Origin of the sequence: Rhizobium sp. AQ_MP (genome assembly GCF_014237835.1) — a bacterium.
Lineage (GTDB): Bacteria > Pseudomonadota > Alphaproteobacteria > Rhizobiales > Rhizobiaceae > Allorhizobium.
In genome coordinates this window covers 220,925-447,723 of record NZ_JACJVI010000001.1, presented here as the reverse complement: position 1 = coordinate 447,723, position 226,799 = coordinate 220,925, and the positions used below count along the sequence as shown (strand labels likewise).

At 61.5% G+C, this 226,799-nt stretch carries 214 protein-coding genes, 5 tRNA genes, 1 pseudogene and 3 riboswitches (2 of these 223 running past the window's edge); of the genes and pseudogenes, 92 read left to right on the top strand and 128 right to left on the bottom strand.

Features of this window, described 5'->3' with window-relative positions; translation table 11 throughout:
• The 4 genes from kdgD to H6M51_RS02270 all read left to right on the top strand — a co-directional run.
• Positions 1–895: the 3' portion of a 5-dehydro-4-deoxyglucarate dehydratase gene (gene kdgD / locus H6M51_RS02285; protein ID WP_185808254.1), read on the top strand. Its footprint begins 11 nt before the window's first position; the window shows 895 of its 906 coding nt (coding positions 12–906); the start codon falls outside the window, past its left edge; the stop codon is at positions 893–895.
• Between the two features lie 20 nt (positions 896–915).
• Positions 916–2,055, top strand: a complete 1,140-nt coding sequence (locus tag H6M51_RS02280) for a mandelate racemase/muconate lactonizing enzyme family protein (RefSeq protein WP_185808253.1) — start codon at positions 916–918, stop codon at positions 2,053–2,055.
• A gap of 563 nt (positions 2,056–2,618) precedes the next feature.
• Complete coding sequence (locus H6M51_RS02275; RefSeq protein WP_185808252.1) at positions 2,619–3,671, top strand: ornithine cyclodeaminase; 1,053 nt, start codon at positions 2,619–2,621, stop codon at positions 3,669–3,671.
• Between the two features lie 83 nt (positions 3,672–3,754).
• A complete protein-coding gene (locus H6M51_RS02270) occupies positions 3,755–4,747 on the top strand; it encodes a sensor domain-containing diguanylate cyclase (protein ID WP_185808251.1) in 993 nt (330 codons plus the stop codon).
• A gap of 43 nt (positions 4,748–4,790) precedes the next feature.
• Here the strand turns inward: H6M51_RS02270 and H6M51_RS02265 are convergent, their stop codons facing one another.
• Positions 4,791–5,348, bottom strand: coding sequence for a regulatory protein RecX (locus tag H6M51_RS02265; protein WP_185808250.1), 558 nt, complete (start codon positions 5,346–5,348; stop codon positions 4,791–4,793).
• Between the two features lie 140 nt (positions 5,349–5,488).
• Here H6M51_RS02265 and sdhD point away from each other — a divergent pair, with 140 nt between their 5' ends.
• On the top strand, positions 5,489–5,872 hold the full coding sequence (gene sdhD / locus H6M51_RS02260) for a succinate dehydrogenase, hydrophobic membrane anchor protein (RefSeq protein ID WP_185808249.1): 384 nt from the start codon (positions 5,489–5,491) through the stop codon (positions 5,870–5,872).
• Between the two features lie 18 nt (positions 5,873–5,890).
• On the opposite strand, the gene H6M51_RS02255 is transcribed toward sdhD, so the two are convergent.
• Positions 5,891–6,613 (bottom strand): response regulator transcription factor, encoded by a 723-nt coding sequence (locus H6M51_RS02255; RefSeq protein ID WP_185808248.1) that lies wholly within the window; start codon positions 6,611–6,613, stop codon positions 5,891–5,893.
• Positions 6,610–7,854 (bottom strand): GAF domain-containing sensor histidine kinase, encoded by a 1,245-nt coding sequence (locus H6M51_RS02250; protein ID WP_185808247.1) that lies wholly within the window; start codon positions 7,852–7,854, stop codon positions 6,610–6,612. The genes H6M51_RS02255 and H6M51_RS02250 overlap by 4 nt, the downstream gene beginning before the upstream one ends.
• Before the next feature lie 261 nt (positions 7,855–8,115).
• Between H6M51_RS02250 and H6M51_RS02245 the strand changes: the two genes are divergently transcribed.
• The 5 genes from H6M51_RS02245 to H6M51_RS02225 all read left to right on the top strand — a co-directional run bounded on the left by H6M51_RS02245 (position 8,116) and on the right by H6M51_RS02225 (position 13,513).
• Complete coding sequence (locus H6M51_RS02245; RefSeq protein WP_185808246.1) at positions 8,116–9,132, top strand: ABC transporter substrate-binding protein; 1,017 nt, start codon at positions 8,116–8,118, stop codon at positions 9,130–9,132.
• An 88-nt stretch (positions 9,133–9,220) separates the two neighbouring features.
• Entirely contained in the window at positions 9,221–10,687 is a 1,467-nt protein-coding gene (locus H6M51_RS02240; protein ID WP_185808245.1) for a sugar ABC transporter ATP-binding protein, read from the top strand.
• Positions 10,684–11,631 (top strand): ABC transporter permease, encoded by a 948-nt coding sequence (locus tag H6M51_RS02235; protein WP_185808244.1) that lies wholly within the window; start codon positions 10,684–10,686, stop codon positions 11,629–11,631. Before H6M51_RS02240 ends, H6M51_RS02235 begins: the two co-directional genes overlap by 4 nt.
• Complete coding sequence (locus H6M51_RS02230) at positions 11,628–12,581, top strand: ABC transporter permease (RefSeq protein ID WP_185808243.1); 954 nt, start codon at positions 11,628–11,630, stop codon at positions 12,579–12,581. The genes H6M51_RS02235 and H6M51_RS02230 overlap by 4 nt, the downstream gene beginning before the upstream one ends.
• A 20-nt stretch (positions 12,582–12,601) precedes the next feature.
• Positions 12,602–13,513: an SMP-30/gluconolactonase/LRE family protein gene (locus H6M51_RS02225; RefSeq protein WP_185808242.1), complete on the top strand. Its 912-nt coding sequence runs from the start codon at positions 12,602–12,604 to the stop codon at positions 13,511–13,513.
• Positions 13,514–13,562: 49 nt separating this feature from the next.
• On the opposite strand, the gene atzF is transcribed toward H6M51_RS02225, so the two are convergent.
• The 8 genes and pseudogenes from atzF to H6M51_RS02185 all read right to left on the bottom strand — a co-directional run bounded on the left by atzF (position 13,563) and on the right by H6M51_RS02185 (position 24,757).
• Positions 13,563–15,362 (bottom strand): allophanate hydrolase, encoded by a 1,800-nt coding sequence (gene atzF, locus H6M51_RS02220; protein WP_185808241.1) that lies wholly within the window; start codon positions 15,360–15,362, stop codon positions 13,563–13,565.
• Positions 15,362–19,114 carry a 5-oxoprolinase/urea amidolyase family protein gene (locus H6M51_RS02215; RefSeq protein ID WP_185808240.1) on the bottom strand — a complete coding sequence of 1,251 codons (3,753 nt, stop codon included), beginning with the start codon at positions 19,112–19,114 and terminating at the stop codon, positions 15,362–15,364. Before H6M51_RS02215 ends, atzF begins: the two co-directional genes overlap by 1 nt.
• Complete coding sequence (locus H6M51_RS02210; RefSeq protein ID WP_185808239.1) at positions 19,114–19,767, bottom strand: urea amidolyase associated protein UAAP2; 654 nt, start codon at positions 19,765–19,767, stop codon at positions 19,114–19,116. Before H6M51_RS02210 ends, H6M51_RS02215 begins: the two co-directional genes overlap by 1 nt.
• A gap of 14 nt (positions 19,768–19,781) precedes the next feature.
• Positions 19,782–20,609, bottom strand: coding sequence for an urea amidolyase associated protein UAAP1 (locus tag H6M51_RS02205; protein ID WP_185808238.1), 828 nt, complete (start codon positions 20,607–20,609; stop codon positions 19,782–19,784).
• Between the two features lie 4 nt (positions 20,610–20,613).
• Positions 20,614–21,436 (bottom strand): annotated as a pseudogene (locus H6M51_RS02200) (ABC transporter ATP-binding protein); the annotation flags it as partial.
• Complete coding sequence (locus H6M51_RS02195) at positions 21,433–22,251, bottom strand: ABC transporter permease (protein ID WP_185808236.1); 819 nt, start codon at positions 22,249–22,251, stop codon at positions 21,433–21,435. The pseudogene H6M51_RS02200 and the gene H6M51_RS02195, both read right to left, overlap by 4 nt.
• A 72-nt stretch (positions 22,252–22,323) precedes the next feature.
• Complete coding sequence (locus H6M51_RS02190; RefSeq protein WP_185808235.1) at positions 22,324–23,397, bottom strand: putative urea ABC transporter substrate-binding protein; 1,074 nt, start codon at positions 23,395–23,397, stop codon at positions 22,324–22,326.
• Between the two features lie 75 nt (positions 23,398–23,472).
• Positions 23,473–23,579, bottom strand: a riboswitch (guanidine-I (ykkC/yxkD leader).
• Between the two features lie 278 nt (positions 23,580–23,857).
• Positions 23,858–24,757, bottom strand: a complete 900-nt coding sequence (locus tag H6M51_RS02185) for an SDR family oxidoreductase (protein WP_185808234.1) — start codon at positions 24,755–24,757, stop codon at positions 23,858–23,860.
• Between the two features lie 124 nt (positions 24,758–24,881).
• On the opposite strand from H6M51_RS02185, the gene H6M51_RS02180 reads away from it, so the two are divergent.
• Both H6M51_RS02180 and H6M51_RS02175 read left to right on the top strand, forming a co-directional pair.
• The gene (locus H6M51_RS02180; RefSeq protein WP_185808233.1) at positions 24,882–25,343 is read left to right on the top strand and encodes a helix-turn-helix domain-containing protein; all 462 of its coding nucleotides are present in this window, start codon (positions 24,882–24,884) and stop codon (positions 25,341–25,343) included.
• Positions 25,344–25,524: 181 nt separating this feature from the next.
• A complete protein-coding gene (locus H6M51_RS02175; RefSeq protein ID WP_185808444.1) occupies positions 25,525–25,695 on the top strand; it encodes a hypothetical protein in 171 nt (56 codons plus the stop codon).
• 13 nt (positions 25,696–25,708) lie between these two features.
• On the opposite strand, the gene H6M51_RS02170 is transcribed toward H6M51_RS02175, so the two are convergent.
• The 4 genes from H6M51_RS02170 to H6M51_RS02155 form a co-directional block, all read right to left on the bottom strand.
• Positions 25,709–26,623 (bottom strand): sugar kinase, encoded by a 915-nt coding sequence (locus H6M51_RS02170; RefSeq protein ID WP_185808232.1) that lies wholly within the window; start codon positions 26,621–26,623, stop codon positions 25,709–25,711.
• Between the two features lie 32 nt (positions 26,624–26,655).
• Positions 26,656–27,411: a 2-dehydro-3-deoxy-D-gluconate 5-dehydrogenase KduD gene (kduD, locus tag H6M51_RS02165; RefSeq protein ID WP_185808231.1), complete on the bottom strand. Its 756-nt coding sequence runs from the start codon at positions 27,409–27,411 to the stop codon at positions 26,656–26,658.
• A gap of 36 nt (positions 27,412–27,447) precedes the next feature.
• Complete coding sequence (locus tag H6M51_RS02160) at positions 27,448–28,179, bottom strand: GntR family transcriptional regulator (RefSeq protein ID WP_185808230.1); 732 nt, start codon at positions 28,177–28,179, stop codon at positions 27,448–27,450.
• Between the two features lie 114 nt (positions 28,180–28,293).
• Positions 28,294–29,097 carry a class I SAM-dependent methyltransferase gene (locus tag H6M51_RS02155; protein ID WP_185808229.1) on the bottom strand — a complete coding sequence of 268 codons (804 nt, stop codon included), beginning with the start codon at positions 29,095–29,097 and terminating at the stop codon, positions 28,294–28,296.
• Between the two features lie 125 nt (positions 29,098–29,222).
• Here H6M51_RS02155 and H6M51_RS02150 point away from each other — a divergent pair, with 125 nt between their 5' ends.
• The 3 genes from H6M51_RS02150 (at position 29,223) to H6M51_RS02140 (ending at position 32,232) form a co-directional block, all read left to right on the top strand.
• Entirely contained in the window at positions 29,223–30,353 is a 1,131-nt protein-coding gene (locus tag H6M51_RS02150) for an ABC transporter substrate-binding protein (RefSeq protein ID WP_185808431.1), read from the top strand.
• 68 nt (positions 30,354–30,421) lie between these two features.
• Entirely contained in the window at positions 30,422–31,486 is a 1,065-nt protein-coding gene (locus H6M51_RS02145) for an iron ABC transporter permease (protein WP_185808228.1), read from the top strand.
• Positions 31,480–32,232, top strand: coding sequence for an ABC transporter ATP-binding protein (locus H6M51_RS02140; RefSeq protein ID WP_185808227.1), 753 nt, complete (start codon positions 31,480–31,482; stop codon positions 32,230–32,232). The genes H6M51_RS02145 and H6M51_RS02140 overlap by 7 nt, the downstream gene beginning before the upstream one ends.
• A 15-nt stretch (positions 32,233–32,247) precedes the next feature.
• Here H6M51_RS02140 and H6M51_RS02135 read toward each other — a convergent pair whose 3' ends face one another.
• Entirely contained in the window at positions 32,248–32,874 is a 627-nt protein-coding gene (locus H6M51_RS02135) for a YitT family protein (protein WP_185808226.1), read from the bottom strand.
• Between the two features lie 4 nt (positions 32,875–32,878).
• Complete coding sequence (locus H6M51_RS02130) at positions 32,879–34,051, bottom strand: amino acid aminotransferase (protein WP_185808225.1); 1,173 nt, start codon at positions 34,049–34,051, stop codon at positions 32,879–32,881.
• A 165-nt stretch (positions 34,052–34,216) separates the two neighbouring features.
• Between H6M51_RS02130 and H6M51_RS02125 the strand changes: the two genes are divergently transcribed.
• A complete protein-coding gene (locus tag H6M51_RS02125; protein ID WP_185808224.1) occupies positions 34,217–34,690 on the top strand; it encodes an Lrp/AsnC family transcriptional regulator in 474 nt (157 codons plus the stop codon).
• Between the two features lie 48 nt (positions 34,691–34,738).
• Here the strand turns inward: H6M51_RS02125 and H6M51_RS02120 are convergent, their stop codons facing one another.
• From H6M51_RS02120 to H6M51_RS02035, 18 genes are all read right to left on the bottom strand, one after another.
• Positions 34,739–35,593: a dipeptide ABC transporter ATP-binding protein gene (locus tag H6M51_RS02120; protein WP_185808223.1), complete on the bottom strand. Its 855-nt coding sequence runs from the start codon at positions 35,591–35,593 to the stop codon at positions 34,739–34,741.
• Entirely contained in the window at positions 35,590–36,438 is an 849-nt protein-coding gene (locus tag H6M51_RS02115; RefSeq protein WP_185808222.1) for an ABC transporter ATP-binding protein, read from the bottom strand. Before H6M51_RS02115 ends, H6M51_RS02120 begins: the two co-directional genes overlap by 4 nt.
• A gap of 2 nt (positions 36,439–36,440) precedes the next feature.
• Positions 36,441–37,349 carry an ABC transporter permease subunit gene (locus H6M51_RS02110; protein WP_185808221.1) on the bottom strand — a complete coding sequence of 303 codons (909 nt, stop codon included), beginning with the start codon at positions 37,347–37,349 and terminating at the stop codon, positions 36,441–36,443.
• 14 nt (positions 37,350–37,363) lie between these two features.
• On the bottom strand, positions 37,364–38,368 hold the full coding sequence (locus H6M51_RS02105; protein WP_185808220.1) for an ABC transporter permease subunit: 1,005 nt from the start codon (positions 38,366–38,368) through the stop codon (positions 37,364–37,366).
• Between the two features lie 166 nt (positions 38,369–38,534).
• Positions 38,535–40,133, bottom strand: a complete 1,599-nt coding sequence (locus tag H6M51_RS02100; RefSeq protein WP_185808219.1) for an ABC transporter substrate-binding protein — start codon at positions 40,131–40,133, stop codon at positions 38,535–38,537.
• 564 nt (positions 40,134–40,697) lie between these two features.
• Complete coding sequence (locus H6M51_RS02095) at positions 40,698–43,769, bottom strand: efflux RND transporter permease subunit (RefSeq protein WP_185808218.1); 3,072 nt, start codon at positions 43,767–43,769, stop codon at positions 40,698–40,700.
• A gap of 23 nt (positions 43,770–43,792) precedes the next feature.
• On the bottom strand, positions 43,793–44,944 hold the full coding sequence (locus tag H6M51_RS02090; protein WP_185808217.1) for an efflux RND transporter periplasmic adaptor subunit: 1,152 nt from the start codon (positions 44,942–44,944) through the stop codon (positions 43,793–43,795).
• A 27-nt stretch (positions 44,945–44,971) separates the two neighbouring features.
• Entirely contained in the window at positions 44,972–45,574 is a 603-nt protein-coding gene (locus tag H6M51_RS02085; protein WP_185808216.1) for a TetR family transcriptional regulator, read from the bottom strand.
• A gap of 229 nt (positions 45,575–45,803) precedes the next feature.
• A tRNA-Phe gene (locus tag H6M51_RS02080) sits at positions 45,804–45,879 on the bottom strand.
• Positions 45,880–46,084: 205 nt separating this feature from the next.
• Entirely contained in the window at positions 46,085–46,297 is a 213-nt protein-coding gene (yacG, locus tag H6M51_RS02075) for a DNA gyrase inhibitor YacG (protein WP_185808215.1), read from the bottom strand.
• A 2-nt stretch (positions 46,298–46,299) separates the two neighbouring features.
• On the bottom strand, positions 46,300–46,920 hold the full coding sequence (locus H6M51_RS02070) for a Maf-like protein (RefSeq protein ID WP_185808214.1): 621 nt from the start codon (positions 46,918–46,920) through the stop codon (positions 46,300–46,302).
• 40 nt (positions 46,921–46,960) lie between these two features.
• A complete protein-coding gene (gene infA / locus H6M51_RS02065) occupies positions 46,961–47,179 on the bottom strand; it encodes a translation initiation factor IF-1 (protein WP_004435948.1) in 219 nt (72 codons plus the stop codon).
• Between the two features lie 144 nt (positions 47,180–47,323).
• The gene (locus H6M51_RS02060; protein ID WP_185808213.1) at positions 47,324–47,785 is read right to left on the bottom strand and encodes a low molecular weight phosphatase family protein; all 462 of its coding nucleotides are present in this window, start codon (positions 47,783–47,785) and stop codon (positions 47,324–47,326) included.
• 5 nt (positions 47,786–47,790) lie between these two features.
• Entirely contained in the window at positions 47,791–48,264 is a 474-nt protein-coding gene (locus H6M51_RS02055; RefSeq protein ID WP_113460022.1) for a UPF0262 family protein, read from the bottom strand.
• A 2-nt stretch (positions 48,265–48,266) separates the two neighbouring features.
• Positions 48,267–49,565, bottom strand: a complete 1,299-nt coding sequence (hisD, locus tag H6M51_RS02050; RefSeq protein WP_185808212.1) for a histidinol dehydrogenase — start codon at positions 49,563–49,565, stop codon at positions 48,267–48,269.
• Positions 49,566–49,632: 67 nt separating this feature from the next.
• Positions 49,633–50,070, bottom strand: coding sequence for a DUF2948 family protein (locus H6M51_RS02045; protein WP_185808211.1), 438 nt, complete (start codon positions 50,068–50,070; stop codon positions 49,633–49,635).
• A gap of 135 nt (positions 50,071–50,205) precedes the next feature.
• Positions 50,206–51,498: a UDP-N-acetylglucosamine 1-carboxyvinyltransferase gene (gene murA / locus H6M51_RS02040; RefSeq protein ID WP_185808210.1), complete on the bottom strand. Its 1,293-nt coding sequence runs from the start codon at positions 51,496–51,498 to the stop codon at positions 50,206–50,208.
• A 178-nt stretch (positions 51,499–51,676) separates the two neighbouring features.
• Positions 51,677–51,952 (bottom strand): hypothetical protein, encoded by a 276-nt coding sequence (locus tag H6M51_RS02035; protein WP_246780353.1) that lies wholly within the window; start codon positions 51,950–51,952, stop codon positions 51,677–51,679.
• Between the two features lie 154 nt (positions 51,953–52,106).
• Between H6M51_RS02035 and H6M51_RS02030 the strand changes: the two genes are divergently transcribed.
• A tRNA-Thr gene (locus H6M51_RS02030) sits at positions 52,107–52,181 on the top strand.
• A 1-nt stretch (position 52,182) separates the two neighbouring features.
• On the opposite strand, the gene H6M51_RS02025 is transcribed toward H6M51_RS02030, so the two are convergent.
• Together H6M51_RS02025 and H6M51_RS02020 are read right to left on the bottom strand one after the other, a co-directional pair.
• Complete coding sequence (locus H6M51_RS02025; protein WP_185808209.1) at positions 52,183–52,872, bottom strand: hypothetical protein; 690 nt, start codon at positions 52,870–52,872, stop codon at positions 52,183–52,185.
• Between the two features lie 54 nt (positions 52,873–52,926).
• On the bottom strand, positions 52,927–53,847 hold the full coding sequence (locus H6M51_RS02020; protein WP_185808208.1) for a hydrogen peroxide-inducible genes activator: 921 nt from the start codon (positions 53,845–53,847) through the stop codon (positions 52,927–52,929).
• A 254-nt stretch (positions 53,848–54,101) separates the two neighbouring features.
• On the opposite strand from H6M51_RS02020, the gene katG reads away from it, so the two are divergent.
• Positions 54,102–56,279 carry a catalase/peroxidase HPI gene (gene katG, locus H6M51_RS02015; RefSeq protein ID WP_185808207.1) on the top strand — a complete coding sequence of 726 codons (2,178 nt, stop codon included), beginning with the start codon at positions 54,102–54,104 and terminating at the stop codon, positions 56,277–56,279.
• Between the two features lie 110 nt (positions 56,280–56,389).
• Here katG and galE read toward each other — a convergent pair whose 3' ends face one another.
• From galE to mscL, 3 genes are all read right to left on the bottom strand, one after another.
• On the bottom strand, positions 56,390–57,421 hold the full coding sequence (gene galE / locus H6M51_RS02010; RefSeq protein WP_185808206.1) for a UDP-glucose 4-epimerase GalE: 1,032 nt from the start codon (positions 57,419–57,421) through the stop codon (positions 56,390–56,392).
• Between the two features lie 176 nt (positions 57,422–57,597).
• Positions 57,598–58,767, bottom strand: a complete 1,170-nt coding sequence (locus H6M51_RS02005) for a pyridoxal phosphate-dependent aminotransferase (RefSeq protein ID WP_185808205.1) — start codon at positions 58,765–58,767, stop codon at positions 57,598–57,600.
• A 131-nt stretch (positions 58,768–58,898) separates the two neighbouring features.
• Entirely contained in the window at positions 58,899–59,324 is a 426-nt protein-coding gene (gene mscL / locus H6M51_RS02000; protein ID WP_185808204.1) for a large conductance mechanosensitive channel protein MscL, read from the bottom strand.
• A gap of 201 nt (positions 59,325–59,525) precedes the next feature.
• On the opposite strand from mscL, the gene H6M51_RS01995 reads away from it, so the two are divergent.
• Positions 59,526–63,032, top strand: coding sequence for a PAS domain-containing hybrid sensor histidine kinase/response regulator (locus H6M51_RS01995; RefSeq protein WP_185808203.1), 3,507 nt, complete (start codon positions 59,526–59,528; stop codon positions 63,030–63,032).
• A gap of 29 nt (positions 63,033–63,061) precedes the next feature.
• Here H6M51_RS01995 and H6M51_RS01990 read toward each other — a convergent pair whose 3' ends face one another.
• Both H6M51_RS01990 and H6M51_RS01985 read right to left on the bottom strand, forming a co-directional pair.
• Positions 63,062–64,540: a pyruvate kinase gene (locus H6M51_RS01990; RefSeq protein WP_246780352.1), complete on the bottom strand. Its 1,479-nt coding sequence runs from the start codon at positions 64,538–64,540 to the stop codon at positions 63,062–63,064.
• A gap of 75 nt (positions 64,541–64,615) precedes the next feature.
• Positions 64,616–66,331, bottom strand: a complete 1,716-nt coding sequence (locus H6M51_RS01985) for a GH32 C-terminal domain-containing protein (RefSeq protein ID WP_185808202.1) — start codon at positions 66,329–66,331, stop codon at positions 64,616–64,618.
• A gap of 160 nt (positions 66,332–66,491) precedes the next feature.
• Here H6M51_RS01985 and H6M51_RS01980 point away from each other — a divergent pair, with 160 nt between their 5' ends.
• Positions 66,492–67,523 (top strand): glycerophosphodiester phosphodiesterase family protein, encoded by a 1,032-nt coding sequence (locus H6M51_RS01980; protein ID WP_185808201.1) that lies wholly within the window; start codon positions 66,492–66,494, stop codon positions 67,521–67,523.
• A 122-nt stretch (positions 67,524–67,645) separates the two neighbouring features.
• Complete coding sequence (locus H6M51_RS01975; RefSeq protein WP_185808200.1) at positions 67,646–68,368, top strand: hypothetical protein; 723 nt, start codon at positions 67,646–67,648, stop codon at positions 68,366–68,368.
• Positions 68,369–68,446: 78 nt separating this feature from the next.
• Here the strand turns inward: H6M51_RS01975 and H6M51_RS01970 are convergent, their stop codons facing one another.
• The 3 genes from H6M51_RS01970 to H6M51_RS01960 all read right to left on the bottom strand — a co-directional run bounded on the left by H6M51_RS01970 (position 68,447) and on the right by H6M51_RS01960 (position 74,035).
• Positions 68,447–70,663 (bottom strand): FAD-dependent oxidoreductase, encoded by a 2,217-nt coding sequence (locus H6M51_RS01970; RefSeq protein ID WP_185808428.1) that lies wholly within the window; start codon positions 70,661–70,663, stop codon positions 68,447–68,449.
• 170 nt (positions 70,664–70,833) lie between these two features.
• Entirely contained in the window at positions 70,834–72,042 is a 1,209-nt protein-coding gene (locus H6M51_RS01965) for an acetyl-CoA C-acetyltransferase (protein ID WP_185808199.1), read from the bottom strand.
• 199 nt (positions 72,043–72,241) lie between these two features.
• Complete coding sequence (locus tag H6M51_RS01960; protein ID WP_185808198.1) at positions 72,242–74,035, bottom strand: acyl-CoA dehydrogenase C-terminal domain-containing protein; 1,794 nt, start codon at positions 74,033–74,035, stop codon at positions 72,242–72,244.
• A 393-nt stretch (positions 74,036–74,428) separates the two neighbouring features.
• Between H6M51_RS01960 and H6M51_RS01955 the strand changes: the two genes are divergently transcribed.
• The 3 genes from H6M51_RS01955 to H6M51_RS01945 all read left to right on the top strand — a co-directional run bounded on the left by H6M51_RS01955 (position 74,429) and on the right by H6M51_RS01945 (position 80,157).
• Positions 74,429–78,232, top strand: a complete 3,804-nt coding sequence (locus tag H6M51_RS01955; protein ID WP_185808197.1) for a peptidoglycan-binding protein — start codon at positions 74,429–74,431, stop codon at positions 78,230–78,232.
• Positions 78,233–78,434: 202 nt separating this feature from the next.
• The gene (locus H6M51_RS01950; protein ID WP_185808196.1) at positions 78,435–79,352 is read left to right on the top strand and encodes a sulfite exporter TauE/SafE family protein; all 918 of its coding nucleotides are present in this window, start codon (positions 78,435–78,437) and stop codon (positions 79,350–79,352) included.
• Between the two features lies 1 nt (position 79,353).
• Entirely contained in the window at positions 79,354–80,157 is an 804-nt protein-coding gene (locus tag H6M51_RS01945; RefSeq protein ID WP_185808195.1) for a TIGR02186 family protein, read from the top strand.
• Between the two features lie 5 nt (positions 80,158–80,162).
• Here the strand turns inward: H6M51_RS01945 and pdeM are convergent, their stop codons facing one another.
• The 4 genes from pdeM to H6M51_RS01925 all read right to left on the bottom strand — a co-directional run bounded on the left by pdeM (position 80,163) and on the right by H6M51_RS01925 (position 85,196).
• Entirely contained in the window at positions 80,163–80,879 is a 717-nt protein-coding gene (pdeM, locus tag H6M51_RS01940; protein ID WP_185808427.1) for a ligase-associated DNA damage response endonuclease PdeM, read from the bottom strand.
• Between the two features lie 56 nt (positions 80,880–80,935).
• On the bottom strand, positions 80,936–83,455 hold the full coding sequence (locus tag H6M51_RS01935; protein WP_185808194.1) for a ligase-associated DNA damage response DEXH box helicase: 2,520 nt from the start codon (positions 83,453–83,455) through the stop codon (positions 80,936–80,938).
• A 48-nt stretch (positions 83,456–83,503) separates the two neighbouring features.
• A complete protein-coding gene (locus tag H6M51_RS01930; RefSeq protein ID WP_185808193.1) occupies positions 83,504–84,142 on the bottom strand; it encodes a YitT family protein in 639 nt (212 codons plus the stop codon).
• A 115-nt stretch (positions 84,143–84,257) separates the two neighbouring features.
• On the bottom strand, positions 84,258–85,196 hold the full coding sequence (locus tag H6M51_RS01925; RefSeq protein ID WP_185808192.1) for a class I SAM-dependent methyltransferase: 939 nt from the start codon (positions 85,194–85,196) through the stop codon (positions 84,258–84,260).
• A 167-nt stretch (positions 85,197–85,363) separates the two neighbouring features.
• Here H6M51_RS01925 and H6M51_RS01920 point away from each other — a divergent pair, with 167 nt between their 5' ends.
• Genes H6M51_RS01920 through H6M51_RS01910 form a run of 3 tightly spaced genes read left to right on the top strand, consistent with a single transcriptional unit; the run spans position 85,364 to position 87,521 of the window.
• A complete protein-coding gene (locus tag H6M51_RS01920) occupies positions 85,364–85,630 on the top strand; it encodes a DUF6460 domain-containing protein (protein WP_185808191.1) in 267 nt (88 codons plus the stop codon).
• Position 85,631: 1 nt separating this feature from the next.
• Complete coding sequence (locus H6M51_RS01915; RefSeq protein ID WP_210314663.1) at positions 85,632–86,135, top strand: CAP domain-containing protein; 504 nt, start codon at positions 85,632–85,634, stop codon at positions 86,133–86,135.
• A gap of 39 nt (positions 86,136–86,174) precedes the next feature.
• Complete coding sequence (locus H6M51_RS01910; RefSeq protein WP_185808190.1) at positions 86,175–87,521, top strand: MATE family efflux transporter; 1,347 nt, start codon at positions 86,175–86,177, stop codon at positions 87,519–87,521.
• Here H6M51_RS01910 and H6M51_RS01905 read toward each other — a convergent pair.
• Both H6M51_RS01905 and H6M51_RS01900 read right to left on the bottom strand, forming a co-directional pair.
• On the bottom strand, positions 87,497–88,585 hold the full coding sequence (locus H6M51_RS01905) for a quinone-dependent dihydroorotate dehydrogenase (RefSeq protein ID WP_185808189.1): 1,089 nt from the start codon (positions 88,583–88,585) through the stop codon (positions 87,497–87,499). The two genes, H6M51_RS01910 and H6M51_RS01905, sit on opposite strands and share 25 nt — an antisense overlap.
• On the bottom strand, positions 88,585–88,941 hold the full coding sequence (locus H6M51_RS01900; protein ID WP_185808188.1) for a DUF952 domain-containing protein: 357 nt from the start codon (positions 88,939–88,941) through the stop codon (positions 88,585–88,587). The genes H6M51_RS01905 and H6M51_RS01900 overlap by 1 nt, the downstream gene beginning before the upstream one ends.
• A gap of 101 nt (positions 88,942–89,042) precedes the next feature.
• Between H6M51_RS01900 and H6M51_RS01895 the strand changes: the two genes are divergently transcribed.
• The 5 genes from H6M51_RS01895 to H6M51_RS01875 all read left to right on the top strand — a co-directional run bounded on the left by H6M51_RS01895 (position 89,043) and on the right by H6M51_RS01875 (position 92,241).
• Positions 89,043–89,474 carry a hypothetical protein gene (locus tag H6M51_RS01895; RefSeq protein WP_185808187.1) on the top strand — a complete coding sequence of 144 codons (432 nt, stop codon included), beginning with the start codon at positions 89,043–89,045 and terminating at the stop codon, positions 89,472–89,474.
• A gap of 120 nt (positions 89,475–89,594) precedes the next feature.
• Positions 89,595–90,242: a response regulator transcription factor gene (locus H6M51_RS01890; protein ID WP_185808186.1), complete on the top strand. Its 648-nt coding sequence runs from the start codon at positions 89,595–89,597 to the stop codon at positions 90,240–90,242.
• A 116-nt stretch (positions 90,243–90,358) separates the two neighbouring features.
• A complete protein-coding gene (locus H6M51_RS01885; protein WP_185808185.1) occupies positions 90,359–91,027 on the top strand; it encodes a helix-turn-helix transcriptional regulator in 669 nt (222 codons plus the stop codon).
• 13 nt (positions 91,028–91,040) lie between these two features.
• Positions 91,041–91,754, top strand: a complete 714-nt coding sequence (locus tag H6M51_RS01880) for a thermonuclease family protein (RefSeq protein ID WP_185808184.1) — start codon at positions 91,041–91,043, stop codon at positions 91,752–91,754.
• Between the two features lie 73 nt (positions 91,755–91,827).
• Complete coding sequence (locus H6M51_RS01875; RefSeq protein ID WP_185808183.1) at positions 91,828–92,241, top strand: tellurite resistance TerB family protein; 414 nt, start codon at positions 91,828–91,830, stop codon at positions 92,239–92,241.
• A 6-nt stretch (positions 92,242–92,247) separates the two neighbouring features.
• Here H6M51_RS01875 and H6M51_RS01870 read toward each other — a convergent pair whose 3' ends face one another.
• Positions 92,248–93,120, bottom strand: a complete 873-nt coding sequence (locus H6M51_RS01870) for a transporter substrate-binding domain-containing protein (RefSeq protein ID WP_185808182.1) — start codon at positions 93,118–93,120, stop codon at positions 92,248–92,250.
• 203 nt (positions 93,121–93,323) lie between these two features.
• Between H6M51_RS01870 and H6M51_RS01865 the strand changes: the two genes are divergently transcribed.
• On the top strand, positions 93,324–95,126 hold the full coding sequence (locus tag H6M51_RS01865; protein WP_246780372.1) for a glycosyltransferase family 2 protein: 1,803 nt from the start codon (positions 93,324–93,326) through the stop codon (positions 95,124–95,126).
• Positions 95,127–95,188: 62 nt separating this feature from the next.
• Positions 95,189–95,740 (top strand): NADPH-dependent FMN reductase, encoded by a 552-nt coding sequence (locus H6M51_RS01860; RefSeq protein WP_185808180.1) that lies wholly within the window; start codon positions 95,189–95,191, stop codon positions 95,738–95,740.
• A gap of 9 nt (positions 95,741–95,749) precedes the next feature.
• On the opposite strand, the gene H6M51_RS01855 is transcribed toward H6M51_RS01860, so the two are convergent.
• Positions 95,750–95,823 (bottom strand) — tRNA-Gly (locus tag H6M51_RS01855).
• Positions 95,824–95,896: 73 nt separating this feature from the next.
• Positions 95,897–96,994, bottom strand: a complete 1,098-nt coding sequence (locus tag H6M51_RS01850) for a 2'-deoxycytidine 5'-triphosphate deaminase (RefSeq protein ID WP_185808179.1) — start codon at positions 96,992–96,994, stop codon at positions 95,897–95,899.
• A gap of 74 nt (positions 96,995–97,068) precedes the next feature.
• Positions 97,069–97,147, top strand: a riboswitch (SAM riboswitch).
• Between the two features lie 44 nt (positions 97,148–97,191).
• On the opposite strand from H6M51_RS01850, the gene H6M51_RS01845 reads away from it, so the two are divergent.
• From H6M51_RS01845 to H6M51_RS01835, 3 genes are all read left to right on the top strand, one after another.
• Positions 97,192–98,370: an O-succinylhomoserine sulfhydrylase gene (locus tag H6M51_RS01845; protein ID WP_185808178.1), complete on the top strand. Its 1,179-nt coding sequence runs from the start codon at positions 97,192–97,194 to the stop codon at positions 98,368–98,370.
• A gap of 189 nt (positions 98,371–98,559) precedes the next feature.
• Entirely contained in the window at positions 98,560–98,952 is a 393-nt protein-coding gene (apaG, locus tag H6M51_RS01840) for a Co2+/Mg2+ efflux protein ApaG (protein WP_185808177.1), read from the top strand.
• 80 nt (positions 98,953–99,032) lie between these two features.
• On the top strand, positions 99,033–99,965 hold the full coding sequence (locus H6M51_RS01835) for an MYG1 family protein (RefSeq protein WP_185808176.1): 933 nt from the start codon (positions 99,033–99,035) through the stop codon (positions 99,963–99,965).
• Positions 99,966–100,050: 85 nt separating this feature from the next.
• Here the strand turns inward: H6M51_RS01835 and H6M51_RS01830 are convergent, their stop codons facing one another.
• The 3 genes from H6M51_RS01830 to H6M51_RS01820 all read right to left on the bottom strand — a co-directional run bounded on the left by H6M51_RS01830 (position 100,051) and on the right by H6M51_RS01820 (position 103,297).
• Positions 100,051–101,040 (bottom strand): Hsp33 family molecular chaperone, encoded by a 990-nt coding sequence (locus H6M51_RS01830; protein ID WP_185808175.1) that lies wholly within the window; start codon positions 101,038–101,040, stop codon positions 100,051–100,053.
• Positions 101,041–101,162: 122 nt separating this feature from the next.
• Positions 101,163–102,080 (bottom strand): ornithine carbamoyltransferase, encoded by a 918-nt coding sequence (gene argF, locus H6M51_RS01825; protein WP_185808174.1) that lies wholly within the window; start codon positions 102,078–102,080, stop codon positions 101,163–101,165.
• Positions 102,081–102,094: 14 nt separating this feature from the next.
• A complete protein-coding gene (locus H6M51_RS01820; RefSeq protein WP_185808173.1) occupies positions 102,095–103,297 on the bottom strand; it encodes an aspartate aminotransferase family protein in 1,203 nt (400 codons plus the stop codon).
• 444 nt (positions 103,298–103,741) lie between these two features.
• On the opposite strand from H6M51_RS01820, the gene H6M51_RS01815 reads away from it, so the two are divergent.
• Positions 103,742–104,278 carry a GcrA family cell cycle regulator gene (locus H6M51_RS01815; RefSeq protein ID WP_185808425.1) on the top strand — a complete coding sequence of 179 codons (537 nt, stop codon included), beginning with the start codon at positions 103,742–103,744 and terminating at the stop codon, positions 104,276–104,278.
• Positions 104,279–104,414: 136 nt separating this feature from the next.
• On the opposite strand, the gene phoB is transcribed toward H6M51_RS01815, so the two are convergent.
• From phoB to phoR, 7 genes are all read right to left on the bottom strand, one after another.
• Entirely contained in the window at positions 104,415–105,098 is a 684-nt protein-coding gene (gene phoB / locus H6M51_RS01810) for a phosphate regulon transcriptional regulator PhoB (RefSeq protein ID WP_006727960.1), read from the bottom strand.
• Between the two features lie 25 nt (positions 105,099–105,123).
• Positions 105,124–105,837, bottom strand: coding sequence for a phosphate signaling complex protein PhoU (gene phoU, locus H6M51_RS01805; RefSeq protein WP_185808172.1), 714 nt, complete (start codon positions 105,835–105,837; stop codon positions 105,124–105,126).
• 46 nt (positions 105,838–105,883) lie between these two features.
• On the bottom strand, positions 105,884–106,669 hold the full coding sequence (gene pstB / locus H6M51_RS01800) for a phosphate ABC transporter ATP-binding protein PstB (protein WP_246780371.1): 786 nt from the start codon (positions 106,667–106,669) through the stop codon (positions 105,884–105,886).
• Positions 106,670–106,704: 35 nt separating this feature from the next.
• The gene (gene pstA / locus H6M51_RS01795) at positions 106,705–108,027 is read right to left on the bottom strand and encodes a phosphate ABC transporter permease PstA (RefSeq protein WP_246780370.1); all 1,323 of its coding nucleotides are present in this window, start codon (positions 108,025–108,027) and stop codon (positions 106,705–106,707) included.
• 26 nt (positions 108,028–108,053) lie between these two features.
• Entirely contained in the window at positions 108,054–109,514 is a 1,461-nt protein-coding gene (gene pstC, locus H6M51_RS01790; protein ID WP_185808170.1) for a phosphate ABC transporter permease subunit PstC, read from the bottom strand.
• A gap of 66 nt (positions 109,515–109,580) precedes the next feature.
• The gene (locus tag H6M51_RS01785) at positions 109,581–110,621 is read right to left on the bottom strand and encodes a substrate-binding domain-containing protein (RefSeq protein ID WP_185808169.1); all 1,041 of its coding nucleotides are present in this window, start codon (positions 110,619–110,621) and stop codon (positions 109,581–109,583) included.
• A gap of 188 nt (positions 110,622–110,809) precedes the next feature.
• Entirely contained in the window at positions 110,810–112,066 is a 1,257-nt protein-coding gene (gene phoR, locus H6M51_RS01780) for a phosphate regulon sensor histidine kinase PhoR (RefSeq protein ID WP_185808168.1), read from the bottom strand.
• A gap of 200 nt (positions 112,067–112,266) precedes the next feature.
• Here phoR and ppk2 point away from each other — a divergent pair, with 200 nt between their 5' ends.
• Positions 112,267–113,148 carry a polyphosphate kinase 2 gene (ppk2, locus tag H6M51_RS01775; protein WP_185808167.1) on the top strand — a complete coding sequence of 294 codons (882 nt, stop codon included), beginning with the start codon at positions 112,267–112,269 and terminating at the stop codon, positions 113,146–113,148.
• Positions 113,149–113,187: 39 nt separating this feature from the next.
• Here ppk2 and H6M51_RS01770 read toward each other — a convergent pair whose 3' ends face one another.
• Entirely contained in the window at positions 113,188–114,369 is a 1,182-nt protein-coding gene (locus tag H6M51_RS01770) for a hypothetical protein (protein ID WP_185808166.1), read from the bottom strand.
• A 269-nt stretch (positions 114,370–114,638) separates the two neighbouring features.
• Between H6M51_RS01770 and H6M51_RS01765 the strand changes: the two genes are divergently transcribed.
• From H6M51_RS01765 to H6M51_RS01755, 3 genes are all read left to right on the top strand, one after another.
• Positions 114,639–115,598: a nitronate monooxygenase family protein gene (locus tag H6M51_RS01765; RefSeq protein WP_185808165.1), complete on the top strand. Its 960-nt coding sequence runs from the start codon at positions 114,639–114,641 to the stop codon at positions 115,596–115,598.
• A gap of 47 nt (positions 115,599–115,645) precedes the next feature.
• Positions 115,646–116,707, top strand: coding sequence for a DUF1176 domain-containing protein (locus H6M51_RS01760; protein WP_185808164.1), 1,062 nt, complete (start codon positions 115,646–115,648; stop codon positions 116,705–116,707).
• 124 nt (positions 116,708–116,831) lie between these two features.
• Positions 116,832–116,907 (top strand) — tRNA-Thr (locus H6M51_RS01755).
• A 29-nt stretch (positions 116,908–116,936) separates the two neighbouring features.
• Here the strand turns inward: H6M51_RS01755 and H6M51_RS01750 are convergent.
• Together H6M51_RS01750 and H6M51_RS01745 are read right to left on the bottom strand one after the other, a co-directional pair.
• A complete protein-coding gene (locus H6M51_RS01750) occupies positions 116,937–117,878 on the bottom strand; it encodes an ROK family protein (protein ID WP_185808163.1) in 942 nt (313 codons plus the stop codon).
• Between the two features lie 128 nt (positions 117,879–118,006).
• On the bottom strand, positions 118,007–118,402 hold the full coding sequence (locus H6M51_RS01745; RefSeq protein ID WP_185808162.1) for a PRC-barrel domain-containing protein: 396 nt from the start codon (positions 118,400–118,402) through the stop codon (positions 118,007–118,009).
• Positions 118,403–118,631: 229 nt separating this feature from the next.
• Between H6M51_RS01745 and H6M51_RS01740 the strand changes: the two genes are divergently transcribed.
• The 5 genes from H6M51_RS01740 to H6M51_RS01720 all read left to right on the top strand — a co-directional run bounded on the left by H6M51_RS01740 (position 118,632) and on the right by H6M51_RS01720 (position 123,507).
• The gene (locus H6M51_RS01740) at positions 118,632–120,338 is read left to right on the top strand and encodes a long-chain fatty acid--CoA ligase (RefSeq protein WP_185808161.1); all 1,707 of its coding nucleotides are present in this window, start codon (positions 118,632–118,634) and stop codon (positions 120,336–120,338) included.
• A gap of 102 nt (positions 120,339–120,440) precedes the next feature.
• Entirely contained in the window at positions 120,441–122,069 is a 1,629-nt protein-coding gene (gene pgi / locus H6M51_RS01735) for a glucose-6-phosphate isomerase (RefSeq protein ID WP_185808160.1), read from the top strand.
• A 159-nt stretch (positions 122,070–122,228) separates the two neighbouring features.
• Complete coding sequence (locus tag H6M51_RS01730) at positions 122,229–122,783, top strand: hypothetical protein (protein ID WP_185808159.1); 555 nt, start codon at positions 122,229–122,231, stop codon at positions 122,781–122,783.
• A gap of 99 nt (positions 122,784–122,882) precedes the next feature.
• Positions 122,883–123,113, top strand: coding sequence for an AbrB/MazE/SpoVT family DNA-binding domain-containing protein (locus tag H6M51_RS01725; protein ID WP_185808158.1), 231 nt, complete (start codon positions 122,883–122,885; stop codon positions 123,111–123,113).
• Positions 123,103–123,507: a PIN domain-containing protein gene (locus tag H6M51_RS01720; RefSeq protein ID WP_185808157.1), complete on the top strand. Its 405-nt coding sequence runs from the start codon at positions 123,103–123,105 to the stop codon at positions 123,505–123,507. Before H6M51_RS01725 ends, H6M51_RS01720 begins: the two co-directional genes overlap by 11 nt.
• 44 nt (positions 123,508–123,551) lie before the next feature.
• Here H6M51_RS01720 and H6M51_RS01715 read toward each other — a convergent pair whose 3' ends face one another.
• Together H6M51_RS01715 and H6M51_RS01710 are read right to left on the bottom strand one after the other, a co-directional pair.
• Complete coding sequence (locus tag H6M51_RS01715; protein WP_185808156.1) at positions 123,552–124,478, bottom strand: carbohydrate kinase; 927 nt, start codon at positions 124,476–124,478, stop codon at positions 123,552–123,554.
• Positions 124,479–124,559: 81 nt separating this feature from the next.
• Positions 124,560–125,249 carry an orotate phosphoribosyltransferase gene (locus H6M51_RS01710; RefSeq protein ID WP_185808155.1) on the bottom strand — a complete coding sequence of 230 codons (690 nt, stop codon included), beginning with the start codon at positions 125,247–125,249 and terminating at the stop codon, positions 124,560–124,562.
• 129 nt (positions 125,250–125,378) lie between these two features.
• Here H6M51_RS01710 and H6M51_RS01705 point away from each other — a divergent pair, with 129 nt between their 5' ends.
• Positions 125,379–125,534 (top strand): DUF3096 domain-containing protein, encoded by a 156-nt coding sequence (locus H6M51_RS01705; RefSeq protein ID WP_185808154.1) that lies wholly within the window; start codon positions 125,379–125,381, stop codon positions 125,532–125,534.
• Positions 125,535–125,601: 67 nt separating this feature from the next.
• Here the strand turns inward: H6M51_RS01705 and pyrC are convergent, their stop codons facing one another.
• From pyrC to H6M51_RS01660, 9 genes are all read right to left on the bottom strand, one after another.
• On the bottom strand, positions 125,602–126,639 hold the full coding sequence (gene pyrC, locus H6M51_RS01700; protein ID WP_185808153.1) for a dihydroorotase: 1,038 nt from the start codon (positions 126,637–126,639) through the stop codon (positions 125,602–125,604).
• A 65-nt stretch (positions 126,640–126,704) separates the two neighbouring features.
• The gene (locus H6M51_RS01695; protein ID WP_185808152.1) at positions 126,705–127,790 is read right to left on the bottom strand and encodes an HD domain-containing phosphohydrolase; all 1,086 of its coding nucleotides are present in this window, start codon (positions 127,788–127,790) and stop codon (positions 126,705–126,707) included.
• Between the two features lie 17 nt (positions 127,791–127,807).
• Positions 127,808–130,069, bottom strand: coding sequence for an ATP-binding protein (locus H6M51_RS01690; RefSeq protein ID WP_185808151.1), 2,262 nt, complete (start codon positions 130,067–130,069; stop codon positions 127,808–127,810).
• On the bottom strand, positions 130,066–130,560 hold the full coding sequence (locus H6M51_RS01685) for a molybdopterin-dependent oxidoreductase (protein ID WP_185808150.1): 495 nt from the start codon (positions 130,558–130,560) through the stop codon (positions 130,066–130,068). Before H6M51_RS01685 ends, H6M51_RS01690 begins: the two co-directional genes overlap by 4 nt.
• Before the next feature lie 16 nt (positions 130,561–130,576).
• Positions 130,577–130,972: a response regulator gene (locus H6M51_RS01680; RefSeq protein WP_185808149.1), complete on the bottom strand. Its 396-nt coding sequence runs from the start codon at positions 130,970–130,972 to the stop codon at positions 130,577–130,579.
• A 204-nt stretch (positions 130,973–131,176) separates the two neighbouring features.
• Positions 131,177–131,800: a nucleoside triphosphate hydrolase gene (locus H6M51_RS01675; protein WP_185808148.1), complete on the bottom strand. Its 624-nt coding sequence runs from the start codon at positions 131,798–131,800 to the stop codon at positions 131,177–131,179.
• On the bottom strand, positions 131,797–132,579 hold the full coding sequence (locus tag H6M51_RS01670) for an ATP-binding cassette domain-containing protein (RefSeq protein ID WP_185808147.1): 783 nt from the start codon (positions 132,577–132,579) through the stop codon (positions 131,797–131,799). The genes H6M51_RS01675 and H6M51_RS01670 overlap by 4 nt, the downstream gene beginning before the upstream one ends.
• Positions 132,579–133,661 (bottom strand): ABC transporter permease, encoded by a 1,083-nt coding sequence (locus H6M51_RS01665; protein ID WP_185808146.1) that lies wholly within the window; start codon positions 133,659–133,661, stop codon positions 132,579–132,581. The genes H6M51_RS01670 and H6M51_RS01665 overlap by 1 nt, the downstream gene beginning before the upstream one ends.
• 140 nt (positions 133,662–133,801) lie before the next feature.
• Positions 133,802–134,827, bottom strand: a complete 1,026-nt coding sequence (locus H6M51_RS01660; protein ID WP_185808145.1) for a sugar ABC transporter substrate-binding protein — start codon at positions 134,825–134,827, stop codon at positions 133,802–133,804.
• Between the two features lie 231 nt (positions 134,828–135,058).
• Here H6M51_RS01660 and H6M51_RS01655 point away from each other — a divergent pair, with 231 nt between their 5' ends.
• Both H6M51_RS01655 and H6M51_RS01650 read left to right on the top strand, forming a co-directional pair.
• Positions 135,059–136,303 carry an ROK family transcriptional regulator gene (locus tag H6M51_RS01655; RefSeq protein WP_185808144.1) on the top strand — a complete coding sequence of 415 codons (1,245 nt, stop codon included), beginning with the start codon at positions 135,059–135,061 and terminating at the stop codon, positions 136,301–136,303.
• Entirely contained in the window at positions 136,287–136,715 is a 429-nt protein-coding gene (locus H6M51_RS01650) for an RbsD/FucU family protein (protein WP_185808143.1), read from the top strand. Before H6M51_RS01655 ends, H6M51_RS01650 begins: the two co-directional genes overlap by 17 nt.
• A gap of 6 nt (positions 136,716–136,721) precedes the next feature.
• Here H6M51_RS01650 and H6M51_RS01645 read toward each other — a convergent pair whose 3' ends face one another.
• The 4 genes from H6M51_RS01645 to H6M51_RS01630 all read right to left on the bottom strand — a co-directional run bounded on the left by H6M51_RS01645 (position 136,722) and on the right by H6M51_RS01630 (position 140,602).
• Positions 136,722–137,456, bottom strand: a complete 735-nt coding sequence (locus tag H6M51_RS01645; protein ID WP_185808142.1) for a Crp/Fnr family transcriptional regulator — start codon at positions 137,454–137,456, stop codon at positions 136,722–136,724.
• A 157-nt stretch (positions 137,457–137,613) separates the two neighbouring features.
• Positions 137,614–138,654: a proline racemase family protein gene (locus H6M51_RS01640; RefSeq protein WP_185808141.1), complete on the bottom strand. Its 1,041-nt coding sequence runs from the start codon at positions 138,652–138,654 to the stop codon at positions 137,614–137,616.
• 266 nt (positions 138,655–138,920) lie between these two features.
• Positions 138,921–138,997, bottom strand: a tRNA-Arg gene (locus H6M51_RS01635).
• A gap of 117 nt (positions 138,998–139,114) precedes the next feature.
• A complete protein-coding gene (locus H6M51_RS01630) occupies positions 139,115–140,602 on the bottom strand; it encodes a HAMP domain-containing sensor histidine kinase (RefSeq protein ID WP_185808140.1) in 1,488 nt (495 codons plus the stop codon).
• Between the two features lie 358 nt (positions 140,603–140,960).
• On the opposite strand from H6M51_RS01630, the gene rpmH reads away from it, so the two are divergent.
• Genes rpmH through yihA form a run of 5 tightly spaced genes read left to right on the top strand, consistent with a single transcriptional unit; the run spans position 140,961 to position 144,981 of the window.
• Positions 140,961–141,098: a 50S ribosomal protein L34 gene (gene rpmH, locus H6M51_RS01625; protein WP_006727993.1), complete on the top strand. Its 138-nt coding sequence runs from the start codon at positions 140,961–140,963 to the stop codon at positions 141,096–141,098.
• A gap of 21 nt (positions 141,099–141,119) precedes the next feature.
• On the top strand, positions 141,120–141,521 hold the full coding sequence (gene rnpA, locus H6M51_RS01620; RefSeq protein ID WP_185808423.1) for a ribonuclease P protein component: 402 nt from the start codon (positions 141,120–141,122) through the stop codon (positions 141,519–141,521).
• The gene (yidC, locus tag H6M51_RS01615) at positions 141,521–143,311 is read left to right on the top strand and encodes a membrane protein insertase YidC (RefSeq protein WP_185808139.1); all 1,791 of its coding nucleotides are present in this window, start codon (positions 141,521–141,523) and stop codon (positions 143,309–143,311) included. Before rnpA ends, yidC begins: the two co-directional genes overlap by 1 nt.
• Positions 143,312–143,363: 52 nt before the next feature.
• Entirely contained in the window at positions 143,364–144,272 is a 909-nt protein-coding gene (locus tag H6M51_RS01610; protein WP_185808138.1) for a DMT family transporter, read from the top strand.
• Between the two features lie 49 nt (positions 144,273–144,321).
• Complete coding sequence (yihA, locus tag H6M51_RS01605) at positions 144,322–144,981, top strand: ribosome biogenesis GTP-binding protein YihA/YsxC (protein WP_185808137.1); 660 nt, start codon at positions 144,322–144,324, stop codon at positions 144,979–144,981.
• Between the two features lie 57 nt (positions 144,982–145,038).
• Here yihA and H6M51_RS01600 read toward each other — a convergent pair whose 3' ends face one another.
• The 3 genes from H6M51_RS01600 to H6M51_RS01590 form a co-directional block, all read right to left on the bottom strand.
• Positions 145,039–145,596 (bottom strand): fasciclin domain-containing protein, encoded by a 558-nt coding sequence (locus H6M51_RS01600; RefSeq protein WP_185808136.1) that lies wholly within the window; start codon positions 145,594–145,596, stop codon positions 145,039–145,041.
• A 184-nt stretch (positions 145,597–145,780) separates the two neighbouring features.
• A complete protein-coding gene (locus H6M51_RS01595) occupies positions 145,781–146,497 on the bottom strand; it encodes an anti-sigma factor domain-containing protein (protein ID WP_185808135.1) in 717 nt (238 codons plus the stop codon).
• A complete protein-coding gene (locus tag H6M51_RS01590; RefSeq protein WP_185808134.1) occupies positions 146,484–147,029 on the bottom strand; it encodes a sigma-70 family RNA polymerase sigma factor in 546 nt (181 codons plus the stop codon). The genes H6M51_RS01595 and H6M51_RS01590 overlap by 14 nt, the downstream gene beginning before the upstream one ends.
• A 159-nt stretch (positions 147,030–147,188) precedes the next feature.
• On the opposite strand from H6M51_RS01590, the gene argB reads away from it, so the two are divergent.
• Positions 147,189–148,076: an acetylglutamate kinase gene (argB, locus tag H6M51_RS01585; protein ID WP_185808133.1), complete on the top strand. Its 888-nt coding sequence runs from the start codon at positions 147,189–147,191 to the stop codon at positions 148,074–148,076.
• A 24-nt stretch (positions 148,077–148,100) separates the two neighbouring features.
• Here argB and H6M51_RS01580 read toward each other — a convergent pair whose 3' ends face one another.
• A complete protein-coding gene (locus H6M51_RS01580) occupies positions 148,101–149,597 on the bottom strand; it encodes an MFS transporter (RefSeq protein WP_185808132.1) in 1,497 nt (498 codons plus the stop codon).
• A gap of 401 nt (positions 149,598–149,998) precedes the next feature.
• Positions 149,999–150,913 (bottom strand): EamA family transporter, encoded by a 915-nt coding sequence (locus H6M51_RS01575; protein ID WP_185808131.1) that lies wholly within the window; start codon positions 150,911–150,913, stop codon positions 149,999–150,001.
• A gap of 331 nt (positions 150,914–151,244) precedes the next feature.
• Here H6M51_RS01575 and H6M51_RS01570 point away from each other — a divergent pair, with 331 nt between their 5' ends.
• Both H6M51_RS01570 and H6M51_RS01565 read left to right on the top strand, forming a co-directional pair.
• Positions 151,245–151,964, top strand: a complete 720-nt coding sequence (locus tag H6M51_RS01570; RefSeq protein WP_185808130.1) for a pyrimidine 5'-nucleotidase — start codon at positions 151,245–151,247, stop codon at positions 151,962–151,964.
• Between the two features lie 108 nt (positions 151,965–152,072).
• On the top strand, positions 152,073–152,738 hold the full coding sequence (locus tag H6M51_RS01565; protein ID WP_185808129.1) for a calcium-binding protein: 666 nt from the start codon (positions 152,073–152,075) through the stop codon (positions 152,736–152,738).
• 40 nt (positions 152,739–152,778) lie between these two features.
• Here H6M51_RS01565 and H6M51_RS01560 read toward each other — a convergent pair whose 3' ends face one another.
• Positions 152,779–153,657: an LOG family protein gene (locus H6M51_RS01560; protein WP_185808128.1), complete on the bottom strand. Its 879-nt coding sequence runs from the start codon at positions 153,655–153,657 to the stop codon at positions 152,779–152,781.
• Between the two features lie 141 nt (positions 153,658–153,798).
• On the opposite strand from H6M51_RS01560, the gene dapD reads away from it, so the two are divergent.
• The 4 genes from dapD to H6M51_RS01540 all read left to right on the top strand — a co-directional run bounded on the left by dapD (position 153,799) and on the right by H6M51_RS01540 (position 156,923).
• The gene (dapD, locus tag H6M51_RS01555) at positions 153,799–154,659 is read left to right on the top strand and encodes a 2,3,4,5-tetrahydropyridine-2,6-dicarboxylate N-succinyltransferase (protein WP_185808127.1); all 861 of its coding nucleotides are present in this window, start codon (positions 153,799–153,801) and stop codon (positions 154,657–154,659) included.
• A 6-nt stretch (positions 154,660–154,665) separates the two neighbouring features.
• On the top strand, positions 154,666–155,040 hold the full coding sequence (locus H6M51_RS01550) for a DUF805 domain-containing protein (protein ID WP_185808126.1): 375 nt from the start codon (positions 154,666–154,668) through the stop codon (positions 155,038–155,040).
• A 106-nt stretch (positions 155,041–155,146) separates the two neighbouring features.
• Complete coding sequence (gene dapE / locus H6M51_RS01545; protein ID WP_185808125.1) at positions 155,147–156,340, top strand: succinyl-diaminopimelate desuccinylase; 1,194 nt, start codon at positions 155,147–155,149, stop codon at positions 156,338–156,340.
• Entirely contained in the window at positions 156,327–156,923 is a 597-nt protein-coding gene (locus H6M51_RS01540) for a hypothetical protein (protein WP_185808124.1), read from the top strand. Before dapE ends, H6M51_RS01540 begins: the two co-directional genes overlap by 14 nt.
• 6 nt (positions 156,924–156,929) lie before the next feature.
• On the opposite strand, the gene truA is transcribed toward H6M51_RS01540, so the two are convergent.
• The 4 genes from truA to H6M51_RS01520 form a co-directional block, all read right to left on the bottom strand.
• Entirely contained in the window at positions 156,930–157,697 is a 768-nt protein-coding gene (gene truA, locus H6M51_RS01535) for a tRNA pseudouridine(38-40) synthase TruA (RefSeq protein WP_185808123.1), read from the bottom strand.
• A complete protein-coding gene (gene fmt, locus H6M51_RS01530) occupies positions 157,697–158,641 on the bottom strand; it encodes a methionyl-tRNA formyltransferase (protein WP_185808122.1) in 945 nt (314 codons plus the stop codon). The genes truA and fmt overlap by 1 nt, the downstream gene beginning before the upstream one ends.
• A gap of 38 nt (positions 158,642–158,679) precedes the next feature.
• Positions 158,680–159,192 (bottom strand): peptide deformylase, encoded by a 513-nt coding sequence (gene def, locus H6M51_RS01525; protein ID WP_185808121.1) that lies wholly within the window; start codon positions 159,190–159,192, stop codon positions 158,680–158,682.
• Positions 159,193–159,329: 137 nt separating this feature from the next.
• The gene (locus H6M51_RS01520) at positions 159,330–160,841 is read right to left on the bottom strand and encodes a globin-coupled sensor protein (protein WP_185808120.1); all 1,512 of its coding nucleotides are present in this window, start codon (positions 160,839–160,841) and stop codon (positions 159,330–159,332) included.
• Between the two features lie 268 nt (positions 160,842–161,109).
• Here H6M51_RS01520 and H6M51_RS01515 point away from each other — a divergent pair, with 268 nt between their 5' ends.
• From H6M51_RS01515 to H6M51_RS01505, 3 genes are all read left to right on the top strand, one after another.
• Entirely contained in the window at positions 161,110–162,333 is a 1,224-nt protein-coding gene (locus H6M51_RS01515) for a DNA recombination protein RmuC (RefSeq protein ID WP_185808119.1), read from the top strand.
• Between the two features lie 44 nt (positions 162,334–162,377).
• Positions 162,378–163,277 carry a ribokinase gene (locus H6M51_RS01510; RefSeq protein ID WP_185808118.1) on the top strand — a complete coding sequence of 300 codons (900 nt, stop codon included), beginning with the start codon at positions 162,378–162,380 and terminating at the stop codon, positions 163,275–163,277.
• A gap of 154 nt (positions 163,278–163,431) precedes the next feature.
• Entirely contained in the window at positions 163,432–165,777 is a 2,346-nt protein-coding gene (locus H6M51_RS01505; RefSeq protein WP_185808422.1) for a methyl-accepting chemotaxis protein, read from the top strand.
• A gap of 64 nt (positions 165,778–165,841) precedes the next feature.
• Here H6M51_RS01505 and H6M51_RS01500 read toward each other — a convergent pair whose 3' ends face one another.
• Complete coding sequence (locus tag H6M51_RS01500; protein WP_185808117.1) at positions 165,842–166,783, bottom strand: nucleoside hydrolase; 942 nt, start codon at positions 166,781–166,783, stop codon at positions 165,842–165,844.
• A 140-nt stretch (positions 166,784–166,923) separates the two neighbouring features.
• Between H6M51_RS01500 and H6M51_RS01495 the strand changes: the two genes are divergently transcribed.
• Together H6M51_RS01495 and H6M51_RS01490 are read left to right on the top strand one after the other, a co-directional pair.
• Positions 166,924–167,346: an Hsp20 family protein gene (locus H6M51_RS01495; RefSeq protein ID WP_185808116.1), complete on the top strand. Its 423-nt coding sequence runs from the start codon at positions 166,924–166,926 to the stop codon at positions 167,344–167,346.
• Between the two features lie 49 nt (positions 167,347–167,395).
• Entirely contained in the window at positions 167,396–167,653 is a 258-nt protein-coding gene (locus H6M51_RS01490; protein ID WP_166602517.1) for a DUF1150 family protein, read from the top strand.
• Positions 167,654–167,693: 40 nt separating this feature from the next.
• Here the strand turns inward: H6M51_RS01490 and H6M51_RS01485 are convergent, their stop codons facing one another.
• The 16 genes from H6M51_RS01485 to H6M51_RS01410 form a co-directional block, all read right to left on the bottom strand.
• The gene (locus H6M51_RS01485) at positions 167,694–168,395 is read right to left on the bottom strand and encodes a tRNA (guanosine(46)-N(7))-methyltransferase TrmB (RefSeq protein WP_185808115.1); all 702 of its coding nucleotides are present in this window, start codon (positions 168,393–168,395) and stop codon (positions 167,694–167,696) included.
• Positions 168,396–168,400: 5 nt separating this feature from the next.
• A complete protein-coding gene (gene metK / locus H6M51_RS01480; RefSeq protein ID WP_185808114.1) occupies positions 168,401–169,639 on the bottom strand; it encodes a methionine adenosyltransferase in 1,239 nt (412 codons plus the stop codon).
• Between the two features lie 169 nt (positions 169,640–169,808).
• Entirely contained in the window at positions 169,809–170,225 is a 417-nt protein-coding gene (locus H6M51_RS01475; RefSeq protein WP_185808421.1) for a helix-turn-helix domain-containing protein, read from the bottom strand.
• A 147-nt stretch (positions 170,226–170,372) separates the two neighbouring features.
• Entirely contained in the window at positions 170,373–171,962 is a 1,590-nt protein-coding gene (gene lnt, locus H6M51_RS01470) for an apolipoprotein N-acyltransferase (protein ID WP_185808113.1), read from the bottom strand.
• Positions 171,963–172,052: 90 nt separating this feature from the next.
• Positions 172,053–173,339 (bottom strand): hemolysin family protein, encoded by a 1,287-nt coding sequence (locus tag H6M51_RS01465; protein ID WP_185808112.1) that lies wholly within the window; start codon positions 173,337–173,339, stop codon positions 172,053–172,055.
• 12 nt (positions 173,340–173,351) lie between these two features.
• Positions 173,352–173,858: an rRNA maturation RNase YbeY gene (gene ybeY, locus H6M51_RS01460; RefSeq protein ID WP_185808111.1), complete on the bottom strand. Its 507-nt coding sequence runs from the start codon at positions 173,856–173,858 to the stop codon at positions 173,352–173,354.
• Positions 173,859–173,878: 20 nt separating this feature from the next.
• Positions 173,879–174,934 (bottom strand): PhoH family protein, encoded by a 1,056-nt coding sequence (locus H6M51_RS01455; protein WP_185808110.1) that lies wholly within the window; start codon positions 174,932–174,934, stop codon positions 173,879–173,881.
• A gap of 39 nt (positions 174,935–174,973) precedes the next feature.
• Positions 174,974–176,368 (bottom strand): tRNA (N6-isopentenyl adenosine(37)-C2)-methylthiotransferase MiaB, encoded by a 1,395-nt coding sequence (miaB, locus tag H6M51_RS01450; protein WP_185808109.1) that lies wholly within the window; start codon positions 176,366–176,368, stop codon positions 174,974–174,976.
• 57 nt (positions 176,369–176,425) lie between these two features.
• Entirely contained in the window at positions 176,426–177,220 is a 795-nt protein-coding gene (locus tag H6M51_RS01445; RefSeq protein ID WP_185808420.1) for a lysophospholipid acyltransferase family protein, read from the bottom strand.
• A 33-nt stretch (positions 177,221–177,253) separates the two neighbouring features.
• Positions 177,254–177,682: a Fur family transcriptional regulator gene (locus H6M51_RS01440; RefSeq protein WP_076393124.1), complete on the bottom strand. Its 429-nt coding sequence runs from the start codon at positions 177,680–177,682 to the stop codon at positions 177,254–177,256.
• 44 nt (positions 177,683–177,726) lie between these two features.
• On the bottom strand, positions 177,727–178,224 hold the full coding sequence (locus tag H6M51_RS01435) for a GNAT family N-acetyltransferase (protein WP_185808108.1): 498 nt from the start codon (positions 178,222–178,224) through the stop codon (positions 177,727–177,729).
• A 1-nt stretch (position 178,225) separates the two neighbouring features.
• Positions 178,226–178,873 carry a tRNA (adenosine(37)-N6)-threonylcarbamoyltransferase complex dimerization subunit type 1 TsaB gene (tsaB, locus tag H6M51_RS01430; RefSeq protein WP_185808107.1) on the bottom strand — a complete coding sequence of 216 codons (648 nt, stop codon included), beginning with the start codon at positions 178,871–178,873 and terminating at the stop codon, positions 178,226–178,228.
• Between the two features lie 21 nt (positions 178,874–178,894).
• Complete coding sequence (locus tag H6M51_RS01425; protein WP_185808106.1) at positions 178,895–179,458, bottom strand: NifU family protein; 564 nt, start codon at positions 179,456–179,458, stop codon at positions 178,895–178,897.
• A gap of 100 nt (positions 179,459–179,558) precedes the next feature.
• A complete protein-coding gene (locus H6M51_RS01420) occupies positions 179,559–180,050 on the bottom strand; it encodes a universal stress protein (protein WP_185808105.1) in 492 nt (163 codons plus the stop codon).
• Between the two features lie 73 nt (positions 180,051–180,123).
• Positions 180,124–181,188 (bottom strand): tryptophan--tRNA ligase, encoded by a 1,065-nt coding sequence (gene trpS, locus H6M51_RS01415; RefSeq protein WP_185808104.1) that lies wholly within the window; start codon positions 181,186–181,188, stop codon positions 180,124–180,126.
• A gap of 112 nt (positions 181,189–181,300) precedes the next feature.
• Complete coding sequence (locus H6M51_RS01410; RefSeq protein ID WP_185808103.1) at positions 181,301–181,699, bottom strand: VOC family protein; 399 nt, start codon at positions 181,697–181,699, stop codon at positions 181,301–181,303.
• A gap of 250 nt (positions 181,700–181,949) precedes the next feature.
• Here H6M51_RS01410 and H6M51_RS01405 point away from each other — a divergent pair, with 250 nt between their 5' ends.
• Positions 181,950–182,369, top strand: a complete 420-nt coding sequence (locus H6M51_RS01405; RefSeq protein WP_185808102.1) for a DUF882 domain-containing protein — start codon at positions 181,950–181,952, stop codon at positions 182,367–182,369.
• Here the strand turns inward: H6M51_RS01405 and murJ are convergent.
• From murJ to mutS, 3 genes are all read right to left on the bottom strand, one after another.
• The gene (murJ, locus tag H6M51_RS01400) at positions 182,360–183,970 is read right to left on the bottom strand and encodes a murein biosynthesis integral membrane protein MurJ (RefSeq protein ID WP_185808101.1); all 1,611 of its coding nucleotides are present in this window, start codon (positions 183,968–183,970) and stop codon (positions 182,360–182,362) included. The genes H6M51_RS01405 and murJ overlap by 10 nt on opposite strands.
• Positions 183,971–183,974: 4 nt before the next feature.
• On the bottom strand, positions 183,975–186,824 hold the full coding sequence (locus H6M51_RS01395; RefSeq protein WP_246780351.1) for a [protein-PII] uridylyltransferase: 2,850 nt from the start codon (positions 186,822–186,824) through the stop codon (positions 183,975–183,977).
• Positions 186,825–186,917: 93 nt separating this feature from the next.
• The gene (mutS, locus tag H6M51_RS01390; RefSeq protein ID WP_246780367.1) at positions 186,918–189,569 is read right to left on the bottom strand and encodes a DNA mismatch repair protein MutS; all 2,652 of its coding nucleotides are present in this window, start codon (positions 189,567–189,569) and stop codon (positions 186,918–186,920) included.
• A 198-nt stretch (positions 189,570–189,767) separates the two neighbouring features.
• On the opposite strand from mutS, the gene H6M51_RS01385 reads away from it, so the two are divergent.
• A complete protein-coding gene (locus tag H6M51_RS01385; RefSeq protein ID WP_185808099.1) occupies positions 189,768–192,053 on the top strand; it encodes an NADP-dependent malic enzyme in 2,286 nt (761 codons plus the stop codon).
• Positions 192,054–192,070: 17 nt separating this feature from the next.
• Here H6M51_RS01385 and H6M51_RS01380 read toward each other — a convergent pair whose 3' ends face one another.
• A complete protein-coding gene (locus H6M51_RS01380) occupies positions 192,071–192,988 on the bottom strand; it encodes a LysR substrate-binding domain-containing protein (RefSeq protein ID WP_185808098.1) in 918 nt (305 codons plus the stop codon).
• Between the two features lie 116 nt (positions 192,989–193,104).
• Here H6M51_RS01380 and H6M51_RS01375 point away from each other — a divergent pair, with 116 nt between their 5' ends.
• Positions 193,105–193,332, top strand: coding sequence for a hypothetical protein (locus H6M51_RS01375; protein ID WP_185808097.1), 228 nt, complete (start codon positions 193,105–193,107; stop codon positions 193,330–193,332).
• A gap of 110 nt (positions 193,333–193,442) precedes the next feature.
• Here H6M51_RS01375 and H6M51_RS01370 read toward each other — a convergent pair whose 3' ends face one another.
• The 6 genes from H6M51_RS01370 to H6M51_RS01345 form a co-directional block, all read right to left on the bottom strand.
• A complete protein-coding gene (locus tag H6M51_RS01370) occupies positions 193,443–194,324 on the bottom strand; it encodes a GNAT family N-acetyltransferase (RefSeq protein WP_185808096.1) in 882 nt (293 codons plus the stop codon).
• 86 nt (positions 194,325–194,410) lie between these two features.
• Positions 194,411–194,902, bottom strand: a complete 492-nt coding sequence (gene lspA / locus H6M51_RS01365) for a signal peptidase II (RefSeq protein WP_185808095.1) — start codon at positions 194,900–194,902, stop codon at positions 194,411–194,413.
• 2 nt (positions 194,903–194,904) lie between these two features.
• A complete protein-coding gene (locus H6M51_RS01360; RefSeq protein ID WP_185808094.1) occupies positions 194,905–195,765 on the bottom strand; it encodes an RNA methyltransferase in 861 nt (286 codons plus the stop codon).
• The gene (locus H6M51_RS01355) at positions 195,762–196,904 is read right to left on the bottom strand and encodes a class I SAM-dependent methyltransferase (RefSeq protein WP_185808093.1); all 1,143 of its coding nucleotides are present in this window, start codon (positions 196,902–196,904) and stop codon (positions 195,762–195,764) included. The genes H6M51_RS01360 and H6M51_RS01355 overlap by 4 nt, the downstream gene beginning before the upstream one ends.
• Before the next feature lie 97 nt (positions 196,905–197,001).
• Positions 197,002–197,346: a lipopolysaccharide assembly protein LapA domain-containing protein gene (locus tag H6M51_RS01350; protein WP_185808092.1), complete on the bottom strand. Its 345-nt coding sequence runs from the start codon at positions 197,344–197,346 to the stop codon at positions 197,002–197,004.
• Positions 197,347–197,437: 91 nt separating this feature from the next.
• A complete protein-coding gene (locus H6M51_RS01345; protein WP_054149157.1) occupies positions 197,438–197,740 on the bottom strand; it encodes an integration host factor subunit beta in 303 nt (100 codons plus the stop codon).
• 294 nt (positions 197,741–198,034) lie between these two features.
• Between H6M51_RS01345 and lptC the strand changes: the two genes are divergently transcribed.
• The 6 genes from lptC (at position 198,035) to ptsN (ending at position 203,130) form a co-directional block, all read left to right on the top strand.
• Positions 198,035–198,718, top strand: a complete 684-nt coding sequence (gene lptC, locus H6M51_RS01340; protein WP_185808091.1) for an LPS export ABC transporter periplasmic protein LptC — start codon at positions 198,035–198,037, stop codon at positions 198,716–198,718.
• A complete protein-coding gene (locus H6M51_RS01335; RefSeq protein WP_185808090.1) occupies positions 198,715–199,269 on the top strand; it encodes an LptA/OstA family protein in 555 nt (184 codons plus the stop codon). Before lptC ends, H6M51_RS01335 begins: the two co-directional genes overlap by 4 nt.
• 15 nt (positions 199,270–199,284) lie before the next feature.
• Positions 199,285–200,091, top strand: a complete 807-nt coding sequence (gene lptB, locus H6M51_RS01330) for an LPS export ABC transporter ATP-binding protein (RefSeq protein ID WP_185808089.1) — start codon at positions 199,285–199,287, stop codon at positions 200,089–200,091.
• Between the two features lie 139 nt (positions 200,092–200,230).
• Positions 200,231–201,799 (top strand): RNA polymerase factor sigma-54, encoded by a 1,569-nt coding sequence (rpoN, locus tag H6M51_RS01325; protein WP_185808088.1) that lies wholly within the window; start codon positions 200,231–200,233, stop codon positions 201,797–201,799.
• 223 nt (positions 201,800–202,022) lie between these two features.
• Positions 202,023–202,598 (top strand): ribosome hibernation-promoting factor, HPF/YfiA family, encoded by a 576-nt coding sequence (gene hpf / locus H6M51_RS01320; protein ID WP_185808087.1) that lies wholly within the window; start codon positions 202,023–202,025, stop codon positions 202,596–202,598.
• A 67-nt stretch (positions 202,599–202,665) separates the two neighbouring features.
• Entirely contained in the window at positions 202,666–203,130 is a 465-nt protein-coding gene (gene ptsN, locus H6M51_RS01315; RefSeq protein WP_185808086.1) for a PTS IIA-like nitrogen regulatory protein PtsN, read from the top strand.
• 80 nt (positions 203,131–203,210) lie between these two features.
• Here ptsN and grpE read toward each other — a convergent pair whose 3' ends face one another.
• Together grpE and hrcA are read right to left on the bottom strand one after the other, a co-directional pair.
• Entirely contained in the window at positions 203,211–203,837 is a 627-nt protein-coding gene (gene grpE / locus H6M51_RS01310) for a nucleotide exchange factor GrpE (RefSeq protein WP_185808085.1), read from the bottom strand.
• A gap of 103 nt (positions 203,838–203,940) precedes the next feature.
• Positions 203,941–205,029: a heat-inducible transcriptional repressor HrcA gene (gene hrcA / locus H6M51_RS01305; RefSeq protein ID WP_185808084.1), complete on the bottom strand. Its 1,089-nt coding sequence runs from the start codon at positions 205,027–205,029 to the stop codon at positions 203,941–203,943.
• A 171-nt stretch (positions 205,030–205,200) separates the two neighbouring features.
• On the opposite strand from hrcA, the gene rph reads away from it, so the two are divergent.
• From rph to H6M51_RS01280, 5 genes are read left to right on the top strand one after another with little or no spacing between them, the layout of a single operon-like run.
• Positions 205,201–205,917 (top strand): ribonuclease PH, encoded by a 717-nt coding sequence (rph, locus tag H6M51_RS01300; protein ID WP_185808083.1) that lies wholly within the window; start codon positions 205,201–205,203, stop codon positions 205,915–205,917.
• Positions 205,918–205,930: 13 nt separating this feature from the next.
• The gene (locus tag H6M51_RS01295; protein ID WP_185808082.1) at positions 205,931–206,335 is read left to right on the top strand and encodes a VOC family protein; all 405 of its coding nucleotides are present in this window, start codon (positions 205,931–205,933) and stop codon (positions 206,333–206,335) included.
• Positions 206,336–206,348: 13 nt separating this feature from the next.
• Positions 206,349–206,993, top strand: a complete 645-nt coding sequence (rdgB, locus tag H6M51_RS01290) for an RdgB/HAM1 family non-canonical purine NTP pyrophosphatase (protein WP_185808081.1) — start codon at positions 206,349–206,351, stop codon at positions 206,991–206,993.
• Between the two features lie 4 nt (positions 206,994–206,997).
• Complete coding sequence (gene hemW / locus H6M51_RS01285) at positions 206,998–208,179, top strand: radical SAM family heme chaperone HemW (RefSeq protein WP_185808080.1); 1,182 nt, start codon at positions 206,998–207,000, stop codon at positions 208,177–208,179.
• Positions 208,180–208,192: 13 nt separating this feature from the next.
• Positions 208,193–208,930, top strand: coding sequence for a bifunctional 2-polyprenyl-6-hydroxyphenol methylase/3-demethylubiquinol 3-O-methyltransferase UbiG (locus H6M51_RS01280; RefSeq protein ID WP_185808079.1), 738 nt, complete (start codon positions 208,193–208,195; stop codon positions 208,928–208,930).
• 74 nt (positions 208,931–209,004) lie between these two features.
• On the opposite strand, the gene dnaA is transcribed toward H6M51_RS01280, so the two are convergent.
• The 4 genes from dnaA to mutM form a co-directional block, all read right to left on the bottom strand.
• Entirely contained in the window at positions 209,005–210,555 is a 1,551-nt protein-coding gene (dnaA, locus tag H6M51_RS01275; RefSeq protein ID WP_185808419.1) for a chromosomal replication initiator protein DnaA, read from the bottom strand.
• Positions 210,556–211,367: 812 nt separating this feature from the next.
• Complete coding sequence (gene rpsT, locus H6M51_RS01270; protein ID WP_185808078.1) at positions 211,368–211,634, bottom strand: 30S ribosomal protein S20; 267 nt, start codon at positions 211,632–211,634, stop codon at positions 211,368–211,370.
• Positions 211,635–211,824: 190 nt separating this feature from the next.
• Positions 211,825–212,598, bottom strand: a complete 774-nt coding sequence (locus H6M51_RS01265) for an enoyl-CoA hydratase (protein ID WP_185808077.1) — start codon at positions 212,596–212,598, stop codon at positions 211,825–211,827.
• A gap of 30 nt (positions 212,599–212,628) precedes the next feature.
• The gene (gene mutM, locus H6M51_RS01260; protein WP_185808076.1) at positions 212,629–213,519 is read right to left on the bottom strand and encodes a bifunctional DNA-formamidopyrimidine glycosylase/DNA-(apurinic or apyrimidinic site) lyase; all 891 of its coding nucleotides are present in this window, start codon (positions 213,517–213,519) and stop codon (positions 212,629–212,631) included.
• A gap of 137 nt (positions 213,520–213,656) precedes the next feature.
• On the opposite strand from mutM, the gene ubiE reads away from it, so the two are divergent.
• The 7 genes from ubiE to H6M51_RS01225 all read left to right on the top strand — a co-directional run bounded on the left by ubiE (position 213,657) and on the right by H6M51_RS01225 (position 220,764).
• A complete protein-coding gene (ubiE, locus tag H6M51_RS01255) occupies positions 213,657–214,433 on the top strand; it encodes a bifunctional demethylmenaquinone methyltransferase/2-methoxy-6-polyprenyl-1,4-benzoquinol methylase UbiE (protein ID WP_185808075.1) in 777 nt (258 codons plus the stop codon).
• Between the two features lie 5 nt (positions 214,434–214,438).
• Positions 214,439–216,013 carry a 2-polyprenylphenol 6-hydroxylase gene (gene ubiB, locus H6M51_RS01250; protein WP_185808074.1) on the top strand — a complete coding sequence of 525 codons (1,575 nt, stop codon included), beginning with the start codon at positions 214,439–214,441 and terminating at the stop codon, positions 216,011–216,013.
• A 115-nt stretch (positions 216,014–216,128) separates the two neighbouring features.
• A complete protein-coding gene (locus tag H6M51_RS01245; protein ID WP_185808073.1) occupies positions 216,129–217,616 on the top strand; it encodes a CHASE3 domain-containing protein in 1,488 nt (495 codons plus the stop codon).
• Positions 217,617–217,618: 2 nt separating this feature from the next.
• Positions 217,619–218,056: a response regulator gene (locus H6M51_RS01240; RefSeq protein ID WP_185808072.1), complete on the top strand. Its 438-nt coding sequence runs from the start codon at positions 217,619–217,621 to the stop codon at positions 218,054–218,056.
• 13 nt (positions 218,057–218,069) lie between these two features.
• Complete coding sequence (locus H6M51_RS01235; RefSeq protein WP_185808071.1) at positions 218,070–219,110, top strand: histidine kinase dimerization/phosphoacceptor domain -containing protein; 1,041 nt, start codon at positions 218,070–218,072, stop codon at positions 219,108–219,110.
• 89 nt (positions 219,111–219,199) lie between these two features.
• Positions 219,200–220,414 carry a bifunctional phosphopantothenoylcysteine decarboxylase/phosphopantothenate--cysteine ligase CoaBC gene (gene coaBC / locus H6M51_RS01230; RefSeq protein WP_185808070.1) on the top strand — a complete coding sequence of 405 codons (1,215 nt, stop codon included), beginning with the start codon at positions 219,200–219,202 and terminating at the stop codon, positions 220,412–220,414.
• Entirely contained in the window at positions 220,411–220,764 is a 354-nt protein-coding gene (locus H6M51_RS01225) for an MmcQ/YjbR family DNA-binding protein (protein ID WP_185808069.1), read from the top strand. Before coaBC ends, H6M51_RS01225 begins: the two co-directional genes overlap by 4 nt.
• A 9-nt stretch (positions 220,765–220,773) precedes the next feature.
• Here the strand turns inward: H6M51_RS01225 and H6M51_RS01220 are convergent, their stop codons facing one another.
• Complete coding sequence (locus H6M51_RS01220; protein WP_185808068.1) at positions 220,774–221,601, bottom strand: class II glutamine amidotransferase; 828 nt, start codon at positions 221,599–221,601, stop codon at positions 220,774–220,776.
• Between the two features lie 245 nt (positions 221,602–221,846).
• On the opposite strand from H6M51_RS01220, the gene H6M51_RS01215 reads away from it, so the two are divergent.
• Complete coding sequence (locus H6M51_RS01215) at positions 221,847–222,758, top strand: pirin family protein (RefSeq protein WP_185808067.1); 912 nt, start codon at positions 221,847–221,849, stop codon at positions 222,756–222,758.
• A gap of 68 nt (positions 222,759–222,826) precedes the next feature.
• Positions 222,827–223,222, top strand: a complete 396-nt coding sequence (locus tag H6M51_RS01210; RefSeq protein WP_185808066.1) for a GFA family protein — start codon at positions 222,827–222,829, stop codon at positions 223,220–223,222.
• Here H6M51_RS01210 and thiD read toward each other — a convergent pair.
• Entirely contained in the window at positions 223,219–224,034 is an 816-nt protein-coding gene (gene thiD, locus H6M51_RS01205) for a bifunctional hydroxymethylpyrimidine kinase/phosphomethylpyrimidine kinase (RefSeq protein ID WP_185808065.1), read from the bottom strand. The genes H6M51_RS01210 and thiD overlap by 4 nt on opposite strands.
• A gap of 52 nt (positions 224,035–224,086) precedes the next feature.
• Positions 224,087–224,182, bottom strand: a riboswitch (TPP riboswitch).
• Between the two features lie 124 nt (positions 224,183–224,306).
• Between thiD and H6M51_RS01200 the strand changes: the two genes are divergently transcribed.
• On the top strand, positions 224,307–224,981 hold the full coding sequence (locus tag H6M51_RS01200; protein ID WP_348644376.1) for an HAD family hydrolase: 675 nt from the start codon (positions 224,307–224,309) through the stop codon (positions 224,979–224,981).
• Positions 224,982–225,037: 56 nt separating this feature from the next.
• Here H6M51_RS01200 and H6M51_RS01195 read toward each other — a convergent pair whose 3' ends face one another.
• On the bottom strand, positions 225,038–226,621 hold the full coding sequence (locus tag H6M51_RS01195) for a peptide chain release factor 3 (protein ID WP_185808064.1): 1,584 nt from the start codon (positions 226,619–226,621) through the stop codon (positions 225,038–225,040).
• An 86-nt stretch (positions 226,622–226,707) separates the two neighbouring features.
• Between H6M51_RS01195 and dut the strand changes: the two genes are divergently transcribed.
• Positions 226,708–226,799, top strand: partial view of a dUTP diphosphatase gene (dut, locus tag H6M51_RS01190; RefSeq protein ID WP_185808063.1) — the beginning only. Its footprint extends 385 nt past the window's final position; only the first 92 of its 477 coding nucleotides appear in the window; the start codon lies at positions 226,708–226,710; its stop codon lies beyond the right edge, outside the window.

Sequence of the window (226,799 nt, the reverse complement as noted above, 5' to 3'; positions counted from 1 at the left end):
AGACCTGAAGGCCGCGCTCGGCGCCGGTCTGCTCTCCTTCCCGGTCACGCATTTCGATGAAGCAGGGAGCTTCAATTCCGACAGCTACGCAAAACATGTCGAATGGCTGTCGAGTTTCGCTGCGCCTGTCCTGTTTGCCGCTGGCGGCACAGGAGAGTTCTTTTCGCTGACGCCATCCGAAGTTCCGCGGGTGGTCGCCGCGGCCAAGGAGGCCGCCGGAACGACCGCGATCGTCTCCGGCTGCGGCTATGGCACGGAAGTTGCGATCGAGATGGCGCGGTCGGTGGAGAAGGTCGGTGCGGATGGCATCCTGCTTCTTCCTCATTATCTTATCGATGCACCCCAGGAGGGGATGTACCGGCATGTGAAGCGCATATGCCAATCCGTCGGGATCGGCGTGATGGTCTACAACCGGGACAATTCGGTGCTCGGTGTCGAGGTCCTGCAGCGACTTTGCGACGAATGCCCGAACCTGATCGGCTTCAAGGACGGCACCGGCGATATCGGTCTGGTGCGCCAGATCACCGCTACAATCGGGGATCGGCTCACCTATCTCGGCGGCATGCCGACGGCGGAACTCTTCGCGGAAGCCTATCTCGGCGCTGGTTTCACGACTTACTCGTCCGCCGTCTTCAACTTCGTGCCCAGCCTCGCGGTCGAATTCTACAGGGCATTGCGCGCAGGCGAGCGGGAACGCTGCGAGGCGATCCTCAAGGACTTCTTCTATCCGTTCATGGCAATCCGCAGCCGGCGCAAGGGCTATGCCGTTTCTGCGGTCAAGGCGGGCGTCCGGCTGCAAGGATTTGCCGCCGGCAAGGTCAGACCTCCACTCGATGACCTGACCGTCGAGGAAGAGGAAATGATGGCGAAGCTGATCGCGCCCTGGAAGCGTTGAGCAAAGGAAGGCGTGGGGCCATGAGGATCGCAGAGGTTCGCACTCATCTTCTTGAGCACAGGCTCGCCGTGCCGTTCCAGAGCGCGTCGATGCGCTTCGACCGGCGCGCGCATGTGCTGGTCGAGATCATCTGCGACAACGGGCTTACCGGCTGGGGCGAATGCCTCGGACCCGCCCGCCCGAACGCGACCGTCGTCGCGGCCTATCGCAACTGGATTATCGGCATGAACCCGCTGGAAACCGAGAGAATCTGGGCCGTGCTCTACAATGCGCTGCGGGACCAGGGCCAGCGGGGATTAGCCCTGACTGCGCTTTCAGGGATCGACATCGCGCTCTGGGACATCAAAGGCAAGCATTTTGGTGTGCCCATATCGACACTGCTCGGCGGACGTTTCAGGGAGAGTGTGCGGGCCTATGCCACAGGCAGCTTCAAGCGCGATGGCGTGGACCGTGTCGAGGACAATGCGACGGATATCGCGCTCTACCGTGCGCAGGGTTTCCACGCATCCAAGATCAAGGTCGGGTTTGGCATTGAGGAAGACCTGCGCGTCGTTCGCGCCGCGCGAGAGGCGGCGGGACCTGACATGCGCCTGATGGCGGACGCCAACCACGGCTATGGGGTGCTGGAGGCGTTGGAGTTCGGACGAAAGGCAGCGGACTACGGCCTTGACTGGTTCGAGGAGCCGGTTGTGCCCGAGCAACTCGCGGCTTATCGCGAAGTGCGGGCCAGACAGCCGATCCCAGTTGCCGGGGGCGAAACCTGGCACAGTCGCTGGGGCATGAAGGAACCGATCGAAACCCGTGCGATCGACATCGTGCAACCGGACCTTGCCGGCGTCGGCGGCTTCACGGAAGCCAGACGCGTTGCGGATCTCGCGGCCATCCATGGCGTCCGGGTCGTGCCCCATGTCTGGGGCACTGCCGTCCATATTGCGGCAGCCCTCCAGTTTATCGCCGCGATGGTGCCGGATCCGCTACGGGTCAATCCGATCGAGCCCATCCTCGAGTTCGACAGAACCGACAATCCATTCCGCCAAGCGGTTGTCCAGACACCAATCGACCATTTGGACGGTATCGTGCATATCCCAAACGCCCCCGGTCTCGGGATCGAGATCAATCGGGATGCTCTGAGGGACTTCAAGATGAGGGACGAGGCATGAGCCTGATCCGCCCCCCTCTCCGACCGCAAGCACTCAATCTCCGTTCCAAAGGCGGCAGGATACCAACCCAACTGGCATAGTTTCATTGAGGCTATCCCAGGTGCGGTGAAGATCATCTTCTTGGTGCTGCCCAACATGGGCATGGCCTGCGGGATCAACCCGGTCATTCAGCTCTGATCATGATTCCGAATGCCGATGTGGGACTGATTACACCGCCTGGCTAGGCCGTTCTCTTCGTCGGCTGCGCCGCGCAAAATCCCGAACCGAGAAGCAATAGAGATCATCTGGCCGCTTCTCGCAGCTTGGGTGACGGCGCCTTTGATAGACACCTTCATTCTGAGCTTTCGCTGTGGTCACCCGCAGTTCAAGTGATCATCCATGCCTGTCGGGGGGCCTTCCAGCAGCGGGTTTTCGAAGCCGGTTCCGTTATCAGGAATGAGCAATCTGCTCAATCATTCTTGTCACTTTGCGGTTCTGATCGCGCAAAATGACAGATTATCGCCGTTTCGGCAAAGCTGCACGCTCGATAGACTTTGCCAAAGTTTGTCTTCAACCGGTGGATCATGACAGCGCCAGCCCCTTCGGAAAAAGCCCTCGTCCCCTTCGTTAGCGTCGAAAACATGATGAGGCTCGTGCATCACATCGGCATCGAGCAGGTGCTCACAGAACTGACCGATGTCATAGAGGCTGATTTCAAGCGCTGGGAGCTCTTCGACAAAACGCCCCGCGTTGCATCCCACTCCCGCGAAGGTGTCATCGAACTGATGCCGACGTCGGACGGCGAAATCTACTCGTTCAAGTACGTCAACGGCCATCCAAAGAACATGGCGGAGGGTCTGCAGACAGTCACGGCCTTCGGCCTGCTCGCCGATGTCTCCACTGGCTATCCCGTGCTTTTGACCGAGATGACATTGCTGACGGCGCTGCGGACAGCTGCGACTTCCGCCATGGCGGCCCGTCACCTCGCTCCGAAGGGTGCCACGACGATGGCGATGATTGGCAACGGCGCCCAGGCGGAATTCCAGGCGCTTGCCATGAAGGCCGTGCTCGGCATTTCGCATGTCAGACTTTTCGACATCGACCCCAAGGCGACCGAAAAGGCACGGCGTAACCTCGAAGGCTCCGGTCTGCATGTGACGGCCTGCGAAACCTCGCAGTCCGCGATCGAAGGCGCTCAGATCATAACGACCTGCACGGCGGACAAGCAATTTGCGACAATCCTCACCGACAACATGGTCGGCGCCGGCGTGCACATCAACGCGATCGGCGGCGACTGCCCCGGCAAGACCGAACTGCATCGCGACATCCTTTTGCGCGCTGATACGTTCGTGGAGTATCCGCCTCAGACACGCATTGAAGGCGAAATCCAGCAGATGGAACCCGACTATCCCGTGACCGAACTCTGGCAAGTCGTGACGGGTCAGGTCGAGGGACGCCGGAGCGACAAGCAGATCACCCTCTTCGACAGCGTCGGATTCGCGATCGAGGACTTCTCGGCTCTTCGCTATGTGCGCGATCGCGTTCTCGGCACGGCGTTCTATCAGTCCGTTGATCTGATCGCTGACCCAGATGATCCGCGTGACCTTTTCGGCATGCTTCAACGGGCAAAGAACTGAGTGTGCTACCGGAGTGCGGGCGCGTTTAAGCGGACGGAAATATTTGGGTTCTAAAATCTCCTCCTGATCTAGGAGTGCGCCCAATGGATGAAGCCGAACGACTAAGTGTCCTTGAGCAATACGGCATTCTCGACACCCCGCATGAGGAACCGTTCGAGCGGATCGCAGCGCTGGCTCGCTTGATTTTCGACACGCCGATCGTGCTGATCTCGCTTCTGGACGACCGGCGACAGTGGTTCAAGACGAATATCGGCCTTGATGTGCGTGAAACCCCGCGCGAGCAGGCCTTTTGCAACGAAACGATCCGCAGCGATGACGTCCTCGTCATTCAGGACGCCGTGCATGACATCCGAACGGCTCGCAATCCTCTGGTGACGGGCACGCCGCATATTCGATTTTACGCGGGTGCGCCTCTTGTCACCCCGGAGAAGGCGCGGCTGGGATCGTTTTGCGTCATCGATAGAGAACCGCGCCCGTTCGACGACCGTCAGAAGGCAATCCTGCAGTCGCTCGCCAGCCTTGTGATGAAGGAAATGGAACTGCGGCGCCAGACGGACCAAGACTGGCTGACCGGCGCCGCTTCTCGATCCGCATTCCAGGCCAACTTTGCCCGGCTCATCGGACACAAGCAGCCACCATCAATCGGACTGATCAGCTTCGACATCGATCACTTCAAACGGATCAATGATCGCTTCGGTCATCTCGCCGGCGACCGGGTGTTGATTGGCGTGGTGGATGTTTGCCGGACTGTGCTCAGGGATGGCGATGTCATCTCCCGTCTCGGCGGCGAAGAATTCGCGGTGGTGCTGCCCGGCGCGACGGCAGATAGCACACTCGCCATTGCCGAGCGCCTTCGATTGGCCATCGAAGCGTCACGCCACCCTGATATCGAGGGGCCCGTGACGGCGAGTTTCGGCGTCACCATGCTGCAGGGCAATGAGCAGGGTCTCAGCGATGCATTGCGCCGCGCCGACGAGGCCCTTTATCAGTCAAAGGCCTCCGGTCGAAACCGGATCAGCTGTTCGTGGGCACCGCCTGTCACGAAGCTCACTGGCAGCAAGATCACCGGCACATGAGTTCTGGCCCTGATGACGGGCGTAGCGCCGACGCGCTTCAAACTCACACCTGCTGCATCAGCACATCTTCGGCTTCTTCGCGCTCCATGTCGAGCACGCGCTTCGCCAGATCGAAGCCAAAGCCTTGGCGCGCGAAGGACGAAATCTCCTTGCTCCATCGCGCTTCGTCGATCTCGACATCCGGTCGGCGGAACGGCCCATAGGCCTTTTTTCGCGCATAGACCACGGCCGAGCGAAGGTCATCTGCATCCTGCAAGACCGTCGTCACGATTTCCCGATCAACACCTTTCTCGGCAAGCTTGCGGGCAATCGAGCGCTTGGATCGGCCGTTTCGGGCGGCAGAACTGGCCTTGATCTCCGCGTAGCTCTGGTCATCCAGCGCTTGCATGCTGCGACCGAAAGCGAGTGCTGCTTCGGCAAGGGCATTCACCTGCTCATGGCTGATGTCTTCGAACTTGTCGCGAGCCTTGCGCTTGATCGCGTCGGCAAGCTCACGCTCCGTCATCATCCGCCGGGCGAGCCTGTAGGCGGCCGAGTTCTTTGCCCAGGCCAGCATCCGGGGCGTCGGTTGTGTCCCATGAGGATCAGAGGGATCGTCCATATGGTGGATGTCCCAAGTTCGCGGGCCAACGTCAACGCGATTTTTATGTCTCGGCGGGAACCGTCCCGCAGACACATAGTTCGAGCGTGCAATGGCACTGGCGATTTGTTCCGCTCAGTGCCCGGCAGGGGACAATGGATATGCCTACACCACTTGGTCTCGTTCGCGGGCTCGGGAGCGCGAAATCCGGCACTGCCACCTTCGTGAAAGAGCGGCTCAGTGGCCTCGCGCTTTTTTTTCTCACGCCCTATCTGCTGGTCGTCATGATGCCGGTGTTCGGGCAACCTTACCCGGTTGTCCTGCAGGCTGTTGGATCGCTGTGGATCGGGCCCGCACTCGTTGCCTTCCTGCTGATCAACGCCACCCATATGGCGCTTGGCATGCGGGTCATCATCGAAGACTACGTTCACACCACCATCTTGAAATACACGCTGCTCTTCCTGAACTGGGCCTTCAGCTGGGGCTGCTGTCTTCTCGCGATCATCGCCGTGATCCGGATCATGTTCGTTGCCGTGCAGACGTAGTGCCCGGTGGCCGGGCTCTCAATGAGAGCGCAGCCAATCATTCAGTTCGGCTTCAGCACGCTCCAGAGCGCTGTAGTTCAGGAGCTTGCGAAGCAATGCCACCGTGACGGCTCGGGCACGAAGGTTGAAGCGACCCTCGTCCGGCTCGTCGGTGGACATCTGGTACACCCCAAGTTTTTCGTAGAGCTGCTGCAGCCGGTTCTGGACGCTGCGCAACGAGAGGCCACGGCGGCGGGCGATCGTGCGGTCGGTCAGGCCGAGCGCGATGTCGACGAGGATCTCGTATTCGCTGTCGCTGAAGCCCTTCACCTGTCCGAGGCTTTTCTGCTGCATGCCCCGCACTTCGCGGTCGATGACACATTGCGCCTCGACGAAGATGCTCCTGAGAGCGAGCTTCAGCCGCTCATCGGAGGCCGATTTCAGGACATAGCCATAGGCGGCCCCATCCGGCACGATGCGGGAAACGCCGCGCACATAGGCCTCATCGGAGTAGTTCGACCAGAAGAGAATGCGGGTGTCGGGCCGTTCCTTCCAGATGGTCCGCGCCGCCTCGATGCCGTTTCTGGCGTTCATCTGGAGGTCCATGACGATATGCGCAGACTTGTGTTCGCGGGCCATCTTTTCACCGTCGGCCCCATTTTCTGCCTCCAGCACGTCCCGGCATTCCGGCAGCGCCGAACAGACAGCCTCCAGCAGATAGGACCGATGCAGGGGATCATCCTCCACGATCAGAACCTTCATGCTTCGTCTCCCCTGCTCTTCATCGTTTGTGCCGGCAGCGGCAGCTGAACTCGCACCGTCGTGCCCTCGCCCTCGCGATTGGCTCCGATCGTGAATTTGGCCGAGATCAGCCGGGCCCGCGTCATCATGTTGTCGATACCGCCGCCCTCGCCTCTGGCTACACGCGTAAGCCCGCGGCCGTCGTCGGTGACCTCGATGATCACGGCCGTGCCGCTGGCTCGCAGGCGCACATCAAGGCTTGCGGCATGGGCATGCCGGACGGCGTTGTTGATCGCCTCCTGCGTGATCCGGAACAGCGCGATGCGGACGGTCTGGTCGACGAGATCGATCGCCCCTTCGGTCTCGTCGATCAGGCGCCAGGAAAGCACGGCTCCCTGGTCGCGCACGGCGCGGTCGAGATGGTTTTCGATGGCATGGGCAAAACCGAAGAGCTGCAGAACGGCAGGCTTTGCCTCCTCGATGATCTCGCGCAGGTTCTGCATGCATTGCTGCAGGCTGCGGGCGACCGGCTCCAGCATTTCACCGCTCAGTTCCTTCTCCTGCATCATGCGGTCGAGCCGGCGCGACAGCCGGGTAAGATCGGCCAATGTCTGATCGTGCAGGTCCATACCGATGCGCTGGCGCTCGCTTTCAAGCGCTTCCGTCAGGTTCAGCGCACCGAGCCGCAGGCCTTCCTCGCGCGCCCGCGCCTCAGCCTCGATGATGGCCGACTGCTTGGCCTGTTCAGCCGCGCGTAGCGCGAAGAAATACGGAGACAGGAGGTCAGCGATCGACTGGGCGTTTTCGACATCCTGGGGCGAGTAGAAATCAACCTGATGCGAGGAGCAACTCAGCGCCCCGATGACCTCGCCGCCAACCTTGAGAGGGACGTGAATACGGCTGCGCAGATTGTGCTCGAAGATCGGGCGGGTGAAAGGTGTGTCGCAGTGGTAGCGCGTTTCCTGCTGGGCATCAGAGGTCAGGAGAAAGTCCATCTCGCCCCAGAGCAGTGTCCGGATCGGGCTGCTGGCGACGGGCGCGGGCGCGGTCTGGCCCCAGAATGTGTCGAGACCGGTTTCATAGGCCGTGTGATAAAGACCGTTGACCATCATGATACACACGTCGAGGTGGTCATGCGGCACGATATGCGATACTTCGACGCCGACAGCCTTGATTGCCGAACGGAAATCGAGCTGGCCGGCCAAAAGCCGGGATATGCCGAGATAATGATCGAGCAGAGCCGGTGGCGCGATCTTGAGCATTGTCTTCCTCCCGCGCGGCCACTCCCCTGACCGCACTCCCTCTCATAACACATGCTGCCTCAGCCGTCGTCTTGCGAGATCCCGCATCATCTTGCGTAGATCCCGCAAACATGCTGCCGGGCGCGACCTCGACAGAGGGTCTCATTCCATCCATCCTCATGAAGCCGAGAAGAGGAACTCGGCGGGGAATTCAGACCGGGAGACGCCCGGCTGTTTGGAGGAAACCGGCGCCAGGAGTGCCGGACAACAGGGAGTGAGATCATGAAGACCAGCAGATACCTTCTGGCGAGCGCGGCACTGTGCCTTCTCGCCACATCCATGCCCGCACTGGCCGACACCTCGGGCAAGAAGATCGCCCTTTCGAACAACTATGCGGGCAATTCCTGGCGCCAGGCCATGCTGACCAGCTGGGAAAAGGTGACCGGCGAGGCCGTCAAGGCCGGACAGGTCGCAGCCGCCGACGCCTTCACCACCGCCGAAAACCAGGCGACCGAACAGGCAGCCCAGATCCAGAACATGATCCTGCAGGGCTATGACGCCATCGTCATCAACGCCGCCTCGCCGACGGCACTGAACGGCGCCGTCAAGGAAGCCTGCGATGCCGGCATCACCGTCGTCTCGTTTGATGGTATCGTCACCGAACCCTGCGCCTGGCGCATCGCCGTCGACTTCAAGGAAATGGGCCGCAGCCAGGTCGAATATCTCTCCGGCAAGCTGCCGCAGGGCGGCAACCTGCTCGAGATCCGTGGCCTGGCCGGCGTCTTCGTTGACGACGAAATCTCGGCCGGCATTCATGAAGGCGTGAAGCAGTTCCCGCAGTTCAAGATCGTCGGTTCCGTGCATGGCGACTGGGCGCAGGACGTGGCCCAGAAGGCCGTGGCCGGCATCCTGCCGAGCCTGCCGGAACTGGTCGGTGTCGTGACCCAGGGTGGTGACGGCTATGGTGCCGCCCAGGCGATTGCGGCCGCCAACCGTCCGATGCCCGTGATCGTCATGGGCAACCGCGAAGACGAGTTGAAGTGGTGGAAGGAGCAGAAGGACGCCAATGGCTACGAGACCATGTCCGTCTCGATTGCGCCCGGCGTATCCACGCTTGCCTTCTGGGTCGCGCAGCAGATCCTTGACGGCAAGGAAGTGAAGAAGGACCTCGTCGTTCCCTTCCTGCGCATCGACCAGGACAACCTCGAAGCCAACCTGGCCAATACGCAGGCCGGTGGCGTCGCCAATGTCGAGTATTCGCTTGAAGACGCCCAGAAGGTGATCGCTTCTGCCAAGTGATCGAATGGAAACCTCCCCGGACCGTCCGGCCTTCGGGTCGGGCGGTAAGGGGGACATCATCTGGCTCGGAAGTGAAGAGTAAGTCCGTATGAATGCCATGCTCGATCCGGGCGGTGGGCGGCCCGTCGTCAGTGTTAGCGATGCAAGAGTTCGTTTCGGCGCGGTGAAGGCGCTCGATGGCGTCACACTGGAAATCGGCGCGGGAGAATGTGTCGGTCTGGTCGGCCATAACGGTGCTGGCAAGTCGACCATCGTCAACGTCATCAACGGCGGTCTCACTCCGCACGAGGGCAACATCCGATACGGTTACGGCAGCGGGGGCCACAGCATCAATGGCGCGCGCGATGCGGGTATCCGCTGCGTCTTCCAGGAACTCTCGCTCTGCCCGAACCTGACCATCGTGGAAAACACACGCGTCATGCATCGAAGCCTGAAAGGCTGGGGCTGGCGCAAGCGGGGTGCAACCCTCATTGAGAGCAAACTCGCGGAAATCTTTCCCGGCCATTCGATCGACTGCCACGAGGCCGTCAGCAATCTCACCATCGCCGAACGTCAGATGGTCGAGATCGCAATCACCTTCTGCGAGATCGGTAGTCCGGTTCGCCTCGTCATCCTGGACGAGCCGACGTCGTCGCTCGACGCCAGGCTTGCCGAACAGCTGCTCGCCTATGTCGAGCGTTTCGTGCGCAGCGGCGGGTCAATCCTTTTCATCTCGCATATCCTCGGCGAGATCCTCTCGGTCGCCAACCGCATCGTCGTGATGAAGGACGGCAAGGTGGTGAGCCAGCGGCCGGCCGAAGAATTTTCCGAACACGGTCTGATCGAAGCGATGGGCAGCGTCGTCAAGGCGCGGCAAGCCCGCGTTCATCAGCAGATGGCGACCGCGACCAGTGTGCTCTCCGCTCCGCCGGTACGGGGACGTGGGCTGCCTTTCCAGGCGATGAAAGGTGAAATCGTCGGCTTTGCAGGGCTCGGCGGGCACGGGCAGACGGACATGCTGGTCGGCCTGTTCGAGGCAAAGACCGGCAACTGGCTGCGCGCCGACAGCCCCGACGTCGCCTTCGTCGCCGGGGACCGGGCAGTGAACGGGACCTTCACACTCTGGAGCATCTTGCGAAACCTCAGCATCGGCATCCTGCCGGATCTGTCGCGGCTGCAGAGCCTCGATTTCGCACGGGAGGAGACGCTGGGCCAGACCTGGAAGGAGCGGATCGGCATCCGCACGCCCGATATGGACAATCCGATCCTGTCGCTCTCGGGTGGAAACCAGCAGAAGGTTCTCTTCGCCCGGGCGCTGGCCAGCCGCGCGCCCGTGGTTCTGATGGACGACCCGATGCGCGGGGTCGACTTCGGCACGAAGCAGGAGGTCTATGCGATCCTGCGGCAGGAGGCCGATCAAGGACGGACCTTCGTCTGGTATTCGACCGAGATGGACGAGGTCTGCCTCTGCGACCGCGTCTACGTCTTCAACAACGGCATCATCGTTGCCGAACTCAAAGGCGACGCAGTGACGGAAGAAAATATCCTCGCCGCTTCCTTCCAGGAGGCCGCATGACCAGGTTCTTCTCCGCCGACGGTCTGCGCCTGCTGATCCCGGCCCTTTCGCTGGTCGGGCTCCTTGCCGCAGTCTTCTACCTGCAGCCACGGGCGATGAGCTATACGGGGCTCAACCTGCTGTTCAACCTTGCGGTGCCAATCGCGCTCGCGACGATCGCCCAGATGCTGATCATGACGGTCAACGACCTTGATCTGTCGATGGGCACCTTCGTCAGCTTCGTCGCCTGCGTGACGGCAACCTTCCTCCAGTCGTCGCCGCTCCTGGGCGCCCTCATGCTGATCGCAGCGATCGGTGTCTATGCGCTGATCGGGGTGATGATCCACCTCCGCGACCTGCCCTCCATCGTCGTCACACTCGGCATGAGTTTCGTCTGGGGCGGACTTGCGGTGCTAATCCTGCCTGCTCCGGGCGGTGAGGCGCCCGGCTGGATCCGCTCGATCATGACGGTCAAACCACCGCTGCTTCCCATGGCGATCGTTGCCAGCATCCTGATTGCGATCATCAGTCATTACCTGATCATGCGATCCTCCTTCGGTGTGGTCTTGCGTGGAGTCGGCGGCAACAGCCGTTCTGTCGCGCGCGCCGGCTGGTCGATCATCGGCGCTCGTGCGGCCGTCTATGGTCTCGCTGGGTTCTTTGCCGTGCTCGCGGGCATGGCGCTAGTCGGGCTCACCACCTCGGCCGATGCCAATATCGCGCTGCGCTACACGCTGCTTTCCATCGCCGGGGTCATTCTCGGCGGCGGGGAATTCGTCGGCGGTCGCGTTTCGCCGATCGGTGCCGTGATCGGGGCGCTGACCCTCACGCTGGCGGGGTCCTTCCTGTCTTTCCTCAGGATATCGCCCGATTGGCAGATCGGCGCTCAGGGCGCGATCCTGATCCTAGTGCTGACGCTGCGCCTCGTTCTCAACCGTGCAGAAGGCCGGAGGGGCAAGGTATGAGCAAGACCCTCTCCGTGCTGTTTTCACGAACCTGGATCTGGTCGTTCATCGCAACAGCCAGCGTCTTCCTCGTCACCATCGTTTTCACCGGCGGGGCGAGCACCGTCGGGCTTGCACAGGCGGCTCTCACCTTCGGGGCGTTTTCCGTGTTGGTCGGTCTCGGGCAGATGCTGGTGATCACGCTTGGCCCCGGAAATATCGACCTCTCGGTGCCCGCCAACATGACACTTGCGGCGACTGTTTCGCTGAAGGTGATGAATGTCGAAAACAGCATGATCCTGACGGGGCTGCTGGTTGCCATCGGCATCGGGATTGCGATCGGCATTGGCAATTACGCGCTCATCAAGCTGCTCCGCATTCCGCCGATCATAGCAACGCTGTCGATGAGCTTCATCGTGCAGTCGACGGCCATCTGGACGAACCGGGGCCTGCGCATCAAGCCGCCGAGCTGGCTTGCCGACTTCACCACCGCCACGACGGCAGGCATCCCGAATGTCGCCCTTGTCGCCTTGGTGCTGTCCGTCATCGTCTGGTACGTGATCAACCGCACGGTCTATGGGCGCTCGATTGCCGCGATCGGCCAGAGCATCCGGGCTGCCCGCATGGCCGGCATTCCGATCGACGGCACGCGGCTTGTCACCTACCTGCTCTGTGCCGTGCTCGCCTCGCTCTGCGGCTATCTGCTCGCCAGCTTCTCCGGCGGTGCGGCGCTCAACATGGGCACGGAATATCTCCTGATGTCGATTGCCGTCGTCGTCATCGGCGGCACGGCGGTTGCCGGCGGAAACTCGAATGTTCCGGGGATATGGGGCGCTTCGCTCTTCATGTTCCTTGTCGTTTCGATGCTGAACACCTACGGCTTTGGCGCAGGCATTCGTCTCATTCTCACCGGTCTCATCATCATCGCCGTCATCATGCTGCCGACCACGCGCAGCGCCGGCAAAACCTGAAGCACTGCCAGGATCGTCCCATGGAAAACCCGCATTACGAGATCTGCGATCCCCGCTTCCGCGACCTGCTCGTTTCCAGCGCCGGACTGGATGAGCTTTACACCGGCTGCCGATGGGCCGAGGGGCCTGTCTGGTTCAACGATGGCGGCTATCTGCTGTTCAGCGACATTCCGAACGAACGCGTTCTGCGCTGGATCGAGGGTGCTGGCACCTCTCTCTATCGTGCACCATCCAATTTCATCAACGGCAATACCCGCGACCGCGAGGGGCGGCTCGTGTCCTGCGAGCATGGCGGGCGCCGCGTCATCCGCACCGAAATCGACGGGACGATCACGACGCTTGCCGATCGTCACGAGGGCAAGCGGTTGAACTCTCCCAACGACGTGGTGGTCAAGTCCGACGGCAGCGTGTGGTTCAGCGATCCATCCTACGGCATTCTCTCAGATTACGAGGGCTACAAGGCCGACGAGGAACAGGCGAGCCGGAATGTCTACCGGCTCGATCCTGCAACAGGCGAACTCACCGTCGCGGTCGACGATTTCCTGCAGCCGAACGGGCTCTGCTTCTCGCCGGACGAGCGCCTGCTCTACGTCGCCGATTCCGGCGCTAGCCACAAACCGGACGCGCCACGGCATATTCGCGTCTTCGATGTCAGTGATGGCAAACGCCTGACGAATGGGCGGGTCTTTGCCCATATCGACAAGGGAATTCCCGACGGCATGCGCACGGATGTCGACGGGAACCTCTGGTCAAGTGCTGCCGACGGCGTGCACTGCTTCCATCCCGATGGCACGCTGCTCGGCAAGATCCTCGTGCCGCAGGCGGTCGCCAACCTGACCTTCGGCGGCCCACGCCGGAACCGCCTGTTCATCACGGCGTCGACCTCGCTCTATGCGATCTATACCGCGACGCGGGGCGCGCAGGTTCCCTAAGGTCAAGTCTCGCGTTGGCGCCTGCGTTCAGGCAGGCGCCAACGGACAATCACTTCCTTGACGCGATATAGGCGCGCCAGCCGCCGAGATCGGTGACTTCCTGCGCGCCCTCTATGGCATAGGGCTCGCAGAGGAAGCCGGACACTTGGGACCCGTCGTCGAGCGTGACCTTGCCGATACCGAGCGGTGCGGGAATGTTCTGGACGAAGCGGCCGAAGGCAGCGGGCGTTACCTTCCAGACTTCCACCTCCAGTCCCTTGCCGGCGAAGCCCGGCTCGCGGATCAGGCCCGGCTTGGGCGGCGTGGTATTCGGCAGGACGAAGAGGCGGTAGTCGCCGGCCGTGCGGCAGGTCTTCACCAGCTTCCCGCCGGGGCCTGTCAGCTGGTGGTTCAGCGGCATGCCGGTCAGATGCGCGCCGACGACCGTGATGGTGACGAGGCCATCGTCAGTCTCAGCAACCCTGGAGGCTTCCGGCAGGGCCGCAGTCTTGTCCTTGCCCATGCCGGAGGCGCAAGCGCGGTGCATGGCATCGGCAAAGGGGGCCAGGGCATCGTCGGAGAAGGAGGGACCGAAGAAGGTGACGCCGCTGGGCAGACCATCCGAACCGAAGCCGCCGGGCACGGCGATTGCAGCGTAGCCGAAGAGATTGGCGAAGTTGGTATAACGACCGAAATGGCTGTTCTTGACGATCGGGTCTGCGAGCATCGCCTCTACCGTATAGGTCGTCGGCGAGGTCGGCAGCATCAGCACGTCCAGCTTCTCCCATTCGACAAGCGCCTTCTGGCGGAGATGGCCGAGCTTGTACTGGCCCTCGAAAGCCGCGACCGCGTCGTAACCCCTGGCACCCTCGATGATGGTGCGCACCGTCGGATCGAAATCATCTGCATGGGTGCCGATGAACTCCTTCACCGCTGCAAGACGCTCGGCGACCCAGGGGCCGTTGTAGAGCAGTTCGGCCGCCTGGCGGAACGGCGCGTAGTCGAAGGGGACGATGGTTGCGCCAAGCGATTTTGCCCGCTCGATTGCCTGATCGTAGAGGGCTTCCACCGCCTTGTTGCCGAAGAACTCGCGCTCGGCGCCTTCGAGCACACCGATGCGCAGGCCTGAACCCGGGAGGGCCACTGGCGACACCTTGCGGGAATAGGGATCACCGGCGTCATAGCCATCCATCACCTGGCGGATCGCGACACCATCCCCAACGGTTGCAGCAAAGACCGTGACGACATCGACACTGCGGCAGGCCGGCACAACGCCGACATTCGGCACGAGGCCGGGCGTCGGCTTGATGCCGACGAGGTTGTTGAAGGCGGCGGGCACGCGGCCGGAACCTGCGGTATCGGTGCCCAGCGCAAAGCTCGCCAGCCCCGCCGCGACCGTGACCGCAGAACCAGACGAGGATCCGCCGGATACATAGGCCTTGTCGAAGACGGAGCGCGGAGCACCATAGGGGGAGCGCGTGCCGTTGAGGCCTGTGGCGAACTGGTCGAGATTGGTCTTGCCGATGACGAGGGCACCCGCAGCCTTCAGTCTCGCAACGACTGTTGAGTCCTTCTCCGGCTGATAGGCGAAGGCCGGGCAGGCTGCGGTGGTCGTCAGGCCAGAGACATCGATATTGTCCTTCACGGCGAAGGGCACGCCCCAGAGCGGCAGACTGTTCGGCTCCGGCGCGCGCTCCACCAGGGCCCTTGCGGCTGCCCGCAAATCATCGTCCGGCGTCTGCGTGATGAAGACTGCCGGATCATCGGAGGCCTTGCGGCGGGCGATCACCTCCTCGACGAGGTCGAACGGGGTCAGCCCGCTGGCATAGGCGGCCCTCAGCGAAGCGAGATCGAGAATAGTCGGCAGCATTACAAATCCTCCAAGATGACCAGGACATCGCCGGCCTTGACGTTGCGACCTGGCCCGGCACGCAGGTCCCGGACTGTGCCGGGGGCATGGGCGGTGACGGTGATTTCCATTTTCATCGACTCGATGATGGCAAGCGTATCGCCAGCCTGCACGGACTGGCCTTCCTCGACCAGCAGTTTCCAGACATTGCCGGGCACGGCACTTTCCACCCCGAAGCAGCCTTCGGGGATATCGCCGCCGAGGCTAACGCCTGCGCCGTCATCGACCTGGAAACTATCGAGCCCCTCGTCCTTCCAGCGCTTCCGCTCGGCCTCGAAGGCCGCCTGCTGCCCCTGTTTGAAGGCGCCGATGCTCTCTGCATTGCGGGCCATCTCCGCCTCGTAATCGGCGTAGGAGAAGGTGCCTTCCTCGATGCGGATCGGATAGCCGCCATGCAGGAAGGCGGCGCGGGCCTCCGTCAGTTCTTCGTGGCTCACGGGGAAGAAGCGGATCTGGTCGAAGAAATCGAGCAGCCAGGGCTTGTCCTTGGCGAAGACATCCGTCTGCCGCCAGGTGTTCCAGACCTGGATCGTGCGACCGAAGAGCTGATAGCCGCCCGGCCCTTCCATGCCATAGATGCACATATAGGCGCCGCCAATGCCGACGGCGTTCTCAGGCGTCCAGGTGCGGGCCGGATTGTACTTCGTCGTCACCAGTCGATGGCGGGGATCGATGGGGGTGGCGACCGGCGCGCCGAGATAGACATCGCCGAGGCCCATCACGAGATAGGAGGCGTTGAAGATCGTGTCCTTCACCGCCTGCTCATCGGGGAGCCCGTTGATGCGGCGGATGAACTCGATGTTGGAGGGGCACCAGGGCGCGTTCGGGCGCACGAGCTCCTGATACTTGCGCATGGCCAGTTCCGCATCCGGATCGTTCCAGGAAAGCGGCAGCCAGACGGTCCGGCTCGGCACCTTGACGGCGGAGACCGGAGGCAGGCTCTTCTCGATCTCAGCTAGGGCGCCCAAGAGTTTCGACCGCGACAGCGTGGTGCTGTCATAATGGATCTGCAGCGAGCGGATGCCGGGCGTCAGATCGATGAGGCCCTGAAGTCTCTCCGCCTTGACCGCCTGCATCAGCAGGTGCACGCGCATGCGGATGCCGATATCGAGCTGCATCGGGCCGTATTCGACCAGCAGGTTGTCGTCGCCTTGGCGGCGATAGACGACGGGGATGGGGCCGGTGTCGTTTGAAGCGAGAATGGGGGAGCCGATCACAGAGTGCCGAGCCTTACCCCCCTCTGTCCTGCCGGACATCTCCCCCTCAAGGGGGGAGATTAGCAGAGAGGCACCCTCGGCGCTTTCCGAAGATAAGCGTTCCTCAGTATCCAACGTAGTGGCGGGCGAGACTGCAGCCTCCTCGATCTCCCCCCTTGAGGGGGAGATGTCCGGCAGGACAGAGGGGGGTACCGAACGTGCTACACTCTGACTTGAGGATGCGAAAGGCACCACGCCTGCGGAAGGGACACCATCCTCCTCCCGCGTCACCGCATGAAACCGGATCTTATCCCCCGGCTTGAACTGGCCCATCTTCCACTGCTCGTCGCGGGCAATGACTGCCGGGCAGACGAAGCCGCCGAGGCTTGGGCCGTCGGGGCCGAGGATGATCGGCATGTCGCCGGTGAAGTCGATCGCGCCGATCGCATAGGCGTTGTCATGCAGATTGGAGGGGTGAAGCCCCGCCTCACCGCCATCGGTGCGCGCCCATTTGGGGGCCGGGCCGATCAGGCGGACACCCGTGCGCGCCGAGTTGAAATGCACCTCGTACGGCGTCGAGAACAGTGTCTCGATATCCTCTTCGAGGAAGAAGTCGGGCGCACCATGAGGGCCGTAGAGCACGCCGACGGACCATTCGCGGGTCAGTTCCGCCGGTTCCGTTGCCGGCAGGACATTGGCCTGGTTCCGGCGGGCCAGGCGCAAGACATGCCCTGCGCGAAGCGTGCCGGTGGCATTGCCGCCGAACTGGCCGAGGCCGAAGGTGGCGCGGGAGCCCATGACCAAGGGGGCATCGAAGCCGCCGGATACCGCCAGATAGGCGCGCTGGCCGGCACCGGTGATGCTGCCGATGGCCAGCGTCTGGCCGGCCTTGATCTGGACCGCCTGATCATGGGGCAGCTCGACGCCATCGAGCTTCATCGGCATGACCGCGCCGGCGAGCGCGATCACTGTGTCGGAGAAGAATTTCAGCACCGGCCCGGAGACGGTAAGTTCCAGGGCCGCCGTATGATCGTGGTTGCCAACCAGCCGGTTGGCATGGCGGAAGGAGCGTTCGTCCATCGGGCCCGAGGGCGGCACGCCGACATGCCAGAGGCCGAGGCGGCCCGAGAGTTCCTGGAGGCTCGACTGCGCACCGGGGGCGATCACCTCGACGACATCGGGCACGAAGGCGAAATCCTTCAAGGCCGTGGTCGCGACATCACCGCTTCGGAACAGGTCGGAGACGGCGATGGCCTTGAGGTATTCGAGGTTGGTCTCGATGCCGGCAAGCGAAGTTTCTTCCAGCGCGGACGAGAGCGCCGCAATGGCCGTATCCCGATCCGCGCCCGAGACGATCACCTTGGCGAGCATGGGATCGTAGAAGGGCGTGACTTCGGTCCCCGTTTCCACCCAGCCGTCGACGCGGATGCCATCGGGGAAGACCACTTCCGTCAGCAGGCCGGCACTCGGGCGGAAGCCGGCATGGGGCATTTCGGCATAGACGCGCGCTTCGATCGCGGCACCTGTCGGCACGAGGTTTTCCTTGCCCGTCAGCACATCTTCGCCGGCGGCCTGGCGGATCATCCATTCGACCAGATCCACACCGAAGACGGCTTCCGTGACCGGATGTTCGACCTGCAGACGCGTGTTCACCTCAAGGAAGTAGAATTCCTCGCGGGCGGGATCATAGATGAATTCGACCGTGCCGGCAGAGGCGTAAGCCACTTGGCTACCGAGCGACACGGCAGCGGCGTGCAGGCGCTGGCGCACGGCATCGGACAGACCGGGGGCCGGCGTTTCTTCGATGACCTTCTGGTTCCGGCGCTGGAGCGAGCAGTCGCGTTCACCGAGCGCAATCACCCTGCCCTTGCCGTCGCCGAAGATCTGCACCTCGACATGGCGGGCCTTGGAGACGAAGCGTTCGAGATAGACGCGGGCATCACCGAAACTGGATTTTGCCGTGCGCTGGACGGTGTCGAAGGCTGCGGCAAGCGCCTCCGCATTGTCGCAGAGCTGCATCCCGATTCCACCGCCGCCAGCCGTCGATTTCAGCATCACCGAATAGCCGATCTGCTCCGCTGCGGAGAGCGCCTCTTCCCGGCTGTCGAGCAGGTCGGAGCCGGGCAAGAGCGGCACGCCGCTCGCCTTGGCCAGTTCGCGGGCCGTGTGCTTCAGGCCGAAGGCGGAGATATTGTCCGGTGTCGGACCGATGAAGGTGATGCCTTCCGCCTTCAGTCGTTCGGCAAAGCCGATGTTCTCCGAGAGGAAACCGTAGCCGGGATGAACGGCTTGCGCACCCGTCTGACGGCAGGCGGCAATCACGGCATCGACGTTGAGATAGCTTTCGCTGGCGGGTGCGGGGCCGAGGCGCACCGCCTCGTCGGCCATCAGGACGGGTTTCGAAAAGCGGTCGGCATCGGAGTAGACCGCAACGCTTGCGATCCCCATCTTCTGAAGCGTCTTGATGACGCGCACGGCGATTTCGCCGCGATTGGCAATCAGAACCTTCTTGAACATCAGGCCGCCTCGTCGTCCCAGACGAGCACCCGGATCGGGGTGGGATCGAAGCCGTTGCAGGGGTTGTTGATCTGCGGGCAATTGGAAATGACAAGCAGCACGTCCATCTCCGCCTTCAGCTCGACATAGTCGCCGGGGGCGGAAATGCCGTCGACGATGGTCATTTCGCCTGAGGGTTCGATCGGCACGTTCATGAAGAAGTTGATGTTCGGCACCACGTCGCGCTTGCTCATGCCATGTTTGGAAACCTCGATGACGAAGTTGTCGCGGCAGGCATGCAGGTACTTCGTATAGTGGCCGAAGCGGACCGTGTTGCTCTCGCAGGAGCAGGCGCCGGCCGAGGTATCGTGCCGACCGCAGCTGTCGGCGGTGACCGTCAGCATCACCCGGCCTTCGTTCGAGATCACCTTGGTGCCGGTGGAGATATAGGCAGCCCCCTGCTCGCGCATGGTGTCCTGGCTGGAATAGCGCTCGGAGAAATCATGGGCGTTGTAGAAGAGCGTATCGACGGCCTGCTGGCCATAGGTGTCCTCAATGCGGACCACCTGGCCCTTCTTGATGAAGGTCGAAAAGGGCGCTTCGGCAGCGATGTAGTGATCCTGCACGGTGTTGGAGAGAGAACGGGCGGGAGAGGTCTGGATAAAGCTGGTCATGGTCGCCTCTCCTCTCACAGGGCCGCAAAAGCGTTGTTTTCAAAGCCACGGACGGCTTCTGCAGTCGCGGTCCGGCACAGATCATCTGCCGCTGGCTCAAGGGCCGCGATCCTCAGGATGCTGACGGGATTGGGGGCATAGACCGGGTTTGGGTCGAGCGGATGCGGGCAATTGGAGAAGCCGACGATCATGTCCATCTCGGCGCGCAGATCGACATAGTCGCCATCTTGCACGAGATCCGGTTTCCATTCGAATTTGCTATCGGCATCGACACGGACGGGTGCGAAAAGCGCGAGAGCTGCCGGAATGTCGCGCTTGTCGAGGCCGGCCTTGGTCGCGATCAGAACGAAGTTGTCGCGGGTGTTGCGCAGTGCCGGACCGTTCTCGCCGGCATATTTCTTCGCGTTCGAGGAAGCTGTCGAGCCGCCCATTAGGACGTCATGGGCGCCGGAGCTATCCTCGGTGATCGAGAACATGACCTTGCCCATGTCGGAGAAGATGACACGCCCCTTACCAAGCCCGGTGGTCCACTGTACCTTGACGGTATCAGGCAGGTTCATGCGCTCCGTCGGGTCTTCGGCATTCCAGGCGACGACCGATACGGTCGAGAAGCCGTCATCGAGTGCGACGCGCACCACCTCGTTAGCCTTGACGCGGGTCCACCAATACCAGCCGCCGGGCAGCTTTTCCTGGTGCACGACCTTGTCGGCAGCGATTGCGGGCGCAGGTTTTGCGCTCTTGGCCGGCAGCGCCTTCGGAGCGAATTCCAGCCCCTTCTTCTGATGCTCCTCGTAGCGCGCCCGGTTGGCAGCGATCTCTTCGGGGGAACGTCGGATATGCATTGTCATCTCCAGTGGTTTCGTTGGCCGGGTCGTCCCGGCTATTGACCCTTTGAAGAGACCGGGCCGTCCCGGTCGGGGCGAAAGAGGGAGGCCTCGCCCGCCTTGCGGGGCGGCCATATGGCGATGTCGCGGGTGATCGTTGCGCCGTAGCGGAGCTTTTCCTCCGGGCGGTCGCGGGGGCGCTCGAAGGCAACGACGCGGGTCGCAAGCGTGAAGGCCTCGCGCATGTCATGGGTGACCATGACCACGGTCATCGGGGCCTCGTGCCAGAGCGTCTTCATCAGCGTGTGGATCTCCGCGCGGATCCCGGGATCGAGCGCACCGAAGGGTTCGTCGAGCAGCAGAACCTTGGGCCGCATGATCAGCGCCTGGGCGAGCGCCAGCCGCTGCTGCATGCCGCCGGAGAGCTGGGCCGGATACTTGTCCTCGGAGCTGGCAAGCCCGACCGCGGCGATCATGGCGCGGGCCTCGTCCTCAACCGCGCGTTTCGCGGCACCGAACAGCCGGGCGGCCAAGCGGGAGGCTTTCAACTCCTTGCCGAGCATGACATTGCCAAGAACGGTCAGATGGGGGAAGACCGAGTAGCGCTGGAAGACGACGCCGCGGTCCGGCCCCGGCTCCTTCGGCAAGGCCAGACCATCGAGCAGGATCTCACCCTTGGTCTGGCGCTCCTGGCCGAGCAGCAGGCGCAGGAAGGTTGACTTGCCACAACCGGAAGGGCCGACAAGTGCCACGAAGGCTCTGGATTCAATCTCGATCGAGACATTCTCCAGCACGATCTGGTCGCCGTATTCCTTCCAGAGGTTCTTGATGGACAGCGCGCTCATTTGCCCTTCTCCAGTTCGGACCAGGGGAAGACGGCGATGCGCAGGCGGTCGAGCAGGATGTCGGTGAGGATCGCAAGCACCGTGATCCAGAGGACATAGGGGAAGATGACGTCCATCGACAGATAGCGACGGACGAGGAAGATCCGGTATCCAAGGCCGCTGTCTGAGGAGATCGCCTCAGCGGCGATCAGGAAGAGCCAGGCAGGGCCGAGCTGCAGGCGGAGCGTGGTGATCAGGCGCGGCAGGATCTGCGGCAGCACCACACGCAGCGCAATCTGCCAGGAGGAGGCGGAGAGTGTTTCGGCCTTGACGATCATTTCACGCGGCAAGGAGATGGCGGTCAGCGCCAGATCACGGACCATGATCGGTGCGACGCCGATGACAATCAGCGCGATCTTGGAGGCCTCGCCGAGACCCATGACGATGAAAAGGATCGGCAGAAGCGCCAGCGGCGGGACCATGGAGATGGCCCCGACGAATGGGGAGAGAGTTGCCCGTGCATAGGGCAGGATGCCGATGACGAGGCCGAGGAGCAGCGCGATAGCAGTAGCGATGCCAAGCCCGGCAAACAGGCGCTTCAGACTAGCCCAGGTATCCGACCAGAGCAGATACTCGCCGGTTCTGACATCCGGTGTGAAAGCCATGCGATCGATCGCCTCCCAGAGGGCGGCAAAACCGGGCAGCAACTTGTCGTTCGGGTTTACGGCGAGCCGCTCCGCCGAGCCGATCATGTAGGCGCCAAGCACCAGCACGAAGGGAAGAAGCACGAGCGTCAGGCGCGCGCCATTTCCGGGATGAGCATTGATCCAGCGCATCGACCACTCCAGGGTTTCAGGGAGGCGGGAGCCGCCCGGACGACAAGGTCAACCGGGCGGCATGGATCTGCCTCAGAGGGCGCCCTTGGCGGCCGCGTCCATGTAGGTTGTGGTGAAGCGGAACTTGACGTTCTCCTTGTCGCCGAGAACCGAGCCGTCCGCGAGTTCGATCCCGATGACGTCGGCAGAGGGCGCGCCACTGCCGAGCAAGCCCTTCTCGAAGAGGAAGTTGCGGACCAGATCCATGGTCTTCGGAAGTTCCGGGGAGGCCGTGAAGGCCACGGCATCGGCCGGCTTGTCGAAGAGCTTGGTGGCGGCCATCTGCGCCTCGAAGCCGGCGAGGTCCGTTCCCGATGCAGCCCCCATGGCGGCCCGGGCCGCCTTGCCTTCTTCGGTATCGGCGGTCATCACGGCGATGGTGTCGTACCAGATGCCGGCCAACGCCTTGCCGAAGTCCGGATTGTCCTTGAGCACATCGGTATTGGCGACCATCAGGTCAATGATTTCGCCTGGGATCTGCGAACTGTCGAAGACCTTCTTGGCGGAGGCGTCCTGCAGGATGCTGGAGACCAGGGGGTTCCAGGTGACGACGGCGGTCACGTCAGGCGTCTGATAGGCGGCGACCATATCCGCATCCGAAGTGTTGACCACCTTCACATCCCGCTCAGAGGAACCAATGCTTTCGAGCGCTCGGGCCAGCAGATAGTGGGAAACCGAGAACTCGACGAGATTGACGTTCTGGCCCTTCACGTCCTCCAGCTTGTCCTTGCCCTTGAGGATCAGCGCGTCGTTGCCGTTCGAGAAGTCACCGACGATGACCGCGGTGGTATCGACGCCGCCGGCGGCCGGGATCGACAGGCCATCCATATTGGTGAGCGTCACCGCATCGAAGGCACCGGCGGTATACTGGTTCATCGATTCCACGTAGTCGTTGAACTGCGTGACTTCGATGTTGATGCCGTATTTGTCGGCCCACTTCTTCACGATGCCGGTGTCATTGGCATAGCCCCAGGGCATCCAGCCGACATAGATCGACCAGGCGACCTTGAAATCCTTCTTCGGTGCGGCCTCGGCCGGTGTCATCTGGCTGACGGCAAGCGCGCCGGCCAGTGCGGTGATGGATAGGAGTGTCTTGACAGTCTGCATGTAGAAATTCCCCTTTTGCGTCTTCGAAAAGGGATCGGCATGGACCATCGCGCCGCCAATCCCTTGGCTTACGAGGTCTCCCGGGCTTTTGTCCCGCCGTGCACCCGATGGGATGTCTCTCCATCGGGAGCCGCTCTCGGACCAGCCACGCATGCTGCGTCGGAACCCTAGCGGCTAACTCTAAGACTGAGGGAGCAAGGCGCGTGCCAAGTGAGCCACCACGTTGCAGAATGGGGCGCTCAGGGACTCGATGAGCCGGTCAGGGCTAGCACTGCTTGTCTCACGGGCAGCGATGCCTGCTAAAGAGGCAGTTTATACCAGCGGCACGGAGCTGCCGGAAACTTCGACAACTTTGGCAACAGCCGCCGAAAACCGCCCGTTCGGCGAACGGGCGGCCTCAACATCATGCCTGTGTGGGCAGGGCATGAGCGCACCGGCCTGGCGGAGGCCGATTTCGGTATCACGGGATCATGGACTTGAAGGCACCTGCCTGGCTCTCGACCCAGCTTTCGAACGAACGAGGTTCACCACCCGTCAGGGTCTTGAAATCGCCAGTAATACCGGCAAGGCCGCCGCTTCCGATCATGGTGTCAATCGATGCGAAGACGCGGGCCACCGGCTCCGGGAGCCCGGCTCCCACCATGCCCTGCACCAGACCTTCGACCGGCACATTTACGACGGCGATCTGCTTGCCGGCCGCCTTCGAAATCAGCGCCGCCATTTCGCCGTGCGTGTAGCAGGCGCTGCCGGTCAGCGTATAGGTCTTCTTCTGGTCCCCAGCGGCGACGAGCGCTGCGGCGATTGCGCGCGCGATATCGTCGCGTGCAATGTGAGCAACCTTGCCGTCGCCCGCAGCCGAATACCAGTGACCGGAGGCCAGAGCCGGACCGGCACTCATCATGACGTTTTCGAAATACCAGTTGTTTCGCAGGATCGTCCAAGCCGGTAGCCCACTTGCCTGGATCGCGGCCTCCGTGCCCTCATGATCTGGCGCAAACAGCAGCGGTGAATTCACCGGCTCCGGCATCGAGGTGTAGAGCAAGTGCTTCACACCTGCCTTTTCCGCAGCCGTCACCGCGGCACGGTGCTGAACGAGGCGATGACCAGGACGGTCGAGCGTGTCGGTGCTGATGATCAGAACGTTTTCGGCGTCGGCAAATACGGTCTCCATGGATGTGACATCATCGAAGTCAACCCGGCGAACGTGGACACCTTGTGCGGCGAACTCTGTCAGCTGTTCCGGCTTGCGGCTCGCTGCGATTATATCACCCGCAGGCACACCAGAGGTTTGAAGCAGATGATGCAGAACGCTTCGGCCGAGTTGGCCAGAGGCGCCGGTAACGAGATACTTGGCTTTCATGACAGATCCGTTCGATAGGCCCAAAACAGGGCTGGTTTAAAATTCAGACTAGGTCTAGATTTCAGATTGCCAATCAGCCGTAAAGTAGGCAGTTTTTCAGAACCAGGTTCGTCGGACGATACCCATGACCGCACATGCCAAGACACAGCTCGACTTCAGCGCAGCAATTGCAACTGCAATGGCGATGATGAAAGAGCCGATCAACACCGTTTTCGATGCAGCGAACTGCCCGGTCCGTGACGTTTTCGCGCATATCGGCGACAAGTGGGCATCGCTCATCTTGCAGACACTCGGCTTGAGGCCCCACCGTTTCGGCGAGTTGAAGCGGGCCATACCGGATATCTCACAGGCGATGCTCACAGGGACATTGCGCACCCTGCAACGCGACGGACTGGTTCATCGCCAGGTGTTCCCCACGCAGCCTCCGAGCGTCGAATATCGTCTGACGGAGCTCGGCCAATCTCTGCTGGGACCCGTTGCAGCACTTGTCGTCTGGACGGCGGAGCATCACGGACGAATCCGCGAGGCCCGAGCCGTTTATGATGGGGAGAACCCGCCCGTGAAGAAAAAGGTGGCGCCAGCCTAGGACCGAACCGGTCGAATGAGATCGGTGATCCCTTCACCCCTGAGAGAATTCGTCAGAGGCGCCATCCCGCTGCGTCGGTCAAATCGGGGACTGCGAACTTCTGACCGACCACCAGACTTGTTGTTGCCGCACGATCATGGCAGGAAACGTGAGGATAACCGCGTTACAAGAGAGCAAGATCATGTCGAACGTCATCAAGTTCGAACGCCCCCCGGAAGAGAAACCCTCGAAGCCGAAGACGACCGTCTCTCCTTCAAGCCGCAAGTTCCTCATCTGGGCCGGAATACTCGGCGCCTTTGTGCTTGCCTGGGGCTATTTCACGCTTTTCGGCGGCGCCGCAGTACCCGCTTGACCTCTAACATGCGTCAAGGCCGTCTGACTGCCTCGGCGACCAGAGCGCCCCTTGCGCCGATCACCCGTCCTGCCAACTCTGCTCCCGCTGCTACCGCATCCGCCAAGGCCGCGCCGTCAAGCTCGGCCGCCAGATAACCTGCGTTGAAGCTGTCACCGGCAGCGGTCGTGTCCACAACCCTCTCGACCGGCGGGGTCGGGAACTTGAACAGCCCACTGTTGTTGACCGCGACGGTGATATCATCGGCTCCGTTCTTGACAATGACCCGTCGAGCGCCCTCCGCCTGATAGCGCCGTGCTGTCGCTGCGGGGTCACTGTCGCCGAACCAGGTTGCCTCATCCTCGAAGGATGGAAGACAGAGGTCGCTGACGGCTGCCGCGCGGTGAATCCACCCGCGCATGGTGTCCGGATTGTCCCAAAGACGCGGTCTGAGGTTGGGGTCGAAGACCACGGTGCCGCCCCTGCCTGCGAAATGGCTGAGTGCCTCGATCAGCGCGAGTCGATCCTGGTTCGGCAGGATCGCCAGCGTAATGCCTGACCAATAAGCGACATCAGCTCCATCCAGGGCCCGCGCGAGCGCTGCGGGATCGCTTGCCAATCTCTTCGCCGCGCTATCGTTGCGCCAGTAAGTGAAACTGCGCTCCCCGTCCTTCAAGGTGATGTAATAGAGGCCGATCGTCTTATCCGCCAGGCGACGAACATGGGTCGTACCGATGCCCTGGCTGATCAAAAAATCCAAAAGTCTGTCCGAAAGGCCGTCATTGCCGACGGCACTGACATAGTCGATCTCCCAGTCGGGGCCGAGGCTGTGGCGCAGGTAAAAGGCAGTGTTGAGCGTGTCCCCCGCAAAGCTCATATTGAGCGTGCCAGGCATGTCGGTTTCCGACAGTTCGCCCATGCATTCGCCGATCGATACGATTCGTCCCATCGTCACCCCCGCCCTTTGGATCTCATCTCTGCTTAACGCGCCAACCAGCCGCCGTCGACGGGCAGGATCGTGCCATGGACATAGGTGGACGCGTCGGATGCCAGGAATACGGCAGCGCCTCCGAGTTCATCCGGATTGCCCCAGCGTCCGGCCGGAATACGAGCGAGGATGTCGCTGGAGCGTTTCGGGTCTTCGCGCAGAGCGGTGGTGTTATTGGTGACGAAGTAGCCAGGCGCAATCGCATTCACGTTGATGCCTTTGCCTGCCCATTCACAGGCCAGCAATCGCGTCAGACCTGCAAGGCCGCTTTTGGAGGCGGTGTACGAGGGAATGCGGATGCCCCCCTGGAAGGAAAGCATCGACGCAATGTTGATGATCTTGCCACGACCATTCGGGATCATGCGTTTTGCAGCCGCCTGCGAGAGGAAGAAAGCCGTCTTCAGATTGACATCCATAACGGCATCCCAATCGGCTTCGGTGAAGTCGATTGCGTCGGCGCGACGGATGATACCGGCGTTGTTGACGAGGATGTCGACCGCGCCGAAGGCAGAAATGGCAGCCTCAACGATGGCATCCACCGGCTCGATGGTCGACAGATCAGCGGAATAGGAAGCGAAGCGTCCCGCAGATGAACCGATCAGAGCTTCCGTCTCGCCCATGCTTGAACGGCCGACGCCAAGCACGGCGGCGCCGGCAGCGGTAAGTGCCACGGCAATGGCTTGTCCAATCCCGGTATTGGCGCCGGTGACAATGGCGGTTCGGCCGGACAGATCGAAGGATGGCTTCATGGAGGTGCTCCCGGGTGTCGGTTTGGGCTGGATGGTTCAAGCGTCGAGAAAGAGGGCAGGATCGAGATCCTTGATATCCGCGAGCTCTTCGGTAAGGCGACCTATGTGGTGGCTCATGGCCAGAACTGCGGCACCATCGTCACGGTGACGCATGCCCTCGATTATCGCAGCGTGTTCGGCAATCACGAGAGCAAGCCGCCCCTGTTGCGGCAGTGTGATGAAGCGATAACGGTCGATCTGCACCTTGACCTGTGCAATCACGGCCCAGATCCCCGGATAGCCGGCGATGTCGGCAATCAATTGATGGAAACTGCTGTCGATCTGATGGAAGTGCGGTATGGCGCCGGAGTTGGCCGCTTCGACAAGTGCCTGCTGGTTGGCGTCAAGTTCGCGCAGTCGATCATCCGTCATCGACGCGATGGCGAGCGAGACCGTCGTCGCCTCAAGCGCCTTGCGGATCAGAATGGCTTCGTAGAGGGCACGGCGAGGTATGCGCGATACGAATGTGCCTGACTGCGGATAGATCTCGACCAGTCCTTCATCAGCCAGACGCAGCAGAGCTTCGCGGACGGGGGTACGGCTCACGCCGAAGCGTTGGCCGAGTTGTTTCTCGTTCAACATGTCGAGCGGCTTCAGCTGCATCCGCACGATTTCATCGTGCAGTGTCGCATGAATTTGGGTGGCGGCTCTGCCTGTACGTATGCGTCCACGCCCGTTTTGGGCAGGCACACTGCGCACCCTGCGCGTGCTTCCTTCTCTGTCAGACATGCTCCCTCCCAAGACTGAGATACTAGTATATCAGTCTTGGGAGGGAGGCAAATAACGGCTGCTTCAAGCGCTTCCGACCCGGGTAATCAGAGCCCCGCGCGCTCGTCAGGTCAGTTACTTCTGCGCGCAGATAGCGTAGCGGTGCTGGGTCGCTCGCTCCAGGCCTTTGAAAAAGGAGAAGTTCTTCCGCTGCGCCCGGTGTATGGCCGCCATGTCCTGATCGACCGTAATCTTCGAGAAGCCGGCTTCTTTCAAAAGGTCTGCGACCGCGTTCGCCTGGGCACCTTCGGAAAAGTGCACGCGCGACAGGATGCTGGTATGGGTCGCCGCCATGTCCGCATTCGGGGCACCATGCTGAGCATCGCTAGCGAGACCGAGACGGCTCGCCAACCCGGTCAGTGTCTTCAAGATTCGGGTCAACCTCGACGTGTTGACGAAATCACCGTCGACAATCAGCACCATGCCACCCGGTTTCAACACGCGATGCCATTCCCTGAAACAGGCGAGCGGATCGACCAGGGTCCAGACGAGATGACGGTTGGTGATCACGTCATAGGCTTCGTCGGGCTCCATCGTGCGCTCTGCATCGCCCATCAGGAAACGGATCTGGCGCCCACGCGTCTTTGCCTTGGCACGGGCTCGCTCGAGCATCGGCTCGGCCCAGTCCAGGCCAGTTACCTTGAAGCCGAGATCATCAAGCAGATGGGAAACAACGGCCGTACCGCAGGCGAGATCCAGCGCGGCACGCCCTTCACCGTCTCCAAGATGCTTGCGAAACAGCGCATGCCAGGCAGCCCTCTCGCCTTCCGAAAAGATCTCATGACCCGGCTGACTGTCGAAGGTCTCGGCCCGCTGCGACCAGTAGGCTTTGATTTCGTCGCGAAGGTCATGATTGGAAATGGCGCTAAGAGATTGCATCTTCTGGATTTTCCGATTCCGGGCCAAGGAGGCTGGAACACTTCTAAAAGATAATTCTTGACTGTCAAACTCATAAAAACATAGATCACGGAAAATCACAAACAGGAGAACCAATCGTGTTCAAGATGGAGAAGGTGGCTTCTGCCGCCGCGATTTCGCTCGTCCTATTTTCCGGCGTCGCGTGGGCTGGCGAGACGGTGAAGATCAAGGACATTACCGGTCGTGAAGTCGAAGTGAGCGTGCCGGTCGAGCGCGTGATCCTCGGCGAAGGTCGCCAGATCTATTTCACGGCGGCACTCGACACGGACAATCCGTTCGGCCGCGTCGTTGGCTGGCGTGACGACTTCAAGAAAGCCGATCTCGACGGCTACAACATCTACCTGAAGAAATTCCCGGAGATGGAGAAGATCCCGACCTTCGGCGGCATGAAGGATGGCACCTTCGATATCGAGCAGGCCGTTGCCCTGAAGCCCGACGTCATCATCATGAACACGGAAGCAAAATCAGCGACCGAAGAGAGCGGCTATATCGAAAAGCTCGCCGCAGTCGGCATTCCGCTCGTCTACATCGACTTCCGCGAAAAGCCGATGGAACACACCGACGATTCGATGCGCATCATCGGCAAGCTTTTCGGCAAGGAAGAGCGCGCCGAAGAGTTCGTGAAGTTCCACGACGACCAGATCGCCCGCGTCACGGATGCCTTGGCCAAACAGGCCGACCTCAAGAAGCCGGTTGTCTTCATGGAACGCGCCGGTGGTTACTCCGACGATTGCTGCATGTCCTTCGGCAACGAGAATTTCGGCAAGATGGTCGAACTCGCCGGCGGCATCAACATGGCCAAGGACATCATTCCGGGCACCTTCGGCACCGTCAACCCGGAGCAGATCATCGCCTCGAACCCGGACCAGGTCATCGTGACCGGCTCCAACTGGGAGCTCTATGTTCCCGGCGGCAAGTGGGTCGGTGTCGGCCCGGGTGCCGACAAGGCCGAAGCTGCGCGCAAGCTTTCCGAACTGATGAAGCGCCCCAGCTTCACCGACATCAAGGCCGTCAAGGATGGCAATGTGCACGCCATCTGGCACCAGTTCTACAACAGCCCCTACCAGTTCGTCGCCGTGCAACAGATTGCCAAGTGGTTGCATCCGGATCTCTTCAAGGACCTCGATGCCGACGCCACCTTCAAGGAAATGCATGAGCGCTTCCTGCCCGTCGACTACCAGCCCGGTTACTTCGCCTCGTTGAAGGCAGGCTCCTGATACCCATCCGGCCGGCAGGCAACTGCCGGCCGCTTGCCCTCGCGGGCACCAAAGACAGGAAGAGACGAATGGCTACCACCGTCGAAACGGTCCTCCCAGCCTCAAGCGACACATATCGCGCCCTGACCGCAAAACGCCTGGCAATCCTTGCCGGGCTTTGCCTCTGTCTGGTGCTGTCGATTGCCGTCGACATGGCCTATGGCCCTGCGCGCTACACGCTGTCCGAAGTCGTCTCCACGATCTGGGATCCCGTCTCGGCCGGCAATCAGCTGCGTGTTGTCATCTGGGACATCCGCATGCCGATCGCGCTGATGGCGGTGACCGTCGGCGCCTGTCTGTCGCTGGCAGGAGCGCAGATGCAGACCATCCTCGCCAATCCGCTGGCCTCGCCATTTACGCTCGGAATCTCCGCGGCGGCCGGTTTCGGTGCGGCACTCGGTCTCGTGGCTGGTGTTGCCGTGTTTCCGGCAGCCGTCCAGTACATGGTGCCGATCAATGCCTTTCTAATGGCAATGCTCGCATCGCTTTTCATCTACGGCGTCTCGACCATGCGCGGCGTCACGGTGGAAACGATCGTGCTGCTTGGCATCGCCCTGGTCTTCACCTTCAACGCGCTGCTCTCGCTGCTCGAATATCTCGCTTCCGAACAGGCGCTCGCCGCCGTTGTGTTCTGGACGATGGGATCGCTTACCAAGGCGACCTGGGGCAAGGTGGCCCTAACCTTTGCCGTGCTCGTCTTCTGCGTCCCTCTCTTTGCCCGCCGCGCCTGGGCACTGACAGCACTGAGGCTCGGCGACGACAAGGCGGCCTCCTTCGGCGTCAATGTCCGGGCGCTGCGGCTCGAGACCATGCTCCTGGTGAGCTTGCTCGCCGCCATTCCCGTTTCCTTCGTCGGCACGATCGGCTTCATCGGCCTGGTCGGCCCCCATATCGCGCGCATGCTGCTTGGGGAGGATCAGCGCTTCTTCCTGCCCGGCTCCGTGCTTTGCGGCGCACTTCTGCTTTCCGTGACCTCGGTGGTGTCGAAGATGTTGATCCCCGGCGCGATCATGCCGATCGGGGTGATCACCGCACTCGTCGGTGTGCCCTTCTTCTTTTCCCTCATTTTCACCAACAGGAGGCGCGCATGGTAGCCCTCAGGCTTGAGGCGCTTGGCGCGCAATACGGCCGCCACCGCGTCTTCACGGATATCACCACGGGCGATATCGCCGGCGGTATCCTGACGGCCGTCATCGGTCCGAATGCAGCAGGCAAATCAACGCTGTTCAAGCGCATCGCAGGCTTGCTGAAGGGCGAAGGCGTCGTCCACCTCTCCGGGGAGGAAAGCCTCCGCCCTATCTGTTACATGCCGCAGGACACCGGCGCGAATGCCGTGTTGACCGTCTATGAGAGCGTGCTTCTCGCGTCGAAGCAGGGTTCCGGCTGGAAGGTCGCGGACAACGAGTTGCTGGAAATAGACCGAATTCTGGCCTCGCTGCGGATCTCTGATCTCGCCTTTCGCGATCTTGGTGAACTGTCCGGTGGACAGCGGCAGTTGGTCGCGATCGCCCAGGCACTCGTGCGCAAGCCGGAAGTGCTCTTGATGGACGAGCCGACTTCCGCACTTGATCTATTCCGGCAAATCGAAGTGCTGCAGTTCATGCGGGAGCTTGCCGCCGAAAGCGGGATCGCCGTCCTCATCGCTCTTCACGACCTGAACCACGCGATGCGCTACTGCGACCACGCCCTCGTGGTGGCCGATGGTCGTCTGGTTGCGAGCGGGCCGACCGCCGAGGTGATCACGCCTGACATGCTGAAAGAGGTTTACCGGGTTAAAGCTCGCATTGAGTCCTGCACCCACGGGCGCCCTCTGGTCATCGTGGATGCGGCGCTGGCATAGAGCCTGACCGGACGCTTAGCTAAGACCCATGTAACGCCCCGGCTTGTGGTTGATCGCCAGGATCAGATTGGCGATCGCTGCCCCAAGGACAGAGAGCGCAAGCCGATCAGCGGGCAGGACAAAGAACGCGATCGCGAGGATCGTCAAGTCGACGCCGAGCTGGAAATAACCCGCGCGCAACCCCGTCTTCTCCTGCAGATACATTGCGAGAATATTGATCCCCCCGAGACCCGTGCGATGGCGAAAGAGCATCAGTAGACCCGTGCCGATGAGTCCGCCGCCGATGACCGTCGCATAGAGCGGATCGAGATAGGAGAAATCGATCCACTGACTGTTCAATTTCGATAGGATCGACACAAGTGCCACGGCGGTGAAGGTGCGCAGCGTAAACGCCCAGCCCATGCGCTTCACTGCCAGAATGTAGAAGGGCAGGTTGACGAGGAAGAAGATCAGACCGAAACCCCAGCCACTGACATAGGACAGGAGCAGGGCCAGACCGGCGCTCGACCCGACCGTCAACATCGTCTCCGTATAGATCAGAGTACCGAGGGAGACGAACATCGTGCCAGAGATCATCGCGAGCACGTCTTCGTAGAGGCGATGGCGCTCGGCGCCCGCCTGGTTCATGGTTGTCGTGGTCATGGTGTCAGCCCAGAAGCGGTTTCAGAACGCTCGCGACACGCGGAATGTCCTGGCTCTTCAGGCCCGCGATGTTGATGCGCCCGGAGGTTGGCATGTAGATGCCGTGATCTTTGCGAAGCGCCAGAACGTCGGCCTCCTTCAGCGGCAGGAGGGAGAACATGCCCTGCTGTTCTCCAATCTGCGGTGCAAGCTGCCAGCCATCGCCGAGTGCTGCCGCCAGTTCGCGGCGCAGCCCGTTCAGGCGATCGCGCATGCCGTTTAGTTCATCGATCCAATCTTGGTGCAGCCTATCGGTGGACAGGATCGTGCGCACGACGGCCGCGCCATGGTCTGGCGGCATCGAGTAGCTGGTGCGCGCCATGGTGACAAGATTTGAACGGGCCACGTCGGCCGCGTCCTGGGTATCGGCGACGGCGAAGATTGCACCGGTGCGCTCGCGGTAGATGCCGAAGGACTTGGAGCACGATACGGCAACAAGGGCCTCGGGCACTGCCGCGAGGATCATGCGCAGACCCGCCGCGTCTTCCTCGATACCGGCACCGAAGCCCTGATATGCGGAATCGATAAGCGGCAAAAGACGCCGCTCGGCGATGACGGAAGCGAGTTCTTCCCATTGGTGGGCGGTCAGCGTTGCGCCGGTGGGATTGTGGCAGCTGGCATGAATGAGCACTGCATCGCCACGCGGCGCGCTGCTCAGCGCCTTCATCATGCTGGCAAAGCGAATGTCCTGGGTCGGCACGTCAAAATAGGGATAGGTTTCGACGTTAAGCCCCGTCGCACCGAAAATGCCAGCGTGATTGGGCCAGCTCGGCAGGCCCAGATGCAGGCGGCCACTTCCCGCGCGCGCGATCAGATCCGAAGCCAGGCGCAGAGCACCCGATCCACCCGGCGTCTGAACGCCGGCGGCGAACTTGTCGTGGCCCTTGCCCCCAACGAGGTCCCAGAGGAGATCAAGAAATACCCGGTCCCCTTCCGGCGCCACGTAAGACTTGCTGTCCTGGTTCTCAAGCAATTCCTTCTCAGCTGCCTTGACCGATCGCATGACCGGCGTGCGACCCTGATCGTCGCGGTAGACACCGACCCCGAGGTCGATCTTGTCCGCGCGCTGATCTGCGTTGTAGAGGCCGATCAGAGCCAGCAAAGGGTCGTTGGGCTGGGAGGCGAGCTTTTCGAACATTTCGAGACCTCAAGGAGGAAGAATTCGTTCCGAGATGGATAGCAATATTCCCGCGCAAAGTCTCAGCGGAATTGGCGCAGAGCAGAACCGGAGAATAAAGAACATTGCGCGGTTTTGGGGTTTTGCGATAGATTTTTGTGATGGGGTCAGTTCGCGAGATCGATTATGGAAGCAGTAGGCGGTACACTCGACAGGATCGATCGCAAGATCATCAGCTACCTGCTTCAGGATGCGGCCTTGACCAATGCCGAACTGGCTGAACGGGTGGGCCTGACGGCGGCCCCTCTGTCGCGGCGCCTGGCCCGACTCTATGCAAGCGGGATCATCAAGCAGAAGGTCGTCATCGATCCGCCAAGCGTCGGGCTTGGCCTGCAGGCCTATGTGGAGATCACGCTCGACCGTACGACGCCGCAGGTCGGCGAGCGCTTCATCGAGCATGTCGGCAAGCTTGATGAAGTGGTCGAGATCCATGCCGTGGCTGGCGACTTCGACTTCCTCTTGAAGATCTCCGTGAAGGATATGGCGGACTACAAGCGGCTGATCTGGCAGGAGTTCGACCGGCTCGCCGAGATCAAGACAATCCGTTCCACCATGGTCTTCGACAGTCCGAAGGTGTCGCACGGCTATCTGCCGAAATGAAAAGGGCGCCGTCGGGCGCCCTCGTCGAATCTTTGCTGAGGCGTTCAATCAGCCTGCAGCGGCGATCTTGCCACGCCGCGCCATACGGGCGCGGATCGACTCGACATCGGCGCGCGGCGTCGCGGCAAACAGCGTGCGGGTATACTCGTGCTGCGGATCGGAGAAGACCGCATCACGCGAGCCGTATTCGACCGCCTCGCCGTAATACATCACCATCACTTCGTCGGCGATGTAGCGCACGACCGACAGGTCATGGCTGATGAAGACGTAAGTCAGGCCGAACTCTTCCTGCAGGTCGGCGAGCAGGTTCAGCACCTGGGCCTGGACCGAGAGGTCGAGTGCAGAGACCGGCTCATCGAGCACCAGCAGTTTCGGATTGAGCATCAGCGCCCGGGCAATGGCGATACGCTGGCGCTGGCCGCCGGAAAACATGTGCGGGTAGCGGTTGTAGTGCTCCGGGCCGAGGCCGACCTTGACCAGCATGTCGGTCGCGCGTTCGCGACGCTCCGCCGCACTCATCTTGGTGTTGATGAGCAGCGGCTCGCCAAGCACGTCGCCGATCTTCTGGCGCGGATTGAGTGAACCATAGGGGTTCTGAAAGACGATCTGCACTTTCTGGCGCATGTCGGCAGTCAGGTGACCCGGGCGCGTATCGACCTTCTGGCCGTCGATCAGGAGATCGCCTGCGGTCGGTTCATCGATGAAGGTCAGGATGCGGGCGAGCGTGGACTTGCCGCAGCCGCTTTCGCCGACGATGGCAAGGGTCTTACCCTTGTCGAGCTTGAAGGAGACACCCTTTACCGCATGGACGATCTTGTCCTGCTTGAAGAAGCCCTGCGGCACGCGGTAGTCGCGCTTGATGTCACGGATCTCAAGCATCGGAGTTTGCGTCGCTTGCGTCATGCTGCACCTCCCGTTTCAGCGGCGGCCAGGAAGTCGGAAACCGTCGTCAGGCGGTCGCCGGTGGCGTTTTCCGGAAGGGCGGACAGCAGCGCGCGGGTGTAGGGGTTCTTCGGGTTTTCGAAGAGCGAGAGCACGTCGGCTTCCTCCATCTTACGGCCCTTGTACTGAACGATGACGCGGTCTGCAGTCTCGGCCACCACGCCCATGTCGTGGGTGATCATGATCAGGCCCATGCCGGTTTCGGCCTGAAGCTTCATCAGAAGATCGAGGATCTGCTTCTGGATGGTCACGTCGAGTGCGGTCGTCGGCTCGTCTGCGATCAGCAGTTTCGGATTGCAGGCGATCGCGATCGCGATCATCACGCGCTGGCACTGGCCACCCGACATCTGGTGCGGGAAATGGTTCAGCCGCTCTTCCGGATCCGGGAGCCCGACCAGCTTGAAGAGCTCGATGGCGCGTTCGCGGCGCTCCTTCTTGCCGAGCCCCATATGCAGCCGCAGGACTTCCTCGATCTGGAAGCCGACGGTGAAGCATGGGTTGAGGCTGGCGACCGGTTCCTGGAAGATCATCGCCACGTCCTTGCCGATCAGCTTGCGGCGCTCGGCGGCCGAGATCTTCTGGATGTCGCGACCCTGGAATTCCATCTTGTCGGCGGTGATCTTGGCCGTCCAGGGCAGAAGACCCATGACGGCGAGCATGGCGACGGACTTGCCGGAGCCGCTCTCGCCGACGATGGCCAGCACTTCGCCCGGTTCGACCGACATCGACACGCCGTCAACGGCCTTGAACCAGCCGGTGGCCGTCTCGAACTGGACGGTGAGGTTCTGGATATCGAGAAGTGCCATGATCAGGACCTCTTCAGCTTGGGATCGAGCGCATCGCGCAGGCCGTCGCCCATCAGGTTGATGGCGAGAACGGTGATCAGGATCGCGAGACCCGGGAAGGTGACAACCCACCAGGCGCGCAGGATGAACTCGCGCGCTTCGGCGAGCATCGTGCCCCATTCGGGAGCCGGCGGCTGGGCGCCCATGCCGAGGAAGCCGAGGGCGGCCGCATCGAGGATGGCGTTGGAGAAAGAAAGCGTCGCCTGGACGATCAGCGGGGCCATGCAGTTCGGCAGGATGGTCTTGAACATCAGGCGAAGAGGGCTTGCACCGGCGAGACGGGCGGCCGTCACGTAGTCGCGCGTCTTTTCAGACATGACGGCCGCGCGGGTCAGGCGGACGAAATGCGGCTGCAGGACAAGGGCGATGGCGATCATGCCGTTGGTCAGGCCGGGACCCAGGATTGCGACGAGAACCAGCGCCAGCAGAAGCGACGGGAAGGCGAGAATGATGTCCATCAGGCGCATGATCGCCGTGTCGAGCCAACCGCCGTAGTAACCGGCGATCACGCCGATGACGATGCCGGTGGTCAGCGAGAGCGTGGTGACGAAGACACCGATGAACAGCGAATACTGCGAGCCGTAGATCAGACGCGAGAGGATATCGCGACCGACGGGATCCGTGCCGAGCGGGTAACTCCAGTTACCACCCTCGAGCCATGCCGGCGGCAAGAGGACCGCCTCGCGATACTGTTCGAACGGCGGATGCGGTGCGATGACGCCGGCGAAAACGGCGATCAGCACGAGAGCGACGAAGACAACGAGGCCGATGACGGCGCCGCGGTTTTCGGAGAAGTAGAACCAGAACTCGGCCAGCATCTGGCGGCGCATCTGAGCGCTCGAAACCGGCTGGCTGGTTGTTGTCTCTGCCATGGGACTTTATCCTTCTAGTGGCGGATGCGCGGGTTGATCAGGCCGTAGAGCAGGTCGACGATGAGGTTCACGACCATGATGATGCCGGCGATCAGGAGGAGGCCTCCCTGGATGACCGGGTAGTCACGGCGGAACACGCTGTCGACCATCCACTTGCCGATGCCCGGCCAGGAGAAAATCGTCTCGGTGAGGATCGCGCCCGCAAGCATGACGCCGATCTGCAGACCGATCGTGGTGATGACCGGGATCATGGCGTTGCGCAGCGCATGCAGGCCGACGACGCGCATCGGCGACAGTCCCTTGGCGCGGGCGGTGCGGATATAGTCCTCCGACAGCACTTCGAGCATAGCCGAGCGCGTCTGGCGGGCGATGACCGCAAGCGGAATGGTGGCAAGCACGATCGACGGCAGGATCAGGTGGCTGACGGCGGACATGAAGGCGCCCTTCTGGCCCGACAAGAGGCTGTCGATCAACATGAAGCCGGTGACCGGCGGGAAGAAGAACATCAGCGAGATGCGGCCGGAAACCGGGGTCCATTGCAGGATGCCGGAGAAGAGAATGATCAGCAGCAGGCCCCACCAGAAGATCGGCATGGAATAGCCGACGAGAGCGATGCCCATCATGGTCTGGTCGAAGAATGAGCCCCGCTTGATGGCCGCGATGATGCCAGCCGGGACACCGATCGCAATCGCGATGAGGATCGCACAGAGCGACAGCTCGACTGTTGCAGGAAAGAGCGCGAAGAACTGGTCAATGATCGGGCTCTTCGACACGATCGATGTGCCGAAGTCACCGGTCAGAACGCCGCCGAGATAGTCGAAGTACTGCATGACGATCGGGCGATCGAGGCCAAGCTGGGCACTGATCTGGGCATGGCGCTCGGGTGACATGACGCGCTCGCCCGAGAGCAGCGCGACCGGATCGCCGGGAAGAAGCCGGATGAAGGCGAAGGCAATGATCGAGACACCGATGAAGGTCGGGATCAAGACGGCGAGCCGTCGCAGGAGAAAGCCAAACATGAGTGAGACCTGTTGTTATCTTTTTGAAGGTCGAACCGCGGCCAACGGGCCGTCTGACGTTACTCGAACCGCTTCAATGGAGCCTTCGAGCATGACGCGATATCGCTTGCGCATCAACGACAAACGCCGCGGGCAAAAGCCCGCGGCGAAGGAGTGACAGTGCCGATTACTCAGCGATGTCGACGTTTTCGAAGGTGAAGTCACCCAGCGGGCTCTGGACGAAGCCGGAGACTTCCTTGCGCATCGGGACAACCGAGAGCGAGTGGTCGATGGTCGCCCACGGCGCTTCGCGCTTGAACACCAGCTGGGCTTCTTCGTAGAGCTTGGTGCGCTCAGCCTGGTCGGAGGTGACCTTTGCCTTCTTCACCAGCGCGTTGAACTCCTCGTTGCACCACTGGGCGCGGTTGTTGCCGCCAACGGCGTCGCAGCCGAGCAGCGTATCGAGGAAGTTGTCCGGATCGCCGTTGTCGCCGGTCCAGCCGAGCATAACGGCGCCGTCACGATCCTTGGCCTTCGAACGGTCGAGGTATTCGGCCCATTCGTAGGATACGATCTCGACCTTGACGCCGATCTTGGCAAAGTCGTCCTGCATGATTTCGGCGGCGCGACGTGCGTTCAGCATGTAGGGACGCGAAACCGGCATGGCCCAGATCTTCATGGAGAGATCCTTGACGCCGGCTGCTTCGAGTTCCTTCTTGGCAGCGTCGAGATCGTAGGCGTCGTCCTGGGTGGCCTGGTTGTAGGACCACATGGTCGGCGGGATCGGGTTCTTGGCCGGCGTTGCCATGCCCTGGAAGACGGCATCAACGATGGCTTCCTTGTTGATCGCCTTGTTCAGGGCCTTGCGGACTTCCGGCTTGTCGAACGGAGCCTGGGTCGTGTTGTAGGCGAGGTAGGCGACGTTCAGGCCTTCCTGCTCCATCACGGTGAGCGCCGGATCGGACTTCATGGATTCAACGTCGGCAGCGTTCGGGAATGGCATCAGGTGGCATTCGCCGGCCTTGAGCTTCTGGTAGCGAACGGCGGCATCGGTGGTGATGGCGAAGACGAGGTCGTCGATCTTCGGTGCGCCACCCCAATAGTCGGCGTTCTTCTTGTAACGGATGACTGCGTCCTGCTGGTAACCAACGAAGGAGAACGGACCCGTGCCGACCGGCATCTGGTTCAGCTGTTCCTTCTTGCCTTCAGCTTCCAGCTTGTCGGCGTATTCCTTCGAAACGATCGAAGCGAAGGGCATCGCCAGGTTCGCGAGGAACGGAGCTTCCGGGCGGTTCAGGGTGATCTTGACGGTCAGATCGTCAACCTTTTCGATCGACTTGATCAGCTCCGGGAAGCCCATGCCCGCGGCGTATTCCCACGAGGTCCCGGCAACATACTGGTTCCACGGATGATCGGCCTTCAGCTGGCGCTCCAGCGAGAAGATCACGTCGTCAGCGTTCAGTTCGCGCGACGGGGTGAAGAAGTCGGTGGTGTGGAACTTGACGCCCGGACGCAGCTTGAAGGTGTATTCGGTGCCTTCGGCATTGACTTCGTAGCTCTCGGCGAGACCGGCTTCGGCTTCCGTCGTGCCCGGCTTGAATTCCATCAGACGGCTGTAGACCGGATGGGCGGAGGCATCAAAGGTGGTGCCGGCGGTGTACATGCCGGGATCGAAGCCCTCGGGCGAACCTTCCGAGCAGTAAACGAAGGTCTTGGCGCTGGCTGCGCCGGACAGGAAGGTCGCCGCAGCAAGGGCTGCGGCAGCAAGTGCAAACTTGGTTTTCATGAGCAGTCTCCCAAAGGCGAAGGGCAGACGCCTTCGCCGGTTCTTTTGGTCCCGCGGCGCGTGGATCGCGCCCGTTTTGTGAAGGTCCGGATCCAACCGGGCTTCCGGCAATCGTTGGCTTGCAGCCCCCCCTGCACGTCGTAATTTGACAAGCGACAAGGCTGATCCAGCCGATCACATCTGCAGTGTCTTATCGGCTTGCAAAACGTTGTAAAGAGAGATTCGGCTAAGTTTTGTCACAGAATTGGTCTGCTTTTCGTCATATTTTAAAACAAGCAGCCGGAATTTTGCCTGCTTTCGCAAGCGCGAAAACTGCACATCAAATATTAGCAATTCTAGAGATGGCCGAAGAATCAACGGCCCGAGAGGTTCTGCGTCGCAAAGAGAAAAGGTTTGCGTTGCGCGCGAGTGTGCGTAGCAGCATCGGGAAAATTTATCAACCGGTCAAAAAATTAGATGGGTGTTTCACCGGTAAAACTATGATGGCGGGGGTCGCATCCTGCGAAGCCAGAGGAAACCCAGGAGGAGGAAAGGCTTGGGGACACCTCTCCTCCTCCCTTTCGGTCACGCTTTGTGGGGAGAGCGACCGAAGAAGAAGGCGTAGGCGGCGGGCAGCACGAGTATCGTCAAGACCGTCGCCACGAGGATGCCGCCCATCATCGCATAGGCGAGCGGCCCCCAGAAAATGCCACGCGAGATGGGGATGAGCGCCAGCACTGCGGTCAGTGCCGTGAGCATGATCGGTCGGAAACGACGCACCGCCGAGCCGATTATGGCTTCGCGCCTGTCCATGCCGGCGGCAATGTCCTGGTCGATCTGATCGATCAGGATGATCGAATTACGGATGATGATCCCGAGCAGCGCAATCACACCGAGGATGGCGACGAAGCCGAACGGCGCTCCGGAGGTCAAAAGCGCGGCGGCAGCGCCAATGATGCCGAGCGGACCGGTGGCAAGCACCAGCATGGCCTTGCCGAAATGCTGCAGCTGGACCATCAACAGCACGACGATGACGAGCAGCATGATCGGCGCCTTGGCCGCGATCGAGTTCTGGCTTTCGGCGCTGTCTTCCGCCCCGCCCTGGATCTCGATTGAATAACCGGCAGGCAGCCGGTCGCGCAGCGACCGCATGTCCTCGTACATCTTGAGCGCAATGTCGTTGGACTGCACGCCATCAGGCACCGTTGCGCGGACCGTGATCGTCGGCAGCCGGTTGCGGCGCCATTCGATGCCTTGCTCCAGGGTCGGAACGACCTTGGCGATCTGCGACAACGGAATGAAGGCTCCAAGATCGGTCGGAATGTAGATCGAATTGACAGCGGTCAGCAGGCGGCGGCTATCCTCAGGTTCCCGAGCAACAATCGAGATGGTTTCTTCACCGGCACGAACGTCGGCCAGCGGCGCTCCACTCATTGTCGCCTGCAGCATCTGGCGCAGACGCTGGGAAGACACGCCGAGCGCCCGGGCACGATCCTGATCGACGACCAGCTTCATCGCGGCAACAGGCTCCAGCCAATCGTCGTGGACTGCCTGAAGCAACTGGTTCTGATGGAAGCGAGCCTTGACCTGATCGGCAATGCGGCGGACCTCGTCACGCCCCGGCCCGCTGATGCGCATTTGAACAGCCCATCCGGTTGGCGGCCCGAGGAAGAGACGATCGACCTTGCCGCGGACAGAGGGGAAGTCCTGTGCCAGCGTCATGCGCAGCTTGGTGATCAGCCGTTCGCGAGCCTCTTCGTCCTTCGCCATGACCAGCAATTGGGCATAATTCGGGTTGCGAAGCTGCTGGTCGAGCGGGAGGAAGAAGCGCGGCGCGCCCTCGCCAACATAGGTGGCGACAAAGCGCTGATCCGGATCGGTCAGCAGTTTCTCCTCAAGGCGCTTCGCCTCTGCCTCGACCTCCTTGATCGAGGTGCCTTCCGGGAGCCACATGTCGACCAGGATTTCCGGGCGCGACGACTGCGGGAAGAAGTTCTTGGGGATGAACTGGAAGGACCAGAGACTTGCTGCAAAGACCAACAGTGTACTGACGATGACGATGATACGATGCTTGACGGCCCAGGAAACCGTGGCGCGTAGCCGACGGTAGAATGCCGTGTCGAAAGCGTCGTGATGGCTACCGACATGCGCCCTCTGCTTCAGGATCATATAGCCGAGCCAGGGGGTGAAATAGACCGCCACAAACCAGGATATGACCAAGGATATGCCGACCACATAAAAGAGGGATCGAACATATTCGCCTGCCGTGGATTCGGCGAAGCCGACCGGGATGAAACCGGCGGTGGTTATCAGGGTGCCGGTCAGCATCGGGAAGGCTGTCGACGTGTAGGCGAAGCTCGCTGCATCCAGCTTGTCGAGCCCCTCCTCCAGCTTTCGCTCCATCATTTCCACCACGATCATGGCGTCATCGACGAGCAGACCGAGAGCGATAATCAGGGCACCCAGCGAAATGCGCTGCAGATCGAGCCCGAATTCGTACATGACCGCAAAAGTGGCGGCGAGGACCAGCGGAATGGCGATGGCAATGACGAGACCGGATCGCCAGCCGATCGAAACGAAGGAGACCACGAGCACGATGAGCAAGGCTTCGCCAAGCGCCTTCATGAACTCGCCGATGGCCTCGCGCACGACTTCAGGCTGGTTGGAGATCTGGGAGACTTCGAGCCCGATCGGCAGGGTGCTTTCGAAGCGCTGCAACGTCTCCTCGACGGACTTGCCGACATCGGTCACCTTGAACCCCTTGGCCATGACGACACCGACCTGGACGGAATCCTTGCCGTTAAAACGGAACTTGCGCTGATAGGGATCTTCAAGGCCTTCCGTCACCGTGGCGATATCGCCGAGACGCGTTACCTGGTTGCCAGCCTTGAGCCGCAGATCACGGATATCCTGCGCGGCCGAAAAACCGCCATCGACCGAGATGCGCACCGAGCGGGAGCCAGTGTCGATACTGCCGGTGGCGTCGATCGCGTTCTGCCCGGCGAGCGCATTCTGCAGGTCGGTGAATGTCAGGCCGCGCTCGGCGAGTGCCTTGGAGGAAACCTCGATAAAGATCTTTTGCGGTTGATCTCCGAGGATCACGGCCTTTTCGACGCCTTGAGTGGAGAGCAGGACGTCACGCGCCTGGATCGCATATTGCTTCAGCTCGGGATAGCTGTAGCCATCACCGGTCAGGGCGTAAAGCGTGATGTAGGTGTCACCGAACTCATCGTTGAAGTAGGGTCCAAGCAGGCCATCCGGCAGCTCGTTCTCGATATCGCCGACCTTCTTGCGAACCTGGTAGAAGGCTTCCGCAACGTCGTTTGCGTCGGTGTTGCCCTTGACCTGAAGCGTGATGATGGCAGAGCCAGGCCGGGTGTAGGACTTCACCCAGTCGAGATACGGCGTCTCCTGCAGCTTTCGTTCGATCTTGTTGACGACCTGATCCTGCATGTCGGTGAGCGAGGCGCCCGGCCAGAAGGCCTGGACGACCATGACACGGAAGGTAAAGTCAGGATCTTCTTTCTGCCCCATGCGCATCAGCCCGAACAGGCCGGTGAGAATGATCAGACCGAAGAGAAATCGGGCGATGCTCGGGTGGCCGATGGCCCAGCGGGACAAGTTGAACGAGCCCGGTTCGACAGGAGGAGTGGTCATGATATGGTCCGAAAGTAAGGGGCTCAGGGCGTGGCGGCGGCGGGCGCTGCGCTGGCACCGTCGGCGTCGGCGGCACGAGACAGGTCCTGATCGGAAAGCTTGACCTTCATGTCTTCTGCCATGAACTGGGTTCCGGCCACGACCACGAGATCTCCGGGCTTCAGGCCGGCCGATACCTGCACACCGGTATCGGAGAAAGTGTCGACGGTCACCGGCCGCGCATGCACGGTCGCCTTCGTGCGATCAACGGTCCAGACGGTCGTCTGCTTGCTGGCATCCTGACTGAGCGCAGACAAGGGAAGCTCGAAGAGGCTCTTGTCTGACGGCGCCAGTGCCGTCACACGAGCGGTCATGCCGAGGAGGATCTGCGGGTTGTCCGGCAGCGTGATCCGGACGGCGAAGGTCCGCGAGGTGGCATCCGCACTTCCGGCGACTTCCCGCACCTTGCCCTTCAGGGCGAGACCATCCTTCGACCAGAAACCGACCTCGACTTCCTTGCCGGGCTGGAAGGCAAAGATCTCGTTTTCAGGGACGGCAATCAGGGCTTCCTTCTCGCCATCGGCTGCGACGGTCACCACAGGACTACCGGCGGCAACGACCTGACCTGCGTCAGCGCTGATCGCGGTTACGATGCCCGGCTTGTCGGCCTTCAGCTCGCCGTAGGCAACCTGATTCCTTGCCTGGGCGAGAGACGAGCGCTGACTGTCGCGCGTTGCAAGCGCCTGATTATAGCTAAGCTGGGCCTGTTCGAGCTGGGCCTTGGTCGTCACCTGCTGGCGATAAAGTGCATCGGCACGCTTGAGGGCAAAGTCGGCCGTCTCGAGCTGGCGTTCGGCCGCGTCAAGGCTTGCCTTGGCGCTGCGCACCTGCAACTGGTAATCGGTCACGTCGAGACGGGCGAGCACGTCGCCCGGCACCACGTGGTCGCCGACGTCCACGAGACGTTCGACGATCTTGCCCGCCACGCGGAAACCGGCCGCCGCTTCGCTACGCGCCTTGACCGTGCCGGAATAACGCAGCTCCCGCGCAGTCGACGGCGCTTCAACCTGGATCACCTTCACGGGGCGAAGGCTGGGCTCCTGAACCGTTTCCGCCTCCCCTTCCGTGCAGCCGGCCAGGCCAAGAGTGGCAAGGAGGGAGAGGGCAATCAAGGGAATGCGGACGCTTGCGGACATGGTGGCGGTTCCTCCCCGGTGGGGGTCTCAGGCTTTGAGGGCACGAATGGCAAATTCCGTCAGATCGGCGGGACCGGCACGATTGTTCTTGCCGATGCACTGCGCAACCATCTGTGGATGATGAAGTGGCGAGGTGGCCGCACCAAAGCAGCGCGCCGCATGGGCCGGATCGCCTTTGGCGAATTCGCCGGCCTCCATGCCGTCCGCGATGATCCTGGTCAGAACAGCCTGGATGTCATCGATATGCTTGTCGATCACGCCCCAGCTCTGTTCGATCGCAACCACGACCATTTCGTGCACCTTACGCTCATCCAGCATGGTGGCGACCGTGAACTCGAAATGGGTCATCGAATAATGCCGCAGGCGCTCTTCGGCGCTGATCGGCAGCTCCGCTGCTTCCTCTGCCAGCTGAAGGCTCTGCTGGAGCATCCGCGCGCACAAACCCTCCAGCAATTCGCTCTTAGAGGCGAAAAAGCGGTAGATGTTGGCCGGGGACATTCCAAGTTCCTTCGCCACATCGGCGACGGTCGTCTTGCTGTAGCCGTAGTGGCGAAACAGGGCTTCGGCCGCGTCGAGAATGCGGGTCGCGGTATCGCTGGCTTCGGTCGTCTGGTGTATTGCTGGAGTCATGATGATTGACAACTGACGTTTTTCGATTTTCGTCAGTCGTAAGCCATAACTCATCATTCGTCAATATGCGAATGAGCCGATGTAATGAGGAAAAGGTTGCAGGCGAAAGACATACCGACCCGCCAGCTTGCACAAGCCATACATGCGCTGCGGCTGGAGAGGGAGACAGTGACACTCGGACGCTGACCGCCGCGTGCTTCGTCACACCATGAGGAAAATGAAGAGATAATGGTGCCCGGAGGCGGATTTGAACCACCGACACGCGGATTTTCAATCCGCTGCTCTACCAACTGAGCTATCCGGGCATCTCGGCTGTCTTGCGACGCCTGTCGGTCTTTTCTGAAGACCGCCGGGCATTTCCCCGGGAGCGAGCGGGGTTATAACATCTTGTTCGGCCATGGCAAGCGCCTTAGGGCACTTTTTTGAAGAAGATGTGAAAATCGCCGAAAGGTGAACGAGAACAAGGAGATCCGGGCAGAGATCCGGTGGCTTTCGTGCCGGGCTTCGGCCTCAGTCGCGATAGTCGTCGTCGGCCTTGGACTCGTCGTCGGCCACCGGAATGGCATAGGAGCCCTTCAGCCAGCGCGAGAGGTCGAGGTTGCGGCAGCGATCCGAGCAGAAGGGATAGTTCTCGCGCGTCGAGGGTCGGCTACATTCCGGGCATGGCCGCGTTTTGCGCAGCGGCTCGACCTTGGCGGTCCGCTGTTCACCGGCGTCCGTCACGATCAGCCCTCCGTCCAGCCCGTATGCACGTCGTATCCCTCGCCTTGGAGCATCTGTAGCGTCTCGAAGAGCGGCAGACCGACGACATTGGTGTAGGAACCGACGATCTTCTGGACGAAGCTGCCAGCGATGCCCTGGATGGCATAGGCGCCGGCCTTGCCGCGCCATTCGCCTGAGGCGAGGTAGCATTCGATGTCGTAACCCGAGAGACGCTTGAAGCGGACCTTGGTCTCGACGATCTTCTGGCGCAGCGTTCCGTCAGGCGCGATCAGGCAAACACCGGTGAAGACCCAGTGGCTGCGGCCGGAGAGAAGATGCAGCGCGGACGAGGCCTCCTGCATGAGTTCGGCCTTGGGCAGGATGCGGCGACCGACGGCGACGACGGTATCAGCGGCAATAATGTAGCTGTTGCTCCAGCTCAGGTCCTTGCGCACCTGCTGATAGGCGGCCTTTGCCTTGTCCGCCGACAGCCGTCGGGCGAGCGAGCGGGGATGTTCGGATTTCTTCGGGGTCTCGTCGAGATCCATCGGCATCAGGCGCGCAGGCTCGATCCCGGCCTGCTTTAGCAGATCAACGCGACGCGGCGACCCGGAGGCCAAAATCAGCTTCTGTCTCAGTTCCATCCGAGCGCGCTCCTCAAGCCGAAGGGTCTTGGCTCAAGGCTTACTTGAAGCGGTAGGTGATACGGCCCTTGGTCAGGTCGTAAGGGGTCATCTCGACCAGGACCTTGTCGCCGGCGAGAACGCGGATGCGGTTCTTGCGCATGCGGCCTGCGGTGTGGGCAATGATTTCATGTTCGTTTTCGAGCTTCACGCGGAAGGTGGCGTTCGGCAGCAATTCGGTGACGACGCCGGGGAATTCGAGGACTTCTTCTTTTGCCATAGAGCGGTTGTCTTTCCTGGGGTTTTGAAGTGGGGCGCGCTGAGGGCCCCTTAAAATGTGGGCGGAAACTACACAATCGCCCGGCATTTGTGAACCTTGTAGATCAGGCTTTGAGAAATTGTTTCAAGAGCGGCAAAACGGGCCCTAATCCGGGGCCAGGACCAGTCTTTCCCGGATCAACTTCGTCAGGCGGTCACGCACGTCCCGGTAAGCGGAGAGCCGCTGCTCGCGACTGCCGGTCTCAACCGTCGGGTCCGGCATCGGCCAATACTCCACATCGACGGCCGAATGCCGCGTCAGTTCCAGTGCGGCGTGATGGGCCTCGGGCGTCAGGGTGATGACGAGATCGAAGAAGTCGTCGGCCATGTCCTCCAGCGTCTGCGGCTGGCGGCGGCCGAGCGATAGGCCGATCTCGTCGAGCACGACATCAACGAAAGGATCGCGTTCTCCCTTCTTGACGCCGGCGGAGGCAATCCAGGTGCCCGATGGCAGCGCCTGTTTCGCGATTGCTTCGGCCATGGGGCTGCGGATGACATTCTGGCCGCACATGAAGAGGATTGCGCCCGGCCGGACCGGTCGGCGGTATACGGCTCCGCCCTCCTCCATCCCGTCTAGCCCCGCCAATAGAGCACGCAGACCAGGGTGAACAGACGCCGGGCGGTGTCGAAGTCAAGCTTGATCTTGCCCGAGAGCCTGTCCATCAGCGTCTGGGAGCCGTCGTTGTGGATGCCGCGGCGGCCCATGTCGATCGCCTCGATCTGCGACGGCGTCGAGGAACGGATCGCCTCGTAATAGCTTTCGCAGATCATGAAGTAGTCCTTGATGATCCGCTGCAGAGGAGTGAGTGACAGGATGTGGACGGCAACATCCTCTCCGGCCTCCGTCTTGATAGAGAAGACGAGCTTACGGTCCATTAGCGACAGGTAGAGCTTGTAGGGACCACCGGCATGGCCGACGGGCTCGAAGGAGTTCTCCTCGATCAGATCGAAGATAGCGACTGCCCGCTCATGCTCGACATCGGGTGTCGAGCGCCCGATGGTCTCGTCCAGCACGACATCTGAGAGCCGGAAGTCACCCGCTGCCATGCCTAGTCCCCGAGATTGAGACGGATCGCGACGGAGCGGGCATGCGCCTCCAGGCCCTCCGACTTTGCGAGCGCGATCGCGGCCGGCGCCAGCTGTCTGAGCTGATCCGGGCCGAGACGAAGGATCGAGGTGCGCTTGACATAATCCAGCACGCCCAAACCCGAGGAGAAGCGCGCCGAACGGGCCGTCGGCAGAACGTGGTTCGATCCGCCGACATAATCACCGATCACCTCGGGCGTGTGGCGACCGACGAAAATCGCACCGGCATTGCGGATACCTGAAATCAGAGGCTCGGGATCGTCGACGGCAAGCTCAAGATGTTCAGCGGCGATGCGGTTGGCAAGCGGGATACTGTCCTCAAGCTTCTCGACCGTAATGATCGCGCCGAAATCACGCCAGCTGGCAGACGCCGTCTCGGCGCGTGGCAGGGATTTGAGCTGCCGCCGGACGGCGGCTTCGACCGCCTGGCCCAGCGCACGGTCGTCGGTGATGACGATCGACTGGGCGCCGGGATCATGCTCGGCCTGGGCGAGCAGATCGGCGGCCAGCCAATCCGGATCATTGTCCTTGTCGGCAATGATGAGGACTTCCGAAGGGCCGGCAATCATGTCGATGCCAACGGTGCCGAAGACTTGGCGCTTGGCCGCCGCGACATAGGCATTGCCGGGGCCGACGATCTTGGCGACCGGGGCGATCGTCTCGGTGCCATAGGCGAGAGCTGCCACAGCCTGGGCGCCGCCGATGCGGTAGATCTCGGTGACACCGGCAATGCTTGCGGCGGCGAGAACCGTCGGATTGATCGCACCACCCGTGGCCGGCACGACCATGACGACGCGCGGGACACCGGCAACCTTGGCCGGCAGCGCATTCATCAGAACCGAGCTCGGATAGCTTGCCGTGCCGCCGGGAACGTAGAGCCCTACCGCATCGATGGCCGTCCAGCGGGAGCCGAGGCCGACGCCGATCGCATCCTCGTAGATATCGTCCTTCGGCAGCTGGCGGGCATGATGGCGCTCGATGCGCTCGGCCGCCAGCTTCAGCGCGTCGATCAGCTCCGGTGACGTCGAGGCGAGTGCGGCGGCGATCTCCTCGTCCGTGACACGCATGGACACGGTTGAAAAGTCCACGCCATCGAAGCGCCTGGAATAGTCGGCCAGTGCGGCATCACCGCGGGTGCGCACATCGTCGATTATCTTGCGCACCACGTCGTTGACGTCGTCGGATACTTCACGCTTGGTCGTGAGAAAGGCGGCAAAACGCGCCTCGAAATCACCCGATGCCTGATCCAGCCAGATTGCCACGCCCCGTATTTCCCTCTCAAGCATTCTCAATTCAGTGTCACCGCGCCCAACAGGCGGCCTGGCGTCATCAGCCCGCTTCGTGTTCCGGCCGCGTCGTCGTCTCCCAGGCGCCGCCGGTATCGGCAAGCTGGCCCTCGATGCACTCGACGTCGAGCGCGATCATGCCACCGCCTGCCAGGACAAGCTCAACTACGCCATCCGGCCCCTCGCCTTTCGGGATGTAACGGATAGCCAGCAGGCTCATCACTTCGTCCGCGCGGTTGCGATCGAAGCCGATCGAGCGAACCGCCTCGACACGCTTGAAGCTCAGCGCCGCCCGGCGGCGCTCGAAGCTCTTTGCGGCGCGTGCCGCCTTTTCCCAGACGAAGCGGTTCGCGGCGAGCGAGAAGAGGCCGGAGCGGGCCGAAAAACTCAAGTCACCGACCTTGAAGACGGCATCCTGCATATGGGCCGAGATGATCGAGAGATCATCGGTATCGAGCGCCAGAAGCTTCAAGTCCGTCATGTCACCTCACCGTTCCGCCGCAAGGCACGCTTGCTGTCGAAATTCATGTTTTCGACATAGGTTGCGGCTTGTCCAGTGGCAACGGGGCAAAATGACTTTTCGCCCCATCCTGTCGCAATCCCTGGAGCTTATCGATCAGCCGCTGATGCGTTCGATGATCGCACCGCAGCGGGTGAGCTTCTCTTCGAGACGCTCGAAGCCGCGATCAAGGTGGTAGACGCGACTGACCATGGTCTCGCCCTCGGCAGCAAGACCACCGATGACCAGCGAGACGGACGCGCGCAGGTCGGTCGCCATGACCGGTGCACCGCGCAGACGGGTGACGCCTTCGATGCGGGCCGTCTGGCCCGACAGCGTGATCTTGGCGCCGAGACGGGCCAGTTCCTGCACATGCATGAAACGATTTTCGAAAATCGTCTCCGTGACATGCGAGACGCCATTGGCGCGGGTCATTAGCCCCATGAACTGCGCCTGCAGGTCGGTCGGGAAGCCGGGGAAGGGTTCGGTGACGATATCGACCGGGCGGATCTGATCGCCATGGCCGATGACACGGATGCCACCCTCGACGGCGGAAACTTCGGCTCCGGCGCGGCGGATCGCCTCGACGGCCGTATCGAGGAGGCCGATATCGGTGCCCGAAAGCGTCACGTCACCGCCGGTCATGGCGACTGCCATGGCATAGGTGCCGGTCTCGATGCGATCTGGCAGGACGCGGTGGCGGGCGCCGGAGAGGCTCGGCACGCCTTCAATGGTGATGGTCGAGGTGCCGGCGCCGGAAATCCTGGCGCCCATGGCAATCAGGCAGTTGGCGAGGTCGACAACTTCCGGCTCGCGGGCGGCATTGCCGATCACGGTCGTGCCGCGGGCCAGCGAGGCGGCCATCAGCATCACGTGGGTGGCACCGACCGAGACCTTCGGAAAGGTGTAGCGGGCGCCGATCAGGCCGCCCTTCGGCGCCTTGGCATTTATATAGCCGCCGTCGATTTCCATCTCGGCGCCCAGCGCTGCCAGGCCTTCGATAAACAGATCGACCGGACGCGTGCCAATCGCGCAGCCCCCTGGCAGCGAGACACGCGCCTGGCCTTCGCGAGCAAGCAGCGGGCCGATGACCCAGAAGCTCGCACGCATCTTGGAGACCAGTTCATAGGGTGCGGTGGTGTCGGCAACCGTGCGGCAGGTGAAGTGGATGGTCCGCGCATAGGAGCCGTCTTGGTGCTCGCGCCGGCCGTTGACCGAGACGTCGACGCCGTGATTGCCGAGGATGCGCAGGAGAAGCTCGACATCTGCCAGGTGCGGCACGTTTTCGAGTGTCAGCGTGTCGGAGGTCAGGAGCGAGGCGATCATCAGGGGCAGTGCTGCGTTCTTGGCGCCCGAGATCGGGATGATCCCGTTCAACGCATTGCCACCAACAATCCTGATGCGATCCATGAGAGCCTGCGATACGGGCAGGAACTGCCCGCCTTTCCTTGAGAACGTGTGAGGGGAAGCCAATCCGGCGAGGCTGGCTCTTTAGACGAAAACGGCGAGCGGTTCAATTGAAGCCGCAACGCTCGGTTAATCACCGGGATTCGACGAATTTGCGGCAGCTCCGCAGCCAGGTCACGGCCTATTCTTCAGATAGGTCTCCGGCACTCCCCTGATTGGGCGCCGGCCCGGGCACTGGATTGGCAGCCGGCAGACCGATGCCGTCTTCCGCCTCGCCCGCGCGACGCGCCCGCGCCTGCTGCTTGCGGCGGGCGAGATTTTCTCGCAGCTTCAAGGCCGCCCGCTCGCGGCGCCGCTGCTCGGCATCGGAGAGCACACGTTTTCCACGATCAGCAAGCCGGGCTTGCTCCAGCGCATCAGCCTCCGCTTGCCCCTTGTTTTCCGGTTCATTTGTCATCAGCGGGTGATAACCGATCGGTGAAAAATCGAAAAGTCCCCGCGCGCTCCGTCATAAAACTTGGCCACGCTGTCGCTTTACGGCTTGCACTCCCGAAAACTCTATGGCAATAGGCGCCTCGTTCCGGGCGGACGACACGCTTCGCCCGCCAGATGCTGCTATAGCTCAGGGGTAGAGCACTCCCTTGGTAAGGGAGAGGCCGAGAGTTCAAATCTCTCTAGCAGCACCAGTTATTTCTCCTTCTGTTTATTCTCACCGCAACACCCACCTCCTTGCGATTCACGGTCCGTGTCCTGCCATTGAGTCAGGACCACCTGCTTCTCGACCATACGGGCAACGATCTGCCGCTCCTTGCGGGAGGTAATCTGGCGGGTATCTGCGGTCGTGGGGATTAAAAGCGGTCTTCCCGGCTGCTTTCGCGCCAGGTTGAATGTTCGCTCCGCGGCAACAATCCGGTTGTGCCAGGTGTAACTTCCGACCGCAAAAATCGTCAGGCTCTGCGCTGCGGCCAGCTCGTTGGAAGCTCTTGCCTCTCCAAGCGAGGCAGAAAGCAGATCCTCAAATGATCCGAGGTCCAGAAAGTCTCCGCTGCGCAATGGGCCCTGTACCAACTCGCTGCGCCGGTCTGCCGGCGCATGCCCTGCGCGATCCCGCTCACTCAGGGAGTAGATGTGCTCTCCATCCGAGAAAACCAGTTTCAAGAGAACTGCCTGCACGAAGATAATCTCGGGGCTCATATTGGTCAGAATGCACCGTGCCGCCATGGAGTTGTCGCCGCCACGGGTAATCAGGATCTTTGGGCGGATCTGATGGCGATAACTCGAGTAAAAGAGCTGAAGATAGAGCACCCAGACGCCGAGCATGGCTATGCTCGAGACGGCCGACAGCACTCCATGGTATTCCTTCAACCAGATCCACATCCTCGGCTCCTTTCGGTGCCGAACATTCTCCATGAAGGAATGTTTCTCCGTCCTTCAATCGGATCCGCCGTGTGCGCCCAAAGGCAGCGACCGAACCGTCCCCCGAACCACATCGGCGACCTCCATCAACTGTCTGGCAATCGGGCTGGTCTTGCGCCAGATCATGCCGATGGTGCGGGAGGGCTGCGGGTCGGCGAAGCGGGCGATCGAAACATCGGCGGAGCGGGTTTCGACGGGCATGGCGATCTCCGGAATGAGCGTTACGCCGATGCCGGCACCGACCATCTGGACGAGCGTGGAGAGCGAACTGCCGTCAAGGATTTCGCGCGGGCGCACGGCGCCCATATCGCAGAAGGACAGCGCCTGATCGCGGAAGCAATGCCCCTCCTCCAGCAACAGAAGTCGCATTTCGCGCAGCTTGTCCCGGTCGGGTATGGGCTTTTCCGCATCCTCTTTCGGACGCACCAGAACAAAGTTTTCCTCGAAGAGCGGCGTCTCGGCCATCGCCGGTTCCGAGATCGGCAAGGCTACAATCGCCGTATCAAGGCGTCCTTCGGCAAGTTCCTGGAGCAGCTTGGGCGTCACCGTCTCCCTGACGTGAACGTCGAGATCGGCGTTGTCGCGGGTCAAAGCCGAGATCATGCCGGGCAAGAGATAGGGGGCGACAGTCGGTATTATGCCGATCCGCAGGCGTCCGACCAGATGCTTGCGATGCGCGCGAGCAAGATCTCCCAATTCATCGACAGAACGCAAGATTTCGCGAACCCGCAGGAGGAATTCCTCGCCGAACGCAGACAGTCGAAGCTGCCGCGCCGCGCGTTCGAAGAGCTCTGCCCCGAGCGTCTCCTCAAGCTCCTTAATCTGAACGGAGAGCGCCGGCTGGGAGATGGCGCAATCATTGGCCGCACGGCCAAAATGGCCGTGGCGGGCAAGCGCCTCGAAATAACGGAGCTGTCGCAGCGTGAAATTGATCATAATCTTTTCCTATGGAACTGATCACAATTTCCAAATTACATTAATCGAAAGCCTTTGCTAGAACAATTCCAGATGACGTCGCTGGGGCCGCCCAAAGGGGGCGGTCCGCATGCCTGATTCCATGGAACGGGGCGGGCGACGGCTTCGGCGGGTTATTCCCGTCGACGGTTCATCGGCTTGTGATGCTGGCATGCTTTTCAAGGGCTTGTCAGCGATCCGATCCTGGACAAGCGGGTTCTTCAAGGAGGCTAAACATGGATACCATGAGCAACAAAAATGCCGGCAAATGTCCGGTGATGCATGGCTCGAACACCGAAACCGGCGCAACGCCCGTGGCCTGGTGGCCGAATGCGCTCAACCTCGACATCCTGCATCAGCACGACACGAAGACCGACCCGATGGGCAAGGGCTTCAACTATCGTGAAGCCGTCAAGCAGCTCGACGTCGCGGCGCTGAAGGCTGACATGAAGGCCCTGCTGCGTGACAGCCAGGAGTGGTGGCCGGCCGACTGGGGTCATTACGGCGGTCTGATGATTCGCCTTGCCTGGCATTCCGCCGGATCCTATCGCCTGGCCGACGGCCGTGGCGGCGGCGGCACCGGCAATATCCGCTTCGCTCCGCTCAATTCCTGGCCTGACAATGCCAGCCTCGACAAGGCACGCCGCCTCTTGTGGCCGCTGAAGAAGAAGTACGGCAACAAGATCTCATGGGCCGACCTGATCCTCTATGCCGGTACCGTCGCTTATGAGGACATGGGTCTGAAGACCTTTGGCTTCGCTTTCGGTCGTCCGGATATCTGGGGTCCGGAAAAGGACGTCTACTGGGGTGCGGAAAAGCAGTGGCTTGCCCCCTCCGACAGCCGTTATGAAGACGTGACCAAGCCTGATACGATGGAAAACCCGCTTGCCGCCGTGCAGATGGGCCTCATCTACGTCAACCCGGAAGGCGTGAACGGCAAGCCGGACCCGATGGCGACCGCCGCCCAGGTGCGCGAAACCTTCGCCCGCATGGCGATGAACGACGAGGAAACCGCAGCGCTGACCGCTGGCGGCCACACCGTCGGCAAGGCGCATGGCAATGGCAGCGCCCAGGCGCTCGGTCCGGAGCCGGAAGCCGGTGCGATCGAGAACCAGGGCTTCGGCTGGATGAACCCGAACCAGAACGGCAAGGCAAGCCTCGCCGTCACCTCAGGCATCGAAGGCGCCTGGACGACCAACCCGACCGTGTTCGACATGGGCTATTTCGAACTGCTGTTCGGCTATGACTGGGAGCTGACGCACAGCCCCGCCGGTGCCCAGCAGTGGCAGCCCATCGGCATCAAGGAAGAGCACATGCCGGTCGATGCAACGGATCCGTCGATCCGCCGCATGCCGATGATGACCGATGCCGACATGGCGATGAAGGTCGACCCGACCTACCGCGCCATCTGCGAAAAGTTCATGGCGGACCCCGCTTACTTCCAGGACACGTTCGCCCGCGCCTGGTTCAAGCTGACCCACCGCGACCTCGGTCCCCGCGTTCGCTACATCGGTCCGGAAGCACCGACCGAAGACCTGATCTGGCAGGATCCGATCCCGGTCGGCCCCAAGAACTTCGACATCGGCGCCGTCAAGGCCAAGATCGCGGCTTCCGGCCTCTCGATTGCGGACCTGGTTGCCACCGCCTGGGACAGCGCGCGGACCTACCGCCAGTCCGACATGCGCGGTGGTGCAAACGGTGCCCGCATTCGGCTGGCTCCGCAGAAGGACTGGGAAGGCAACGAGCCCGCCCGTCTCGCCAAGGTGCTTGCGGTTCTTGAGCCGATCGCGGCCGAATTCGGCGCCAGCGTCGCCGACGTCATCGTGCTTGCCGGCAATGTCGGCATCGAGAAGGCTGCCAAGGCTGCCGGTCACGACGTGACCGTGCCGTTTGCCGCCGGTCGTGGCGATGCCACCGCGGAGCAGACGGATGCCGAAAGCTTCAAGCCGCTCGAGCCGCTGGCCGATGGCTTCCGCAACTGGACCAAGAAGGACTATGTCGTCAGCCCCGAAGAGATGCTGCTCGACCGCGCCCAGCTGATGGGCCTGACGGGTGCGGAAATGACGGTGCTGCTCGGTGGCCTGCGCGTGCTCGGCACAAACTACGGCGGCACCAAGCATGGCGTGTTCACAGCCCGCGAAGGCCAGCTGACGAACGACTTCTTCGTCAACCTGACCGACATGGGTTTCACCTGGAAGCCGACGGGCAAGAACTCCTACGACATCTGCGACCGCAAGACCGGTGAAAAGAAGTTCACCGCGACGCGCGCCGATCTCGTCTTCGGTTCGAACTCGGTCCTGCGCGCCTATGCGGAAGTCTATGCCCAGGACGACAACCAGGAGAAGTTCGTGAAGGACTTCGTCGCTGCCTGGGTCAAGGTGATGAACGCCGATCGCTTCGATCTCGAAGCCTGATCGATCGGAGGATCGAGCTTCGTGCCCCGAGGCTCGATCCTCAGATGGAAGCCGGAGATGCACTTGCATCTCCGGCTTTCTTGTTTGATGGGCTTGTGTTTGGAACCAGCCTAGAAGCCGCTTGCCAGGCGACGGCGCAGATCCCGGATGTCGGGGGTGGCCAGTTGCTCGAGGCGACGTTCCCAGGCGAGGGCGGTCTCGACGATCACACCAAGATCGTCATAGCGGGGAACCCAGCCGAGGACCTGCTTGGCGAGCGTGCTGTCAGCGACGACCAGCGGAGCATCGCCCGGACGGCGTGGGGCATAGTCAACCTGGAAATCGACCATGGTGGCGCGGCGCACGGCCTCGATGAGATCGAGCACCGAATAGCCCTTGCCGTAACCGCAATTGGCGACCAGAGGTCCGCCACCATTGCGCAGATAGCGCAGCGCTTGCAGATGCGCATCAACGAGATCGTTGATGTGAATGTAATCGCGGACACCTGTCCCATCGGGCGTGTCGTAGTCGGTACCGTAGACCGACATCGCCGAACGCTTGCCCAGGGCTGCTTCGCAGGCGACTTTGAGGAGGTGTGTGGCGCCCACGGCGGAGTTTCCGGAGCGACCCTTCACGTCCGCTCCGGCGACGTTGAAATAGCGGAGTGCGACATAGCAGAGACCGTGGGCGCGGGCGGTGTCGCGCAGCATGTACTCGCTCATCAGCTTTGACTGGCCATAGGGCGATTCGGGACGTAAAGGCGCATCTTCGCGCACCGGCAGCGGCTTGTCAGGGAGGCCGTAGACAGCGGCGGTCGAGGAGAAGATCACCTTGTCGATCCCGGCCTTGACGGCTGCGGACAGCAGGCGCCGTGTGTTCTCGGTATTGTTCTCGTAATAACTCAAGGGATTGGCGATTGATTCCGGCACCACAATCGATCCGGCGAAATGGATGATCGCCTCGATCTCGTTTTCCGCAAAGACCTGTTTCAGGATTGCGGGTCTGGCGATGTCTCCAAGGTAGAAGCGTGCCTGGGGTGCGACGGCCCAGCGAAAACCGGTGGAGAGCCGGTCGACCACGACCACGTCCTCGCCCGCATCGAGGAGTGCCCAGACCATATGGCTGCCGATGAAGCCCGCGCCACCTGTCACCAAGATCGCCATGCTTTTTCTTCCCGTTGTTATTCTTATCGGGAAATCAAAAGCAGGCGCATCTTACGGAGTACTTATCGAAAGGCTCCAAAGCACTGAAACGGCTCGACTATTCGGATTCTTCGTAAAGCCCGCGCAAACCGTTTCAATCAAATTTTATCGAATGGGCCGAGCCGCAGGGGCGCTCGTCAAAGCGCCTTGATATATCCGCTCAGCCGCTCGGCGGCATCGGCGATGTGTGCCGGGTTGCGCAGGAAACAGGCCCGAAGGAATGGCAGCCCACCCTCGCCGAAGGCGGTTCCAGGCGCCATGCCGACGCCAGTCTTGTCGACGATATCGAGTGCGGCCTTTCGGCTTTCGGTAATGCCGTCGATTTTCAGGAATGCGTAGAGCGCACCCTCGGGTTTCAAAGTCTCAACACGGTTGGTGGCGATCAGCGCATCGCAGAGGATGTCGCGCGATGCCGTGGCGCGGGCGATGTTCTCGCGAACGAAGTCATCGCCGTGATCAAGGGCCACGACGGCGCCACGCTGCATGAACTGGGCGACGCCTGAGGTCGAATACTGGATCAGATTTTCAAGCACCTGCCCAAGTTCCGGTGGCGCCACGATCCAGCCGACGCGCCAGCCGGTCATCGACCAGTTCTTCGAAAAGGAGTTGGCGAACATGACCTTGTCGCCCTCGTCCATGACATCGAAGAAGGACGGCGCGCGCTCGGCTGCGCCGTAGTAGTACAGTGCATAGATCTCGTCGGCGAGGATCCAGATGCCGTGGCGGCGCGCAATCTCAAGGATTGCCTTCAGGTCTTCGCGGGTCGCCGTCCAGCCGGTCGGGTTGGAAGGGGTGTTGATGAAGAGCGCCCTCGTCTTCGGCGTAATCGCCTTTTCCAGGCGATCGAGGTCGAGCGTCCAGCGGCCATCGGTGAAAGATAGCGCCACGCAAACAGACTTTGCGCCGGCAAGGTCAATCGCCGAGACGATGTTCGGCCAGCAGGGCGAGAGATAGATCATCTCATCCCCGGGCGAGGTCATAGCCTGGACGGCAAGCGCAATGGCCTGCATGCCAGAAGCCGTGACGTAAAAATGTTCGACCGGCAGATCGACGGCGAAGTGGCGCTTGTAGTAGCGCGAGAGCGCTTGGCGCAGTTCCGGAACACCGCGCTGCCACGTGTAGAAGGTCTCGCCAGCCAGAAGTGCTTCGCTCGCAGCGCGATTGATGAAATCGGGCGTCGGCAGATCCCCCTCGCCCGCCCAAAGCGGCAGCAGACCATCACGGCCCCGCGCATAGTTGATGATCTCGACGATACCGCTTTCCGGGGCGGCGAGCGCACGGGGGCTGAGGCTGTCCAAGAGGGTCATGGGAAAATCACTCCTTCGATCGGTGCGATGTGTCTAACCGATCAGAGGCCAAAAATCCCATGATATTCCTTGAGGACAAGATCGATCCTGCTGATGGGTTCCCGCTTGCGGAGGGAACCCATCATGAGCGTTCAGCGGCTCTTCAAAAGGTCGCGGATTTCGGTGAGAAGCTGAACGTCAGCCGGCGGTGGAGCCGCTTCGGCGGCCTTTTGCTCTTCCTTTTCCATCGACTTGCGCAGCGTGTTCACGGCTTTCACCATGAGGAAGATGATCCAGGCCAGGATCACGAAATTGATGACGACGGTGATGAAGTTGCCGTAGGCAAAGACCGCGCCCTGTTCACGGGCGGCGGCCAGTGTGCTTGCCGTGACATTGCTGCTCAAAGGCAGGAAGTAATTGGAAAAGTCGAAGCCGCCGAAAATGACGCCGACGATCGGCATCACTATATCCTCGACCAGCGAGCTGACGATGAGACCGAAGGCACCGCCGATGATCACGCCAACCGCCAGATCCATGACGTTGCCTCGAGCGATGAATGTCTTGAATTCCTGTAGCATAGTCCCCTGCTCCTCAGTGGTCCCTTAAAACACCGGCGGAAAGCCGGTTATGGATCATGGTTAACCAATCTTCGCGATTTCGAAAATGGTAATTCGGCACAAGCCGCGTTCCGGTTTCGACTAAGGTCAATAGGCGAAACGATTTCAAAAAGCGCAGACATGCCCTAAGGTTCCTGTTTGGGCGCAATCGAGGAGGAAAAGGTGTTCCCAGGCTGGATCATCGTTGCGTCGGCGATCGGCTACCTGCTGTTTCTGTTTGCCGTGGCGAGCTACGGGGACCGCAAGACCCGCGTGCATGGCGTGCCTGCGGGGGGACGCCCAGTCGTCTACGCACTCAGCCTGGCCGTCTACTGCACGTCCTGGACCTATTTCGGTGGCGTCGGGCTTGCCGCTCAGCACGGCCTCGAATTCATGGCGATCTACATCGGCCCAATCCTGATGTACACGCTGGGCATGCCGATCCTCAGAAGGATCGTCGAGCTTGCCAAGACCGAGAAGATTACCTCAGGCGCAGACTTCGTGGCAGCGCGATACGGCAAGAACCCTATCGTCGGCATGCTCGTCACGATCATATACCTGGTCGGCATCATTCCCTACATCGCCCTGCAATTGAAGGCCGTATCGAGTTCGGTCGCAGCGGTGATGGACCCGACGGCCTATGGCATCGGCACCGGGAATCTCTATTTCATCGACCTGCCACTCATCGTCGCCTTCATCCTCGCATGCTTCGCCGTGATTTTCGGGACGCGCCATACGGATGCGACAGAGCATCAGGACGGCCTCATCCTCGCAATCGCCATGGAGTCGGTGGTTAAGCTCATCGCCTTCTGGACGCTTGGCGTGTTCGTCATCTGGGTGATGTTCGACGGGCCTGCCGACCTATGGCAGAAGGCCGTTGAGAGCGAAGCAGTGATGGCGGCGCTGACGCACGAGACGCCACCGAGCCGCTGGCTGCTGCTGATTGCACTCTCGGCTTTTGCCATCATCATGCTGCCGCGGCAATTCCACGTGACGGTGGTGGAAAACCGCACGCCGCGGGAACTGAAGCTCGCGGGCATCCTGATGCCGATCTATCTGATCGCCATCAATATCTTCGTTCTCCCCGCGGCAATTGCGGGCATTCTCATCTTTGGCGGCGGCGGCGACGCTGACCTTTACGTCCTGTCGCTGCCGCTCGAAGCCGGATCCGGTTTCGTTTCACTGCTGACCTTTATCGGCGGCTTCTCGGCCGCAACCGCCATGGTGATCGTTGCTTCCGTGGCGCTCGCGATCATGGTGTCCAACGACATTGTTCTCCCGATCTTCCTTCGCCAGAAGCTGCTCGGCCGGCCGAGCCAACGCGAAGACTTCGCCAAAACCCTCCTCCATATCCGGCGAACCGCGATCTTCGGCGTGTTGCTGCTTGGCTATGTCTACTTCCGCTCCGCCGACAATACGACCGGGCTTGCCAAGATCGGCCTTCTCTCGTTCACCGCCATCGCGCAGATCGCTCCGGCCATGTTCGGCGGATTGATCTGGCGACGGGCCAACGCGAGGGGCGCAATCGCAGGCCTCACGATCGGCTTCTTCGTCTGGGCCTATCTGCTCTTCCTGCCGAGCCTCGGCGCCGAAGATCATTCCTGGATTGCCTCTGCGGTCCTCGGCTTCCTGCTTCCCGGTTTGTCGATGTTCGAGCCGCAATACGCAGACCCCCTGGTGAATGCGACGCTGTTCAGCCTGCTCGTCAACACGCTTGCCTTCGTCATCGGCTCGCTGAGCCGGAACCCAAGGCCGGTCGAACGCATCCAGTCTTCGATCTTCATCAAGCGCCAACCGCGGTCCAACTTCGCAACTCGCGGCTGGAAAACGAGTGTCGCCGTGGGCGATTTGAAGGCCGCCATTGCGCGCTATCTCGGCAACGAGCGGATGGAGCGATCCTTCCGGTCCTACGAGCAGACGGTCGGCCGAAAGCTCGCCGACGATAGTCCTGCCGACATGGCCTTCATTCATTTTTCCGAACAGCTGCTTGGCAGCGCGATCGGCTCTTCCTCAGCCCGCCTCGTTCTTTCGCTCATTCTGCAGAAGGCCGAGGATCCTTCAGCCGATACGGTCTGGCTGCTCGACCAGGCTTCGGAAGCATTGCAGTACAATCAGGACATGATGCAGACGGCGCTTGCCCAAATGGAGCAAGGAATCGCCGTTTTCGACGCATCCGACCGCCTGACGATCTGGAACCGCCGTTTCCGCACGCTGCTCGATCTGCCAGAGCATGTCGGCCAGGTTGGATTCCCGCTGGTCGACATCATCGCAATACTGGCACAGAGGGGCGACGTTCCGGCCGGCGACAGCCAGGTCGTGATCCGCAGCTTCCATCAGTTCGACCGGCCATTTCAAATGGTGCTCGCCGGGGGCAAGCGGATCATCGAGGTGCGCTGCAACCTGATGCCTGACAAGGGACTTGTTGCGACGTTCAGCGACATCACCTCGCGCGTCGAGGCGGACCAGGCTCTGAAACAGGCGAACGAAACTCTGGAGCAGCGCGTCAGTGAACGTACTGCGGAACTCACGCGGGTGAACCATGCTCTGGCGGAAGCGCGGGCGGCGGCGGATGAGGCCAACATCGGCAAAACCCGTTTCTTTGCGGCGGCCGGTCATGACATCCTGCAGCCCCTCAATGCTGCAAGGCTCTACTCCTCATCGCTGGTCGAGCGGCTTGGCGATTCCGAAAACAGCGCGCTGGTCGGCAATATCGATTCTGCGCTCGAATCCGTGGAGAGCATCCTCGGCGCCGTTCTCGACATTTCTCGCCTCGATACGGGCGCAATGAAGCCGCGCTTTTCCAGCGTGGCCTTGAACAGCCTGCTTCAGAGAATTGAAACCGACTTTGCGCCGATGGCGCGGGAGAAGAACCTCAAACTTGTGGTGATGCCAACGACACTGTCGGTCCGTTCCGACCCGACACTGCTCCGCCGCCTCGTCCAGAACCTCGTGTCCAACGCGATCAAATACACGCCAGCTGGCCGCGTGGTGGTCGGTGCTCGCCGCCAGGGAGACAAGGTCGTCATCCAGGTGACCGATAGCGGCATTGGCATTCCCTCATCTAAGTTCCGGACCGTGTTCAAGGAGTTCGCGCGGCTCGAGGAGGGCATGCGCACCGCTTCCGGTCTAGGCCTCGGCCTGTCCATCGTCGATCGTATTGCCAAGGTTCTGCAGCACCCGGTGGAGCTGACTTCCAAGCCCGCCAGAGGCACAACGTTCAAGGTCGTCATGCCGCTTGATGTCGCGAAACCTGCGACCAAGGGCGTGGTGCCCATCGATGCCAATTCCCGGTCGACGCCATCGCTTCAGGGCTTCCGCGTGTTGTGCATCGACAACGAGCCGAAGATCCTTGAGGGCATGCAACTGCTCATCTCCGGTTGGGGTTGCAGTGTTGAATGCGCCGGTTCGATTGCGGAGATGGACGAGTTGATCAAGAGCAGCACTGCTCCAGATCTTGTTATCGCCGACTATCACCTGGGAGACGGTAGCGGTATCGGGGCTATCCTAAGGCTGCGAGCCCTGACCCTGGCCGATGTCCCGGCCTTGCTGATCACCGCCGATCGTTCGGCAGAAGTTCGAGCAGAGGCCGAGCGCCACTCGATTACGCTGCAAAACAAGCCGGTTCGCCCCGCAGCGCTGCGTGCCTTCATCACCCAGATCTCCTCCCAACGCCGCACGGCTGCCGAATAGGGTTCGCTAAGGAGACCGCTCGCTCTGGATTACCAGCTTTTCAGCGCTCGCAGCGTCGCTGTCTTCTTGAATACGTGATCGTTCATGCGGCCCATAAGGCGATCGAGAAGAGAAACGGCTTCAACGACCGCCGGCCCCTTGTTGAGCATCACACATTCGGCGCGTGCCGCCATGGCGGCATCCGTCATCTCGCCGCGTGTCGGAATGCCTTCCTTGACCATGTCTTCCAGCACCTGCGTCGCCCATATGCAGGGAACGGAAGCCGCCTCGCAGACCCAGAGAATTTCCTCCTGCATCTCCGCGAGCCGTTCAAAACCTATTTCGGCAGCAAGATCGCCTCGGGCGATCATCACGCCGAAGGGTCCGCGCTTGCGCGCCCTGGCGATGAGGGCAGGAAGATTGGTGAGCGCCAGGGGTTGCTCGATCTTGGCGATCAGGCCGAGCGGATGATCCGTCCTGCCGTGGCGGTCAAGCACGCTGTCGAGCAGGTCGATGTCTTCCGGCCGGCTGACGAAGGAATAGCCGATGAGATCAGCGCATTCGATCACCGTTTCGAGGTCGGCTTCGTCCTTGGTGGTGAGTGGGGACAGTCCAAGTGCGGTATCGGGGAGGTTGATGCCCTTTTCCGCCTTCAGTCGTGTGCCGCCGGATTTGGTGCGGCGAACGAGGATGACGGCCTCTCCCGTTCCGACGCTCTCGACAACGGCTTCGAGCTTTCCATCGTCGTACCGAAGACGATCGCCAACCGAGAGGCGTGTCACCATCTCCGGCAAGGAGACTGCGGCAGAGCGTGTCACGGCATCATCGATACGCGGTACGCCGTTCGCAACGAGACGGACGCGGTCGCCGATCTGCAGCCGAGGCTTCTTGTCTGCTGAGGCCACCTCGCCCGTCCTGATCTTGGGACCAGCAATGTCCATCAGTATCTTGATGTCTCGCCCTACCACGTTGGCTGCCGACCGAATTGAAGCGGTCATCGCGCGCCAGGCGTCTGCTCCGTCATGGGCGCAATTGATCCGGGCGACATCCATCCCAGAGCGGGCAAGATCGAGGATGAGGTCCGGTCCCTCCGCTGCCTCACTGGGCAGGGTTACCATGATCCGGGTCCGTCGGGTCGGCGGCGTCACCCCGAAGAGTGCGGCGCTTGCCGCTTCGAGGCGCATCTCCCCGGCAAAAAACTCCAATTCGCTCGGCATAGCGGGGATATCTGCGCGAGCACCAGAGAGCGCCGCCAGTGCATGGATCACCGCATCTATCGTTGGCAAGACGCGGCTTTCCAGCCTTCCCATGGACGACAAGCCGAGTGCCATCAGCCGACGTTGCAGCAAGCGGATGTCATGACGACGCAGGGCCAGATAATGGCCCAGATTGACGATGGCCGGATCGTCGTCACCGGACGAGGATAACGGCCGGGTTTCGTTGAGGATCGTCTCTCTGAGGTTTACCATCTCGGCGTAAATCTCAGCCGCGCGGATACCAGTGTCTGTGGTCTCTCGAATGTTCATCATCGGCCCTACCTCAGTCTGGCAGAACCCTAATACCGCCTTGTTGACAGGCCGATGACAGAGAATTTCGGCGAAAGCTCAAAGCCTCAGAGACCAGATGGTGGCGTTGCTGACGACGCCAGGCTCGGCGATCAGCCTGACGGAGCGGACAGGCTCGAAGCCTGCAATGCGCTTGGTGCCGGCAATCCGCCCCCCATCCGCGAAGACTTCCAGCGACCCGTAGTCAAGGAAAACCCTTATCCGGCGAGCTGCGGCAGCCCGGGCCAGATACCGTGGCCCAGGCGGCTCTTCCGGTCTGTCGAGATAGGCGTGAAGGATCTCCAGGCCCTCCTCATGCTGTGTCACCGCGAGGCGAATATCCGGGTGGTCAAACTCTAGCCGGAAAGCGCCACCGGGCTCCTCAAGTTCGAAAATGATTTCTGCGGCACCGGTCGGCAGGAGGATCCTCTCTCCGATGGCGAGACGGGTGCGGTCCAGCATGCGGGCACGCAGGCTTTCCGCTGCGCCGATCGGCGGCGTCAGCAGTGTATCGCCCTCCAGCGTGAGCGTTCGCGGAAGGGTCATGGCGGAGGGGAAATCAATGGTTGGACCGGTATCTGCCCAATTGCCCAGCCAGCCAATACCAACGGCGGCGCCACCATCCACGAAGGCCTGGAAAGCATAGTTGTCGGTGCCGAAGTCGAGTTCGCGTCCGAAGGACTTGGCAAAGCTGCGCCCATCAAACCAGCCGATGTCGATCATCGTCAGGTTGCGCCGGCCCGTCTCCTTGTCCTCGCCGTTCATCAGACCATAGATCAGCGCCCAACGCGTCGATGGATCTCGGTGGTCACCATCGACAGGCAGGAGGCAGGGGCATTCCAGCGCCGAAGTCTCATAGCGTGTTTCGGTGTAGAGTTTGCCCACATAGGTCCAGCCGCCGGCCGCTGTATTGTCCTCGGTCTCGTAAAGCAGCACGACGCCCCCTTGAATACTCTGACTGCCGAGCAGCATTTTCCAAAGACCGTCCGGCCCTCTAAAAACATAGGGATCGCGGAAATCGAAGGTCAGCCCCTCTCCATCGGGCCTGTGAGGCAGAAAGACTTCGGCAGCCCCGGCGCTGAAAAGATCGGTCGATGTGGCCGTCAGCTGGATTTCCTGTTCAGGGATGCGATCGGCGATCTTCTCGGTGAAGAAGACCCGGATGCCCGGCCCATCAGTGCGGGCGATCGCCGAACCCGAGAAGGCGCCGCCGCGCTTGTCGGGCCGCACAGTCAGTTCCTCGGAGGGGAACAGGAAGACCGGCAGATGACGCCAGCGCAGATAATCCGCCGAAACCGCGTGGCCCCAATGCATGTTGTTCCAGATCCGGCCATGCGAATAGTGCTGGTAGAACAGATGCGGGCGTCCTCCAAAGCGACCGAAACCGTTTGGGTCATTCATCCATCCGAAGGGCGGGCGGAAGTGATAGCCATCAGGCAGATCCGGCGGCTCGTTGGCGGGGTTCGTATGGATCACAGTGATGCCTGTTTCCAGGACATCGGATGGGGTGAACCAGTAGGCGACCGAGAGTGACGTCACGGCCGTGTCGTAGGCGAGCGTCACCGTCCCGCCGCCGAAAACGTGGTAGATCCGGAAGGAGTTCTCCTCGGCATTGACCGCCTGCACTTCACCGAACTTGCCGTTGACGCTGTAGAGAGAGACCGAGCCAGGCTCATCCGGTGTGACAGCCTTCAGCCAGAGATGAAGTACGGCGTTGACGGGAAGATCGACCTCGATCGCCCTGTGGTTCTCGGGTATGGCGGTCGTCGTCTGCATCGGCATCTCCCTTTCACGTCTGTCGTCCCGCGCTCAACGGAAGTACGCGTGGGGCTGTTCCATGAATCGATGTCACAGAGGCTTCAGAAAACCGTCACGGCGGCTTCACGCGACGCACCTATTGCGGCGGGAACGACACTGAAGATCGGAGCCCCTGCTCATGCGTCTCGCCGTTCTCGTCCTCGGCCTCCTGCTTTCCCTTGTCACGGGAGCTGCAAGCCTTGCTCCCATCCCTCCCACGAACCGGGCGGCTCTCATTCATGAGCGGCTGGTCCATGCCAATCTCAACCGCGATCATGTCATGGTCGTGGCTCATCGGGCCGGATGGAAGAGGGAGGGAGTCACGGTGCGTGCCGAGAACTCCTTTGCCGCCATCGATCACGCCGTCTCGATCGGCGTGGAGATGGTCGAGCTCGATGTCCGACGCTCCAGGGACGGCGTGCTTGTCATCATGCATGACGAGACGCTGGACCGCACCACGACCTGTCGCGGCAAGGTGGCCGAGCATACGCTCGCCGAACTGAGAAGCTGCCAGCTCGTCGTGGAAGGTAACCGTCGCCTGACAGACGAGCATGTCTTCACGCTCGAAGAGGCGATGCTGCACGCGCGCGGTCGCATCCTGATCAACATCGACAACAAGCTCGAGCCGGAGGCGCTGGTGGAAGTCGCCGATCTCGCACGCAGCCTTGGCATGCCGGATGGCGTGCTTCTGAAGCTCGCGGTGTGGAACGCCGAACGGTTGCAGCTTGCCCGCGATATCCGCCGCGCCATCGGCCCCGACATCGCCTTCATGCCAATCCTGGCGGACGACGCTGTGACCGAACCGGCCTTCATCGACCGCACGCAATCGGCGCTCGACGCACCGGCGGCGGAACTCGTGCACTGGTATCGGGATGCATCGAAGCCCATCACAGCCGATGGTGGTCCACTGCTCTCGCCGCTTTCCCGCGCAGCCGCAATCCGCAACAATGCCCATCTGTGGATCAACACCTATCCGATCACGGATCGTCCGGAGGGCATGGTGGCTGGCGGGCGCGGCGACTATCTGGCACTCTCGACCGGACGTCCCGAGGATGTCTGGGGTTTCTTCATCGAGCGCGGCGTGACCATCATCCAGACGGACGAGCCGGAGGCGGTGATATCATGGCTCGACGCCCAGGGGCTCCGCAGAGGCTACATGGTCGATAGCTAATGAGGCCTTCGAACAGGTATCTGGCGAGCCCGAGACCGGTAGAATTCTAAGCGTTCTGCTTAGCCGACTTTAACAGATACCTGCGAGCATCATTGCATCCACAGGCTGCATACGGATGACTCATGGCACTCTTCGGGAACCACACACTTGGCCGCAAAGGCTATGTCATCATGATCCTTGTCATGGTGGCCTTCGATTTCGCAAAGGGCCCCATCGAGAAATTGAGCATGGTGCCCCATGACCTGGTTGCTCAACAACTGACCAGCCATCGCCCTTTGCCTAAATCGGCCATGGCAGACCAAAAGGGCGTTACCGGCGACCGCAACATGCCTTTGATGTTGGAAGGCCAGGCGCAAGCAGTGGAAGCGATCGTAAAGTCCGGAAAACGCCCGACAGATGCCGAGATGGAGGCCTTCCGACAAGAGACGGTCAAGTCGATCCTATACTCCAAGACTAACGGTGGCACCGAGCAGGGTGGAACTGCCGCCTTGGTGGCAGGTCGAACTCTCCTGATGACGCTTCAGCCGATGGTCGCAGTGGCATTAACTGCCTTAACGATGATTGGGCTCCTCTGGATGCTGTCGGGTCGATTGCGCGACATCGGTTGGCCGCCCGCCTTGATGTACGGTATCTTGGCGCCCGTCTTCCTGCCAAGGTTTATCGGCGTCACGCTGCCACCAGTGGCAGATACCGTCGCCATAGGGTTGTTCTATGGCGCGATTGTTTTGTTGGCTCTGCCACCATTTCCGGAAAAAAGCAGGACTGAGCCCGGCGCTGCTCCTGTAAAGCCGTCCCTGTATGCCCCGCGCAAAAAGGGGCAATTCGGCAAACTAGGCTCCACGTGATGCGATTACGGCTCAGATGATCGCCGCAACAGAAAAGGCGGCCGTCAGCCGCCTTTTCGTTTGGTAAACTCAGTAAGCTCAAGCAGCCTTGGCGGCTTCACCGTAGGGGTCAAACCGACCGTAGAAGGTTTCACCCTTGGCGGCCATGTCCTTGAGCAGCGGCGTCGGAGTGAAGTGAGCGCCGTAATCCTTCGCGAGGCGTTCGCAGAGGCTTACGAAGTTCTTTACGCCCATTCCGTCGATATAGGACAGGGCGCCACCGGTGTAAGGCGCAAAGCCGAAGCCGAGGATCGAGCCGACATCGGCTTCGCGCGGGTCGGTGACGATGCCTTCTTCGACAGTGCGGGCGGCTTCGAGCGCGATGGTCGCCAGGAAGCGTTCCTGCAGCGTCTTTACGTTAACGGCTTCCGGCTTTTGCTGCGGATAGAAGTCCTTCAGGCCCGGCCAGACATGCTTCTTGGCCGGCTTTGCCGGATAGTCGTAGAAGCCCTTGCCGTTCTTGCGGCCGAAGCGCTCTTCCTTCTCGACCATGCGGGCGACCAACTCCATGTGGCGCGGGTCAATCGCCTTCTCACCGAGGTCAGCGACGGTCGCCTTCAGGATCTTGTAGGAGAGATCGATCGCCACTTCGTCGTTCAGCGCCAGCGGGCCGACCGGCATGCCGGCGAACTTCGCAGCATTTTCGATCATGACCGGCGGAACGCCTTCGATCAGCATGTTGTAGCTCTCGGCCATGTAGCGCAGGACGCAGCGGTTGACGAAGAAGCCGCGGGTGTCGTTGACGACGATCGGGGTCTTCTTGATCGCGGCGACATAGTCGAGGGCGACGGCGAGCGCCTTGTCGCCGGTTTCCTTGCCGAGGATGACTTCGGTCAACATCATCTTCTCGACCGGCGAGAAGAAGTGGATGCCGATGAAATCGACCGGGCGCTTGGAGTTCTTGGCGAGACCGGTGATCGGCAGCGTCGAGGTGTTGGACGCGAAGATCGCGCCTTCCGGCAAAACCGCCTCAACCTTTTCGATAACAGCCTTTTTCACGTCGCGATCTTCGAAGACGGCTTCGATGACAAGATCGGCATCGGAAAGCGTGCCGTAGTCATCCGACGGGGTAATCAGGGAGAGCAGCTTGTCGCCCTCGTCCTTGGTCAGCTTGCCCTTGCCGACGGCGCCAGCAACGAGGCCTTCCGAATGGGTCTTGCCCTTGCCGGCCGCTTCCAAGTCACGATCGATCAGCACCACGTTGACGCCGGCTGCGGCCGTCACATAGGCGATCGACGCGCCCATGAAGCCGGCACCGACGACGCCGACCTTCTTGATCTCCGACTTCGGCTGACCGGCCGGGCGACGGGCGCCCTTGTTCAGCTCCTGCATGGAGACGAAGAGCGAGCGGATCATCGAATAGGCTTCGGTGGTCTGGACGATCTCGGTGAAGTAGCGCTGCTCGATCTTCAGGCCCGTGTCGAAGGGCACCTGCAGGCCTTCGTAGACGCATTTCAGAATGGCGAGAGCGGCTGGGTAGTTGCCGGCGGTTTCGCGACGCAGGATGGCGGAAGCGGCCGGCCAGAGCTGGGCTGCGGCCGGCGTCCAGATGCCGCCGCCGGGGACCTTGAAGCCCTTTTCGTCCCAGGGAGCAACAGGCTTCAGACCATCCTTGATCATCTGCTTGGCGGCATTGATCAGTTCGCCCGGTTCGACGACTTGGTGCACGAGGTTCATCGCCTTGGCGCGGGCAGCGGAGAGCGTCTGGCCCGTGGTCATCATCTGCAGGGCATCCTGCGTGTTGGCGAGGCGGGCGACGCGCTGCGTGCCGCCGGCGCCGGGGAAGATGCCGACCTTGACTTCCGGCAGGCCGATCTTGACCGACTTGGCGTTCGAGGCCACGCGGCCATGGCAGGCAAGCGACAGTTCGGTCGCGCCACCCATGCAGGTGCCGTTGATCGCCGAGACCCACGGCTTGCCGCAGGTTTCGATCTTGCGCCACAGCCAGGTCATGCGACCGGCGGCGTCAAAGAGCTTCTGGACGGCGGCGGCCGGGTCCTTGGCCTTCTCCTCTTCGAGCATGGAGAACATGCCCTTGATCATGGTGAGGTCGGCGCCGCCCGAGAAGGAGGACTTGCCGGAGGTGAAGACCACGCCCTTGATGCCGTCGTCGGCAACTGTCTGGTCGAGGATCTTCTCGATCTCATCCATCACTTCCACGGTGAAGACGTTCATCGACTTGTCGGGCATGTCCCAGGTGACGAGGGCAATGCCGTCTGCGTCAGTTTCGATGGTGAAGTTCTTGTAGGTCATGATGGGATTCCTCTTCCCTGAAATTCGCCGATGTCGCCGCCGCTCCGCGTTGGGTGCGATCTGGCGGGGTTAAGCCCCTCCCCCTTGTGGGGAGGGGTTGGGGAGGGGATCTTATGCAAAGTCCCCTCCCGCCTGCCGGCCACCCTCCCCACAAGGGGGAGGGTTGGACCCCATCAAACGCGCTCGATAACCGTCGCCGTGCCCATGCCAGCGCCGATGCAGAGCGTGACCAGCGCGGTGTTCAGATCGCGGCGTTCCAGCTCGTCGAGCACGGTGCCGAGGATCATGGCACCCGTGGCACCGAGCGGATGGCCCATGGCAATCGCGCCGCCCGCGACGTTCATCTTGGCGTGGTCGATCTCGAAATGCTGCATGAAGCGCAGCACGACGGCGGCGAAGGCTTCGTTGAGTTCGAACAGGTCGAAGTCGGAGATCTTCATCCCGGTGCGGGCGAGAAGCTTTTCGGTTACGTCAACCGGGCCGGTGAGCATCAAGGCCGGATCGGAGCCGATATTGGTGAAGGCGCGGATGCGGGCGCGGGGCTTCAGGCCCATGGCCTCACCACCTGCCTTCGAGCCGACGAGAACGGCAGCCGCTCCGTCGACGATGCCGGAGGAATTGCCGGCATGGTGGACATAGGTGATGCGCTCGATTTCCGGATGGGCCTGGATGGCAACGGCTTCGAAGCCGCCCATTTCGCCCGGCATCTGGAAGGATGCCTGGAGGCTTGCCAGCGACTGCATGTCCGTGCCGGGGCGCATGTGTTCGTCGCGGTCGAGAATGACGAGGCCGTTGCCGTCCTTCACAGGGATGACGGACTTGGCGAAGTTGCCGGCGGCCCAGGAGGCAGCGGCGCGCTTCTGGCTTTCGACGGCATAGGCGTCGACGTCGTCACGCGTGAAGCCGTACTTGGTGGCAATCAGGTCAGCGGACACGCCCTGCGGCATGAAATAGCCGGGGAAGTTGACCGAGGGATCCATGTACCAGGCACCGCCCGACATGCCCATGCCGACGCGGGACATGCTTTCGACGCCGCCTGCGATGACGATGTCATCCGAACCTGCCTTCACCTTGCCAGCGGCGAGGTTGATGGCGTCGAGGCCCGAGGCGCAGAACCGCGAGATCTGCATGCCCGGCGCCTTAAAGTCGTAGCCGGCTTCGAAGGCAGCGGCCTTCGGGATGACGGCGCCGGCTTCCATGACGGGGTCGACGCAGCCGAAAATGATGTCATCGACGGTCGAGGTGTCCAGGCCATTGCGGTCGCGGAGCGCCTCCAGCGTCTTGGCGGCCAGGCGGGGTGTCGGCACTTCGTGCAGCGATCCATCCTTCTTGCCGCGCCCGCGGGGCGTGCGCACGTGGTCGTAAATGAAGACTTCAGTCATCGTCTCTCTCCCTTGGGCGCACAGGGGCGCCGGAATTTCACTGTCCCTCACCTGCCAACTCTGGGCAAGGCGGGGCCGCATCCTCGGGGTCAACCCTCCCCCTTGTGGGGAAGGTCGGAGCGCAGCGACGGGGAGGGGTTTATCCTTACAAGGCCCCTCCCCATCCCTCCCCACAAGGGGGAGGGAGCAGGTCGCGCAATCAAAACGCTTCCGCGGCCATTTCCATCAGGCTGTCGGCACCAGTTTCGATGCGGGCCTTGCGCAATGCCGTCTCCGGCATGACCTTTTCCATGTAGAAACGGCCGGTCAACAGCTTGTTCCTGTAGTAGTCGGCATCGCCAAACCCTGCTGCGAGGTTATCGTTGGCGGCCTTCGCCATCTTGGCCCACATGTAGCCGAGCACGACGAGACCGAAGAGGTGCATGTAATCGGTCGAACCAGCACCGGCATTGTCGGGCTTGGCCATGGCGTTCTGCATGAACCACATGGTCGAGGCCTGCAGGTCGTTGAGGCCCTTCTTCAGGCCCTTGGTGAAGAAGGCCATGTTCTCGTCATTGCGATGCTCCTCGCAGAAATCGCCGATTTCCTTGAACAGGGCCATGACGGCGCGACCGCCATTGAGGCCGAGCTTGCGGCCGACGAGGTCGAGCGCCTGGATACCGTTTGCGCCTTCGTAGATCATCGCGATGCGGGCATCGCGCACATACTGGCTCATGCCCCATTCTTCGATATAGCCGTGGCCGCCATAGACCTGCTGGGCCATGACAGCGTGATCGAAGCCCTTGTCGGTCAGCACACCCTTGAGGATAGGCGTCATCAGGCCGAGCACGTCGTCGGCAAGCTGCTTTTCAGCCGCATCATCCGAACGATGGGCAATGTCGGACTTGAGCGCGGTCCAAAGCAGGAAAGCGCGCCCGGCTTCGTTGAAGGATTTAATGGTCAGCAGAGCACGACGGATATCCGGGTGCACGATGATCGGATCGGCCCTCTTTTCCGGCGCCTTGACGCCCGACAATGACCGGCCCTGGATGCGTTCGCGGGCATAATTGGCGGCATTCTGGTAGGCGATTTCGGAGATCGACAGACCCTGCAGACCGACGCCAAGACGGGCTTCGTTCATCATGACGAACATGGCAGCTAAGCCCTTGTTCTCGGCACCGATCAGATAGCCGGTCGCCTCGTCATAGTTCATCACGCAGGTCGCGTTGCCGTGGATGCCCATCTTGTGCTCGATGGCGCCGCAAGTGACCGTGTTGCGGGCACCGACGGAGCCGTCATCGCCGACCATGAATTTCGGCACGATGAAGAGCGAGATGCCCTTGGTGCCCTCAGGTGCACCTTCGATGCGGGCCAGCACCAGGTGAATGATGTTGTCCGACATGTCGTGTTCGCCGGCAGAGATGAAGATCTTCTGGCCGGAAATCTTGTAGGAGCCGTCGCCGTTCGGAACGGCCTTGGTGCGCAGAAGGCCGAGGTCGGTGCCGCAATGGGGCTCGGTCAGGTTCATGGTACCGGTCCAGATGCCCTCGACCATCTTCGGCAGATACTTCTGCTTCTGCTCATCGGAGCCGTGCTCCAGGATCGCGGCGATCGCGCCCTGCGTCAGGCCCGGATACATCATCAGCGCCATGTTGGCGGACGACATATACTCGCCAACGGCCGAATGCAGCGTGTAGGGCAGACCCTGGCCACCGAAGTCTGCGGGCACAGCAAGGCCAAGCCAGCCGCCCTGACAGTAGGCATCATAGGCTTCCTTGAAGCCCTTCGGGGTCTTGACTGAACCGTCATCAGAGCGAACGCAGCCTTCCTGGTCGCCGGAGAGATTGAGCGGGAAAAGCTGCTCTTCCGCAAGCTTGGCCGCTTCACCGACGATCGCCTCGATCATGTCGGGGGTCGCGTCTTCAAAGCCCGGCAGATTGTTGTACCGCTCGAGACCAAGGACGTCGTTGAGAATGAAAAGCGTGTCGTTTACGGGGGCCTTGTAGACAGGCATCGGTCATCTTCCTCCAAAGACTTCGGTTCCGACGGGATCGGACTGTTCTCGCTTATACAAATAATTGACGTGCGCGTAAACGTCAAAGTTTTGAGCCGCGGCATTTTGTGCAGCCGTCATGAACCCTCCCGTTCCATCAAGCAGCTCTAACGAAAGCCGCTTGTGCGGGGCGTGACGAGAGAAAAGAGCCCGGATCGTTCATCAAATTTTGGCGAAGCTTAACGGCTTGTTTACCATGTTTCATGAAAGGTTGCGTTCGAAAGCTGGTGATCCATCCGCGATTCCGACCCGCCCGCCTGTCACCCCGGAAGGCGCACGGGTCGAAGCCGAAATGAACCACCCGGACGCATTCGGACGAAACTGTCGTCCGACACCTTTGAGGCGAGCAGAACCATGAACGGATCGCGATCCCAGACCCCACGGCCCGGCAACCCGTCCTCGCTGGATGCGTTGAGCCGTACCATCGAGGGACTCGAGGCGCGTATCGAGGGCCTGATCGGCCAGCAAATTGCCCGCAGCCGCGGTGCTGACGAGCCCGCATCACGAGCGCTGTCCGGCCGCCGCGCCGACGATCTGCCACGCAGCGAGCGCGATGCTCGCGATTCCAGGCCGGATCCGCTGGCCGAAATCCGTCAGCGCCAGCGCGCGCTCGAGGAAAGCCGTTCCCGTCCAACCGAACGCAGCCTTTACAGCCGCAGCGAAGAGCCGGCCCCGCGTGCGGCGGTCCGCCAGCCCCTGCCGCCACTTTCCGATCCGCAGCCGGCCTATGGCTCGCGCGCAGCCGCCCCTGTAGCGGCGCCCGTGCGCCCGAGCCAGGACATAACCGAAGCGCTCAGTGGTCTTCGCCGGGAATTGAAACAGGACATCAGCGAGAGCCTGTCACGCGAGATCGCAGGCTTGCGCAACGAGATGCGCTCGATCCGCCAGCTCGCGGCGGAAAGCCGTCCGCAAGACGACATGCGCCAGGATATTGCCCGGCTTGCCGAAAGCATTCAGCGCCTCGAAGGCATCAAGGCCCCGGGTACCGATGGCCTGCGCCAGGACTTCAATGAATTGCGTTCGCTGATGGACGGCCTTGCCCGCGAAGATTCCGTGCGCCGTATGGAACGCCGGTGGGACGACGTCGAGGGCCGGCTTGACGGCCTCGATACCGGTGCCATGCGCGACGAAATCATTCGCATCGCCGACCGGCTCGACGATATTCGCTCGCAGCTCGGTGGCATGGGCGACACCCGCACCATCCGCGCGCTGGAGGACAAGCTCGTCACCGTGGCCTCGGCGCTTGAGCATATCGGCGCGCATTTCGATCCGAACGAACGCAAGCTGATGGAGCAGTTCTCCGCGCTCGACATGCGGCTCGATGAGATCACCCGGGCGATTGCCGCCGGCAGCCGCAACAGCGGTCCGGGCAACGATCCAGCGACCTTTCATCGGCTGGAAGAGCGCCTTTCGGGCTTGGCTCGCCAGATCGAAACACTGTCCGAGCGGCGCGCGTCGCAGCCGGACGCCTCGATCGAGATGGCCGAGCGACTGGAGCTTCTCACCGAACGCATCGAGCAACTGTCGGCCGACCAAGGAGCCGCCCGGCTCGAAGAGAGGCTCGACCAGCTTTCCTACATGCTGGAGAAGGTTCAGCGTCCGGTGCCGGCACCGGAACTCACCGGCTACCTGGCCGACATTTCCCGCAAGATCGACGCGCTCGACGGCGGCGCTGTCAACGACCGACTTGCCGATCGCCTGGAAATCCTTGCCCGCCGCATCGAGGAACTGGACGCACCACAGCCGGTCGCCATGATCGACGACAATGCACTCCGCAACCTCGAAGATCGTCTCAATGCCGTCGTCGACCGTCTTGAGGAAACCAGTTCCGCTGCGCCTGTCGGCGAAAGCGCGAGCCTGAAGGGTCTCGAAGACCAGATCGCTCATCTTTCGGCCCTGATCAGCCAGCCGTCGCCGGCCGATCCGGAGGTTGCCGGGCGCATCTCGGCTCTGGAAGACTATGTCTCGACCAGCGACGAATATATCATCGAGGCAGCCCGCCAGGCTGCCGAGACGGTGATGGCCAACTTCGCCCAGCGCTTCCCAGCCGGAAGCCAGGCCGCCTCAGCCGACCTCTCCGCCCTTTCCGCCCTTTCGGATAACCTGAAGCAACTCGAAGATTTTACCCGCCACTCAGAGGAGCGCACGCATCGCACCTTCGAGGCGCTGCATGACACACTGGTTCAGATCGCCGGACGGCTCGACGAGCTCCATCACACGGGCCAGCAGCCCGAGGCAGCACCGCTCTTTGCCCAGGCGCCCATTGCTCCGGCGCCGGCACCACGCGCAGTTGAGGCCGTGGCACCGGCTTCACAGCCCCGACGTATGGTTGTCGAAGACGTTGTCGAAACGGCTCATCCGATCGATCAGGAACTTCTCGCCGCTGCGGACGACTTTGCGCAGACGATGACAGCCCTGCCCGTCATCGATGCGGCCAGGGAGAAGAAGGTCTCGAAGCCGAGCCTGCTCGCCGGCCTCGGCAAGAAGCTGATGCCGGGCAAGAAGGCGCCTAAGGCTCCGACCGAGGCCCGCCAGGCGGTGGCTCAATCGCCGTCGATCGATCCGGTCGACGTCCTTCCTCCCGATGATGCCAACGAGTTGCTTGAACCCGGCTCGGGCGCACCCGATGTCCGCAAGATCCTGGAGCGTGTGCGCGCCAGCCAGCAGGCTGCAAAGGGCGGCAGTGCCACCACTGCCGAAACAGGTGACCGCGCCGACTATATCGCGGCTGCCCGTCGCGCGGCTCAAGCGGCTGCGATGGAAATGGACCGGGCTCAGAAAGCCACGCCCAGCGGCAGCAAGACCGTCGCGGATGTCAAGGCGAAGGCAAAGACCGGCGAACCCTCACTCTTTGCACGCTATCGCCGCCCGATCCTGATGGCGGTCGGCGCCGTGCTTCTCGTTGCCATGGCCATGCCGCTGGTCAACACGCTGACCCGCAGCGAGGCACCCGCCGTTATCGAAGAGAGCGTCCCAGAAGAAACAAGCGAAGCCCCTGAGCTGGCACCGGCAGCCGACACCGGGATGGCAAGCGCTGCAGATGACCAAGTGGTGGCTGCACCGGTCACGGAAACCGATGTCGTGGATGCGGAGCCCCCCGCCGAGACGGCAGATGACCTTGCCGTGGCAGAGGCACCTTCCTCACCCATTCAAGCCACAGAAGTACCCCCGGTGAGCGCCCTGATGGCCCCGGCCGAGACGGCGCCTGCCCAGACGCTCGAAAGCCCGGCCAAGGTTGCAGACCCCAGTGTGGTGGTTGCGCAGGAGATCGCACCAGCAGCACCGGCAGCCCCCGCGGCAGAGATCGTGGTCCCGGCCGAGATCACGCCGCCTTCGCTGTCGATCGCTGCAAAGAACGGCGATCCACTTGCGCTCTTCGAAATCGGCGCGCGCTACACCGAAGGCCGTGGCGTCAAGAACGATTTCGCCGAAGCCGCCAAATGGTACCGTCTGTCTGCCGACAGAGGGTTTGCGGTCGCGCAATACAGGCTTGCCAACTTCCTTGAAAAGGGAACGGGCGTCGCCCCCGACATCGCGGAAGCCAAGCGCTACTATGAGATGGCGGCCAATGCCGGCAATGCCAGCGCGATGCACAATCTCGCCGTCATTTACGCTTCCGGCAAGGATGGTGCGCAAGACTATGCCAAGGCGGTCGAGTGGTTCACCAAAGCCGCCGATTACGGCGTCTCCGACAGTCAGTTCAATCTCGCGATCCTCAGCGCCCGTGGCAACGGGACCGCCCAGGATCTCGTCGCATCCTACAAATGGTTTGCAATCGCCGCCAAGGGTGGCGACACGGATGCTGCCCAGAAGCGGGACGAGGTGGCAAATGCGCTCAAGCCAGAGCAACTGGAACGGGCGCGTGCCGACGTCGACCTTTGGAAGGCCAAGGAACTCAGCCCCGACGCCAATTCAGCCAATACGCCGGATGAGTGGGCGGGCAAGGGCCTCAAGACTGCCAGCGTCGACATGAAAAAGGCGATCCGCAACATCCAGGCGATCCTGAACAAGAACGGCTTCGATGCCGGCACGCCGGACGGTGTGATGGGAGACAAGACTGTCTCTGCGATCAAGTCCTTCCAGACATCGATTGGCGAGCAGCCGACGGGTCAGGTGACGGACAAACTGGTGACCGAACTGCTCGCGCGCAACAAATGATGCGACTGTCATAAAACACCGCGATTGAGAGCCTATGACAGGCTCTCGAATTGACTTGATTGCCCATCAGGCGCAAGAAAGAATTCGAAGGGGAACAAGTCCGATCAAGGACTTGCAGCCACCCAGCATGAGAGAGCAAAGGGTTTGAGACCCTGACGTGACCGCGCCTTCGTGCGCGGGCATTCGCATTTGAGGTCCTGAGGTGACGATCTATCTGCCGATCGCCGAAATGTCGGTCAACGTGTTCATCATTCTGGGAATGGGCGCGGCTGTCGGCTTTCTCTCGGGCATGTTCGGTGTGGGCGGCGGATTTCTGATTACGCCGCTCCTGATCTTCTACAACATTCCGCCCGTGGTGGCCGTGGCGACCGGCGCCAACCAGGTGGTCGCCTCCTCGGTCTCCGGCGCGATCTCGCATTTTCGGCGCGGAACGCTCGATGTGAAGCTGGGGTCGGTCCTGTTGATCGGAGGCCTCGTCGGAGCAAGCATCGGTGTCTATATCTTTTCATGGCTTCGGAGGCAGGGCCAGCTCGACCTGATCATCTCGCTGCTCTACGTCGCCTTCCTCGGCACGGTAGGTGGCCTGATGCTGGCGGAGAGCCTACGGGCCCTGCGCCGCGCGGCGCGCAACGAGCCGGCGCCCCTGAAGCGGCCGGGCCAGCACAACTGGGTGCATCGCCTGCCGTTCAAGATGCGTTTCAAAAAGTCGAAGATCTATCTCAGCGTCGTCCCGATCCTGGCCCTCGGCTTCTGCATCGGCATACTGACGTCGGTCATGGGTGTTGGCGGCGGTTTCATCATGGTCCCGGCCATGATCTATCTGCTCAGGATCCCGACCAATGTTGTCGTCGGCACCTCGCTGTTCCAAATCATCTTCACTACCGCCTACACAACCATCGTCCAGGCGGCGACCAACTATTCTGTCGATATCGTGCTGGCCTTCATCCTGATGGTCGCAGGCGTGATCGGGGCACAGTACGGCGTGCGGGTCGGACAGAAGCTGCGCGGGGAACAGTTGCGCGCACTTCTCGGACTGCTGGTTCTCGCTGTCGGCGTGCGTCTGGCGATCGAGCTCGTGGTGACGCCCGCCGACATCTATTCGCTGGCGATCGGAGGCTGAAATGAGCGCAAGGCTTTTCGCTCTGGTCCTCAGCCTTGTCGCCGCGCTGGCGCTCCCGGTGGCGGCACAGGACCCGCTGGCCGCACAGCTTGCTGAACGCGAGGGCCTCGAAATCGGCATCTCGACGAGCGAGATCGCGATCACCTCGGACTTCTCCGGCGCTGACCTGACGGTATTCGGTGCCCTTACGAATACCGACCAATTGCTGCTTGCGATCGGCCAGTATGATATCGTCGTGACGCTGGAGGGTCCCCGGGACTGGACGACTGTCCGGCGCAAGGAGCGCCTGTTCGGGATCTGGGTCAATCGGACTTCGCTCACCTTCGAGCAGATGCCGATTTCCTATTCGCTTGCCAGCACACGACCGGTGGAAGAGATCGCCGAGGATGATGTCCTCACCTCGCTCGGTATCGGCATCGATCACCTGGCGCTAACACCCACGGGCTTCATCAGCAACTCCGCCAATCTCGGCGAGTTTCGTGATGCGTTTCGCAGACTGAAGCAGAATCGCGGCCTCTACCAGCGCGATACGGGTGGCGTGCGCTTCGTGTCTTCGAGCCTCTTTCAGGCGACGCTGCGGCTCCCAGCCAACATCCCGAACGGCGTACACACGGTGCACGCCTATCTCTTCAAGTCAGGCGAGTTCATCGCCTCGAAGGAATTGCCGCTCCGGGTTATCAAGACAGGCCTGGAAGAAGCGATTACCGAGGCCGCCCACCAGCAGCCGCTTGCCTACGGCACGTTCGCCGTGCTGCTGGCCCTGATCACGGGCTGGGCGGCAAGCCTGATCTTCCGCAAGGACTGACGGCTTCAGCCAATCAGATTGCCGTAACGCACCGAGTAGATCCGGTCGCGGCCAAGCAGGTGCGCGATCAGGTCGGTGCGGGCAAAGAGGCCGGTGAAGGCCTTGTGGCGCAGGTCGAGGCCACCTGTTGTCACGCCGAAGGACGGCATGACCAAACGCAGACCATCTGTGGCGAAGCAGGGGCGGCGAACGGATTTTTCGCGGCGGCGAACGGTTGCGGACGGATGAAGGTGGCCGGCGACTTCGCCCTTGCCATGAGCGAGCGACGGTTCGTGGCGGAAGGTGAGGCCGGCGAGGGAAAACTCGTCCATCGAATTGCCCGGTAATGCCGTCGTACCATCCGGATCGTGGTTGCCGTTGATCCAGATGAATTCGCGTCCGCCAGCAAGGCCGAAGATCATCTCGCGGAAGAGCGTGGGCATCAGAGCCGAGCCGACACGATCGTGGAAATTGTCGCCGAGGCTGACGATCGTGGTGGGTTCGTAGCGCGCCACTACGCGTTCCAGCATGCGGAGAGTCGCGAGCGTGTCGTAAGGTGGCAGGAGTTGCCCGCGCCTTGCAAAGGCCGCTCCCTTTTCAAGATGCAGGTCTGAGACCACGAGGGTGCGATGATCCGGCAGATAAAGAGCACCGGTCAGATCGCAGACGGCCGCGACACCCGAGACCGCGATCTCGGTTGTGGTCTCCGCTGTCTCTGTTGGCGCGAGGCGCCGGGCGGTCATACCCGTCATCTGTTCATTCCGCAGCATCCACGCCCGTCATAGCCGCTCTGCATGATTCACGCCATGGCCTCGGCAATGAGATCTTCTGCCGCCATGGACAACACGTGTTCCTGGGCCTCGCCTGCCACCGGCTCCTTGCCGATCTCCAGCATGACCGGGACGGCGAGCGGCGAGATCTGTGTCAGTCTCTTGTGCAGGATGTGTCCCTTGATTCGCTCCAGCATATCGGCAAGCCGGGCAATGTCCAAAAGTCCGGCGGCGGCATCCTGTCGCGTCGCCTGGAGCAGGATGTGATCGGGCTCGTGACTGCGCAGCACGTCGTAGATGAGGTCCGAGGAAACCGTCACCTGCCGGCCGGACTTTTCCTTGCCGGGATGCCGCTGTTCGATCAGACCGGCGATGACCGCGCAGTTGCGGAAGGTGCGCTTCAGCATGAAGCTCTCGTCGAGCCAGGTTTCGAGATCGTCACCCAGCATGTCCTGATCGAAGAGCTCGGCGAGGCTCAAGGCACCTCGTGCGATCAGCGAGCCCATGTCCTCCAGCCCCCAGATGGCGAGTGCGTAATCGGTCGCGACGAAGCCCAGCGGCTTGGCACGCATGCGCTCCAGCCGTCGCGTGAGCAGCATGCCGAGCGTCTGGTGCGCCAGCCGGCCCTCGAAGGCATAGATCACCATGTAGAAGCGCTCGCCGCGCGGAAAGGTCTCGATCAGGAGATCGCCGCGCTTGGGCAGCACGGACTTTTCCGCCTGTAGCGACAGCCAATCGCGCACCTGATCGGGCAGGCCGGTGCGACGGTCCGGATCGTCCAGCATGGCACGCACCTGATCGGCGAGATAGGTCGAGAGCGGGAACTTGCCGCCGGCATAGGCCGGGATTTTGGGGTCCATCGAAAAGGCATTCGATACGAGGCATTCATTGTCGCGGATACCCTCAAATCGCAGCACCTTACCCGAAAAGAGGAAAGTATCGCCTTGGGTCAGTTGCTCAAAGAAATACTCCTCCACCTTACCCAGCGTCATGCCGCCGCGGCCGATCGAACCGAGATGGTTGCGCTTGACCAATCGCACATTGAGCATTGGCATCTCGACGATGGTGCCGAGGTTCAGGCGGTATTGCTGGGCGACCTGCGGATTGGAGACGCGCCATAAGCCGTCCTTGCGGCGGCGGATACGGGCGTAGCGCTCGTAGGTCCGAAGCGCATAGCCGCCGGTCGCGACAAAATCGACGATGCGGGCGAAGGTCTCGCGCGGCAGGCTGGCATACGGGAGCGCCGTCGTCACCTCGCGGTACAACTCCTCCTCGTCGAAGGCATCGGCGCAGGCCATGCCGAGAACATGCTGAGCCAGCACATCGAGCGAGCCTTCTCCCACCGGCGGCGTATCCTGCGCACCGATATAGTTTGCATCGAGGGCGGCCTGGCACTCCATGACCTCAAATCGGTTGGCCGGCACGAGAATGGCGCGCGACGGCTCGTCCATGCGGTGATTGGCGCGGCCGATGCGCTGGGCAAGGCGCGAGGCGCCCTTGGGCGCACCGACATGGATGACGAGATCGACGTCCCCCCAGTCGATGCCGAGATCCAGCGTCGAGGTGGCCACGACCGCGCGCAGCCGGTTTTCAGCCATTGCCGCCTCGACCTTGCGGCGCTGGGAGACGTCGAGCGAACCATGATGCAGCGCGATTGGCAGGCTGTCGTCGTTTGCGGTCCACAGCTCCTGAAACAGCATCTCGGCCTGCGAGCGCGTGTTGACGAAGAGGAGCGTCGTCCGGAACTCCTTCAGCACCTTGTAGATTTCGGGGATGGCATAGACCGCCCGATGCCCGGACCAGGGAATGCGATCTTCGGTCTGCAGGATGGTGATATTGGGCCTCGCGCCGCCCTCGACCCTGATCAATCCGGTCGCCGCCTCGCCTTCCTCAGGCTGTGCGACCAGCCAGCGGCGCAGGTCCATCGGCTGCGCGACGGTGGCCGAGAGGCCGATGGTCTTCAGGCCCGGGGCAAGTTTCCTCAGGCGCGCCAGTCCAAGCGACAGCAGATGCCCGCGTTTCGAGGTCACCAGCGAATGAAGTTCGTCGAAGATGACGTAGCGCAGGTCCTTGAAGAAACGCGCCGCATCCGAATGCGAGATCAGCAGGGCCACCTGCTCGGGCGTGGTGAGCAGGATATCCGGCGGATTGGTCTTCTGCCGCTGGCGCTTGGAAGCCGGGGTGTCGCCGGTGCGGTTCTCGATGGTGATCGGAAGCCCCATCTCTGTGACGGGCTTCATCAGGTTTCGCTCGATATCGACGGCGAGCGCCTTGAGCGGCGAGATGTAGAGCGTATGGATGCCGGTGAAGGCCTCGCCCGGTTTCTTGCGGCCGCGCTCGGTGAGTTCGGTGAGCGACGGAAGAAAGCCGGCCAGTGTCTTGCCCGCGCCGGTCGGCGCGATCAGAAGCAGGCTTTCGCCGCCGTTTTCGCCCGATCTCGCCCGGGCCAGGAGTTCCAACTGATGGTCACGCGGCTGCCAGCCCTTTTCGCCGAACCAGCGGAGGAAGGGGGCAGGCAGAAGGGCAAGGGCGGAATCAGCGGTGGTCACCGCCCCAAGGTAGTGGACAAGCGGGGAAAGAGAAGGGAGAAAACGGCCTCACCGCAGTGCAATATACCGGTCCGAGCGGTGATTGATCGCGAGGAAGAGATTGAGCACCACCGCACCGATCACCGAGTACATCACCACCGAGGGGCTGACGACGGCAAAGGCGAGCGCCATGACGCAGAGATCGAACGCAAGCTGGACGAGGCCGGCGCGAATGCCGAAACGGTCCTGGATGTAGACAGCGAGGATGCCGAGACCGCCGAGGCTGGCGCGGTGGCGGTAGAGCGCGAGCAGGCCGAAGCCGAGCAGCAGACCACCAACGATCGCCGCCCAGACGGGCGCGATGCTCTGAATGACGAGGAAGCGGCTTTCGATCTCGACGATGAAGGAGGTGAGGCCGACGGCGGCAAAGGTCTTGATGGTGAAATCGAGACCGACACGGCGCAGCGACAGGATGTAGAACGGCAGATTGAGCAGGAAGAAGAGCAGACCGAAGCTCCAGCCGCTCCAATAGTGGAGGACGAAAGCGAGGCCGGCCATGCCACCGGTCAGAAGTCCGACTTGAGCGAGGAAATAGAGGCCAAGTGCTGCGATCAGGCTGCCGGCGACGATGCCCTGCAGATCCTCCGCCGGCGTGTGGCGGGTCGGGTTCGAATTCCAGATGCCCAGCATGCTCGTCAACTGCGCCATATCGCTCTCCAGACATTGACCTCCCTGGTACGAATCCTACGCGAGATCCCCTGGAAAACAAGGGCGATAGGTCAGTAAAGCTGACCTATGAAGCAATTCGCAAGAAAGCTGCTTCTCAGGCTATCCGGCTCGCAAGAAACAGAATGCCGGAGACGGATTTTCCGCCATCCATGCGAATGGTGGTGCGGGCCAAAGTGAGGACCTCGAAGCCGTTTTCGGCAAGACGTTGCCGGACATGCTGTTCGGTGTGGGCGTAACGCAGGCTAGGAGCCAGCAGGAAACCATCTCCCTCGCCCGCATCCTCGACCGAAAAGGCGAAGAATGCTCCTGGCCTTGCGAGGCGAGCGGCAAGCGAGAAGGCATTGGCGAGATCACCGAGATACATCAGCACATCGGCGGCGGAGACGATATCGGCACGCCCGTCAGCGAGGCCCTCATCGAAGAGGCCAGATTGCGCCGGATCAAGGGATAGATCGGCCTTGGCGAGGAAATCATAGAGACCTTTTTCCTCAGCCTTGGCGAGCATGTTGACCGACAGATCAAAGCCCTCCAGGCGGGCCACCCGGTCGCGGATCTCGGCGCCGAAGAGACCCGTGCCGCAGCCGAGGTCGACGGCGACCTCGAACCGCCTGTCGTCGTGATCTGCAATCAGCCGGGCGAGCTTGGCCGGGACGGTGTAGTCGAGCCGTTCGACGAGTGCTGTATCGAAGCGATCGGCATAGTCGTCGAACAGCGCCTCGACGTAACGCGACGGCGGCTGGTCAGGCACCTCTTCCGCGCCAAGCAGTGCGAGCTTCAGTTTGGCGCCGAAGAGATCCTGCGGGTCGAGCTCGAGCACACGCTGCAAGGCAGGAACGGCTTTTCCCGGCTGGTTCGCCTTCTCGGCGTAATCCGCCAGCCGCACGAGGCCCGCCGTCCAGTCGGGCACCAGTTCCAGCGCCTGCTCCATCAATTCGACGGCTGCCTCATGTTCGCCATTCTCGGCAAGCATGCGGGCATAATCGGCGCGGCGATCGGCGATGACATCGCCGGAGGAGAACTGGGTGGGGTGCATCGGGATCCCTTCGTGCCGTCCAGCCGGACGCGAGCCGGCATGGAGTGGGCGCGCGGTCTTGACCGATCGCCGGAAAAAACTCAAGTCCTATCGCAAGCGCTTGCTTCGCCGGCTTGCAGGGCGGGCGGACCGCGCCCATATCAGCGGACGACAACAGGAGATTACGCATGGCTGATGGCCTCAATCGATTTCTCGGCGATACCCCGGGCCGTACGCTCGTCAAGCTGATCGTCGTCTCGCTCATCGTCGGCTTCGTGATGTCCGTCCTCGGGCTCGATGCGGCCGACCTGCTGAACGGCGTCCGCTACTTTCTGATCGATCTCTGGTATACCGGCTTCGACGCACTCGGCCGTGTCGGGCAGTATCTGCTGATCGGAGCAACGATCGTCATTCCGGCCTTCATCCTGCTACGCCTCTTCGCCTCCAGGAACTGATATGCCGATCGCCGATCTTGCCTTGCCCCGCCGCCGGCTGGTCCTGATTTCGGCCAGCCTCATGACGGCAGCTATAGCCGGCTGCCGTTCCACCGACATCCTCAACCCCGATGACGGGCAGTCGCGCGCCGAGACGGAGGCTGCGCTGCCGATGGTCAATCGCCTCCGCCAGTCGCGTGGTCTATCATCGCTTTCGCGTGGCAAGGCTGCGGAAGTGGCCGCAATCGCCCAGGCCAAGCGCATGGCGCGTGCCGGGGAGATGTCGCATCTGATCGGCTTCAACGACAGTTTCGGGGCCCGGATGAAGGGACACGGCGTGCCCCTGCCTGCCGCCGAGAACATCGCGACCGGCCAGGACAGCGTCGAACGTGCCGTGCAGGCCTGGATCGATTCCAAGCGGCATCTCGACAACATGCTTGGCAATTTCAACGGGCTCGGCGTCGCCGTGGCCTGGGATTCCGCTTCCGGCAACCGCCCCTACTGGGCCATGGTGCTGTCGGCCTGAGTGATTCCCTCTCCGCTCCGGTCCCCACCGGAGCGATCCATGCACAGCCCTTCTTCTTCCTCCACCCGAACCATCGAGGTCAGTCATCGCAGCGTGCTTGCGATCGCGGTCCCGATGACGCTCGGTTTCGTCACCACGCCGCTGCTCGGCCTTACCGATACCGCCGTCGTCGGACGGAGCGGTGATGCGGCCCAGCTTGCCGGGCTTGCCATCGCGGCGGCACTCTTCGATCTGCTTTTCGCCAGCCTGAATTTCCTGCGGGCCTCGACGACTGCGCTTGTGGCGCAGGCGCAGGGACGCGGCGAGACGACCGAACTCTTCGCCGTCTTCTGGCGGTCCATCGTCCTGTCGGTTGGCTTCGGCCTCATCATCCTGGTTGCGTCTCCGGCCATCGTGGGCTTTGGCCCGTCGATGATGGGCGCGGACGGCGGCGTGCAGGCAGCTGCGGCCACCTATATCGGCATCCGCATTCTTGCAGCACCCGTAACGCTCACGAACTTCACGCTGCTGGGTTTCGTGCTCGGACGCGGGCTGGGCTCTGTCGGGCTTGCGCTGCAGATCCTGCTGAATGGCGTCAACATCGTCATGTCGATCCTGCTTGGCGTTACCTTTGGCTTCGGCATCGCCGGTGTTGCCTGGGGCACCGTCATCGGCGAACTGATCGCGATGATTGCCGGCTTAACCTTTGTCTTCTGGCGCTACGGGCGGGCCGCCATGCCGCAGGTCTCGATGATCACCGACCGGATAAAGCTGATGGCGCTGTTCCGGCTGAACCGCGATATCCTCATCCGCACCTTCTCGCTGATCACGGCCTTCACCGTCATGACCCGGATCGGCGCCGGCTTCGGCGCCGTGACGCTTGCGGCCAATGCGGTGCTGATGAACTTCTTCATGATCGCGAGTTTCTATCTCGACGGCATGGCAACGGCTGCTGAACAGATTACCGGAGAGACGATCGGAGCCCGGCAGAGACGGGCCTTCGAACGCGCCGTCCGACTCACAGGCATCTGGTCGCTGGGTCTTGCCCTAGCGAGCGTCGCCTTCTTCCTGATCTTCGGCGATGCCATCATCGGCTTCATCACCACGGCCGGCGACGTGCGCGGCGCTGCCGAGACATATCTTATCTATGCGGCGCTGACGGCGCTCACCGGGGCACTTGCCTTCCACATGGACGGCGTCTTCATCGGCGCGACCTGGTCAGTCGAGATGCGCAACATGATGCTTGTTGCGCTCGCCGGCTACCTCGCCAGCGTCGGCGTGCTCGTCCCGTTGTTTGACAATCACGGGCTCTGGATCGCGCTCAACGTCTTTCTGGCCTTACGCGGCCTGCTGTTGCTGGCGCGGCTGAAGAGGAAGACCGATCAGACCTTTACCGACAGCCAGTGATCAAGCCTTGAATCCCGCAATTCGCGGATGCTCGCGACCTGCTCGTGGTCGAGCAAGCTCGACAGGCCCCGGACAATGCGCCCCGGCAGGGCCGGGCCCTCATAGACCATGCAGGAGTAAAGCTGCACGAGGTCGGCGCCGGCACGGATCTTTTCGAGCGCCGTTTCCGCCGAGGAGACACCCCCGACGCCGATGATCGGCAGGGTCGGTCCGACGCGTTTGCGCATGCGGGCAAGCACGGCGGTGGACTTGTCGAAGAGCGGGGCGCCAGAGAGGCCACCCGCCTCGCCCGCAAGGGTAGGATCGGTCAGGCCATCGCGGGACAGCGTCGTATTGGAAACGATCAGACCATCGAGATCGTGGGCCGCCACGACCTCGGCGATGTCGTCCATGCCCTCTTCCGTCAGATCGGGCGCGATCTTCAGGAAGACCGGCAGGCGTTTGCCTGCCTTCAGGCCCTCTTCCGAGCGGGCGGTCAGCACAGCCGATAGGAGCGCATCAAGGCTTTCCTTGGCCTGCAGGTCGCGCAGACCAGGCGTGTTGGGCGAGGAGATATTCGCGGTGAAGTAGGTCGCGACGGAATAGAAGCGGCGGATGCCGGCAACATAGTCGGCGATACGGTCCGTCGCATCCTTGTTGGCGCCGATGTTGACGCCGACGATGCCGGGACGGTTGCGTCGTGCTGAGAGCCGGGCAAGGGCTGCTGCATGGCCCCCGTTGTTGAAGCCAAGGCGGTTGATCACCGCATGGTCGCGCTCCAGGCGGAAGATGCGCGGCTTCGGATTGCCGGCCTGGGGCTTCGGCGTCAGCGTGCCGACCTCGGCAAAACCGAAACCGAGCGACAGAAGAGCGTCCGGCACTTCGGCATTCTTGTCATAGCCGGCAGCCATGCCGAGCGAGTTCGGGAAGCGAATTCCGGCTACCGTCTGGGCCAGGCGCGGATCGGCTGCGGCCTTGCAGGCCGGAACGAGCCCCGTCTTCAGAGCCGCAATCGAAAGCCCATGGGCCGTCTCGGCATCGAAGAGGAAGAGGCCGCGACGGCCGAGCGAAAAGAGATCGGACATCACGGCTTCTCCCCGGTCAGGCTTGGAAAGACATGCAGGCCATCCTCACCAAGGGCCAGGGGCTTTTCCCAGAGCACTGCATCGAAGGGCAGGTCGGCATAAAGATGCGGGAACAGATCACCGCCGCGCGAGGCTTCCCACTTCAAAGCGTCACCGAAAAGGGTGGCATCAACCGCCACCAGCAGAAGATCGGACTGACCGGCGAAATGCAGCCGGGCCGTCTCAACGGCCTGGGCGGCCGTCGAGAAATGGATGTAACCGTCCTTGAGATCGATCGGCGCGCCCTTGAAAACACCCGCCACGCGGGCTGGCTGCCATAATTCTCGCGGCACGATCTTGTATATGCTCTTGTCCAAGGTTCGGTCTCTCGCAGATCATGAGGGTCGAGGCGGGTTTGCCGCAAACGTCGACAAATGTCCACGCCCGGCAAGACTGACGACAGGAGGAGACACTAAAGATGATCATCCGAAGAACGGCTTTTGCGGTTTTGCTGCTGGCAGCGGGCATCCCTGTTGCCGTTGCGCAGGAGACCAATACGGATCGCTATACGCTGGAGAAATCGGAAAGCGGCTTCGTGCGGCTCGATCGCCAGACAGGCGCTGTGACGCTCTGCACCGAGGCCGATGGCACGCTCACCTGCCGGATGGCGGCGGACGAGCGGGCGGCTTACGACGAAGATCTCGCACGGCTTGAAAAGCGCGTCGAGGCGCTGGAAAAGCAGATTGCGGACGGGACGACTGCCGGCAGTGGCGAGCTTCCGAGCGACGCGGAAATCGACCGGTCAATCGGCATCATGGAACGCTTCATGCGGGCCTTCTTCGGTCTCGTACAGGAGTTTCAGGGTGAGCAGCAGGAAAACCAGCAGGGCACCGTTCCCGACCGGACCTGATCCCTCGAGATCCTTCTCGCCCATTCGTTGCACGACCATTGTCTAGTGCCTCGCCAAGCGCTAAAAGATAACCACGCAATCGTGCGCAATATGACATCGCTCTTGGGAGGGGGCTTTGACATGGCTGCATCGACCTTTATCATCGCCGACGACCATCCGCTTTTCCGCGGCGCCCTGCGCCAGGCCGTGACCGGCATAGACGGCACGCAAACCATCATCGAGGCCGGCGATTTCGAGGCCGCCCGCAAGGCGGCATCCGACCATCCTGACGCAGACCTCATGCTGCTCGATCTTGCCATGCCCGGGGTATCAGGCTTTTCCGGCCTGATGGCGCTTCGGGCGGAGTTTGCAAGCCTGCCACTCGTCATCGTTTCCGCAACCGACGATTCCGTCACCATCCGCCGGGCGCTGGAACTCGGCGCGTCCGGCTTCATCTCCAAGTCAGCCGGGATCGACGAGATCCGCTCAAGCATCCAGTCGGTGCTCGAAGGCGATATCGCAACGCCGACAAGCTATCAGGGCGGCCAGGAAACCGATCCGGATGTCGCCGACCTGATCAACCGCCTGCGCACGCTCACTCCGCAGCAGAGCCGCGTGCTCGGCATGCTTGGCGAAGGTCTGCTCAACAAGCAGATCGCCTATGAGCTCGGGGTTTCCGAAGCGACCATCAAGGCGCATGTTTCGGCGATCCTTCTGAAGCTCAAGGTCGACAGCCGGACCCAGGCCGTCATCCAGCTGGGCAAGATCAACATGGCCATGGTTGCCTGATCGGCACAGCAGAGGATTTTATTCCTTTTTGCTTTACGAACGGGGTCTGCTCGTCTATTGTTTTCGCCAGTGCCGGACCGGGGATCAAAGGTGTTCCGGCTTGAAGAGGCGCGAACATGCTATCGCATGACAGCATATGGGCCGCGATCGATCGGCTGGCGGAGCAGCATTCGCTGACGCCCTCGGGCCTTGCGCGCCGGGCGGGCCTTGACCCCACGTCCTTCAACAAATCCAAGCGCGTTGGCGCGGACGGGCGCATGCGCTGGCCGTCGACGGAGTCCATCGCCAAGGTGCTGGAGGCGACCGGCGCCAGCCTCGACCAGTTCATGCGCTATATCTCGCCCGAAGCCTTGCGCGGCAGCCCCCTGCCCCAAGGCACATTTCCGCCTCAGACGAGCTCCATCCCCCTGCTCGGCATGGCTCAGGCGGGGGCCGGCGGCTTCTTCGACGATGGCGGTTTTCCGGCCGGCCAGGGGTGGGATCTCGTCGAGTTTCCCGCGGCCCCCGGCCGCAACAACGGCGTCTATGCGCTTGAGGTGCAGGGCGAGAGCATGAAGCCGCTGTACCGCGATGGCGACATCCTGATCGTTGAGCCCGGTGCCCAGGTTCGGCGTGGCGACCGCGTCGTGGTCAAGACCCGGGAGGGCGAAGTCATGGCCAAGATCCTTGCCCGGCAGAGCGCCAAGTCCATCGAACTGCAGTCGCTCAACCCCGATCATCCGCCGCGCACCCTCGACACCAGCGACGTCGAATGGGTGGCACGGATCATCTGGGCGAGCCAATAGGAAAACGGACCTAATGCGAGGGATCGGCACCTTCATCGTAGGCGCGGTCGGGCTTGTTTTGTGGGCCAGTCTCGTGATGGCCGCAGGCGCTGCTTTGCGCGAAGACCCGGTGGATTACAATATCGAAGATCTCGACGTTCCGGACCCGTCTGAGCTTGAGCTGCCGGAAATGGGCGCCTTGTCGTCCGACCTGCCGGGGCCTTCCCCCGAGACCGTGCCGCGCCGCGAAGTGCGTGCGATCCAGCCCGATGTCTTTGGCTCTCCGGCTTTCGCCGATGACGGCAATCTTGAAAGGGTCGCACCGCGAGCGCCCTTGTCGGAGACTGCCAGCCGCACAAAGCCCCGGGTCGTGCTGTTGCATCGACCGGCAAGCGTTGCCGCAGGTGTCGTGACCTTCGGACGTGACCAACGGGTCAGGCTCGCTGATATCATCGAAACACCGCCCGACCGTACCTGCCTTGCCGCAGACAGCACTCCCTGGCCATGCGGGGCCATGGCGAGGACACAGCAGCGGCTCTTTCTGCGCAACCGGTCGCTCTCCTGCGAAACCGGATCGACAAGCTGGCAGGGAGAGATCCGGACGCGATGCTGGGTCGGCGTTCAGGATGTTTCGTCCTGGCTTGCAAAATATGGTTGGGCCGAAGCGGAAAAGGATTCGCCCCTCGCCGTCCTCACCGAAGAAGCCCGCGCCGCAAGACGCGGGCTTTTTGGTGAGCCTGTAAGATGACATGGCCCAATCCCTTGAATCACCCCAGCCCGCCTCCTACTCTCAGCGCTACTGCAACTGGAAACCATCCTACATGAACAAGCCCGTCTCTCCGGAAGAAGCCCTGATCTTCGTCATGGTCATGGCGTCCGCCGTCGATAATGCCATGGCCGAAAAAGAACTTGTGCGTATCGGCCAACTGATCGACATCCTTCCGGTCTTTGAAAACTTCGACAAGGAACGCTTGATTGAGGTTTCCCAGCGCTGCGCTGGCTTGCTGTCGGGCCCCGAGGGGCTGGATATCGCGCTCGAGACCATTCGCGATGCCCTGCCAGACTGGCTGCACGAAACGGCCTATGCTCTGGCTGTGGAAATCATCGCTGTCGATCTGGCGATCCGTGCCGAAGAGGTGCGCCTCCTGCAGTTGTTGCGGGATCGACTGGAACTCGACAAGCTCACCTGCGCCGCTCTGGAGCGGAGCGCTTCCGCGCGCTATCGACGGATCTGACAGGTCTTAAAAGAGGCCAGCCGGGAAGTATCGGAGGTATATTTCCTCCAGCCGCCCGTCTTCCGAAACGGCCGCCAGCGCACTCTCAAGCGCGGCGGCGAGGCTTCCGTCCTGTCCGCCAACCATGATCGTCATGCCTTCTCCGAGATGCCGCTCCGAGAGGAAGGGGCCATCGAGGAAACGGCAGCACCCGGCTGCCGCAGGGCTCATCATCCAGAAGGAGAGTTGGAGGGCATCGGCGAAGACCGCCTCTACCTGTTTTTCCCTGAGGCCCGTCATCAACGAGGCCTGATCTTCGAAGGTGGTCGGAGACATGCTGGGGAAGAAGGCCCGAAGCATTGCCTCATGTGACGTATTCCTGACAACACCGACCCTTTTGCCTGCAAGGCCTTCTGCATTCTGTCGGGTCAGCGCAGTGTCATTTCGCATCAGGAACCGTGCGGGCAACAAGAGATAAGGCCGCGTGAAGTTGAATTTCTCGCGCAGTTGCTCCGTCACTGCGACGCCGGCGATCACCGCCTCGCCCTGGCCGGCTTCCAGGGCCGAACTCAATTGGCCATAGGGCAGTGCCTGGACCTGACAACGCGCCTGAAGCCCGAGTTCATCACAGAGCGCCCGCGCGAGATCGATGTGGAAACCGGTCAGTCGCCCAGTCTGATCAATGAAGTTGAACGGCGGAAAGTCGGTCGTGGTCAGGAAGCGCAGACGGAGCACCCCGCTCACATCGGGGCGGACCAGCCGTTCGCGTGCGTCGAAAAGAACCGGCAATTCGGTGTTTTGCGATCGCGCTGGCGACGCGGACAACACCAGCATCGCGAAAAAGGCCAATCCGAAGAGCCACAACCCAACTAAATCTAGGGATGTAACTTTGCCGCGCATCTCTATCATCTTCAACCGGGGTCAGGGTGGGGCGTCGTCCGAACGGGATGACGTGTAGCAGCTTGGTGTGGACGAGGGAATACGGCCCGCGGATGGTTCCCGCGCGCCTCGGATCTGAGCGGGGGCAAGTCCGGCGGAGCGCAGAAGGCGCGCCCGATGCACAGACATGGACCCAACTGAAATGCGAAGCACGCTTGCTGCATATGCTGGGCATTTCGAAACCGCTGATCGCTCGCATGGCCAAACGGGCATCCGCCAACGGTACCAGTGTCGAAGCGGAACTCCTCGCAAGCGGCCTCATCGAGGAAGAGGCATATTTCGCAGGCCTCGCGCGGATGTACGGTCTGCAGTTTCTGCCAGACATCGACCTATCGCTGCTCGTGGACTACGCCCATAGCGACACACAGCTTGCGGAGCCGAGGATGCTGCGGCTGCATTACAGCGACAGGCCTCCGGTGATGGCCATTGCTCCGCAGATTGTTCACATGGAAGGCCTGGCCAGGCGCTTTGGCCGCCATGGTCATGGAGCAGGCAGTCTTGTGCTGACGACGCCAAGCGCCATCCGGCGTGCGAGTTGGAAAATCGGCGAAAACAGGCGCGTGGCTCACGCCGTGCGGGGATTGTTCGACAGGCTTCAACCTCTTTCAGCGCGGCTCGTCGTGACTGGCGACCAGGGTTTCGTCGCCGGTACCGGTCTGTGCCTTTTGTGCCTGCTTGCAATGATGGCACCGATGCTTGCCGCTGTCGCGAGCCATCTGGCCCTCTCCCTTTTTCATGCCGCGGCACTCATGCTGCGTTTGGCAGTCGTCACCCATGGACGACGCCACCCCATATCGGAGGCGAGGCTGGAGCATGACAGCGAGGTTCTACCGATCTACACGGTGATGGTGGCGCTTTATCGTGAGGCCGATGTCGTGCCGCAGCTTCTTGCAGCGCTCGATAAGCTCGACTGGCCGCGCAGTCTTCTCGACGTGAAACTGGTCTGCGAGACTGACGATTTCGCGACGATCGAGGCGATCCGCCAAGCGAAACCTGGCCCTCATGTGGAAGTTGTCGTCGTGCCTGCGATGGCGCCTCGCACCAAGCCCAAGGCCCTCACCTACGCCCTGGCCGGCGCACGCGGCGCCTTCCTTACGATCTACGATGCAGAGGATCGTCCGCATCCGCAACAACTCCGGGAAGCCTATCATGCGTTCCGGCTCGGTCCACCGGATCTTGCATGCCTGCAGGCACCGCTGGTGATCGGCAACGCTCGAGACAGCTGGATCAGTGCCGTCTTTGCACTTGAATATTCCGCGCTGTTTCGCCGCCTGCTGCCGGCCCTCGGCTATCATCGCATGCCGCTGCCACTCGGCGGAACCTCAAACCATTTCAAGACCGAGCTTCTCAGAGAAAGCGGCGGCTGGGATCCCTACAACGTGACCGAAGACGCGGATCTGGGTATGCGTCTCTATCGGATGGGCTACCGCTCCTCCACGCTGACGCTGCCGACCCATGAGGATGCCCCGACTGAATTCCGCGTCTGGCTGGCCCAACGAACGCGCTGGTACAAAGGCTGGTTGCAGACCTGGCTGGTCCTGATGCGCAACCCCCTGCAAACGGTACACGACATGGGCTGGCCGGCTTTCCTGGTCTTCCAACTACTGGTCGGCGGCATGTTGGTCGCCGCCCTCAGCCATCCGGGTCTCATCGTCTTCCTGACCCTGCTGGTGATCTCCCTGTTGCAGCCTCCCTCGACAGAGCCAAGCCTGTTCACAACGATGATGCTGGCCATGGACATTTTCAACATTCTCGGAAGCTACGCCATCTTCTTCGTGTTGGGAGCAACTCCCATGACGAAAAACGAGAAGGCGGACGTCGGCTGGAAATGGATGACGATCCCGGTTTACTGGATGGCTGTGTCACTGGCCGCCTGGAAGGCGGTGGTGGAGCTGAGGTTGAAGCCCTTCCACTGGAACAAGACACCACATCGCCCCAGCCGGGCTGTTTTGTCGGCCATAGAGTGATTGCTCTCGACCAATCGGGCACCTAGTGTTGAGCGATACGATCCATCCGGGAGACGACGTTTATGGTGACACTGCTCGGTATTTCGGGAAGCCTGCGGAAGAACTCGCTCAACACCGCCTTGTTGAGGGCAGCAGCGCAACTGCCGGCGGAAGGCTACCGCCTGGAGACGGCCGGAATTCAGGGCATTCCGCTCTATGACGGCGATCTAGAAGAGGCTGAAGGCATTCCAGCCGCTGTCACGGCGCTCAAGGAAAAGATCATCGCGGCCGATGGCGTGATCCTGTTCACTCCAGAATACAACAACGGCATTCCCGGCGTCTTCAAGAACGCCATCGACTGGATGTCTCGCCCCTCCTCCGACACCGCCAAAGTCTTTGGCGGCAAGGCCTTTGCACTGGTAGGGGCCTCACCCGGCAATTTCGGTACGCTGCTCAGCCAGAACGCCTGGCTGTCCGTCCTTCACACGCTCGGCTGCCGGACGTTTTCGGAGAAGCGCCTGATGGTCTCGCGGGCACACACGCTGTTCGACGGGGACGGCAAGCTGACGGATGAAGCCACGGCCAAGCGGCTGGCGGACCTGCTCGCAGCGTTCGCGCGGTTTGCAGGGGAGTAGCTGGAAAACTGGAGCGGGTGAAGGGAATCGAACCCTCGTATTCAGCTTGGGAAGCTGCTGCTCTACCATTGAGCTACACCCGCGACGGTCAGAGGAATCCAACAGTTCGCAGCTGGTGTCAAGCACCGGCAGACGGCTTTGCAGGTGCCTTGGTCGTCATGGCAGGCGGAAGTGCTTGGAGAGCTTCAGCCCCTGTGCCTGGTAGTTCGACCCCAGGCCCCTGCCGTAAAGTCCTTCCGGGCGTTCCTGCATGTGCTCGTATACGAGGCGACCGATGACCTGGCCGTGCTCCAGAATGAAGGGGACCTCGTGGCTGCGGACTTCCAGCACCGCCCGGCTTCCCGAGCCACCAGCGGCGGCATGGCCGAAACCCGGATCGAAGAAGCCTGCATAATGCACACGGAACTCGCCCACCAGCGGGTCGTAAGGTGTCATCTCGGCAGCATAGAGAGGCGGAACATGGACCGCTTCGTTCGAGACGAGAATGTAGAATTCATCCGGATCGAGGATCAGTTCGCCCCTCCCGCGACTGTGGAGCGGCTCCCAGAAATCGAGCACATCGTGGGCGCCCTTGCGGTCGACGTCTATGACGGATGTATGGTGCTTTCCGCGATAGCCGATCAAGCCATCAGGTCCCGAACCGTTGAGGTCGATCGAGAGCGCGATCCCGCCCCCGGAGACGTTCGGCATGTCGCTGGCGACAAGGGTTTCAGCCTTGTGCAGGTCGAGCAACTCCGTCTCGGCGAGCAAAGCATGACCAACGCGGAAGCGGATCTGCGACAGGCGTGAGCCGCGTCGCACGATAATCGGGAAGGTGCGCGGTGAGATTTCCAGATAGAGCTGGCCCTTGTAGCCGGCCGGCACCTTGTCGAATTCCTGGGCGTAGTCGACCATGACGCGGGTGAAGATATCCAACCGGCCCGTCGAGCTTTTCGGATTTGCGGAAGCCGAGATCGCGGCGGGCAGGTCCAGGCTCTCCATCAGCGGCACGATGTAGACGCAGCCGGTTTCGAGAACCGCCCCCTGCTCCAGATCAATCTCGTGCAGCGTGAGCTTCTCAAGCTTGTCGGCGACGGTGCTGTTGCGACCCGGCATGAAGCTTGCGCGCACCCGCATCGCCTTGCCGCCCAGACGCAGGTCGAGGCTCGCCGGCTGGATCTGGTCCTTGTCGAGCATGGCCTCGCTTTTCAGCTGGCCCTGACCGAACAAGGCTCCGATCGCGCGATCGGACAATATCCCGGGTTTCAAGGTCATGATCTCAATCCTGTTTGGGCTCGACAAAACCAAAGCCCACCAATTGACGCAAGGCCTGCAAAGGCGTAATTGCAGCCTTATCCCGTGGTGATTTGGCCGGTCGGCTTGCAGCCACGTTAAACAAGTGGCTAAATAGACCGGGTAGCAAAACCGGTCCGTTCTCGCGACCGGTTTTTTTGTGTTCGAAAGGCACGTGCATGAGCAAGAACTGGCGCCCGGCCACCCAACTCGTCCATGGCGGCACGCTGCGCTCTCCCTATGGCGAGACGTCGGAAGCGATCTTCCTCACCCAGGGCTTCGTCTATGAAAGTTCTGAAGCGGCGGAAGCTCGCTTCAAGGGGGAGAGCGAGGGCTATATCTACGCCCGCTACGGCAGCCCTACCAACGACATGTTCGAGCGCCGCATGTGCATGCTGGAGGGCGCGGAGGACGCCCGTGCCATGGCGTCCGGCATGGCCGCCGTTGCTGCGGCCGTGCTTTGCCAGGTGAAGGCTGGCGACCACATCGTCGCGGCGCGCGCGCTGTTCGGCTCCTGCCGTTATGTCGTCGAGACCCTTGCACCCCGCTATGGTGTGGAATGCACGCTGGTCGACGGACGTGATCTCGCCAACTGGGAAGCTGCGATCCGCCCGAACACCAAGGTGATGTTCCTCGAAAGCCCGACCAACCCGACGCTCGAAGTGATCGACGTTGCCGGTGTGGCCAGGCTTGCCAACCAGATCGGCGCCAAGCTGATCGTCGACAATGTCTTTGCAACGCCCCTCTTCCAGAAGCCGCTGGAGCTCGGCGCGCATGTCGTCGTCTACTCGGCGACCAAGCACATCGATGGCCAGGGCCGCTGCCTCGGTGGCGTGGTGCTCTCGTCGAAGGAATGGATCAACGAGAACCTGCACGACTATTTTCGCCACACCGGCCCCGCCATGTCGCCGTTCAACGCCTGGACGCTTCTGAAGGGCATCGAGACGCTTCCACTGCGCGTCAAGCAGCAGACGGCGAGCGCGGCGGCGATCGCCGATTTTCTGGCGGATCAGAGCGCCGTGTCCAAGGTCATCTATCCGGGGCGCAAGGACCATCCGCAGGCCGATATCATCGCCAAACAGATGACCGGCGGCTCGACGCTGGTCTGCTTCGAGCTCAAGGGCGGCAAGGAAGCAGCCTTCAAGCTGCAGAACGCGATGCAGATCATCAAGATCTCCAACAATCTTGGCGATGCAAAGAGCCTGATCACGCACCCGGCAACCACGACGCACAAGAACCTGACCGACGACGCACGCGCCGAACTCGGCATCTCCGGCGGAACGGTGCGCCTCTCCTGCGGCATCGAAGACACCCAGGACTTGCTCGAAGACTTCGCTCAGGCGCTCAAGGGTCTCTGAGAGACGACCTTCAGCGTTCACCAAAAAAACATTTCAGCCGCGGGAGGCGCCGCGGCTGAGCAATTGACCTTGACGTAAACAGTAGCGTCGTTATCCCTTGAAAAGCCATGGTGTTTGTGTGTCGCTCTTGCTGCCGCCACAATGAACGCCATTTCTATCGGCATCAAAGCAAGCTTTCAGGGTCAAGGCATGTATCGCGCGCTGACACGCGACATAGAGGTTCAAGTCGAACCTTACTATCTCGAGGAACAGTCTGACCCCGATGACAGCCGATATGTCTGGGGCTATCGGATCGTCATCTCCAACCACTCGGCCAAGGCCGTGCGTCTGACCCATCGGTACTGGCATATCACGGATCAGAACGGTCAGGTCGATGAAGTCAGCGGTCCGGGCGTCGTTGGCGAACAGCCACGGCTCGATCCCGGCGATACCTATGAATACTCCTCCGGCTGCCCCCTCGATACGCCGTCCGGCATGATGTATGGCACCTACCGGATGGAAACCGATGACGGCGAGAGCTTCGACGTCGAGATCCCCGCATTCTCCCTTGACAGCCCAGGCATGGTCCGCACCCTCAATTGACAAATGGCAGTTGAGTTGACCGGCACCAGAGGCTATCTGAAGGTATTGATCCCGACGCCGTCCAGAGGTCGTTTTTTGGCATGAGCATTACCCATCTCGTCACCCATAGTGGCGGCTTCCATGCCGACGAACTGTTGTCGAGCGTCATCCTCACGCGGCTTTATCCGGAGGCCCAGATCGTGCGTAGCCGTGCGCCGGACTGGATCACGCCGGCAACGGATCGCATCATTTACGACGTGGGTGGTGCCTATGACGCGGCGGCCCAGATCTTCGATCACCATCAGCGCGGCGCACCGCTGCGCGACGACGGTCAGCCCTACAGCTCGTTCGGCCTCGTCTGGAAGCACTATGGGCGGGCGTACCTCACAGCCACAGATGTTCCGGCGGACCACGTAGAGGTGATCCATGAGAGTTTCGACCAGAAGTTCGTGCTGCCGGTCGATCTCATGGACAACGGTGCCTTGAGCCCGGCGACTGCAGGACCGCTTGCGGATCTCACCCTGCCGAGCCTGCTTGAGACGCTGAAACCCGTGTTTGACGACAAGGCGCCGGGAGCGGACGACCGCGGCTTTAATGCGGCCCTCACAATCGCTCGCGCCGTCGTGGAGGCCGCCATCCGGCAGCGGGCGGCGAAGCTTCGGGCGGAAGCCATGGTTCTCGACGCGATCGCCGCAACGGGTGCCGGCCATGTTCTGGAACTGCCGATGGGCATGCCATTTCGTCCGGCAATCATCAAGGCAGGCGCCGACCACCTGCTCTTCGTCGTGCATCCGCGAGACAAGGATTGGTGCATCACCGGAATCCGCAAGACTGAAGACAGTTTCGAGCAGCGCGCGGATCTGCCCGCAGCCTGGGCGGGCCTGAGCAACGGCGATCTGGAGGCCGTCTGCGGCGTGAAGGGCGCAAGCTTCTGTCACAATGGCCGCTTCATTGCCGCCGCCACCTCGCGCGAAGCAATCCTGGCCATGGCCGAGATTGCCGTCGAGCAGGTGATCAGCGGTCGCCCGGCCTGATTGGAAGCGTGAGGCTCATCGGCGCCCTCTGTGCTTTACCACAAGAAAAGGCCGGATCGCTCTGGCCTTTCTCACCTTCAGTGTTTCAAGCCGGTGTCAGCTCGCCAGGCTCGAAATCATAACTTGTCGAGCAGAACTCACAGGTCACAGTGATCTTGCCGTCTTCCGAACTGGCCTCGATTTCTTCAGCGGAGAAGCCCTGAAGGACACCCTTGAGCCGTTCGCGGGAGCAGCTGCAGCGATCGTAGACCGCCTGCGGATCATAGGCGCGCACACCGCGTTCGTGGAAGAGACGGAACAGTAGACGCTCGATCCCCACCTGCGGATCCGTGAGCTCGTCGGCATCGATCGTGTCGACCAGCATACGGGCCTCTTCCCAGGCGTCGTCCCCATGCAGGTCGGCATCGCGGTCGTCGCCATCGCCGCCGTGCAGATCCGGTTGGCGCATGCGCTCCGGAGCATCAGGCAGGAACTGGGCGATCAGGCCACCGGCGCGCCAGGTGCGGCGCGGCTTGCCCTCGGCATCGCGGTCGAAGAGCTCGGCAGCCCCGAGACGCACACGCGTCGGGATCTGTTCCGACTGGCGGAAGTAGACACCGGCGATGTCTTCGAGCGAGGTCCCGTCGAGCGGTACGATGCCCTGATAGGGCTGCATGAAGGAGCCCTGGTCGATGGTGAAGGCAAGCACGCCCTCGCCCAGAAGCTCTTCCGGCGAGGCACGGCCAGCGGTGACGGCGTCAGTCACCGCCTGCTCATCGAAGCGGGCATAGGCGCGCACGTTTTCCGGCGTGGCGAAGTCGGCGACAAGCAGGTCGACGGGGCCGTTGCCCTTGGTCTGAACGGTGAACTTGCCTTCGAACTTCAGCGAGGTGCCGATCAGCACGGTCAATACAATGGCTTCTGCCAGAAGCCGCGCCACAGGCGCCGGATAGGCGTGGCGTTCGAGGATGGTGTTGATCAGCGGTCCGAGCTGCACGGCACGGCCGCGGACGTCGAGGCCCTCCACCTGGAAAGGAACCACGCGATCATCGCCGGCGAAACCGAATTCGCCGAGTTCTACTTGTCTCGTCGACATGAATGTACTCCCGGCACATAAAGCGCCATATGCTGGGCCCGAGCGGCCCGATCAGAAAGGGCACAGATGGGATCACCTGCGCAAAACGTCAAGTCGCCCGACAGGCGGCCCAAAATCCGATCTCAGATGGCGCCGAGGCACCAGGCAAGGATCGACTTCTGCGCGTGCAGACGGTTCTCCGCCTCGTCAAAGACCACCGACTGCGCGCCATCAATCACCTCGTCGGTGACTTCTTCACCGCGATGGGCCGGCAGGCAATGCAGGAACAGCGCCTCATCCTTGGCCTTTTTCATCAGCTCGGCATTGACCTGGAAGGGCTGGAAGACGTTGTGGCCCCGTGCCTTGTGCTCCTGGTTCATCGAGACCCAGGTATCGGTGATCACCGCGTCAGCGCCAGCAACTGCCCGATCGGCATCATGGCAGAGCATGATCTCACCGCCATTGTTGCGCGCCCAGTTGAGGATCTTGTCGTCCGGCTCGGAGCCGAGCGGCACGGCCATGTTCATGCGGTAGCCGAAGCGGGCCGCTCCCTCGACCAGGGAATGCAGAACATTGTTGCCGTCGCCGGTCCAGGCAAGAGTCTTGCCGGCGACGGAGCCGCGATGCTCCTCGATCGTCATGATGTCGGCCATGATCTGGCAGGGATGCGTCATATCCGTCAGCGCATTGATCACCGGCACCGTCGCATGCTCTGCCATTTCCAGCAGGCGGGCGTGGTCAGTGGTGCGGATCATGATCGCATCGACGTAGCGTGACAGAACCTTCGCCGTATCACCGATGGTTTCCGCACGGCCGAGCTGCATCTCGGTTCCCGATAGGAACAGAGTTTCGCCGCCGAGCTGGCGCATGCCGACATCAAAGGAAACGCGCGTCCGAGTGGAGGGCTTTTCGAATATCATTGCCAGCATCTTGCCGGCCAGCGGCTTGTCGGCGGTGCCGGCCTTCGTCGCCTGCTTGCGGGACTTCGCGTCTTCGAGAATGCCGCGCAGGTCCTCTGCCGTGACTGCGGAGAGATCGAGAAAATGCTTCGGAGATGCCATGAATGGGTCCTGTATTAGGCAGACGCTGCGACTGCGGCCTTGGCGCGGATATGCTCCGCGGCGTGTTCGATACGGGCGAGACCATCACGGGCCTCTTCTGCCGTCACGGTCAGCGGCGGTAAGAGACGGATGACATTGTCGCCGGCGGGAACGCCAAGCAGGTGCTCGTCGCGCATCGCCATCAAGAGTTCGGTGTTCGGGATCTTGGCCTTGATGCCGAGCATCAGGCCCTCGCCCCTGATATCCTCGATCACATCGGGATATCGGTCCTTCAGCGAAGCGAGGCCCTGGCGGAAGACGAGAGCGGTGTCACGCACGTTATCCAGGAAGCCATCGGCCAGCACGACATCGAGCACGGCATTGCCGACCGCCATGGCAAGGGGATTGCCGCCATAGGTGGAGCCATGGGTACCCGGCTTCATGCCATAGGCAGCTTCCTCGGTTGCGAGGCAGGCGCCAAGCGGGAAACCGCCGCCGATGCCCTTTGCGACTGCCATCAGGTCAGGCGTGATGCCAGCCCATTCATGGGCGAAAAGCTTGCCTGTACGGCCCACGCCGCACTGGACTTCGTCGAGGATGAGCAGCAGGCCATGCTCGTCACAAATGGCGCGCAATGCCTTCAGCATCTCGACCGGGATGGGTCGAATACCGCCCTCCCCTTGCACCGGCTCGACCAGGATCGCAGCCGTCGCATCCGAAATCGCCGCCTTTACCGCGTCAAGGTCTCCGAAGGGGACCTGGTCGAAGCCGGGCGCCTTGGGGCCAAAGCCTTCGAGATACTTCTCCTGGCCGCCGGCGGCGATCGTCGCGATGGTGCGGCCATGGAAGGCGCCTTCCATCGTGATGATGTGGAACTTCTCCGGATGCCCCTTGGCAAAGTGATAGCGACGGGCGGTCTTGATCGCACATTCCAGGGCTTCTGCACCGGAATTGGTGAAGAAGACGCGATCGGCAAAGGTCACGTCGGTCAGACGCTTTGCCAGCACTTCCTGGCCCGGCACTTCATAGAGGTTCGAGAGGTGCCAGACCTTGTCAGCCTGATCCTTCAAGGCACCGACCACATGGGGATGGCCATGGCCGACGGAGGTGACGGCAACGCCTGCGGCAAAATCGAGATAGCGATCGCCGCTCTCGGTTACGAGCCAGACGCCCTCGCCTCGCTCGAAACGCAGCGGCGCCCGATTGTAGGTCTGGTAGAGCGGCGTAGCTTCGGCCATGGCTGTCACGATCCTTCTCGACGATCCGTCACAAGGGACGGTGCGGCCTGCAGGAGGCCCAAGAAAAATTAAAAATGCCGCCTCGCGGCGGCGCCGGCACTATCGGCATTTCACCCTGCGATGTCAATGAATTCCGGAGGAATCGCTTGGGTAGGCGCGGATTTGGACCACTCGCGTCAAGAGCGTGCGGAACAAGATTCCACCTGTTGCATACTTGACTCACTCGGGAAGCAAGTTGGGGAAAACCGAGAAATCGATTCCAGATGATTCCCGCGACTCTTGTCACGGAGTCAGCGTGCCACTAGGTTAAATTTCATTAATAGATTGCATGCGGCGGAAGTGCTCACCGACAGTATCGAGGCGGTTGTGCTTCGGATTTATCCGAGGCAACGGTGACGGATTCTGCCATGACAGACGCGAGCGGCGGAGAGAAACGGCATGAACGTGCAATGGAGTGATGAGCGAGTCGAAAGACTGAAACGGCTGTGGGCCGAGGGCCTCAGCGCAAGCCAGATTGCAGCACAGCTCGGTGGCGTGAGCCGTAATGCTGTCATCGGCAAGGTTCACCGGCTGAACCTTCCGGGCCGCGCCAAGGCCGGCGGCAGCTCGTCTGCAGCCCGTCCTGCGAAGCGTCCGGCCCAGACGCAGCGTCCTGCGGCCCTGCAGAACCGTCCAGCGGCAAATCCGACCACGCGGACCGTGGCGCGAGCAGCCGGCGCAACCCTGCTGAAGGAAGAGGTCGAGATCGAGGTCTACGAGGAAGTCGAAGTTCGCCGTCCGCTGAACGTGGTCGTGCCGATTTCGCGTCGACTGGCATTGACGGAACTCACGGAACGCACCTGCAAGTGGCCGATCGGTGACCCGATGAAGGACGACTTCCACTTCTGCGGCTGCGAAATTGCCGACAGCGCACCCTACTGCACCTATCACGCAAAGCTCGCCTATCAGCCGGTGAGCGAGCGCCGCAAGGCGGCCCGCTGAGTGCAACTCAATAAGCTTGCACGATAGAAACTTCAGACAGGCCCTCCGGGGCCTGTTTTCGTTTGATATTCGCGCAAAAGAAAAGAGCCGCGACGATCACCCGCGCGGCCCCCTTATGCGCGACTGTGGATGTCTTTCACGCTTCCATCGAATAGCCCGCGCCGCGAACGGTGCGGATCACATCCTGCATGTTGGAGAAATTCAGCGCCTTGCGCAGGCGACCGACATGAACGTCCACCGTGCGTTCATCGACATAGATGTCATGTCCCCACACGCCGTCCAGAAGTTGCGAACGGGAGAAGACGCGGCCTGGCGATGCCATCAGGAACTCGAGCAGCCGGAATTCGGTCGGTCCGAGACGGACCTCGCGGCTCTTGCGATGGACGCGATGCGTCTCACGGTCGAGTTCGATGTCGCCGCAGCGTAGAACGCTGGACAGAACCTCGGGCTTTGCACGGCGCAGCATAGCCTTCACGCGGGCCATCAGTTCCGGTGTCGAGAAGGGCTTGACGACGTAGTCGTCGGCACCCGTTGCCAGACCGCGCACGCGTTCGCTTTCTTCGCCGCGTGCCGTCAGCATGATGATCGGCAGACGCTCTGTCTCGGGTCGCACCCGCAGGCGACGGCAGAGCTCGATGCCAGAGACGCCCGGCAGCATCCAGTCAAGGATCAGCAGATCCGGCACCCGTTCCTGTAGGCGTATTTCCGCCTCGTCACCCCGAAGGATGGTTTCGACTTCATATCCTTCGGCTTCAAGGTTGTAACGGAGGAGGACCGAGAGCGCCTCTTCGTCTTCCACCACGGCAATCTTAGGCTGCATCAAACACCAACCTCGCTGGCCAACGTCACTCGTTGATCGCACCGACGGAAGCGGTCTGATCTTCCTTGGGGCGCTCACCTTCCGGCTGTGCGCCGGTGGTCATGTAGTAGATGGTCTCGGCGATATTCGTCGCGTGGTCACCGATGCGCTCGATGTTCTTCGCGCAGAACAGCAGATGCGTGCAGCTCGTGATGTTGCGCGGATCTTCCATCATGTAGGTCAGGAGTTCACGGAACAGAGAGGTGTAGATCGCATCGATCTCCTCGTCGCGGTCACGGATCGATTTTGCCTTCTCGGCCGAGCGCGTCGTGTAGACGTCGAGCACTTCCTTGAGCTGGGCCAGGGCCAGATCCGACAGGTGCTCAAGGCCGCGGGCGAGCTTGCGCGGAACGCCGGTTGCCTGGATGGCCACGACGCGCTTCGAATTGCTCTTGCCCAGATCGCCCACGCGCTCAAGATCGGCGGCGATCCGCAACGCGCCGATGATTTCGCGAAGGTCAGAGGCAACCGGCTGACGCTTGGCAATCGTCACGACAGCCTTGTCCCCGATTTCACGCTCCATGGCATCCATCAGGACGTCGTCCGAGATGACCTTCTGGGCGAGCGCGGCATCGGAGTTGACCAGTGCCCGCACGCTTTCGGCGACCATCTGTTCCGCCAGACCGCCCATTTCAGAGATGCGGCGCATCAGGAACTTCAGTTCCTCGTCGAAGGCCGAGTAGATGTGTGTGGAGCCCATTTGAAACGTCCTTGAATTTGAGTTCGACCGTTGATGACGTCAGGGCTCAGCCGAAGCGGCCCATGATGTAGTCCTGGGTGCGCTGGTCATCCGGGTTGGTGAACATCTTGTCGGTGTCGTTCTCCTCGACGAGATTGCCGAGGTGGAACATCGCGGTCCGCTGAGAGACGCGTGCAGCCTGCTGCATCGAATGGGTTACGATGACGATCGTGAAGTTCTCGCGCAGCTCGTGGATCAGTTCCTCGACCTTGGCGGTCGCGATCGGGTCGAGCGCCGAGCAGGGCTCGTCCATCAGGATGACTTCCGGGCTCACCGCAACGGCGCGCGCAATGCACAGGCGCTGCTGCTGACCACCGGAAAGACCGGTGCCTGGAGCGTCGAGACGGTCCTTGACCTCGTTCCACAAACCGGCCTTCTGGAGAGCCGTCGAGACGATCTCATCGAGCTCGGCCTTGTTGCGGGCCAGGCCATGGATGCGCGGTCCGTAGGCAACGTTCTCATAAATCGACTTCGGGAAAGGGTTCGGCTTCTGGAAGACCATGCCGACCTTCGCACGCAACTGCACCGGATCCACCTTGGTGTCGTAGATGTTCTCACTGTCGATCTGAATCAGGCCTTCCACGCGGCAGCTCGCGATCGTGTCGTTCATCCGGTTGATGCAGCGCAGAAAGGTCGACTTTCCACAGCCCGACGGGCCGATGAAGGCGGTCACCGAACGGGGGCGGATGTCGATATTGACGTCCTTGATGGCATGCTTCTCACCGTAAAAGACCTGCACGTTGCGGGCGGTGATCTTGGCTTCAGTCATTGTCGGGGCTTTCGTCGTGGTCATCTTGGTCGCGAGATTGTTCATCATCTGGGAGCTCCTTACCAGCGACGCTCGAAGCGGCGGCGAAGAATGATTGCGATCAGGTTCATCAGGATCAGGAACACCAGGAGCACGATGATGGCACCGGATGCACGCTCTACAAAGGCCGGGTCACCGCGCTGGGTCCAGTTGTAGACCTGAACCGGCAGGGCGGAGGCCGGCTGGAAAAAGCCATCCGGCGGACCGGCAGGGTATTCGCGGACGAAGGCAACCATGCCGATCAGGAGCAAGGGAGCGGTTTCGCCGAGGGCACGTGCCAGGCCGATGATGGCACCGGTCAGGATGCCCGGCATGGCAAGCGGCAGCACGTGATGGAAGATCGACTGCATCTTGGAGGCACCCACCCCGAGAGCCGCGTCGCGGATCGAGGGCGGCACCGCCTTCAGCGCCGAACGCGTGGCGATGATGATCGTCGGCAGCGTCATGAGCGTGAGCACCAGACCACCGACGATGGGCGCCGACTGGGGCAGACCAACGAAATTGATCAACACGGCAAGACCGAGGATACCGAATACGATCGAGGGAACAGCCGCAAGGTTGGCGATGTTGACCTCGATGAGATCGGTGAACCAGTTCTGCGGGGCAAATTCCTCGAGATAGATGGAGGCGGCAACACCGAGCGGCAGCGACAGGACCAGCACGATGAGCATCATGTAGGCGGACCCGATGATCGCAACGCCAAGGCCAGCCGCTTCCGGACGGGTGTCGGAGGCGTCGGGTGCCGTGAAGAATGCCCAGTTGAACTTGGTCACCAGGATGCCGGCTTCCTTCAGCTTGTCTGCGAGTACGAGCTGTTCGGGGGAGACGTTGCGGTCGAGCTTTGCGCTCTCCATCGTCACGCGACCCTTGTAGTAGCCGTCGATGCGGCCACCGGCGAGGAAGTCGAAGGGATAGGTCTGGCCGATCACCGAGGGATCTGCGAGCACGAAGCGGCGCAGATCGGCGGGGGCCTCCTTGGAGATCAGTTCAGCCGCCGCCTTCGGCGTCAGGCCCTCGCCTGCCAGCCCCTTCTCTTCAAGCTTCTTGGCCATAGCCTGCTCGATGAGTGGCGCATAGCCGAAGGTCGAAACCTTCGAGATTTCGGCCAAGTCGCGGTTGCCTGATTTGTCGAGCTTTGCGGGATCGAGATAGATGTCCAGCGTGATGTAGGTCTGCTGGAAGGAGGACAGGCCGTTCGACATGATCGAGACGAGCAGGCCGATCAGGGCGACGATCCCGAAGGTCACGGCAGCCTTGCCGAGTAGGCGGAAGCGGGCTTCGGCCTTGTTGCGGCGGCGCGTGCGCTCGTCGACCGTCAGGATGGACTTCTTTTCTACGGGCATGGGAGCTCCGATGGCGGTCATATCGGTCATTCGTACTGCTCCCGGTATTTGCGGACGATGTAGAGTGCGACGACGTTGAGGCCGAGCGTGATGACGAAGAGTGTCAGGCCGAGTGCGAACGCAACAAGCGTCTCGGGGCTTGCGAACTCGGTGTCACCGGTTAGCTGGCTGACGATCTTCACCGTGACGGTGGTCATCGCTTCGAAGGGGTTGATGTCGAGCTTGGCCGCAGCGCCGGCACCGAGAACGACGATCATGGTCTCCCCGATCGCGCGGCTGGCGGCGAGCAGGATGGCACCGACGATGCCCGGAAGGGCGGCCGGAAGAACGACCTGCTTGATGGTTTCGGACTGGGTGGACCCCAGAGCATAGGAACCGTCACGCAGGGCCTGTGGGACGGCGTTGATGATGTCATCCGACAGCGACGAAACGAAGGGAATGATCATCACGCCCATGACGAGGCCGGCGGTCAGAACTGAGGAAGAGGAAGTGCCAAGGCCAAGCGGCTGAGCAAAGTAGTCGCGCAGGAATGGACCGACCGTGACGAGCGCGAAAAGGCCGTAGACGATGGTCGGAATACCGGCCAGGACTTCGATCGCCGGCTTGACGATGCTGCGGGTGTTCGGGCCGGCATATTCCGACAGGTAGACCGCGATCATCAGGCCGATCGGGACGGCCACGATCAAGGAAATGATCGAGACGTAGAAGGTGCCCCAGAGGAGTGGCAGGATGCCAAGTTCGGACCCACCGCGGAACTGAGGGTTCCAGACGGTCGAGAAGAAGAACTCGCTCGCCGGATACATGGTGAAGAAGACATAGGTCTCGAAAACCAGCGAGCCGACGATGCCGACGGTTGTCAGGATCGCGACCAGTGAGGAAATGAGCAGCATCGATTTGACGAAGCTTTCGCTCAAGTTGCGCGCGCGCAAATCCGGATTGATACGGATATAGGCCAGGGGGAGGGCCGCGATTGCCAAAGCCAGAACCGCGATGGTCATCAGAAGGTGGCCGAAGTCGGACTGTTCACGATAGGCCTTGGCGGCCTCGAAGACTTCCGTCGGGACTTCCGCGCCGAGCGCGATGCCGACTTCGCCAAGTCGCGCACGGATATTCTCTGCATCCAGGGCTTCGACATCGACATCCGCGCCGGCTCCTGCTGCGCGCGCCTCGACGGCCTGCATACCGTCTGCAATGCGCCGAACATCCGCCATTACCAGGCTACGGGCTCCGCCTTCCGGCACGATGCTGTCGGGGATCATGCCGCTGATGCGACTTTCGACGATCGGCGGCTGCACGAGAAGCCACAGAACGAGAAGGATGAAGGCTGGAACAGCCGTGACCAAAGCAATCACCTGGCCGTAATAACCGGGAAGCGAGTGCAACTTCTTGCCGCTCGACGCCGATACCGAAAGAGCCTGCCGACGTCCCAGAACGAAGCCGAGTGCCGCAAGCGCTAGAATACAAAGGATAATGATGCTCGCGTCCATGTTACCCGCCATTTCCCCAGCAAAAAAGACCGGCGGCACGAAGGTGCCGCCGGTCGATGCATCAGATTAGTTCAGCGGCGCCATCGGCGTGCGGGCCTTGACCGATTCCTGCGTCTTGGCGAGTTCCGGGTCGGAAACGAGGCCATAGGCAGCAAGCGGGCCATCCGGGCCGGCCATTTCGTCAGAAACGAAGAACTCTACATATTCCTGGAGACCAGGAATGACATCGAGGTGCGCGTTCTTGACGTAGAAGTACAGCGGACGCGAAACCGGGTATTCGCCCTTAGCGATGGTTTCAACCGAAGGAACAACGCCGCCCATGGTGGCTACGCGCAGCTTGTCGGTGTTGTTCTGGTAGAAGGAGAGACCGAAGACGCCGATGCCGTTCTTGTTTGCGTCGACGCGAGCGAGCGTCTCGGTGTAGTCGCCGTCGATGTCAACGGATACGCCATCGGTACGAAGCGCCATGCAGCCCTTCTTGGCAGCGTCCTTGTCGCCGTTGTTGGCGGTCAGGAGAGCTTCATGGGTGCCGTTCTCTTCGCAGCCGGCTTCGATGACCTTGGTGTCGAAGACTTCGCGGGTACCGTGCTTGGTGCCCGGGATGAACGCCAGGATCGGCTGGGCCGGCAGGTCAGCGCGGATCTCGTTCCAGTTCTTGTAGGGGTTGTCTACGAGTTTGCCGTCCTTGACGACCTTGGCACCGAGAGCGTTGTGCCAGTCAGCCGGAGTGAAGGCATATTCCGGACCATTGATATCCGAAGCAAACACGATGCCGTCGTAACCGATGCGAACTTCCTGGATGTCGTTCACGCCGTTGGTCTTGCAGAGCTCGATGTCGGACTTGCTGATGCGCGAGGACGAGTTTGCGATGTCGATGGTGTTTTCACCCACGCCTTCGCAAAGCTTCTTGCGGCCGGCGCCCGAACCGCCGGACTCAACGACCGGGGTCGGAAATTCGAAGTTTTCGCCGAAGGCTTCGGCAACGATAGAAGCGTAAGGCAGAACGGTGGAAGAACCAGCAATCTGGATCTGGTCGCGGGCTACGGCAGCGCCGGCGAAGGCCACGGAGGCCGCCAAGGCAGCTACGGAAAGTTTCAGAGCGTTCATGATCATCTCCCGAAATGGGCTTGTGTGTCTTTGCGGCCGTTGCGGCGTCTCCCAAGCAGCGGCGACTGCGTTCTTAGCGGCTCAACGCTCACGCTTTTATGTCAGTTCGGTGAAACATTTGTGACATATATTTTGTTTTTATTTCAATCTGTTACGCCAAGAGCACCACAGGGAACGCGCCTTTTATGTCAAAACCTGACGGTAAAGACGCTTCCCTTGCCGATCTCGGACTTCACAATCAGCCTGGCGCGGTGACGCGTCAGGATGTGCTTGACGATGGCAAGGCCGAGACCGGTCCCCTTCTTGGAGCGGCTGTCCTCCACGTTGACGCGGTAGAAGCGCTCGGTGAGACGCGGAACATGTTCAGCGGGGATGCCTGGGCCGTGGTCCCTGACGCTGACTTCGGTTGCGCCTCCGACGTCTTGGCGCAGCGTTACCTCGACGACCTTGCCATCCTGTCCATACTTGCAGGCGTTCTCGATGAGGTTCTCGAAAACCTCAACCAGCTCATCGCGTTCACCCATGACCTCGATCTTCTCGTCGGGCAGATCCAGGCGTATTTCGACACCGAGTTCGGCGGCCAGCGGAGCCAGGCTGTCGCGGACATGGCCGATGATCGGCGCCAGTTCCACTGTCTGATCCGGCGGCACATGTGCCTTAAGCTCAAGACGCGACAAAGACAGAAGATCATCCACAAGTCGGCTCATGCGGTTCGCCTGATCCAGCATGATGGCGAGGAATCGGTCCTTGGCTTTGACGTCGTCGCGGGCCGGGCCTTGCATGGTTTCGATGAAGCCGCGCAGCGAGGCGAGTGGTGTGCGCAATTCATGGCTGGCATTGGCGACGAAATCGCTGCGCATCCTATCCAGGCGACGCAGCTCGGAGATATCCCGGAAGGACAGAAGGAAGTAGTCGGCGCCCGACGTTACGGCCGGATCGACCTGTGCGACGCGGACGATATAGACCCGCTCGGACGGATGCCGTTCGGAATGCTCGATCTGGTCGGGCACGCCAGTCTCCGTGGTCTCGCGGATCATGTCGAGTATCCCAGGAGACCGCCAGCGGGTGGAAACATGCAGCCCACTGAGCAAGGCACCAAAGACCCTCTCTGCGGACTGGTTCTGGGCGATCATCTCCGCTTCCGGATTCAGTACGAAGATCGGCATGTCGATCCCGTCCAGCGAAGCCAGGATCAGCGGGAGCGGATCGGCAGCAGGCGTCTGGAGCGCCGGTGCAGTCGGCGCGGTGGTGGGTACCTCCTCTCCCGGCAGTTGTCGAAACACCACCAGCAAGAACAGCAGGACAAACAGGATGACTGCGTAACCGGTCGCTGCTCCGGTGGCCCAGGCAGTTATCGAGAGAACAGCGGCCGCAAGAATATAGACCCAGGCCGAAAGCACGCGTCGGAGATCGTCGCGCCAGCCGTCACCCCTATCGTCCTGCATGCGCACACACTCTCTGCCGTTTTGTCCTTGGAAGCCTGATATCCGGGATTCATGACAGAAGTTACGCCGCTGTGCCATCGCTTCCCCGTCCTATCCCCGCCTAGATGCCAAGGTGCAGGCAGAACCGACCGGCTTGAACTTCATTTCGGCTTGGTCTCAAGTAGAGCGATCGAACGCACACAAACCAAAGGGAGCCGCGGATGGATGCGCAGACAGAAAGCAGGGCAGTGACATTGTCGGTGGGGGGCACCCAGAGGATTTTCGACATCGACCTACCCGATCTACCTGCCTGGATCGAGGACAATGCGCTCAAGTCCGGCGGCTTTCCGTATGGCAAGAAGCTTTCCGAAAAGGATTACGAGCAGCAGCTTACCCAACTCCAAATCGAACTGGTGAAGGTTCAGTTCTGGATGCAGAAGACCGGCGAGCGGGTGATGGCGCTCTTCGAGGGCCGCGATGCAGCGGGCAAGGGTGGCGCAATCCACGCGACACTCTCTTACATGAACCCACGCTCGGCCCGTGTCGTCGCCCTGACCAAGCCGACGGAAACCGAGCGGGGCCAGTGGTACTTCCAGCGCTATGTTTCGCACTTCCCGACGGCTGGCGAATTCGTTCTCTTCGACCGCTCCTGGTACAACCGCGCAGGCGTCGAGCCTGTCATGGGTTTCTGCACGCCAGACCAGTATGAGAGTTTTCTCGAACAAGTGCCGCGGTTCGAGAAGCTCATCGAAAGGGAGGGCATCCGGTTCTTCAAGTTCTGGCTGGATACCGGACAGGAGATGCAGCTCAAGCGCTTCCATGACCGTCGGCATGATCCATTGAAATGCTGGAAACTCTCACCGATGGATATTGCAGCGCTGCACAAGTGGGACGACTATACCAAGAAGCGCGACCGGATGCTGAAGGAAACCCACACCGAGCGCGCGCCCTGGACGGTCCTGCATGCCAATGACAAGCGCCGCGCACGGCTCAATCTCATCCGTCACATGCTGCAGTCGCTGGACTACGAGGGTAAGGATCTCGAAAAGATCGGCAAGCTCGACAAAAAAATCATCGGCAGCGGACCGGACTTCCTGAAGTAGGAAGGGCGGCGCTCCGCACTGGGCTCCCCCTTAACACGTTCACTGCCCGGGCAGCACACGGACAGCGTAGAGATTGACGCCACGCCCGCGGCCTTCGAGATCCGCGTTTATCAACAGACGGCCTGGCGTGGATGGCGCCATGCCATTGTCAAAGGACACCCGGAAAAGCGCATCGAGCTTTTGCGGGTTGACCGTGAAGCGGTGGCGCGGGCAGTCGCCCATGCGCGGAAAATCGCATTCCACCGAAATCTGCACCGGCTTGTCGTCCGTCGACTGCACGGTCAGCGCGATCGTGGAGGTACGGCCTGCCAGTTCGCGCAGCACTTCCGTGGGCACCGTCACCTCGATAACGCCGGCCTGATCGCCACTGCGGGAAATGATCTGTGCGGCACTGCCGTCGCTGGCGGTCACGATATCGACGAGCGCGTTGGCGCGCGGACGCAAGGACGAGATCTGCTGCGGCTCGAAGACTTCGATCCAGTCATCGGAAAAGCCACCTTGGGCATCGAGTGCCTGGGGGCCGCCCGATCCCGCTGGCGCGGTAGCCTGGGGTGCCTCAGTGAAGTCTTCAGCCTCTACACGCGGCGGAGGATTGGGAACGGAGGTGTCGCGTGCAGCCTCAGAAAGAAGCAGTCCGGAGGAATAGACCCACCAAGCACCAATGCCGAGTGTCGCCAGAAAGACTGACGTGATCATCAGCCTCGCAAAGAGCCCCTTGCGACGGCGCGGCGCTTTCAGCGGGCGTTCCGACCGCATGTCGGGTATCGGCCCTTCGTCATCGGCATGGGTGTCCACCGACGCACGTGGCGCAGGATCGAAATCATCTTCAAACACCGGCTCCCGCTGGACGGGCTGAGGCGCCATCGGCGGATCGATGCTCGCAAAACCTGGCTCGACGCGCCCGGCCGGCCGGTCGATCGGCGGTGGCGCAATCGGTTCCGCTGCAGGCCGCATGGTCGATGAAACGGGTGCTGCGACACCTCGGTGAGAAGGCTCGACACGCACTTCAAGGCGGGCGCGTTCTTCCAGCTCGATGGAATGAATAAGCGTCTCCAGCCGACGGCGCTGATAGTTTACGGCTTCGGGGTCATCGATGTTCTGCTTGCGCAGGCCGGCTTCGAGCGCCTGACGCGCCGATTGATAGACGCGCGCACGTGCTTCCGCATTCGAACGGTCGGCGCGCTCCAGGGCGTTTCTGATGGCCGTTTCCAATCCACTCATTGGCCGCCATACTCCTTCGGGGGTCGCCCCTGCCACATCGCAAACATGATTTCGATTCGGTAAACTCTGGATTTTTCGAGCACAAGCCCGGAAAACTGGTATGGCGTCGAATAAACACAGGAATGAGGCCGACCGGGCGGCGTCTGGTCCACCCGGTCGACATGACTGCCTGGCGAGGTCGCAGTGGTATTGACGGACCGGCTTTCCTCGCTTGCTGCGATCTGCTATTTGACGTTTGCGTAAACGTAAACTTCATGGGAGGTGAAGTGATGGCCCTGCCGCCGATCCTGAAAGACAATCTGAGGCTTCCCGTCGTGGCCTCGCCGCTCTTCATCATATCACATCCGAAGCTGACACTCGCCCAATGCAAAGCCGGGATTGTCGGCGCCTTTCCCGCGCTTAATGCCCGACCCGAGGCACAACTCGACGAATGGCTGGCCGAGATCACCGAAGAACTCGCCTCTCACAACGCGAAGAATCCCGATCGCCCGGCCGCGCCCTTTGCCGTGAACCAGATCGTGCACATGTCGAACAAGCGGCTTGAGCACGACCTGATGATGTGCGTCAAATACAAGGTGCCGATCGTCATCTCATCGCTGGGCGCCGTTCCGGAGGTCAATGCCGCCGTGCACTCCTATGGCGGCATCGTGCTGCATGACGTGATCAACAATCGCCACGCCAATTCGGCGATCCGAAAGGGTGCCGATGGCTTGATCGCGGTCGCTACGGGCGCCGGCGGACATGCGGGCACGCTTTCGCCTTTCGCCCTAGTCCAGGAAATCCGCGAATGGTTCGATGGACCGCTTTTGCTCGCCGGCGCCATAGCGAATGGCGGCGCGGTCTTGGCTGCCCAGGCGATGGGTGCCGACATGGCCTATATCGGCTCGCCCTTCATCGCGACCGAAGAGGCACGGGCGTCTGACGAATACAAGCAGGCCATCGTCGATGCCCATGCAAACGACATCGTCTATTCCAACTACTTCACCGGCGTACACGGAAACTACCTGAAGCCGTCGATCAAGGCGGCCGGGCTCGATCCGGACAACCTGCCTGTCGCGGATCCTTCGAAAATGGACTTCGACAAGGCCACTACGGGGGCGAAGGCCTGGAAGGATATCTGGGGCTGCGGCCAAGGCATTGGCGCGGTCAAGGCCGTCGAGCCGGTCGCAGTGGTCGTCGACCGTCTCGAGCGCGAATATTTGAACGCAAAAAAGGCGATTTGCGGCTGAGGCCGTGACTGCTAGCGTCCCCGCAGATTCGTTTTTGCGGGGACCCCATGCGCCATACCAAGCTTCTCATCACGCTCGCTTTTCTTCTCGGTGGCGCACCCATGGCCCAGGCGGAAGATGAGAGCTACAAGGAATTTAAGTCCTGGCAGACCTTCTGCGGCCAAACACGAGCCTGCACCATGCGCCAGTTCCTGTCCGACAGTGCCTTGTCGAGCGTCGAACTGCGCCGCAGCGGCAAGCCGGAAGCCCCGGTCTCGATCATGTTCTCGTCCAGCGACAGCAGCCTGACGGAAAGCGACGGGGCTGCGGAAGTCAGCATCACCGTTGATGGCGGCGAAGCGTTTCGCTTTGGCGGGGAGGATGTCGCTGTCGACACGGTTGCAGGCTCCCTGGCGGTCAGCGGAGATCTGGCCGGCAGCGGCCTGATCGAGGCTTTGAAGAACGGCTCGACAGCCGTGATCCGCCTGAGCCGCGGCGAAAAACGTGTCGAGGGGGAGGTTCCGCTGGCAGGTGCCGCAGCGAGCTTGCTCTTCATCGACGAATACCAGGACCGTATTGGCCATACCGATGCGTTGGTATCTATCGGCGACAAGGCGCCGAACGCACCTCTTCCGGTCAACGACATCACAACGATCGAGGAATTGCCGGCAGGAATCCGCAGCCAGTTTGCCGAAGGTGGCGCCTGCGCCGGCACCGAGCCGTCGATGCTCGAGGGCAATGCGCTTTCCCACAAGATCGACGACAACACCACTGTTTACATCACACCTTGTGGTTCGAGCGGTGCCTACAACATGCCGTTCGCAGCCTATGTCGACGCCTATGAGATGATCACGCCACTTGCCTTCCCAGGCATGGTCGAGGGCGCACCGAGCGCCAGCATACAGGCCTTCAATCTTGGCTATGATTGGAAGGAGCGGACTTTCTCGTCCTTTTTCAAGGGACGTGGCGTGGGCGACTGCGGCACCTACAGCGAGTGGAAGCTTGTCGAAGGCGCGATGGGTGCGCAGCTCGCGCTTGTCGAGGAAACCTTCCGCGACTGCCCTTCCGAGTTCAGTGAGGATCAGCAGATCGACCCGTCCGAATGGCCGAAGACATGGCCCCTGAAGTAAGCAGGTGCACGTTTCGGCGGCCCAGGATTTTTTCCCCCGGCCGCCGAAATCCGTCTTGAAATCAGCGGGCAATCCCTGTATCAGCCCCTCACCAACGCGGCGGGTCAACACCCGTTCAGCGCGGGCCGCTTTAGCTCAGTCGGTAGAGCACATCATTCGTAATGATGGGGTCACGTGTTCGAGTCACGTAAGCGGCACCATATAACTTCCGTCTCTCAGTCTTTGAACCTCAAGCGCGTCGCGTTTCCCTGTGGACCGCATTCAGCACAGCGCCCAGCATGCCGGCTTCGGCGCCATGGCGGCTCGGCTCGAGGTGGCAGTCGAAGGGAAGCAACGGCGCCAGATGGTGGCGGATGCGTTCGAAAAACCAGGGTTGGCTGCCGATTCCGCCACCAATGACCGTCACCTCAGGATCAATCAGCGCGTGGACGGAGGCCAAGCCGACCGAGCCCCGCCGGGCGAGATCATCGATAGCTTCTCTGGCTGTTGCGTCGCCGGCCTCTGCACGTTCGAAGAGTTCGCGGACGCCACCGATATCCGGATTTCGTGATACCACACCCCGGGTGCCGACTTCATCCTCGAAGAGACCGTTTTCCGACCTGGGTGCGCGCCGATGCACGTCCGATCCGGTCGGCAGATAGGCGATTTCGCCTGCGCGCCCGAAGGCACCGCGCAGCATCCTGCCATCTACAACCAGACCCAGGCCGACGCCGGTGCCGAAGGAGAGGAAGGCGACATTGTCGAGGCCCCTCCCTGCGCCGGCAACCGCCTCGCCGAAAGCTGCGAGATTGACGTCGTTTTCGACATCGACAGGCAGACGCAGACGGTCCGACATCAGCTCGGCCAAGGGCCGGTCCTCTGGAAGGGCCAGATTGGGCGAAAGAGAAGCAAGACCGGTTTTCGGCGACACCGCGCTCGGCACACCGATCACCACGCGGCAGACGCTTGCCACGTCCAGACCCGCCTTGATCGCGAGGTTGCCAACGAGAGCGGCCATCTGATCGAGGACGGGCGCACCCGGGCCGTGAGCGGTCTCTTCGCGGAGGGTGGCCAGAACCTTGCCTTCAAGATCGGCTATCCCGGCCAGAATTTTGGTACCGCCCAGATCGATGCCGACCACTGCTGCTGTCACTTTGCCTTTCGCCGCGTCGATCCCTTCAGTGCCGTGCATGCCCGCCTCCCAAAACCACTCTGCCGCGTGGTTTCTCCGGTCAGGCCCATCATGTCAACCGCAAGAAAAAGGCGCCACCCGGTTCGGGTGACGCCTTCTCATGATGGTCGACGAAGGTCGTCGAACGGTCAGATCCAGTAAGGCGGAACGCCATAGTAGTCATAGACCGAACGACCATTGTTACGGTACCACTCGTCGCTATCGTCGCGAGCGCGTGGCGCCCCCTCCACCTGTTCCTTGGTGAGGTCGATGCGATAGCCGTCGAGGCTTTCGTCATAGGTCAGCTTTTCCCACGGCAGCGGGTAATAGTCGTCGCCGATCCCCCAGAAGCCGCCGAAACCGAGAACGGCATAGGCGACACGGCCGCCCCTCTTTTCGAGGATGACCCTCTGGATGGAACCGATACGATCGCCATCGCGGCCGTAAACGGCTGTGCCCTCGACCTTGTCGCTGGCGATCAGGCTCGGGGTATCCTTGACATAGGGATCCTGTCCGGCGGCGGTATTGCGGTTTTCCTGCAACATGGAAAATCCTCCTTCCTGGTTGTCGATGAAAGAGGTAACGGGAAGCGCTCCCGCATGGTTCCCCACAATCCAGCGCTGAGACGCGTGATGGAATTGTTGACGTTTACGTCAAGGTTATATAGCGTTCTCGCACTTGCACTGCCGGTGCGAAAGCATAAGCTTCCGGGACCTGGGGAGGAACCGGTTCCGAAAGGGCGTGCACGGCAGACCATTGATTCGGGAGGATTACATGACGGAAACCTTGAGCCGCCTCAGCGGGCGCGCAGCAGAAAAGATCTGGGTCAATTCCTATCCGGCCTCGGTTCCGGCCGAAATCGCGCCGCACGCGCATCCCTCGCTCGGTGCGCTGTTTGAAGCGAGCTGCGCGAAATTCGCTGACCGGCTGGCTTTCTCCAGCATGGGTCGGGGCATGACGTTCCGCGAACTGGAGCAGCAGTCCCGCAAGGTCGGCGCCTGGCTGCAGTCCAAGGGTCTCGCCAAGGGTGACCGCGTCGCTGTCATGACGCCGAACATCCTGCAGAATCCGGTGACCGTCTACGGCATCCTGCGCGCAGGCATGACGGTCGTGAACGTCAACCCGCTCTACACACCGCGCGAACTTGAGCACCAGTTGAAGGACTCAGGCGCCAAGGCGATCGTGGTTCTGGAAAACTTCGCCCATACGGTGGAACAGGTCGTGGCCCGCACCGACGTCAAGCATGTCGTCGTCTGCACTATGGGCGACATGCTGGGCCTGAAGGGTCACATCGTCAATCTCGTGGTCCGCAAGGTGAAAAAGCTCGTCCCGGCCTGGTCGATCCCGGGTCATACCGGCTTCAAGGCCATGCTGGCCCAAGGCGAGAGGCAGTCGCTGAAGCCTGTCGACGTGGCGTCGAGCGATGTCGCCTTCCTGCAGTATACCGGCGGCACAACCGGCGTTTCCAAGGGCGCGACGCTGACGCATGCCAATCTGCTCGCCAACAAGCAGCAGATCGCGCTGTGGCTGGAAGCGGCGTTTGCCGGCCAGGCCCGTCCCGACGTGCTCAACTTCGTCTGCGCGCTGCCGCTCTACCATATCTTCGCGCTGACCGTGAATTCGTTGATGGGCATTGCTCTTGGCGCCCATAATCTGCTCATCGCCAATCCGCGCGATATCCCGGCCTTCATCAAGGAGCTGCAGAGCTTCAAGGCGCATGTGTTCCCGGGCCTCAACACGCTGTTCAACGCGATGATGAACAACCCGGAATTCAAGAAGATCGACTTCTCCTCGCTGATGCTGGTTCTGGGCGGCGGCATGGCGATCCAGCGGCCGGTAGCCGAGCGCTGGCTCGACATGACGGGCCGTCCGATCACCGAGGGCTACGGCCTGTCCGAGACCTCGCCGGTAGCGACCGTCAACAGGCTCGACGTGCGCGAATTCACCGGGATGATCGGCCTGCCGCTTCCCTCGACCGATATCGAGATTCGTGACGAGGACGGCAACACGCTGCCGATCGGCGAAGTAGGCGAAATCTGCATCCGTGGACCACAGGTCATGGCCGGCTACTGGCAGCGCCCGGAAGAAACGGCCAAGGTGATGAGCGAGGACGGCTTCTTCCGCTCCGGCGATATGGGCCTGATGGACGAACGCGGCTATGTGAAGATCGTCGACCGCAAGAAGGACATGATCCTGGTCTCCGGCTTCAACGTCTATCCGAACGAGATCGAGGAAGTGGCCGTGATGCATGCGGGCGTGCTGGAATGCGCGGCCGTCGGCGTACCGGACGAGCATTCGGGCGAAGCAGTCAAGCTCTTCGTGGTGAAGAAGGATCCGAACCTTACCATCGACGAGCTGAAGGCGCATTGCGCCGCGAACCTCACCAATTACAAGCGGCCGCGCTACATCGAATTCCGTACCGAACTGCCGAAGACCAATGTCGGCAAGATCCTGCGGCGCGAGTTGCGCGACGGAAAATAAATCGATTTAAATTTGGGGAGGCTTCGGCCTCCCCTTCGTCTTGATCCCGTCTCAAGTCGCTAATAAGGTCCCCGGCATCATCGTCGAACCAGGGACATTCCGATGCAATCCATCATCGACACACTGACGAGCACGGTCGCTGCCACGCATGCCGAGGACCTGCGCGCCGCCTTTGCCGCAGATCCGCAGCGCTTCAGCCGTTTCTCGGCTTCGCTCGACGACCTGTTGATGGATTACTCCAAATGCGCCGTGAATGACGAGGTGCTCGACCAACTCGAACAGCTGCTGGTGGCTGCCGGTGTCGCCGAAAAGCGCGATCAGATGTTTTCGGGCGCACCGATCAATTTCACCGAGGGCCGCGCCGTGCTGCATACCGCGCTGCGCAACCGCTCCAACCGCCCGGTCATCGTCGATGGCCGCGACGTCATGCCTGACGTCAATGGTGTGCTCGAGGCCATGGGTGCCTTTGCTGACGGCATCCGCTCCGGCGAGATGAAGGGTGCCACCGGCAAGGCGATCACCGATGTCGTCAATATCGGCATTGGCGGCTCGGATCTCGGCCCCGTCATGGCGACGCTGGCGCTCTCGCCCTTCCATGACGGACCGCGCCTGCATTTCGTCTCCAATATCGACGGCGCGCATATTGCTGACACGCTGAAAACGCTTGATGCCGAGACCACGCTCTTCATTGTCGCCTCGAAGACCTTCACGACGATCGAGACGATGACCAACGCCCAGACGGCGCGCGCGTTTATTGCCGATGCGCTCGGGGAAGCGGCTGTCGGCCATCATTTCTGCGCCGTTTCGACCGCGCTCGACAAGGTCGCCGCCTTCGGCATCGATCAATCCCGCGTCTTCGGTTTCTGGGACTGGGTCGGCGGTCGTTATTCCATCTGGTCGGCCATCGGCCTGCCGCTGATGATCGCGATCGGGCCAGACAATTTCGGCGACTTCCTTGCCGGCGGCCATGCGATGGACGAGCATTTCCGCAACGCCCCCTTCCGGCAGAACCTGCCGATGCTGCTCGGCGCGCTCGGCGTCTATCACCGCAATGTCCTCAACTATGCGACGCGGGCGATCCTGCCCTATGACCAGCGGCTGTCACGTTTCCCGGCCTATCTGCAGCAGCTCGACATGGAATCGAACGGCAAGAGCGTGACGATCGACGGCAAGCCGGTTCAGGGTGCCTCGGGCCCCGTCGTCTGGGGCGAGCCGGGCACCAATGGCCAGCATGCCTTCTACCAGCTCATCCACCAGGGCACGAGCGTCATCCCGGCCGAGTTCCTGATCGCCGCCAATGGCTTCGAGCCAGAACTGCGCCACCAGCACGAACTGCTGATCGCCAATTGCCTGGCGCAGTCGGAAGCGCTGATGAAGGGCCGCACGCTGGCCGAAGCCAAGAGCCAGCTGACCGCCAAGGGAGTGTCAGACGAGGAAGCGGATTTCCTCGCCCCGCACCGCGTCTTCTCCGGAAACCGCCCGTCGATCACCTTCGTCTACGAGCAGCTGACCCCCTATACGCTCGGGCGCCTGATCGCGCTTTACGAACACCGCGTCTTCGTCGAAGGCGTGATCTTCCGCATCAATTCCTTCGACCAGTGGGGCGTGGAGCTCGGCAAGGAACTGGCGACGGGGCTTTTGCCGGTCGTGCAGGGCAAGGTCGCGGCGACCGGGCATGACAGCTCGACGGCGGGATTGGTGTCGGCGCTGGCGGAGCGGAAGACGGGGTGAGTTGCGAGCAATAGCTCCATCTCATTCGGCATCTGGAAGTTTTAATGATTCGCTGTTAGGTTGCGAACCTAATCGTTTTTCGCGGCTACTGCATGAGGCTTTGGCGCTGTTACTCGGACCGTCCATGATCCGGAGGTATCGAGCTAGCTGGAGAACCCCATGACAAGTATCACCTCGACAAATTCTGCGGCTCTGCTGATCCTCCAACAAACTGCATCTGTCCAACCGAACCATCAGCCAGACGCTGGTTCCGGCGACCTGTTGGCGGTCGCAAATGGCATCAGCGAACAGGTCAGCAGCGCCCTTCAGCCGACGCAGGCACAGTCAAAAATTTCGGGCTCCCTCTTCAGCTTGAACCATCTCAGCATCAACAAGCTGAAGCTCGATCTGATCGACCGGACCGGCAAAGCCCTTGGCGTAGACCAGGCAAACTTTGCGTCGAGAGAAGACTTTGTTGATGCCATGCAGAAAGCGCTCGGCAAACTCAAGATGAAAGGCGGCGATAACGCTGTTCGGGGCCTGGAGAAGGAACTCGGTCTCGACAAGCTGGGCGTGTCAATCCAGGACGTGATCAACAGCGCCAAGGATCCCGAGGCGAACGACAAGCTGACCAAGGCCCTGGAAAAACAGGCCAAGAGCAATCTGAGGCTCGATGAAGTCGCATCGCAGCGCTTTCCGATCCAGCTAGACGAAGCTGGAACCTACAGTCTGTAAAGCTTCCAACCAATTCTCCGATTCAATCCCAGGGGGCCCCGCTTGATTTGAGGCTACGGTGATATACATTTGAAGGACCAGATATCATCGGAGCCCACCATGCAGATCGCGAAATGGGGCAATAGCCTTGCCGTCCGCCTTCCCACCAGCGTGGTCGAAGCCCTGAACTTGAAGGAAGGCGATCATGTCGAAATTCGCGCCGCAGACTGGCGCGAACTCGATGTGGCGCGCAAGCCGACACCGCAAGATCTGCTTGAACGCCTGCGAGCCTTCCGAGGACGGTTGCCGGTCGACTTCAAGTTCGACCGGGATGAGGCAAATGGGCGGTAGGTTCGTCGATACGAACGTGCTGCTTTACCTCGCCTCCGGCGATGACGAGAAAGCCGATAGGGTGGAGGCCGTACTCGGTCAAGGTGGCACGATCAGCGTTCAGGTCCTCAACGAAATCGCCAATGTCCTGCGTCGGAAAATGGGGATGTCATGGCCGGAGACGTATGTGTTTCTTGACATGACCCGCGCATTGCTGACGGTGGAACCCATCACACAGGCGACACACGAGACCGGACTGCGGATCGCCGAGCGCTATGGGCTCTCCATCTATGATGCGATGATTGTTGCCGCCGCACTTCTGGCCGGGTGCGATACATTGATGTCCGAAGACATGCAGGACGGCCTCGTCATCGATGACCGCCTGCGTATCGTCAATCCGTTCGGCAAAGCATGAGGCTGTTGGCAGGCAAGTCGATCTCCCCTGCCGCCTCCCTATCCTCAGAACCCGATCTCCGCCGCCGTCGGCGGATTGGCCCCTGCACGCGACACGGTCACGGCCGCAGCCTTCGCGCCCACCGTCAGCGCCTCGCGGACGGCGTCTTCCGAGAGCGTTGCGACCTTTTCCTTGGTCAGCAGACCCTGGCGTTTGAGCGATGCCAGAATGCCCGCATCGAACGTATCTCCAGCACCGACAGTGTCGACGACTTCGACCTTGTTCGAGGGCACCGAGACCTTGAAATTGGCGGTGTAGGCTGTCGCGCCTTCAGCACCCTTGGTCAGCACCACGAGCTTCGCGCCGCGCGTCAGCCAATAGCCGGCGCGTTCGTCCTGGCTGCCCTGGAGATCGAACCAGTCGAGGTCTTCGTCGGAGAATTTCAGGATGTCGGACATATCGGCCATGCGGGCGATGCGGGCCTGGTGGGCCGCCTTATCCTTGATGAAGCCGGGGCGGATGTTGGGGTCGAGCGAGATCACGCGGGTCTTGTGCTCGCGGGTCATCAGCGCCTCGTAGGTCGAGCCGCAGGGTTCCGGGATCAGGCTGATCGCACCGAAATGCAGGGCCTCGCAGCTGTCATCGAGCTTGGGCAGGTCGGCTTCGGTGATCATACGCCCTGCTGTGTTCTCGTCGTAGAAGGCATAGGAAGCCTGGCCGTTGGTCAGCTTGACCAGCGCGATCGTGCAGGGGCGCGAAAGCGTGGCGCAATAACTGTAGTCGACGCCCGAGGATTTCAGCGTGTCGCGCAGGATGTCCCCGAGCATGTCGTCGGAGAGGCCGGTAAAGAAGCCTGTCTCGATGCCAAGACGGCCAAGCGCAATGGCCGTGTTGAAGATCGCGCCGCCGGCATAGGGCGCAAAGGCGCGCTCGCCGAGCGTGGTTTCGCGTGGCAACATGTCGATCAGCGCTTCGCCGCAACACAGGATCATCGAGGCCTCCCAGGCATCATTTTCAATCGATTTAAACCAACTCGGGCCATTAAGCCAGAGGGCAGCGTGGGCATCTGCTCATCAAAGAGACGAAATCCCACCATTGCGACCCGACCAGGCAAGCGGGGCATCCAGGAAGGCTTCGACTTCCGACAGGGTCTTTTCATCGAAGAGCTTCTGATCGCGGGCCACAGCCAGAACATTCCGCCAGGTGGCGATGTAGTGGAGCTTCACCTTGCCATCTTCAAAACGCTGCTCGGCCTCTGGGAAGATGCCGTAGAAGAACAGCGCGATGCCATGGTCGACGACGCCGCCGGCAGCCCTGATGGCATCGATGAACTTGAACATGCTGCCGCCCGCCGTCGTCAGGTCCTCGATGACGAGAACGCGCGCCCCTTCCGGCATATGGCCTTCGATCTGGGCGTTGCGACCATGGCCCTTCGGGGCCTTGCGCACATAGATCATCGGCAGGCCGAGGCGATCGGCGAGCAGGGCTGCAAACGGGATACCCGCCGTCTCGCCGCCGGCGATGCAGTCGAACTGCTCGAAGCCGGCATTGCGCATCAGGGTCGCTGCGGCAAAATCCATGACGGCGGAGCGCACGCGCGGATAGGACAGAAGCTTGCGGCAGTCGATGTAGACGGGGCTCCTCATGCCCGAGGAGAGCTTGTAGGGCTCGGCTGCATTGAAATGCACCGCCTTGATCTCCCAGAGCATCTTCGCCACGAGTTCGGCCATCACGGCGGGATCGGTGAAGGGTGTCTGGATCATCGGGCGCTCCTGTCTGTCTGGTTTCTTCGGCAATAGCAGCAAGGAGGGCCAGCCGCCAGATGGCCAGAGAATGGAACAATCAGCCTCGACAGATCTTTACGGCTGGCCCATCCACGAAGGACCATTTCCATGGACAACATGCTCGTCATCCAACCGCTCGTCGCCCTTATCGCCGGCATCCTGATCCTGATCATGCCGCGCCTGCTCAATTATGTGGTCGCAATCTATCTGATCGTGATCGGTGTTCTCGGCCTCTGGCCACAGCTCGGCTCGCTCGGGACCTGATGCAGGCTGTTTCAGCCCTGCCCACCTTCAAAAAATGCCTCGCGTCATTCGCGAGGCATTTTTCGTTTCAGGCGACATCCCAGTGCAGCGGGAATTTGGGGTTGAAGACCGTGACCGGCCCAGCGCCGGTGAAGATCTTGGCCGGCAATTCGACCGGCTCCTCGCGCTTTACCAGCGTGATGGTCTCCTCGTTTGCCGGCAGGCCGTACCAGGCGGGCCCGTTCAGCGAGGCGAAGGCCTCGAGCTTGTCGAGCGCATTCTCCTGTTCGAAGACATGAGCAAGGCAGCTCATCGTGTTGATCGAGGTGTAGATGCCGGCGCAGCCGCAGGCGCATTCCTTCAGCGGATCGACATGCGGCGCACTGTCGGTGCCAAGGAAGAAGCGGTGATCGCCTGAAACGGCCGCTTTGCGCAGGGCCTGGCGGTGGTTCTCGCGTTTGGCGACAGGCAGGCAGTAGTAGTGTGGCTGGATGCCGCCGACGAGAATGTCGTTGCGGTTGATGATCAGGTGATGGGTGGTAATCGAGCCCGCCAGATTGCGCTCGGCGGAGCGGATGTACTGGATGCCGTCCTCGGTGGTCACATGCTCCATGGTCACCTTCAGCTCCGGGAGGCGACGGCGGAGCGGATCGAGAACCGTGTCGATGAAGACCTTCTCGCGGTCGAAGATATCGATCTCGGGCGTCGTCACCTCGCCATGCACGCAGAGCGGCAGGCCGACCTTGGCCATGCGCTCCAGCACCGGCATGGCCTTTTCCATGTCGCGTACGCCGCCATGCGAATTGGTCGTGGCACCCGCCGGATAGAGCTTCACCGCCGTGATCAGACCGGAGCGCTTGCCCTCCTCGACGTCATCCGGGTTTGTGTGCTCGGTGAGATAAAGCGTCATCAGCGGCTGGAAGCTGTCGCCAGCCGGCACTGCCTTGAGGATCCGCTCGCGATAGGCGCGCGCATCCTCGGTGGTCACCACCGGCGGCACGAGGTTCGGCATGATGATCGCGCGGGCGAAATGCCGGCTCGTATCGCCAATCACGCCCTCCAGCATGGCGCCATCGCGCAGATGCAGATGCCAGTCATCGGGGCGACGGATGGTGAGAGATGACATGGGCGGGCCTCCGGCTAAACGAGAACTCGCCGCCCTTAGCATGTCCGCCTACGGGGATCAAAGGATCAGGCGACCCGCTCGTTCATGGGCACCACTGCCTTCTCCGCCTCTTCCATCTGTTCGCGGCGGTCCTGCTCCATAATCGCCTGGATCCGCGGCAGCGCACGCTCGAAGGCCGCTACGCAATCCGGATCGAACTGGGTGCCGGCGCGACCGAGGATGTGCTCTACGGTGCGCTCGAAGCTCCAGGCCGGCTTGTAGGGACGCTCGGTGGTCAGGGCGTCGAAATTGTCGGCAATGCAGACGATGCGGCCGGAAATCGGGATCGCGGTGCCAATAAGACGGTTCGGATAACCCTGGCCGTCCCAGCGCTCGTGGTGGCTCGCCGCAATCTCCGAGGCGAGTTGCAGCAGCGAGGAATGGGACCGGCCGAGGATGTCGCTGCCGATCTGGGCGTGCGCCTGCATCTGGCGATACTCGGCTTCCGTCAGGCGACCCTGCTTCAGGAGAACCGTATCGGGCATGGCGACCTTGCCGATATCATGCATCGGGGCTGCGAGCCGGATGTCATGGCAGACCTGGCTCGGCAGACCGAGTTCGAGTGCAATCGCTTCCGAATAGGCGGCGACACGAAGCGTGTGGCGCGCCGTTTCCGGATCCTTGTAGCCGGCGGCGAGAGTCAGGCGGTGAATGATCTCCTGCTCGCGTTCGCGCAGTTCGCCGACAGCGCGCTCGACCTCGCGGCGCAGCCATTCGGCCTGATCGGCGAGCTGACGGCGGGCGCGGGCGAGGCTGACGATGTTCTGCACGCGCGCCTGGAACTCGACGGGGTTCACAGGCTTGGTCAGGAAGTCGATGGCACCGGCATTGAGCGCTGCCATGCGGGTGGTCATGTCCTTGTCGGCGGTAACAAAGATGACGGGCACATCGGCATATTTTTCGAAGCGCACGATTTCGGTGTAGAGCTCGACACCGTTATAGACCGGCATCTGATAGTCGATGATCGCAATGTCGAAATCGAGCTCCGGCAGGGCCGAGAGCACGGCGTCCGGGCTCGCATAGGGCAGAGCCTCGCAGGTGTCGAGCTTGCCGACGAGCTTCGTCAGGAGCTTCAAATTGGTGCTGTTGTCGTCCACCAACAAAATACGCATGAACGCCTCCGTGCTTTCTAAGCAACCAGTTTAAATTTGAGCGCGAGGATCTCCTCGCCGAGCATTTCGATTTCCGCAGGCGCAGGTGTGTGGTTGCGCATGGCATTGGCTTTCACGGCCAGATCATTCAGACCGACATTGAAGGCTGCTCCCTTGATCGTGTGCAGGACTCGATCGATCGTTTCGGGATCATTGACCTGAAGCGCTTCGTTCAACTCGTCGAGCAGGCTCGTGGCATCGTCGAAGAAGGATTCGACCAGTTCCTGGAAGACATCTTCACCGAGCGCCTCGACCAGTTCGGCATGCCGAGCCTCGTCCAGACCCTCAATGCCAAGCGCCGGCATCGACTGCAGGGGCATCTCCGCAAGGTCCACTTCGGGCAATTCAAGCTTCTGGGGGGCAGTCGTCGTCGCGGCAGGCGGTGCGGAGCCCCGCGCTGCAGGCGTGGCATGGGCAATCATCATTTTCAGTCTTTCTAGCGTCACAGGCTTGGATTCAAAGCCCCTCATCCCGGCTTCGATGCAGCGACGACGATCATCGTCGGAGGCATTGGCGGTCATCGCAATGATTGGAACGGCAGCAGAGGGACCGCCTTCGGCAATGATCCGCTTTGTCGCTTCGATGCCATCCATGACCGGCATCTGCATGTCCATGAGGATGAGATCGAAAGCCTGTTCTCGGGTGATGGAGACCGCCTCTGCACCATCATTGGCGATCTCGACATCCTGGCCCAATCGCGCAAGGAAACGCGTGGCGACGATCTGGTTCACCTTGTTGTCTTCAACCAGCAGGATCCGGAAACGGGGCAGCGTTTCCTCGGATACAGCCTTCGTCGCGAGACCTGTGGCCTCCTCGCGGGTGACCGGCACGACAGCCAGTTCGAACCAGAATATGGAGCCGACGCCCACGGTGCTGCTCATGCCAAGCTCGCCACCGAGTTTCTCGACGATCTGCTTGCAGATGGTGAGGCCCAATCCCGTACCGCCGTAACGGCGGCTGATGGATGCGTCGACCTGAGAGAAGGGCTTGAACAGCTTATCGAGACCGGCTTCATCGATGCCGATACCGGTGTCTTCCACCTCGAAACGGATCATCAGCTTGCCTTCGCGATAGAAGTCGCGCAGACGGAGTGTGACCGTTCCCTGATGGGTGAACTTCACGGCATTCGACAGGAGATTGAGCAGGACCTGGCGCAGACGCGTGGGATCCGTCTTGACATAGAGCGCCTGCAGTGAATCGGGCAGGTCGAGGATCACGGTGTTTCCATGATCGTCGGCGCGGCCCCTGAGGATGCTGACGGTGCTTTCAGCGAGCGCGCAGACGTCGAAGGCGCGTTCCTCAAGTTCCAGCTTGCCGTGTTCGATCTTGGAGAAATCGAGGATTTCGTTGATGATTTCAAGCAGCGCCTCGCCGGACGTGCGGATCGTCTTGACGCTGGACAACGCATCGTCCGGCAGTTCGGACAGTTCCAGAAGTTCCGACATCCCGAGGATGGCGTTGAGCGGGGTGCGGATTTCGTGGCCCATCGTGGCCATGAACTGCGACTTCGCGCGGTTGCCGGCGTCTGCTGCCTCATAGGCCTCGCTGAGCTGGGTGGCCATGACCTGAAGTTCGTGGCTCGATCGGCGCACGGATCGCAGCTGGCGATTGAGGGTGATGACGAGGAACACGACCGAAACCATCAACAGCGAGAGCATCACTGTCGAGCTGCGTTCCAGGTTGAGGATCGTCGCGCGACTCTCGGCGCGCTCGTAACTGACACGCGTATTCGTGTAGAGCAGAAAGTCCTCTGCAAAGCGTCCCATGGCCGCAAGAGTGCCCTGGAGCTCGGCCAGCTGCTTCGCGCTTGGCACGCTGCCGGCCGCGTAGGCATCAAAGAGCGGCTGCATGTGCTGCACGCCATCGGTCACCGAAGCGATATAGCCACGGATTTTCTCGTCGCCGGAGAAGTAGGTGCCAAACTTGCTCTGATCGAGAATGGAGACGCGGGAATAAAGGATATCGTAGCGGAGAGAAAGCTCGTCGAGGAGCTGAGGATTGTTATCGTCGTGCTGAACTGTCGCCAGGCTGTGGCTGAGTTGCCGAACCTCGCGGTCGAGCTGGTAGACGGACCACAGCGAGTTTTCGCGTACCCCGTCTTCCATGATGCGATATTGCCGAGCGATGTCGACGAAGAGAACGAGCAGGACGATCAGGAGAACCGCAGACACGGTTTGCAAGACGAAGGCAACCGTGCCTCCGCCTGCAAATTTCCGTGCTGTGGCGCCTGTGAGTGTCACTTGATGACCTCGATTTCCTTGATCTGCCAGACGGAGCGCGAGAAGTACTTCTCGTTGTAGAGGCCTGCATCAAGATCGAAGGGGTAGACGAGCATGAGCGGGCCCTTGTCGCGGATCGACATAGGCTTGCCATCAAGCTTTGTCGCCAGGATCGTATCGAGCTTGGCATCCTCGGCCGGCACGTCGGCAGCATAGTCGTTGAGGGCGCGGACTTTCAGACTGGTTCCGGTCGCTCCCACCGCCGCGAGGACCTCACGCAGCAAGGGCCCTTCAAAGGTCACTTTGCCGGTTGTCCAGGGTGTTTCCATCTCGCCCTTGCGACCCTGCAGTTTTTCCAGCATGGCCATGTCGAACTGCGCGGTGTCACCCGCATTGGTGTTGGAAATCTCGCCTTTCACGGTCAGGACTACCGGTCCCGTCGGGGCATCGAGCGCGAAGGCAGCGGTTGCAGAGAGAACGCTTGCGAGAAGCGTGGCGAAAATACTCTTCATGTTCGTGATCCCCTGGTTAGGCCGAGCGCAGTTCCGGCTGGACGGCGGCAAGGCCGACATGGTCCGAAAGCAGCTTGCGGAACGCCATCGCTTCAACTGGTTTATGCAGGAAGTCCGTAACGCCGGCTGCCTGCGCTTCTTCGCGCAAACGCGGCTCGTCGTCTGCGGTCACCATCACCACCGGCACATCGCGGTAGCGATCCATGAGACGCACGGCCTGCACGAATTGCAGACCAGACATGCCTGGCAGCAAGTGATCGACGATGAGCATGTCGAAATTCTCTACATGGCACATCTTGAGTGCCGTGCTGCCGTCGCCCGCGACCTTGATCTCTTCGCTCGTCACCTTCTTGGCGAGGTGTTTGATGATCATCGCGTTGGTCGGATTGTCTTCGACAATCAGTATAGTCATTTCATCACCCCCATGAACACGCCCCAACCCGGGCTCCGCAGGGACTATCGCCCCCGCGGGAACTGCGTTAACCTTTCATGGAGGGGTTGTATCAGGGGGAGGCTGAAATTCGCTGAACCAAACCGATACAATTTTACCGATGGCCCATTTAATTAGAACTTAAGAATTTTCAAACGCTCAACATGACCCTGTAAATCTAAAGCTCTAGAAGACGTCGATGCTGAAATCGGCGGTGCGGCTGCGCTCGAGGACAAGCCTTCCGTTGGGCAAGTCATTGCCATGAACCTTCGTATGGATCTGTGCCGGGGTGAGACCATAATGGGTCCAGCGTGCCACAAGTCGCCGCTCCAGCTCGGCGATCGAAGGTGCGACCATCACGGTCAGATCAAACACGTCTGCGAGACTTGCCCAACGGCCTTGCTGAAGCAGAAGGTAATTGCCCTCGGCGATAACGATGCGATCTTCAGGACTGATGCAGCGGGCAGCCGCAATCGCGAGTTCGCGGTCCCGATCGAAAACGGGCGCAAAAACCTCCCCACCAGCCTTCACGGCCCTCAGCAGATCGCCGAGGCCGCGAACATCGAATGTGTGCGGGGCACCCTTGCGTGGCAAATCACCGCGTTGCTCCAGGATCGCGTTGTCGAGATGGAAACCATCCATGGGCAGAACCGCACTGCGGTGTCCCCTGTCGGACAGGATCTCGTGCAGCCGGTCCGCGAGTGTCGACTTGCCCGCACCAGGCGGCCCGGCAACGCCCACGAGCAGACGGGCGCCATCCTGTGCCCGTCGCTCGATTTCGACGATCAAGTCGTCCAGAGCCGACGTCATGCAGCCCGCTCGACCTCGGGGGCCGGTCGAGCACCGGTCATGAAGGCGACGGCGTCCGACATGGTGTAGTCCTTGGGGTTGATGACACAGAGACGCTTGCCGAGGCGATGGACGTGGATACGGTCGGCCACCTCAAAGACATGCGGCATGTTGTGCGAAATCAGGACAATCGGCAGTCCACGCGAACGGACGTCGAGGATCAATTCAAGCACCTTGCGGCTCTCCTTGACCCCGAGAGCGGCCGTTGGCTCGTCGAGAATGATGACCTTCGATCCGAAGGCTGCCGCACGGGCGACCGCTACACCCTGCCGCTGGCCACCTGACAGCGTTTCAACGGCCTGGTTGATATTCTGGATCGTCATCAGACCGAGTTCGGATAGCTTGTCACGGGCAATCTTTTCCATCGCCGGACGATCCAGCTTACGGAAAACGCTGCCCATCACTCCCGGTTTGCGCAGTTCGCGACCCAGGAACATGTTGTCGGCGATCGAAAGCGCCGGCGACAGGGCGAGGTTCTGATAGACCGTCTCGATCCCGGCTTTGCGCGCCTCGATCGGGGAACGGAAGTGAACCGGCTTCCCTTCCAACCGGATCTCGCCTTCATCCGGCGTGACGGCTCCGGAAATCGCCTTGATCAGCGAAGATTTGCCGGCACCGTTGTCGCCGATGACGGCGAGGATTTCGCCTGGGTAAAGATCGAAGTCCGCATGATCGAGAGCCGTGACGCGACCATAACGCTTGACCAGTCCGCGTGCGGTGAGGATAGGGTTCTGGGTCATCAGCCTGCTACCTTTCTAATCCACTGGTCGATTGCCACGGCGGCGATGATGAGAACGCCGATCAAGAGATAGGTCCATTGCGGATCGGTGCCGATCAGGCGCAGACCAAGCTGGAAGACGCCGACGATCAGCGCTCCGAACAGCATGCCGAGAACCGAACCACGTCCGCCGAAGAGCGAGATGCCGCCGATCACCACAGCCGTGATGGATTCGATATTGGCGAACTGACCTGCGGTCGGGGAGACTGAGCCGATGCGGCCGATCAGAGCCCAGCCCGCCAGCGCGCAGATGAGGCCGGACAGCGTATAGACGGAGATCAGCATGCGCTTGACGTTGACACCGGCGAGTTCTGCCGCATCGGGGTCGTCACCTACCGCATAGACATGGCGTCCCCAGGCGGTGTGGTTGAGAACGTACCAGAGCACGGCCACCAGAAGCACCATGGCGATGACACCATAGGTAAACACGGCGCCACCCATGCGGACATTCTCGCCGAAGAACTGCAGGATCGGCGCACTCGCCTCTATGTCCTGAGCACGGATCGTCTCGTTTGCGGAGAAGAGGAAGTTGGTTGCAAGCACGATCTGCCACATGCCGAGCGTCACGATGAAAGGCGGCAGCTTCATGCGCGCGACAAGCACGCCGTTGATGAAGCCGCAAAGCGCGCCGACGCCGAAACCGCAGAGAATGGCCAGTTCCGGAGGCAGGCCGTAGCGGAAGGCGAACTGGCCCATGACTACCGAGGACAGCACCATGATGGCGCCGACCGAGAGATCAATACCCGCCGTCAGGATGACCAGTGTCTGGGCCGCACCGACGATGCCGACGATCGCAACCTGCTGCAGGATCAGAGTCAGCGTGAAGGCGGAGAAGAATTTGCCGCCGAGAATCAGGCCAAAGACGGCGATGGACAGCACGAGCACGATCAGCGCTACGGCTGCGGGGCTCGAATGCAGGAAATGCTGGAAGCGCTCGAGGGGGCTTTTCTCATGACGGTCGAACGAGGCGACCTCGGTCGAACTCGACGCCAGGACCTTTTCGAATTCCTGTGGTGCCCGCGTTTCGGGATTGGCCGGCTGCATGGGTCATCCTCCCTGCCGTTGGTCTCAATTCTTTTACATGAAGGATACGCCCGGCCTGCCGCCGCGCAAGGCCGGGCGTTGCGCCTATCGGCGGGAGCCCGAGCTCCCGCCTCTTTTTCAGTCAGGCGCAGGAGGCTGGATCAGCCCCAGCACTTCTCGGTGCCGGCCTTGGTGTCGATCGACTCCACGCCTGCTGCCGGCTTGTCGGTGACGAGAGCCACGCCGGTGTCGAAGAAGTTCTTGCCTTCGGTGGCAGCCGGCTTTTCACCGGTGTCTGCGAACTTCTTGATGGCCTCGATGCCGAGAGCCGCCATCAGCAGCGGATACTGCTGCGAGGTTGCACCGATGACACCTTCAGCGACGTTCTTCACGCCCGGGCAGCCGCCGTCAACCGACACGATGAGCACGTCCTTTTCCTTGCCGACAGCCTTCAGGGCCTCGTAGGCACCGGCGGCTGCGGGCTCGTTGATGGTGTGGACGACGTTGATCGAGGGATCCTTCTGGAGAAGGTTTTCCATCGCGGTGCGGCCGCCTTCTTCGTTGCCATTGGTGATGTCGTGGCCAACGATACGCGGATCGGTCTCGTCGCCGATCTTGCTGATGTCGGCAACGTCGATGCCGAATCCCTTCATGAAGCCCTGGTTACGCAGGACGTCGACCGAAGGCTGCGAGGGGGTGAGGTTCAGGAAGGCGATCTTTGCATCCTTGGCAGCGTCGCCGAGGGTGGCGGCAGCCCACTTGCCGATCAGTTCGCCAGCGAGAAGGTTGTCGGTCGCGAAGGTCTGGTCGGCAGCGTCGATCGGCTCCAGAGGCGTGTCGAGTGCGATAACGAGCAGGCCAGCATCGCGCGCCTTCTGCACAGCCGGAACGATACCCTTGGTATCGGATGCCGTCAGCAGGATGCCCTTGGCGCCATCGGCGATGCAGGTTTCGATCGCAGCGACCTGGCTTTCGGAGTCGCCGTCGATCTTGCCGGCGTAGGACTTCAGCGTCACGCCGAGTTCAGCAGCCTTGGCCGTCGCGCCTTCCTTCATCTTGACGAAGAAGGGGTTGGTGTCGGTCTTGGTGATGAGGCAGGCGGAAACGTCGGCTGCCTGCACCGGTGCGGCGAAGACAACGCCGAGAGCCAGGGTCGACAGGGCAGCAGTGATCAGAGACTTTTTCAATTTGGTATCCTCCCGAATGGTATCGGCCAGCTCCTCCGGCCGCAACGTGTCGGCACGGGCCGCCCCCTGGCGATCCGATCGGCTGCCAGACGGCACCCACTCCTCCACGAGCCCATTTAGAACATCAGAACATTTGGACTGTCAATAAATAAATCCAGTTGAATTATTAAATCGGTGTGACATTCTGCAAGCGCTTTCGTAAAAGGAAGCGGTCGGGAGGAGCGGCCTTCAGTGTCACAGGATGATTTTGCACGACTGGTGGATCCGGCGCCCAGGGTGGGTGCCGGCGGTGGCTCGAACCAGGTACGCGTGCGTGCCTACAATGAGCGCCTGGTGCTTTCGCTCGTGCGCCAGAATCCAGGTTGCTCAAAGGCGGATATCGCTCGTCTGACGGGGCTCTCCGCGCAGACCGTTTCGGTCATCATGCGGTCGCTGGAAAGCGACGAACTGCTGATGCGCGGCGAACCGATCCGCGGCCGCGTCGGCCAGCCTTCGGTTCCCATGTTCATCAATCCGGAGGCGGTGTTTTCCTTTGGTGTGAAGATCGGCCGCCGAAGTGCAGATCTCGTGCTGATGGATTTTGCTGGCACCATCCGCGAGCAGCGGCACCGGACCTATCGCTACCCCCACCCCGACCATCTGCTGCCCTTTATCTGCGACGGCATTGCCGAGATGGAAGCAGATATGGACGCGCCGATGCGGGGCCGGATCGCCGGCATCGGGATTGCCGCGCCCTTCGAACTGTGGAACTGGGCCGAAGAAGTCGGCGCGCCCGAGGGTGCCATGGAGATCTGGCGGAAAGTCGATCTGCAGGCCGAAGTGCAGTCGCGCATGAGCCATCCCGTCTATCTGCGCAACGACGCTACAAGCGCCTGTGGCGCAGAGCTCGTCTTCGGCGCCGGGCAGCGCTACCCGGATTTCGTCTATTTCTATATCGGTTCCTTCATCGGCGGCGGCATCGTCGTCAATTCCTCACTGTTCGTCGGCCGCACGGGCACCGCCGGGGCGATCGGCCCCCTTCCCGTACGCGACAAGCACGGCCAGACCCGGCAGTTGCTCGACATCGCCTCCATCTTCGTTCTCGAAAACCTGCTCAGGGAGCGCGGCATCGATCCGCAGCCTCTCTGGTATGCGGCCGAAGAATGGATCGACTTCGGCGAGCCCCTGGAAATCTGGCTGCAGGATACGGCGGCAGCTCTGGCCCAGGCCGTCATTGCTGCAGCCTCGATCATCGACTTTGCCGCTGCCATCATCGACGGCGGCTTCCCAGCCTGGGTCCGGCACAGGCTGGTCAAGGCCACCATCGAAGCCATGAACCGCCTCGACCTGCAGGGTGTCGTCATTCCCGACATCGTTGAAGGCGAGGTGGGCGACCAGGCCCGCGCCATTGGCGGGGCGAGCCTGCCGATCTTCGACCGTTACCTCATCGACCAAACTGTCTTGTTCAAGGATACCGCACATGCTGAAGGGCATTGATCCCCTCCTGAGCCCAGAACTTCTCTCCACACTGCGCGCCATGGGCCATGGCGACGAGATTGCCATCGTTGATGGCAATTACCCGGCGCTGGAACATGCCCGGCGGCTGGTGCGCCTTGACGGACACGCGCTGGTCCCGGTGCTGAACGCGGTTCTCAGCGTCATGCCGATCGACGATTTCGTGCCGGAGGCAATCTTCCGCTCGGTGGTGGGCGGCAAGCCGGATCAAGTCGATCCCGTGCATCAGGAGATCATCGACTGCTGCGCAAAGCACGAGCCGAAGGTGCCCGTGACGAAGCTGATCGGCCCGGATTTCTACAACCGGGTCAAGGCTGCTCATACCGTCATCCAGACTGGCGAGCCACGCCTCTATGCCAATGTTATTCTGCGCAAGGGCGTCATCTATCCCTAGAGCCGTTCAACCCTCGAGCGCGCGAGAGATGCGGCGAGAGAGCTCGATCGGGTTTTTCAGAACAATCGCGCGGCTGGTGCGCTCCACCAGCTGTTCGCGCGCAAGCCTCGACATTTCGCGCGACACCGTCTCACGGCTTGCGCCGATATGTTCGGCCAGTTCCGCATGAACGAGCGGAGGCGAAATGATCCGCTCTCGCCCCCCGTCGTTGCGCACGCGTGAAAGCCTGAGCAAGGTGTTGTAAAGCCGGTGCTTGGTGTCGAGGAAAGACAGTTCGGAGAGACGGTCATTCATCGCACGGATGCGTTTCGACAGCAGCTGCAGCAGCGCCAGCGCCACATCCGATCTCTGTCGCAGGATATCGAGGAAGACGATGCAGGGGATGACCGTCACCGTGGCGTCGCTGACGGCCATCAGGCTCGCGGAGCGGGCCATGTCGTCGATGGCCGACTGTTCGCCAAGAATGTCGCCGCGCTTGAAGCTTCCAAGAATAGCTTCCTTGCCCACCGAAAATCGAAGCACGGCGCGGATCTCGCCCGTCTGAACAATGAAGACATCCTTCGACATGTCCTCGAAATCGACAAGGCTTTCGCCGGCGCTCAAGGTCCGGGAGTGGCAGCGGGCAAGCCATTCCCGATCTTCTTCGACCGACAATCCTGCAAATATCGCGCAACCGCGCAGTGTCGGGAGCGTGTGGGCCGAAAGCGGCAGGGCGGAACCTGTCGTAGCGTTTGCTTTCATTTACGGAATACTTGTCGCGTTCATGACGATGGTGGTTACTTAGTCGCCTGTCTTGACCCTTAGCAAGATGCGGGGAATCAAGACCCTTACAATTCAGCTAGCGCATATGATCGAATTTTACTCAAATTGGAACAATGCCGAAGACGATTAGGAAGAGTCAACCGATCGACCCGGATGACGGTCCCCACACGTCGGTGAGCGCGAAGCCATGCTCAAAGGGATCGAAAGGATCGAGCGCCACCTGATGAAGGCCGAAGGTGAATCCGCGACCGCTGATCGTCGGGATCACCGCCGGACGTCCCGCGACCTGCGAGAGACCAGAGAGGCCGACCTCAAACTCCGATCCGATGATCGAGCGCGACAGCATCACATCGCCCACCTTCGCCTTGCCGCGTGCATGGAGTGTTGCCAGATTGGCGGAGTTTCCAGTGCCGCATGGCGAGCGATCGACACGTCCTGGCCACATGGTCGTGCAGGTGCGGATTGCACCGTCGGGGTCGACATCGCGGAACATGACATAGGCGACACCCGAGATCGCCGGAATTTCCGGGTGCGCGACCAGAATCTGCCGATTGATCTCCTCCTTGAGGATCATACCGGCTTCAACAAGCGCGCGCGCATTCCCCTTCTCAATCGTCAGGCCCACCTGTCCGACGTCAACGAGAGCGTAGAATATGCCGCCGTAGCTGAGGTCGAAGGTGATGCGACCCCACTGTTGTGTATCCAGAACGACGTCCAGTTCGTGCACGAAGGAGGGCACCATGGTCAAGGTCACGCGCTCGCAGCGCCCGTCGCGGCAGGTCGCTCTTGCCCTGACAAGACCGGCGGCTGTTTCCAGCACCACGACTGTTTCGGGCTCAATCATCTCGACCATGCCGCTTTCCAGCAGAGCCGTCGTCACGCAGATTGAATTCGATCCGGAGCTGGCATGCGCCTGATCCGGCTGCAGAATGATAAACGCCGCGTCGGCAGAAGGATCCTTGGGGGGAAGCAGCAGATTGACGGAGCCGATCGGCGCACCGCGCGGCTCCAGCACCAGCATTCGGCGCAAAGCCTCCCCTTTGGGATCCGTATTGAGCCACATCAGCTGGTCAGCCACGGAGTCACCCGGAATTTTCGGCACGCCGCCGACCGCGACCTTGCCGATTTCACCCTCGGCGTGAACGTCGAGCAGTTGAAGAGTGCGCTTCCATCTCATGTCGTTTTCCTAAGCTGATCGAGCAGCCCGAAACAGTCGAGCTTCCTTCAAGAGCACAAGCTTGTGCTTTCGCTCAAGGGGAGACATCGAAGAACACGCCCTGGACCGAGGCTGATCCACTGCATTGCTTGGGATCGATCAAACCGAAAGGCAAATTCGTCCGCGCGACAACGGGTCGAGACGATCGTCCGATTCGCCGATCGAGAGCGCATGGCGACTATCGCGGTCTTGGCGAAGACGATGCATTTCAAAATGGGAGAAGGAAATGGCGCACCCGAAGAGATTCGAACTCCTGACCCCCAGATTCGTAGTCTGGTGCTCTATCCAGCTGAGCTACGGGTGCTTGCCAAGGCCGACTGTCCGTCGGCGTGTGGCGATCCTCTAAAGCGGGACGATCCGGATTGCAAGCGCCCTTTTCGAAAAAAGAGAATTTTCCTGTCACATGCTCCCCGAGGGCCACTCAGGCGCGGGCGCGCCAGTCGTCGAGAGCCACTGGCCTGTCGGGGATTTCGACGCGGAACATGGTGCCGGGGCCCGGCTTTTCCACAAGCGCAATCGTCCCGCCATGGGCAATCACCAGTTCGCGTGCGATGGCAAGACCAAGGCCCGTGCCCCCTGATCTCGCTGACCCGCGGAACGCAGCGAACAGGTTTTCACGCGCCTTGCGCGGCATGCCTGGACCAGTATCGTCGATGACGATGGCGACGACAGAACCGGTGCGTTGCGCGGATACAGTGATCCGGCGCACGTGATCGGGAGCCTCGGGGGTGAAGGTTGCGAGAGCCTGAACGGCGTTGCGACAGATGTTGTGAATGACACGGAACAACTGCTCGCTGTCCGCATCGATCTCAAGGTCGGGCCCGACATTGTCGACGAATTCGATTCCGGCCTCGTGGCTCAGATGCAGAAGGTCTCTCACCTCCTGGCAGACCTCCGACAGAAGGAACCGGCGCCGGCGCGGCTCGGCCTCGGAAGTCTGGCCGTAAGACAGGACTTCGCTTGTGTAGCCGACGGCCCGATCAATCGTGCGCAGTAGCTTGGGGGCGAAACTCTTGACCAGCGGATCCTCGACATCGACGAGGCGGTCGGACATCAGCTGGGCAGAGGCTAGAATGTTGCGCATGTCATGATTGATCTTCGAGACAGCGAGACCGAGATCAGCCAGCGTCTTCTGCTGTCTCAAGGTCTTCTGCAACTGATCCTGCATGCGCGAGAGGTGGCGCCCCGCCACGGCGATCTCGTCCTTGCCGAAGGTCACCGGAAGCACGCGTGCGGGGTCTTCCGGATTTTCGGCGAAGACTTGCATGCTTCTGGCAAGCCGGCGAACCGGCACAATCATCACTCGGTTGATGGCCAGGAACATCAGGAAGGCGGTGATCATGGAGATGATCAGCGAAACGATCAGGATGTTGCGTGCATAGGCGAGCATTGCATTGCGCAGCGGGCCTTCGTCGATGACGATTTCGACGGTGACGTCACTGCCTTCGGGGATCGGGCCGTAGACGCGCAGCAGACGATCGCCGCCAAAAAGCAAAGTATAAAAGGCGTCGCGTATCGATCCGAGCTCCGAATAATCGGATAGATCGAAAGCGGCATCGACTTCGCTAGGCATGTCGGTGGCGGCCAGCAGGCGTGACGTGCCGTCCTTGCGCAACACGATCGCTTTTGTTCCGGTCGTCGTCAGGGTGTCTTCCTGAACCATCCGCGGCAGTTCGAGCGGCTGGAGCCCGTCGATGACGACGCCGGCAGCCGCTGCCGTGTTGAGCCTGTCCTGCAGCCAGCGTTGGCGCATGGTGGCGACGGAGGGCGCAAAAATGAGGATTTCAGCCAGCATGACAAAGGCTATGGTCAGCCAGAGCAGCTTACCCGACAGGCCGCGAATGCGGGACGGCATCGCGTAACCTCCGGAGAGGTCGGCCTGCGGATCATGATCCTGCCGGTCGAGCATCGGCTCTTGTTCCTGTCGTCCCTGTTCTCTGTGTGCCTTCTGGCGATACCGAAAGCGGCCTCACCCCTTCATCCCATCACACACAGACATGCCTAGCACGGCCAAGCCGCGAACAAACATGAAAGTTTGGTCATGTTAACGATGGAAATTGCGTGGCGGATGTGTGGCACACAAAGGTTTTTTGTCTTTTTCGCAAGCTTTTCCCCGGACGGGACGGCAATTGACTCCTGCGCCCCCTGACACTATAAGCCGCGCACGTTCGGTAACAGGCGCCCGGCGGCGCTTTCCCGTGCGACAAACCAAAACGCTGTTGCAATTTGCACATCCAAGAAGGGCCGCACACCGCGGTATTAAATAAATGTCGAAGCGTACTTTCCAACCTTCCAAGCTTGTTCGCAAGCGCCGCCACGGCTTCCGTGCGCGTATGGCCACCAAGGGCGGCCGTCAGGTCCTCAACGCACGCCGCGCTCGCGGTCGCGCCAAGCTCTCGGCCTAAGGGCCGGATGAGCCCGACGAGATTGACGGGCCCATGACGTCCACGGACTCCAAGAAACCTGTTGGCCGGCTCAAGAGCCGGCCTCAGTTCCTCGCCGTCAGGCACGGCGAAGCGCGCAAGGGTCGCACCTTCCTTCTGGAAGTGCTCGACCGCAAGGACGACGCGCCGCCCCGCGTAGGCTTTACCGTCACCAAAAAACACGGCAATGCAGTGGAACGCAATCGCATGCGGCGCAGGCTGAAAGAAGCCGTGCGACTGAATGCGGCGTTTGCAATGCAGCCGGGACACGACTATGTCATTGTCGCCCGGCGCGAGGTGCTGGATGTACCGTTCGATCAGTTGTCGAAACAGCTGATCCATCGCATCGAGAACCGCCAGACGAACAACACCCGGTCCCCCAGGACCGCTCCCAGGAAAGAGTGATGCAGAACAACCGCAACTATTTCATCGCGATTGCCCTATCGGTGGTGATCGTCCTCGCCTGGCAGTTCTTCTACATGAACCCGCGCATCGAGGCCCAGCGCAAGGCACAGGAAGCGCAGATCGCCCAGCAGCAGGCACAGACCGAGCAGCAGGCGACAACGCCGGCCGCCACCGTCGACGGCACCCTGCCGGCCAGCGGCGCCGCCAGTGCCGAGGCAACCCGCGAAACCGCCGTGGCCAAGACTGCACGTGTTGAAATCGAGACCCAGGACCTTGCCGGCTCGATCAACCTGACCGGCGCCCGCTTCGATGACCTGAAGCTCAAGCAGTATCGCGAGACCGTCGACCCGGCGAGCCCGATCGTGACGCTCTTCAATCCGGCCGAGACGCGTGACGCATACTTTGCCGAACTCGGCTTCATTGCTGGCGAGAATGCAGGTTCTGTCCCCGGTCCCAACACCGTCTGGACCGCTCCCGAGGGCGCCAAGCTTACTGAGACGACCCCGGTCACGCTCACCTACACCAACGAAGCCGGCCTGACCTTTACCCGCACGATCGCCGTCGACGAACACTACATGTTCACGGTGGAAGACAAGATCGTCAACAACGGTTCGGCATCCGCAAGCATCGCCCCCTATGGCCGTGTCACCCGCTACACCAAGCCTTCGACGCCATCGATCTTCGTTCTGCATGAAGGCTTCCTCGGTGTTCTCGGGAACGAGGGCAGCCTGGTCGAGCACGACTATACCGACATTGAAGAAGCGGCTGTCACGAATGCCAAGGCAACGGGCGGCTGGCTTGGCATCACCGACAAGTACTGGGCCGCGTCGCTCATCCCGCAGCAGACGCTTCCTTACGAATCGCGCTTCTCGCATTTCACCGACGGGCAGCCCCGCTTCCAGGCCGATTTCAAGAACGATGCCATCAGCATCCCGGTCGGACAGAGCACGTCGGTCAAAACGCTGATCTTCGCCGGTGCCAAGCAGGTCCCGGTCATCGACAGCTATCAGGAAAATCTCGGCATTCCGAAGTTCGATCTGATGATCGACTGGGGCTGGTTCTACTTCATCACCAAGCCGATGTTCCACCTGATGGATTACTTCTTCCATCTGGTCGGCAATTTTGGTGTCGCCATCCTGCTCACCACGATCGTCGTCAAGCTGATCTTTTTCCCGCTCGCCAACAAGCAATACGCCTCCATGGCCAACATGAAGCGCGTCCAGCCGAAGCTTGAGGAGCTGAAGGAGAAGTACAAGGACGACCGCATGGGCCTGCAGCAGGCGATGATGGCGCTGTACAAGGAAGAGAAGATCAACCCGGTGGCCGGCTGCTGGCCGGTGCTCCTGCAGATCCCGGTCTTCTTCGCCCTCTACAAGGTCATCTACGTCACCATCGAAATGCGCCACGCGCCTTTCTTCGGCTGGATCCAGGACCTTTCCGCGCCCGACCCGACGAGCTTCATCAACCTCTTCGGCCTGTTGCCGTTCGAGGCTCCGACCTTCCTGCATCTCGGCATCTGGCCGATCATCATGGGCGTCACCATGTGGCTGCAGATGCGCATGAACCCGACCCCGCCGGATCCGACCCAGGCGATGCTGTTCAACTGGATGCCGGTCATCTTCACCTTCATGCTCGGCACATTCCCCGCCGGTCTGGTGATCTACTGGGCCTGGAACAACACCCTGTCGATCCTGCAGCAGGCCCTGATCATGAAGCGTCATGGCGTGGAGATCGAATTGTTCAAAAACATCGCCAACATGTTCCGGCGAAAACCGGCTCAAACCAAGTGACTTCAAAAGCCCCGGCACGGCCGGGGCTTTCTCTTTGGTGACCAAAAATCCGATGACAGACCACTCCTCTTCCTCACAACGTTCACGGCTCGGCATTGCTCTCGTCGCCGGATCGGCGATCGCCTGGAGCTATGGCGGAGCGATCCAGCGTTTCATTGGTGTAGAGGATGGCTGGACGATCGTGTTCTGGCGGTGCCTGTTTGCAGGCCTTTTTCTTCTTGCCTTCATGCTGATCCGCGACGGACTTGGCGGCACGGTCCGCCTCTTCCGCGCCTTGGGTTGGCCGGGGGCATTCATTGCCGTCGGATTTGCTTCGGTCTCCACGCTTTTTGTGCTGGCCGTGACCATGACGCCCGTCGCAAACGTCGTGCTCTTCATGGCATCCATACCTCTCTTCGCGGCAGTGCTCGCCCGCATGGTGCTCGGAGAACCCATCACGCCAGTCACCTGGGGCGCCATCGGTGCCGTCATTCTGGGGGTGGGGATCATGGTTTCCTCGTCCGTCGGCGAAGGTGGCTCGATCCTCGGACTCACGCTCGCCGCAGCGATCCCCGCAATCTTTGCCGGTATGACGGTGGTCACCCGACGTTATCCCGGAATCCGAATGACACCTGCAGCCTGTGGCGGTTCGTTCATCGCATCCGCGATTGCCGCCACCCAGGCCGGCGCTATCGCCGTCGGCTTGCAGGATCTCGCCTTGCTCTTCTGCTTCGGCGCGCTCAACTTGGGCCTTGGCATGGCTCTTTACGTCGTCGGTGCGCGGATGATCCCATCGGCGCTCGCAGCGCTTCTCGGCACAGCGGAAATGATCCTCGCCCCCGTCTGGATGGTGATCCTGCACAACGAGATCCCATCCGGCAGAACGATCCTTGGCGGTGCGTTGGTGATGGCTGCCCTCTTCACCTATCTGATCAGCCATGCGCGGCAGGCGTCGCGATCCGTCCCGACCGCTGCAGCTTGACTTTCCGGGTCAAAACCCGGATCTGTCCGGCTCAAGAAAGGCCAGACCCATGACCGACGTACACGACAAGAATGACCTGCCGCTCTTCGGCCGGCCCTGGATCTTCATCCGCGGCGTTCCGTCGATGAAATTCCTGCCGCCGGAAGGACCGCTCGAAGTGGCCTTTGCGGGTCGCTCCAATGTCGGCAAGTCGTCGCTGATCAATGCGCTGGTCGGCCAGAAGGGTCTTGCGCGTACATCCAACACGCCGGGCCGCACCCAGGAGCTCAATTACTTCGTGCCAGACGGCTATTCCGGTGAAGGCGATGATCTTCCGCCGATGGCGCTCGTCGACATGCCGGGCTACGGCTATGCACAGGCGCCGAAGGAACAGGTGGATGCCTGGACCAAGCTCGTTTTCGATTACCTGCGCGGTCGCGCGACGCTGAAGCGTGTCTATGTGCTGATCGACAGCCGCCACGGGCTGAAAAAGAATGACGAGGAGGTTCTCGGCCTGCTCGACAAGGCGGCCGTCTCCTACCAGATCGTGCTGACTAAGACCGACAAGATCAAGGCGCCGGGCGTGGCGAAGCTGATCACCGAGACGCAGGACAAGATCAAGAAACGGCCTGCTGCCTTCCCGGTCGTGCTTTCAACATCCTCCGAAAAAGGTGACGGCCTCGACCAATTGCGCGGGGCGATCAGCGAGGCCGTCGGTCGGAGCCTTTGACGCTCAGGCTCCGATTAGGTCGGCCCTGCTGGCGGATACAGGGCCGAACCAAGTTCCTTACATCTTCGGCAGGATCACTGCGTCGACGACGTGAATGACGCCGTTCGACTGCTTGACGTCGGCGATGTTGACGGTCGATACGCCGCCGTTCTCATCGGTCAACGTGACCTTGCCGTCGGCAGCCTTGGCTTTGAGCACGCAGCCACCCACGGTGGTCACGTCGTGTTCGCCGCCGTCATCAGCGATCATCTTTACCAGGGCTTCCGACATCACGTCGGCTGCCACCACGTGGCAGGTCAGGACCTTGGTCAGCTGTTCCTTGTTTTCCGGCTTCAGCAGGGTGTCGACCGTGCCGGCCGGCAACTTGGCAAAAGCGTCGTTGGTCGGTGCGAAGACGGTGAACGGACCGGTGCCCGAAAGTGTTTCGACCAGGCCCGCGGCCTGGACGGCGGCGACGAGCGTCGTGTGATCCTTCGAGTTGACAGCGTTTTCGACGATGTTCTTGGTTTCGAGCATTTCACCACCGCCGACCATCGGATTGGCGGCATAGGCTGCGGCAGCGCCTGCCAGGATGGCTGCGGAGAATGCGAGGGGGCGAAGAGCGGTCTTGAACATTTTAGGTTTCCTCTGTCCTTGGTGTTCGCGATCCGTGTCCCTGATTTCGGGCGGGACACTGGGTTTCATTCCCGTCAGCGGGAACAGCTTGAAGGACGGAAGCCTGTTCAAACAAGTTTCAGGCGGCTCGAAGATTTCGGCCGCCCGATCGTCATTGCATTGATTTCAAATCGAAGTTTCTTCTTCAGGGACGGATTTCGCCGAGGGCAACCACCGGACCGGTCGCCTTGCCGGTCGGCGAGCCGCCGAAGGGTTCGAGGCTGACGGCCAGCACGACGCCTTGCGTCACGCGCGCGCGCAGCTCTTCGGGTACGTCGAGTTCCCCCTGGCCGGTCTGCGGCAGGACGCCGAGCGAGATTGGTGCCTGTTCGCCCTCGACAAGCCAAAGTTCAAGAGACTTGTGTTCCACGCCCCCGCTTGCCACGGGCGTAACTGCCAGGCGGCCGGAGCTTCCGTCATAACGGGCATGAAGCGCAATGGCCTGGTTCTCGCCGGCGAGTTCGGCGGTGAGCGCTGCCTGTGGTTTCGGTCGCATGCGTTCGGCGTAATCGAGGCCGACGACAAGGCCGAGTGCTGCGATGGAGGCGAAGCTCAGGCCACGCCAGAGCAGAAGTGAATTCCAAAGGCTTCCCTTGACGGCTGCCACGGCAGCAGGAGACGCGAAAAGCCGATCCTCGATCTTCGAGAACAGTTGATCCGGAGCGGGCGTCTCGGCGTAATCATCGTTGAACTGGGTGAGGTTCTCCTCCCAACGCTTGACCATGGCGGCGAACTGCCGGTCGTGGCGCAGGCGCGCGTCAACCTTCAGCCGCTCGGCTCCGCTCAGGACGCCGAGGACATATTCGCCGGCGAGAACCTCGTCCCGCGATCGATCTCCCTTGCTCTGGTCAGGCGTGCTCATCCATGCACTCTCTCAGTTTCAAAAGGCTGCGTCGCAGCCAGGTGCGCATCGTGTTCAACGGAACCGCGAAATGATCCGCCAGTTCCTGGTATGACAGTCCCTCGACATAGGCCTGCCGGACAGCCAGCGCCCGATCAGGATCCAATGCCTCCAGGCAGGTGTCAATGCGGCCGCCTTCCGATCTCAGCACAGCATGCTGTTCCGGATCCGGTGCGAGATCGGCGATATCGACCGCCGCCTCGATATCCTCCCCCTGCGGCCGGCGCGCCCTCAGCCTGTCGATACAGTGGTAGCGGACGATGGCACAAAGCCATGGATAGGCATTGTCGCCCTCGCCCGTATAGCTCCCGGCCTTGTGCCAGATCTTGACGAACACATCCTGAAGCGCCTCTTCGGCCTCTCCCCTGTCCTTCAGCATACGCAGGCAGATGGCGAAAAGTTTCGCCGAAACGCGACCATAGAGCAAGGAAAAGGCGCCACGGTCCTTCAATGCCACACGGGCCAGCAAGCCGCCGATATCGTCGCGTTCCATTGAGCCCCCTGGTGCAGCTGGCTGAAATATAGCGTGTCATCATCGGCGGACAATGCGACGAGAAGAAGAAGCGACTTACGCGCCGCTTATATTGCGGCGGAATTATTCCCTCCGTCGCATTGATGCGCTAAAAGGCCGCGATCCAAAGTGAGGTTTCCCATGTCAGCTTCCGAAAGCGAAACGCAGGCTCGGCTTCTCGCCCAGGCCCTGCCCTTCATGCAGCGCTATGAAAACAAGACCATCGTTGTGAAATACGGTGGTCATGCCATGGGCAATCCGGAGCTCGGCAAAGCCTTTGCCGCCGATATCGCGCTCTTGAAGCAGTCGGGCGTCAACCCGATCGTCGTACACGGCGGCGGCCCGCAGATCGGAGCCATGCTCGCCAAGATGGGCATCGAATCGCGGTTCGAGAACGGCCTGCGCGTCACCGACCAGAAGACGGTCGAGATCGTCGAGATGGTGCTCGCGGGCTCGATCAACAAGGAAATCGTCGCGTTGATCAATCAGACCGGCGAATGGGCGATCGGTCTCTGCGGCAAGGACGGCAACATGGTCTTTGCCGAGAAGGCCCAGAAGAAGGTTCGCGACCCCGACAGCAATATCGAGCGCGTGCTCGATCTGGGCTTTGTCGGTGAAGTGGTCGAAGTCGACCGCACGCTGCTCGACCTGCTTGCACGTTCCGAGATGATCCCGGTCATCGCGCCTGTCGCGCCGGGTCGTGATGGCCATACCTACAACATCAATGCGGACACCTTTGCAGGCGCCATTGCGGGTGCGCTCAATGCGTCGCGCCTGCTGTTCCTCACAGACGTTCCCGGCGTTCTCGACAAGAACGGCCAGCTGATCAAGGAGCTTTCGGTCGCCGAAGCCCGCGCACTGATCAAGGACGGGACGATTTCCGGCGGCATGATCCCGAAGGTCGAGACCTGCATCGAGGCCATCCAGGCCGGCGTCCAGGGTGTCGTCATCCTCAACGGCAAGACGGCTCATTCCGTGCTGCTCGAGCTCTTCACCGAGACCGGTGCCGGCACGCTGCTCGTCCCTTAAGCCGATGCAGTCATCCGCTGCCGGTCACTCGATCGGCAGCGGCCGCTCCAGCTTCTCGCTGCCCGGCGTCACCGTGCGCATCGACAGCACGGCGACCAGAACGACAGCATAGGCGATGAAGTTGTAGATCAGCCCAAGGCTCAAGCCTTCGGCATAGACCGCCTTGCCGCTCAGGCCTTCAGCCGCATTGCGGGCCAGGTCCGAAAAGAAGATTTCGCTGACAATCGCGATCCCCAGCGCACTGCCCACCTGCTGGATTGCCTGAAGCGCACCCGATCCGCCGCCTGCATCCTGCGGCGGGACACCCGCCAGCACGAGCTGGAACATCGGCGCGATCGCAATCCCCATGCCAAGCCCACTCAGCAGGAACCAGGGCAGAAGCGCCATGCGGTCGACAGCCTCGCCCAGTGACTGGATCTCCGACCGCAGCAGGGCCATGCCGACGGTGACCATGACCACGCCGACCACGACACGGATGCGTGGGGTGATGTTGCCGAGGCGGCCCGAAATCAGCGAGGCGACGAAGATGCCGACGGAGAAAGGCACCGTCGTCATGCCCGACTGCAGCGGTGTCAGCCCATAACCCTGCTGCAGGAACATCGCGAGGATCAGGAAAAAGCCCGGCAAGGTCGAGAAAAAGGTCGCTGTCATCAACGAACCGATGACGTAGTTGCGGTTCTTCATCAGCGCGACAGGCAAGAGCTCCGGCGCCTTCAGCCGGTGCTGGCGCCGTTCCCAGAGCGCGAAGGCGATGCCGAACGGCACGGCCATCGCGAGCATGGCGAAGCACCAGGCCGGCCAGCCGAAGCCACGCCCCTCGATCAGCGGAAAGATGACGCAGAAGATCGTGACCGCCGCGAGCGCGATACCGCCAAAGTCGTTCTTCAGGCCGGGCTTTGGCGGCAGGGCCGGGATCAGCCGCCAGCCGAGCAGGATGGTCATCATCCCGACCGGAATATTGATGAGGAAAATCGGCCGCCATCCAAGATCGAAGAGGTTGAGCGCGATCAGCCAGCCCCCGAGGATCGGACCCGAGACGGCCGCGAGTCCGGCGCTGAGCCCGAAGAGCGAAAATGCCGCCGCGCGCTCCTTCGGCGGGAACATCATCTGGGCGATTGCCAGGACCTGCGGCGTCATGACGGCTGCTCCCGCTCCCTGCAACAGACGCGCGGCCACCAGCCAGCCGATATCGGGCGCGAGACCACAGAGCAGCGAGGCGGAGGTGAACGCCGCGACACCGGCGATGAAGACCTGCTTTTTGCCCCGGACGTCGCCAAGCCGACCGAACGGCAGCAAGCCAAGCGCGAACACCAGGACGTAACCGGCCACCACCCACTCAATCTGGCTTGATGTCGCGCCAAGCTCCGACTGGAGACTCGGCAGCGCCACATTGACGATGGTGACGTCGAGCAGGTTCATGAAGTTGGCCAGCATCATCACAATGAGCGCCGTCCAGCGCTTTGGGTATGGATGCGCGGCGTCGGCGCTGATCGTTGGTGTCGCGGGTGTCTTGGTGTGCATGTTGTCTCCCCGCTCTCGGCGCGCGCGTGTCTCCGGTGTATCGCGCAGCGGGATGGGTCGCAACGGGGCAAGGGTGCCGGTCAAGGTGAGGCGGGCATGGCGGCGTTCCTCTCCCCCTTGCGGGAGAGGATGGAAAATCGAAGGCTTAGGCGAGCGCAAGCCGCCTAAACTTCAGATTTTCCCGGTGAGGGGATCCGTTCCGTCGGCAACATCCTGACCGAACCCCCCTCTTGCGAAATCTGAGGTTTGGCCCTGATCGGGCCAATTCCTCTCATAGCCTTCGCGCGGCGTCGCGCTCAGGCCTCCGTTCGCTGAAATCGATTCACTGGATCGATTTCTGGCCTTCGGCCACCGCTCCGAAGTCTCCCCCGCAAGGGGGGAGATGGGCGTCGCGCCCGCCCTCACACCAGAACCAGCAACAGCACCCCGAAAACGATCAAAACACATCCTGCGATCTCGAGCCAGTTGATGCGCTCCTTGAAGAACAGCACCGAGGAGGCAAAGGTGAAGAGCATCTCGACCTGAGCCAAGGCTTTCACCACCGCCACCTGCTGCAGGGTCATAGCGGTAAACCAGCCGAAGGAGGCGGTGGCGCCGACGAAGCCGACGAGGGCGCTGACCTTCCAGGCGGAACGGACGCGGGCGAGTTCCGCCCGGTCGCGCCAGGCCATCCACAACAGCATCGACAGTGTCTGAATGGTGATAACGACGCAGAGCGTGTAGCCGGCCTGAACGAGGGCATCGGGCGCCGGCAGGCTCGGGGTGAGCGACAAGGACGCGGTGCGATAGGAGATTGCGGAGATGCCGAAAAAGAAACCGGAGGCAAGGCCGATCAGTGCAGTGCGGCTGGTCACTGATGTCAGGAGACTGACGGGGGTGAAGGCCGTGCGCGCCACCGAAATCAGCATCACGCCGAGGATCGAAACGAGGATCGCGGCTGCCGTACCAAGCCCAATTGTTTCACCGAACAGAACAAGCGCGATTAGCGCGGCCTGAGCCGGTTCGGTTCGGGAATAGGCTGTTCCGACCGCGAAGTTGCGGAAGGAGAAGAGGTGGACCAGCAGGAAGGTCGCACTGATCTGTGCAAGCGCGCCGATGATGGCCCAGATCGCGAAGGCCAGCCCCGGGACCGGCAGCGGACGGCCGAGGCCGACATGCAGGATGGCGAGATAGAGGAAGGCAAAGGGCAGGCCGAAGCCGAAACGCACAAAGGTGGCGCCGGTTGTGCCCATCTTGCCTTTCAGGTGTTTTTGCAGCGTCGAACGCAGGTTCTGCAGGAAGGCGCTGCCGACCGTGATGATGGCCCAGAGTTCCATGGGAGAGTGTCCAGAAAAGCCGCAGCGCGCGTCGGCAGGGATGCGGCGGAGTTGGGAAAGGGTGGCGGTTGGCCTCTGGCGTTCGAAACGCGGGCCGGTTGGCTCAGACCTGACGGTGGCGGATGGTGCCCGCGCTTACCGGATGAAAGCGCGCAGGCAGGCGCTTGCGGTCCTGCAGGACCACGACCCGTTCCATTGCCGCTATCGACATCTTCTTTCCCATCTTTTCCAGATAGCACTTCCCGAAGCCGCGACCAATGCTAATTAGAGGCCGATGCGCCGGCGGCGGCCTGCATTCCGCAGCCGCCCAGCACTGCCCCAAGAGGACCTGATGAACAGCCCAGCCAAGATCCCCTCGCCTGCCGATTTCGCCCATGTGCGCGACTGGGTCTTCGACCTCGACAACACCCTCTATCCGCATCATATCAACCTCTTCGCGCAGATCGATACGAACATGACCGCCTTCGTGTCCGAGCTTTTGCAACTGGAGCCGGCCGAGGCGAAGCTTCTACAGAAGCGCTACTATCACGAGCACGGCACGACGCTCGCCGGGCTGATGCTGCATCACAAGGTCGATCCGAACGCCTTTCTCGAGCGGGCGCATGCGATCGATTATTCGGCGCTGATCCCGGACGAGGCGCTGGGGTCTGCGATCAAGCGGCTGCCGGGTCGCAAATTCATCTTCACCAATGGCACGGTGGCGCATGCTGAGGCTGCTGCGCGGGCACTCGGCATTCTCGACCATTTCGACGACATCTTCGACATCGTTGCCGCCGACTATGTGCCGAAGCCGGCAGGCGCCACCTACGACAAGTTCGCGAGCCTGAACCGGATCGACACGAAACATGCCGCGATGTTCGAGGATCTGCCGCGCAATCTGACCGTGCCGAAGGCTCTTGGCATGAAGACCGTGCTGCTTGTGCCGCGCAATCTGGGCACGGCGATTCTTGAGACCTGGGAGCGGGTCGAACACGTGGACGCCGAAACCGTCGACTATCTGACCGACGATCTCACCGGCTTTCTGCAGGCGCTGCTACCGCAGGACACGTGAGCAAAAGCTTACGAAAGTTTCATGCAGCTTACCGAGAGTTAAGTAGGTGCGACCGGTTGTCGCCGCTACGGTTATCCCATCGAAACGAAACCTCGAAAGGATACCCTGATGAACGGCAAGACCCTGACGCTGGCCGCCGTGGCAGCCTCTCTCCTTGTTGGCACGACCGCCGGCGGCGCCTTTGCGCAAGACCGCGGCGAGCGCCGTGGCCCGGGCCGTGGCGGTCCGGAAGTGATGTTCGTGCAGATGCTGCAGAAGCACGATGTCGACAAGGACGGCAAGATCAGCAAGGAAGAGGCGAACGCGGCCGGCACGGCGCTGTTTGCGTCCATCGATGCTGACAAGGATGGCGTCCTGACGCCGGGCGAGATGCGCCAGCACCGTGAAGCCATGCGCGAAGAACGCAAGGCTCAACGTGAGGCCATGCGCGCCGAACGTCAGGCAGCTCGCGAAGCCGCAAAGGCCGATGCGCCCACTCCGCCCGGTGGAGCAGCACAGGAGCAGGCCATGAATGACGATGGTCCGCGCGGCGAAGGCGAAGGACGCCACGGCAAGCGTCATGGCTGGCACAATGAGCGTGTCGAGCGTGGTGGTCAGGACGGCATGCGTGGTCCCGGCCGCATGATGCGGATCGCGGATACCGACGAGAACGGCCAGATCAGCCAGGCGGAAGCAACCGCCTTGGCCGACCGGATGTTCACCCGGATGGACCGCAACAAGGATGGCTTCATCAGCGCCGACGACATGCCGAAGCGTCCCATCATGATGCGCTAAGCAGCGCACCAGAATATCGACAAAGATGACGGGCGGCCCCTCACGGGGCCGTTTCCTCGTTCAGATCATAGAAATCCTCGATGATCTTCCAGGCTTCCTCGGCCGTTTCGGCGAACTGGAAGAGGTCAAGATCCTCGGGCGCGATCGTGCCGAAGGCGGCGAGCGCCTCGAAGTTGATGATGTCCTCCCAGAAGGCGCGGGAGAACAGGATCAGCGGGATTGGCGCCATGCGCTTGGTCTGGATCAGCGTCACGGTCTCGAAGAGTTCGTCCAGCGTGCCGAAGCCGCCGGGGAAGATGGTGATCGCCTTGGCCCGCATCAGGAAATGCATCTTGCGGATAGCGAAGTAGTGGAAGTTGAAGCTGAGTTCCGGCGTCACATAGGGGTTCGGCGCCTGCTCGTGAGGGAGGACGATGTTGAGCCCCACCGAGGGCGCACCCACTTCCGAAGCGCCACGATTTCCGGCTTCCATCACGCCGGGGCCACCACCGGTCACCACCACATATTCGTGATAATCCATCTTCTTCGCCTGAGCCGAGCAGAGCTGGGCAAACTTGCGGGCCTCCTCGTAATAGATCGAGGCATTCTCCAGGTTCTTCTTCTGGATGTCGTTCTTGGCCGCCCAGGCGGCCTGACCAGGGGCGGGAATGCGCGCCCCGCCGAACATCACAACCGTCGACTTGATGCTGCGCTCGGTCAGGATCATCTCCGTCTTCAGGAGTTCGAGCTGCAGGCGGACGGGACGAAGCTCCTCGCGGCAGAGGAATTCATCGTCGACATAGGCGAGCGTATAGGAGGACGAGGCCGATTGCGGGGTGCGCGGAATCACCTCGGCCGTCTGCTTGTCGGTCGAGCTATCCTTCAGCGGATCCCAGGATCCATCCTTGCGTCTGTGCTTGCCATTTTTCCACCGTGCCATGCCTTGTCCTTTCCAACGCGCGGGGCTCCGCCGGCTGTTTTCTTCCAGCCCTTTATGCGCTAGAGCTTTGCGCGAATTTTCGATCAGATCCTGATCGTTTGCATCCCACCCACGGTAGACAACGAAGTTTAAGGAATTCAGATGAGCGCCTCCGATCTCACCCAGCTCGAACACGTCATCGAAGCGGCCTTCGACAACCGCGATACGGTTTCGACCTCCACCAAGGGCGAGATCCGCGATGCCGTCGAAACGGCCCTCAACCTCCTGGACAGCGGCAAGGTTCGCGTGGCGGCCCGCGGCGAAGACGGCACCTGGACCGTGCATCAGTGGCTGAAGAAGGCCGTGCTCCTTTCCTTCCGCCTGAACGACATGGAAGTCGTCAAGGGCGGCCCGGGTGCTTCCACCTGGTGGGACAAGGTGCCCTCGAAATTCGAAGGCTGGGGCGAAAGCGAATTCCGCTCGGCCGGCTTCCGCGCGGTTCCCAACGCCGTCGTTCGCCGCTCGGCCTATATCTCCAAGGGCGTCGTTTTGATGCCATCCTTCGTCAATCTCGGCGCCTATGTCGGTGAGAACTCCATGGTCGACACCTGGGCGACGGTCGGCTCCTGCGCCCAGATCGGCGCGAATGTACATCTCTCCGGCGGCGTCGGCATCGGCGGCGTGCTCGAGCCGCTGCAGGCTGGCCCGACGATCATCGAGGACAATTGCTTCATCGGTGCGCGCTCGGAAGTCGTCGAAGGCTGCATCATCCGCGAAGGCTCGGTGCTCGGCATGGGCGTCTATATCGGCAAGTCGACCAAGATCGTCGACCGCGCCACCGGCGAAGTGATGTATGGCGAAGTGCCACCCTATTCCGTCGTTGTCGCCGGCTCGATGCCCTCGGGCAATGCCGTGATGGCCAATGGCCAGCCGGCGCCGCATCTGTACTGCGCCGTCATCGTCAAGCGCGTCGATGAAAAGACCCGCTCGAAGACCGGCATCAACGAGCTGCTGCGCGACTAAGCCCTGATGGCCTTGCCGGGGCGGGAGATATCGGTCGGCTGGGCGCTCTTTCTTTGGGACGGGCGCATCGGCCGACGTGTCTTCATCCTCGGCACGCTGTTCTGGATGATGGCGAATGCGGCAGTGGTCGCGTTCGTGACGGGCTCGGACGAGATCTCACCCGGTTCCTTCTCGCTTTTCCTGACCACCGCCAGCCTCTCGCTTCTCTCCCTGCTGATGCTTGGGACAAAGAGGCTGCACGACATCGGCATGTCGGGGATCGCTGCCGCATTTCTCGTCATCCCGGCCTTTTCCCTGATCGCCTTCTTCCTTCTGTGCGTCTGGCCCTCTACCGACAGTGCCAATCGCTATGGCACAGCGTCAAACAGGCGCGCCGGCTGAACCTTTGCATGGGTGACACGCCCCGGCGGATCGGCTAACACTCGCTGATCTTCAAGGCGCCCTTCCGGTCCTGAACCGGCATGCGGCCATTCCCGTATCAGTGTCCATGACCGCTACAAATCCCGTCGACGTTCTCCAGGCCCTCATCCGCTGCCCCTCCGTCACGCCTGCCGAAGGCGGCGCGCTTGATGTGCTCGAAAACCTCCTGTCTCCGCTCGGCTTCAAGGTCGACCGGATGATCGCCAAGGACGAGGGCACGCCCGATATCGAGAACCTCTACGCCCGGGCCGGGTCCGACGGCCCGCATCTGATGTTTGCCGGCCATAGCGATGTCGTGCCCGTCGGCGCCGAAAGCGACTGGAGTGCCGGCCCCTTCTCCGGCGATATCCGCGACGGCATGCTCTATGGCCGTGGCGCGGTCGACATGAAGGGCGGGATCGCGTGCTTCATTGCCGCCTATGCGCGGCTCGTCGAAGCCGGCAAGGTACCGAAGGGTTCGGTCTCACTGCTGATCACCGGTGACGAGGAAGGCCCTGCTGTCAACGGCACGGTCAAGCTGCTCGAATGGGCAGCGGCACGGGGCGAGCGTTGGGATGCCTGCCTGGTCGGCGAGCCGACCAATCCCGACACCCTTGGCGACATGATCAAGATCGGGCGTCGCGGCTCGGTCTCTGGCTCGGTGACGGTCAAGGGCGTGCAGGGTCATGCGGCCTATCCGCATCTCGCCGACAATCCGGTACGCGGCGCGCTGCCGCTTGCAAAGAGCCTGATGTTTCCGGCCTTCGATGAGGGCACGGAGAACTTCCAGCCGTCGAACCTCGAAGTGACCACCATCGACGTCGGCAATGTCGCGACCAATGTCATTCCGGCATCGGCCCGCTTCAAGTTCAACATCCGCTTCAACGACATCTGGACCGCCGATAGCGTGAAGGCCGAAATCGTCCGCCGGCTCGATGCCGCCGCCGTCGATCCCGAGCTTCGGCCGGGCCGTGCCGCGATCGGCTACGATATCGTCTGGTCGGAGCGACCGAGCCACGTGTTCCTGACGCGCAATAATGCGCTGATCGCCTCGCTTTCCGGTGCGATCGAGACAGTGACCGGCAGGACGCCTAAGCTTTCGACTACGGGCGGCACGTCGGATGCACGCTTCATCAAGGATTATTGCCCGGTCGTCGAATTCGGCCTTGTCGGCCAGACCATGCATATGGTCGACGAGCGGGTCGCTGTTTCGGACCTGGAGACACTGACTGTCATCTACCAGACCTTCATCGAGCAGTGGTTCGCCCATGCCGACGCTTAAGGAGGTCGAGATTTATCTCAGAGGCCTCTGGCTGCTGTTCAAGCAGGATCCGGCCGGCTTTTTGCACCTCGACCTCACCGACCGCGGTGCGCTGCGCTCGTTCTGGGCCGTCGTCTGGGCGCTACCGGCGATCCTGATTTCCTTTGCCTGGTGGCGGCTACTCTTTCTGCAGGGCCTGCCGGAAGGGACCGAAACGGGCGCACTGTTCTTCTTCCGCCTGACGCTGGTCGAGGCATCGAACTGGATCTTCCCGCTCGTGCTGCTCGGGGTGCTTTGCCTGCTCATCGGGATCGGCGAGAAGTTCTCTTCGATGGTGGTGGTGATCAACTGGCTGTCGCTGCCGATTTCCTACTCCTATGGCCTGCTCGTCCTGATGATGATGCTGATGCCGGCTTTGGCCGGCGTGGTCGCGCTGCTTTGGCTGATCCTGATGATTTCAGTCATTGTGGCCCTCTTCCGGATCATCCGGATGATAGTTGGGGACCAACTGCTGATGGTATCCTCGATCGTCATGGTGCTGCTAGTACCATCCATGATCATTGCCGAATTGCTGGAACAGTTTCTCGGCGTCTATCCGGGCTAAGACCCGTCAGCCTTCGAAGGGCGCGTCACCGGGATAATCCACGGCCATGAAATAAAGGCCCTCAGGCGGCGCGACGGGACCGCAGGCGGCACGGTCGCGCGCGTCAAGCGCAGCGCGGACATCGGCCGGTGTCATCTTACCCTCGCCCGCAAGCTTCAGCGTTCCGGCAAAGGAGCGGATCTGATTGTGCAGGAAGCTCTGGGCCGTGGCGCGGATCTCGATGAGATGGCCCGAGCGGGTCACATCCAGCCGATCGAGCGTGCGTACCGGGCTTGCCGCCTGGCAATGGGCGGAGCGGAAGGTGGTGAAGTCGTGATGGCCCACAAGCTGCTGGGCGGCTGCATGCATGGCTTCGTGGTCGAGCGGCTTTGGCACCCACCAGGCGCGCTTGTCCTCCAGTGCCAGACGCGCCGGACGGGTAATGATCCGGTAGAGATAGTGACGGCGCAATGCCGAAAAGCGGGCATCGAAATCGTCCGGCACGGCGCGCACGTCGAGCACCGCGACCTGCTCGGAGGCGAGCGCCAGATGGGCGTTCAGCGCATTGCGCAGCTTGTGCGGCACCCAGTCACGGGAGAGATCGGCATGGATGACCTGGCCCATGGCATGGACGCCGGAATCGGTGCGGCCGGCCCCGCGGATGACGACCTTCTCGCTGGTCAAGGACAGGATCGCCTGTTCCAGGGCAGCCTGGATGGAGTGGCCGTTTTCCTGGCGCTGCCAGCCGACATAGGCCGAGCCATCATATTCGACGGTCATCCGGAAACGAGGCATCAGGCGATCACCGTGCCTTTGGGCAGCGGCGTTCCGCGAAGGAAATCCTCGGCGCTCAACGCCTTGCCTCCGGCCTTCTGCAGACGCACGAGACCGACCGCGCCGGTCCCGCAGGCGATCGTCAGGCGGTCGTCAACTGCTGTCCCGGGAGCAGCGAGCGCTCCATCACCTTGAACCAGATGCGAGGCGAGGAGCTTGACCCGCTCGGGCTTGCCGCCGACCTCCATCTCGGTCCAGGCGCCCGGGAAAGGCGAGAGGCCGCGGATGTGGTTGTGGACCTCGGGGGCCGGGCGGGAGAAGTTCACACGGGTTTCCGCCTTGTCGATCTTGGCCGCGTAAAACACGCCCTCGTCCGGCTGGGCGACAGTCTGCAGCGCGCCGGCTTCGAGCTTCGCCATCGCCTCGACCATGGCTTCGGCGCCGACGAGGCTCAGGGCATCATGCAGTTCGCCGGCGGTCATATCGGGGCCGATCGTGACCTTGCGGGTGAGCGCGACGGGGCCTGTGTCGAGGCCCTTGTCCATCTTCATCACCATCATGCCGGTTTCGGCATCGCCGGCCATGATGGCGCGCTGGATCGGTGCTGCACCCCGCCAGCGCGGCAGCAAAGAGGCATGGCCGTTATAGGCCCCGAGCCGCGTGCCGTTGAGGATCGCCTCGGGCAGCAGCAGGCCATAGGCAACGACCACGGCAACGTCTGCGTTCAGCGCGATGAAGGCCTCGCGATCGGTCTGGTCACGGAAGTTGAGGGGATGACGGACCTCGATGCCGAGGTCTTCGGCGGCCTGATGGACCGGCGACTTCTGCAGGTCGAGGCCACGGCGACCGCCGGGACGCGGCGGCTGCGAATAGGCGGCAACGATTTCGTGGCCTGCCGCATGCAGCGCTTTCAGGGTCGCTACGGAAAAATCCGGCGTGCCCATGAAGATGATGCGAAGTGCCATCGTATCTGCCTCAACGCGCGAATGGATAGACGCCGGGATCAGATCTTCTGACGGGCGGCCTTGGTGAACCTCTTAATGACCATCTCGCGCTTCAGACGGGAGATGTGATCAATGAAGAGTACGCCATTGAGATGGTCGATCTCGTGCTGAAGGCAAGTGGCGAGCAGGCCGTCGGCCTCCGTCAGCTGCTCCTTGCCGTCGCGGCCGATCGACTTCACCGTGATTGCGGCCGGGCGTTCGACCTCGGCGTAATAGTCCGGGATCGACAGGCAGCCTTCCTCGTAGACCGAGCGCTCGTCTGACGACTTGAGGATTTCAGGATTGATGAAGACCAGCGGTGCGGGCTCTTCGCCTTCCTTGGCGAGATCGATGACGAGGAGACGACGCGGCACGCCGACCTGGATCGCGGCAAGCCCGATGCCAGGCGCGTCGTACATGGTCTCGAGCATGTCATCGATGAACTGCTCAAGCTCGGCATCGACGCGCTCGATGGGCGCGGATACCTGGCGCAGCAGGGGGTCGGGCAGGATGATGAGAGGCTTGATGGTCATGGCCTCCCATAGCGCAAGTTCAAAACGGAGGAAACGGAAAAACGCTTGGGTTTCTCCGTTTCGTGATGGTTCAAGGCAGGTGGTTTCCACGCGGAAGGCAAATCATATGCATAGCCATGTATTGTGGGAGATCGCCGTCATGAAGCCATGCGGTAGTTGCTGCCAGCGGCATACCCGGAAGCCTGCGCGCGACTTCCATTCGTCCTGAAACCCTGGAGGGCCCGCACGAGCCGTTCGGCCTCTTCCATCAGCGTTGCTGTCTGGGCAGAGCTTTCCTCGACCATCGCAGCATTGCGCTGGGTGATCTGATCCATCGATTGGACGGATGTATTGACCTCGCGCAGCCCGCCCGACTGGTCGGCGGCAGCAGAGGCAATCTTGGCAACGATCTCGTTGATGTCTCCAATGCGCACGATGATCTTGCCCAGAGCATCTCCGGCATTGTTGACCAGGCCAACGCCTGCTTCGACCTGTGACGAACTCTGCGAGATCAGGTTCTTGATTTCTCGGGCAGCGTTGGCGCAGCGCTGAGCAAGTTCCCGGACTTCCTGGGCAACGACGGCAAAGCCGCGTCCCGCCTCTCCGGCCCGGGCGGCCTCGACGCCCGCGTTGAGTGCCAGGAGATTGGTCTGGAAGGCGATCTCGTCGATGACGCCAATAATCTTGGAGATTTCGTCGGAGGACTTCTCGATGGCGCCCATGGCGTCGACGGCGCGCGAGACTACTTCTTCGGAGACGCGGGCTTCCGTCAAGGCGGCTCCCACGACCGCCGAGGCTTCCTTCGCACCGTCAGCCGTCAACGTGACATTCTGCGTCAATTCATGCAGAGCGGCCGTGCTCTGCTCAAGGCCCGCCGCCTGCTGCTCGGTACGCTGGGCAAGGTCGTCGGTCGCGTCCGAAATCGCAGTCGTCGACTTGAAGATCTCATCCGCCGAGTGTCGGACCGTACTGATCGTCGCACGCAGGGCATCGACCGAAGCGTTGTAGTCTTGTGCCATCTGGACGAAATTCGCCGGCAGATCCATGGGCAGGCGTGCATCCAGATCGCCGGCCGAGAGTTTGCCAAGCGCATCGCGCAGGGCGGCGAGCGCCATTGCCTGCTCGGCTTCCGCTTTCATTCGGGCGTCTTCAGCTGCCTGACGCTGCTCGGCCAGGATAGCGAGGTAAACGGAGATCGAATAATCCATGTCGAGAAGCGCAGCCTTGACGACAACCGAGATCTCCTCGGCCAGCTGTTCGGAATTGCGTCTACCGAAGCGACTCGGCCAGCGCTCACGAACAACCGCGTGTACAAGCTGTTCAAGGACGAGCGCGTAACCTCCGATATACCAGCGTGGTTCAAGACCGATCCGGGCATGGGCCTTGCCGACCTTGGTGACGCCTTCCACATAGCTGTCGGTATAGTCTGCGGTGCCGACGATGCCCCAATGCTCTTCCTGGCGCTTCTTGGCGCCTTTCATATGGTCGTCATTGCGGAAAAAGGCGGCCGTCTCAGGGACCCTTCGCACCTTGTCGTAGAAGATGTCGAGCGCGCCGCCTATGTTGTTTCGGATCAGCGGTCCGAGCCGCTTCAGCGTTTCGCGCCCCTTGTTGTCGAGTCCCAGAAAACGCAGGCGATTGCTAAGGTCGGAATTGTCAGAGTGGGACATGGCTTACGCGTCTTTCTACAACCATTAGGAATATCAGCATGCGCTGATTAACGTATCCAAAGGAGCGCTAAATTGGTAAATCTTCGGTTGCTTTCTCAGTACAGCTTTTCACTTGGCTTCTGGTTTTCCGCCGACCCGGCCCAGCCACTTGCGTTTCGTCAAGTTTGAGCGTCACAATTTTCTACAATTGGCAAACAGCAAACCAGGCACGGGACTCTTGTTCACTCTTTGATCTGTCGCTGAAGCCCGAATCAGTTATGGTCGATGAATGAACATTCAGGACATTCCGGCGGTGACCATCGGCTCAGTCACCCTTTCACCCGCGGTTCTCGTGGCGCTGGCCGCTGCCTTGGTGCTGCTGCCCATTCTGGCGCTTATCATTGTCGCGATCCGGACATCTGCAGCCCGTGAACGGCTCATGGAAGAAACCGCCCGGCGCGACGAAGCCGCGGAAGCGCGGCTTGCGGAACTTTTGAAAGCGCAGGCCGAGATGCAAGGACGGCTCGCGACCATGGCCGAAGTGTTCGGCAGCCGTCAGGCCGAGCTGAACCAGACGATCAGCCAAAGACTTGATGGAATGACGCATCGGATCGGCGCGACCATTACCGAGCAGACGAAGTCGACACACGACAATCTGCGCACACTGCAGGAGCGGCTGGCTGTCATCGATGCGGCGCAGAACAATATCCAGTCGCTGGCCAAGGACGTAGTCGGCCTGCAAGCGATCCTATCCAACAAGCAAACACGCGGGGCCTTCGGCCAGTCGCGGATGGAGACCATCGTTGCCGACGGACTGCCCATGGGCGCCTACGAGTTCCAGAAGACGCTGTCGAACGGCTCGCGCCCCGACTGCGTGATCCGCATGCCGAACAATTCGCCTCCGCTGGTCGTGGATGCGAAGTTCCCGCTAGAAGCCTGGAATGCGATCCGGGACACGGAGAATCCGGATCAGAAAAAGGTCGCCGCCCAGCAGTTTCGCCGCGACATGGAGGTCCATATCCGCGACATCTCGGAGAAGTACTTGATCCAGGGCGAAACACAGGACATGGCCTTCCTCTTCGTCCCTTCCGAGTCGGTCTTCGCGGAGATCCACGAGAACTTTGAAGGCATCGTCCAGAAGGCGCACCGACAGAAAGTGGTCATCGTCTCGCCATCTCTGCTGATGCTCTCGATCCAGGTGATCCAAGCCGTGCTGAAGGACCAGCGCATGCGCGAGCAGGCGCATCTCATACAGGGCGAGGTCATCCGTTTGATGGAGGACCTCGGACGTTTGGACGACCGGACCCGCAAGCTGCAAAGCCATTTCCTGGCCGCGCAGAAGGATGTCGAGATGATCATCACCTCATCGGATAAACTGGCCAAGCGTGGTGCCAAGATAGAGGCGATGGAGTTCGAGACGCCTGGCGCGCGGCCGGACGGCGACGAGGCTGCGCCCCGCAGCGTTGAAAGCAGGACCGGCCTGCTCAAGCTCAGGGTTGTTGACGAGGACTGAGACCCGGTCCAAAAGAGCGCAGAACCTAGGGAGGCCCTGCGCTCATGATCACCGTTTTCGGCTCCATCAACATGGACCTCGTCGCCACCACGCCACGCTTGCCGAAGCCCGGCGAGACGGTTCCGGGTACCGGGTTTGCCACGGCTGCGGGCGGCAAGGGCGCCAATCAGGCGCTGGCAGCCCGTCGGGCCGGCGCAACCGTGCGCATGGTGAGCGCGGTCGGGCGAGACGAGTTTGCAGGCCCCGCCCTCGACCTGCTCGATAAGGCAGGAACGGACCTTTCTGCCGTCGCGCGTGTCGATGGACCGACAGGCACAGCGCTGATCCTCGTGGGTGGCGATGGTGAGAACATGATCGCGGTGGTTCCAGGGGCAAACGGGACGGTCAGCATGGCGCAGGCCGATCAGGCGATCAACAGAATGGCGGACGGCGATATCCTGATGTTGCAGCAGGAGGTACCGGCCGCTGCGGTGAAAGCAGCGCTGACCCTGGCAAAGGGCCGAGGCATCAGGACAGTTCTGAATATCGCCCCGTTGATTGCCGAGACTGCGGAGCTGGCGGCTCTTGCAAGCATCGTCATTGCCAACGAAACCGAATTCGAGCGACTTGTCGGGCGAGACAACCTGACAGGTGCCGAACGCGAGCAGATGCTGCTCGACATGCATGCCAGAGGGGGGCAGACTCTGATCGTCACCCTGGGTGCGGATGGCGTCATTGCCGCCGAAGCGGGAGCGTTGCATCGGACCAAGGGGCTCAAGATCGATCCTGTGGACACTGTCGGGGCAGGCGACACCTTCTGCGGCTATCTTGCCGCGGGCCTCGATGCGGGACTTCCCTTCGCCGACGCCCTTCGCCGAGCAGCGGTTGCCGGTTCGCTGGCCTGCCTGAAACCAGGCGCACAGCCATCGATCCCCACGGCAAACGAAGTCAGCGCCGCGATCTAGGGGCAACTCTTCCGCGCGCTGTCAGATTTATCGCCCGTTAAGCAATGGAACATAAGCTCCGGTACGAACGGGGTGCGCGAAAGCGTGCCCGGCCGCGCCATGAAGGTGCGGAACGAATGTGCCTGCGTCCAGAACCTCCTATGTCGAGGCTCCCATGTTCGCCTTCTTTACCCGTTCGATCGCCGCCAAGCTGCTTGTTGTGACAGGTGTCGCTATCGGCCTGGTGCTATTCCTTTCCAACCTCGTATTGATTTCTCAGACCCGCGACCGCGTCCACTCCCTCACCATGAGCCAGGCCGATGCGGAAGCCAAATCCATTGCCCGTGAAATCGCTGGCGATATCGGCGAATTGGCGAGTGCCGCTCGCACCATGTCCGGTGTCATCGGCCGGGGCCACGACGGCAAGTCCCTGGACCGCCTCGGCATCACGAACATCCTGAAGGCGAACCTTGAGCAGAACCCCTTTGCCTTCGGCAGCTGGATGGCGGAAGAGCCACGGGCGATTGACGGCCAGAAGGACGAGATCAAGGGAAAGAAAGAGCTTTCCGCAAATGATGACGGCGACTTCACGCCCTACTGGTCCAAGAACAAGGATGGCGAGGTCCAGTTCTCCACCTTCGCGGCGAAATACGACGCCGAATGGTATGCGCTCGCTGCCAAAAGCGGCAAGGGCGCGATTACAGCCCCCTATCTGGCCGAAGGCACCGACGTACCGACGACGATGAGTTCCATCGCCTACCCGGTCTTCTCCGGCGGCAAGATGATCGGCGTCAGTGGCGTCGATATCTCGCTGAAGTCACTTTCCGACAAGCTGAAGGCTCTGAAGCCGTTCGAAACTGGCCGCGTCTTGCTGGTTGCTCAGAATGCGCAATGGCTCGTTGCTCCGAGCGACGATCTCATGATGAAGCCTTACGAAGCAGAAGGCTCCGAGGCCCTGAAGGCTGCCCTTTCGAGCCGCAGTGGCAGCGTCGTGTCGGATCTCACGGATGCCAATGGCGAAGGCTTCGACCGCCTGCTCTATCCCTTCGCAGTTCCTGGCGTAAACGCCACCTGGGCGGTCATCATCGATATTCCGCATACCGCCATCAATGCGCCGGTCGAAGCGCAGACGATGATGATGATCGTTGGTGGTCTGATCGTGCTCGGTGCGGTCATGCTGGCGCTCTTCCTCGCCGTCCGCTCGCTTGCCCAGCGTCCGCTGCACGGGCTGGTCGGCGATGTCGAACGCATGACCAAGGGCGATTATTCCACTGACGTTTCCAACCAGCATCGCGAGGATGAAATCGGCCTCGTCGGCAAGGCGCTTGATGGTTTCCGCCACAAGCTCGCCGAGAGCCGCACGCTGGCCGCAGAAGCCGATGCGCAGCGCAAGGCCGCCGAAGGCGAGCGCCGGCGCAACGAAGAGGAGCGCAATCAGTCCGCTTCGGTGCAACAGCATGTCGTCACCGCGCTCGGCAGCGGCCTTGCCCAGCTGTCGCAGGGCAATCTCACCTATCGCATCGCTGACGAATTTCCCGGGGAATATGCGGCCCTCAAACGGGACTTCAACGATGCCGTGGCAAGCCTCGAACAGGCGATCGCCTCGGTCAATGGCAGTGTCGTCAACATTGCCGCCGGCACGAGCGAAATCTCCGAAAGTGCGGCCGACCTTTCCAAGCGTACAGAACAGCAGGCGGCAAGCCTTGAGGAAACGGCAGCAGCCCTTAACGAACTCACCGAGCAGGTCAATTCGAGTGCCGACAATGCCGGCACTGCGGCCAACACGGTTTCGGTGGCCGTGAAGGATGCCGAGAAGTCCGGCGAGGTAGTCCAGAAAGCGGTTGCCTCCATGCATGGCATCGAGCAGTCGTCGCAGGAAATCTCGCGCATCATCGGCGTCATCGACGAGATTGCCTTCCAGACCAACCTCCTGGCACTCAACGCTGGCGTTGAAGCCGCGCGTGCCGGTGAAGCCGGCAAGGGCTTTGCGGTCGTCGCGCAGGAAGTGCGCGAGCTTGCGCAACGCTCGGCCACGGCCGCCAAGGAAATCAAGGCACTGATCAATGCCTCGGCCGCACAGGTCAAGGACGGTGTCGAACTGGTTGGCGAAGCCGGTCAGACCCTGGAAAAGATCGCCCAGCAGGTCATGCAGATCAACGGCCTCATCCGGCAGATCTCTGCCTCGGCCAGCGAACAGGCCTCGGGGCTGAAGGAGGTCAACGCGGCCGTCAACCAGATGGACCAGGTCACGCAACAGAACGCCGCCATGGTCGAGGAAACGACGGCGGCCAGCATGGCGCTGCGCAACGAATCCGACACGCTGCGAGGGCTGGTGGCGAAGTTCCAGGTGTCAGGCGCCTCGCAGCCCGGTGCAGCGCTCAGAGCGACGGCCGAAACCATGCGGAGCGCTGCAAGCCAGCCCGCCCCAAGCCCCCGGACTGCGTCCTATTCACCCGCACCGCGCAAACTTGCGGCGGCGGGCGGCGGCTCAGCGAGTGCCGACAATTGGGAAGAGTTCTGAGCCGAGAGGCCGGATCGAAGCAGACGGCAGGGCGCGGTGGATCCGCGCCCTCTTTTCATGCCCTTCAGAGGCGAGCAAAGCGCTCGATCAGCAGATCGAAGAAGCCATCGGCATCGACGCTGCGCATGAAATTTGCGTTCGGCGTGCGACCCGACACACGCCACCAGTCGACCACGGTCATGCCGACGGTGAGTTCCGACTGAAGCTCGATCTCGACATTACAGTGACGTCCGCCGAACAGCTCCGGCTTCAGAAGGTAAGCAACGACCGTCGGATCATGCAGCGGACCGCCGTCCGAACCGTACTTCTCTTCATCGAAGCGCTCGAAAAATTCCAGCCACTCGACCATGACCTTGGCGGGCCTGGTGCCCAAGGCCGCGATACGGGCCACGCGCGCCTTGGTGGTCATCAGCTGGTGGGTGACATCGAGCGGCATGATGGTGACCGGGATGCCGGAGCCGAGGACGGCGGCTGCGGCATGTGGATCGACATAGATGTTGAACTCGGCGGCCGGCGTGATGTTGCCTCCCTCGGAGAAGCCGCCGCCCATCATCACCAGTTCCTTGACGCGCGGGGCGATATCAGGGGCCTTCTGCAGCGCGAGACCGATATTGGTCAGCGGTCCGAGCGTGCAAAGCGTCACGGTGCCCGCCGGTTCGTTGCGGATCGTCTCGATGATGAAGTCAACGGCGTGCTGGCTCTCGATCGCCATCGTCGGCTCCGGCAGCACCGCGCCGTCGAGACCGGTCTTGCCATGCACGTGCTCGGCCGTGACGAGCGGGCGCACCATGGGTCGATCCGCCCCTTCGAAGACCCGACGGCCGGTCTCGCCGCACAGCTCGCACACAATACGCGCGTTGCGGCTGGTCATGCGCAGCGGGACATTGCCCGCCACCGTGGTGATGCCCAGCAGTTGGAGCTCGGGGCTCGCAAAGGCGAGCATCAGGGCGGCGGCATCGTCCTGACCGGGATCGGTATCGATGATGATCTTGCGCGGTTCTGTCATGGCGAAATCCTAAAGTCGAAAGGGCGAGGCTTGGAACGCGGCTTCGCTTTTGTCAAGCAAGAGAGTGCTTGCCCGTCGTGTCGCGATTTCCCATATTCGAGGATGACGGATGGCCCGGCGAGGCCGCATATGAGATGGAAATGACACGCAACAGAGTGCCTACGGAAGCCTTCATCATTACCTTCGATACGGGCGACGGCAATGCCTTCCGGCGACCGCGCGGCGGTGACGGTTATCCGCCCTATGATATCGAGCGCCTGCCGCCGCAGAAGGGCACCGAGCGCCTGCGCGTCACGCTTGCGGTGGCCGGATTTGCCGAAAACGAACTGGATGTCAGCGTCGAGGCGAATCAACTGGTCATTCGCGGCAAGCAGACTGAGCGCGAGGAGGCGGATTACCTGTTTCGGGGCATCGCTTCGCGACAGTTTCAGCGCGTCTTCGCGATCGAGGATGGCATGGAAGTCACGGGTGCCTCGTTGCGCAACGGACTGCTCGCAATCGAGATCATCCGCCATGATCCGGTGCATCTGGTAAGGAAAATTAACATCTCCACTGCAGAATGAAGGGTGCGGCAATGTTGTGCCGCCTCTCCCTCATTCGCGGAGGATCGGAATGTTATTGAAAGAAGCTTCAGCCCGCCTGACGAAATCCGAACTGGCGCATCTGGGCGCCGGCGAAGTGGGCTACATCCGCAAGATGAAGTCAGACGAGGTATCGCGCTGCTTCCCCGAAGCCCCGGAAATCGACCCGACTCTTGATCTGTGGGCGCTTTTTGCTGCAGATGGAACGCCCATCCTGCTCACGGACAACCGTTCCAGCACCTTCTTCAAGGCGGCAGAAGACGACCTGAAGACCGTTTCGCTGCACTGATTGGTGCAGCGAACCACCTAGTTCAAAACTGCAGTGCGAATCAGCGCTTGCGGAACGTGAGATAGGCCGAGGAGCGGCCTTCCCGACGCGCCTTTGCTTCATAGCGCGTCCCTGGCCAGCCCTCGTAGGGCGTGAGCCAGTCGCTCGCATTGCGAGCCGTCCATTCAAACCCACCATGATCGCGGCAGTGCTGCAGCGTCCAATTGACATAGGTGTCGATGTCGGAGGCAAAGCAGAACATGCCTTCCGGCTTCAGCACCTTGTGGAAACGCTCAAGGTTGACCTGCGAGACGAAACGGCGCTTCCAGTGGCGCTTTTTCGGCCATGGATCGGCGTAAAGCAGGTCGATCTGGTCGATCTGTCCCTCGGGCAGCCAGTCCAGCAATTGTGTCGCGTCGTCGTCGTAGACGCGGATGTTCCTCAGTCCTTCAGCTTCCACGACCGCAAGCAGCTTCGCCATGGAATTGACGAAGGGTTCGACACCGATGAAACCCGTGGCAAGGTTGGTGCGGGCGCGGTGTACCAGGTGTTCACCGCCGCCGAAGCCGATCTCGAGGCGGATCTTCCCGACGGGCACCGGAAACAGGGACTTCAGGTCGGCCGGCACCCTGGAGGTGAGGTCGACCTTCAGCTCCGGTAGGACGGTTTCCATCCGCTCGACCTGCTGGTCGCGCAACGGCTTACCCTTGCGTCGACCGAAGAATGCTTCGGTCGACCTCGTCCGGCGTTCCTGTTCCGTCATTCAGTTCAAGCCTTGATCGCATCCTTGAGCGGCTTGACCAGGTCGAGCTTCTCCCAGGAGAAGGAACCGTCACGGCCAGCCTTGCGGCCGAAATGGCCATAGGCGGACGTCTTAGCATAGATCGGCTTGTTGAGGTCAAGATGGCGACGGATGCCCGACGGGGACAAGTCCATAACCTTGCGGATGGCAGCCTCAACCTGATCCTCGGTGACCTTGCCTGTGCCGTGCAGGTCGACATAGATCGACAGGGGCTGGGCAATGCCGATCGCATAGGAGATCTGGATCGTGCAACGGTCCGCCAGATCGGCGGCAACGACGTTCTTGGCCAGATAGCGCGCAGCATAGGCGGCGGAACGGTCGACCTTGGTCGTGTCCTTGCCCGAGAAAGCGCCACCGCCATGAGGAGCCGCGCCACCATAGGTATCAACGATGATCTTGCGGCCCGTGAGGCCCGCATCACCGTCCGGACCGCCGATGACGAACTTGCCGGTGGGGTTAATGTACCAGGCGCAGTCGTCAGCGATCTTCAGGTCACCCAGAGCTTCCCGAATGAAGGGCTCGACAACCTGGCGGACCTTTTTCGAATCCCAGCTATCATCAAGATGCTGGGTGGACAGGACGATCGAGGTTGCCTCGGACGGCTTTCCATCGACGTAACGAACGGTAACCTGGCTCTTGGCATCCGGGCCGAGCTTGCCAACGTCGCCTTCACCCTTCTTGCGGGCGGCAGACAGCAGCTGCAGGATCTTGTGAGAGTAGTAGATTGGGGCCGGCATGAGGTCCGGCGTCTCCTTGCAGGCATAGCCGAACATGATGCCCTGGTCGCCTGCGCCTTCGCTGTTCGAGCTGTCGGCGGCCTTGTCAACGCCCTGGGCGATATGAGCGGACTGGGAATGCAGGAGAACGTCGATCTTGGCGGTCTTCCAGTGGAAACCGTCCTGCTCATAGCCGATGTCGCGCACGGCCTTGCGGGCGGCGGACTTGAACTTCGCGGGATTGATGACTTCGTTGCCGTTCTTGTCGGTCTTCATCAGGCTCGGCGGAAGGCGAACCTCGCCCGCGATGACGATCCGGTTGGTGGTTGCGAGCGTTTCGCAAGCGATGCGTACGGTCCAGGGATCGACGCCAGTCTTGGCCGCTTCCCGGTACACCAGGTCAACGATTTCATCGGAAATACGGTCACAAACCTTATCCGGGTGACCTTCGGAAACGGACTCACTGGTAAAGAGGTAATTTGCTCGCATCGGGATTCCCCTCAAAGTATGGACGGCCGGCATCGTTACTCAGTTCAAGCAGCGATGACAAGGACACAACCACATAAATATATCTTTATGTGAGTAAATTTTCCCTCTTGGCGAACAAAAAAAAGCGGCCCTGCGGCCGCTCTCTTTGTCAGGATCGAAGTCCCGCTGCTTATTCGGTGTCGGCTTCGGCAGCGAGCGCCTTGACCAGATCCACGATCTTACGACGAACCTTGGGGTCGCCGATCTTCACAAAGGCTCGGTTGAGTTGAAGACCTTCCGAGGAGGAGAGGAAGTCAACCACGTAGTTGGAACTGGAGGCTTCCGCCATGCCGGAACTGGACGGTTGCTCGCCCGGCGCATCTTCGAAGAAGAAGGAAACCGGTACCGTCAGTATATTGGAGATGTTCTGAAGACGGCTTGCACCCACACGGTTGGTGCCTTTCTCGTACTTCTGAATTTGCTGGAATGTGATCCCGAGGCTTTCACCAAGCTTTTCCTGGCTCATGCCAAGCATCGTGCGACGAAGGCGAATCCGGCTACCGACGTGGATGTCAATCGGGTTCGGCTTCTTCTTGTTCTCGATCATTAATGTCGTCCTGACAAAATTGTTGGCGTTGCGACCTAACCCCATGCCCGCCACACCATAACGAGACGTTGTGCTCGCCATCGATGATCTTTCAGCATACTTGCAGAGTAACGGTCCAAGCCACTATGCAATTTTAGGGGTTTTTGGTCAATTCTTCCGCCTAATAAAACCCAGACTAGAAACGACCGCAATCAAAGCCATCAGTGCCAGCACCAACCAAAAGTTTAAACTGTGGTTTTGGGTGTTTCGTTCCGGCGCATTTTCTACACCGAAAGTTGCATCGACTGCCCCGGCCGTGTCGAGAGAAAGTCCCTCAATGATACGGCCATAGGGGTCGATCAGGGCCGAAATACCGCTGTTGGCGACACGAATGAGAGGAACACCCGTCTCGACAGCACGCAAACGTGCCTGCTGGAAATGCTGATATGGCCCAGGGGTTGCACCAAACCAGGCGTCGTTGGTGACATTCAGGATGACGCTCGCGCCAGCGAGATCGGGTGCAATTTCTGCTGGAAAGATGGCCTCGTAGCAGATGAGCGGATACAAACCGATGCCGGTTGGAAGCTTAAGTACAGAACGGCTCGCCGCTGCCGTGAAGCCACCAGGCAGACTGATCAGCTCCTCAATCCCAAATTCACGCAGCAGGTTCTCATAGGGTACGTATTCGCCGAATGGCGTCAGGTGAACCTTATCGCTCGCGCTCAGAATCTGCCCCTTGTCATCGATCATGTAGACGGCATTGTAATAAAGCGGCGCCTGGCCGGCCCCGCGTTCCTCGGCCCTCACAGCACCGGTCAGCAGGATCTGCCCATCCTGCAGAACGTCACCGATACGCACCAGGGCATCGGGATTTTCGGTCAGGATAAAGGGGACGGACGTTTCCGGCCATACGATGACATCAGGGCGGGGCTTGCCCTCCTCCGGCGGGGCGGCCGTCAGCGCAAGGTGCTTTTCGAAGACGCCGATGCGATCGGTATTCTCCATTTTCTGCGACTGGTCGATAGCCGGCTGAACAAGCCGGACCGTCAGTGTCGTGTCCGCTGCGCCAGCTGGCGCGACATACAGGCGGAAGGCACCGTAGCCGAAGTGAGCACACAAGAGCATCAGCGCAACGAGCAGACCGGGCCAGGCTCCACGACGCGTGCCCAGAAGGGCCGGAGCGGCGAAGACGAAGACGGCAAGCGGTGTGATGGCCAGGATGCCGAGCACGTGGCTCGATTGCATCATCAGCGACACCGGCATGGCCGCATAGCCGATCGCGTTCCAGGGAAAGCCTGTTGCTACGAAACTGCGAAGCCATTCGACCAAACCGAATGCGGCAGCGAGCGCGGCAATGCGGCCCATGCCGTCGGACCAGACCAGTCGCGCCAGCATTGTCGCCAGGCCGTAGAAGATGGCCAGCACCGCCGGCAGACCGAGGACAGCAAGGGGAATGGCCCAGGCGAATTCATCTGCTTCCAGCAGCAACGCATTTCCCAGCCACCACAGGCCGCAGACAAAGTAGCCGAGGCCAAAGAACCAGCCGGTCCAGAAGGAGGACGACAGCCCTGCCCTGCCGGTTTCCGCATTGCCGGTCGCGCCATCCAGCAGCCAGACAAGCAGCGTGAAGGAAATGAACATCGATGCGAAAACATCGAATGGCGGAAGCGCAAGTGCGCCGATCGCGCCGGCTAGAATTGCGAGACCCGCCCGCCTGACACCCCACAACAGCAGGATCCTTGCTGCCAAAGCCTGCATGTCCACCCCTTCCGACCACGAATCAATCGCCGGCAGTCTCCCAAAAAACGGGAGCCATGTCGCGGTCTACGGTGTGTTGCAGATGGCCCGTCAGGCTGACTGCCGATCTGTGCCTTCGATCGCTGGATTGGGATGTTCTGCTGGCGTATCGGCGGCTGCTTGCTGCAGTTTCGGCGCCCGTGGCTTGGGTACAGCCTTGGCCTTTGGCTTGGTTGCGTTTTCCGCGGATGCAACTGCAGTCGCCTGCGAGGGCTTTGCCTCGACTTCGGCCTCGCTGCGTGTCTCGATTTCACCCTTGGTTGTCGACCGGCGGCGGGCGTTCGCCCGCTTGCGGGCAACTCGTACCCGTTTGATACGACGCGGATCGGCATCGAGAATGTGGAATTCGAAACCAGGCAGGGCCTGAACCACTTCGCCGCGGGCTGGAATTCGACCGAGTGCAGAGAAGATCAGTCCCCCAAGCGTGTCGACATCTTCAAGACGATCGGCGATATCGAAATCAGGGCCAATCGCCTCTGCAATCTCTTCCAGTTCAACGCGGGCGTCGGCGACGATCACGTCGTCCGAAATGCGGCTGAACATCACCTCTTCATCGTCGTGCTCGTCATCGATGTCGCCGATGACCATCTCGACGATGTCTTCATGGCTTACCAGTCCGTCCGTCCCGCCATATTCATCGATCACCAGCGCCATCTGCGTGCGAGCGGCCTGCATGCGGCTCATCAGGTCTGAGGCCAGCATTGAGGGCGGTACAAAGAGAATGGAGCGGATGATGCCGGCTTCGGCGACCGTCTTGCTCAGATCGATGCGGGCCAGATCGAAATCCATCTTCGGCTTTGTGACCTTCTCCGCCTTCTCGAGCTTCTCGGCTCCATTTGCAGCAGCGGCAGGCTTGGCCACACGCTTGCGGCTGCGCGCCTGCTTGGTGACGTAGGACAAGAGGTCACGGATATGCACCATCCCTCGCGGGTCGTCCAACGTATCGGCATAGACGGGCATGCGCGATCGGCCGGAGACCTCGAAGATCGTCATCAGCTCGCCGATGGTCACGCTCTGATCAACCGCCTCAATGTCAACGCGCGGGACCATGATGTCCTCAACGCGCACTTCGCGGAATCGCAGGATGTTGTTGAGCATCGCCCGCTCTTCGGGCGTGAACGCTTCGCCCAGCTGGGCATCGGCACTGAGTGCCACCGTCAGGTCTTCACGCAAGCTCGTGGAGGATGACGGTTTGAGAATTCGGGCCAGTCGGCCCCAGAAGGATGGAGATTGTCGGGCCGAGCTTTCCGCTCGGGAAGGACTACTGCCCTCTTCAGAAGAGGATCCCTCGTTACCTTCTTTGGCCTCCGGGGCCGCTTTCGTCGCAAAATCGCTCATTGTTCCAGACTATCAGATGGGGTCCTGCCCCGCATAGGGGTCAGATAGGCCAAGTTCCGCCAGAATGCGAGTCTCCAGCGCTTCCATTTTCTCGGCATCGTTCACTTCAATGTGGTCGTAGCCGAAAAGATGCAGAAATCCGTGAACCATCAAGTGGGTCAGATGATCCTCGAACGTCTTGTCCAATTCGATCGCCTCCCGCTCCAGCGTCTCGCGCGCGATGATGATGTCGCCGAGCATGGGACCAGGCATCTTGCCGGGGGTTACGGGAAAGGCTGGGAAGGACAGGACATTGGTCGGCTTGTCCTTGTCGCGCCATTCCGCATTGATCTCGCGGATCATTTCATCGTCGGCGAAGACGAGCGAGACCTCCGTCGGCTGCTTCGGAAAGGGCTGACCCTCGACCTTTGCAAGATGGGTTTCCGCCGCACCGAGCACGCGGGAGGCCAAAGCCTCCAGCGCCGTCTCGTCTGCCCAACCGTCCGCCTCGACGGCGATCTGTATGTCCAACTGGCTCATGGTTCCGTGGCGGAGCGGGCTTAATGCTCGCTCTGCTCGCTCTCGTCCTGTACCTTGTACTTGGCGTCATAGGCCTGCACGATGCGACCGACAAGCGGGTGACGCACGACATCGGTGTCCTTGAAGCGGACAACCGAGATGCCTTCCACACCCTTGAGCACATTCAGCGCCTCGACCAGACCGGAGGTGACGCCGCGCGGCAGGTCGACCTGGCTTGGATCTCCGGTGATGATCATGCGGCCGTTTTCGCCCAGACGGGTGAGGAACATCTTCATCTGCATCGACGTCGTGTTCTGCGCTTCGTCGAGGATGATCGCAGCGTTCGCCAGCGTGCGGCCACGCATGAAGGCAAGCGGGGCGATCTCGATGACGCCTGCGGTGATGGCACGTTCGACCTTGTCGCCGGGAATCATGTCGTAGAGCGCGTCGTAAAGTGGACGCAGATACGGATCGACCTTTTCCTTCATGTCGCCGGGCAGGAAGCCGAGGCGCTCGCCGGCTTCGACCGCAGGACGGGTCAGGACGATGCGATCCACGACGCCACGCTCCAGCAACTGGGCGGCATGGGCCACAGCGAGATATGTCTTGCCGGTTCCAGCCGGCCCGACGCCAAAGACCATTTCCGACCGTTCCAGCGCCCGCATATAGGCGTCCTGGGTCGGAGTGCGCGCAGCGATCGTCTTCTTACGGGTGGAAATCTGGGCCATCGAAAGCTTCGCCTTGCGCTCCAGCGTCGGCAGGGACAGCTGGTCATCGGCTGCAACTGCCATGCGGATGGCACCTTCGACATCCGAGGCCTCCACCGAGCCGCCGCTTTGGAGCCGGGCATAGAGGAAATCGAGCGCGCGACGGGCCTGGTTGGTGGCCTGCAACTCTCCCGTGATGGCGACGGAATTTCCGCGCGCACGGGCCTCGATCTGAAGGCGCTGCTCGAGCAGTTTCAGATGCTGGTCGAATTGTCCGAAGAGCTCGCTCGCAAGCCGGTTGTTCTCGAACGTCAAGATGAAGTGATTGGCGTCGGTCGCAGAGCTGCGGACATTGCGCGAGGGTGAGGAAACCACTTCTGTTGCGTTCAAGCGATCAGGCTCCTGTTCGATCAGGTTCAGGCCCTCACTCTAACCCTCTGCCACCTCGGCAAACAAGCTGTTTGGGCCGGCTGCGGTGATTCGTACCTGTATAATGTCACCGATTTGCGATGACTTTGCATCAACATTCACCGACTGCAGCCAGGGTGAGCGTCCGATGAGCTGCCCCGGCATGCGACCCGGCTTCTCCAGAAGCAAGTCGATGGTCTTGCCGATCATCGACTGCATGAAGGCCTGCTGCTGTTCAAGCAGCAGCGCCTGGAGCCGTGCCAGGCGTTCGGTCTTCACGTCCTCGGCCACGTGATCCGGCAGGTCAGCACCGGGCGTTCCAGGACGTGTCGAGTACTTAAACGAATAAGCCTGCGCGTAGTTCACGTCACGCACGAGCTTCATCGTATCTTCGAAATCCTGATCCGTCTCGCCTGGGAACCCGACGATGAAATCGCCCGACAGGGCAATGTCGGGACGGACGGAGCGGATGCGTTCGATCAACGCCACATACTCGGAGGCCTTGTGACGGCGGTTCATCGCTTTCAGGATGCGGTCGGAGCCGGACTGCACGGGCAGATGCAGATAGGGCATCAGCATCCGGAGATCGCGATGCGCCTCGATCAGGCGGTCGTCCATGTCGCGGGGATGGCTTGTGGTGTAGCGCAGGCGGGCGAGACCGGGGATTTCAGCGAGCCGGTAGAGAAGATCGCCAAGGCCGATCGCCCGGCCCTTCTCGTCTTCGCCATGCCAGGCGTTGACGTTCTGGCCGAGAAGGGTCAGCTCACGCACGCCGCTGTCCACCAGCTTGCGGGCCTCTGTCAGGAGCTGCGCCAATGAACGGGAGACTTCCGAGCCACGCGTATAGGGAACCACACAGAAGGTGCAGAACTTGTCGCAGCCTTCCTGGACCGTGAGGAAGGCAGTGACGGAGCGTGGCTTGCCCGCGACCTTTGTTGGATCCGGCAGATGCTCGAACTTGTCTTCCAGCGCGTATTCGGTGTCGACCACCCGCTCTCCGGTTCGAGCCTTCTGCAACGCCTGCGGCAGGCGATGATAGGTCTGCGGGCCGATGACGACGTCAACGGCCGGCTCGCGGCGGGAGATTTCCTCGCCTTCGGCCTGAGCTACGCAGCCGGCGACGCCGATCATGAATTCCTTGCCTTCGGCCGCGCGCGCCTTTTTGTGCTCGCGTAGGCGCCCAAGGGCAGAGTAGACCTTCTCCGCGGCCTTTTCTCGGATGTGACAGGTGTTGAGCAGGACGAGATCGGCCTCTTCCATCACCTCGGTCGGAGCATAGCCGTCCGCTGCCAGGGCATCGGCCATGCGGCCGCTGTCATAGACGTTCATCTGGCAGCCATAGGTCTTGATGAAGACCTTGCGCGTATTGGCGCCCGGCGCCGGGGTATCTGTGAGGCTCGCGGTTTCCTGGGTCATGCGGCGCTATTTAGTGGTTTTCGTGCCGCGATTAAACCGAAAAATTGCTCGCCACGTTCAGTGGCGATGGCGACCGCGCAGATGGGCGAGCAGCATGGTGCGCAACTGCTCCTCGATGCGCAGAGCGAGCGTCTTGCGACTGTCGCCCTTGCGGAACTCCACTGTCTCGCCGAAGGTGACGTCGACATCCAGCGCGCCGGCGCGCAGCACGCCGATCAGATGCTGCATGAGGCCGATGTCGCCGGGCCAGCCGGCGATCGGGCGGTGGTAGCGTCCCATCGGCATGCCCTGGACGCGGGTGTAGGCGATGGCAACGGGCTGGACGTGGACCACGGCATCCTCGCCTTCCGGCAGGGCAGCAGCCGCTGCGCCGAACAGCGAGGACTTGATGCCGAGGATGCGGTTGCCGTCCGACGTCGTCCCCTCGGGGAAAAGCACGACAATCTCGCCATCGGCCATGCGGGCGGCAATCTCGTTGACCTGATCGCCGGTGCGACGCTTTTCCTCGCGCACGACAAAAATCGTCTTCTGCAGCTTCGCAAGAAAGCCGAAGACGGGCCAGGAGGATACCTCCGTTTTGGCGATGAAGACAACGTCGGCCAGCGAGCCAAGGACAAGAATATCTTTCCAGGAGGCGTGGTTGGCGGCGATCATCAACGGGCGCCGTGTCTCAAGGGTTCCGTGTACATGCACACGGATGCCGAGGAACCACAACGCCATTCGATGCCAGTATCGCGGCATGCGGCGGCGTAGCGGCCAGTCGAGACGGAGTGCCAAGAGCTGCACCGGGATCATCAGGCCCGAGACGAGCAGCAGCACGACCAGGAAGAAGCCGACCCTCAGCCAGTTGATCACGCGGGCCTCGCTGGCATGGCGGACATCGGCTTATTTCTCGTCCTTCGACAGTGGGATGCCGTAGAGTTCGAGCCGGTGTCCGACGAGGCGGAAGCCGTGTTCACGGGCGATGCGCTCCTGCAGCGCCTCGATTTCCGGCGAGTGAAATTCGACCACTGTGCCGGTCTTCAGATCGATCAGGTGGTCGTGGTGCTCTTCCGGAACCGTTTCGTAACGCGAGCGGCCATCGCGGAAGTCATGGCGCTCGATGATGCCGGCGTCCTCGAAGAGCTTCACCGTGCGATAAACCGTCGAGATCGAGATCTTGGCATCGACCTTGGAAGAGCGGCGGTAAAGCTCCTCGACATCAGGGTGATCGTCGGATTCCTCAAGGATACGGGCAATGACGCGGCGCTGCTCGGTCATGCGCATGCCCCGTTCGGCGCACAGCGTTTCCAGCGATTTCAAGGCGTCGTTCATTGGCCCAGCTTATATGTCGAATATGTGTTCGTCCAATTGCCGGGTTAACGAAGATCGCGGCGCATGACAAGCGCGGAGGACCGGCGACCGTTTTCATCGGTGTAGTAGGCGGGGCGTTCACCGGCCTTCTCGAAGCCGAGCTTGCGATAGAGACCGAGTGCAGCCTGATTGCCGTCGTCGACTTCGAGGAACATGGATTCCCCTCCCCGCGCCTTGGCTTCGCGAAGCGCTGCCTGCATCAGGCGCCAGCCGAGCCCGAAGCGGGAGACCTTGTCGCTCACCGCGATCGTCAGGATTTCCGCCTCGCCGGCGACTTCGCGGGCAAGCACGAAGCCTGAAAGCGGAGCCTTGAAGATCAGCGTGTTGGTCTGCCAAGCGGCAAAGCCGAAGCTGTTCGGCTGCAGAAGAAGGCTCAAGAATTCACCATCGCCCCAGGCACGGGGAAACCTCTGGGCATGCAGTTCGGCGACTGCGCGGCAGTGCTCCGAGGTCATCGGGACAAGTTCGAATTCGGGCTGGCGGTAGAACAGGCTGTCGCGCATGTCAGGCTCTCGATACGGCAAAACCCGTCTGCGGTTTCGCATCCGGTCCCCGCAGATAGAGCGGCTTCGGCTTGCCCTGAGCTTTCGCCATCGCGGCAATCCGTGCGACGATCTCGATCGGGTAGTGATCGGGGACTGTTTCGGCCTCGCGGTCTCTAACAAGGGCAGCAGCGGAGCCGACGAGGACCGTGCCAGGGATGGCGGCCCGGGCGAGATAATCCTCCAGTTCGAGCAGCAGCGGCTCACCCTGGGGAACTCCGGCCTCATAGCTCTGGGCATAGACTTCGTTGCGGTGAGCGTTGATGGCAGAGAGAACCGGCTTTCCGGTTTCGGGGGCCGTGCAGGCTAGGACTTCAAGTGTGGAAACTCCGACGCAATCCACACCGAGCGCAAGGGCCAAACCACGGGCAGCCGCAACCCCCACGCGAATGCCGGTGAAGGAACCGGGGCCTACAGTGACGCCGATGCGATCGACATCGGCAAGCGACAGCTTCGCCTGGGCGAGTGCCTCATCGATCATCGCCATCAGCCGCTCGGCATGGCCGCGACCGATGGTTTCGCTGACGAGGCCCAACATCTTGTCTGCATCAGAATCAAAAACGGCGGCTGCGCAGCCCACACCCGCCGTGTCGATCGCAAGAACGATCATCTCGTCTCCCGTCCGGTCCAATCAGACCGCTTCGACTTCCTGCACTTCCGGAACGAAGTGGCGGAGCAGGTTCTGCACGCCGTGCTTCAGGGTTGCCGTCGAGGACGGGCAGCCGGCGCAGGAGCCCTTCATGTTCAAGAAGACCTTGCCATCCTTGAAGCCGCGGAAGGTGATGTCGCCCCCATCCTGGGCAACGGCGGGCCTAACGCGGGTTTCGAGGAGTTCCTTGATGGTCGCGACGATCGTCTCGTCGCCGGCATCGAAGAATTCCTCGTCGCTGTCGGTTTCCGCAAAGGTCGAGGCAGAGCCCATGACCGGAGCACCGCTCATGAAGTGTTCCATGATCGTGCCGAGGATCGCCGGCTTCAGATGCTGCCATTCCGGACCGTCCTTGGAGACGGTGACAAAATCATAGCCGAAGAAGACGCCGGTGACGCCGGGGATCGCGAAAATGCGGGAGGCGAGCGGCGAAGCTGCCGCGCTGCTTGCGTCGCGGAATTCGGCGGTGCCGGTTTCCATGACCACCTTGCCGGGGAGGAATTTCAGGGTCGCCGGGTTCGGCGTGGCTTCGGTCTGGATGAACATTTAGGCCTCCGGGCGGCGATACCACCGCTAAAGATTAGAATACTTCCAAAATAGACGCTGCGGGTCGCATCTTCAAGGCGCGATCTCGCAGATGGTGAAATCAGCAGAGGGCGTCGATTTCCTCGTTGGTCAACGTATCCGGCAGGACCGTCACCGGGATCGGGAAGGCCGCACCTCGTCCGGCGATCATCGAAACGAGCGGCCCCGGGCCTTCCTTGGTCGAGCCGGCTGCGAGCACGAGGATCGCGATGTCCCGGTCTTCCTCGATCAGGCGGTTGATCTCGGCAAACGAACTGCCTTCGCGGATGACGATTTCGGGCTCGATGCCGATTGTATCGCGGACCGTCTGCGCAGCCTTTGCCATGATCGCTTCTGCCTCTTCCCGAGCTTCGGCGCGCATGATCTCCTCGACGCCCAGCCATTGCTGGAAATCGCCTTCTGGGATCACATAGATCAGCACCAGTCCGCCATTGGAATTCTTGGCGCGGCGGCCGGCATAATGGACCGCGCGCGAGCATTCCGGGGTGTTGTCGATCACCGCCATGAACTTGCGGCGGTGACCTTCAAGACGTGACAGACGTGTTGAAACCATGGAGAACCCCGCCGCCGGACTGATGTGATGGGACGCGGGCGGGCTCCGGGCGGACCCGCCAGCGCCCGCGACCTTATCGCACGAAACCGATGATGTCGCGGACTTCGTTCATGGTCTTTTCGGCCCGCGCGCGGGCACGCTCGCCCCCGTCGCGCAGGACCGCGTCGATGTGACCGGGATCTTCCATCAGGCGGCGCATCTCGGCATTGATCGGGGCGAGAACCTCGACGGCGAGATCAATCAAGGCCGGCTTGAAGACCGAGAACTGCTGGCCGCCGAATTCGGAAAGAACCTCTGCCTTCGACTTGTCGGCGAGGGCCGCAAAGATGCCGACGAGGTTGTCGGCTTCTGGACGTCCCTTCAGACCATCAGTCTCGCTCGGAAGCGCGTCGGGGTCGGTCTTGGCCTTGCGGATCTTCTTCGAGATCGCGTCCTGGTCGTCCATCAGGTTGATGCGCGAGAGATCGGACGGATCCGACTTCGACATCTTCTTGGTGCCGTCCTTGAGGCTCATGACGCGCGGTGCCGGACCATCGATCAGTGGCTCGACCATCGGGAAATAGGCATGCACCGGCTCGTCGCCGACCTTGATATCGATGCCGAGCCCCGTCGGGCGGATCTTCTCCGCAAAGTCCATATTGAACTTCATGGCGATGTCGCGGGCAAGTTCCAGATGCTGCTTCTGGTCTTCACCGACCGGGACATGGGTCGCGCGGTAGACGAGAATGTCGGCCGCCATCAGGCTCGGATAGGCGTAAAGACCGAGCGAGGCCTGCTCGCGGTCCTTGCCGGCCTTGTCCTTGAACTGCGTCATGCGGTTCATCCAGCCGATGCGGGCGACGCAGTTGAAGATCCAGGCGAGTTCCGAATGCTGCGGCACCTGCGACTGGTTGAAGACGATGTGCTTCTTCGGATCGATGCCCGCGGCAAGGAAGGCTGCCGTGATCGAGCGGATCTGGGTCGCCATGTCCTCGTGGACGAGCTGGGCCGTCAGCGCATGCAGGTCGACGACGCAGTAGATGCAGTCGTTGTTCTCCTGCAGCGCAACGAACTTTCTGATGGCACCGAGATAATTTCCGAGATGGAGATTGCCGGTCGGCTGAACGCCGGAGAAGACCAGCGGCTTGAACTCAGTCATTTTTGTCCTCAACAGGCTGGTGGAGGGCCCGATCTTGCGATCGCGTGTCGGTCACGGCTTATGCACGGCGGGCGGGGTGCAATCAAGCGCTCACTTCTGCGGAGGCATCCGCTCAAGCCTTGGCCGGCTCGATCAGATCCCAGAGATTGCCATAGAGATCCTGGAAGACGACGACGGTTCCATAAGGCTCGTGGCGTGGCTCCTCCTGGAAGAGCACGCCGGCTTCCGTGAAGCGGCGGTGATCGCGGGCGAAATCGTCCGTCCGCAGGAAGAAGCCGACACGGCCGCCGGTCTGGTTTCCGATCGCAGCGCGCTGGGCCTCGTCCGAGGCCTGGGCAAGAAGGATTGAAGCCCCCTCGCCGCCTCTGGGACGGACCACCAGCCAACGCTTGCCGTCGGGCATCGCGGTGTCTTCCAAGCAGTCGAAGCCGAGGCTGTCGCAGTAGAAGGCCTTGGCCCGATCGTAGCTGTCGACGACGAGGCTGACGAGAAAGAGGCTGTTTGCGCTCATGAAATCGCACTTTCGGTTCGATGTGTGACGCGGAGGCTCTCGATGTCACGCATAGGGAAATTTCCTCCCAGAATCGAGTGGTTTAGGGAATGAATTGGCGACATTCAGAAACAGCGATTCGCGTACCCACAACGCCCCAAAAAATAGAAATGAGCAAAGCGCACCAAATTTGACACATTTGCGGGAATAAAAAACTGCCGAAAGCGATCTGGATCGCTCAAAACAACAATCCCATTCCAGAAGGTCACTCATGCGCACTTTGTTTCGCGTCGCGCTCGGCTGCGTTCTTTCGCTCTGTCTCCTCTCTCCCGTCGAGGCCGTGGAGAAGAAGAAGCGTCACTTCTTCATGAAACATGATACGACGGTCGCCTATACGCTGCAGCGGGTCAGCGTCAAAGCCAACTGCTTTCCCGACGAACTGAAGGCGATCCTCGCCCACATCGCCAAGAAGACCGGGAAGAAACCGGTCGTCACCTCCGGCCACCGCCCGCGTTCCGGGCGCTCCCAGCACAGCCACTGTTTTGCCGCGGATATCCGCGTGCCCGGCGTCTCGGAAAAGAAGATCGTTGCCGCTGCGCGCACCGCGCCCGGCATTGGCGGGATCGGGCGCTACTGCAACGGCATCGTGCATGTCGATATTGGGCCGAAACGGACCTGGACCTACTGCTGATCCGTATCCGTCGGGGTCGTCGCGGGCTCGGCAGCGGTCTTTTTCCGGCGCTTGAGGCTGCGGCGTACCATGCCGAAATCGGCGCCGCCGATCAGGAAGGCGATGCCGAAATAGGCGGGCATGGCGATCACCACGAGACCACCGAGCGCCATCACCTGGTCAAGCAGTGGGCTGGACGGCGCCAGCCAGGCGGACCAGCGATCGGAGAGGTAGACGAGCAGACCGGCCATGATTGCAGAGGCGACGATCAGGCGGAGCGTGCGCGTGAGCAGTGACCATTCGAAGATCAGGTGACCGCGCCAGAGCAGGACGGAAAACAAAAGAATGGTGTTGGTCCAGCCGGCAGCGGCTTCGGCGATCGCGATGCCGCTTTCCTCGAAGATCGGGAAAAGCGTGATGGCAAGCCCAGTGTTCAGCGCGACCGAGACCATGGTGAAGCGCATCGGCGTCTTGGTGTCTTCGCGGGCATAGTAACCCGGTTGCAGCGCCTTGATCAGAACGAAGCCGGGCAGACCGATGCCATAGATGGCGAGGATCGAGGCAACGACGGCGGTGTTCTGCTCGGAGAAGGCACCGCGCTCATAGAGCACGCGGATGATCTCGTCGGAGAGTACCCAGATGGCGGCGGCGGCCGGCAGCGTCAGGAAGAGAACGAACTCGATCGAGCGGTTCTGGAGGGTTTCCGCCTCCTTCATGTGTCCGCCCTTGAGCGCACGGGCGAGTTCCGGCAACAGCACGACGGCGACCGCAACACCGACGACGCCGAGGGGCAGCTGGTAAATGCGGTCGGCATATTGCAGGGCCGAGATCGCGCCTTCCTTGGTCGAGGCGATGGCCTGACCGATAAGCTGATTGATCTGGGTAATGCCGCCGGTAATCGCGGCGGGCACGGCCAGCACCAGCAGACGCTTGACGTTCGGCGTGAAACGCGGACGCTTGAAGCCGATGCGGATGCCAGCATGGCGCACGCCGATATAGACGACGGCCATCTGCAGAAGACCCGCCCCCAGGACCGACCAGGACAAGGCCCAGGCGGTCGCGGCGGGATCAGCTCCCGTCCACAGCGCCCAGGCCAGCGCCCCGATCATCAGCACATTGAGGAAAACGGGTGCTATGGCGGCGGCGAAGAAGTGATGCAGCGAGTTCAGCATCCCGCTCAGCATGGCCGTCAGCGACATACACATCAGATAGGGGAACATGACGATCGCAAGGCGCACCGTCAGGCTGAACTTTTCCGGATCATCGGCAAAGCCCGGGGCTATGATCCACTGCACGAGCAGTGGCATCGAAAGCTGCATGCCCATGGTCAGAATGAGCAGAACCGAAAACAGGACGCCGAAGACTTCCTCGGAAAAGCGCTTCGCGCCATCAATGCCGTTCGCTTCGATCTCCTTGGCAAAGAGCGGCACGAAGGCGGCGTTGAAGGCGCCCTCGGCAAAAAGCCGGCGAAAGAGATTGGGGAAGCGGAAGGCGGCGTAGAAGACGTCGGCGACCGGGCCTGTGCCGAGTGCTGCCGCCATCAGGGTTTCGCGGGCAAAGCCGAAAATGCGGCTGCCGAGCGTCGCCCCGCCGACGGTCATGAATTTCTTGACGAGGCTCATTCTCTCACGCCCTGGCCTTTTTCGGCGGGACGATGCTGCGCGACTGCGGCAGCGTCGTGACGGAGCCGGCGGCTGCGGGCTGATCCTTGCTGGCCTGATCCTTCGGATCGTCCTGCTGATCGATCATGACAGGCTTCAGTCTTGCGACGATGTTGGCCTGCCGGTTCTCGTTGGTCACCTTCTGGCCCACAAGGTCGGTGACGTAGAAGGTGTCGATCACCTTCTCGCCGAAGGTGGTGATACGGGCAGACTGGATGTCGAGTGAGAGATCCGAGAGGGCTGCGGTGATCTCGGCGAGAAGACCGATACGGTCGAGGCATTCCACCTCGATGACGGTGAACTTGTTGGAGAGCGCGTTGGAAATGCGCACGTCCGGCTGGACCGGGAAGGTCTTGTTCTTCTTCTTGCCCTTCGACCGCGTGGCGATGACTTCCGGCAGGCGCTTGCGGCCGGAGAGCACGTCCTCGATCATCTTGGAGATCGTCGCTCCGCGACGCATCTCGTCCTCATCGATCGGGAATTCGCGGTTGATCAGGATCGTGTCGAGTGCGCGACCGTCTGATGTCGTGAAGATCTGGGCGTCGGCGATGTTGGCACCGGCCGCAGCACAAGCACCGGCGATGATCGACAGCAGGCGCGGATGGTCGGGTGAGAGCACCGTGATTTCGGTGATCGCATGGAACTGGTGGGTGCGCACCATGGTGGCCAGCGCTTGGCCGGATTTGTCGGCCTGGCGGATGAAATTGGCGTGGCGCACCTGATCCTCGAGATCGACCGAGAGCAGGTAGGGCTCGTAATGCAGCTTGGTGTAGGTGCGCTGGTCCTTCTGGCTCCAGCCCTCGAGCGCCAGGGTGAGCTGCTCGGCGGCATGCTTGGCGCGCTCCTTGCGGGACACCTGGCTGAAGCCGCCGGAGAGCAGAAGTTCGGTCTCGTAATAGAGCGTGCGTAGAAGCTGGCCCTTCCAGCCGTTCCAGACGCCGGGGCCGACCGCGCGGATATCGCAGATCGTCAGCACCAGCAGCATCTTCAACCGGTCGAGCGACTGTACCTTCTCGGCAAAGTCGGTGATCGTCTTGCGGTCATGCAGGTCACGCGTCTGGGCGACCATGGACATCAGAAGATGCTGGTCGATCAGCCAGGCGACCATTTCGGTCTGCTTCGGCGACAGGCCAAGACGCGGGCAGAGCTTGCGGGCCACCTTGGCGCCGGCCACGGAGTGATCCTCCTGACGGCCCTTGGCGATATCGTGCAGTAGCACCGCCACATAGAGGGTCTGGCGATCCTCGATCTCCGGCATGATCTTGTTGGCGAGCGGGTGGATTTCCTCCGCCTTGCCCTTGTCGATCTCGGAGAGCACCTCGACGGTGCGGATCAGATGCTCGTCGACGGTGTAGTGATGATACATGTTGAACTGCATCATCGAGACGATCTTGCCGAATTCCGGCATGAAACGACCGAGCACGCCGGCTTCGTTCATGCGACGCAGGATGAAACCAGGATCCTTGCGCGAGGTCAGGATCGACAGGAAGAGACGGTTCGCTTCCTCGCTTTCGCGGAAATCATTGTCGATGAGCGATAGCGAACGGGTGACGGCTTTGAGCGCATCCGGATGGAATTCGAGCCCGTTCAGATCCGCCACATGGAAGAGGCGCATGATCGACATCGGGTCCTTCTTGAAGACACCGGGATCGGCGAGCGCAATGCGGCCGCGATCATCGATGAATTCGCTGGCACCGGGGATCTTGCGCGGTCGGTTGGCAAAGCGGCCGAGCATGCCGCCGATGCCGGGAGCGGCCTTGGCCTGCTGGTCTTCCAACGCTGCGGCAAAGATGCGCGTGAGATCGCCGACATCCTTGGCCACCAGGAAGTAGTGCTTCATGAAGCGTTCGACTGCGGAGAGACCCGGGCGGGCCTGATACCCCAGGCTCTTGGCAATCTCCGGCTGGATATCGAAGTAGAGCCGCTCTTCGGGCTTACCCGTCAGGTAATGCATGTGGCAGCGGACGGCCCAGAGGAAGTCATCGGCCTTCTGGAAAAGGCGCCATTCATGGCGCGAGAGGACGCCGAGGCGGACCAGATCGTCGGTATCGCGGACGTGGTAATTGTATTTGGCGATCCAGAAGAGGGTCTGCAGATCGCGCAGACCGCCCTTGCCTTCCTTGACGTTGGGCTCGACCAGATAACGGCTGTCGCCCGCCTTGCGATGGCGCTCATCGCGTTCGGCAAGCTTGGCGGCGATGAATTCCGGCGCGGTGCCGGTCGTCACCTCCTGGTCGAAGCGGTGCTGGAGTTCAGTCACCAGCGCCTCGTCGCCGCAGATATGACGCGTTTCGAGGATCGCCGTGCGAATGGTCATGTCCGACTTCGAGAGGCGGATGCATTCCTCAACTGTGCGGGTCGCATGGCCAACCTTGAAGCCGACATCCCAGAGCAGATAGAGCACGAACTCGACCGCCTTGTGCATGGCGGGACCGGCCTTGGCCGGCAGCAGGAAGAGCAGGTCGATGTCGGAGCCGGGTGCCAGCGTGCCGCGGCCATAACCACCGACAGCCGCGACGGAGAGGCCATTCGTATCCTTCGGATAGACATGGGTGCGGGCGAAATCGAAAATGACCGAGATCAGCTGGTCCTGGATCCAGGAGATGCGGTTGGCGCAGTTCATGCCGCTGCCATCCTCGAAGAGCTTCAGGCGCGCCTGTTCCCGCGCATCGGCGGACGCCTTCTTCAGGATCGGCAGGAGCTTCGAGCGGGTCTCGAGCATGTTGCCGGATCCGGCCTCGGCCACTGCTTTACAGGACGCTTTCAGGGCGTCGATGTCGAGGAGGTCGTCGAAGGCGAGGTCTGCTTTGGCCATGGGGGCGGCATCATCTCTTGGAAACCCGGGAATCAGCCGGGATTGGTGGCGCTATAGCGCCTTTCGGGCGCGATTGACAGGCAACTCTACCGGTCAAGGCTTGCCAAGTTGTTTCTTGAGATCATAGAGCGCATCGAGCGCCTGGCGAGGCGTCAGATCGTCAAGATCGAGTGACCGCAGGGCTTCCTCTACCTTGGAGGGGCCGGCCTTCTGGATCTCCTCGCGGCGGACCGCAACCTGGAAGAGGGGCAAATCGTCGATCAGCTGGGCAGCCGGGTTCTTACGATCGCTGTCTTCGAGCCGGGTCAGGACCTCCCGGGCACGCGACACAACGGCTGCCGGCAGACCGGCAAGACGGGCAACCTGGATGCCATAGGAGCGGTCGGCAGCACCGGGGCCGACCTCATGCAGGAAGATGACGTCGCCATCCCATTCCTTGACGCGCATGGTGACATTCGACATGCGAGCGAGTTTTTCCGACAGCGCCGTCAGTTCGTGGAAGTGGGTGGCAAAGAGCGAGCGGCACCGGTTGGCCTCATGCAGATGCTCGACGGCAGCCCAGGCGATGGAAAGGCCGTCGAAGGTCGCCGTACCACGGCCGATTTCATCCAGGATAACCAGCGAACGATCCGTCGCCTGATTGAGGATGGCGGCCGTTTCGACCATCTCGACCATGAAGGTGGAGCGGCCGCGCGCCAGATCATCGGAAGCACCGACGCGGGAGAAGAGGCGATCGACGATCCCAACATGCGCGGCACCGGCGGGAACGAAGGAGCCCATCTGGGCCATGATGGCGATCAGAGCGTTCTGGCGCAGGAAGGTCGACTTACCGCCCATATTTGGACCGGTGAGCAGCCAGATCGCGCCGGGGCCTTTGGTATCGCTCGGCGACAAGTCGCAATCGTTGGCGATGAAGGGGCTTGCGGCCTGGCGGCGGAGCGCCTGCTCGACGACCGGATGGCGGCCGGCGGTGATCGAGAACATCCTGCTGTCATCGACCAGCGGGCGGCAATAGCCCTGCTCTTCCGCAAGGGCAGCAAGACCGGCGGCGACATCAATCACGGAAAGCGCCCTCGCGGCGGCCTTGATCGGCTCGGCAGCGGCAATCACCTGAGACACCATCTGGTCAAAGGCCGCCAGTTCCAGCGAGAGCGCCTGACCGGCGGCATTGGCGATGCGGCTTTCGAGATCGGCAAGTTCGGTCGTCGTGAAGCGCATGGCATTGGCCATGGTCTGGCGATGGATGAAACGGGACTTCGCCTCATCCGTGTCGGTCATCGGACCGGCATTCCCGGCGGTCACCTCAATGAAATAGCCGAGCACATTGTTGTGCTTGATCTTCAGCGACTTGATGCCGGTTTCCTCGGCATATTGCAGCTGCAGCCCCGCGATCACCCGGCGGGACTGGTCGCGCAGTGCGCGCAGTTCGTCGAGCTCTGGAATTGCACCATCGCGCAGGAAGCCGCCGTCACGCTTCAGGAGCGGAAGCTCGTCGGCCAGCATCGATGCAAGGCTGGAGCCAAGATCGGCGGGGAGCGCCGCGAGATCGGCCAAGGCCTCCGTGAGTTCCTTCGGCAGGCTCGCCGGATCGAGCAGGCGACCGACCTCGGCGGAGGCGGCAAGGCCAGCGACGATGGCGCCGAGATCACGCGGGCCACCACGATCAAGCGCCAGGCGGGACAGCGCGCGCGGCATGTCGGGCACGCGCTTCAGGGCATCGCGCAAGCGGTCGACGAGCAGGCCGTCGGCCAGCAGGAAGGCGATGGAATCCTGCCGCTCTGCAATCGCTTCGGGATCTGTCAGCGGCGACATCAGGCGTTCGGCGAGCAGACGCGCGCCGCCACCTGTCACGGTGCGGTCGATCGCCTTCAGGAGCGAGCCATTGCGCTCGCCCGACAGCGTCTTCACCAGCTCCAGATTGGCGCGGGTTGCCGGGTCGATGAAGAGGGTCGAAGCTGCGTTCTGGCGCTCGGGCAGGCCGAGCGGCGGGCGCTCGGAAATCTGGGTCTTTTCGACATAAGCGACAGCAGCAGCCGCAGCGGCGATTTCGGCGCGCGAGAAGGCGCCGAAGCCATCCAGCGTTCCGACGCCGAAGTAGCGGGCAATGCGGCCCTCGGCGCTGGCGCTGTCGAAGAGCACGGCGGGCTGGGGCACGACGACACGGCCGAGCACGTCGAAGGCGGGCTTCAGCTCCTCGTCGTGGAAAAGCGTGTCCGGCACGATCAGCTCGCGCGGCTCGATACGCAGGATGTCGGCGAGCAGACGCGTCTCGGTCGTCTCGGCCAGGCGGAAAATGCCGGTGGAGATGTCGATCCAGGCGAGCGCGAGCTGCGGGGCGGAGCCGCCCCGAATGCGTGCGAGCGCCATCAGATAGTTGGATTCGAAGGGCGAGAGTAGCTTTTCCTCGGTCAGCGTGCCCGGCGTGACGAGCCGCACGACGTCGCGTTTGACGACCGACTTCGAGCCGCGCTTCTTGGCTTCGGCCGGATCTTCGACCTGCTCGCAGACGGCGACGCGGAAGCCGAGCGTGATCAGCTTCTGCAGGTAGTCATCGGCCGCGTGCACCGGCACGCCACACATCGGGATATCCTGGCCGAGATGCTGTCCGCGCTTCGTCAGCGTAATGCCGAGCGCTCGGGAGGCATCGACCGCATCCTCGAAAAAGAGCTCGTAGAAATCGCCCATGCGGTAAAACAGCAGGCTGCCCGGATTGGCGGCCTTGATCTCGATATACTGCTCCATCATCGGGGTCGCCGTGGCGCGGCTTTCCTCTGACGTCAGCTCGGCGACATTCAGGACATCACTCGGGGTGGCTTGATATAGCGTCACGGGCTCAATGTTTTCTTGAAAAGGATGCGCTGTGACACTAACGACTTAAGGCGAGGAAACACAACCAGGATGGGCCGGCGTTCGCCCGCTGCCCACAACAAGGTGAGGGGAAGCATGGCAAGCGAGACGAAGACCGGCCGGACGAAGGTGTCGGTCACGGAACAGGAAGCGCTGGACTTTCACTCCCAGGGGCGGCCCGGCAAGCTGGAGATCACGCCGACCAAGGCGATGGCCACGCAGCGAGATCTGTCGCTCGCCTATTCCCCTGGCGTTGCCGTTCCCGTGAAGGCGATCGCCGCCGATCCGGCTACAGCTTACGACTACACCACGCGCGGCAACATGGTCGCCGTCATCTCGAACGGCACCGCGATCCTGGGCCTCGGCAATCTCGGGGCGCTCGCGTCCAAGCCGGTCATGGAAGGCAAGTCCGTTCTCTTCAAGCGCTTTGCCGATGTCGATTCGATCGACATTGAGGTCGACACCGAAAATGTCGACGAGTTCATCAACTGCGTGCGTTACCTCGGCCCCTCCTTCGGCGGCATCAATCTCGAAGACATCAAGGCGCCGGACTGCTTCATCATCGAGAGCCGCCTCCGCGAACTGATGGACATTCCGGTCTTCCACGACGATCAGCACGGGACCGCGATCATCGCAGCGGCTGGCCTGATCAATGCGCTGGAACTGACGGGACGGGACTTCAAGACGACCAAGCTCGTCTGCAATGGCGCGGGCGCTGCGGCCATCGCCTGCATCGAGCTGATCAAGGCCATGGGCTTCAACGGCGAGAACATCATTCTCTGCGACACCAAGGGCGTGATCTATCAGGGCCGCACCGAGGGCATGAACCAGTGGAAGTCTGCCCACGCAGTCAAGACCGACAGGCGGACGCTGCGCGAGGCGATGGAAGGGGCCGACGTCGTGTTCGGCCTGTCACAAAAGGGCGCCTTCTCCGCCGACATGATCGCCTCAATGGCGGACAATCCGATCATCTTTGCGATGGCCAATCCGGATCCGGAAATCACGCCGGAAGAGGTCGCCGAAATCCGCTCGGATGCGATCATGGCCACCGGTCGATCGGACTATCCGAACCAGGTGAACAATGTTCTGGGCTTCCCTTACATCTTCCGCGGCGCGCTCGACGTGCGCGCCAGCCAGATCAATGACGCGATGAAGATTGCCGCCGTCCGGGCGCTGGCTAATCTGGCGCGCGAGGACGTGCCTGACGATGTGGCGGCCGCCTATCAGGGCCAGCGGCCACGCTTCGGGCCGCAATACATCATCCCGGTCCCCTTCGACCCGCGCCTGATCTCGGCGATCCCCGTCGCTGTTGCCAAGGCCGCAATGGAGACCGGCGTGGCGCGCAAGGAAATCGAGGATCTCGGCGCCTATGCGCATGAGCTCTCGGCCCGCCGCGACCCGATCGCGGCTGCCACGCAGCGCATCTACGAACAAGTTCGCAGCCATCCGAAGCGGGTCGTCTTTGCCGAGGGCGAAGAGGAGCAAGTGATGCGCGCGGCGATCTCCTTCGTCAACCAGGGACTGGGAACGGCCATCCTGCTTGGCCGCGACGAGCCGCTGAAGGCGACGGCCGAGCGGGCGGGGATCGATCTCGATCGTCCGGGCATCGAGGTGGTCAATGCCCGCATGTCGACCCGCGTCGATGCCTATACCGAATATCTCTATGCCCGCCTGCAGCGGAAGGGCTATCTGCATCGCGATGCGCAGCGGCTGATCAATACGGACCGCAACCACTTTGCCGCCTGCATGGTGGCGCTCGGCGATGCCGATGCGATGGTGACCGGCACGACGCGCAATTATTCTACCGCACTGGAGGACGTGCGCCGCTGCATCGACACGGCCCCCGGGCACCGGGTGATCGGCGTGTCGCTGGCGCTTGCCCGCGGGCGCACGATCGTGGTGGCGGATACCGCCGTGCATGACATGCCGACCGCCGAGGAGCTGGCCGACATCGCCGAAGAGGCCGCCGGCGTTGCCCATAGACTCGGGCTTGAGCCGCGCGTCGCTTTGCTTGCATACTCCACCTTCGGGCATCCGACCGGGGAGCGCTCCGAGCGAGTACGCGAGGCCGTGAAGGTCCTCGACCGGCGCGGCGTGTCCTTCGAATATGACGGCGAGATGGGTGCCGACATTGCGCTCAACCAGCATCGGATGGAGCAGTATCCGTTCTGCCGCCTGTCGGGCACAGCCAATGTGCTGGTCATGCCGGCGATCCATTCGGCGGCGATCTCGACCAAGATGCTGCAGGAACTGGGCGGACTGACCGTGATGGGGCCGCTGTTGATCGGCCTCGACAAGTCCGTCCAGATCGCCCAGATGGGTGCCAAGGACAGCGACATCGTCAACATGGCGGCGATCGCGGCCTATAACGCGGCGGTCTGATCAAGGCCTGCACGCCTTCAAGCGAAAACAGGCGCGGCTTTTGCGAGCCGCTCCATGTCGTCGTCGAGCTCCCGCTTCAGCCAGCGCTTGAACTTTTCCACCTTGTCGGAACGCCGCGCATTCTCTGATGTCACGAAGTAATGGCCGAAGCCGGTCTTAACCGCCGGGCCAAAGGGCGCGACGAGCTGGCCGTGCTGCAACTGATGCGAGGCGATGGTCTGCCAGGCGAGCATCACCCCCTGCCCGGCAATCGTCGCATCGAGGCAGAGCGAGGCTTCGCTGAAGGTGTGGCGCGCCTTGATCTCCGCACCCTCGAGACTCACGGCGGAAAGCCAGACATCCCAGGTGAACATCGCCCGGCCATCGATCACCTTGGGCAGGTCGAGGATGTCTGCGGGCTTTTCAAGCGCTGCGGCCATCGCCGGTGTGCAGAGCGGAGCCACGCGCTGTTCGAGGATCAGCTCGGCCTTGAAGCCCGGCCAGTGACCGCGTCCAACCCGGATTCTCAGATCGACATCTGTCTGGCTGGCGTCGGTCAGGCGGTCATTGGCATCGATGCGCAGGCCGATCTCTGGAAAGCGCTCCGAAAAGGCCGGGATCCGATGAACGAGCCAACGGGCTGCGAAGACAGGGGCGACTGATATGGTCAGCACGCTGTCATCGCTGCGTTTCGCCAGGTCCACGGCGCCCGACAGGTGACGAAATCCGTCCGATAGACGCGCCAGCACATCCACAGCGGTTTCGACCGGCAGCATGCCGCGGCTGGTGCGTTCGAAGAGCGGACGGCCAAGCTGCTGCTCGGTCTTGATGACCTGCTGGCTGACGGCACCGATCGACACGCCAAGATCGTCCGCTGCGGCCTGAAGCGAACCAAGACGGCCGACGGCTTCCACGGCACGCAGGCCATTCAAATGTACCTGATTGAGGCTCTTCATATAGAAAAACTAAATGGCTTGCGGACAAAACTCAATTGAAATTGCGGCAAACTCAGTCGAAAATCCAACCATTCAGAACGCAAAGGTCACCCTAGCAGCGGTGTCGAGGTGGAATCATGTTCAAGTTTCTCTGGAGACGCTACGAAGCCACGCCATGCAAGGCTGTCGACTGGCGACACGATCCCCTGGGATACCCGGCGCTGACAGGCATGAGCCTTCGCGAGCTTGCCGACCTGCCCATGGTCGCGGAGATGCCCATGCGGACGGGCCAGGCGAAACTGGCGCATGGTTGCCGGGACGGCTTCGCCAATGAGTTTTCGGCCCGATGTGGGGTGTCACGCTGAAACGACCGAGCCGAGGCCTTCTCTTTTGGCTTCGCCGCACCCTCATCCCCAGTGCAACGAGTTGCATCTGAGCGCTGCGCGCCACCTTCTGCCCGATGGGGAGACGAGGATCAGCTGGCGCTGGCGAAGCGGCCGGCGTCGGCGCCGTAGTAATTCACGTAACGGCCGGAGATGCTCGAGATCGGCAGGATGATCAGCACGTCCGTTGTGTTGAAAGCCTGGTCGACCACCGCGCCATTGCCGACCATGGCACCGAGACGCAGATACCCTTTGATCAGCGGCGGCATGGCGAAGAGGGCGCGCCGGGCATTGACGGCTTCCGATGGCATCAGGTCCATCTCGCGATAGAGATGCGGCAGGGCATCGACGGCCCATTCGCCGCGCGCGACGGCGTTCTGATGCAGGAAGGAGAGAGCCAGTGCATGCTCTTCCGGCTGCGTGCCGGGGAAAGAGCCGCAGCCGAACATGGCGTCGATCCGGTGCTGCAGCGCATAGGCCCAGCAGCCCTGCCAAAGCAATTCAACCGTGCGCTTGGTTCGGTATTGCGGCAGGACGCAGGAGCGTCCGAGCTCCATGAAGCGCTTGTCCTTGTGGCGGGCCACGAGATCGCCGACGGCAAACTCGGAGCTCGAATAAAAACCACCATGGCTCATCGCCACTTCATGGCGCAGCAGGCGATAGGTGCCGACGATCTGGTCTTCCGTATCGCCCTCGATTCCGCGGTCGAGAACCAGCAGGTGATCGCAGACGATGTCCCAGTGGTCGATGTCGCGGCCACGACGGGCGCATTCCGGGTCGACCTGAGCGTTCATCTCCTCGACGAAGACGCGGTAGCGCACAGCCTGGGCGGCGTCGATCTCGCGCTCGTTGCGGGCAAGACGCGTTTCAAGACTGCCAATGCGGCCAAGAAGATCACGGGATGCAGAAAGCGCCAGCGACGGTGCAGCCGGGCTTTCCAGGATAAGGTCTCGTTCGATCAGTTCCACGCTCATCGGATCTATCCAGCGTTGAAGTCACGGCCTTTAAACACGACACTGCTACAGGAAAGTGACAAAACTTCGAAGTTTCATGACGGCTGTCACGCCTCCGGCGACTTCGGCTTGCGATGCTGGATGATCTCGTCAATGACGATGCAGATCGCACCGATTGTGATGAAGCTATCTGCAAGATTGAAAACCGCGAAGGACCATGTCTGGGTGTAGAACAGAATGTAGTCCACAACGTAGCCATAGGTGAAGCGATCGATGATGTTGCCGAGCGCGCCGGAAATGATCATGGCGAAGCCAAGATGGGCGAAATGCTGTTCCGGGCCGGTCTTGCGCCAGAGCCACAGAACGAAGCCCACAATCACAAGACGCAGGGCGACGATGAACCAGCTGTCGAGATGCGATAGCATGGAAAAGGCGACACCGAGATTGTGGGTGCGGTAGAGCGCCCAGAACGGCAAGACCGGGATCAGCTCGTGCATCGGCAGGTAAATCTCGACCGCGTATTTGATGGCCTGGTCGAGGATCAGGGCAATCGCGATGAAGGCGAGGACGGGCAGCGGTCGATTGAAGGCTGCAAGCATGGTCACTTGGCTCCTTCGAGCGTCAGAAGGTGGCGCCGAACCTCAAAGAGCATGACCCCGGTTGCGACCGCCAGATTGAGGCTGTCGGCCATGCCGACCTGAGGAATGCGGGCGAGCTTGTCGGCGGCCTGGGCCAGATCATCAGGCAGGCCAGACTGTTCGTTGCCCATCATCAGGATGACCGGCTTCGATTTGTAGTCGATGGTGCGATAGTCGACGGCGCCGGCGAGATGCGTGGCCACCAGACGGGCATCGACCGACTTCTTCCATTTGAGGAACTCGGCAGACGTGGTCTTCACCAGCGGCAGGGCGAACATCGAACCCATGGTAGCGCGCACGGTTTCCAGCGAGAAGGGATCGGTGCAATCGCCGACGAGGATAACGCCCGACGCGCCGGCGGCGTCTGCCGTGCGGATAATCGTGCCGAGATTTCCGGGATCGCGGACGCGATCCAGCGCGATCCAGGTTTCGGAGCCATTAGGCTGGATATCCGTCAGCGCTGTCCAGCGCTGTTCGAAGACGGCGGCGACCATTTGCGGGTTCTCGCGCCGCGTGATCGAGGACATGACCTTTTCGCTGACTTCGAGCACAAGACCGCCAGCGGCCACCGTGCGGGCGGCGACCTTTTCGACCAGCGGCTTGCCCTTGCCGGCCTTGGCGTAGACCAGCGTGCGAATGGTCCAGCCGCGATCCAGAGCGTCGATGACGAGCTTCAGACCTTCGGCGAGGAAGGTGCGGCTCTCATCGCGCGCCTTCTTCAGCGACAGCGCCTTGATATCCTTGATGATGGGATTGGCGAGGCTGGTGACTTCCTTGACCTGACCGACGCGGCGCGGCCCCTCATGGCGAAAATCATCGGTCATTTCGGTACCCAGCGGCTGAAGAGAGAGGTGGACAGCGCGCGGCCCGGCGTCCTGCCATCGAGGCCGGCCTCGCGGATGACCAGTTCTCCGGCTTCGACCAAGCCGCCCTTGCCGCGCATGGTTTCCCGCATCAACTCGTGAATGGAATAGAAGCTCGCGCGGATCGAATAGGCGGTCAACACCAGGCCGACCGCTTTCGGCGCCAGAAGCTCGCGGCAGACATCGAGCATCAGCGGCAGGTGGTCGAACAGCTGCCAGACCTCGCCATTCGGGCCACGGCCGAATTTCGGCGGGTCGGTCAGGATGATATCGTAGCGATGGCCGCGGCGCTCCTCACGCAGGATGAACTTCATCGCATCCTCGCAGATCCAGCGGATCGGCGCCTTGTCGAGACGGCTCAGCGACTGGTTTTCGCGTGCCCAGCCGATCGCCTTCTTCGACGCGTCGACATGGGTGACTTCGGCCCCGGCCGCTGCGGCGACCAGTGAGGCGACACCGGTATAGCCGAAAAGATTGAGGACCTTCAGCGGGCGCTTCGCCTCCTCGATCCTTTCCTTCATCCAGGTCCAGTGGGCAATCTGTTCGGGGAATACGCCAACATGGCGAAAGGCGGTAAAACGGCCGTGGAAATCGACGCCCAGGAGTGCGAGCGGCCAGGTTTCGCCGAGTGCTTCGCGCGGGAAGCGCCACCGGCCCATGCCGTCCTCATCGGTGTCACCGGTAAAAACGGCATCCGCCTTCTCCCAGACATGGGCGGGCAGCGAGCGCGGCCAGAGTGCCTGCGCCTCAGGGCGGACGATGCGATAGGGGCCGTATTGTTCGAGCTTCTGTCCCTCACCACTGTCAATCAGATGGAAATCGCCGGCCCCGGTCGATTCCAGGATCAACGGCACGCGTTCGGCCGGACGGTCCCCACTGCGGACCGTCAGAACGCGGGCCGGTTCGGATCCGGTCTCGGCAGCCTGCGGCTGAGGCTTGGCTTTTGCCAAATCGGGTTGGCGACGCGGCGCGTGGTTCTGGCGCTCGTCCGGCCGCTTGGCTGATGCGGGCTTTGCCGATCCTTGCCGTTTGTCGCCACCGGCTTTTGCCTTCGCTCCCGGAAATGGCTTGGCACCGGGGCGACGTTCCTTGTTCTTCACGTGGATGATCCGTCGTGTCTCGTTCGTTTCGGCCTGCCCTTAGCATTGCCGGCCCGGTGCGAAAAGGAATTTTGCCGCGAGGGCCGTCCAGCTTACGCTACTTCGCGCCAAGCTGCGGAAGAGTTGAACCGGCGATCTGCTCGGCACGGGTCTTCTGGCGATCCGCTTCCGCTTGCCACTGCTGCGCCGCGCGCGACTGGTTGCGGGCCTTCTTGCGGTGCTTGCCCTGGGTAAACCACGTGACGACCGATCCCATGAGGATGCCGAGCATGACCGACAGGATGAGGAAGACGAAGAAAGGTGCAGACACGGACAGCGCCTGATCGGCCGGATTGAAGGGATTGAGCGCCAGGCTGACCGGCCCACGATTGGCCACGGCCAGAACAACGAGAAGCACGCCGAGGGGCACAAACACCACGAGGCTCACGACTTTGCGGATCATCTCGACAACTCCCTGCTGCGTCCGAGGTGAAAGAGGTCACCTCACCGGCTCAAGTTAAGGACAGGGGCGGAATTTTCAACGCGAAAAGCGACTATTCGTCGTCTTCGTCGCCCATTCCCGGATTCAGACGCTCGCGCAACTCCTTGCCTGTCTTGAAGAAGGGTACCCACTTTTCCTCGACGAAAACGGTTTCGCCGGTGCGTGGATTGCGTCCGGACCGCGAAGGACGGTTTTTGACGGAAAATGCGCCGAAGCCACGCAGCTCCACACGGTTGCCCGCTGCCAGGGCGTCGGTGATCTCGTCCAGCACTGCATTGACGATGTTTTCCACATCACGATGATAAAGATGCGGATTGCGGGCCGCGACGATCTGCACCAATTCCGACTTTATCACGCGGACCCCCTACATTATTGTGACTTCGAGCGGCGACAAAGTTGCCAAAGCGAAAAAGCTCAGTCAAGGAACAACTTAACCATAAATTGCCGTCTTTGCGAGCGATATGACAGCTGTCACACGCTAAATCGTGATCACGTGCGCCTCACTTTCTTCAGCCGGTCGCGGCATGCATCATTCCCATGCCGCTGTAACCGGTCTGACACAATCTTATTGGCAAGGCTCGTGGGACATGCGAAACCGGGATGAATGGTGAGCGGGCGCAAGCCGGCTGCCACAAGGATGGATACAGGAATGCTGCAAGCGACAGGAGATGTGGTTCAGTCTGCCGGAAGCCGGTCCGACGCCGATGCCTATCGGCGTGCTGTCAGCCATTCGCGACGAGTCCGGCGCCTGCGGATCCTATTGCCCGTCACAGCCCTCGTGATCACGTTCAGCTTTATCGCTGTTTCCCTGGTGCGCAGCATGTTGCCGGACGAATTGCAGATCGAATCGGCAAAGATCGAAGACGGTAAGGTGGTCATGGAAAAACCTGCGATCGCCGGCCGCAATGAGAACGGCGTGCGTTACTCCATGCGGGCGGAGCGGGCGCTGCAGGATATCAAGAACCCGAACCTGATCACGCTCGATACCATCGCCGCCGCCCTACCGGTGAGTGACAGCGTCATCGCGCGCGTGGTCGCCTCCAGCGGCATCTTTGACCGCACTGCGAATTTCCTTACGCTCGACAAGCCCTTCACCCTCAATCTCAGCAGCGGCGTTGATGCCCAGTTCAATTCTGCGCAGCTCGATATTTCCGGCGGGACGATGAAAACGGACGATCCGGTCGCTATCCAGACCAAAGGTGCGTCGATTGTTGCGAACTCGCTCGAGATGAAGGATAAGGGGCGAACCATGATCTTCGCGGGCAGCGTCAAATTGAACATCGAGCCGTCCGCCGTCCGCACCAATCCGTCTACGGAAGCAGTTCAGCCATGATTTACCGCTCGTTCGCCCAGATTTCTCTTGCTGGCTTCCTGCTCGTGTCGGCAGGCGCGTTTGCCTCGATCGCATCCGCGCAGACGACCAACAGCCAGATGAACGGCCTGAAGCTGTCGAACGATCAGCCGATCCAGATTGAAAGCGATCAGCTGGAAATCCGCGAGCAGGAAAAGAAGGCTTTCTTTACCGGCAATGTGAAGGTGGTCCAGGGAACGACAACGCTGCAGGCGGGCACCATGGTGGTCCATTATCGCGGCGAGGGCCAGACCGTCACCCAAGGCAATGCCGACATCGAGAAGATTGATGTCGCGGACAAGGTCTTCCTGTCATCAGAAACCCAGCAGGCGACTGCCGACACCGGTTACTTCGACATGGCACAGCAGCTTTTCGTACTTGAAGGCGAGCGCGTGGTGCTGTCGGAAGGGCAGAATGTCTTTGTCGGCTGCAAACTCACGGTTCAAATGGAATCGGGCCAGGCCAAGCTTGAAAGCTGTGGTCGGCGCGTTCAGATCCAGCTCGACCCGCAGTCGCAGAAGCCCAGCAACTGACGGATTCGCGTGAACGTGCAAATACCCTTTTTTTCCAGGACGAAGCGGCCCAAGAAGGGCGCGACCCCGACCGGCCTTCCGGGCGACAAGTCGCGCTATGAAGGTACGCTGATCGCCCATGGCTTGACGAAGACCTACAACTCGCGTCGCGTGGTCAACGGTGCATCGCTGGTGGTGCGCCGTGGCGAAGCGGTCGGTCTGCTCGGCCCGAACGGCGCCGGCAAGACCACCTGTTTTTACATGATCACGGGCCTCGTGCCGGTGGATGCAGGAACGATTTCCATCAATGGCAATGACGTCACGTCCATGCCGATGTACCGGCGCGCGCGTCTCGGTGTCGGCTATCTGCCCCAGGAAGCCTCGATCTTTCGAGGGCTGACGGTCGAAGAGAACATCCGCGCTGTGCTCGAGGTGCATGTTTCCGACAAGCGCAAGCGCGAGGCGAAGCTCGACGAGTTGCTCGCCGAATTCCACATCGAGAAGCTTCGCAAGTCACCTGCCGTTGCACTGTCCGGCGGCGAACGGCGGCGTCTCGAAATCGCTCGCGCCTTGGCGACGGATCCGACCTTCATGCTGCTCGACGAGCCATTTGCAGGCGTTGATCCTATTTCGGTTTCCGATATCCAGAACCTGGTCCGTCATCTCACTGCGCGGGGCATCGGCGTCCTGATCACAGACCATAATGTGCGCGAAACACTGGGGCTGATCGACCGGGCCTATATCATCCATGCCGGCGAGGTTCTGACCCACGGCCGGGCGAACGACATCGTCAACAATGCCGATGTGCGCCGACTCTATCTCGGCGACAAGTTCAGCCTCTGAGGCGGAGCCAGAAAACGAGGCTCAGCCTCCCTGCAGCCGCTTGACCAAAGTGAAATAAAAAGCAATTTTTGGGCCAAGTGGAGTTTTCCGCCATCAAGGGCGGGATTGCGGGGGAATGTAGGGGAGTCGAACGTCCGCCATGGCCTTATCCGCCAACTTGATGCTGCGACAAAGTCAGTCTCTGGTGATGACTCCCCAGCTGATGCAGTCGATTCAACTGCTGCAGATGACACATCTCGAACTGATGCAGTTCATCGCGCAGGAAGTGGAGCGGAACCCGCTGCTTGAAATAGCCGCAGATGACGGAGATTTGAGCGGCGATTCGCTCGATCCCTCCGATCGCCACAACAGCAATGCTCAGGACAACCCGCCCGTCTCCGATGAGATTGCTGCGTCTCCCGCACTGGACAGCGACTGGTACGAAAACAGTGCGAGCGAACGTCTCAACGACGGCCTGGACGCAAACTTCGATATCGCCTTTACAGATGAAGGCACGGCGCAAAGACCCGATGCACCGGAATTGCTCGGGCAGTGGAAATCCATGCCAGGCCAATCCGGCGAGGGAAGCGATGGCTATGACCTCGATGATTTCGTTGCCGGACAGATCAGCCTGCGTGACCACCTCAATCAGCAGGTGCCGTTCGCGCTTCCATCCGCATCCGACCAGCTCCTTGCCTCCGTCCTCGTCGATCATCTGGACGAAGCGGGCTATTTGCGAGCGGATCTCGACGAGGTTTCGGCTCGCCTCGGGTTGACCATTGCAGAAGTCGAAAGGGTGCTGGCAGCTCTGCAGACACTCGAGCCAGCCGGGGTCTTCGCGCGCACTCTCAGTGAGTGCCTGATCATTCAACTCCGCCAGCTGGATCGGTATGATCCGGCCATGGCCGGCCTCGTCAACAATCTCGAACTGCTTGCCAAGCGGGATTTCGCGACGCTGAAGAAGATCTGCGGCGTCGACGAGGAAGACCTCGTCGACATGCTGGCTGAAATTCGCAAGCTCAATCCGAAGCCGGGCAGCTGCTTTGAGCATTCAGTCAGCGAATCCGTGACGCCGGACATCGTCGTCAAGGCAGACGCGGCCGGGGGCTGGCGCGTGGAACTCAATCCGGACGCCCTGCCGCGTGTGCTCGTCAATCACAGCTACATGACGGCCGTCGCGCGCCGCGGCGGTTCGAAAGAAACCCCGGACCAGACCTTCATGTCCGAATGCCTGCAGAACGCCAACTGGCTGACCCGCAGCCTCGACCAGAGGGCGCGGACGATTACCAAGGTGGCGGCAGAAATCGTGAGGCAGCAATCGGCCTTTCTTGATCATGGCGTTGATCACCTGCGACCGCTGAACCTGAAAACGGTTGCCGACGCCATCAAGATGCACGAATCGACCGTCAGCCGGGTGACGACGAACAAATACATGCTCACTCCACGCGGGCTTTTCGAGCTCAAGTATTTCTTCAGCGTCTCGATTGCGTCGGCCGAAGGGGGAGACAGCCACTCCGCTGAGGCGGTTCGTCACAGGATCCGCGCCCTGATTGACAGGGAAAGCCCGGAGGCCGTTCTCTCCGATGACGATATCGTCGACCTACTCAAGTCGACAGGGGTCGATCTCGCCCGGCGTACGGTCGCAAAGTATCGCGAGGCCATGAACATCCCCTCCTCCGTCCAGAGACGCCGGGAAAAACGTGCCATGGCGAAGGTTTCGGCTCTCTGATGGACGCCGTTTAGCCGCAAAGATTAACAGGAGATTGACTCTCGCTGCCAAGGGGGCTAGAAGCGCGCCGCAATCGACAGCGCACACTGTTGACCGGGGAAGAGACCCCTCGAAGACGCCCGACAAACGAAGGCAGAGACTGACCGAACCGCTCGAAAAGCTTGGACGCGGACGTCGCTTGGCGTAAAATGGATACGCAACCAATCATAAGAAGGGAAACTCCATGAGTGTGCGTGTATCCGGCAAGCAGATGGAAATCGGTGAGACGTTCCGCCAGCGGATCGAAGACCGAATCCAGGATGCGGTTACCAAGTACTTCGACGGAGGGTATTCCGGGCAAGTGGTCGTCACGAAGTCGCAGTCGCGATTCTCGGCCGATTGCCTGGTGCATCTCGATACCGGCGCAAACCTGCATGCCGCAGGAGAGGCCAATGACCCGCAGCTGGCTTTCGACAACGCGTTCGAACGCGTCGAGAAGCGCCTGCGCCGTTACAAGCGCAAGCTGAAGGATCATCACGCCGGAGAACCGGTCAATCCACCGGCCGAGATTGCCTATACGGTCATGGATTCGATCGCCGAAGAACATGACGAAGTGCCGGAAGACTACGCGCCGACCATCGTGGCGGAAAGCACGAAGAAGCTACGGACCATGTCGGTGGCCTCGGCCGTTATGGCTCTGGACATGACTGACGAGCCGGTTCTTCTGTTCAGAAGCCCGGGAAAAGAACAATTGAATATCGTTTATCGTCGCAATGACGGTAATATCGGGTGGATCGATTCCGCCAACATCAAAGGCTGACGGTTGACTTGGGCGGCCCCGACAGGCGGCCGCCCAAGCTTCGGCCTGAAGCATGAAGGACATTGATATGGCATTGGCAGATTTGCTGCAGCAGGATGCTGTCGTACCGGCTCTCCGGGTGAACTCCAAGAAGCAGCTGCTTCAGGAACTTGCGGCCAAAGCCTCCAAGCTCACCGACATTCCGGAGCGAGAGATCTTCGACGTGATCCTGCAGCGGGAGCGCCTCGGTTCCACCGGCGTGGGCAACGGTATCGCCATCCCGCATGGCAAGCTCAACAAGATCAGCAAGATTACCGGCGTGTTCGCACGTCTGGAGACACCGGTCGATTTCGAAGCGCTGGATGATCAGCCCGTTGATCTTGTGTTCCTGCTGCTGGCCCCGGAAGGTGCAGGCGCGGATCATCTGAAGGCCCTGTCGAGGATTGCCCGCGTGCTGCGCGATCACGATCTTGTCGCCAAGCTTCGCGCGACCGATTCAGCGTCCGCCATCTATACCTTCCTCAACGAGGAGCAGGCATCGAACGCCGCCTGAACCTTTACGGGGATCCCAATCCGCACGAAAAAAGCGCCCTCAGCGGGCGCTTTTTTGTATTCACAGACGATCACGGCGGATCACGCCTTCGCCGCATCCTCGGCTGCGGCTTCAGCCTTCGGGCCGCCCTTGGCCACACCCACCATGGCCGGGCGCAGCACGCGCTCGCCGATGGCGTAGCCGGCCTGGACGACCTGCACGACGGTGTTGTTCGGCACGTTCGGGTTCGGAACCTCGAACATCGCCTGATGGAAGTTCGGATCGAACTTCTGACCTTCTGCATCGATCTTGCGCACGCCATGGCGCTCGAGCGTCGACAGCATGCCGCGCTCGGTCATCTCGACACCTTCGATCAGGGCGGTGACCGTCGCATCGGCTGCCGCGCGGGCGTCGTCAGGCAGGGTTTCGATGGCGCGGCGCAGGTTGTCGGACACCGACAGCATGTCGCGGGCAAAACTCGTCACCGCATAGGACTTGGCATCCTTGACTTCGCGGTCGGTGCGGCGGCGGAGATTGTCCATCTCGGCGGCCAGCCGCAGGAAACGATCGCGCAGGTCGGCGTTTTCAGCCTTCAGCGCCTCTACAGGGTCGATGTCCTGCGCGGCAGCGGCCTCGCCTTCATTCGCAGTCTGGCCTTCGGTGGCCGCGGTTGCTTCTGCCTCGGTGGCTGCCGCGTCAGGTCCGTTCTTGTTGGTTTCTTCGGTCATGACGTTCTCCGGATGATGTCTCGGTTTCGAAACTCAAGGTTTCGAATGCGTGCCCGATATCAGGGTTTGACGAGAAAAAATCAAGGGTTTGCAAGGAAATTGGCTAGCGCGACCCGCGCGAGAGCCTCGCCATCAGCTGGGCGGTGTAGTCGACCATGGGAACGATGCGCGAGTAGTTAAGGCGAGTCGGGCCGATGACGCCGACGGCACCGACAATGCGGTCTTCACCATCCCGATAGGGCGCGACGATCAGCGAGGAACCGGAGAGCGAGAAGAGCTTGTTCTCCGAGCCGATGAAGATCCGAACGCCTGGGCCGCTTTCGGCGAGATCGAGGATTTCGATCAGGCTTTCCTTGCGCTCCAGATCGTCGAAGAGCAGGCGAAGCCGATCGATATCCTCGGAGCCTGCCAGCCCCTCGAGCAGGTTGGCACGACCTCGGACGATCAGCCGTGCAGGCTGTTTTTCCGCAACTTCTCCTGACCATACCGCGAGACCCCGTTCGACGAGATCCTGGGAGAGCGTGTCGAGTTCAGTGGCCACCTGGCTCTTGAGCTTCTCGATCTGGCCACGCAGTTCGCGCAGCGTCTGGCCGGTCAGATTGGCGTTGAGAAAATTGGCGGCTTCGGTGAGCTGCGATGCGGTGACGCCAGCCGGCAGATCGATGATGCGGTTTTCGATCTGGTTGTTTTCACCCACCAGCACCGCCAGCGCCTTGGTGGGTTCCAGACGAATGAATTCCACATGCTTCAAGACCGGATCGTTCTTGGCCGAGATCACCAGTCCCGCCCCGCGCGAGAGGCCGGACAGCATCCGGCTTGCCTCAGTCAACATGGCTTCCATCGGCTGGTCGGCGCTGGTCGGGCGGATCTGCCGTTCGATCTCGTCGCGCTCGCCGTCGGAGAGATCGCCTACCTGCATGAACGCGTCTACGAAGAAGCGCAGCCCCGCCTGGGTCGGCAGGCGTCCAGCGCTGACATGGGGGGCGTAAATCAGGCCCAGGGCTTCGAGATCGCTCATGACATTGCGAACCGAGGCGGGCGACAGCGACATCGGCAGAAGGCGTGAAAGATTGCGGGAGCCGAGCGGATCGCCGGAATCGAGATAGCTTTCCACGATACGGCGGAAGACTTCCCTGGAGCGGTCGTCCAGCGAGGCGGAAACGTCTGTGACGGTCGTCTTCGGTGATGCCATTATCGGAGCGAACAAAATCTCAGAGGTTTCATGATACAAATATAGTCACCGCTTTTTGGATGACCAAGGGCTAATTCCACCTCGCTCGAGCTTGCGATGCTGCGGGATGGTTTTTCTTTGCAAAAGCGAGGCTGCGTCCGTAGAAGGCAACAGACAACCCAGGAGATTGCAATGCGGCCATCCGGCAGAAAAACCGATCAAATGCGCAAGGTTTCGTTCGAGCGCAACTTTTCCAAGCATGCGGAAGGCTCCTGCCTGGTGAAGTTCGGCGATACGCATGTGCTGTGCACGGCAAGTCTCGAAGACAAGACGCCGCCGTGGCTGCGCAATTCCGGCAAGGGCTGGGTGACGGCCGAATACGGCATGCTGCCGCGCGCCACCGGTGATCGCATGAAGCGTGAGGCCTCCTCGGGCAAGCAGAGCGGCCGCACGCAGGAAATCCAGCGGCTGATCGGGCGCTCTCTCCGAGCCATCGTTGATCTGGAGGCACTCGGCGAGCGACAGATCTCGATCGACTGCGACGTCATCCAGGCGGACGGCGGCACACGCACGGCTTCGATCACCGGCGCCTGGGTGGCGCTGCATGACTGCCTGAAGTGGATGGAAGCGCGCAACATGGTGAAGGTCGAGAAGGTCCTGAAGGACCATATCGCTGCCGTCTCCTGCGGGATCTTTGCCAGCCAGCCGGTCATCGACCTCGACTATCTCGAAGACTCGGCCGCCGAAACGGACGCAAACTTCGTCATGACCGGCTCGGGCGGCATCGTCGAAATCCAGGGGACGGCCGAAGGCAAGCCCTTCAGCCAGGACGAGTTCCTGACGCTTCTTGGCCTTGCGCGCAATGGCATCGACGAACTGGTGACGCTGCAGAAACAGGCGATCGGCTGAGAAGAAGGTCCGCATGATCGAAGGGATACTCGAAACCGCACTTTATGCGGACGATCTGGACAAGGCAGAGGTGTTCTATGACAGCGTCCTCGGTCTCGAAAAGATCCGTCGCGGCGGCAACCGGCATATCTTCTATCGGTGCGGTCCCGGCGTCCTGCTGATTTTCAATCCAGCAGCAACCAGCGTCCCGATCGCAGATGACCCCTTCCCTGTCCCGACCCATGGGACAAAGGGACCGGGTCATGCGTGTTTCTTCGTTACGCAGGATGATCTCGATGCGATGGCCAGAAATCTGCAAGAGGCCGGGGTACCGATTGAATCCGAACTGACATGGCCGAACGGCGCACGCTCGATCTACTTCCGCGATCCGGCCGGCAACAGCCTGGAATGCGCGTCCCGCACCCTCTGGACTTCTTGAACGGACCTATCGCATGCGCAAGCTCGACACCCGCACGATCGTCGTTGCCAGCCACAATGCTGGCAAGATCGCCGAAATCGCCGATCTCATCGGTCCCTTCGGCTTTTCTGCCAAGTCGGCGAAGGATCTGAACTTCATCGAACCGGACGAAACCGGGACGACCTTCGAAGAAAACGCAGCAATCAAGGCGCTCGCTTCGGCCAAGGCTTCGGGGCTACCTGCGCTCTCCGATGACAGCGGCCTCGTCATCGATGCGCTCGACGGCGCGCCCGGCGTCTATACGGCAAACTGGGCCGAGCGCGAGGACGGCAGCCGCGATTTTCCGATGGCGATGGAGAAGGTCGAGAAGGCCTTGCAGGAGCGTGGGGCCACCGAGCCAGCCCAGCGGACCTGCCGCTTTGTCAGCGTGCTCTGCCTTGCCTGGCCGGATGGTCACACCGAATTCTTCCGGGGCGAGGTCGAAGGCGTGATCGCCTGGCCGCCGCGTGGGACAGCGGGTTTCGGCTATGATCCGGTGTTTCAGCCGCAAGGGCATGAGCGCACCTTTGGCGAGATGACCGCCGACGAGAAACATGGCTGGAAGCCGGGCGATCCGGAGGCACTCTCGCATCGTGCCCGGGCGTTCAAGCTCTTCGTCGAAACCTGTCTGGAGGCCTGACGCGTTGACCGACCGGTCCTTCACGCTGCTGCCCGACACCGGTGAGCCCGGCTTCGGTGTCTATGTTCACTGGCCCTTCTGCGCGGCCAAATGCCCTTACTGCGACTTCAACAGCCATGTGCGCCACCAGCCGGTGGACCAGGCGCGCTTCGTCGCCGCCTTCCTCGCGGAGTTGAAGACAGTACGTGCCTTGTCCGGCCCGAAGACCGTCACCAGCGTCTTCATGGGAGGCGGCACCCCTTCGTTGATGGATCCCTCCACCGTCGGCGCGATCCTGGACGGGATCGCCGCCAACTGGCACATGCCCGACGGCATCGAGATCACCATGGAGGCCAACCCTTCGAGCGTCGAGGCGACCCGTTTCCACGGCTACCGGGCCGCCGGGGTCAACCGGGTCTCGCTCGGGGTTCAGGCCCTGAACGATCCGGACCTCCGTTTTCTCGGTCGCCTGCATGACGTGGCGGATGCTCTGAAGGCCATCAAGCTGGCGCGCGAGATTTTCCCGCGCATGTCCTTCGACCTCATCTATGCGCGCCCGAACCAGACGGTCGAGGCCTGGGAGAAGGAGCTGAAGGAAGCGATCTCCTATGCTGTCGACCATCTCTCGCTCTACCAGCTGACGATCGAGGAAGGCACCGCTTTCTATGGCCTGCACAAGGCCGGCAAGCTGATCGTGCCCGATGACGATCACGCCGCAACGCTTTACGAGGCGACGCAGGAGATTACCGCCCGCGAGGGGCTTCCGGCCTACGAGGTTTCCAACCACGCACGCCCGGGCGCCGAGAGCCGCCACAACCTCACCTATTGGCGCTATGGCGATTATGCCGGCGTCGGTCCAGGCGCCCATGGACGGCTGACGCAAGGACGGAGCAAGATCGCCACCGTCGCGGAGCGGCATCCGGAAACCTGGCTTTCCGCCGTCGAGCAGAATGCTCATGGCATCATTGAACGTGAAGAGCTCGACCACGAGGCACAGGCCGATGAGCTGCTGCTGATGGGTCTTCGTCTGAGGGAAGGCGTCGACCTCGCGCGCTGGCAGCAGCTGTCCGGACGCGATCCCGATCCGGAGAAGGAGCAGTTCCTACTGGAGCAGGGCTTTATCGAGCGGCTCGGCAATTCGCGGCTGCGCTGCACGCCGCCGGGCATGCTGATCCTCGACGCTGTCGTCGCCGATCTCGCCTGCTGAGGAGTTGGAAACGATGCCCGTCGATGCCGCATTTGACCGTTTCGACATGGCCCGTCTCTACGATGCCTTCAATCATCACGGCGAAGACGGCGATTTCTACGAAAATTTCGCCGAAGCGCCCTGCCGCTTGCTCGATATCGGCTGCGGCACAGGGTCGGTGACGCTGCGCCTGGCAAAGCGCGGGCACCAGGTGACCGGTATCGATCCGGCGAAGGGCATGCTGCAGGTCGCGCGGATGAAGGACGAAGACGGCCTCGTCACGTGGGTAGCGGCCGAAGCCGGGAGCTTCTCACTTCGCGACCGCTTTGACCTCGCCATCATGACCGGTCACGTGTTCCAGGTCTTTCTCGATGATGCGGAGACACTGGCCGCCCTCAGCAACATTCATCGGCACATGGCACCGGGCGGACAGCTCATCATCGAAAGCCGCAATCCGCTGGATCGGGCCTGGGAAGAATGGACGCGGGACAAGACCCATGAGAGGGGAGCCGTCGAGGGCGTCGGGCCGGTGGATGTCCATTATCAGACCAAAGAGGTCGAAGCCGAACACGTCACCTTCGATGCAGTCTTCACGATCGAAACCAGTGGCGAGATCCTCATCAGCGAAAGCCGTCTGAGGTTTGCGCCCGCAGACACCATCACGCGCCTTCTCGGTGAGGCGGGCTTTGCCGAAGTCGAGCTGCTTGGCTGGTGGGACCGCACCCCCTATTCGGACACCAGTCCCGAAATCATCGCAATCGCGCGAGCCTGAACCGACTGTCGGATACCAAAAAGGCCACCGCGACCGATGGGATCGCGGTGACCTCTATGTTTTCAACGGCTCGCTTACTCGTTGATGAGACGACGCAGCAGTTCGATTTCCTGCGACAGCTTCTGATCGGCTGAGATCAACTCCTCGATCTTGCGGACGGCATGGAGAACAGTCGTGTGGTCACGACCGCCGAAACGCCGACCGATTTCCGGGAAGGAGCGCGGGGTCAGGGTCTTCGACAGATACATGGCGATCTGTCGCGGCTTGACGATGACGCGGGTGCGGCGGTTCGAAACCAGCTCCTGGCGCGACACGTTATAGTGACGTGCGACGATGCGCTGGATGTCCTCGATGCGCACGCGCTTCTGGTCACCGGCTCCGACCAGATGGGCCAAAAGTTCATCGACGCGCTCGATGGAGAGGTTCGGCTCGAAGGAGCGGCGGAACAGAAGCTGGTTGAAGGCGCCTTCCAGGTCGCGTCCGCTGCTGGTGATGTTGCGGGCGACATGTTCCAGAATCTCGGCGGGAATGTCGATCGACGGATCGTCCTTGCGAGCGGCATCCAGGCGCGACTTCATCATGTCGAGGCGCATGTCGTAGTCGGGCGCTTCCATCTCGATGGCGACGCCACCCTGCAGACGCGAGCGAACGCGCGGATCGAGCGATTCCAGTTCCCAAGGCGCACGATCGGCAGCGACGACGACCTGCTTGGCGCTGTCGAGCAGCATGTTCAGGAGATGGCAGAACTCGTGCTGGATCATCTTGCCCTGCAGGAACTGCATGTCGTCGATGATCAGGAGGTCGATGTTGCGCAGCGAGTCCTTCAGCGTCAGGGCGTCGTTGTCGCGGATCGCGGTTGCGAAGCGCCACATGAAATATTCGGCAGTCAGATACACGACGCGCGGCTGGCGTGGGCTCTGGATCGCCGCATTGGCGATCGCCTGCAGCAGGTGCGTCTTGCCGAGACCGACGGAGGAGTGGATAAAGAGCGGGTTGAACCGAACGGCACCGGCGCCAGCTTCGGCGATCGTCTTGGCCGCAGCAAGTGCCACGCGATTGGATGCGCCTTCGACGAAACCGTCAAAGGTATAGCGACTGTCGAGAGGAGAGCCGAACAGCGGTCCCGCCGGAGCGGCACGCGATGCCACAGGCGCCTGCGTCTGCGCCGATGCAATCTGGCCGACGCTCTGCGGTCCGGTCTTGCGCGGTGACACCGGCTGTGCGGCTTCCGTACCGGCAGAACGCTCTTCAGCGACAGGGCCACGGGTGCTGCGGCTTGCAGTCCGCACCATGATCTCGACCTTGAGGATCGAGGGATCTTCCGCCTGGAAGATCGACGTGATCAGATCGAGGTAACGATTGTTGATCCAGGATTTCAGGAAGGTCGTCGGAACCGTCAGGCGCACGACGCTCTTGGATGCCGAGTGCAGCTTCAGACGGGCAAACCAGCTTTGGTAGACATCCGCCCCGACCTGGGCCTTCAGTCTCTTGCTGAAGCGGTCGAAGAGATCATTGTGGGTCATTCCGGCGTTCTCTCCTGCTCCTTCGGAGCATGCGGCGCCAAGCGCCGACTGTGCATTGTCCCCGTTCGCCAACGCACCGGCCGTCATAGAGTTCATATGCATTTTGCCGCCTTCCAATTCATTCCAGGTGCCGGGCGTAATGTCATCGCCGTCCGACAGCCGCTTCATCTTTAGTCGATCCCTTGAGGAATCGACGGTCCCCAAACACGTTGCGCCGACCTTAGCCAAAAGCCGGCTCAATTCACTGTCGCCCCCTCACGTCGACAGTCGTGCCTTCTTGCGGCATCCTCGTCATGCCGCACATCCGTGTCCTTGTCGTGGCCATCGGCCACCCACAAGACGCAAAACCGCCACCACGCGGAAACAGTAAAGTCTCCGATGCAATGTCGATCACTTTATGAGAAAACGGAGTTGGAACACCCCGCTCCGGCAAGAGCGACCGATCTCAACTGCATTTCTGCCGTTCGGACCGTCGTTTTTGGCCATTGGCTGGCCCCTTGCTGAGAAACATTAAGGCAGGATCAAAAGCCAAGATCAACACCGATTTTTAGGCTAGCGCGCGGTTCTGCCATTGACTCTTCGTACTTCATTTTTGCGTCACATTCGGGCGAAAAAGAATCGCTTTTGAATCAAGGAGATTCCCAAACAGGTACAAAAGAGGGCGCTTGCAGCGAGAAAAAATAAAAATTCTCTTGACTCGCAAGGGGGCCAACCTCCCCCAAGGTTAAGAAGCCGGCCGGGCCGGCACCTCCTGCAAGTTACTGAATTTAAAAACTTTTTTATGTCACCGTACTGACAAGGTTGCATCCGTCAGGAAGTTCTAAAACGTCAATTTCAACCGAGTCGAGACCACAACGCCAAAAAGCCCGGCTTACAGCCAGGCTCTTCGAAACTTGTCAAAATGGTGTCTAAAATTAGACGGCCAGAGCCTTCACACGAGCAGCGAGGCGGGAGATCTTGCGCGATGCCGTGTTGGCGTGAACCACGCCCTTGGTGGCTGCGCGCTGGATCTCCGGCTGAGCCGCCTTGAGAGCGTCCTTGGCTACCGCTGCATCACCGGAAGCGATTGCTTCTTCGACCTTGCGGATGAAACCACGAACCCGCGAACGACGAGCCTTGTTGACTGCAGTGCGGCGAGCGATCTTGCGGGTCGCCTTCTTCGCCGAAGTTGTGTTGGCCATGGATGCCTCTCTTCGAATTCAAACCAAAGCCCACCATCGCCGCGTCGGGTCAGAGCGACCGCACCATTCAGCACTTGGGGAGCTGTTTCATGGAAAAGCCCAGTGGCTTTCCCAACCGTGGGCGGGCATATAGCGGGAAAGCTGGGATGCGTCAACGCGGATTCTGCAGATAACGCGTCCCTCGTCTCGCTTATCTGTTCTTGAAGGCCGGCTTTCGTTTCTCGACAAAGGCGGCCATGCCTTCCTTCTGATCTTCAGTCGCGAACAGCGAGTGGAACAGGCGGCGTTCGAAGCGCAATCCCTCGCTCAAGGTCTGCTCGAAGGCGCGGTTGACGGCTTCCTTCGCCATCATCACCGAAGGCAGAGAGAAAGAGGCAATCTTGGCAGCTGCCTCCAGAGCCTCATCGATCAGGCGCTCCGGCTCGATGACACGGGCCACGAGGCCGGCACTCTCTGCTTCTGCGGCATCCATCATGCGACCGGTGAGGCAAAGATCCATGGCCTTGGCCTTGCCGACGGCGCGGGTCAGCCGCTGAGAGCCACCCATGCCGGGAATGATGCCGAGCGTGATTTCAGGCTGGCCAAACTTCGCCGTCTTCGAGGCGATGATGAAGTCACACATCATCGCAAGCTCGCATCCGCCGCCCAGCGCAAAACCGGAGACAGCGGCGATGATGGGCTTGCGGAAGCCGGCAATATGATCCCAGCCGCCGATGAAGTCTCCGGTATAGGTGTCGACGAAATCCAGCGACTGCATTTCCTTGATGTCGGCGCCGGCCGCAAAGGCCTTTTCAGAGCCCGTGAGCACCACGGCACCGACGCTCGGGTCGGCCTGCAATTCGCTCAGGAGCTGGCTGAGTTCGCGCATGACCGTCGAGTTCAAGGCATTCAGTGCCTGCGGCCGGTTGAGCGTCACGAGCGCAACGCGGTCGCGCCGTTCGATCAGCAGGGTTTCATAGGTCATGGCTTCCTCCCTAACGCGGCCGCACGGGCCTTATTTCTGGCAGTGCCGACAATAGAATGTCGAGCGGCCGGATTGAACTATCCTTTCGACGGTACCCCCGCAACCATCCGAAAGGCACGGCTCTCCCTCCCGGTCGTAGGTCCGGAAGGAGTGCTGGAAGTAGCCCAGGGTGCCATCGGCCTGGATATGGTCGCGCAGCGACGAGCCGCCGGCCTCGATCGCATCGGCGATGACATCGCGGATTGACTGCGTCAGCAGCGACAATTCCGCCTTCGGTTTGCCCTTGGGCGTGACGAGGGTGGAGACCTTGCGGATGGGCGACAGATGCGAGCGCCAGAGCGCCTCGCAGACATAGATATTGCCGAGACCGGCAATCACCTTCTGGTCAAGCAGGGCGCCCTTCAGCGGCTGGCTGCGGTCGGCGAAACGGCTCGCGAGATAATCGGCCGAGAGGATGTTGCCGAGGGGTTCAGGACCAAGATCCCGGAAGGCCGGGTAGGTATCGAGTTCAGAGCGCGCCATCAGCTCCATGAAGCCGAAACGACGCGGATCATTATAGATGATGCGGACGGGGGCCTCCGGACGCTCGAGATGAAAGACGACGTGATCGTGCTTCTCATCCTTGCTGCGCTCGTGATGGAAGACGCCCGGGAGGTTGGCGCCCTCCGGCGCTTCGATCCGGAAGGAGCCGGACATGCCGAGATGGGCAATCACGGTCAGATCGTCCTCCAGATCGACGAGCAGGTATTTTGCCCGGCGCGACAAGCCAAGAATACGGCGACCTTCGACCCTTGCGGCAAAATCGCGCGGCAGGGGAAAGCGCAGATCCGGACGCCGCAACTCCAGACGCTGAACCTTCGCGCCTTCCATGGCGGGAGCGAGCCCGCGTCTGACTGTCTCAACCTCTGGCAATTCCGGCATTTCCGCCCATCTTTCTGTTTGAACCGCTTCTTTAAAGGTCTATAGACCAGCGGAACCAAGGCTTCCCCTGCGCAGATAGCGCGTGTCAGGCCTTTTCGCTATGGTCTGCCGACCGTTCCGATATGTGGAGTGAACCGATGACTGCAAGCCGCATTTCCGCCGATGGCGGCATGGAAACCTCCTATGGCTTCCGCCAGGTCGACGAGCAGGAAAAGCAGGGCCTCGTCAACGATGTCTTTCACAAGGTGGCCAAGCGCTACGACATCATGAATGACGTGATGTCGGCCGGCCTGCACCGCGTCTGGAAAGATGCGATGGTGGCAGCGCTCAATCCGCGCAAGGATGCCAACTATAGGGTGCTCGACGTTGCCGGCGGTACTGGCGACATCGCCTTCCGCATCGTCGAGGCGTCCAACCGGCTGGCACATGCCACCGTTCTCGACATCAATGGCTCCATGCTCGGCGTCGGCGCCGAGCGAGCGGAAAAGAAGGGTCTTTCGCCCAACCTCACCTTCGTCGAGGCGAATGCCGAAAGCCTGCCTTTCGAGGACAACACGTTCGATGCCTATACGATCGCATTCGGCATCCGCAATGTGCCGCATATCGATGTGGCGCTTTCGGAAGCCTTCCGCGTGTTGAAGCGCGGCGGACGACTTCTCGTGCTCGAGTTCTCCGAAGTCGAAATGCCACTCCTCGACAAGGTCTATGATGCCTGGTCGTTCAACGCGATCCCGCGCTTCGGCAAGATGATCACGGGTGACTCAGAGCCCTATCAGTATCTCGTGGAATCGATCCGCAAGTTCCCGAACCAGCCGGATTTCGCGCGCATGATCGAACGCGCCGGTTTCTCGAACGTGCGCTTCACCAATTATACAGGCGGGATCGCTGCCCTGCATTCCGGCTGGAAGATCTAAGGCACATGAGCACGATCGGGGCATATCTCCGCCTGGCGCGGGTCGGCTGGGTGCTGGTGCGCGAAGGCGTCGTCGCGGCCCTTCCATCTGAAGGTCTGCCGCCCATGGTCGGCATCGCCAAAGCCGCTGTCGCACCGCTGGCGCGCGGCCGCGCCAAAACGGTCGAGCGTTCCGATCGCCTTGCCCGCGCCGTTGCGCGTCTCGGTCCTTCCTACGTCAAGATCGGCCAGTTCCTGGCGACGCGTCCCGACGTGGTGGGCGCAGAATTTGCAGAAGACCTGGCCGGCCTGCAGGACCGGATGGACTTTTTTCCGACCGAAGCCTCGAAGACCACGATCCGTGAGTCGCTCGGCCGCTCCGTGGACGAGCTCTACAGCCATTTTGGCGAGCCGATCGCCGCCGCCTCCATCGCGCAGGTCCATCCGGCCGAAGTCGAGACCGCCGAGGGACGCCGCAAGGTTGCCGTCAAGGTGATCCGGCCGGGCGTGCGCAAACGCTTTGCCGCCGATCTCGAGGCCATGTATCTCGTCTCGCATCTGCAGGAACGCTTCCTGCCGCATACGCGGCGCCTGCGCCCGGTCGAGGTTACCAAGACGCTGGAGCAGACCACCAAGGTCGAAATGGATCTGCGGCTGGAAGCAGCCGCCCTGTCCGAAATTGCGGAGAATACCAAGGATGATCCTGGCTTCCGCGTGCCTCAGGTCGACTGGGAGCGCACGGGCCGTGACGTCGTCACCATGGAGTGGATCGACGGCATCAAGATGTCCGATGTCGAGGGTCTCAAGGCTGCCGGCCATGATCTCAATGCGCTTGCCGACACGTTGATCCAGTCCTTCCTGCGCCATACGTTGCGCGACGGCTTCTTCCACGCGGACATGCATCCGGGCAATCTTTTCGTTGACCCCGCCGGAATGATCGTTGCGGTCGACATGGGTATCGCCGGTCGCCTTGGAAAGAAAGAGCGCCGTTTCCTCGCCGAAATCCTCTACGGCTTCATCACCCGCGACTACATGCGGGTCGCCGAAGTGCATTTCGAGGCCGGCTACGTGCCGTCGCACCACAATGTAGCGAGTTTCGCCCAGGCGATCCGCGCGATCGGCGAGCCGATCCATGGGCAGCCGGCCGAAACCATTTCCATGGGCAAGCTGCTGACGCTTTTGTTCGAAGTGACCGAGATCTTCGACATGCAGACGCGCCCCGAACTGGTGATGCTGCAGAAGACGATGGTGGTGGTCGAGGGTGTCTCGCGCATTCTCAATCCACGCTTCAACATGTGGAAAGCGGCCGATCCGGTCGTGTCGCAGTGGATCCGTGACAATCTCGGCCCGAAGCGGATTGCCACGGACCTGAAGGACGGAGCCAAGGCGGCTCTTCGGCTGGCCGAGGCCCTGCCGGAGATCGCGGTCAAGACCGAGAAACTGCATGGCGAAATCATGCGTATGAGCGAGGAAGGCCTGCGTTTCGATGCGGACACCGCCGAGCGGATTGGACGGGCCGAGGCCCGTCATACGCGGCTCGGACGCGTCGCGCTCTGGGTGATAGCTGTGGCGGCCGTGGCGATCGCGGTCCAGATCGGATGAGCCGCCTGCATTAGCAAGCGCGGATGGACCGGATTTTCTTGATCTTTCGATGGAACAAAGTCCGGCGAGGCGCATTAGAACGGCATTGCGCTTTCTTTGTTCCGTCGGGAGTTACATGTCTGCCACCCAAACCGGCTTTGTCCGGTCCACGCTGCTCTTTCTCCTGATCGGCACAGCAATTCTGCTCGGCATCATCGTCGCCACCTTCGGGCTCGTCGAGCGCACCCAGGCGACCTTCGATTATATCCTGCAGGAGCGCAACATCCGGCGTATGGCCGCTGATCTCATGCAGAAGCTGACAGACGCCGAGACAGGCCAGCGCGGTTTCGTCATCACGCGCAACGAGCTGTTTCTTCAACCTTACGAGGCCGCCGTTGGGGAGATCCGGGAGGAGGTCGACAGGCTGGCGGCAGCGGTTGCCGATCGCCCCGTCAAAGCCGCTCAGATGGAGCGGTTGCGCGACCGGATCCGCGGGAAGCTCGCCGAGATGGGTCAGGTCATCAATCTCGTGCGCAGCGGCGAGCAGGCACAGGCCGTCGAGCTGATCCAGAGCGATGTCGGTCGTCAGCTCATGGACGACATCCGTACCATGCTCGATCAGTTCAAGGAGCTTTCAGACGAGAATGTCGAGCGCGGGACCGAGGCCCAGGTGGCGGCAACGCAGCAGCTTCAATGGATCACGGTGGGTGGTGGCATCGCCATCATCGCCGTCATGGGCGGCGCCATCCTGGTCGTCGCTCAGCATGTGCGTGCGCTTGCGGCTTCCAGGCGCGAGGTAGAGGTCCTGAATCAGGGGCTTGAGGCGCGCGTGGCAGAGCGCACGGAAGATCTGATGCAGGCCAACCAGGAGATCCAGCGCTTCGCCTATATCGTCACGCATGATCTGAGGGCACCGCTCGTCAACATCATGGGCTTTACTGCGGAGCTCGACGCCTCACTGAAATCCCTCCAGGCCTATGTCCTGAACGATGGCAAGCCCGTCTCCGAAGACAAGATCCGCGAGGCCAGACTGGCCGCCTCGGAAGACCTGCCCGAAGCCATCGGCTTCATACGTTCGTCGACCAAGAAGATGGACGGACTGATCAACGCAATCCTGAAGATCTCGCGAGACGGGCGTCGTCAGCTGAAGCCTGAAATCGTCGAGCTGCAGCCCTTGCTGGAGACCATCACCAACAGCGTCTACCATCAGATCAGCGAGAGCGACGGCAGCATCGATCTCGACATCAAGGCCAACCGCCTGAACACTGATCGATTGTCGGTCGAACAGATTCTTGGTAACCTTTTCGACAATGCTATCAAATACAAGCATCCCGAACGGCCCCTGACCCTCGCCGTCCGAACCGCGCCCGAGGGGCGTCACATGGTGCGGATCGAGGTGGAGGACAACGGCCGTGGCATTGCAGAGCAGGACCACGAACGCATTTTCGAACTCTTCCGCCGCTCCGGTCAGCAGGATCAATCGGGTGAAGGCATAGGCCTTGCCCATGTCCGCTCCCTGGCTCGGAACCTCGGGGGGGAGATCACCGTTCGATCCCGTTTAGGAGAAGGATCGACCTTCGTACTGCGACTGCCATCTGACCTGTCACGCTTGGTACGGAGTTGATAATGAAAGCCGTGGGTAAAGAAGTCACCATCATCATGGTCGAAGACGACGAGGGTCATGCCCGTCTGATCGAAAAGAACGTGCGCCGCGCCGGCGTGAACAATGAAATCGTGCCCTTCACAAACGGCACCGAGGCGCTTGACTATGTGCTGGGCAAGGATCGTAGCGGCAAGGTTTCGGAAGACCGCTACCTGTTGATCCTGCTTGACCTCAATCTGCCCGACATGTCGGGCACCGATATTCTCGACCAGATTAAATCCAACCCGCACACGCGACGGCTCCCGGTCGTCATCCTCACAACGACGGATGACGAACGCGAAATCCAGCGCTGCTACGATCTCGGGGCCAATGTCTATATTACCAAACCTGTCGATTACGACAATTTCGCCAACGCCATTCGCCAGCTCGGACTGTTCTTCTCCGTCATGCAAATCCCCTGATGGCGGCCGGGCGATGAGCTTCAGCGTTCTCTACATAGACGACGATGCTGCCATCGCCCGGCTGGTCCAGAAGCACATGGGGCGCCTCGGCCATGAGGTGTCGCATGCGGAAAATGCCGAGGACGCGCTTGAACTGCTGAAGACGGCAGGGTTCGATGTCGTCGTTCTCGATCATTATCTACGCCAGACCACCGGTCATGACGTGCTGGGCCGCATGCGCGAAGCCGAGATCGACGTGCCGGTGGTCTATGTCACCGGATCCAACGAGGCGCAGGTCGCGATCGAGGCGATCAAGGCGGGTGCTGCTGATTATGTCATCAAGACTGTCAGCGACGACTTCCTGTCGCTCTTGTCGAGCGCCATCGAACAGACGGTCGCCAACGCCCAGCTGCGGGCAGCGAAGGCCCGTGCCGATGAAGAGATCCGGCTTGGCAAGGAGCGGGCCGAGGCGCTGCTGGCCGAGGTCAACCATCGTGTCGCCAACTCGCTGGCGCTGGTCGCCAGCCTGCTGCGCCTGCAGATCTCCGCCGCCCGTAGCGAGGAAGTGAAGGCGGAGCTGGCGGAAACCCAGGCGCGCATCACGGCCATCGCCGGCATGCATCGCAGTCTCTACACTTCCGACGACGTCAGCCGCGTTGAGCTCGATCGTTATCTCAACCGACTCACGGTCGAGCTCTACAATTCCCTTCACAGCGCCGAAAAGCCGGTCCGCCTCCTGCTGGATGCGGATCCCATCTCGCTCAGCGCCGACAAGGCCGTTTCCGTCGGCATGATCGTCACCGAACTCGTGACCAATGCCTTCAAGTACGCCTATGCCTCCGGTCAGCCTGGTGACATCCGGGTGCACCTGAAGATGACAGGCGACGGAGAGGCCTTGCTCCGCGTTGAGGACGACGGGATCGGGATCGATCCGCAGAGCGCGCCAAAGGGAACCGGTCTTGGGAGTCGGATCGTCAAATCCATGGCCTCGACGCTTGGAGACGGGCTGCGTTATCTCGAAGGTACCCAAGGCACCGTGGCGGAAGTCCCGTTAAAGCTCGACAGCGCCAGCTGAGGCACGCCGTTTACCAGTCCAGTTCTCGACGATTTGCCAGCGACCGGAATTGCGCTAGGGTCGCGGCCGCAGAGAAAGGGTTGCACTTCATGAGCTTGGCCGGAAAGCGAATTTTGCTTGTCATTGCAGGCGGCATTGCCGCTTACAAGAGCCTCGATCTCATCCGAAGGCTCCGGGAGCGCGGGGCGAGCGTGCGGCCGATCATGACGCGAGGCGCCCAGGAATTCGTCACGCCGCTTGCCGTCGGTGCGCTGTCGGCGAGCCATGTCTATACCGAGCTCTTTTCGCGCGAGGACGAACAGGATGTCGGCCATATCCGGCTGGCGCGGGAATGCGACCTAGTGCTGGTTGCCCCTGCCACCGCCGATCTGATGGCGAAGATGGCGAACGGACTTGCTGATGACCTTGCATCGACCGTGTTGCTTGCAACAGATCGCCCGGTTTTGATTGCGCCTGCCATGAACCCGAAGATGTGGGCGCATCCGGCCACCCAGCGCAATTTCGCCGTGCTCCAGCGCGACGGCATCGAGGCCATCGGCCCGATGGAAGGCGAAATGGCCGAAAGCGGCGAGCGCGGGCGTGGACGCATGGCCGAACCGATCGAGATCGCAAACCGTGTCGAAGACCTGCTCTCCGGCCCCAAGCCGCTTGCGGGCATGAAGGCTGTGGTCACCTCGGGCCCGACGCACGAGCCGATCGACCCGGTGCGCTACATCGCCAACCGCTCCTCGGGCAAGCAGGGCCATGCGATTGCGGCGGCCCTTGCCCGTCTCGGCGCCGATGTGACGCTCGTCTCGGGACCGGTGACGATTGCTGATCCCGCAGGCGTCCAAACTCGGCATGTCGAGCGGGCCGAGGAAATGCGCAATGCGGTTCTCTCCGCACTTCCGGCAGACATTGCCGTCATGGTCGCTGCCGTTGCCGACTGGCGTGTGGCGTCGTCTGCCGAGCAGAAGATCAAGAAGCAGCCGGGTGAGGCGCCGCCGCCGCTACAGCTCGCTGAGAACCCCGACATCCTGAAGACGGTGGGTCAACACGCCCAGCGACCGCGCCTCGTCGTCGGGTTTGCGGCCGAGACGGAAGACGTCGAGGAGAACGGCCGGAAGAAGCTGGAGCGCAAGGGCGCTGACCTGATCGTCGCCAATGACGTTTCGCCCGAGACCGGGATCATGGGCGGCGACCGCAACCGGGTGAAGCTGATTAGCCGGGACGGGGTCGAGGCATGGCCGGATCTTTCCAAGGAAGAGGTGGCCGAGAGGCTGGCTCTCTGGATTGCCATGCAGATGGGCGGTACCGGCGCATGAGCTTGTTTTCCCGCCCCGGTTTCGACAGCTTCGTTCAGGAGTTCACCGGCACCTCTCTCACCGATCAATGGGACGCCCGGGTCGCCAAGGTCGGAGATAAGGTCTTCGCGCTTCTGACCGACGGCGAGAAACGGCTCTGCTTCAAGGTGAGCGAAGAGAGCTTCGAGATCCTGACCTCGCTTGAGGGCGTTTCTCAGGCACCCTACTTTGCCAAGCGAAAATGGGTGACCGTCGCGCCCGCCACGGAACTCAACGAGGCGGATCTGGTGGAGTATATCGGCCGATCTTATCGCGCCGTCGCAGCTTCGCTGACGCGCAAGGCCCGGAGCGAGCTCGGGATCATCCTGTAAGCTAAGGCTTCACCCCACAGCCATGGCTGGCTGACCCACATGTTCGACCCGTGTGCGGTCGACCTGGGGCTTGAACTCGGCAGCGTCCAGCCCCTTTTCGCTGAGGATCACGGCGCTTCCGGCCGGAATTTCCACCCAGGTATCCGTCTCGTCGTTCAGCGGCTCGGAGACGAGGCAGAAGCTGCCCTTGGGGCCCATGGGTGCTGCAAACAGTGTCGGGGCATGCTCGTCCGTCGAGTAGCGCACGGCATAGAGCGTCTTACCGTCGGAGAAGGCCGCGGTCATGCGGATGCGCGCCGAGCCTGTCAGATGCAGGCTGATCTGCTCGACGAAGCCAACGGCCTCGCTCATGGCCGCCAGCGGACGTTCGCGCAGGCCGAACTGCAGCGCCAGCAGGAACAGCAATTCGCTGTCCGTGGTGCCGACGCGGGCATGGAAATGCTCGTCGTCCAGCATGCCTTCCATCGGCCGGCGGATGCGGTCGAAATTGTCGATCTGGCCATTGTGCATGAAGGACCAGGTGCCCTGCACGAAGGGATGGCAATTGTCGCGGCGGGTCGCGCCATGGGTGGCGGCGCGGACATGGGCCAGGAACAGCGGCGAGCGGATCTGGCTTGCCAGACTCTTCAGATTGCAGTCCGACCAGGCGGGGAGCACGTCCCGAAAGCGGCCGGGCTCGGGACGGTCACCATACCAGGCGAGACCGAAGCCGTCGCCGTTGGTCGCCGTCTTGGCGCGGGTCGCACAATGGGATTGTTCGATCAGGGAATGCGCAGGCGAGGTGACAAGCTCTTCGAGGAAGATCGGAACACCACGGTAAGCTGCCCAACGACACATATGAATTCTGCCCCAGGTCCATCGACCGACTGCGAATCCTGGGTAGTCTTCGCCCGATAGACTAATGATTTGCAAACATCAGACCCTTCATGACAAAATTTTGTCGGGCAGTGCAACATTTCTTCCCGGCTTGATTGGCGCAAATGTGAACACTGCGTTCTGGCGGGCCCACCTGCGCAGGGCAAGATGCTCGCATATATTGCCGCACGAGCAATCCACGCGCCCATCCACAAGGAGATCCGCCGATGTCCATCCGCCCCGTCAAGCATGAGAGCCGTGCCACCCCAACCATGGAAGGTGCCGGCGTCAAGCTGCACCGCGTCTTCGGCTTCGGCGACCCCTCGATGACCGATCCCTTCCTGATGATGGACGACTTCCGCAATGACGAGCCGAACGACTATCTGCGGGGTTTCCCCTGGCATCCGCATCGCGGCATCGAGACGATCACCTATGTGCTGGCCGGCACCGTCGAACATGGCGACAGCCTCGGGAACTACGGCATGCTGGGTGCGGGTGACCTGCAATGGATGACCGCCGGCAGCGGCATCCTGCACCAGGAAATGCCGAAGGGTGACTTTGCCGGGCGGATGCACGGCTTTCAGCTCTGGGCCAACCTGCCGTCTTCGCTGAAGATGACCAAGCCGCGCTACCAGGACATCAAGTCAGCCGACATTCCCGTTGTCATCGATGACGACGGCACTGCCGTGCGTGTCATCTGTGGCGACTTCTGGGGCAAGAGCGGCCCGGTCGACGGCATTGCCGCCGAGCCTGTCTATCTCGACATCTCGGTGCCGCCGGGCAAGCGCAAGACCTTCCCCGTCGATACCTACCGCTCGGCCTTCGCCTATATCTTCGCCGGCTCCGGCTCGTTCCGCGATGCCTCCAAGCCTTTCGGCGTGAAGGTCGAGAAGGAATATATGGGGGAGGAGCTCAATATCCGCGACCTCTCCGGCAACCGCACGCTGGTCGTGTTCGATACAGGCGATGAGATCACCGTTCAGGCTGGCGAACAGGGGATCCGCTTCCTGCTCGTCACCGGCAAGCCGATCAAGGAGCCGGTCGCCTGGCATGGTCCGATCGTCATGAACACGCGCGAAGAGCTGATGCAGGCGATGAAGGAATTGCAGAACGGAACCTTTATCAAAGCCGATCATTAACCCCACGCAGTCAAGTTCACTTCAACCCGGCGTCTCCAGCGCCGGGTTTTCTTTTTCTCGAGGGTGCGATGCGGATTACCGGATCATGCCAATGCGGCGACGTGCGCTATGAAGCCGAGGCCGATCCACAGGCCGTCGGCATCTGCCACTGTACCGATTGCCAGAGGCTGACAGGCTCAGCTTACCGGGTCACCGTCAATGCCGAACCAAACCAGCTTCGTCTGATCCAGGGGCAGCCAAAGCGCTATCGCAAGATCGGTGACAGCGGTTTGCCGAGCGACCAGTTCTTCTGCGGCACCTGCGGCTCACCCTTGTGGCGTCAGAGCGCCGATGGAGAAATCGGTCTTCGTCTCGGATGCATCGACCAGCGCGCAGCACTGTCACCGACGCACCAGTCCTTCCTCGAATCCGCCCTGCCCTTTGTCTTCGACATCAGCGGCCTGCCGCCCAGCAGAGACGACTAGTCTCGCCAGAGCCCGTGAAAATGGTGCACGGGCCCGTGCCCAGATCCGACAGAGAGATCGTTCGAGGTGCGAACGGCTTCCTTGAGCCAGGCCTTTGCAGCCTGCACGGCCTCCTGAGACACCCTCCCCTTTGCAAGCTCCGCCGCCAGCGCGCTCGACAAAGAGCAGCCTGTTCCATGGGTGTTGCGCGTGGCGATCCGGTCCGCCTCGAACCAGGTCACCTGCCCGCCCGCCACCAGAACATCCGGGCTCTGCCCCCCCGCCAGATGGCCGCCCTTGACCAGCACGCCCCTCGGGCCAAGCGCGGTCAGCCTGACCGCCTGGGATTCCATGATGCGCCGATCGGAGGCTTCGGGATCGCCGAGCAGGGCTGCAGCCTCCGGAAGGTTGGGCGTCAGCAGTGTCGCAATCGGCAGGAGTTCAGACTTCAGTGCTTCGACAGCATCGGGATCGAGAAGCGAGGCCCCACCCTTGGCGATCATGACCGGATCGAGAACCACGGGAATGCCGTGATGCGGTTTCAGGACCTCCGCCACCGCCGAAGCTATGCCGGCATTGGCGATCATCCCGATCTTTACCGCATCGACCCTGATATCGGCGAAAACCATGCGGATCTGCTCCGCAACAAAGTGGGGATCGAGCGGCACGACCGCCGAAACACCGCAGGTATTCTGCGCCGTGAGCGCCGTGATGACCGCCATGCCGTAACAGCCGCGTGCGGAAATCGACTTCAAATCCGCCTGAATGCCGGCACCACCGGAAGGATCGGACCCGGCGATGGTGAGCACATTGCGGATGGGGCTGGACGTCATCTCTGCTTCTCCTTCCGGGCGGAGAAGCGGCAGGCAGCACACGCGGATCTGGCATGGCACCCGAGCGACTCCCTCCGCCAGCATGATCTGGTTCAGGTTCAAAGGGTGCTTCTCAGCCCGGCTTCTCCGGACGCCCCTGTCTCATGCCAGAGACTAGGCGAGAGCAGCCGGCCTGTCACCTGTCATCAGGGTCGTTTTCCATTTATGTGTTTGCAGGGTCTGCCCGGAGCGGCTACGGGAGCGTCATCGCGCCTGACCAAAGGATTCACGCCTTGCATCATTCCCCCGACCGGCTTTTCGACCGCTTTTACGATGCCTTTCTTTTCGACATGGACGGCACGCTGCTCAATTCTATCGCCGCTGCGGAACGGGTCTGGAGCCGTTGGGCACTCAAGCACGGTCTGAACCTCGAAACCTTCCTGCCGACCATGCACGGCAAGCGCGGCATCGACACGATCAGCGCGCTCAACCTGCCGGGCGTTGACGTGGTGAAGGAAGCGCTGGACATCGAGCGCGGCGAGATCGAGGATCTCGAGGGCATCGTGCCGATCCCTGGCGCCATCGCGTTTCTGAACAGCCTGCCGGCGGAGCGCTGGGCGATCGTCACCTCGGCGCCATCAGCGCTTGCCCGCGCCCGCATCGGGGCGGCCGGCCTGCCGCAGCCGCTCAAGATCGTCACGGCTGAAGACGTGAAGATCGGCAAACCCGATCCCGCCGGTTATCGGTTGGGTGCGGAGCGGCTGGGTGTCGATCCGTCCCGCTGCCTGGTGTTTGAGGATGTGCTGGCCGGTGTGAGGGCTGGAGAATCAGCTGGCGCGGATGTCGCGGTGATCACTGCGACCCACACCCACCCCTTTGAAACGTCGCATCCGACGATTTCAAGTTACGAGCACCTGCGGGTTGGGTTCGAGCCCAACCAGGGGCTTCGGATCAGACCGGCAGAATAAGCACTCGGGTCGGGCGCCGCGGGGGCGACGGGAAATCCGCCACCGCCCGCCAGGCCTCACGCCGCTTTGGCGACGTGATATTCCTTGATGGCAACCATCTTGATCGCAGGGTAACGCTCGGACTCGTAGCGCAGCGAGAACTGGTCCTGCGCCATGAAGACCGGGTCGCCGTCGAGATCGCGGCAAATGTCGCCACGGCGCTGGGTCATGAACTTTTCCAGATCGTCCTTGTTCTCGGCCGAAATCCAGCGGCAGACGGAGAAGCGCGACATTTCGAAGGAGACCGGCAGGCCGTATTCGCCCTGGAGGCGCTCCTTCAACACGTCGAGCTGCAGCGCACCGACAACGCCGACGATGGCGGGCGAACCGTCTTCCGGCGAAAACAGCTGCACGACGCCCTCTTCGGCCATCTGCTGCAGCGCTTCCTTCAGCTTCTTCGCCTTCATCGCATCTTCCAGCCGCACGCGGCGCAGGATTTCCGGCGAGAAGTTCGGCACGCCCTGGAAGACGAGGTTTTCGCCTTCGGTCAGCGTGTCGCCGATCCTGAGCGTCCCGTGGTTCGGGATGCCGACGACATCACCGGCATAGGCGGTATCGGCCAGCTGGCGCTGCGAGGCGAAGAAGAACTGCGGCGCCGTGAGGCCCATCTGCTTGCCGGTGCGGGCAAGGCGCGCCTTCATGCCGCGCTCGAGCTTGCCGGAGCAGATGCGGGCAAAGGCGATGCGGTCGCGGTGGTTCGGATCCATGTTGGCCTGGATCTTGAAGACGAAGGCCGTCATCTTTTCTTCCGCCGCATGCACCGTTCTGACATCGGCCACCTGGTCGCGCGGCGGCGGCGCATAGGCGCCCAGCGCATTGATCAGATCGCGGACACCGAAATTGCGCAGCGCCGAGCCGAAGAAGACGGGCGTCATATGGCCTTCGAGGAAGCTCTGGCGATCGAAGGGCCGGCAGGCCTCGCGGGCGAGCTCCAGCTCGTCGATGAAGGCCTGGCGTTCGTTTTCGGGCAGGTTTTCGGCGACGCTCTGCGGGCCGTTGACCTTGATGGGCTCAACTTGGGCATCGCCGCCACGATAGGTGTTGTTGGCAAGATGATAGGAGCCGCAGAAGGTCTTGGATCGACCGACCGGCCAGGTGATCGGGGCGGTGTCGAGCGCCAGCTTCTCTTCGACCTCGTCGAGGATCTCGAAGGGATCACGGCTTTCGCGGTCCATCTTGTTGACGAAGGTGATGATCGGAATGTCGCGCATGCGGCAGACCTCGAACAGCTTCAGCGTGCGCGGCTCGATACCCTTGGCGGCGTCGATGACCATGACGGCCGCGTCGACGGCGGTCAGCGTGCGATAGGTGTCGTCGGCGAAGTCTTCGTGCCCGGGCGTGTCGAGGATGTTGAAGACATTGCCTTCATATTCGAAGGTCATGACCGAGGTCACGACCGAAATGCCGCGCTCGCGCTCGATCTTCATCCAGTCCGACCGGGTCTGGATGCGATCCTTCTTCGCCTTGACTTCACCAGCAAGCTGGATGGCGCCGCCGAACAGCAGCAGCTTTTCGGTCAGCGTCGTCTTACCCGCGTCCGGGTGCGCGATAATAGCAAAGGTGCGGCGGCGGGAGACCGCCTCGGCGAGCGTTTCAGCCATATCTCGGAATTCCTTCTGGTCGGGCGGTTATCTAGCGTTTCGAGGGCCAATATGCAATTGAGCGCGGACAACAAAGGAAATCCGCCATGGCCGCCATCCGTTCCGACATCCTCGGTCCCGTGCTCAAACTCAAGCGCCTGCCGCATGGCGAAGGGCTTGAGCTTCCCGCCTACGAGAC

Excerpts from the sequence above, each read along its gene's own strand:
- H6M51_RS01240 (WP_185808072.1), top strand. The coding sequence starts at position 217,619 with ATGAAAGCCGTGGGTAAAGAAGTCACCATCATCATGGTCGAAGACGAC.
- H6M51_RS02215 (WP_185808240.1), bottom strand. The coding sequence starts at position 19,114 with ATGTTCAAGAAGGTTCTGATTGCCAATCGCGGCGAAATCGCCGTGCGC.
- H6M51_RS01885 (WP_185808185.1), top strand. The coding sequence starts at position 90,359 with ATGCTATCGCATGACAGCATATGGGCCGCGATCGATCGGCTGGCGGAG.
- H6M51_RS01580 (WP_185808132.1), bottom strand. The coding sequence starts at position 149,597 with ATGCACACCAAGACACCCGCGACACCAACGATCAGCGCCGACGCCGCG.
- H6M51_RS02185 (WP_185808234.1), bottom strand. The coding sequence starts at position 24,757 with ATGAAAGCCAAGTATCTCGTTACCGGCGCCTCTGGCCAACTCGGCCGA.
- H6M51_RS02125 (WP_185808224.1), top strand. The coding sequence starts at position 34,217 with ATGGAAGCAGTAGGCGGTACACTCGACAGGATCGATCGCAAGATCATC.
- H6M51_RS01865 (WP_246780372.1), top strand. The coding sequence starts at position 93,324 with ATGCTGGGCATTTCGAAACCGCTGATCGCTCGCATGGCCAAACGGGCA.
- H6M51_RS01890 (WP_185808186.1), top strand. The coding sequence starts at position 89,595 with ATGGCTGCATCGACCTTTATCATCGCCGACGACCATCCGCTTTTCCGC.
- H6M51_RS01335 (WP_185808090.1), top strand. The coding sequence starts at position 198,715 with ATGATTTACCGCTCGTTCGCCCAGATTTCTCTTGCTGGCTTCCTGCTC.
- H6M51_RS01880 (WP_185808184.1), top strand. The coding sequence starts at position 91,041 with ATGCGAGGGATCGGCACCTTCATCGTAGGCGCGGTCGGGCTTGTTTTG.
- H6M51_RS01510 (WP_185808118.1), top strand. The coding sequence starts at position 162,378 with ATGATCACCGTTTTCGGCTCCATCAACATGGACCTCGTCGCCACCACG.
- H6M51_RS02265 (WP_185808250.1), bottom strand. The coding sequence starts at position 5,348 with ATGGACGATCCCTCTGATCCTCATGGGACACAACCGACGCCCCGGATG.
- H6M51_RS02240 (WP_185808245.1), top strand. The coding sequence starts at position 9,221 with ATGAATGCCATGCTCGATCCGGGCGGTGGGCGGCCCGTCGTCAGTGTT.
- H6M51_RS01725 (WP_185808158.1), top strand. The coding sequence starts at position 122,883 with ATGCAGATCGCGAAATGGGGCAATAGCCTTGCCGTCCGCCTTCCCACC.
- H6M51_RS02035 (WP_246780353.1), bottom strand. The coding sequence starts at position 51,952 with ATGACAAATGAACCGGAAAACAAGGGGCAAGCGGAGGCTGATGCGCTG.
- H6M51_RS01945 (WP_185808195.1), top strand. The coding sequence starts at position 79,354 with ATGAGCGCAAGGCTTTTCGCTCTGGTCCTCAGCCTTGTCGCCGCGCTG.
- H6M51_RS02230 (WP_185808243.1), top strand. The coding sequence starts at position 11,628 with ATGAGCAAGACCCTCTCCGTGCTGTTTTCACGAACCTGGATCTGGTCG.
- H6M51_RS01280 (WP_185808079.1), top strand. The coding sequence starts at position 208,193 with ATGCCCGTCGATGCCGCATTTGACCGTTTCGACATGGCCCGTCTCTAC.
- H6M51_RS01210 (WP_185808066.1), top strand. The coding sequence starts at position 222,827 with ATGCGGATTACCGGATCATGCCAATGCGGCGACGTGCGCTATGAAGCC.
- H6M51_RS01750 (WP_185808163.1), bottom strand. The coding sequence starts at position 117,878 with ATGCACGGCACTGAAGGGATCGACGCGGCGAAAGGCAAAGTGACAGCA.
- H6M51_RS01760 (WP_185808164.1), top strand. The coding sequence starts at position 115,646 with ATGCGCCATACCAAGCTTCTCATCACGCTCGCTTTTCTTCTCGGTGGC.
- dapE (WP_185808125.1), top strand. The coding sequence starts at position 155,147 with ATGACCGCTACAAATCCCGTCGACGTTCTCCAGGCCCTCATCCGCTGC.
- H6M51_RS01830 (WP_185808175.1), bottom strand. The coding sequence starts at position 101,040 with ATGTCGACGAGACAAGTAGAACTCGGCGAATTCGGTTTCGCCGGCGAT.
- H6M51_RS01575 (WP_185808131.1), bottom strand. The coding sequence starts at position 150,913 with ATGGAACTCTGGGCCATCATCACGGTCGGCAGCGCCTTCCTGCAGAAC.
- H6M51_RS01385 (WP_185808099.1), top strand. The coding sequence starts at position 189,768 with ATGGCAAGCGAGACGAAGACCGGCCGGACGAAGGTGTCGGTCACGGAA.
- H6M51_RS01570 (WP_185808130.1), top strand. The coding sequence starts at position 151,245 with ATGAACAGCCCAGCCAAGATCCCCTCGCCTGCCGATTTCGCCCATGTG.
- H6M51_RS02270 (WP_185808251.1), top strand. The coding sequence starts at position 3,755 with ATGGATGAAGCCGAACGACTAAGTGTCCTTGAGCAATACGGCATTCTC.
- H6M51_RS01235 (WP_185808071.1), top strand. The coding sequence starts at position 218,070 with ATGAGCTTCAGCGTTCTCTACATAGACGACGATGCTGCCATCGCCCGG.
- H6M51_RS01520 (WP_185808120.1), bottom strand. The coding sequence starts at position 160,841 with ATGTCCCACTCTGACAATTCCGACCTTAGCAATCGCCTGCGTTTTCTG.
- H6M51_RS01265 (WP_185808077.1), bottom strand. The coding sequence starts at position 212,598 with ATGACCTATGAAACCCTGCTGATCGAACGGCGCGACCGCGTTGCGCTC.
- def (WP_185808121.1), bottom strand. The coding sequence starts at position 159,192 with ATGACCATCAAGCCTCTCATCATCCTGCCCGACCCCCTGCTGCGCCAG.
- H6M51_RS02150 (WP_185808431.1), top strand. The coding sequence starts at position 29,223 with ATGGAGAAGGTGGCTTCTGCCGCCGCGATTTCGCTCGTCCTATTTTCC.
- H6M51_RS01515 (WP_185808119.1), top strand. The coding sequence starts at position 161,110 with ATGAACATTCAGGACATTCCGGCGGTGACCATCGGCTCAGTCACCCTT.
- rpoN (WP_185808088.1), top strand. The coding sequence starts at position 200,231 with ATGGCCTTATCCGCCAACTTGATGCTGCGACAAAGTCAGTCTCTGGTG.
- H6M51_RS02100 (WP_185808219.1), bottom strand. The coding sequence starts at position 40,133 with ATGAAAACCAAGTTTGCACTTGCTGCCGCAGCCCTTGCTGCGGCGACC.
- H6M51_RS02110 (WP_185808221.1), bottom strand. The coding sequence starts at position 37,349 with ATGGCAGAGACAACAACCAGCCAGCCGGTTTCGAGCGCTCAGATGCGC.
- murJ (WP_185808101.1), bottom strand. The coding sequence starts at position 183,970 with ATGAGCCTCGTCAAGAAATTCATGACCGTCGGCGGGGCGACGCTCGGC.
- H6M51_RS02250 (WP_185808247.1), bottom strand. The coding sequence starts at position 7,854 with ATGCTCAAGATCGCGCCACCGGCTCTGCTCGATCATTATCTCGGCATA.
- H6M51_RS01835 (WP_185808176.1), top strand. The coding sequence starts at position 99,033 with ATGAGCATTACCCATCTCGTCACCCATAGTGGCGGCTTCCATGCCGAC.
- H6M51_RS01595 (WP_185808135.1), bottom strand. The coding sequence starts at position 146,497 with ATGAGCACGCCTGACCAGAGCAAGGGAGATCGATCGCGGGACGAGGTT.
- H6M51_RS01715 (WP_185808156.1), bottom strand. The coding sequence starts at position 124,478 with ATGATCCTGTGTTGCGGCGAAGCGCTGATCGACATGTTGCCACGCGAA.
- H6M51_RS01475 (WP_185808421.1), bottom strand. The coding sequence starts at position 170,225 with ATGATCGAGAACAAGAAGAAGCCGAACCCGATTGACATCCACGTCGGT.
- H6M51_RS02145 (WP_185808228.1), top strand. The coding sequence starts at position 30,422 with ATGGCTACCACCGTCGAAACGGTCCTCCCAGCCTCAAGCGACACATAT.
- H6M51_RS01590 (WP_185808134.1), bottom strand. The coding sequence starts at position 147,029 with ATGGAACGCGACGATATCGGCGGCTTGCTGGCCCGTGTGGCATTGAAG.
- H6M51_RS02085 (WP_185808216.1), bottom strand. The coding sequence starts at position 45,574 with ATGACTCCAGCAATACACCAGACGACCGAAGCCAGCGATACCGCGACC.
- H6M51_RS01955 (WP_185808197.1), top strand. The coding sequence starts at position 74,429 with ATGAACGGATCGCGATCCCAGACCCCACGGCCCGGCAACCCGTCCTCG.
- H6M51_RS01720 (WP_185808157.1), top strand. The coding sequence starts at position 123,103 with ATGGGCGGTAGGTTCGTCGATACGAACGTGCTGCTTTACCTCGCCTCC.
- pstC (WP_185808170.1), bottom strand. The coding sequence starts at position 109,514 with ATGGACGCGAGCATCATTATCCTTTGTATTCTAGCGCTTGCGGCACTC.
- ubiB (WP_185808074.1), top strand. The coding sequence starts at position 214,439 with ATGAGCACGATCGGGGCATATCTCCGCCTGGCGCGGGTCGGCTGGGTG.
- mscL (WP_185808204.1), bottom strand. The coding sequence starts at position 59,324 with ATGCTACAGGAATTCAAGACATTCATCGCTCGAGGCAACGTCATGGAT.
- H6M51_RS01395 (WP_246780351.1), bottom strand. The coding sequence starts at position 186,824 with ATGGCCAAAGCAGACCTCGCCTTCGACGACCTCCTCGACATCGACGCC.
- H6M51_RS02175 (WP_185808444.1), top strand. The coding sequence starts at position 25,525 with ATGTCGAACGTCATCAAGTTCGAACGCCCCCCGGAAGAGAAACCCTCG.
- H6M51_RS01680 (WP_185808149.1), bottom strand. The coding sequence starts at position 130,972 with ATGACTATACTGATTGTCGAAGACAATCCGACCAACGCGATGATCATC.
- H6M51_RS01370 (WP_185808096.1), bottom strand. The coding sequence starts at position 194,324 with ATGAGCGTGGAACTGATCGAACGAGACCTTATCCTGGAAAGCCCGGCT.
- H6M51_RS02025 (WP_185808209.1), bottom strand. The coding sequence starts at position 52,872 with ATGTGGATCTGGTTGAAGGAATACCATGGAGTGCTGTCGGCCGTCTCG.
- H6M51_RS01375 (WP_185808097.1), top strand. The coding sequence starts at position 193,105 with ATGTTCAAGTTTCTCTGGAGACGCTACGAAGCCACGCCATGCAAGGCT.
- H6M51_RS02045 (WP_185808211.1), bottom strand. The coding sequence starts at position 50,070 with ATGACGGACTTGAAGCTTCTGGCGCTCGATACCGATGATCTCTCGATC.
- tsaB (WP_185808107.1), bottom strand. The coding sequence starts at position 178,873 with ATGATCGTTCTTGCGATCGACACGGCGGGTGTGGGCTGCGCAGCCGCC.
- H6M51_RS01495 (WP_185808116.1), top strand. The coding sequence starts at position 166,924 with ATGACACGCAACAGAGTGCCTACGGAAGCCTTCATCATTACCTTCGAT.
- H6M51_RS01490 (WP_166602517.1), top strand. The coding sequence starts at position 167,396 with ATGTTATTGAAAGAAGCTTCAGCCCGCCTGACGAAATCCGAACTGGCG.
- metK (WP_185808114.1), bottom strand. The coding sequence starts at position 169,639 with ATGCGAGCAAATTACCTCTTTACCAGTGAGTCCGTTTCCGAAGGTCAC.
- H6M51_RS01195 (WP_185808064.1), bottom strand. The coding sequence starts at position 226,621 with ATGGCTGAAACGCTCGCCGAGGCGGTCTCCCGCCGCCGCACCTTTGCT.
- H6M51_RS01420 (WP_185808105.1), bottom strand. The coding sequence starts at position 180,050 with ATGGTTTCAACACGTCTGTCACGTCTTGAAGGTCACCGCCGCAAGTTC.
- H6M51_RS01610 (WP_185808138.1), top strand. The coding sequence starts at position 143,364 with ATGACAGACCACTCCTCTTCCTCACAACGTTCACGGCTCGGCATTGCT.
- H6M51_RS02115 (WP_185808222.1), bottom strand. The coding sequence starts at position 36,438 with ATGGCACTTCTCGATATCCAGAACCTCACCGTCCAGTTCGAGACGGCC.
- H6M51_RS01565 (WP_185808129.1), top strand. The coding sequence starts at position 152,073 with ATGAACGGCAAGACCCTGACGCTGGCCGCCGTGGCAGCCTCTCTCCTT.
- H6M51_RS01905 (WP_185808189.1), bottom strand. The coding sequence starts at position 88,585 with ATGTCCGATCTCTTTTCGCTCGGCCGTCGCGGCCTCTTCCTCTTCGAT.
- H6M51_RS02135 (WP_185808226.1), bottom strand. The coding sequence starts at position 32,874 with ATGACCACGACAACCATGAACCAGGCGGGCGCCGAGCGCCATCGCCTC.
- H6M51_RS01980 (WP_185808201.1), top strand. The coding sequence starts at position 66,492 with ATGCGTCTCGCCGTTCTCGTCCTCGGCCTCCTGCTTTCCCTTGTCACG.
- H6M51_RS01860 (WP_185808180.1), top strand. The coding sequence starts at position 95,189 with ATGGTGACACTGCTCGGTATTTCGGGAAGCCTGCGGAAGAACTCGCTC.
- H6M51_RS01295 (WP_185808082.1), top strand. The coding sequence starts at position 205,931 with ATGATCGAAGGGATACTCGAAACCGCACTTTATGCGGACGATCTGGAC.
- H6M51_RS02120 (WP_185808223.1), bottom strand. The coding sequence starts at position 35,593 with ATGACGCAAGCGACGCAAACTCCGATGCTTGAGATCCGTGACATCAAG.
- phoB (WP_006727960.1), bottom strand. The coding sequence starts at position 105,098 with ATGCAGCCTAAGATTGCCGTGGTGGAAGACGAAGAGGCGCTCTCGGTC.
- H6M51_RS01925 (WP_185808192.1), bottom strand. The coding sequence starts at position 85,196 with ATGCACCCCACCCAGTTCTCCTCCGGCGATGTCATCGCCGATCGCCGC.
- lptC (WP_185808091.1), top strand. The coding sequence starts at position 198,035 with ATGCTGCAAGCGACAGGAGATGTGGTTCAGTCTGCCGGAAGCCGGTCC.
- kduD (WP_185808231.1), bottom strand. The coding sequence starts at position 27,411 with ATGAAGCCATCCTTCGATCTGTCCGGCCGAACCGCCATTGTCACCGGC.
- H6M51_RS01920 (WP_185808191.1), top strand. The coding sequence starts at position 85,364 with ATGGCTGATGGCCTCAATCGATTTCTCGGCGATACCCCGGGCCGTACG.
- H6M51_RS02060 (WP_185808213.1), bottom strand. The coding sequence starts at position 47,785 with ATGGAGGAGGGCGGAGCCGTATACCGCCGACCGGTCCGGCCGGGCGCA.
- H6M51_RS02225 (WP_185808242.1), top strand. The coding sequence starts at position 12,602 with ATGGAAAACCCGCATTACGAGATCTGCGATCCCCGCTTCCGCGACCTG.
- H6M51_RS01550 (WP_185808126.1), top strand. The coding sequence starts at position 154,666 with ATGGCCTTGCCGGGGCGGGAGATATCGGTCGGCTGGGCGCTCTTTCTT.
- H6M51_RS01360 (WP_185808094.1), bottom strand. The coding sequence starts at position 195,765 with ATGACCGATGATTTTCGCCATGAGGGGCCGCGCCGCGTCGGTCAGGTC.
- H6M51_RS01770 (WP_185808166.1), bottom strand. The coding sequence starts at position 114,369 with ATGAGTGGATTGGAAACGGCCATCAGAAACGCCCTGGAGCGCGCCGAC.
- H6M51_RS01850 (WP_185808179.1), bottom strand. The coding sequence starts at position 96,994 with ATGACCTTGAAACCCGGGATATTGTCCGATCGCGCGATCGGAGCCTTG.
- H6M51_RS02105 (WP_185808220.1), bottom strand. The coding sequence starts at position 38,368 with ATGTTTGGCTTTCTCCTGCGACGGCTCGCCGTCTTGATCCCGACCTTC.
- thiD (WP_185808065.1), bottom strand. The coding sequence starts at position 224,034 with ATGACGTCCAGCCCCATCCGCAATGTGCTCACCATCGCCGGGTCCGAT.
- H6M51_RS01405 (WP_185808102.1), top strand. The coding sequence starts at position 181,950 with ATGCGCACTTTGTTTCGCGTCGCGCTCGGCTGCGTTCTTTCGCTCTGT.
- H6M51_RS01600 (WP_185808136.1), bottom strand. The coding sequence starts at position 145,596 with ATGTTCAAGACCGCTCTTCGCCCCCTCGCATTCTCCGCAGCCATCCTG.
- rpmH (WP_006727993.1), top strand. The coding sequence starts at position 140,961 with ATGTCGAAGCGTACTTTCCAACCTTCCAAGCTTGTTCGCAAGCGCCGC.
- H6M51_RS01785 (WP_185808169.1), bottom strand. The coding sequence starts at position 110,621 with ATGAACGCTCTGAAACTTTCCGTAGCTGCCTTGGCGGCCTCCGTGGCC.
- H6M51_RS02090 (WP_185808217.1), bottom strand. The coding sequence starts at position 44,944 with ATGTCCGCAAGCGTCCGCATTCCCTTGATTGCCCTCTCCCTCCTTGCC.
- H6M51_RS01350 (WP_185808092.1), bottom strand. The coding sequence starts at position 197,346 with ATGATCCGCAAAGTCGTGAGCCTCGTGGTGTTTGTGCCCCTCGGCGTG.
- H6M51_RS02235 (WP_185808244.1), top strand. The coding sequence starts at position 10,684 with ATGACCAGGTTCTTCTCCGCCGACGGTCTGCGCCTGCTGATCCCGGCC.
- H6M51_RS01440 (WP_076393124.1), bottom strand. The coding sequence starts at position 177,682 with ATGAACGACGCCTTGAAATCGCTGGAAACGCTGTGCGCCGAACGGGGC.
- H6M51_RS02190 (WP_185808235.1), bottom strand. The coding sequence starts at position 23,397 with ATGCAGACTGTCAAGACACTCCTATCCATCACCGCACTGGCCGGCGCG.
- H6M51_RS01540 (WP_185808124.1), top strand. The coding sequence starts at position 156,327 with ATGCCGACGCTTAAGGAGGTCGAGATTTATCTCAGAGGCCTCTGGCTG.
- atzF (WP_185808241.1), bottom strand. The coding sequence starts at position 15,362 with ATGCTGCCGACTATTCTCGATCTCGCTTCGCTGAGGGCCGCCTATGCC.
- H6M51_RS01380 (WP_185808098.1), bottom strand. The coding sequence starts at position 192,988 with ATGAAGAGCCTCAATCAGGTACATTTGAATGGCCTGCGTGCCGTGGAA.
- H6M51_RS01650 (WP_185808143.1), top strand. The coding sequence starts at position 136,287 with ATGCTGAAGGGCATTGATCCCCTCCTGAGCCCAGAACTTCTCTCCACA.
- H6M51_RS01410 (WP_185808103.1), bottom strand. The coding sequence starts at position 181,699 with ATGAGCGCAAACAGCCTCTTTCTCGTCAGCCTCGTCGTCGACAGCTAC.
- fmt (WP_185808122.1), bottom strand. The coding sequence starts at position 158,641 with ATGGCACTTCGCATCATCTTCATGGGCACGCCGGATTTTTCCGTAGCG.
- pstA (WP_246780370.1), bottom strand. The coding sequence starts at position 108,027 with ATGCCCGTAGAAAAGAAGTCCATCCTGACGGTCGACGAGCGCACGCGC.
- H6M51_RS02170 (WP_185808232.1), bottom strand. The coding sequence starts at position 26,623 with ATGGGACGAATCGTATCGATCGGCGAATGCATGGGCGAACTGTCGGAA.
- H6M51_RS02020 (WP_185808208.1), bottom strand. The coding sequence starts at position 53,847 with ATGATCAATTTCACGCTGCGACAGCTCCGTTATTTCGAGGCGCTTGCC.
- H6M51_RS01985 (WP_185808202.1), bottom strand. The coding sequence starts at position 66,331 with ATGCAGACGACGACCGCCATACCCGAGAACCACAGGGCGATCGAGGTC.
- H6M51_RS01990 (WP_246780352.1), bottom strand. The coding sequence starts at position 64,540 with ATGATGAACATTCGAGAGACCACAGACACTGGTATCCGCGCGGCTGAG.
- yihA (WP_185808137.1), top strand. The coding sequence starts at position 144,322 with ATGACCGACGTACACGACAAGAATGACCTGCCGCTCTTCGGCCGGCCC.
- H6M51_RS01745 (WP_185808162.1), bottom strand. The coding sequence starts at position 118,402 with ATGTTGCAGGAAAACCGCAATACCGCCGCCGGACAGGATCCCTATGTC.
- lnt (WP_185808113.1), bottom strand. The coding sequence starts at position 171,962 with ATGCAGGCTTTGGCAGCAAGGATCCTGCTGTTGTGGGGTGTCAGGCGG.
- lspA (WP_185808095.1), bottom strand. The coding sequence starts at position 194,902 with ATGCTTGCAGCCTTCAATCGACCGCTGCCCGTCCTCGCCTTCATCGCG.
- H6M51_RS02280 (WP_185808253.1), top strand. The coding sequence starts at position 916 with ATGAGGATCGCAGAGGTTCGCACTCATCTTCTTGAGCACAGGCTCGCC.
- H6M51_RS01645 (WP_185808142.1), bottom strand. The coding sequence starts at position 137,456 with ATGAAAGCAAACGCTACGACAGGTTCCGCCCTGCCGCTTTCGGCCCAC.
- H6M51_RS01465 (WP_185808112.1), bottom strand. The coding sequence starts at position 173,339 with ATGAGCGATTTTGCGACGAAAGCGGCCCCGGAGGCCAAAGAAGGTAAC.
- H6M51_RS01500 (WP_185808117.1), bottom strand. The coding sequence starts at position 166,783 with ATGACAGAACCGCGCAAGATCATCATCGATACCGATCCCGGTCAGGAC.
- H6M51_RS01485 (WP_185808115.1), bottom strand. The coding sequence starts at position 168,395 with ATGACGGAACAGGAACGCCGGACGAGGTCGACCGAAGCATTCTTCGGT.
- H6M51_RS01705 (WP_185808154.1), top strand. The coding sequence starts at position 125,379 with ATGGACAACATGCTCGTCATCCAACCGCTCGTCGCCCTTATCGCCGGC.
- H6M51_RS02140 (WP_185808227.1), top strand. The coding sequence starts at position 31,480 with ATGGTAGCCCTCAGGCTTGAGGCGCTTGGCGCGCAATACGGCCGCCAC.
- hpf (WP_185808087.1), top strand. The coding sequence starts at position 202,023 with ATGAGTGTGCGTGTATCCGGCAAGCAGATGGAAATCGGTGAGACGTTC.
- H6M51_RS01675 (WP_185808148.1), bottom strand. The coding sequence starts at position 131,800 with ATGACGTCGGCTCTGGACGACTTGATCGTCGAAATCGAGCGACGGGCA.
- H6M51_RS02210 (WP_185808239.1), bottom strand. The coding sequence starts at position 19,767 with ATGACCAGCTTTATCCAGACCTCTCCCGCCCGTTCTCTCTCCAACACC.
- rpsT (WP_185808078.1), bottom strand. The coding sequence starts at position 211,634 with ATGGCCAACACAACTTCGGCGAAGAAGGCGACCCGCAAGATCGCTCGC.
- H6M51_RS01670 (WP_185808147.1), bottom strand. The coding sequence starts at position 132,579 with ATGACCCAGAACCCTATCCTCACCGCACGCGGACTGGTCAAGCGTTAT.
- H6M51_RS02195 (WP_185808236.1), bottom strand. The coding sequence starts at position 22,251 with ATGCGCTGGATCAATGCTCATCCCGGAAATGGCGCGCGCCTGACGCTC.
- H6M51_RS01740 (WP_185808161.1), top strand. The coding sequence starts at position 118,632 with ATGACGGAAACCTTGAGCCGCCTCAGCGGGCGCGCAGCAGAAAAGATC.
- H6M51_RS02005 (WP_185808205.1), bottom strand. The coding sequence starts at position 58,767 with ATGACCCTCTTGGACAGCCTCAGCCCCCGTGCGCTCGCCGCCCCGGAA.
- apaG (WP_185808177.1), top strand. The coding sequence starts at position 98,560 with ATGTATCGCGCGCTGACACGCGACATAGAGGTTCAAGTCGAACCTTAC.
- H6M51_RS01215 (WP_185808067.1), top strand. The coding sequence starts at position 221,847 with ATGTCCATCCGCCCCGTCAAGCATGAGAGCCGTGCCACCCCAACCATG.
- H6M51_RS01930 (WP_185808193.1), bottom strand. The coding sequence starts at position 84,142 with ATGGCGCAGTTGACGAGCATGCTGGGCATCTGGAATTCGAACCCGACC.
- H6M51_RS01665 (WP_185808146.1), bottom strand. The coding sequence starts at position 133,661 with ATGCAGCCGGCCAATCCCGAAACGCGGGCACCACAGGAATTCGAAAAG.
- H6M51_RS01435 (WP_185808108.1), bottom strand. The coding sequence starts at position 178,224 with ATGCGCGACAGCCTGTTCTACCGCCAGCCCGAATTCGAACTTGTCCCG.
- H6M51_RS02275 (WP_185808252.1), top strand. The coding sequence starts at position 2,619 with ATGACAGCGCCAGCCCCTTCGGAAAAAGCCCTCGTCCCCTTCGTTAGC.
- rdgB (WP_185808081.1), top strand. The coding sequence starts at position 206,349 with ATGCGCAAGCTCGACACCCGCACGATCGTCGTTGCCAGCCACAATGCT.
- H6M51_RS01560 (WP_185808128.1), bottom strand. The coding sequence starts at position 153,657 with ATGGCACGGTGGAAAAATGGCAAGCACAGACGCAAGGATGGATCCTGG.
- argB (WP_185808133.1), top strand. The coding sequence starts at position 147,189 with ATGTCAGCTTCCGAAAGCGAAACGCAGGCTCGGCTTCTCGCCCAGGCC.
- phoR (WP_185808168.1), bottom strand. The coding sequence starts at position 112,066 with ATGCAGGACGATAGGGGTGACGGCTGGCGCGACGATCTCCGACGCGTG.
- pyrC (WP_185808153.1), bottom strand. The coding sequence starts at position 126,639 with ATGTCATCTCTCACCATCCGTCGCCCCGATGACTGGCATCTGCATCTG.
- H6M51_RS01225 (WP_185808069.1), top strand. The coding sequence starts at position 220,411 with ATGAGCTTGTTTTCCCGCCCCGGTTTCGACAGCTTCGTTCAGGAGTTC.
- infA (WP_004435948.1), bottom strand. The coding sequence starts at position 47,179 with ATGGCAAAAGAAGAAGTCCTCGAATTCCCCGGCGTCGTCACCGAATTG.
- yidC (WP_185808139.1), top strand. The coding sequence starts at position 141,521 with ATGCAGAACAACCGCAACTATTTCATCGCGATTGCCCTATCGGTGGTG.
- H6M51_RS01730 (WP_185808159.1), top strand. The coding sequence starts at position 122,229 with ATGACAAGTATCACCTCGACAAATTCTGCGGCTCTGCTGATCCTCCAA.
- H6M51_RS01915 (WP_210314663.1), top strand. The coding sequence starts at position 85,632 with ATGCCGATCGCCGATCTTGCCTTGCCCCGCCGCCGGCTGGTCCTGATT.
- H6M51_RS01695 (WP_185808152.1), bottom strand. The coding sequence starts at position 127,790 with ATGCGTATTTTGTTGGTGGACGACAACAGCACCAATTTGAAGCTCCTG.
- ubiE (WP_185808075.1), top strand. The coding sequence starts at position 213,657 with ATGACTGCAAGCCGCATTTCCGCCGATGGCGGCATGGAAACCTCCTAT.
- H6M51_RS02255 (WP_185808248.1), bottom strand. The coding sequence starts at position 6,613 with ATGAAGGTTCTGATCGTGGAGGATGATCCCCTGCATCGGTCCTATCTG.
- H6M51_RS01895 (WP_185808187.1), top strand. The coding sequence starts at position 89,043 with ATGATCATCCGAAGAACGGCTTTTGCGGTTTTGCTGCTGGCAGCGGGC.
- coaBC (WP_185808070.1), top strand. The coding sequence starts at position 219,200 with ATGAGCTTGGCCGGAAAGCGAATTTTGCTTGTCATTGCAGGCGGCATT.
- murA (WP_185808210.1), bottom strand. The coding sequence starts at position 51,498 with ATGGATCGCATCAGGATTGTTGGTGGCAATGCGTTGAACGGGATCATC.
- H6M51_RS01505 (WP_185808422.1), top strand. The coding sequence starts at position 163,432 with ATGTTCGCCTTCTTTACCCGTTCGATCGCCGCCAAGCTGCTTGTTGTG.
- H6M51_RS02055 (WP_113460022.1), bottom strand. The coding sequence starts at position 48,264 with ATGGCAGCGGGTGACTTCCGGCTCTCAGATGTCGTGCTGGACGAGACC.
- H6M51_RS01245 (WP_185808073.1), top strand. The coding sequence starts at position 216,129 with ATGTCTGCCACCCAAACCGGCTTTGTCCGGTCCACGCTGCTCTTTCTC.
- H6M51_RS02130 (WP_185808225.1), bottom strand. The coding sequence starts at position 34,051 with ATGTTCGAAAAGCTCGCCTCCCAGCCCAACGACCCTTTGCTGGCTCTG.
- hrcA (WP_185808084.1), bottom strand. The coding sequence starts at position 205,029 with ATGGCATCACCGAAGACGACCGTCACAGACGTTTCCGCCTCGCTGGAC.
- ptsN (WP_185808086.1), top strand. The coding sequence starts at position 202,666 with ATGGCATTGGCAGATTTGCTGCAGCAGGATGCTGTCGTACCGGCTCTC.
- H6M51_RS01220 (WP_185808068.1), bottom strand. The coding sequence starts at position 221,601 with ATGTGTCGTTGGGCAGCTTACCGTGGTGTTCCGATCTTCCTCGAAGAG.
- galE (WP_185808206.1), bottom strand. The coding sequence starts at position 57,421 with ATGGCGATCTTGGTGACAGGTGGCGCGGGCTTCATCGGCAGCCATATG.
- pstB (WP_246780371.1), bottom strand. The coding sequence starts at position 106,669 with ATGACCACGACGAAAGCCCCGACAATGACTGAAGCCAAGATCACCGCC.
- mutM (WP_185808076.1), bottom strand. The coding sequence starts at position 213,519 with ATGCCGGAATTGCCAGAGGTTGAGACAGTCAGACGCGGGCTCGCTCCC.
- H6M51_RS02155 (WP_185808229.1), bottom strand. The coding sequence starts at position 29,097 with ATGCAATCTCTTAGCGCCATTTCCAATCATGACCTTCGCGACGAAATC.
- H6M51_RS01910 (WP_185808190.1), top strand. The coding sequence starts at position 86,175 with ATGCACAGCCCTTCTTCTTCCTCCACCCGAACCATCGAGGTCAGTCAT.
- H6M51_RS01960 (WP_185808198.1), bottom strand. The coding sequence starts at position 74,035 with ATGCCTGTCTACAAGGCCCCCGTAAACGACACGCTTTTCATTCTCAAC.
- argF (WP_185808174.1), bottom strand. The coding sequence starts at position 102,080 with ATGGCATCTCCGAAGCATTTTCTCGATCTCTCCGCAGTCACGGCAGAG.
- H6M51_RS02245 (WP_185808246.1), top strand. The coding sequence starts at position 8,116 with ATGAAGACCAGCAGATACCTTCTGGCGAGCGCGGCACTGTGCCTTCTC.
- miaB (WP_185808109.1), bottom strand. The coding sequence starts at position 176,368 with ATGACCCAGGAAACCGCGAGCCTCACAGATACCCCGGCGCCGGGCGCC.
- H6M51_RS01845 (WP_185808178.1), top strand. The coding sequence starts at position 97,192 with ATGAGCAAGAACTGGCGCCCGGCCACCCAACTCGTCCATGGCGGCACG.
- H6M51_RS01640 (WP_185808141.1), bottom strand. The coding sequence starts at position 138,654 with ATGAGATGGAAGCGCACTCTTCAACTGCTCGACGTTCACGCCGAGGGT.
- H6M51_RS01975 (WP_185808200.1), top strand. The coding sequence starts at position 67,646 with ATGGCACTCTTCGGGAACCACACACTTGGCCGCAAAGGCTATGTCATC.
- H6M51_RS02205 (WP_185808238.1), bottom strand. The coding sequence starts at position 20,609 with ATGCATATCCGACGTTCCCCCGAAGAGATCGCTGCCAACCGGGCGCGC.
- H6M51_RS01630 (WP_185808140.1), bottom strand. The coding sequence starts at position 140,602 with ATGCTCGACCGGCAGGATCATGATCCGCAGGCCGACCTCTCCGGAGGT.
- ybeY (WP_185808111.1), bottom strand. The coding sequence starts at position 173,858 with ATGAGCCAGTTGGACATACAGATCGCCGTCGAGGCGGACGGTTGGGCA.
- katG (WP_185808207.1), top strand. The coding sequence starts at position 54,102 with ATGGATACCATGAGCAACAAAAATGCCGGCAAATGTCCGGTGATGCAT.
- pdeM (WP_185808427.1), bottom strand. The coding sequence starts at position 80,879 with ATGACCGCCCGGCGCCTCGCGCCAACAGAGACAGCGGAGACCACAACC.
- H6M51_RS01685 (WP_185808150.1), bottom strand. The coding sequence starts at position 130,560 with ATGAAGAGTATTTTCGCCACGCTTCTCGCAAGCGTTCTCTCTGCAACC.
- dapD (WP_185808127.1), top strand. The coding sequence starts at position 153,799 with ATGAGCGCCTCCGATCTCACCCAGCTCGAACACGTCATCGAAGCGGCC.
- H6M51_RS01965 (WP_185808199.1), bottom strand. The coding sequence starts at position 72,042 with ATGACTGAAGTCTTCATTTACGACCACGTGCGCACGCCCCGCGGGCGC.
- H6M51_RS01425 (WP_185808106.1), bottom strand. The coding sequence starts at position 179,458 with ATGTTCATCCAGACCGAAGCCACGCCGAACCCGGCGACCCTGAAATTC.
- H6M51_RS02180 (WP_185808233.1), top strand. The coding sequence starts at position 24,882 with ATGACCGCACATGCCAAGACACAGCTCGACTTCAGCGCAGCAATTGCA.
- mutS (WP_246780367.1), bottom strand. The coding sequence starts at position 189,569 with ATGATGGAGCAGTATATCGAGATCAAGGCCGCCAATCCGGGCAGCCTG.
- H6M51_RS01710 (WP_185808155.1), bottom strand. The coding sequence starts at position 125,249 with ATGATCCAGACACCCTTCACCGATCCCGCCGTGATGGCCGAACTCGTG.
- dnaA (WP_185808419.1), bottom strand. The coding sequence starts at position 210,555 with ATGCATATGAACTCTATGACGGCCGGTGCGTTGGCGAACGGGGACAAT.
- pgi (WP_185808160.1), top strand. The coding sequence starts at position 120,441 with ATGCAATCCATCATCGACACACTGACGAGCACGGTCGCTGCCACGCAT.
- trpS (WP_185808104.1), bottom strand. The coding sequence starts at position 181,188 with ATGACTGAGTTCAAGCCGCTGGTCTTCTCCGGCGTTCAGCCGACCGGC.
- H6M51_RS02160 (WP_185808230.1), bottom strand. The coding sequence starts at position 28,179 with ATGTCTGACAGAGAAGGAAGCACGCGCAGGGTGCGCAGTGTGCCTGCC.
- H6M51_RS01820 (WP_185808173.1), bottom strand. The coding sequence starts at position 103,297 with ATGGCCGAAGCTACGCCGCTCTACCAGACCTACAATCGGGCGCCGCTG.
- rph (WP_185808083.1), top strand. The coding sequence starts at position 205,201 with ATGCGGCCATCCGGCAGAAAAACCGATCAAATGCGCAAGGTTTCGTTC.
- ppk2 (WP_185808167.1), top strand. The coding sequence starts at position 112,267 with ATGGATGCGCAGACAGAAAGCAGGGCAGTGACATTGTCGGTGGGGGGC.
- H6M51_RS01875 (WP_185808183.1), top strand. The coding sequence starts at position 91,828 with ATGAACAAGCCCGTCTCTCCGGAAGAAGCCCTGATCTTCGTCATGGTC.
- H6M51_RS02070 (WP_185808214.1), bottom strand. The coding sequence starts at position 46,920 with ATGGAACTGAGACAGAAGCTGATTTTGGCCTCCGGGTCGCCGCGTCGC.
- H6M51_RS01870 (WP_185808182.1), bottom strand. The coding sequence starts at position 93,120 with ATGCGCGGCAAAGTTACATCCCTAGATTTAGTTGGGTTGTGGCTCTTC.
- phoU (WP_185808172.1), bottom strand. The coding sequence starts at position 105,837 with ATGGGCTCCACACACATCTACTCGGCCTTCGACGAGGAACTGAAGTTC.
- grpE (WP_185808085.1), bottom strand. The coding sequence starts at position 203,837 with ATGACCGAAGAAACCAACAAGAACGGACCTGACGCGGCAGCCACCGAG.
- truA (WP_185808123.1), bottom strand. The coding sequence starts at position 157,697 with ATGCCTCGTTTCCGGATGACCGTCGAATATGATGGCTCGGCCTATGTC.
- H6M51_RS01765 (WP_185808165.1), top strand. The coding sequence starts at position 114,639 with ATGGCCCTGCCGCCGATCCTGAAAGACAATCTGAGGCTTCCCGTCGTG.
- sdhD (WP_185808249.1), top strand. The coding sequence starts at position 5,489 with ATGCCTACACCACTTGGTCTCGTTCGCGGGCTCGGGAGCGCGAAATCC.
- H6M51_RS02095 (WP_185808218.1), bottom strand. The coding sequence starts at position 43,769 with ATGACCACTCCTCCTGTCGAACCGGGCTCGTTCAACTTGTCCCGCTGG.